Annotated in this window: 131 protein-coding genes, 3 pseudogenes and 1 riboswitch (2 of these 135 only partly in view); of the genes and pseudogenes, 121 read left to right on the top strand and 13 right to left on the bottom strand. The window is 47.1% G+C overall.

Translation table 11 applies throughout. The features are described from left to right. The 12 genes from tycB to EL268_RS15325 form a co-directional block, all read left to right on the top strand. Nucleotides 1-7,889: the 3' portion of a tyrocidine non-ribosomal peptide synthetase TycB gene (tycB, locus tag EL268_RS15380; RefSeq protein ID WP_106655227.1), read on the top strand. It extends 2,896 nt beyond the left edge of the window; 7,889 of the gene's 10,785 nt are visible here — the last part of the coding sequence; its start codon lies beyond the left edge, outside the window; it ends in the stop codon at nt 7,887-7,889. Nucleotides 7,890-7,956: 67 nt separating this feature from the next. After that, on the top strand, nt 7,957-27,441 hold the full coding sequence (gene tycC / locus EL268_RS15375; protein WP_269149412.1) for a tyrocidine non-ribosomal peptide synthetase TycC: 19,485 nt from the start codon (nt 7,957-7,959) through the stop codon (nt 27,439-27,441). A gap of 83 nt (nt 27,442-27,524) precedes the next feature. Further along, nucleotides 27,525-29,306 (top strand): ABC transporter ATP-binding protein, encoded by a 1,782-nt coding sequence (locus EL268_RS15370; protein ID WP_106655229.1) that lies wholly within the window; start codon nt 27,525-27,527, stop codon nt 29,304-29,306. A gap of 2 nt (nt 29,307-29,308) precedes the next feature. Continuing rightward, nucleotides 29,309-31,108 (top strand): ABC transporter ATP-binding protein, encoded by a 1,800-nt coding sequence (locus tag EL268_RS15365; protein ID WP_106655230.1) that lies wholly within the window; start codon nt 29,309-29,311, stop codon nt 31,106-31,108. Continuing rightward, the gene (locus EL268_RS15360) at nt 31,105-31,812 is read left to right on the top strand and encodes a 4'-phosphopantetheinyl transferase family protein (protein ID WP_106655231.1); all 708 of its coding nucleotides are present in this window, start codon (nt 31,105-31,107) and stop codon (nt 31,810-31,812) included. Before EL268_RS15365 ends, EL268_RS15360 begins: the two co-directional genes overlap by 4 nt. A 30-nt stretch (nt 31,813-31,842) precedes the next feature. Continuing rightward, complete coding sequence (locus EL268_RS15355) at nt 31,843-32,571, top strand: thioesterase II family protein (protein ID WP_106655232.1); 729 nt, start codon at nt 31,843-31,845, stop codon at nt 32,569-32,571. A gap of 51 nt (nt 32,572-32,622) precedes the next feature. Continuing rightward, on the top strand, nt 32,623-34,212 hold the full coding sequence (locus EL268_RS15350; RefSeq protein ID WP_106655233.1) for a lipase family protein: 1,590 nt from the start codon (nt 32,623-32,625) through the stop codon (nt 34,210-34,212). A gap of 332 nt (nt 34,213-34,544) precedes the next feature. Beyond that, complete coding sequence (locus tag EL268_RS15345; protein WP_106655477.1) at nt 34,545-35,234, top strand: response regulator transcription factor; 690 nt, start codon at nt 34,545-34,547, stop codon at nt 35,232-35,234. Between the two features lie 98 nt (nt 35,235-35,332). Next, a complete protein-coding gene (locus EL268_RS15340; RefSeq protein WP_106655234.1) occupies nt 35,333-36,256 on the top strand; it encodes an ABC transporter ATP-binding protein in 924 nt (307 codons plus the stop codon). Next, the gene (locus EL268_RS15335; RefSeq protein WP_106655235.1) at nt 36,249-37,010 is read left to right on the top strand and encodes an ABC transporter permease; all 762 of its coding nucleotides are present in this window, start codon (nt 36,249-36,251) and stop codon (nt 37,008-37,010) included. Before EL268_RS15340 ends, EL268_RS15335 begins: the two co-directional genes overlap by 8 nt. 27 nt (nt 37,011-37,037) lie before the next feature. Then, the gene (locus EL268_RS15330) at nt 37,038-37,949 is read left to right on the top strand and encodes a sensor histidine kinase (RefSeq protein ID WP_106655236.1); all 912 of its coding nucleotides are present in this window, start codon (nt 37,038-37,040) and stop codon (nt 37,947-37,949) included. 3 nt (nt 37,950-37,952) lie between these two features. Next, entirely contained in the window at nt 37,953-39,524 is a 1,572-nt protein-coding gene (locus EL268_RS15325; RefSeq protein WP_106655237.1) for a serine hydrolase domain-containing protein, read from the top strand. Nucleotides 39,525-39,644: 120 nt separating this feature from the next. Here EL268_RS15325 and EL268_RS15320 read toward each other — a convergent pair whose 3' ends face one another. Continuing rightward, entirely contained in the window at nt 39,645-40,685 is a 1,041-nt protein-coding gene (locus tag EL268_RS15320) for an alpha/beta fold hydrolase (RefSeq protein ID WP_106655238.1), read from the bottom strand. 139 nt (nt 40,686-40,824) lie between these two features. Here EL268_RS15320 and EL268_RS15315 point away from each other — a divergent pair, with 139 nt between their 5' ends. The 7 genes from EL268_RS15315 to EL268_RS15285 all read left to right on the top strand — a co-directional run bounded on the left by EL268_RS15315 (nt 40,825) and on the right by EL268_RS15285 (nt 47,339). Then, complete coding sequence (locus EL268_RS15315; protein ID WP_106655239.1) at nt 40,825-41,730, top strand: LysR family transcriptional regulator; 906 nt, start codon at nt 40,825-40,827, stop codon at nt 41,728-41,730. Between the two features lie 273 nt (nt 41,731-42,003). Further along, nucleotides 42,004-42,807: a substrate-binding domain-containing protein gene (locus EL268_RS15310; RefSeq protein ID WP_106655240.1), complete on the top strand. Its 804-nt coding sequence runs from the start codon at nt 42,004-42,006 to the stop codon at nt 42,805-42,807. 38 nt (nt 42,808-42,845) lie between these two features. After that, entirely contained in the window at nt 42,846-43,334 is a 489-nt protein-coding gene (locus EL268_RS15305) for a COG4315 family predicted lipoprotein (RefSeq protein ID WP_106655241.1), read from the top strand. A gap of 96 nt (nt 43,335-43,430) precedes the next feature. Beyond that, nucleotides 43,431-43,976 carry an RNA polymerase sigma factor gene (locus EL268_RS15300; RefSeq protein ID WP_106655242.1) on the top strand — a complete coding sequence of 182 codons (546 nt, stop codon included), beginning with the start codon at nt 43,431-43,433 and terminating at the stop codon, nt 43,974-43,976. A 59-nt stretch (nt 43,977-44,035) separates the two neighbouring features. Continuing rightward, a complete protein-coding gene (locus EL268_RS15295) occupies nt 44,036-44,695 on the top strand; it encodes an anti-sigma factor (RefSeq protein ID WP_232030472.1) in 660 nt (219 codons plus the stop codon). A gap of 361 nt (nt 44,696-45,056) precedes the next feature. Beyond that, on the top strand, nt 45,057-46,478 hold the full coding sequence (locus EL268_RS15290) for a serine hydrolase domain-containing protein (protein WP_106655244.1): 1,422 nt from the start codon (nt 45,057-45,059) through the stop codon (nt 46,476-46,478). Nucleotides 46,479-46,502: 24 nt separating this feature from the next. Beyond that, on the top strand, nt 46,503-47,339 hold the full coding sequence (locus EL268_RS15285; RefSeq protein WP_106655245.1) for a M55 family metallopeptidase: 837 nt from the start codon (nt 46,503-46,505) through the stop codon (nt 47,337-47,339). Nucleotides 47,340-47,394: 55 nt separating this feature from the next. Here the strand turns inward: EL268_RS15285 and EL268_RS15280 are convergent, their stop codons facing one another. Next, nucleotides 47,395-48,057 (bottom strand): S-layer homology domain-containing protein, encoded by a 663-nt coding sequence (locus EL268_RS15280; RefSeq protein WP_106655246.1) that lies wholly within the window; start codon nt 48,055-48,057, stop codon nt 47,395-47,397. A 255-nt stretch (nt 48,058-48,312) separates the two neighbouring features. On the opposite strand from EL268_RS15280, the gene EL268_RS15275 reads away from it, so the two are divergent. Then, nucleotides 48,313-48,483 carry a hypothetical protein gene (locus EL268_RS15275; RefSeq protein ID WP_232030470.1) on the top strand — a complete coding sequence of 57 codons (171 nt, stop codon included), beginning with the start codon at nt 48,313-48,315 and terminating at the stop codon, nt 48,481-48,483. A 153-nt stretch (nt 48,484-48,636) separates the two neighbouring features. On the opposite strand, the gene EL268_RS15270 is transcribed toward EL268_RS15275, so the two are convergent. Next, nucleotides 48,637-49,347 (bottom strand): C40 family peptidase, encoded by a 711-nt coding sequence (locus EL268_RS15270; RefSeq protein WP_106655247.1) that lies wholly within the window; start codon nt 49,345-49,347, stop codon nt 48,637-48,639. 147 nt (nt 49,348-49,494) lie between these two features. Here EL268_RS15270 and EL268_RS15265 point away from each other — a divergent pair, with 147 nt between their 5' ends. The 5 genes from EL268_RS15265 to EL268_RS15245 all read left to right on the top strand — a co-directional run bounded on the left by EL268_RS15265 (nt 49,495) and on the right by EL268_RS15245 (nt 53,237). Beyond that, nucleotides 49,495-50,181 (top strand): response regulator transcription factor, encoded by a 687-nt coding sequence (locus tag EL268_RS15265; protein ID WP_106655248.1) that lies wholly within the window; start codon nt 49,495-49,497, stop codon nt 50,179-50,181. Nucleotides 50,182-50,193: 12 nt separating this feature from the next. Beyond that, complete coding sequence (locus tag EL268_RS15260) at nt 50,194-51,570, top strand: sensor histidine kinase (protein ID WP_106655249.1); 1,377 nt, start codon at nt 50,194-50,196, stop codon at nt 51,568-51,570. Between the two features lie 150 nt (nt 51,571-51,720). Further along, entirely contained in the window at nt 51,721-52,176 is a 456-nt protein-coding gene (locus tag EL268_RS15255) for a hypothetical protein (RefSeq protein ID WP_106655250.1), read from the top strand. Nucleotides 52,177-52,271: 95 nt separating this feature from the next. Beyond that, nucleotides 52,272-52,511 carry a glutaredoxin family protein gene (locus EL268_RS15250; RefSeq protein ID WP_106655251.1) on the top strand — a complete coding sequence of 80 codons (240 nt, stop codon included), beginning with the start codon at nt 52,272-52,274 and terminating at the stop codon, nt 52,509-52,511. Nucleotides 52,512-52,622: 111 nt separating this feature from the next. Continuing rightward, nucleotides 52,623-53,237, top strand: a complete 615-nt coding sequence (locus tag EL268_RS15245; RefSeq protein WP_106655252.1) for a MarR family winged helix-turn-helix transcriptional regulator — start codon at nt 52,623-52,625, stop codon at nt 53,235-53,237. Nucleotides 53,238-53,325: 88 nt separating this feature from the next. On the opposite strand, the gene EL268_RS15240 is transcribed toward EL268_RS15245, so the two are convergent. After that, nucleotides 53,326-54,222, bottom strand: a complete 897-nt coding sequence (locus tag EL268_RS15240; RefSeq protein ID WP_106655253.1) for a LysR family transcriptional regulator — start codon at nt 54,220-54,222, stop codon at nt 53,326-53,328. Between the two features lie 126 nt (nt 54,223-54,348). Here EL268_RS15240 and EL268_RS15235 point away from each other — a divergent pair, with 126 nt between their 5' ends. From EL268_RS15235 to EL268_RS15225, 3 genes are all read left to right on the top strand, one after another. Beyond that, nucleotides 54,349-55,032: an MOSC domain-containing protein gene (locus EL268_RS15235; RefSeq protein ID WP_106655254.1), complete on the top strand. Its 684-nt coding sequence runs from the start codon at nt 54,349-54,351 to the stop codon at nt 55,030-55,032. A gap of 51 nt (nt 55,033-55,083) precedes the next feature. Next, complete coding sequence (locus tag EL268_RS15230) at nt 55,084-55,656, top strand: cupin domain-containing protein (protein ID WP_106655255.1); 573 nt, start codon at nt 55,084-55,086, stop codon at nt 55,654-55,656. 241 nt (nt 55,657-55,897) lie between these two features. Beyond that, the gene (locus EL268_RS15225) at nt 55,898-57,718 is read left to right on the top strand and encodes a PAS domain-containing sensor histidine kinase (RefSeq protein WP_106655256.1); all 1,821 of its coding nucleotides are present in this window, start codon (nt 55,898-55,900) and stop codon (nt 57,716-57,718) included. Nucleotides 57,719-57,787: 69 nt separating this feature from the next. Here EL268_RS15225 and EL268_RS15220 read toward each other — a convergent pair whose 3' ends face one another. Further along, the gene (locus tag EL268_RS15220) at nt 57,788-59,005 is read right to left on the bottom strand and encodes an MFS transporter (protein WP_106655257.1); all 1,218 of its coding nucleotides are present in this window, start codon (nt 59,003-59,005) and stop codon (nt 57,788-57,790) included. Between the two features lie 333 nt (nt 59,006-59,338). Here EL268_RS15220 and EL268_RS15215 point away from each other — a divergent pair, with 333 nt between their 5' ends. From EL268_RS15215 to EL268_RS15100, 24 genes are all read left to right on the top strand, one after another. After that, entirely contained in the window at nt 59,339-60,184 is an 846-nt protein-coding gene (locus tag EL268_RS15215) for a histidine racemase CntK family protein (protein ID WP_106655258.1), read from the top strand. Nucleotides 60,185-60,219: 35 nt separating this feature from the next. Beyond that, a complete protein-coding gene (locus tag EL268_RS15210; protein WP_106655259.1) occupies nt 60,220-61,026 on the top strand; it encodes a class I SAM-dependent methyltransferase in 807 nt (268 codons plus the stop codon). Between the two features lie 18 nt (nt 61,027-61,044). Next, on the top strand, nt 61,045-62,361 hold the full coding sequence (locus EL268_RS15205) for an opine metallophore biosynthesis dehydrogenase (protein ID WP_106655260.1): 1,317 nt from the start codon (nt 61,045-61,047) through the stop codon (nt 62,359-62,361). 24 nt (nt 62,362-62,385) lie between these two features. Then, entirely contained in the window at nt 62,386-63,993 is a 1,608-nt protein-coding gene (gene cntA, locus EL268_RS15200) for a staphylopine-dependent metal ABC transporter substrate-binding lipoprotein (RefSeq protein ID WP_106655261.1), read from the top strand. Nucleotides 63,994-64,013: 20 nt separating this feature from the next. Further along, nucleotides 64,014-64,946: a nickel/cobalt ABC transporter permease gene (gene opp1B, locus EL268_RS15195; protein WP_106655262.1), complete on the top strand. Its 933-nt coding sequence runs from the start codon at nt 64,014-64,016 to the stop codon at nt 64,944-64,946. Continuing rightward, nucleotides 64,947-65,840 (top strand): staphylopine uptake ABC transporter permease subunit CntC, encoded by an 894-nt coding sequence (gene cntC / locus EL268_RS15190; RefSeq protein ID WP_106655263.1) that lies wholly within the window; start codon nt 64,947-64,949, stop codon nt 65,838-65,840. A gap of 4 nt (nt 65,841-65,844) precedes the next feature. Continuing rightward, complete coding sequence (gene cntD / locus EL268_RS15185) at nt 65,845-66,669, top strand: staphylopine uptake ABC transporter ATP-binding protein CntD (protein WP_106655264.1); 825 nt, start codon at nt 65,845-65,847, stop codon at nt 66,667-66,669. Next, complete coding sequence (locus EL268_RS15180; protein WP_106655478.1) at nt 66,656-67,399, top strand: ABC transporter ATP-binding protein; 744 nt, start codon at nt 66,656-66,658, stop codon at nt 67,397-67,399. Before cntD ends, EL268_RS15180 begins: the two co-directional genes overlap by 14 nt. 43 nt (nt 67,400-67,442) lie before the next feature. Further along, a complete protein-coding gene (gene cntE, locus EL268_RS15175) occupies nt 67,443-68,630 on the top strand; it encodes a staphylopine family metallophore export MFS transporter CntE (protein ID WP_106655265.1) in 1,188 nt (395 codons plus the stop codon). Nucleotides 68,631-68,865: 235 nt separating this feature from the next. Beyond that, the gene (locus EL268_RS15170) at nt 68,866-69,942 is read left to right on the top strand and encodes a PAS domain-containing sensor histidine kinase (RefSeq protein WP_232030467.1); all 1,077 of its coding nucleotides are present in this window, start codon (nt 68,866-68,868) and stop codon (nt 69,940-69,942) included. Then, entirely contained in the window at nt 69,939-70,583 is a 645-nt protein-coding gene (locus EL268_RS15165; RefSeq protein ID WP_106655267.1) for a response regulator, read from the top strand. Before EL268_RS15170 ends, EL268_RS15165 begins: the two co-directional genes overlap by 4 nt. 132 nt (nt 70,584-70,715) lie before the next feature. Further along, nucleotides 70,716-71,915, top strand: coding sequence for an FAD/NAD(P)-binding oxidoreductase (locus tag EL268_RS15160; protein ID WP_106655479.1), 1,200 nt, complete (start codon nt 70,716-70,718; stop codon nt 71,913-71,915). 42 nt (nt 71,916-71,957) lie between these two features. Beyond that, a complete protein-coding gene (locus tag EL268_RS15155) occupies nt 71,958-72,533 on the top strand; it encodes a DUF1641 domain-containing protein (RefSeq protein ID WP_106655268.1) in 576 nt (191 codons plus the stop codon). Between the two features lie 26 nt (nt 72,534-72,559). Further along, a complete protein-coding gene (locus EL268_RS15150; RefSeq protein ID WP_106655269.1) occupies nt 72,560-73,978 on the top strand; it encodes an MBL fold metallo-hydrolase in 1,419 nt (472 codons plus the stop codon). 31 nt (nt 73,979-74,009) lie between these two features. Beyond that, on the top strand, nt 74,010-74,801 hold the full coding sequence (locus EL268_RS15145) for a sulfite exporter TauE/SafE family protein (protein ID WP_106655270.1): 792 nt from the start codon (nt 74,010-74,012) through the stop codon (nt 74,799-74,801). Between the two features lie 124 nt (nt 74,802-74,925). Beyond that, nucleotides 74,926-75,030: riboswitch (SAM riboswitch) on the top strand. A 109-nt stretch (nt 75,031-75,139) separates the two neighbouring features. Beyond that, on the top strand, nt 75,140-76,072 hold the full coding sequence (locus EL268_RS15140; protein WP_106655271.1) for an ABC transporter permease: 933 nt from the start codon (nt 75,140-75,142) through the stop codon (nt 76,070-76,072). A 4-nt stretch (nt 76,073-76,076) separates the two neighbouring features. Beyond that, the gene (locus EL268_RS15135; RefSeq protein WP_106655272.1) at nt 76,077-77,024 is read left to right on the top strand and encodes an ABC transporter permease; all 948 of its coding nucleotides are present in this window, start codon (nt 76,077-76,079) and stop codon (nt 77,022-77,024) included. Nucleotides 77,025-77,037: 13 nt separating this feature from the next. Beyond that, nucleotides 77,038-78,060, top strand: coding sequence for an ABC transporter ATP-binding protein (locus EL268_RS15130; protein WP_106655273.1), 1,023 nt, complete (start codon nt 77,038-77,040; stop codon nt 78,058-78,060). Beyond that, complete coding sequence (locus tag EL268_RS15125; protein WP_106655274.1) at nt 78,053-79,009, top strand: ABC transporter ATP-binding protein; 957 nt, start codon at nt 78,053-78,055, stop codon at nt 79,007-79,009. The genes EL268_RS15130 and EL268_RS15125 overlap by 8 nt, the downstream gene beginning before the upstream one ends. 27 nt (nt 79,010-79,036) lie before the next feature. Then, complete coding sequence (locus tag EL268_RS15120) at nt 79,037-80,668, top strand: peptide ABC transporter substrate-binding protein (protein WP_106655275.1); 1,632 nt, start codon at nt 79,037-79,039, stop codon at nt 80,666-80,668. 278 nt (nt 80,669-80,946) lie between these two features. After that, nucleotides 80,947-82,209: an aminopeptidase P family protein gene (locus EL268_RS15115; protein ID WP_106655276.1), complete on the top strand. Its 1,263-nt coding sequence runs from the start codon at nt 80,947-80,949 to the stop codon at nt 82,207-82,209. A gap of 146 nt (nt 82,210-82,355) precedes the next feature. Next, a complete protein-coding gene (locus EL268_RS33730; RefSeq protein WP_307724105.1) occupies nt 82,356-82,658 on the top strand; it encodes an aspartyl-phosphate phosphatase Spo0E family protein in 303 nt (100 codons plus the stop codon). 198 nt (nt 82,659-82,856) lie between these two features. Further along, nucleotides 82,857-84,347 (top strand): aminotransferase-like domain-containing protein, encoded by a 1,491-nt coding sequence (locus tag EL268_RS15105; protein WP_106655278.1) that lies wholly within the window; start codon nt 82,857-82,859, stop codon nt 84,345-84,347. Between the two features lie 46 nt (nt 84,348-84,393). Further along, entirely contained in the window at nt 84,394-85,326 is a 933-nt protein-coding gene (locus EL268_RS15100; RefSeq protein WP_106655279.1) for a D-alanine--D-alanine ligase, read from the top strand. A 60-nt stretch (nt 85,327-85,386) separates the two neighbouring features. Here EL268_RS15100 and EL268_RS15095 read toward each other — a convergent pair whose 3' ends face one another. Next, nucleotides 85,387-85,944, bottom strand: a complete 558-nt coding sequence (locus tag EL268_RS15095) for a helix-turn-helix domain-containing protein (protein WP_106655280.1) — start codon at nt 85,942-85,944, stop codon at nt 85,387-85,389. 329 nt (nt 85,945-86,273) lie between these two features. Here EL268_RS15095 and EL268_RS15090 point away from each other — a divergent pair, with 329 nt between their 5' ends. From EL268_RS15090 to EL268_RS15070, 5 genes and pseudogenes are all read left to right on the top strand, one after another. After that, nucleotides 86,274-86,513, top strand: a complete 240-nt coding sequence (locus EL268_RS15090; protein ID WP_232030465.1) for a pyridoxal-phosphate dependent enzyme — start codon at nt 86,274-86,276, stop codon at nt 86,511-86,513. A gap of 198 nt (nt 86,514-86,711) precedes the next feature. Further along, complete coding sequence (locus EL268_RS15085; RefSeq protein WP_106655281.1) at nt 86,712-87,734, top strand: MerR family transcriptional regulator; 1,023 nt, start codon at nt 86,712-86,714, stop codon at nt 87,732-87,734. A 97-nt stretch (nt 87,735-87,831) separates the two neighbouring features. Then, a pseudogene (locus tag EL268_RS33855) lies at nt 87,832-89,443 on the top strand (ABC transporter substrate-binding protein). A 27-nt stretch (nt 89,444-89,470) separates the two neighbouring features. Next, a complete protein-coding gene (locus EL268_RS15075; RefSeq protein WP_106655282.1) occupies nt 89,471-90,919 on the top strand; it encodes a serine hydrolase domain-containing protein in 1,449 nt (482 codons plus the stop codon). Continuing rightward, the gene (locus EL268_RS15070; protein ID WP_106655283.1) at nt 90,916-92,001 is read left to right on the top strand and encodes a serine hydrolase domain-containing protein; all 1,086 of its coding nucleotides are present in this window, start codon (nt 90,916-90,918) and stop codon (nt 91,999-92,001) included. The genes EL268_RS15075 and EL268_RS15070 overlap by 4 nt, the downstream gene beginning before the upstream one ends. 46 nt (nt 92,002-92,047) lie before the next feature. Here the strand turns inward: EL268_RS15070 and EL268_RS15065 are convergent, their stop codons facing one another. Beyond that, nucleotides 92,048-94,105 carry a LuxR C-terminal-related transcriptional regulator gene (locus tag EL268_RS15065; protein WP_106655284.1) on the bottom strand — a complete coding sequence of 686 codons (2,058 nt, stop codon included), beginning with the start codon at nt 94,103-94,105 and terminating at the stop codon, nt 92,048-92,050. Between the two features lie 187 nt (nt 94,106-94,292). Here EL268_RS15065 and EL268_RS15060 point away from each other — a divergent pair, with 187 nt between their 5' ends. The 13 genes from EL268_RS15060 to EL268_RS15000 all read left to right on the top strand — a co-directional run bounded on the left by EL268_RS15060 (nt 94,293) and on the right by EL268_RS15000 (nt 110,088). Further along, nucleotides 94,293-94,718, top strand: coding sequence for a VOC family protein (locus tag EL268_RS15060; RefSeq protein WP_106655285.1), 426 nt, complete (start codon nt 94,293-94,295; stop codon nt 94,716-94,718). A 69-nt stretch (nt 94,719-94,787) separates the two neighbouring features. After that, nucleotides 94,788-97,451 carry an IPT/TIG domain-containing protein gene (locus tag EL268_RS32820; RefSeq protein ID WP_106655286.1) on the top strand — a complete coding sequence of 888 codons (2,664 nt, stop codon included), beginning with the start codon at nt 94,788-94,790 and terminating at the stop codon, nt 97,449-97,451. 288 nt (nt 97,452-97,739) lie between these two features. Next, nucleotides 97,740-100,691 carry a formate dehydrogenase subunit alpha gene (gene fdhF / locus EL268_RS15050; protein WP_106655287.1) on the top strand — a complete coding sequence of 984 codons (2,952 nt, stop codon included), beginning with the start codon at nt 97,740-97,742 and terminating at the stop codon, nt 100,689-100,691. Next, the gene (locus EL268_RS15045; RefSeq protein ID WP_106655288.1) at nt 100,691-101,170 is read left to right on the top strand and encodes a helical membrane plugin domain-containing protein; all 480 of its coding nucleotides are present in this window, start codon (nt 100,691-100,693) and stop codon (nt 101,168-101,170) included. The genes fdhF and EL268_RS15045 overlap by 1 nt, the downstream gene beginning before the upstream one ends. After that, on the top strand, nt 101,167-101,580 hold the full coding sequence (locus EL268_RS15040) for a phosphate-starvation-inducible PsiE family protein (protein WP_106655289.1): 414 nt from the start codon (nt 101,167-101,169) through the stop codon (nt 101,578-101,580). The genes EL268_RS15045 and EL268_RS15040 overlap by 4 nt, the downstream gene beginning before the upstream one ends. Continuing rightward, nucleotides 101,577-101,927 carry a Na-translocating system protein MpsC family protein gene (locus EL268_RS15035; protein ID WP_106655290.1) on the top strand — a complete coding sequence of 117 codons (351 nt, stop codon included), beginning with the start codon at nt 101,577-101,579 and terminating at the stop codon, nt 101,925-101,927. Before EL268_RS15040 ends, EL268_RS15035 begins: the two co-directional genes overlap by 4 nt. Before the next feature lie 32 nt (nt 101,928-101,959). Beyond that, nucleotides 101,960-102,781: a formate dehydrogenase accessory sulfurtransferase FdhD gene (gene fdhD, locus EL268_RS15030; RefSeq protein WP_174769406.1), complete on the top strand. Its 822-nt coding sequence runs from the start codon at nt 101,960-101,962 to the stop codon at nt 102,779-102,781. Next, nucleotides 102,768-103,775 (top strand): GTP 3',8-cyclase MoaA, encoded by a 1,008-nt coding sequence (gene moaA / locus EL268_RS15025; protein WP_106655292.1) that lies wholly within the window; start codon nt 102,768-102,770, stop codon nt 103,773-103,775. The genes fdhD and moaA overlap by 14 nt, the downstream gene beginning before the upstream one ends. A 10-nt stretch (nt 103,776-103,785) precedes the next feature. Continuing rightward, complete coding sequence (locus tag EL268_RS15020) at nt 103,786-105,048, top strand: molybdopterin molybdotransferase MoeA (RefSeq protein WP_164724574.1); 1,263 nt, start codon at nt 103,786-103,788, stop codon at nt 105,046-105,048. Nucleotides 105,049-105,132: 84 nt separating this feature from the next. Further along, complete coding sequence (locus EL268_RS15015) at nt 105,133-107,388, top strand: ATP-binding cassette domain-containing protein (protein WP_106655294.1); 2,256 nt, start codon at nt 105,133-105,135, stop codon at nt 107,386-107,388. A 164-nt stretch (nt 107,389-107,552) separates the two neighbouring features. After that, nucleotides 107,553-108,107 (top strand): dihydrofolate reductase family protein, encoded by a 555-nt coding sequence (locus EL268_RS15010; protein WP_106655295.1) that lies wholly within the window; start codon nt 107,553-107,555, stop codon nt 108,105-108,107. Between the two features lie 452 nt (nt 108,108-108,559). Beyond that, on the top strand, nt 108,560-109,792 hold the full coding sequence (gene pepT / locus EL268_RS15005; protein WP_106655296.1) for a peptidase T: 1,233 nt from the start codon (nt 108,560-108,562) through the stop codon (nt 109,790-109,792). Nucleotides 109,793-109,902: 110 nt separating this feature from the next. Next, complete coding sequence (locus tag EL268_RS15000; protein WP_232030621.1) at nt 109,903-110,088, top strand: FAD-dependent oxidoreductase; 186 nt, start codon at nt 109,903-109,905, stop codon at nt 110,086-110,088. On the opposite strand, the pseudogene EL268_RS14995 reads toward EL268_RS15000, so the two are convergent. Further along, a pseudogene (locus EL268_RS14995) lies at nt 110,083-110,328 on the bottom strand (MerR family transcriptional regulator); the annotation flags it as partial. The gene EL268_RS15000 and the pseudogene EL268_RS14995 sit on opposite strands and share 6 nt — an antisense overlap. Before the next feature lie 79 nt (nt 110,329-110,407). Here EL268_RS14995 and EL268_RS14990 point away from each other — a divergent pair. The 22 genes and pseudogenes from EL268_RS14990 to EL268_RS14885 all read left to right on the top strand — a co-directional run bounded on the left by EL268_RS14990 (nt 110,408) and on the right by EL268_RS14885 (nt 134,639). Next, complete coding sequence (locus EL268_RS14990) at nt 110,408-111,004, top strand: class I SAM-dependent methyltransferase (protein WP_106655297.1); 597 nt, start codon at nt 110,408-110,410, stop codon at nt 111,002-111,004. Nucleotides 111,005-111,011: 7 nt separating this feature from the next. After that, entirely contained in the window at nt 111,012-111,428 is a 417-nt protein-coding gene (locus tag EL268_RS14985) for a GNAT family N-acetyltransferase (protein WP_331251425.1), read from the top strand. A 592-nt stretch (nt 111,429-112,020) separates the two neighbouring features. Further along, nucleotides 112,021-114,204: a catalase/peroxidase HPI gene (katG, locus tag EL268_RS14980; protein ID WP_106655299.1), complete on the top strand. Its 2,184-nt coding sequence runs from the start codon at nt 112,021-112,023 to the stop codon at nt 114,202-114,204. Between the two features lie 261 nt (nt 114,205-114,465). After that, complete coding sequence (locus tag EL268_RS14975) at nt 114,466-115,251, top strand: hypothetical protein (protein ID WP_106655300.1); 786 nt, start codon at nt 114,466-114,468, stop codon at nt 115,249-115,251. A gap of 97 nt (nt 115,252-115,348) precedes the next feature. Then, nucleotides 115,349-116,002: a response regulator transcription factor gene (locus EL268_RS14970; RefSeq protein WP_106655301.1), complete on the top strand. Its 654-nt coding sequence runs from the start codon at nt 115,349-115,351 to the stop codon at nt 116,000-116,002. Then, the gene (locus EL268_RS14965) at nt 116,003-117,439 is read left to right on the top strand and encodes a sensor histidine kinase (RefSeq protein ID WP_106655302.1); all 1,437 of its coding nucleotides are present in this window, start codon (nt 116,003-116,005) and stop codon (nt 117,437-117,439) included. 203 nt (nt 117,440-117,642) lie between these two features. Then, entirely contained in the window at nt 117,643-118,362 is a 720-nt protein-coding gene (locus tag EL268_RS14960; RefSeq protein ID WP_106655303.1) for a lipoprotein BA_5634 family protein, read from the top strand. A gap of 26 nt (nt 118,363-118,388) precedes the next feature. Beyond that, the gene (locus EL268_RS14955; protein ID WP_106655304.1) at nt 118,389-119,075 is read left to right on the top strand and encodes an ABC transporter ATP-binding protein; all 687 of its coding nucleotides are present in this window, start codon (nt 118,389-118,391) and stop codon (nt 119,073-119,075) included. Nucleotides 119,076-119,099: 24 nt separating this feature from the next. Continuing rightward, entirely contained in the window at nt 119,100-121,082 is a 1,983-nt protein-coding gene (locus tag EL268_RS14950) for an ABC transporter permease (RefSeq protein WP_106655480.1), read from the top strand. An 83-nt stretch (nt 121,083-121,165) separates the two neighbouring features. Then, a complete protein-coding gene (locus tag EL268_RS14945) occupies nt 121,166-121,864 on the top strand; it encodes a response regulator transcription factor (RefSeq protein WP_106655481.1) in 699 nt (232 codons plus the stop codon). Nucleotides 121,865-121,868: 4 nt separating this feature from the next. Next, nucleotides 121,869-123,104, top strand: a complete 1,236-nt coding sequence (locus EL268_RS14940; RefSeq protein ID WP_106655482.1) for a sensor histidine kinase — start codon at nt 121,869-121,871, stop codon at nt 123,102-123,104. 69 nt (nt 123,105-123,173) lie between these two features. Beyond that, a pseudogene (locus tag EL268_RS33380) lies at nt 123,174-123,317 on the top strand (iron chaperone); the annotation flags it as partial. Nucleotides 123,318-123,637: 320 nt separating this feature from the next. Further along, nucleotides 123,638-124,078, top strand: coding sequence for a ribosomal maturation YjgA family protein (locus EL268_RS14930; protein ID WP_106655306.1), 441 nt, complete (start codon nt 123,638-123,640; stop codon nt 124,076-124,078). A 57-nt stretch (nt 124,079-124,135) separates the two neighbouring features. Continuing rightward, complete coding sequence (locus tag EL268_RS14925) at nt 124,136-124,747, top strand: DUF4304 domain-containing protein (RefSeq protein ID WP_106655307.1); 612 nt, start codon at nt 124,136-124,138, stop codon at nt 124,745-124,747. 200 nt (nt 124,748-124,947) lie between these two features. Beyond that, nucleotides 124,948-125,418 (top strand): hypothetical protein, encoded by a 471-nt coding sequence (locus EL268_RS14920; protein WP_106655308.1) that lies wholly within the window; start codon nt 124,948-124,950, stop codon nt 125,416-125,418. Between the two features lie 505 nt (nt 125,419-125,923). Beyond that, entirely contained in the window at nt 125,924-126,181 is a 258-nt protein-coding gene (locus EL268_RS14915) for an autorepressor SdpR family transcription factor (protein ID WP_007729097.1), read from the top strand. A 16-nt stretch (nt 126,182-126,197) separates the two neighbouring features. Further along, the gene (locus EL268_RS14910; protein ID WP_106655309.1) at nt 126,198-126,821 is read left to right on the top strand and encodes an SdpI family protein; all 624 of its coding nucleotides are present in this window, start codon (nt 126,198-126,200) and stop codon (nt 126,819-126,821) included. Between the two features lies 1 nt (nt 126,822). Further along, entirely contained in the window at nt 126,823-127,578 is a 756-nt protein-coding gene (locus EL268_RS14905; RefSeq protein ID WP_106655310.1) for a CPBP family intramembrane glutamic endopeptidase, read from the top strand. A gap of 237 nt (nt 127,579-127,815) precedes the next feature. Next, nucleotides 127,816-130,935, top strand: a complete 3,120-nt coding sequence (locus EL268_RS14900) for an efflux RND transporter permease subunit (RefSeq protein ID WP_106655311.1) — start codon at nt 127,816-127,818, stop codon at nt 130,933-130,935. 24 nt (nt 130,936-130,959) lie between these two features. Beyond that, nucleotides 130,960-132,294, top strand: coding sequence for an efflux RND transporter periplasmic adaptor subunit (locus tag EL268_RS14895; RefSeq protein WP_106655312.1), 1,335 nt, complete (start codon nt 130,960-130,962; stop codon nt 132,292-132,294). Between the two features lie 21 nt (nt 132,295-132,315). Further along, a complete protein-coding gene (gene lgrE, locus EL268_RS14890; protein ID WP_106655313.1) occupies nt 132,316-133,098 on the top strand; it encodes a linear gramicidin aldoreductase LgrE in 783 nt (260 codons plus the stop codon). Continuing rightward, nucleotides 133,095-134,639 (top strand): aldo/keto reductase, encoded by a 1,545-nt coding sequence (locus tag EL268_RS14885; protein ID WP_106655314.1) that lies wholly within the window; start codon nt 133,095-133,097, stop codon nt 134,637-134,639. The genes lgrE and EL268_RS14885 overlap by 4 nt, the downstream gene beginning before the upstream one ends. Nucleotides 134,640-134,722: 83 nt before the next feature. Here EL268_RS14885 and EL268_RS14880 read toward each other — a convergent pair whose 3' ends face one another. After that, nucleotides 134,723-135,487 (bottom strand): ABC transporter permease, encoded by a 765-nt coding sequence (locus tag EL268_RS14880; RefSeq protein ID WP_106655315.1) that lies wholly within the window; start codon nt 135,485-135,487, stop codon nt 134,723-134,725. 1 nt (nt 135,488) lies between these two features. Then, on the bottom strand, nt 135,489-136,424 hold the full coding sequence (locus tag EL268_RS14875) for an ABC transporter ATP-binding protein (protein ID WP_106655316.1): 936 nt from the start codon (nt 136,422-136,424) through the stop codon (nt 135,489-135,491). Nucleotides 136,425-136,971: 547 nt separating this feature from the next. Between EL268_RS14875 and EL268_RS14870 the strand changes: the two genes are divergently transcribed. The 17 genes from EL268_RS14870 (at nt 136,972) to EL268_RS14790 (ending at nt 218,068) form a co-directional block, all read left to right on the top strand. Beyond that, on the top strand, nt 136,972-143,802 hold the full coding sequence (locus tag EL268_RS14870; protein WP_115984385.1) for a non-ribosomal peptide synthetase: 6,831 nt from the start codon (nt 136,972-136,974) through the stop codon (nt 143,800-143,802). Between the two features lie 28 nt (nt 143,803-143,830). Next, nucleotides 143,831-167,035 (top strand): linear gramicidin non-ribosomal peptide synthetase LgrB, encoded by a 23,205-nt coding sequence (lgrB, locus tag EL268_RS14865; protein ID WP_269149403.1) that lies wholly within the window; start codon nt 143,831-143,833, stop codon nt 167,033-167,035. A gap of 4 nt (nt 167,036-167,039) precedes the next feature. Beyond that, a complete protein-coding gene (lgrC, locus tag EL268_RS33715) occupies nt 167,040-190,253 on the top strand; it encodes a linear gramicidin non-ribosomal peptide synthetase LgrC (RefSeq protein WP_106655317.1) in 23,214 nt (7,737 codons plus the stop codon). A 74-nt stretch (nt 190,254-190,327) separates the two neighbouring features. Further along, a complete protein-coding gene (lgrD, locus tag EL268_RS33710; protein WP_106655318.1) occupies nt 190,328-205,582 on the top strand; it encodes a linear gramicidin non-ribosomal peptide synthetase LgrD in 15,255 nt (5,084 codons plus the stop codon). A 104-nt stretch (nt 205,583-205,686) separates the two neighbouring features. After that, nucleotides 205,687-205,881, top strand: a complete 195-nt coding sequence (locus tag EL268_RS14850) for a PLD nuclease N-terminal domain-containing protein (protein WP_106655319.1) — start codon at nt 205,687-205,689, stop codon at nt 205,879-205,881. 32 nt (nt 205,882-205,913) lie between these two features. Then, entirely contained in the window at nt 205,914-206,831 is a 918-nt protein-coding gene (locus EL268_RS14845) for an ABC transporter ATP-binding protein (RefSeq protein WP_106655320.1), read from the top strand. Next, nucleotides 206,831-207,616 (top strand): ABC transporter permease, encoded by a 786-nt coding sequence (locus EL268_RS14840; RefSeq protein WP_106655321.1) that lies wholly within the window; start codon nt 206,831-206,833, stop codon nt 207,614-207,616. The genes EL268_RS14845 and EL268_RS14840 overlap by 1 nt, the downstream gene beginning before the upstream one ends. A gap of 15 nt (nt 207,617-207,631) precedes the next feature. Continuing rightward, entirely contained in the window at nt 207,632-208,408 is a 777-nt protein-coding gene (locus tag EL268_RS14835) for a CPBP family glutamic-type intramembrane protease (protein WP_106655322.1), read from the top strand. Beyond that, nucleotides 208,405-208,722, top strand: coding sequence for a heavy metal-binding domain-containing protein (locus EL268_RS14830; protein WP_007729137.1), 318 nt, complete (start codon nt 208,405-208,407; stop codon nt 208,720-208,722). The genes EL268_RS14835 and EL268_RS14830 overlap by 4 nt, the downstream gene beginning before the upstream one ends. Nucleotides 208,723-208,725: 3 nt before the next feature. Then, entirely contained in the window at nt 208,726-208,950 is a 225-nt protein-coding gene (locus EL268_RS14825) for a hypothetical protein (protein ID WP_106655323.1), read from the top strand. A 300-nt stretch (nt 208,951-209,250) separates the two neighbouring features. After that, nucleotides 209,251-209,925, top strand: a complete 675-nt coding sequence (locus EL268_RS14820) for a response regulator transcription factor (RefSeq protein WP_106655324.1) — start codon at nt 209,251-209,253, stop codon at nt 209,923-209,925. Beyond that, entirely contained in the window at nt 209,922-211,742 is a 1,821-nt protein-coding gene (locus tag EL268_RS14815) for a sensor histidine kinase (RefSeq protein WP_106655325.1), read from the top strand. The genes EL268_RS14820 and EL268_RS14815 overlap by 4 nt, the downstream gene beginning before the upstream one ends. Before the next feature lie 113 nt (nt 211,743-211,855). Beyond that, nucleotides 211,856-212,542 (top strand): GDSL-type esterase/lipase family protein, encoded by a 687-nt coding sequence (locus tag EL268_RS14810; protein ID WP_106655326.1) that lies wholly within the window; start codon nt 211,856-211,858, stop codon nt 212,540-212,542. A 21-nt stretch (nt 212,543-212,563) separates the two neighbouring features. Beyond that, complete coding sequence (locus EL268_RS14805; RefSeq protein WP_106655327.1) at nt 212,564-213,970, top strand: MBOAT family O-acyltransferase; 1,407 nt, start codon at nt 212,564-212,566, stop codon at nt 213,968-213,970. Between the two features lie 15 nt (nt 213,971-213,985). Beyond that, nucleotides 213,986-215,125, top strand: coding sequence for a DHHW family protein (locus EL268_RS14800; RefSeq protein WP_106655328.1), 1,140 nt, complete (start codon nt 213,986-213,988; stop codon nt 215,123-215,125). 5 nt (nt 215,126-215,130) lie between these two features. Next, complete coding sequence (locus tag EL268_RS14795; RefSeq protein WP_106655329.1) at nt 215,131-215,604, top strand: DUF4358 domain-containing protein; 474 nt, start codon at nt 215,131-215,133, stop codon at nt 215,602-215,604. 508 nt (nt 215,605-216,112) lie between these two features. Further along, nucleotides 216,113-218,068: a GTP-binding protein gene (locus EL268_RS14790; protein WP_106655330.1), complete on the top strand. Its 1,956-nt coding sequence runs from the start codon at nt 216,113-216,115 to the stop codon at nt 218,066-218,068. Nucleotides 218,069-218,146: 78 nt separating this feature from the next. On the opposite strand, the gene EL268_RS14785 is transcribed toward EL268_RS14790, so the two are convergent. Together EL268_RS14785 and EL268_RS14780 are read right to left on the bottom strand one after the other, a co-directional pair. Continuing rightward, nucleotides 218,147-218,779 (bottom strand): Crp/Fnr family transcriptional regulator, encoded by a 633-nt coding sequence (locus tag EL268_RS14785; RefSeq protein ID WP_106655331.1) that lies wholly within the window; start codon nt 218,777-218,779, stop codon nt 218,147-218,149. A gap of 26 nt (nt 218,780-218,805) precedes the next feature. Continuing rightward, nucleotides 218,806-219,453: a Crp/Fnr family transcriptional regulator gene (locus EL268_RS14780; RefSeq protein WP_106655483.1), complete on the bottom strand. Its 648-nt coding sequence runs from the start codon at nt 219,451-219,453 to the stop codon at nt 218,806-218,808. 335 nt (nt 219,454-219,788) lie between these two features. Here EL268_RS14780 and EL268_RS14775 point away from each other — a divergent pair, with 335 nt between their 5' ends. From EL268_RS14775 to EL268_RS14735, 9 genes are read left to right on the top strand one after another with little or no spacing between them, the layout of a single operon-like run. Next, nucleotides 219,789-221,276, top strand: a complete 1,488-nt coding sequence (locus EL268_RS14775; RefSeq protein WP_106655332.1) for a 4-hydroxyphenylacetate 3-hydroxylase family protein — start codon at nt 219,789-219,791, stop codon at nt 221,274-221,276. 18 nt (nt 221,277-221,294) lie between these two features. After that, nucleotides 221,295-221,831: a 3-hydroxyanthranilate 3,4-dioxygenase gene (locus tag EL268_RS14770; protein WP_106655333.1), complete on the top strand. Its 537-nt coding sequence runs from the start codon at nt 221,295-221,297 to the stop codon at nt 221,829-221,831. Continuing rightward, on the top strand, nt 221,822-222,826 hold the full coding sequence (locus EL268_RS14765; protein ID WP_106655334.1) for an amidohydrolase family protein: 1,005 nt from the start codon (nt 221,822-221,824) through the stop codon (nt 222,824-222,826). The genes EL268_RS14770 and EL268_RS14765 overlap by 10 nt, the downstream gene beginning before the upstream one ends. Continuing rightward, entirely contained in the window at nt 222,823-223,284 is a 462-nt protein-coding gene (locus EL268_RS14760) for a RidA family protein (RefSeq protein ID WP_106655335.1), read from the top strand. Before EL268_RS14765 ends, EL268_RS14760 begins: the two co-directional genes overlap by 4 nt. A gap of 10 nt (nt 223,285-223,294) precedes the next feature. Beyond that, nucleotides 223,295-224,761, top strand: a complete 1,467-nt coding sequence (locus EL268_RS14755) for an aldehyde dehydrogenase (protein ID WP_106655336.1) — start codon at nt 223,295-223,297, stop codon at nt 224,759-224,761. Between the two features lie 32 nt (nt 224,762-224,793). Then, on the top strand, nt 224,794-225,579 hold the full coding sequence (locus EL268_RS14750; protein ID WP_106655337.1) for a 2-keto-4-pentenoate hydratase: 786 nt from the start codon (nt 224,794-224,796) through the stop codon (nt 225,577-225,579). Between the two features lie 22 nt (nt 225,580-225,601). Beyond that, nucleotides 225,602-226,489: an acetaldehyde dehydrogenase (acetylating) gene (locus EL268_RS14745; protein WP_106655338.1), complete on the top strand. Its 888-nt coding sequence runs from the start codon at nt 225,602-225,604 to the stop codon at nt 226,487-226,489. 25 nt (nt 226,490-226,514) lie between these two features. Next, nucleotides 226,515-227,537: a 4-hydroxy-2-oxovalerate aldolase gene (gene dmpG / locus EL268_RS14740; RefSeq protein ID WP_106655339.1), complete on the top strand. Its 1,023-nt coding sequence runs from the start codon at nt 226,515-226,517 to the stop codon at nt 227,535-227,537. A gap of 12 nt (nt 227,538-227,549) precedes the next feature. Next, nucleotides 227,550-228,338, top strand: coding sequence for a 2-keto-4-pentenoate hydratase (locus EL268_RS14735; protein WP_106655340.1), 789 nt, complete (start codon nt 227,550-227,552; stop codon nt 228,336-228,338). Between the two features lie 86 nt (nt 228,339-228,424). On the opposite strand, the gene EL268_RS14730 is transcribed toward EL268_RS14735, so the two are convergent. Beyond that, nucleotides 228,425-228,679 carry a DUF1292 domain-containing protein gene (locus EL268_RS14730; RefSeq protein ID WP_106655341.1) on the bottom strand — a complete coding sequence of 85 codons (255 nt, stop codon included), beginning with the start codon at nt 228,677-228,679 and terminating at the stop codon, nt 228,425-228,427. Between the two features lie 80 nt (nt 228,680-228,759). Here EL268_RS14730 and EL268_RS14725 point away from each other — a divergent pair, with 80 nt between their 5' ends. The 3 genes from EL268_RS14725 to EL268_RS14715 form a co-directional block, all read left to right on the top strand. Continuing rightward, nucleotides 228,760-229,221, top strand: a complete 462-nt coding sequence (locus EL268_RS14725; protein ID WP_126435439.1) for a hypothetical protein — start codon at nt 228,760-228,762, stop codon at nt 229,219-229,221. Between the two features lie 402 nt (nt 229,222-229,623). Continuing rightward, nucleotides 229,624-229,830 (top strand): hypothetical protein, encoded by a 207-nt coding sequence (locus EL268_RS14720; protein ID WP_106655343.1) that lies wholly within the window; start codon nt 229,624-229,626, stop codon nt 229,828-229,830. Nucleotides 229,831-230,060: 230 nt separating this feature from the next. Continuing rightward, on the top strand, nt 230,061-230,686 hold the 5' portion of the coding sequence (locus EL268_RS14715; RefSeq protein WP_106655344.1) for a D-alanyl-D-alanine carboxypeptidase family protein. Its footprint extends 52 nt past the window's final position; the window shows 626 of its 678 coding nt (coding positions 1-626); its start codon is at nt 230,061-230,063; the stop codon falls past the right edge of the window.

Raw genomic sequence — 230,686 nt, 5'->3', positions numbered from 1 at the left:
CGGGAGCGGATTACCTCGCCCCGACAACCGAACTGGAACAGAAAATGACAGCCATTTGGGAAAGTGTACTCGGCGTGTCACCGATTGGCATTCAGGACAATTTTTTCACGCTGGGGGGTCATTCGCTAAAAGCGATTCATCTCATTTCCCGGATACAAAAAGACTGCCAAGCAGATGTTCCGCTTCGCGTCTTGTTTGACAGACCAACCATTCAAGAAATCGCCAAGTATGTGGAAGGTGAAGAGGCAGGAACGTATCTCGCTATTCCGCGGGTCGTCATGCAAGAGCATTATCCAGTATCCTCTGCGCAAAAACGCATGCTGATTTTAAACCAGCTCGATCCGGCTAGTACGGTTTACAATCTGCCCGTAGTGACGGTACTCGATGGGGAATTGAATGTGCAGCAGCTGGAGCAAGCCATTTCCAGTCTGGTGAATCGTCATGAATCGCTGCGAACGTCCTTTCATACCATCAACGGCGAGCCGGTTCAACGCATCCATCCGGAATGCAAACTGCCAATCACCTACACGGCAGCAACAGAAGATCGTTTGAATCAAGTCATCACGGATTTCATGCGTCCGTTTGATTTGGAAAAAGCGCCGCTAAGTCGGGTTGGACTGGTCAAACTGGGAGAGCGGCGCCATGTCATGATCATCGATATGCACCATATCATCTCGGATGGCGTGTCATCGCAAATCATCCTGAATGATCTTGCGCAGCTCTATCAAGACAAATCTTTGCCAGAGCAACGCATTCAATATAAAGACTTCACGGTTTGGGAAAAAGGTTTGGCACAGACAGATGAATACAGAAAGCAAGAAGCGTATTGGACCGAGCGATTCGCTGGTGAAATTCCTGTCTTGAACCTGCCTTTGGACTACTCTCGACCGTCTGTTCAAAGCTTTGAGGGCGAACGTTATCTATTCCGCACAGAAAAACAGCTGCTAGATGGTTTGCAACGAGTGGCGGCCGATACTGGTACGACGCTCTACATGGTGCTCATGGCAGCCTACCATGTTTTGCTCGCGAAATACTCCGGGCAAGAAGACATGGTGGTCGGAACCGTGACAGCTGGAAGAACACACCCTGACACGGAAAGCATCACGGGTATGTTCGTAAACACGCTGGCAATGAGAAACCAGCCCGTGGCAACCAAAAGCTTCAAGCAATTTTTACGAGAAGTAAAGGACAATACACTCGCTGCTTTTGAGCATGGGGAGTACCCGTTTGAGGAGCTCGTTGAAAAGCTGGCGGTCAGTCGAAATCGAAGCCGCAATCCATTGTTTGACACCTTGTTCATTTTGCAAAACATGGATGCCGATCCGATCAAGATCGAGGGCATGACAGTGACGCCTTACGTGCCAGAGGGCAAAATGGCGAAGTTCGATTTGACTCTCGAAGCAACCCAAGACCATGCCGGTCTAATGTTCTGCTTCGAATTTTGCACCAAGCTGTTCAAGCAGGAGACCATCGAACGCATGTCGCGTCACTACATCCAAATCTTGCAAGAAGTCATCCGGAACACGGACTTGGCTCTCTACGAGATGGAGATGCTCACCGAGCAGGAAAAGCAGGAATTGCTGGTCCATTTCAACGACACAGTGAAGCCTGTTCAGTTGGAAAGCACACTTCCCCAGCTATTTGAAGAACAAGTGCTGAAAACCCCTGATCAAATCGCACTGGTTTGCGGGGACAAGAAGTTGACATATCAGGAGCTCAATAAGAAGGCTAATCAGCTTGCTCGTACATTACGGAAAAAAGGAGTAAAGGCTGACCAACGAGTTGGGATTATGGCCAATCGTTCCTTGGAGATGGTGATTGGAATCCTTGCCATTCTCAAGGCTGGTGGGGCATATGTTCCTATCGACCCAGATTATCCGAATGATCGCATTGCTTATATGCTGGAAGATTGCGAAGCTCGTCTCGTACTTACTCATGAGCATCTTGGAACAAAGATTGCTGCTGGAGTGGAATGCCTGTATTTGGAGGATAAGAGTAACTATTCTCGTATCACCACAAACCTTGACCCGATTCATACGGCTACCAATCTGGCTTATATCATTTACACATCGGGTACGACAGGTAAGCCAAAAGGGGTCATGGGGGAGCATAAAGGTATTGTCAACAGTGCCACGTGGAACAAAGAAGAGCTTGCTTTATCTGTCCATGACAGAGGTTTGTTGGTTCTCTCCTTTGCCTTTGATGCTTTTGCCCTTACTTTCTTTGCATTGATTCTATCTGGTTCAACTGTTGTCTTGACGAAGGATGAAGAAGCCAAAGATCCAATCGCGCTCAAAAACCTGATCTCAATCTGGAGTTGCAGCTACACGGTGTGCGTGCCAAGTTTGTTCCAAGCGATTTTGGAATGCAGCACCACCGAAGAGATCAGTCCACTGAAAATGACCATGCTCGGGGGAGAAAAGCTATCGCCGAAGCTGGTTGAGATGTGCAAAGAAATGAATCCGCAGATGATTACAATCAATGCGTATGGTCCGACAGAAAGCAGCGTTATCGCCACCTATTTGTGCGATGCGCTCCCAGATGCTCCGATCACCATTGGACGACCAATCGCAAATACAAGCATATACATTGTGGACCATTCGCACCAGCTGCTACCAATTGGTGTAGTGGGAGAGATATGCATTGGCGGACTCGGGTTGGCACGCGGATATTGGAACAAACCAGAGCTTACCGAGGAGAAGTTTGTTTCCAATCCATTTAAGCCAGGTGAACGCATGTACAAGACAGGCGACCTTGGCAGATGGCTCCCTGACGGTACGATTGAATTCATAGGACGCCTGGATGAACAGGTAAAAGTGAGAGGATACCGGATAGAGATCGGGGAGATCGAATCGGTTCTTCTCAGCTATGAAACGACAAATGAAGCGATTGTCGTCGCTTATCCGGATGGAAGCGGGGACGCGTTTCTGACTGCCTATTTCACCAGTAAAGAAAACATCTCGGAAGTGGCTCTTCGAACACATCTATCGCAAGAACTGCCAGCGTATATGGTCCCAACCTATCTGGTTCAACTGAATGCTTTCCCGCTCACGCCAAATGGCAAGATCGATCGCAAAGCGCTGCCGAAGCCTGAAGGAAAGCCTGCAACAGGTGTGGAGTATGTCGCGCCTGCCAATGAAGTAGAGGCAATACTGGCAAAGATATGGGAAAACGTCCTTGGCATCTCCGGCATCGGCGTGATGGATAACTTTTTTGAGCTGGGTGGACATTCTTTGAAAGCTATGACGGTAGTGGCGCACGTGCATCGAGAGTTTCGAGTTGATCTTTCACTGAAGCATTTCTTTGGTTCTCCAACTGTTCGTGCCTTGTCCCGATTGATTGAAAACAGCGAAGCTGCATCAGATGCATCCATTCAACCAGCAGAGCCGCGAGATTACTACCCGGTATCATCAGCCCAGCAGCGAATGTATCTGCTCTATCAACTTGAAGGGGCCGGCATTAGCTACAATACGCCTGGCATGATCATGCTGGAAGGCAAGCTGGTTCGCGAGCAATTGGCGTATGCGCTGCAAGCATTGGTGGATCGACACGACATCTGGAGAACGTCATTTGAGATGGTCGGGGGTGAGCTGGTCCAAAAAATTCATAGCCATGTGAAAGTGGAAATGGAGTATCAAACAGCGGAGGCGCATCAGATCGATGAAATTTTCTACTCGTTTGTCCGTCCATTTGATCTTTCTGTTCCGCCATTGATCCGCATGGGCTTGGTGAAAATTTCGGATGAGCGTCATCTTCTCCTTTATGACATGCATCATATCGCCGCAGATGCTGCATCGGTCACGATCATGTTCAATGAGCTAGCTGAATTGTACCAGGGAAGAAATTTGCCAGAGGTGCGCATTCAGTACAAGGATTTTTCTGTCTGGCAGCAGGGCTTGTTTCAGTCAGATGCCTTCAAGCAACAGGAAGAGTATTGGCTTCGTACGTTTGCAGGAGACATTTCAGCCGTGGATTTACAGACGGATTACCCGCGACCAGCCGTAAAAAGCTTTGAAGGTAGCCACATCGCGCTTTCAACTGGCCACCAACTGCGGGATGCCCTGCTAGAGCTGGCGACAGAAACCAAAACGACGCTGTTCATGGTTTTGCTGGCAGCCTACAATGTGCTGCTCTCGAAGTATTCCGGGCAGGATGACATCATTGTGGGAACGCCGATTTCCGGCAGGTCAAGATCTGAGCTTGCGCCCGTTGTGGGAATGTTCGTCAACACACTGGCGATCAGAAACAAACCGACATCCGAAAAGACCTTCAAGGAGTTTCTGATGGAAGTCAAGCAGAATGCCTTGGATGCCTATGATCATCAGGATTACCCGTTTGAAAGTCTTGTTGAAAAGCTTGGCATTCAGCGTGACCCGGGACGTAATCCACTGTTTGACACCATGTTCATCCTACAAACTGATGAACTGAACCCAAAAACGCTGGATCAACTGGTCTATCGCCCTTATGAATCCGGCAGTGCTCCTTCGATAGCGAAATTCGACCTGTCGTTTCATATGACCGAGCGTGAAACAGACCTGTTTTTGCGATTGGAATACAGCACCAAGCTGTTCAAAAAAGATACGGTAGACAGGATGTCCCGCCACTTCTTGCAAATCCTGAAAAGCATTGCGGCCCATCCTGATCGGATGCTGCAAGAGATTGAAATGCTGACGGAAGAAGAGAAGCAGCTGTTACTGGTGGAGTTCAATCGTACGGACAGAGAATACGCCAAAGACAAAACCCTTCAACAGCTTTTTGAAGAACTGGCGGCAAAAATGCCCGATCAAACAGCGCTTGTATTCCAAGGGCAGCGAATGTCGTACCAAGAGTTGAATGAAAGAGCGAATCAGCTCGCATCCGTTTTGCGTGAGAAAGGTGTTGAGCCATCGCAAATCGTCGCCATGGTACTGGAACGGTCATTAGAGATGGTCATTGCCATTCTTGCCATTTTGAAAGCGGGCGGCGCCTTTTTGCCCATCGATCCTGAGTATCCGGAAGAAAGAATCCGCTACATGATGGAGGACAGTCAGGCGAAACTCATGCTTACTCGTTTTCACTTGATCCCCAAGGTCACCAGTCATGCAGAGATCATCGATTTGGGCGACTCTAGGAACTATTCTCCACAGACAGACAATCTGCTTTGCATCAACAAGCCTTCCGATTTAGCTTATATCATTTACACGTCCGGTACGACCGGCAAGCCGAAGGGAGTCATGATCGAGCATCGTGCGATCATCAACTGCTTGCAGTGGAGAAGAGATGAATATGGATTCCGACCGGAAGACAAGGCATTGCAAGTGTTCTCCTTTGCTTTTGATGGGTTTGTAGCGAGCTTGTTCGCACCGCTTCTCGGAGGTGCTGCGTGCGTGTTGCCGAGAGAGGAAGAAGCCAAAGACCCGATCGCGTTGAAAAAGCTGATCGCATCCACTGGGGTCACACATTACTATGGTGTGCCGAGTCTGTTCCAAGCAATTCTGGATTGCTCGACTGTGGCAGACTTCCCTGAGCTTCGCTGCGTATCACTGGGAGGCGAGAAGTTACCTGCACAGCTTGTTCAAAAAACGAAAGAAAAGCATCCAATAATCGGGATCAACAATGAATACGGTCCGACTGAAAATAGCGTGGTCTCCACCATTTCCCGTTCTATTGAACCCGGTCAAGACATCACGATTGGCCGGCCGATTGCCAACGTAAAGGTCTACATCGTAGATGCACAACATCGCTTGCAGCCGGTTGGTGTGGTGGGTGAGCTATGCATTGGAGGACCTGGGCTTGCAAGAGGCTACCTGAACAAACCGGAGCTCACAGATGAAAAGTTTGTTGTGAATCCGTTTGAACCAGAAGAGCGCATGTATAAAACAGGTGACTTGGTGAAATGGCGGACGGATGGCACGATCGAATACGTCGGTCGGGCTGACGAACAGGTCAAAGTGCGCGGGTATCGAATCGAGATCGGGGAAATCGAGAGCGCCATACTCGCCTATGAGAACATCGATCAGGCGGTGGTGGTTGCTCGAGATGATGGCTCTGCTGCCGGCCAGTATCTTTGCGCCTATCTCGTAGCAGCATCAGAAGTGTCCATTGCCGAGTTGAGAAGGCATCTTGCCAAGGAACTGCCTGCCTATATGGTTCCATCCTTCTTTATCCAATTGGATAAGATGCCGCTGACCCCCAATGACAAGATTGACCGAAAAGCACTACCGAAGCCAAGCCAGGATGTCAATTCGGGAAGAGAATATGAAGCACCCAGAAACGAGCTGGAACAATTGCTGGCTACCATCTGGACAGACGTATTGGGTATCAAACAAGTCGGAATAAAAGACAACTTCTTTGAATTGGGTGGAGATTCCATCAAAGCGATTCAAGTTTCCACTCGCCTGTACGCATCAGGCTGGACGCTTGCGATGAAAGAACTGTTCCAACATCCGTCGATCGAGGAAGTCGCTCTCCATGTAACACCGAACAACAGAGAGAGTGATCAGGGAGTCGTAGAGGGCGAGATTGGCTTGACACCCATCCAGAAGTGGTTCTTCGAGCGAAATTTCACGGATCGTCACCATTGGAATCAGGCTGTCATGCTCTATCGTGAAGAAGGCTTTGATGCAGTCCTTGTTCAGCAAGCCTTCCATAAAATCGTCGAGCATCATGATGCGTTACGAATGATATACAAACAGGAAAATGGGATCATGACGCAAATCAATCAAGGGCTTACGGATGACCGATTCCGTTTCTATTCTTTTGATGTGAGGGAACATGCAAATAGCGCAGCTCACATCATGGAATTGTCTGATCTCATCCAAAGCAGTATCGATTTGGAACAGGGACCACTGGTTCATTTGGCTCTCTTCTCAACCAAAGAAGGCGACCATTTACTGATTGCCATACACCATCTGGTCGTGGATGGCGTATCTTGGCGAATCTTGTTTGAAGATTTTTCATCGGCCTATTCACAGGCTCTCCAAAATCAGGAGATCGTTTTACCGAAGAAAACAGATTCCTATAAAGACTGGGCAGCTCAACTGCAAAGCTACGCACAGAGTGACGAGCTGTTACGGGAAGCAGCGTATTGGCACAACCTGGAGAGCACCACTATGCCAGTCGCATTGCCAACTGATTTTGTCACAGCCGATCGGAAACAAAAGCACACGCACACTGTAAAGGTCGAATTGACAGCACAAGAGACAGAAAACCTTTTGCGTCACGTGCATCATGCCTATCACACAGAAATAAATGATTTGCTGCTGACAGCTTTGGGGTTAACCGTAAAAGAATGGGCAAATACCAGCTGCCCTGTCATCAACCTGGAAGGTCACGGACGTGAGGACATTCAGAATGAAATGAATGTCACAAGAACGGTTGGCTGGTTCACATCCCAGTTCCCTGTCGTACTTGATATGGAAAAATCAGAAGACTTGGCTTACCAAATCAAGCAGATCAAAGAAAGCCTGCGCCGCATTCCGAAAAAAGGAATTGGCTACGAGATTTTACGTACGATGACGTCCAGCAAGACGCAACTATCCTTGTCATTTGCCTTGCAGCCGGAAATCAGCTTTAACTATCTCGGGCAATTTGACTCAGATGTGAAATCGGGCGGTTATACCTTCTCACCGCTCGGGACAGGACAGCTGTTCAGTCCAGAATCAGAGAGAGTATTCCTCTTGGACATTTCCGGCTTGATCGAGAATGGAAAGCTCCAGGTCAGCTTTGGATACAGCCGTCTCCAGTACAAAGAAGAAACCATGACAAACTTAGCGTACAGTTACCGGAATCACTTACTGCGTATCATCGAGCATTGCATGGCAAAAGAAGAAGGGGAGTTGACTCCGAGCGATCTGGGAGATGACGACCTTTCCATGGAAGAACTGGAGAACATACTGGAAATGATTTAATGCTTTTCCTCCAATAAAAGCTGTGCAAGAGGAGTTTTTATTGGAGGAACCCTCTTTGAATCTATCAATAACAGAGTTGAGGTGCGTAATGAAAAAGCAGGAAAATATCGCAAAAATTTATCCGTTAACTCCATTGCAAGAGGGTATGCTGTTTCATGCTGTCAAAGATTCAGAGAGCAGTGCCTACTGCCTCCAGATGTCCGCAACGATCCAAGGCAATTTTCATCTGCCTACGTTTGAAGAGAGCATAAACAAGCTTGTAGAAAACTACGAGGTATTGCGAACGGTGTTTGTGTATCAAAACCTGCAGCGACCCAGACAGGTTGTTTTTAAAGAGAAAAAAGCAGTTGTGCATTTCGAAAACATTGCTCATTTGCCTGTAAATGATCTGAACGATTACATAAAAGCGTATACGCGTCAGCATCATACGTTTGACCTGACAAAAGATAGCTTGATGAAAGCAGCGATTTTCCAAACAGAGGAGAACAAGTTTCAATTCGTTTGGGCGTTCCATCATATCATCGTAGACGGTTGGACATTGGGGGTATTGCTCAATAAACTGCTCTCGTATTACGCGGCCCTTTACAAAGGTGAGCCTATTCCACGGGAAGCAACCAAACCATATAGCGAATACATCAAATGGCTGGATAAGCAAAACAAAGAGGAGGCGCTCGCTTACTGGCAAAATTACCTGGAAGGCTTTGACCATCAGGCTGATTTCCCCAAGAAGAAGCATGTGGCGGAGGATGGTACTTATCTGCATATCGATTCTCATTTCACCATATCCCCTGAGAAGACGCAGCAATTGATGCAAATTGCCAATCAGAATCAGGCCACTATGAGCAGTGTGGTTCAATCCCTCTGGGGCATTTTGGCGAGCAAGTACAAAAATTCGGACGATATTGTATTCGGTTCTGTTGTATCCGGTCGTCCTCCCCAGATCCAAGGCATTGAGAGTATGGTTGGCTTGTTCATTAATACGATTCCAACCCGAATCCAAACGAACAGACAGCAATCGTTCAGCGAGCTGCTTAAGACTGTTCAGAAGCAGGCCTTGTCGTCTGCCGCCTATGATTTCGCCCCTCTTTATGAGATTCAGAGTAAAACACAACTGAAGCAGGAATTGATTGATCATTTGGTGACGTTTGAAAACTACCCGGATAATTCCTTAAAGCACATGGAGGATTCACTAGGTTTTCAGTTCACCGTTGAAAACGGAGAAGAGCAGACCTCCTATGATTTTAACGTAGTAGTAGCTGTCGCACCTTGGAACGAAATGTATGTGAAGTTGAGCTATAATGCAGCGGTTTATGAGCAGGCATTCGTAGACAGAGTGGAAGGCCATTTGAAAACCGTCATCGAGCAAGTCATTCGCAACCCTGATGTGCTGCTTCAAGATATCGGGATCATCACGGATGAGGAAAAACAGCAATTGCTGGTAGCTTATAACGACACAGCAGCTGAATATCCGCGGGACAAAATGATTTTTGAGCTGATCGCGGAGCAAGCAAGACAGACGCCTTCGAAAGTTGCGGTTGTTTGCGGGGAAGATCGCCTTACTTACCAGGAGCTTCAGGAGCGTTCCAACCAGTTGGCCAGAGCTCTGCGTGGGAAAGGAATTACCCAAGGCAGTATCGTCTCCATTATGGCGGAGCATTCACTCGAGCTGATCGTGGCTATGATGGCAGTTCTAAAATCAGGCGGCGCCTATTTGCCGATTGATCCCGAGTATCCGATAGAGAGAATTCAGTATTTACTGGATGACAGTCAGACGACGATTCTCTTGACACAGTCCCATCTTCAGGAAAAAGTCGAGTTTGAAGGCGACATCCTCTACCTAGACAATCCTTCCTTGTTTGAAGGCGACAGTACGGATCTAGACACTGCATGCACACCGGACGATTTGGCGTACATGATCTATACTTCCGGGTCCACGGGGAATCCAAAAGGCGCGATGATTACCCACCGAGGTCTAGTCAATTACATTTGGTGGGCCAACAAGGAGTATGTCCAAGGGGAAGCTGTAGACTTTCCGCTATACTCTTCCATTTCGTTTGATTTGACTGTCACCTCGATCTTCACGCCGCTTCTGTCAGGCAATACGATCTATGTCTATAGAGGAAAAGATAAGGTACAGGTCATTTTAGACATCATCCAAGATAATCAAGTGGGCATCATCAAGCTGACGCCAACACATTTGAAGCTGATTGAAGAAATAGATGGAACAAACAGCAGCATCCGACGGTTTATTGTCGGTGGTGAGAACTTGCCAACCCAATTGGCGAAAAGAATCTATGAGAACTTTGGACAGAATGTCAAGATTTTCAATGAGTATGGACCTACCGAAACGGTTGTGGGCTGCATGATTTATTTGTATGACCCTAAAAAAACCATCCAAGAATCGGTTCCAATCGGAGTCCCTGCAGACAACGTCCAGCTTTATTTGCTCGATTCCTCCATGCAGCCGATACCCGTTGGCTCCATTGGTGAAATGTTTATATCTGGAGATGGCGTAGCCAAAGGATATTTCAATAGACCAGAGCTGACCCAGGAAAAGTTCATCGATAATCCGTTCCGCCCGGGGACCAAAATGTATCGAACAGGCGATCTGGCGAAATGGCTGCCCGACGGCAATATGGAATACTTGGGAAGAATCGACCATCAAGTCAAAATTCGCGGGCATCGGATTGAGATGGGCGAAATTGAGACGCGTTTGACGCAGCATGAATGGATCAAGGAAGCCGTCGTCATCGCTGAAAAGGATGACAGTGGTCAAAATGTGCTCTATGCCTACATTGTTTCCGAGCAGGAGTTGACCGTATCGGAACTACGAGAGCATCTGGGAAGTACACTTCCTTCCTACATGATCCCGTCCTTCTTTGTCCGTTTGGAGAAAATTCCGCTGACAGCCAATGGAAAAGTAGAGCGGAAGAAATTGCCGAAGCCTGACGGTGCAGTTGTAACGGGAACAGCGTACGCCGCTCCTCAGAATGAAACGGAAACAAAATTGGCTGAGATTTGGCAGCAAGTCCTGGGGGTTAGCCGTGTAGGCGTTCACGATCATTTCTTTGATTTGGGCGGACATTCACTGAAGGCTATGACAGTCATCTTTCAAGTTTCTAAAGTGTTGGAAGTGGATTTGCCAGTAAAGGCACTGTTCGAGAATCCGACCGTATCCCAGCTCGCTGCTTTTATCTCGAGATCAGGGAAAAGCAAGTACACAGCCATTCAACCGGTTGAGGTAAAAGAATTTTATCCCGTATCTTCTGCTCAAAAAAGAATGTATATTCTTCAGCAATTTGAAGGAAGCGGAATCAGCTATAACATTTCGGGTGCAATGCTGCTGGAAGGAAAGCTGGATTACAATCGTTTTGCGAGCACGGTCCAACGACTGGCGGAACGCCACGAAGCCTTGCGCACCTCCTTCCACAGGATCGATGGTGAGCCTGTACAGAAAGTGCATGATGAGGTAGAAGTACCCATCCTGATGCTGGAGTCTACGGAAGACAAAGCGGAGCAGATCATGCGTGATTTTGTCCGTCCTTTTGACCTCGGAATCGCTCCGTTGATTCGAACAGGCTTGGTCCAGTTGGGCAAAGACCGTCATTTGTTCCTGCTCGACATGCACCATATCATCTCGGACGGTGTTTCGTCCCAAATTTTGCTGAGTGAATTTGCCAAGTTGTATCAAGGGGAAGCCTTGCAGCCTCTACCTCTCCAGTACAAGGATTTCGCTGCGTGGCAAAATGAGCTGTTCCAGACGGACGTGTACAAGAAGCAGGAGCTACATTGGTTGAATACGTTTGCGGATGAAATTCCTTTGCTCAATCTGCCGACTGATTATCCGCGTCCAACCATTCAAAGCTTTGAAGGGGATCTTGTTCTTTTTGACACAGGAAAAGAATTGACCGAACGTTTGCGCAAGGTAGCAGCTGATACGGGAACAACCCTGTATATGGTCTTGCTCGCGGCCTACCATGTATTCCTGTCCAAGTATTCCGGCCAAGAGGATATCATCGTGGGTACGCCTGTCGCTGGTCGTTCCCATGCCGACGTGGAAAACATCATGGGGATCTTTGTGAATACGTTGGCGATGAGAAATCAGCCTGCGAGCGACAAAACCTTTACCCAATTCTTGCAAGAAGTGAAACAAAATGCGCTGGCGGCCTATGACAATCAGGATTATCCATTTGAAGAGCTGGTTGAAAAGCTGGCGATTCAACGTGACATTAGCCGAAATCCTTTGTTTGACACCATGTTTTCTTTGGAAAATGCCAATCAGCAGTCGCTGGAAATCGAGCAGCTTACAGCAGCTCCGTATGAGTTGTATAACAAAATTTCAAAGTTCGATCTTGCTTTGAATGCGAGTGAATCGCAATCCGACATTCAATTCCAATTCGTATTTGGAACGAAGCTATTCAGGAAAGAAACCATCCAAAGAATGGCCCATCATTATCTGGAAATCCTGCGTACCATTCCGGCACAGCCGAATGCCAAGTTAGCAGAAATCGACATGATGACAGAAGCAGAAAAACGTACTCTCATCCTGAATGTCAACAATACTTTTGTCGAACGTTCCGCTGATCAGGTTTTGCATCAATTGTTTGAAGAGCAAGTAGCGCTTACGCCAGATCAAGTAGCTGTAGCCTATGACGGATACACCTTGACCTATCGCCAGTTGAACGCCCGTGCGAATCAAGCAGCTCGTTTGCTGCGGAGCAAAGGAACGCAACCAGATACGTTGATCGGAATTATGGTAGACCGTTCCATCGGGATGGTCGTGAGCATGTTGGCCGTGTTAAAAGCAGGTGGTGCGTATACGCCAATTGATCCTACCTACCCGCCAGAAAGAATCCAATACATGCTCAGCGACAGCAAAGCTCCGATTCTACTGACACAGCGTCATTTGAAAGAGACAGTAGAGTATGCAGGAGAAATCATTGACGTAGATGATGAAGCGATTTATGCAGGTGACGACACCAATCTTGACAATGTCTCTCGCAGGGATGACTTGGCCTATGTCATCTATACATCTGGTTCGACCGGAAATCCCAAAGGGGTTATGATCGCGCATCAAGCGATCTGCAATCACATGCTCTGGATGAAGAATGCCTTCCCACTGACTACAGAGGATGCTGTCTTGCAAAAAACGCCGTTTTCTTTCGATGCTTCCGTATGGGAATTTTATTTGCCGCTGATCACGGGGGGACGCCTGGTACTGGCAAAGCCAGACGGACATCGCGACATCGAGTACATGACTCGCATGATCAGAGAAGAGAAGATCACGACTTTACAGATGGTTCCTTCCTTGCTGGACCTGATCATGACAGAACCGGGATGGAGCTCTTGCACGAGCTTGCAACGCGTTTTCTGCGGTGGAGAAGCATTGGCACCTGCACTTGTTTCGCGCTTTTACCAGACGCAAACGGCGCAGTTGATTAACCTCTATGGCCCTACAGAATCCACGATTGATGCGACATACTGGATTTGCCCTCGTTTGCCGGAGTATGGCGTGATTCCCATTGGCAAACCGATTGATAACGTCCGTTTGTACGTCGTAAATGCGAGCAACCAGCTCCAGCCTGTAGGAGTTGCAGGAGAACTGTGCATTGCTGGCGATGGTTTGGCCCGCGGCTACTGGAATCGTGAAGAACTGACAACTGCCAGCTTCATTGACAATCCGTTTGAACCGGGTAGCAGGATGTACCGTACTGGAGACATGGTAAGGTATCTAGCCTGCGGCAACGTGGAATATCTCGGACGCATCGACCATCAGGTCAAAATCAGAGGCCACCGGATCGAACTGGGTGAGATCGAAGCAAAACTTTTGCAGCATGAATGGATAAAAACGGCCATTGTCCTTGCCCGTCCAGATGAAAAAGGGCAAAACAACTTGTACGCCTATATCGTTTCCGAACAGGAAATCAACACGGCCGACCTGAGAGCTTACATGGCTTCCCATTTGCCATCTTATATGGTTCCTTCTTATTTTGTTTATTTGGAGCAGCTGCCGCTCACGGCAAATGGCAAGGTAGATCGCAAAGCATTGCCTCAGCCTGAGGGAGCATCCTCATCTGAAACCGTGTATGTAGCGCCGCGCAATGAAGTGGAAGCCATGCTCGCAGACATTTGGCAAAGTGTACTTGGGGTGAACCCAATCGGGGTACACGATCATTTCTTCGAGTTGGGCGGACACTCTTTGAAGGCGATGAACGTTATCTCTTTGATCCATCGGACCCTTCATGTAGATGTGCCGTTGAAAACACTGTTTGAATTGCCTACGATTGCTGACTTGTCAGCATATATCGCTACTGCTGGCAAAGGCAAGTATACGACGATTGAACCTGTCCAAAAGCAGGAGTATTACTCGGTCTCTTCTGCACAAAAGAGAATGTTTCTTCTCCGACAAATGGAAGGTGCAGGCATCAGCTACAACATGCCGGGCATTCTGTACATCGATGGCAAGCTGGATACAGAGCGTTTGCAGCAAGCGCTCAAGAGTCTGGTGAAACGCCATGAATCTCTGCGTACCTCGTTCCACTCCATGAAAGGAGAGACTGTTCAGCGTGTACATGAAAATGTCGAGCTGGAAATCTCGTTTATGGAGTCAACAGAGGGAGAGCTAAAACAAATCGTCGAGCAATTTATTCAACCGTTCGATTTGGAAAAAGCTCCACTGATGCGCGCTGGACTGGTCAAAGTGGCTCCGGAACGCCATCTTTTCATGCTGGATTTCCACCATATTGTCGTGGATGGTGTATCGATTGGCATTCTTGTTCAAGAGCTTGCTCAGCTTTACCACGGGGAAGAGCTGCCTGAACTGAGCATTCAGTACAAGGACTTTGCCCATTGGCAGAATCAGTGGTTCGAGACGGAAGAGTTCGCTGCTCAGGAAGCCTCTTGGATCGATACCTTTACGGGAGAAATTCCTGTACTGAATCTAGCAACGGATCATCCGAGACCTTCTGTGAAAAGCTTCGAGGGTGAGCGATTTGTTTTCAGCTCCGGGGCCCTTTTGAAAAAAGAATTGAATCGACTTGCTCATGGTACAGGAGCTACGCTCTACATGGTTCTGCTGGCTGCCTACAATGTACTTCTCTCCAAATACTCTGGACAAGAGGACATTATTGTTGGTGCGCCTACTGCTGGCAGGTCCCATGCAGAAACGGATTCGATCATCGGTATGTTTGTCAATACACTGGCATTGCGAAATGAGCCTGTGGGGGATAAGACCTTCCTCAACTTTTTGGCAGAAGTGAAAAACAATACGCTGAAAGCCTTTGAAAATCAGGATTATCCACTGGATGAGCTGATCGATAAGCTGAACATTCAACGGGATCTGAGCCGCAATCCTTTGTTTGACACCGTATTTATCTTGCAAAATATGGATCAGAAGCCGTTCGAAATGGAGCAACTGACGTTTACACCCTATATGGCAGACGTGAATCAGGCCAAGTTTGATCTGGCATTAGAGGCGTACGAAGAAGATGAGGAGATTATCTTTAGCCTTGATTACTGCACCAAATTGTTTACAAGAGAGACGATTGAAAAAATAGCGGCACATTTCATCCATATCCTTCATGCCGTTATTGAGCAACAAGCCATTACCTTGTCCGAAATTACGATGCTTTCCGATGAAGAAAAGCATCGCTTGATAGTAGAATTCAACCAAACGCATACGGAATATCCGCAGAACAAGACATTACATGAGCTGTTTGAGGAGCAAGTGGAAAAAACACCACAGGCTGCTGCGGTTGAAATCGGCGACAAGCAGATGTCCTATCACGAACTGAATGAGCGAGCAAACCAGCTTGCCGCTACCTTGCGTGAACGAGGAGTAAAGGCTAACCAATTCGTAGGAATCATGGCAAACCGTTCTGTGGAAATGGTTGTGGGAATCATGGCCATTTTGAAAGCAGGTGGAGCCTACGTGCCTATCGATCCCGAATATCCGGAAGATCGTGTGGCCTACATGCTGGTTGATTGCGAAGCCCGTCTGGTGCTTACCCAAAAACATCTTGGCGCTAAGCTGGCTTCTAGTGTGAGCGTGGAATGCCTGTATCTGGAGGAGGAGAAGAACTATTCTTCCAACCGTTCGAATCTCGAGCCGATTCAAACCGCTTCCGATTTGGCTTATGTCATCTATACATCGGGGACAACAGGCAAGCCAAAAGGAGTAATGATCGAGCATCGTGGCATTGTCAACAGCGTGTTGTGGAAGAAAGAGGAGTATCAGTTTAGCGTCCATGATAGAAGTCTGGTACCCCTATCCTTTGCGTTTGATGGCTTTGTTCTTTCCTTCTTTACGCCGATCCTTTCAGGTTCAACCGTCGTTTTGGCGGAGGATGAAGAAGCCAAAGACCCTGTATCTCTCAGAAAACTTATAGCAGCTGCGAGATGCACTCAAATGACATGCGTGCCAAGTTTGTTCCAAGCGATATTGGAATGCGGTTCTGCTGCGGATATCAGCTCCCTGCAAACCGTCACACTAGGGGGCGAAAAAGTATCTGCGCAGCTCGTTGAGAAGAGCAATCAGCACAATCCGCAACTGGTTATCGTCAATGAATACGGTCCGACAGAAAGCAGTGTCGTCGCCACCTGGCAGCGAATTTCGCAACTGGATTCTGTGATAACGATCGGACGTCCCATTGCCAATACCAGCATCTATATCGTGGACAAATTCCATCAGCTACAGCCAATCGGCGTCGTCGGGGAAATTTGCATCGGTGGTCACGGTTTGGCACGTGGATATTGGAACAAGCCGGAACTCACAGCAGAGAAGTTTGTTTCTCATCCGTATTTGGAAGGCGAGCGCATGTACAAAACGGGTGATCTAGGAAAGTGGCTCCCTGGCGGAACGATTGAATTTGTCGGTCGCTTGGATGAACAGGTAAAAGTAAGGGGATATCGGATTGAAATCGGCGAGATTGAGTCGGTTATGCTCTCCGTTGAAAAGGTGACTTCGGCTGTCGTGATTGTCCATGAAGACCAACAGGGCCAATCGTCGCTTGCTGCTTATTACACGGCGGAAGAAAAGCTTGAAGTCTCGAATCTGTGGGCGTATCTGTCGCAATCCTTGCCGTCTTACATGATTCCTGCTTACTTGGTCCAGCTCGATCATCTCCCGCTTACGCCTAATGGAAAGATCGACAGGAAAGCCTTGCCGAAACCAGAAGGCAGACCTGTAACGGGAGCAGAATATGTGGCGCCAGCAAGTCCTGTGGAAAGCAGGCTGGCAGAGATTTGGGAACGTGTGCTTGGGGTAAACGACATTGGTGTTCTCGACAACTTCTTCCAGCTAGGCGGGCATTCCTTGAAAGCCATGTCGCTTGCCGCACAGATTCATCGGGAGTATCAAGTCGAGCTTCCACTCAGAGTACTCTTTGCGACACCTACCATCCAGGCAGTGGCACAGTATATTGAAACAAGTGGAAAAGACACACATGTACCGATTCAGCCTGTACCGCGGCAAGCGTATTATCCCGTTTCCTCTGCACAAAAGAGGATGTTTGTCCTGCGACAGTTTGAAGGCACTGGCACAGTCTATAACATGACAAGCGTGATGTATATTGAAGGCGATCTGGATCATGCACGATTTGAAACCGCGATGCAAGGGCTTGTCAAGCGACACGAATCGTTGCGGACATCCTTCCACACAGTGAATGGCGAGCCTGTTCAACGTGTACATGAGACAGTCGAACTGGATGTGCGCTATGAGGATTTGACGGAAGACCAAGTCGAGCAAACCATCGAATCATTTGTGCAAGCATTTGATCTGGAGAAGGCTCCGTTGTTGAGGGTCGGACTCTTCAGATTGGGAGAGAAGCGACATCTCTTCCTGATGGATATGCATCACATCATTTCGGATGGCGTCTCTGTCGGAATCATCATGGATGAATTCTCGCAGCTGTATCGAAACGAATCTTTGCCAGAGCTGGCTGTTCAATACAAAGATTTTGCTGTCTGGCAGACGGATCTGTTCCAAACAGACATCTATACAAAGCACGAGAACTACTGGTTGAAGTCCTTCGCGGGTGACATTCCGGTACTGAATCTGCCCGCCGATTATTCTCGCCCGCTGGTTCAAAGCTTTGAGGGAGATTGCATTACGTTCCAGACAGACAAAACGTTGATGGACGATTTATACAAGCTCGCCCATGAGAACCACACCACGCTGTTTATGGTCTTGCTGGCGGCTTACAATGTGCTCCTTTCCAAATACAGTGGCCAAGAAGACATCGTAGTGGGAACGCCGATTGCTGGCAGATCTCATGCGGATGTAGAAAAAGTCTTGGGGATGTTTGTCAATACACTGGCTTTGCGAAACTACCCGGACGGAACGAAATCGTTCCAGGCATTTTTGGAAGATGTCAAACAGAATACGCTGCAAGCATACGCCCACCAGGATTATCCGTTTGAAGCGCTGGTCGAAAAACTGGAAATCCAGAGGGATCTCAGCAGAAACCCGCTGTTTGACACCATGTTTATTTTGCAAAACCTGGACAAAAAAGCTTATGAGCTGGATGGGCTGAAATTTGAAGCTTACTCCGGAGATGGGCAGCAGGGCAGCGCCAAATTCGATCTCACACTGGAAGCGCATGAGGATGAGACAGGAATTCATTTTGGTCTCGTGTACTCCTCGAAATTGTTCCAAAGAGACACGATGGAAAGAATGGCAGGTCATTTCCTCCAGGTGCTGCGAGGAGTCATTGCAGACCAAACAGTGGCGTTGCGTGAAATCAACTTGCTCGGTGAGGAAGAAAAACACCTTGTAACTGTTGCATTCAACAACACGTTTGCCACGTATCCACGCGAAAGCACGATTCAGGAGCTGTTCGAGGAGCAAGTGGAAAGAACGCCCGAGCATACTGCAGTTGTGATGAACGCGCAGATGCTAACGTATCGGGAGCTGAACCAAAAGGCGAATCAGGTCGCAAGTGCACTTCGCCGATTGGAAATAGGAAGAGACAGCGTTGTAGGTTTGTTGGCAGATCGTTCACTCGAGATGATCACAGGCATTATGGGGATCATCAAAGCGGGAGGCGCCTATCTGGGGATTGATCCTGAGCATCCAGCTGATCGCATCTCTTACATGCTTGAAGATGGCGGCGTGAAGGTTGTTCTTGTCCAAAGACATTTGCTGCATCTTGTTGACGAAGGTCTCATTCCAATCGTTTTGGAAGACGAGAGCCTAGAGAAAGAAGATGCCAGCAATTTGACCAACCTCAATGACGCCAAGGACTTGGCCTATGTAATGTACACGTCGGGTTCAACAGGCAAACCAAAAGGAGTCATGGTCGAGCATCGCAATGTCACCCGATTGGTGAAAAATACGAATTACGTTCAGGTACACGAAGAAGATCGCATGATTCAAACCGGTGCTATTGGCTTCGATGCCATGACATTTGAAGTTTTCGGAGCTCTGTTGCATGGTGCCAGTTTGTTCCTGGTGAGCAAGGATGTTCTGTTGGATGCGGAGAAGCTGGGCAGCTTCCTGCGGGAAAATCGGATTACAACGATGTGGTTAACTTCACCACTGTTTAACCAGCTTTCGCAAGACAACCCGGCGATGTTTGAAGGCTTGCGGGCGTTAATTGTCGGTGGCGAAGCACTGTCTCCGAGACACATCAACAAAGTTAACAGCGATCATCCCGCTTTGGAAATTTGGAACGGATACGGCCCGACAGAGAACACGACTTTTTCTACGTGCTATCTGATTGAGAAGGAATTCGAGGACAATATTCCGATTGGAAAGCCGATCACGAACTCCACCGCTTATATCGTGGATGGCAACAATCAGCCGCAGCCTATCGGGGTGCCGGGTGAACTGTGCGTAGGTGGAGATGGAGTAGCCAGAGGCTATTTGAACAAGCCGGAATTGACCGCCGAGAAGTTTGTTCCGAATCCATTTGTTTCTGGTGAAAACATGTACCGCACAGGGGATTTGGCGCGATGGAAGGCGGATGGAACGATTGAGTATTTGGGGCGTATCGACCAACAGGTAAAGATCAGAGGCTATCGGATCGAGCTTGGGGAAATCGAGACCGTTCTGACCAATCAGGAAAAGGTAAAAGAAGCTGTCGTTACGGTGATGGATGATACGAACGGCCAAAAAGCTCTCTGCGCTTATTTTGTTCCAGAAACGGAACTCGACGTGGCAGAGCTGAGAGAGGCTATTTCCAAAGAATTGCCTAGCTACATGGTTCCAGCCTTCTATGTCCAAATGGATAAACTGCCTTTGACTGCAAACGGGAAGGTCAATCGTAGAGCTTTGCCTGAACCATCTGGAGATCGGGTACAAAGCTCCACATATGTCGCCCCGCAAAACACGACTGAGCAGAAGCTGGCTGAAATTTGGCAAGGGGTATTGGGTATTCATGCGATAGGCATTCACGACAACTTCTTCGAACTGGGTGGCCATTCCCTGAAGGCCATGAATGTAATCACGCAGGTGCATAAAGCATTTCAGGTAGAGCTTCCGCTAAAAGCGCTGTTTGAATCTCCTACGGTCCATGAGCTGGCTGCCTATATCACTGCGAGTGAGATTGAAAAGTTCGAGACCATTCAACCAGTAGAGCAAGCTGACTTTTATCCAGTCTCGTTCGCACAAAAAAGAATGTACATCCTGCATGAGTTTGAGGGAAGCGGGATCAGCTACAACGTGCCAAATGTGCTGATAATAGAAGGCCATTTGGATTACGAACGCTTTGAACATGCGATCCGAACACTGGTAAAACGACATGAATCCTTGCGAACATCCTTTCATTCGATAAACGGGGAACCCGTGCAAAGAGTCCATGAAGATGTCGCGCTGTTCATTGGTATTTCTGAGGCGACAGAAGACCAGGTAGAGCATCGCATTCAGGAGTTGGTCCAGCCGTTTGATCTCGAGGTGGCTCCGCTGTTCCGGGTTGAATTGATCAAGCTGGGAGCAGAACGATACTTGTTCTTCATGGATATGCACCACATTATCTCCGATGGTGTATCGCTTGCAGTCATCGCCAAGGAGTTTGCGAGCTTGTACGAAGAAAAGCAGCTCCCTGACATGCGCATCCAGTACAAAGATTTTGCTGCTTGGCAAACAAAGCTGTCCAAGTCTGAGCGTTTCCAAAAACAGGAGGATTATTGGGCGAATGTCTTTGCAGGAGAGATCCCGTTACTCAACCTGCCAAATGATTTCCCAAGACCTACTGTTCAAAGCTTCGAAGGCGACACCGTAGCGATCGGTACAGGAAATCACTTGCTTGCGGAGTTGCGGCAACTCGCTGCAAATACAGGCTCAACGCTGTTCATGGTGCTTTTGGCAGCCTACAATGTGCTGCTGTCCAAATACGCAGGACAGGAAGAAATCGTAGTCGGCACACCGATTGCAGGTCGATCCCACGCAGATGTGGAACGAATCGTCGGCATGTTCGTCAACACGCTTGCTTTGAAAAATGTGGCAGGAGGCAATCTGACCTTCCGCGAGTTTTTGGGTGACGTGAAACAAAATGCGCTGCAAGCATTTGAACATCAGGATTATCCGTTTGAACATCTCGTAGATAAGCTGCAAGTGCGGCGCGATTTAAGCCGAAATCCGCTGTTCGATACGATGTTCAGTCTGGGGCTAGCGGACTCATCTGCATTAGAAATTGCAGGTCTCAACATGTCCGCTTATCCGGTAGATGGCAAGATTGCGAAATTCGATCTCGCTCTGGATGCGATGGAACAACAAGATGAGCTTCTCGTGCAATTCAACTATTGCACGAAGTTGTTTGCAAAAGAATCGATCGATCGCATGGCAACTCATTACGTCAATCTTTTAAAGACGATCATAGCCAATCCAGATAGCAAGCTGGCAGAGATCAGTGTTTTGTCAAAAGATGAGAGGGAGCAAATGCTGCATGATTTCAATGCAACAAAAGCCGCTTATCCAACGAATAAAACGTTCCAGGAGCTATTCGAAGAGCAGGTCGAAAAAACGCCGAATCAGGTAGCCGTAATCTTCGAGGATGAACAGCTAACGTATCGGGAATTAAATGAAAAAGCGAATCAGCTCGCACGTGTTTTGCGCCAAATGGGAGTCAATCCAGAGAGCACTGTCGGCATCATGGTAGACCGCTCCTTGCACATGGTGGTAGGGACACTCGGTATTTTGAAAGCTGGTGGCGCCTACGTCCCGATTGATCCAGACTATCCGTTGGAGCGTCAAGCATTCATTTTGGAAGATAGCGATGCGAAGCTGCTGCTTACCTTGCAAAAGATGAATACACAGCTTGTATTCCCTCACGAAACTCTCTATCTGGATGCAGAGGGGCTGTATCAGGGAGAAGCGAGCAATCTGGAGCCTGTGGCACTGCCGGAACACGCCGCTTACATCATTTATACTTCCGGTACGACTGGCAAGCCAAAAGGGGTCGTGATCGAGCACCGGAGCTATGCGAATGTCGCGTTTGCCTGGCAGGATGAGTATCACCTGGATACCTTTCCGGTTCGCTTGCTGCAAATGGCGAGCTTCGCCTTCGACGTATCGACTGGCGACTTTGCCAGAGCATTGCTGACAGGAGGGCAGCTGATCATTTGCCCGAATGAGGTCAAAATGGACCCGGCTTCCTTGTACGAAATCATCAAGCGGTATGAAATCACGATTTTCGAAGCGACACCAGCTTTGATCATGCCGTTGATGCATTACATTTACGAAAACAAGCTCGACATCAGTCAGATGAAGCTCCTGATTCTCGGAGCAGACAGTTGCCCAGCAGAAGACTTCAAGACCTTGCTGAGCCGATTCAGCCATACGCTGCGCATTATCAACAGCTATGGGGTAACAGAGGCGTGCATCGATTCCAGCTATTATGAAGAAACGGATGTCGCATCCATCCGCTCGGGAACGGTACCGATCGGAAAACCGCTGCCGAACATGCAGATGTATGTGATGGATCAACAATTGAACCTTCAACCTGTTGGAGTCGTGGGTGAGTTGTGCATCGGTGGAGCAGGGGTCGCTCGCGGATATTTGAACAGACCCGAGTTGACACTGGAAAAGTTCGTACCGAATCCATTCGCGCCAGGTGAGCTGTTGTATCGTACGGGTGATTTGGCGAAGTGGCGTGCGGATGGCAATGTGGAATTCCTGGGGCGTAACGATCATCAAGTGAAAATCAGGGGTGTCCGCATCGAGCTGGGCGAAATCGAGACACAGCTACGCAAGCTGGACGGAATTTTGGAAGCAGTTGTCATCGCAAGAGAGGATCACAGACAAGAAAAGTATTTATGCGCGTACATGGTGGCAGACGACGAGATCGACACAGCACAATTACGTCAGGAATTGCTAAAAGAATTGCCTCAAGCGATGATTCCATCGTATTTCGTAACTCTTGAAGCGCTGCCGCTTACAGCAAATGGGAAGATCGACAGACGTTCCTTGCCTGCGCCAGATGTATCCATGCTTAGAACAACGGAGTACGTAGCACCGCGTACGGAATTGGAAACACAATTGGCCCACGTATGGGAGCAAGTGCTGAATATGGAGCAAGTAGGGATTCTGGATGATTTCTTTGCAATTGGCGGTCACTCCCTGCGTGCAATGAGTGTGATTTCGAGCATGCATAACGAATATCAAGTCGATATTCCGCTTCGTATTTTGTTTGAAAAACCGACGATTCAGCAATTGGCTGCACACATCGAAGAGACAGCAAGAGGGCACGTCATTTCGATTCAACCAGCACCTGCGCAAGAGTATTATCCTGTTTCATCGGCTCAGAAGCGCATGTATATTCTCCATCAATTCGAGGGAGTCGGCATCAGCTACAATATGCCTTCGACCATGCTGATCGAAGGGAAGCTGGAACCGGAACGATTAGAGACAGCGTTCAAGCAGCTGATTGAGCGACATGAGAGTCTTCGTACGTCTTTTGCCGTTGTAAATGGAGAGCCTGTTCAGAAGATTCACGAGGAAGTTTCTTTTGAACTTTCGTATACAACGATCACTGAAGACCAGGCTCAAGAGGTTCTTTCAACCCTCGTTCAACCATTCGATCTGGGGGTAGCGCCGTTGCTTCGCGTCCGTCTTCTGCATATCGGAGAAGATCGTCATGTGCTCTTTACCGACATGCATCATAGCATTTCCGACGGTGTATCCTCCGGCATTCTCCTGTCTGAATTAGTGAAGTTGTACCAAGGGGATGTTTTGCCAGAGCTGCGAATCCAGTACAAGGACTTCTCCGTATGGCAACAGGAGCTTTTCCGATCCGAAGCCTTCAACAAGCAAGAACAGTACTGGGCTCAAGTGTTTGCAGACGAAATTCCAGTACTAAACCTGCAAACGGATTTCACCCGACCAAGCATCCAAAATTTCGCAGGGGATCAGTATACCATCGGAACTGGTAAACAGCTCATGGATGGCTTGAACCAGCTGGCCCGAGAAACGGGAACGACACTGTACATGGTGCTCCTCGCGACGTACAATGTTCTGCTTTCCAAGTATTCCGGGCAAGAGGACATCATTGTCGGCACACCGATTACAGGCAGATCCCATGCTGATCTGGAACCAATTGTCGGTATGTTTGTGAACACATTGGCGATGAGAAACAAGCCGCATGCTGCGAAAACATTTACCGAGTTGTTGCTGGAAGTCAAGCAGAATGCACTGGACGCTTACGCCCATCAGGATTATCCATTTGAGGAGCTGGTGGAAAAGCTCGACATTCCGCGAGACTTAAGCAGAAACCCGCTCTTCGACACCATGTTTACTGTGCAGAACAACACAGGCGTGTCCATCGACCTGCAAGGCTTGACACTTGCTCCTTTCATGACGGATCAGACTGGCAACCATTCCAAATTCGATTTGACGTTGATTGCCACAGAAGAGCATGAAGAGATTAGCATTGGTGTGGAGTACAGCACAAGCTTGTTTACGAGAGAAACGATTGAACGGTTAAGCAACCACTTCCTGACCATTGCACAAATGGTTGTGCAAAATCCGCATATCCGCTTGAGTGAGATCGACATGCTCTCGAAGGAGGAGAAGCAGCAGGTTTTCGAGAATTTCAATGGTATATCTGTAAAATATTTACAAGACAAAACGTTGCATCAATTATTCGAAGAGCAAGTTGCGAAGACTCCGGATCAGGAAGCCATTCTCTTTAACGGGCAGTCACTGACGTACAGCGAGCTCAATGAGCGAGCCAACAGACTGGCAAGAGTTCTGCGCACCAAAGGAGTCGGAACTGATCGGCTCGTAGCGGTCATGGCGGAGCGTTCACCGGAGATGATCATTGGCATCCTTGGTATTTTAAAGGCAGGCGGTGCTTATGTTCCAATCGATCCGGCGTATCCGCAAGAACGCATTCAGTACTTGCTTGCGGACAGCGACGCTGCGCTGCTTCTCTGCCAAGCTCATCTGTCAGAGCTATTGTCTTGCGTGTCGAGCGGGATTGATTGGCTTGATCTGAACGCAGAGCATGATGCCCAGATGGATGGTTCCAATCTCACACCACTCAATCAACCGACCGATCTCGCCTATGTGATCTATACATCGGGTACGACCGGAAAGCCGAAGGGCGTCATGATTCCACATCAGGGAATCGTCAATTGCTTGCAGTGGAGAAGAGATGAATATGGATTCGGACCGGGAGACAAGGCGTTGCAGGTATTCTCCTTTGCCTTCGATGGTTTTGTAGCCAGCTTGTTCGCTCCGCTTCTCGGAGGTGCTTCTTGCGTCTTGCCGAGAGAGGAAGAAGCCAAAGATCCGGTAGCGCTGAAGAAGCTGATTGCCCAGGCGGGAGTCACACATTATTACGGTGTGCCAAGTTTATTCCAAGCGATTCTGGATTGCTCAACTGCTGCAGATTTCTCTCCTCTGCGTTGCGTAACATTGGGAGGCGAGAAACTACCTGCGCAGCTTGTACAAAAAACGAAAGAAAAGCATCCAGCAATCGAGATCAACAATGAATACGGTCCGACCGAAAACAGTGTCGTCACCACCATTTCTCGTACGATCGAAGTAGGGCAAGACATCACGATTGGACGACCGCTAGCCAATGTACAGGTTTACATCGTCGATACACAACATCACTTGCAACCGATCGGCGTAGTGGGAGAGCTATGCATCGGAGGAGCCGGACTTGCAAGAGGTTATTTGAACAAACCCGAGCTCACAGAAGAAAAGTTCGTTCCGAATCCGTTTGTGCCAGGAGAGCGCATGTATAAAACGGGTGACTTGGTGAAATGGCGGACAGATGGCACGATCGATTACATCGGTCGGGCTGACGAACAAGTGAAGGTGAGAGGGTACCGCATCGAGATCGGGGAAATCGAGAGCACCATACTCGCTTACGATGGCATCGATCAAGCAGTGGTAGTTGTGCAAGAGGATGACGTAACGTCCGGACAGTATCTGTGCGCCTATCTGGTCACAGCAGCAGACATATCCGTTTCCGAGCTGAGAAGGCATCTGGCGAAGGAACTGCCTGCTTACATGGTTCCAAGCTATTTTGTTCAGTTGGATCAGCTTCCACTCTCGGCCAATGGAAAAGTGGATCGCAAAGCGTTGCCGAAGCCACGGCCATCGGATGCGACCACACGTGAGTTCGTGGCACCAAGAACTGCGACCGAGCATCAATTGGCATCCATCTGGCAAGAAGTTTTGGGGGTAGACCCGATCGGCATCACGGACCATTTCTTTGAACTGGGCGGACATTCATTGAAAGCAACGCTGCTGGTTGCAAAGGTGTATGAGTACATGCAGATTGAACTGCCGTTGAACCTCATCTTCCAGCATCCAACCATTGAGAAGGTAGCGGATTTCATCACGCACAAGAACTTCGAGGGCAACTCCGGGGGAGCCATTCTCTTAAATGAAGAGACGGCGAGAAAGGTATTCTGCTTTACACCGATTGGAGCCCAAAGTGTCTATTACCAGAAGCTTGCTGATGAAATCAAGGGCGTCTCCCTGTATAGCTTTGATTTCATCCAAGAAGACAATCGACTTGAGCAGTACATGGAAGCCATCGTCGCGATTGATCCAAAAGGACCCTATATGCTCATGGGATATTCTTCGGGAGGCAATCTGGCTTTTGAAGTCGCAAAAGAACTGGAGAACCAAGGCTATGTCGTGACTGACCTCATCTTGTTCGATTCGTATTGGAAAGACAAGGTGATGGAGCGGACTCTGGCGGAAACAGAGAGTGATATTGCCCAGTTATTTGCCGAAATTGGAGAAAACATCGAGATGTTCAACATGACACAAGAAGACTTCAATTTGTACGCTGCCAATGAATTCGTCAAGCAAAGCTTCATTCGAAAAACAGTCAGCTACGTGATGTACCACAATCAACTGATCAATACGGGTGCAACGAACGGAGCGATCCATCTCATTCAATCAGAGCTGGAATCGGGCGAGGAAGATCTGGTTGCAGTCAAATGGAATGAATCCGCTTGGACACAGGCTACGAAACGACTGATGACGTACGAAGGGTACGGAATCCACTCCAGAATGTTGGGAGGAAATTACGTGTCGATGAATGCCTCCATCCTCCGAGACATCCTGCAAGAGCTGTTCATTCTGAAATAAGATAGTGGCTTTGTGATGATTCCCCTTGGGAACACGTTTTCCAAGGGGAGTTCATCCACTACATCCTTGGAGAGGAGCAGCAAATGATTTTTACCAAGCAAGCTCAGCACAGAAAGAAAGAGCCCGTGTTTGGCTGGGTACTCTCGTATGTAAAGCCTTATCGAGGTTGGGTCATGATCTGTATCATTGCCTCGATTCTTGTGGCTGTGGCAGACATTTGGATGGGAATCCTGATCAAAACCATGGTCGAGCATACGAACGACTTCGACAAGCTGGTCAATATCGCCCTCATCATTTTTTGTCTGACCATCGTCGGTTTTCTCTCGAAATATTTCATCACGTATTCGGCAGCTAGATTCAGTTCAAGAGCCATGAGAGATTTAAAAAACAGCATGGCTTCCCATCTCGAAAAAGTCCCCATGTCTACCATGGATAAATATCATTCCGGCGATCTCGTTTCTCGCTTAACAACGGATGCCCAAATCTTGCAAAGCTTTTTGCAAAAGCATTTTTTTCAGCTTTTTTATCTGCCAGTTGTTTTTGTCGGAGCTCTTGGACTGTTGTTGACGATCAATTGGAAGTTAATCATCTTCAGCGTCGCAATCCTTCCCGTCGCCATCGCTATTACAGGGTGGATGAGCAGACCGCTTCAAAAATATTCGGAGCAAATGCAGGACCATCTGGGTCAAACGAACGCCATCGCTCAGGATACGCTTTCCGGGATTCACATGGTCAAGGCTTTCCAATTGGAAGGCGTCCTGTATCATAAATACCATGCGGGTATGAAGCAGGTCTTGAAAAATGCGTTTCAGGCAGAGAAGAAACGCGCGTGGATGACAGCGCCAGGGATATTATTGTTTTCTTCCCCAATCCTGTTTTTTGTCGCTTATGGTGGGTACTTGATTCAGGCGGGAGAATTGGATCTGGGCAGCTTGGTCATTTTCAGCTATTTGCTTCACTTTATTATCGAACCACTTTCACTCGCCCCCGTGTTGTTTGCCCAAGTACAAGAGACATCAGGTGCAGCAAAGCGGCTGCAAGAAATTTTTTCACAGCCAGTCGAACAAAATGATCAGCCTGCCATTCCTGTTGATCCAGAGGCGATTCCTGTACAGTTTGAGAATGTTTCGTTTGCCTACGATCAGGCAAGGATTCTTGACAACGTAAGCTTTACGTTACATCCGAACAAGACCGTTGCGTTGGTAGGTGCCAGCGGGAGTGGAAAGAGCACCATCATGAAATTGCTGTGCGGGTTTTATCGAATCGAACCGGGCAACGGAAGACTGAATGTTTTCGGGCATTCCATGACGGACTGGAATATGACGGACATGCGGAGCTATCTTTCCATGGTTTCTCAGGATACGACGCTATTCCCCGTGTCCATTGCGGAAAATATCTCGTATGGACGCATTCAAGCGACACAAGACGAGATCATCGCAGCGGCACAAGCGGCCAATGCGCATGACTTCATCATGGAGCTGCCGCAAGGATATCAAACAAAAGTGGGGGAACGCGGCTCCCGATTATCTGGAGGACAGAAACAGCGCATCGCGATTGCCCGAGCGATTTTGAAGGACGCCCCGATTCTGCTACTGGATGAACCAACGTCTGCCTTAGATACAGAATCGGAAGCTTTGGTCCAGGATGCACTGGAAAATGTGATGAAAAATCGAACCGTCCTCGTCATTGCTCATCGACTGTCTACGATAAAAGACGCGGATGAAGTGCTTGTTTTGGAGCAAGGACAAATTGTTGAGCGAGGTACACACTACGATTTGCTTGACCAAGGCGGCGTTTACACCAGATTGTATCAAAAACGGTTTGCCACAGAGTTGCACAGCTCGCTGGCAGCAGGAGGGGTATAGGCATGTTCATCCAGAATTTGATGCGGGAACTACTTCAACTGCTGTCGTTTATGAAATCGAAAAAGCGAGCGTATATTTTGGGACTCGTTGGTGACGGAATCGGTCAAGCAGCTGTATTGGTATCTTTACCTTTCGTATTCAAGGATCTGACGGATTTTGCGAACACAAAAGACCCTGCTTTATTAACCAGAGCGATTGTCACCATGGCTGTGATGTTCCTATTGCTGAGTATCCTGTCTCCATTTTTCAGCTACATTTATCGTCGATGCGTTCGCGAGCTCATCGCCAACATTCGGCTGCATGTCTATCAACGATTGAGCAAGCTGCCTTTCGATTACTATGAGCAGCACCATTCGGGAGATACGATGTCGAGACTGGGCAATGATGTTGTCCTTATGGAAAACGCGTACGCAGAGCAATTGAAAATGTTAAGCATCATCCTGCTGTCGCTGATCGGTTCGATCATAGGAATGTTTGCTATGGATTGGAAAATTGCCGTTGTCCTGTTGCTCGTAAGCACATTGACTCTTTATGTGAATACGCTGTTTGCCAAGTCAGTCCGGCGAATCGGAGATCGAATGCAGCAGCAGATGGGGATTGGGACAGAAAGATTAAACGATTTCTTGTCTGGGTTACCTATCATCAAAATGTTTCATTTACATAACGTTGTGACCGCACGTTACACGGAAGCAAACGAAGAAGTAGCCTCATCTGCCATCGAGCAAGGGCATAAACACGGATTATTGGAAGGGACCAATTTTTTTATCCAATTCTTAAGCTTCGGGGGAATGCTTGTTTTTGGAATCATGATGGTTTCCAAACAAATCATCGGGTTGGGCGTGCTGGTCGCCCTGGTTCAACAACAGATGCTTGTGACACTGGCATTTCTCCAGCTTGGCCAAGTCATCACAGCGTTGCAGAGCTCGCTAGCAGGTGCTTCTAGGGTCGTCGATTTTTTGAATGAACCTCTCGAACCAGAAGAGTATCTAAAGAGCGCCGACAAAGATCAGCAATGCGAAAGCATGCTGAAGTTGGAGCAGGTCGTTTTCGGATACAACGAAGCTACAAACGTGCTGGATGGTGTTTCGTTGCAAGTCGAGCAAGGCCAAATGGCTGGGCTGGTAGGAACGAGTGGAAGTGGAAAAAGCACCGTCATGAAACTTCTGTTAGGGTATTACCCACCTGCGAGCGGCTCTCTTTATTTACTTGGCAAGCCCATGGGAGCTTATTCACTTGCAGAAATAAGAGGCATGATCTCATACGTGCCTCAGGATGCCTTTTTGTTTGAAGGAACCATCGAGGACAATATCCGATACGGATGCCTGGATGCATCGGAAGCGGATGTCATCAAGGCAAGCAAAGCAGCGTATGCTCATGATTTTATTATGGAACTGTCAGATGGCTACCAGACCCAAACAGGAGAACGCGGTGCCACGCTATCTGGCGGACAGCGTCAGCGAATTGCCATTGCCAGAGCTATCCTGAAAAATGCACCGATCCTTCTACTGGATGAAGCAACGTCCGCTTTGGATGCAGAATCGGAATATTGGGTGCAGCAAGCATTAACCGCACTCATGAAAGATAAAACGGTCCTCGTCATCGCTCATCGTCTGTCGACTGTAGAGGATGCCGATGTGATTTACGTGATGGATCAAGGAAAAGTCATCGAGCATGGGCGCCATGTTGATTTAATGCAGTACAACGGTACGTACGCCAAATTGTATGAAGTGCAGCAGCGAAAGGATCGAGCAGAACAGGTCAGTCGTCTTGAATTGACAGAAAGGAGAGTGAGTACTACATGATTGCCATTTACGCGTTGAAATGTCCTGCTGTCATGGAGAAAGAGTTGTTCAACCGATTTTTGCAAGCACTACCCGAAGAAAAACGAGAACGGGTCAACCGTTTCAGAAATCCGGCTGATTCCTATCGGACGTTGCTCGCGGACGTGCTCGTACGCTCTCTCATTTGTGAAGCCTACGAGATTTCCAATGACGAAATCGAGTATGACTACAATGCATACGGCAAACCTTTTTTGAAATCATTTCCGAACTACTGCTTTAACGTCTCGCATTCTGGAGAGTGGGTGGTCTGCGCCACGCATGACTCGCAAGTAGGGATTGATGTGGAGCAAATATGTCCGATTGATTTGGATATTGCCGCTCATTATTTTGCACCAGCCGAAATAGAAGATCTCTTGGCGAAACAACGGGATGAACAGCTTTCGTATTTCTACGACCTTTGGACCTTGAAGGAGAGTTATATAAAAGCGAGAGGCATGGGGCTGTCCATCCCGTTGCAATCATTCGCCATTCGAAAACATTTAGATCAATCGATTACCGTATCGCAAAATGATTCGCGCGACGCTTGGTCATTTCATCAGTATGAGATCGATCCAGGCTACAAATTGTCAGTATGCGCGACTACTAATCAGTTTGCTGATCAAGTAGTTATGAAGAATTTACTAGATTTGCATCAAGCCATTTTTCAAAGAAAGATGTCGAGGTAATGACGTAAAGAGGAAAGGACGGGGAAAGAGATGAAATTGTTCTGCTTTCCTTACGCAGGTGGGCTTCCCAGCATCTATTACGGTTGGAGGCGGGTATTGTCGCCAGCGTTCTTGGAAATTGATCCCTTCGAGGTGCGACCTTCATTTCAGAGCGATAGCATGGCTCTTTCCACCTCGTTCTATGAGGTCTTGGAGGATGTATACCAACGGATCACACCAGAGCTGGGGGAAGAGCCCTTTGCCTTTTTTGGCCACAGCATGGGTGGATTAATCGCGTTTGAACTGACACGCAAGCTGCTGCAGAATGGAAAGCCACTGCCCCAGCACTTGTTCCTGTCTGCATCCCGCGTGCCGCATGCGTATCACAAACTGGTGAAAACATACAACCTGCCGCATAACGAGTTCATCGAATCGCTACGTACACTTGGGGGCACTCCCGATGAAGTTTTGGACAATCACGAGCTCTTGGAGTTATTTTTGCCTACGATTCGCGCTGATTTCCAAGCCGTGCAAACTTACGAAATGAATAACGAGCTTCCTCGACAAATCCCTGTCAACATGACGGTTTTGTTTGGGAAAGAAGATTCTATAGAAATCCAAGATATTATGGCGTGGCGAGACTATTGCGGGCGAGAATGCAAATTTTACCCCATGCCTGGTGGGCATTTCTTTATTCATCAGCAAATGAATACGATCCTAGTGATCATTCAAGACACATTGAAGGTAGAACAGGCAGTTGCAATCCGTGCACATTTCTAACGATTGTGTACGGCAACAATAAATCATAAGGTGAAGGTTGGTGTTCTTTTCATGAATCAAAAGAAAGCATTATCTCGTTTGCTGGCGGCCGTTACATTATCAACGGCGCTGGTCTACCCGCAAGCAGCAAGCGCAGCGGCTCCAGCTCCTGTTTTGCATGACGACAATCCAAGTGGTCATTTTGGTGACTGGTACACAGGTGCGGTTCCTCCCAATGCATCCGACGACAAACCCGTGATTCTGTTTGTCCAAGGTCTGCACTCCAGCTACAAAACCTGGTATACAACAGATGGATTTTATGATGCAGCCTATAACGCCGGGTATCGTACCGCTTTTGTGCAACTGAAGGACGCGGATGGTACTGGTGGTAACATGTGGACAAACGGGGCCAAGCTCGCTGAAGTCATTAAAAAGGTTGCAGATTATTACGGTGTTTCCAAAATCAATATCATTGCACATTCAAAAGGTGGCATCGATACACAGACAGCACTCGTCCACTATGGCGCGCATCCGTATGTCAACGTTGTTCACCAGCTTTCCACGCCAAACAAAGGTTCAGAATTGGCTGACATGGCGTACAGCAATTGGGCAGGATGGCTTGCTGACATTCTCGGCAAAAAAGACGATGCGGTGTATTCCCTGCAAACGTCATACATGGCCAACTTCCGATCCCAGACTGACAACCGTACGGAAAGTCGTTCAACCAAGACATACATGGCTGCCGGAACAGGCGATGATGGCATGTTTAGTCCTACCTGGTTTGCTCATGCGGTTCTTCCCGGAGAAGATGATGGCGCTGTTTCCGTTGATTCTGCCTTCGGTTTGACTTATGGGATCAAGAGCTTTACAAAAGACATTTCCCACGGTCAAATAGCAAAAGCCTCGCATACATGGGATCTGGTCGAACCGAAATTGCAAAAGGCCTCTATCCGCGAACGTGCAAATAAAGTAAGCAAAGACGACAAATCAAAATCAAGCACTGTGGAAGAGAGCTCCGTCATTCTCCGTGGCGGCGAAGTGGAAGACAACGTCACGGAAACATTTTTCCTGGAGAGCGGAATCGATCAGTTCAATCTGGATACGATGACCTCATCGGAAGACACCGTTGTGACCCTGATCAGTCCTTCTGGCAAAGAGTATGAAGCGGACCGCAGTGAAAAAAGCGACTCGGAGGATGAACCCGAAATATTCAAAGATGCTGTTCATCACTTCATTGAAGTAGAGGAGCCAGAAGCAGGCGAATGGACACTTCAAGTGGAGGGCTCTGACGACGCCTTTTTCATGGTTGGTTCCGTGGATGGCGGAGAGGAAGCGAAAGTAAAGGCGAGCAAAAAGGTATTCAAGAAAGGCGACAAAGCGAAGATTTCCGTCGACCTGGGCAAAAACGAAATTGATCAATCATTACTGGAAAAAGCAAACCTGACACGTTCGCTGAACGGCGAAAAAGCAAGCGTCCTTGATGAAGTGAAGTTTGCCGTAAAAGAAGATGAGCTTACTGGCAATTTTACCGTGCCGACGAAGCCAGGCGTTTATAATCTCTCCTTTGACGTAACCGGCATCAATGAGGACGGCGAACCATTTACACGCTCTATTAATTACAATTTTGCGGTAACAAATAGCGATGGAGAATTAGAAAAATAAGAGCAAACCATTTCACGGCCCTGAAAAGGGTCGTTTTTTTTCTGCATACAACTGAATCCCAAAAGACACTGTATTCATTCTTATGAACTTTCATGTCTACTTGCCTGATCTTCTATCTAGAGTGTATAACAGATTCCGTGCCATTTTCGTAACAAGGGTCTTAGCATACACAGCTAGGGGTTTTTTGACAATAAGTAAAAGTTTGCAATACGCTAGTATTTTCAAGGTACTATTAGGATTAAGACTCAATTAGCATGAGAAGATACTAGTCAGTGGGAGTCTACGAATCAAATCACGATTCAACCCTATTCACAAAGAAAAAAGGTGAGACCATGGATAAAAAGATACATGTATTAGTTGTGGAAGATGACAGCGATATTAATAAACTATTGTGTACGATTGTCACGAAAAGCGGGTACATTGCCCAAGCAGCCTATTCGGGAACAGAAGCGAATCTCTACTTGGACAGACAGGAATGGGATCTCGTACTACTTGATCTGATGCTCCCGGGACTCACCGGTGAACAATTACTGGAGAAGATCAACGAGGTGTTTCGGACGCCAGTTATTATTATCTCTGCCAAAGACGAGCAAAAGACGAAAATAGCAACCCTTCGTACTGGAGCAGATGATTTTATTACAAAGCCGTTTGATATTGAGGAGGTGTCTGCACGCATCGATTCCCATATGAGAAGATACTTGCGATTCTCAAGTCCGCCTCCAAGTAATCGATTAACGTACAAGGATCTCGTGCTGGATAAAGAAACCAAATTCGTGACGATTAACGGTTCCGATGTAACTTTGACAGCAAGAGAATTTGCTATTTTAGAGCTGTTCATGTCGTATCCCAAAAAAGTGTTTTCGAAGGCGAATGTTTTTGAAAGTATCTGGAACGAGGAGTTTATGGGGGATGACAATACGGTGGGCGTACATATCAGCAATTTAAGAAGCAAACTGGCAAAAGCCAATCCCAAACAGGAATATATAGAAACGTTATGGGGGATGGGCTATCGGCTTCGATAACGGTACCAACTTAATGTTTTCTTAAGATTCTCTTTGAGTTCTCTTATGGCGAGCTTTTGATAATGAAGGTATCGCCTAAGGGAGGAGGTGTTCGACAGATGACTGAGCTTGTTCTCAGAACGAACGATTTAACGAAAGCTTATAAAAACAACGTCGCTCTTGACAAAGTAACGCTGATGATTAAACGTGGGTCAATCTACGGGTTTATTGGACAAAATGGCGCAGGGAAATCTACATTGATTCGGATTGTGAATGGGCTGACATTTCCTACATCGGGTTCTATTGAGTTATTTGGAGCGAATGGAGAACGGGAACTTGTCCTTGCTAGAAAACGAATTGGTTCGTTAATCGAAAGTCCTGCGTTGTTTCCTCACATGACCGCATGGGAGAATCTCGAGGTACATCGCATACAAAAAGGAATACCGGGACGCAAATGCATAGAGAATACACTAGAGCTAGTTGGATTACAGGAAGCTGGCAAGAAAAAATCCATGCATTTTTCCTTAGGAATGAAGCAACGTCTTGGAATCGCTATTGCTTTACTCGGCGATCCTGAATTTTTAATTTTGGATGAGCCTACGACAGGACTTGACCCGACGGGAGTCATAAAATTGAGAGAGCTCCTGAAAAGATTGCATTCGGAGAACGGAACTACGATCTTGATCTCAACGCATATCCTCAGTGAGTTGCATTTGCTAGCCACTCATTATGGAATCATCCATAAGGGAAAGCTGCTGGAACAATTGACAGCAAATGAACTGCATGAAAAGTGTAAGCAGTACTTGCACATCAAAGTAAATGATGCAAGTAAGGCCGCTACGATTATTGATCAAGAACTGCATACCAGCAATTTTGAAGTGATGCCAGATGGTGTGATCAGGCTGTATCAATTCGTTCATGATCCCGGTATGGTTTCTTCGATTCTTTTCAGAGCTGGGCTCACAATTGAACAGTTCATGCCGATGGGTGAAGATCTGGAGAGCTATTTCGCAAATCGGATCAAAGGAGAGAGCCATGTATAATCTCATCAAGTCCGAATGGTATAAATTGCGGAAGGACCGCTCGTTCAGGACACTAGCGATGATCATGGTAGAGCTATCGATCTTTTGGCCGCTTTACTGGCATTTCGATAATAGGCTGGATGGTGATCCTCTATTTACTGGATTAGAATCCTTCCAGCGAGCTCTTTCCGGCAACACATTGATTATCAAGGTGTCCTTGTGTATCCTGGCAGGCTTCTTTATATCTAGCGAGTATTCAACCGGGGTCATGAAGAACATGGCAACGAGCGGGAATAGCAGAATGAAAATTTTCACGGCAAAACTGTGTGTGTACTCTTGGGGTGTAATCCTTCTTTCTCTACTGTTTCCGGTTTTTAATATGGTGATCAGCACCATATTGTCTGGGTTTGGGGCGATCGATAACCAATCAGCAGCGTTGCTCGTCTTGAGATCAATGCTTTTTACCATACTGTTTTCGGCGTCATTTGCCTCGGTCGCTGCATTGTTTGCCATTACCTTCACGACCAGCGGTAAAACGATTTCTACCTCAATTATCTTCTTTTTGAGTATCGATGTCATTTTTACAAGCATAGGTGAATATCTGCCTATCTTTGAAACTGCTTATGAATATAGCGTGTTTACATTAGTAGGCGATATTGGTAGTACCTCGCCAAGCAACACCGAATTATGGCGATTGACGGTAGTCCCGATCCTGACATTCTTTGGCTGTGGACTTGCCGGCTGCTGGGTTTACAAGAGAAAAGAAATCAAGTAGCAAGGATGGAGGAAGGGAAGGACCGAGATGCTTATTGTGGTGTGTGCTGCATGTGCCATAGCAGTCGTTACAATGATCCGCTTGTATGGCATGAAACGAGAGATAAAGCGAGTAACCCATCAGTTGCAGTCTTATACGAAGGGATCAACCGAGAAAAAGATCGATATTGCCTTGTTTGATCAGGATTTAGAGACATTGACCGAGGAAATCAACAAGTTGCTTACACTTATTGTGGAGGCAAATGCATTGCGCAGAAGGACTGAAAACGAGCTCAAGCAAGGAATTGCGAATATCTCACACGATTTGCGTACCCCACTCACATCCATCCTGGGGTATATCCAGCTTATGGAGTCGGAAGGTGCAGGCGAGGCGGAGAAGCTGGAATACTTGATGACCGCCAAGAACCGAACGAAGCGTTTGCAAGAGTTGTTACATGATTTTTTCGATCTATCGGTTATCGACCATGCTGACTTTGAGCTGGACCTGGAAAAGGTGGACATGAACACGCTCGTTTCGGAAGTCTTACTGGGCTTTTACGACCGGTTCAACGAACGCGCTTTAGAACCGTTGATACAATTGCCGAACGAGAAAATCTTGCTTTATACAGATGAATCGGCTATCAAGCGTGTTGTGGAAAATCTCTTGGCAAATGCAGCTACTCACGCTGTTGGCCCAGTCAGGATTCGCCTTGAGAAGCAGGATTCGACCGTTATTTTTTCTGTAAGCAATCATGCCCGCCATTTGAATCAGCAAGATGTGGAAAAGTTATTTGACCGTTTTTATACGTCTGATGCGACAAGGTCGGGCAGAGGCACGGGTCTGGGTTTGTCCATAGCAAAGACTCTTATGCTAAAAATGAATGGGAAGCTGACAGCAGAACTTCAAGAAGAATTACTCATCATGAAATGTGAATGGAATCTGGATGAAGGAAGGGAATAACGTTTGATTACCTATTTACAGTGTAAAGTACAAAAATATCAGTGGGCGGTGTATGTCAAATTCACTTTGACTCTTATCTTTTGTTTGACTATCCTTCTTACTTCTATTGATAGTGCCTTTGCTCAAGAAGACTTTCCTAAGGATCAAATCGATCGTTTCATTCAAATGAAAATGGAAGAAAATCATATTCCGGGATTAGCGGTAGCGATTACCCGCGATGACAGAGTTATTTTCTCAAAAGGTTATGGAAAAACAGCTGATCAGAGTCCGATCACAGCTGATACTCCACTCGCTATTGCTTCGTTGAGCAAATCATTTACAGCTTTGGCTGTCATGCAGCTAGCTGAGTCCGGAAAAGTGGATCTAGACAAACCGATTGCTCACTATATTCCCTCGTTTCAGCTGAATGATCCCCGTGGATCGACAATCACGGTTCGTCACCTGTTGAGTCATACAAGCGGCTTGACTGACACCGTTTACTCAGATATGACGATTCATCCCCAGCCCAACTCGTTAGAAGAAGTCGTGCAACGATTGCATGAAGTTACCCTCCATAGCGACCCCGGTAGAGAATTTCATTACAATAATACGAATTACCAACTGTTAGCCCGGTTGGTAGAAGTAGTCAGCAAGGAAAAGTTCCCTGATTATTTGCAACGGCATATTTTCACTCCACTTGAAATGAATCGTACCTTTGATGTCTCAAATACAAGTCAATTTGTTGAAAAGTCCAGTGAAATTTCAAGAGGACACTATTTTCTATTTGGAAAACCAATAGCTACTGCAGAACCGGAATGGTTCGTTGAAGGAGCGGCAGGGATGGTTTCAACAGTCAACGACATGGCTAAATGGTTGATCATACAGGGAAACGGTGGAAAATACAACAATGTGCAGCTGCTTAGTAGTGAGGGGATTAGAACCATGCATTCACCTACAGGTCCTAAGGGATCATATGGTCTGGGCTGGGAAATCTCTAAAACCGCTGATGAAAAAACACAAATCGAACATGGAGGAATCTTGTGGACCTACAAAGCGCAAGAACTTGTAATACTTGATCAGAGGCTTGGCATTGTCATCTTGTTCAACAGTGGCTTGAATACTTTCGTCGATTATTATTCATTTGTGAGTGGATTGTCGGGAATATTGACTAATTCCCCGCCAGAAAATTCTTTTCTCACTCATACCATGCTTGAATCGGGTATGTGTATCATCATCTTGATCACGGTGCTTTTGGGAATTCGCCGCTTTTGGCGGTTAAAGAAAGGGGAAGCGCACTACAAGAAGCGTCCTAGTTGGTTGAGATTCCTATCCTTCATCCTAATGATGTTACCGTTATTCCAGCTCCTTTTCCTGCCGAAAATGATCACATTTCTTGGTGGCGAACGAGTGCTAAGTTTGGAAGGTATCTTTATGATGATGCCGAGTATTATTATTTGGCTGGGAATAGCTTCTTTTCAAAATCTTGTCATAGTGATAGTTCGTGTTATTCGAATTTGTCAAATACGGATACAATCAAGAGGTTCTCAGAAACAAACGATTAACCGAACCACTACAGAAGGGCACCCCATGGCTTAATGTCGAGAGTAGGCTGTGAATCGACGCAGTTTATTGGGTAGTGACCAAATTCATAGAAGGTTGAACGAAGCTATTATCGTTACGTTCAACCTTCGAATTTGGCCTTCTTCCATGCCATTTTTAATTATTTGTGCGGAGGCTATTGGATGCAAGGCGTTGACCCAACAAGCGTTTTAGATTGTCATCAATAAATTTATTATCGGCACTGTTGATTCCACGACCGGCAAAATGGCCCCAGATCGATTCGATAGGTTTAAAAATAGCATTAGGTATTAGCTTAGCCTCGTATTCGTTATCGTCTGCCGAGCAGAAGAGATCCGTGCTCCCTGGCATGACGCAGGCAAGCGCTTTAATGCTTTTGAGCGCCTCATCGAAATCTCCGTTATAGGAGGGGTTTGCACTAATATCTGCATGTTGGCCTGTCCATAACATGGCCAGGACATTGTGCGGATCCATCTTCATAAAGCTATTTTCCCAGACGCCAGCCACAAAATCTGCCAATGAGTCAAATCCCAGCTCACGATAAACTTCCTCTCTGTAAAACGCCTGCGATACACCCCATCCTGCATAGACACGGCCAACCGCGCGCATGTCTGCAGAAGTCAACTGGTTTAGTTTATTTGAATCGAAGCGGGCCGCAGCCATGAGCGGAGCTCTCATGCCGTCTAGGACCACATACGTTTGGGGCCATGTCTTTGCAACTCCGGCGAAAGGTGCAATTCGTTCCACCATGTCGGGATAACTTGCCCCCCATTGGAATGCTTGAATGCCTCCCATTGACCACCCTACTACGAGAGCAATCTTTTGAATGCCGAATTTCTCGGTCACCAGCCGATGCTGTAATGTAACGTTGTCATAAATGGTTACCTGCGGAAAATTAGCCCGGTCGAATGGGGGAGGCGTGTTACTGGGAGACGAAGATAATCCGTTGCCCAGCAGATTTGGAACGATAATGAAATATTTCTGCGGATCTAGTGCCATGCCGTTTCCAATCAACCATTCATTCTGAACATGCTGGTCGCCAAATGCAGTTGGATAGACGATGACATTATCTTTCTTTTCATTCAATCTTCCATAAGTCTTATAAGCAAGATAAGCGCTCGGTAACGTCACTCCTGATTGCAAGGTAACGTCACCCAAATCAAAAATCTCATAATCCATCGTATTGTCTCTCCCTTCAAAATGAAACCATACAAGTATGTATTTCTTGTTGTTAGTATAGATCTGTGATAGTCTCAGCAAAAGTGAATGAAATTCAAAGCAATATTCAATAATCTTGAAGGTAAAGGGGGATCGTATGATGGAATTGCGCCAACTGATTACATTCCGCACGGTGGCATCAACTTTAAATTTCAGTCGGGCAGCGGAAGTGCTGAACTACGTCCCTTCCAACGTCACGATGCAAATAAAAGCATTGGAGGATGAGCTTGGTGTTCGTCTCTTTGACCGCTTGGGCAAGCAGCTCGTTCTAACAACTGCGGGTAAACGCTTTTTAACTCATATCCAAAGCGTTCTAGACAAATTGGACGAAGCTCGCAGTGTCGTTCATGACAATGAGAATGTAAGCGGCACCCTAACAATAAGTGCTAACGAGGTTCTTTGCGCCTATCGGCTACCAGTTGTCTTTCACCTATTTCGTTCGCGCTATCCGGGAGTTCGTCTCATCTTCCGCTCCGTTCCAAATCAACAACTCAAGCAAACGCTCTTTGAGGGAACCGCGGATGTCGTCTTTATGTTGGACGAACCCATTCGCTCGAGCGCACTTGCAGTGGAGCCATTGGTGGAAGAAACTTTCCGCTTTTTCGCCGCTCCAGACCACCCACTCTCGAAACTAACTGTACTGCAGCTGGAAGATTTTCACGGACAGGTGTTCCTGACGAATGAAAAGGGTTGTCCCTATCGAACCATGTTTGACCGGCAATTTGAGAAAAAGGGCATTGATAGTATTACGTATTTAGAGTTTCAAAATGCCGAAGCCATTAAACAATGTGCAATTACGGGAATCGGTATTGCCTTTCTTCCTGAAATGACAACGAAAGCGGAAGTTGAACGGGGCGAACTTGTTGCTCTTCCATGGCAAATTCCGGACTTGCACGTGTATACACAGATGCTATGGCATAAAGACAAGTGGCTTTCACCAATCCTATTATCATTCATAGAAGCAGCAAGGAAGGTTATCGCTATAGAGGAGAATAAAACCGTTTAGCCTATTCCCGATATGAAAACACCTACGGGCAGGGGGAAAGTCCCGGTAATTCAAGCAGTCAACCGATCAGCGTGTCAGAATATGAAAAAGATCGCCATACACCTGGCCAGGCTGGCGTAGGTTGTGCGGAGATCTTTATTTATTTTTCACCAGACTAGTTTTCCTTTATGAAACTTTCCAACTATTTCGCAATTGCAATCAAACCGTTTACCGCCTCCCTTCGTTTCCTTTGATAGTACCGGTAAAAAACATGTGTGAAATGGAGGAAGAATCATGAAGAAGACCGTGTTCCTAGCAGCTCTACTGCTCTATGTCTTTACTGCTGTCGGAATGTCAGCCTATGCACAAATGGACGGTAAGCCGGCGTCCCAGGCGACACCAAAATCAAGCCAAAGTGATCAAGTCATCCGGGTGTACGGACCAGGTGGACCACTTGGACCGATCAAGGAGGCTGCTGAACATTTTTCAGCTAAAACAGGAATGAAGGTGGAAGTAACAGCCGGACCAGAGGGCAAGTGGATCGGCCAAGCAAAGCAAGATGCCGATATTATTTTCGGTGGCTCCGAGTATATGCTGCAGGACTTCATCTTTAACCACCCCGAAATGATCGACACAAAATCACGTACGGAGCTTTACCCGCGTGCTGCAGGAATATTGGTGAGGAAAGGAAATCCTAAGAAAATTGAAAGCCTGGAGGATTTAACGAAAAAGGGAGTAAAAATTATTGATGTGAATGGGGCTGGCCAGCTTGGCCTGTGGGAAGACCTGGCAGGCAGAAAAGGGCTGATCGAAGGCATTTCTCAAAATATTAACCTTTCTGTAAAGTCGAGTGCCGAAGCCATTGAACGATGGAAATCGAATTCCAGCCTGGACGCCTGGATTACCTATGAATCGTGGCATTACCGCCTCCAGAATGTGACAGACCTGGTCAAACTGCCCGAAGAAGAAAAGCTCTATCGTGGAACGCCGATCGCCCTGACGAAAATCACTGATCAGAAAAAAGAGGCACAGCAATTTATTGATTATTTAAGAACGGAAGAATCTCACCAAATCTTTCAAAAATGGGGCTGGAAGTAAGGACGAGTCTTACATCTAAAAAACTGGGAGGAACATACATGAAGAAAGCAGTTTTTACCCTTGCGATACTTACGATTATGTTTGCTTTGGCTGCCTGCGGAAAAAGCACGGAGGTAAAAACAGAGACGGTTCAACCCGATCAAGCCCAAACGGAACAAACGAAATCGGAACTAGCCCCGGCTGAGAGCCTCCAGCTTTTGGAGAATGAGAAAGCTGGAAAGTACCTTGCGGATCCACAGGGAAGGGCCCTGTATTACTTTAAAAAGGACGAAGCAGGAAAAAGCAATTGCAGCGGAGACTGCCTGGCAAACTGGCCGGCATTTACCCAGGAGGATTTCGCCGTCCCGGAAGGTTTTGACAAAAAGGATTTCGATACGATCACAAGAGAAGACAACGGGAAGAAGCAGGTTACGTACAAAGGCTTTCCTCTCTATTATTATGCAAAAGACCAGCAAGAAGGGGATGTAAACGGACAAGGAGTAAAAGATGTATGGTTTATCGTAAACAGCGAAACAGCATTTGAATAAGCCTGCCCAGGGAACGATCAGTCGCGGTCGTTCCCATCTTTACTTTTAAAATCGTGTTATGGCAGTATATTTTTATCCAAAAGCAGGGAGTGCCACATGAAAGAAAATTACGATGCGGAATTAATGCGATTGGTAAACGAAAAAAATGGTCACGCATTAGAGGAGCTCTATGATCGATATATAAAGCTTGTTTACGGCTTCGTTATGAAGTTTTGCAATGGGAATGAGGATAAGACGAAAGAGATTATTCAGCTGGTCTTTTTGAGGCTATGGACAACAAACAGCCATTACGATCCTACTCAAGGCAGCTTTGTAAATTGGCTCCTCACGATTACCCGCAATATTTGCATTGACTATCTCCGAAAAGAGAAGAGGCATACGCAATACCATCGAGAGGAACATGTAGAGATCGCTGACCCTGTTAATGCAGTCGAGCAACGAGTAAATACGAATGAGATTGCGATGGCAAAAAACAAATTGCCAACGGCCCAAAGAAAATTAATCGATTTGCTTTATTGGAAAGGGTATTCTCTTTCGGAGATCGCCAAGCTGGAACAAGAGCCGCTCGGCACGATTAAAAGCAGGCTTCACCAGGCTCTTAAAGGATTGAGGAAGCATCTGGAAACGGAGGATATAAAATGAGAAGGGTTTGTGATCATTTAATTCCATATATAGCAAATGAGCTCAAGGAGAGCGAACACATGGCCTTTGCTGAACATGTAAAGAATTGTACGGCGTGTACGAAAGAATATCAGGAATTATCCCAGGCCTGGCATGCTTTGCCGTTCGATTATGCCGAAATCGAGGTGCCTGAATCGCTAAAAGGCGAGGTGCTGGGGTTTGTTTTTGAGCACAAAAGGAAAAGCGGTACGGAAACATTCATGGCTACGATGAGCAAGCTCGCCATGATGCTCAAAAGCCAGTTCACTCCAGTTTCAGCCAGTATCGTGACCGTCCTGTTGCTCGCGTTTATTGGCCTTGGAGTAGCGAATGTACAGGTAAAAAATCGCCATGCTGAAAATACTCCCATTGAAATTGTAACGGCGATTCCCTTAAAAGCGGCCAATCAAAGCCACCCGGGAACAAACGGCATCGCCTATATTGTCCAGCAGGGATCAGAGAAAAATTTGGTGGTGCAGGTTCACGAATTGCCCGGCGTCGAAGGTTCACAGGTTTACCAGGTTTGGCTGCTGAAAAACAGCACGAGGGAAAATGGTGGCATATTCAAGCCGGACGAAAACGGATCCGGAATACTGACCTACCAGCTCGCCGAAGGGCAGACTTTTGATCAAATCGGCATCACTGTCGAACCGGATGCCAACAGCAGACAACCAAGGGGGAAAAAAATAGCCGGGTCATAGATGGTAGGCTAACCCTTTGAATTTGCCACATGGAGAGGGCTTCGGCTGGAATCCGCATATGTCCACACGGCTCGGCCAGTTCCGCCTAATGGGTTCGATAGTGGAACAACACAAATAGAGGCTGCTGGTGTTAACACTCGCAGCCTTTGCTCAACGAACGGGCAGGATAATTCAATATTTGATTGCGTTTCGTTATGAAAATTATTTATTTTCAGAATTGTATATTGTCGTTTTTTCATCTGCCCCTTATAATTCTACTAGTGCATGAACTTCATATCCTTATTTTTTTGAAGTTTCTACTTCGAAAATAAAACTGAAATTGCTTTCCTGTTTGCAAGTAATAAACCTAAGGAGGCATGACATGAAGAAGAATGAGTGGGAAGCGTCGTTTGAAGCATACGCCCAAAAGCTGATGGATGATTTTCAGGTTCCCGGTGCGATCATTGCTGTAGCCAAAGACGGAGAACTCACTTATGAAAAAGCGTTTGGTTATCGGGACCGCGAAAAGCAAGCTCCCATCGATCTGGATACGGTATTTGGAATCGGATCGATTACGAAGTCGTTTTCATGTATGGCGATCATGCAGCTTCAGGAAGAAGGGAAGCTTTCCGTGCATGATCCGGTTATCACGTATTTGCCTGAATTTCGTACACCGAACGAAGCCCAAACGAAGAGTATTACCATTCATCATTTCATGACACACACCCTCGGATTTCCACCACTTCCATCTCTCATTCCCGCCATGCTACCCAGCTTACAAGCCGATCCGACAGCAGAAGAATTACTCCACCATTTTGAAGCGCAATGTAAACACCCAATCGATACCTTCGAAGACCTCATGTCATATATAGAAAAGCTGCCCTTTGAATTGTTGGGACCTGCGGGGACAGAATTCAGCTATTCGAACGAAGCTTTTGGCTTGCTTGGGGCGATTGTTGAGCGTGTCAGCGGCAAAACATACGAAGCCTACGTCCAAGAACATATTTTACAGCCGCTTGGCATGGAACGAACGGTTTTTCATGTGGAGGAATTAGGCGAGAACGACAATACGACCATGCTGTACACACGTCGCATGAATGATGGCGTATGTGAAGCAGTACGTGCCCCCGGTTGGTGGGACGCTCCCTCCATGCGTGCAGCAGGCTTCCTCAAATCGTCCGCACGCGACATGCTTCGGTATGCGGATGTCTATCGGACAGGCGGACTTTCAAATGGAGCGAGAATCATCTCGGGAGATAGCGCATCACAAATGACTACCCCTCATACCCGTATTGATTTGAGCCGCAGCTATGGTTACGGACTCGGTGTGTTTCCCTTTTCCGAAGAGTACACCTTACTTACCCATACTGGTGGCTTAAAAGGGATGACCGCGCAAATGTTCATCATTCCAGAGGCGGGAGTAACCGGCATTCTTTTGACCAACATGGATGATGCCCCCATTGCGAATCTGACATTAGGCTTGTTAAACAGCATGTTCGGTCGCCCGCTCGAGACGCAGTTCGCCACGTTTTCCGAATGTGAAGTGCCGCTTGCTTACTTGCAGCAATGTCCTGGTACATATAAATCCGGAGAAGGAGAGGCAGTAGAGATCAGATTCGATGAAGCACAGAGACAGCTCGTACTCGTTCTAGGCAGTGATGAGTTCCCACTGCGTTCCGTTGGCGAAGATACGTTTTTGTTCACGCGCCACAACGTCGATTCACTTATCCGCTTTGTTCGCCATCCAGACGGTGAGATCAAGCGCTTGGCGTTGGGATCGCGCCAAATGCCGAAAGCAATCTAATCAAAGATAGGGAGGCAATTTCTCATGAAGGTGTTTATTTCGCTGGATATGGAAGGGATTTCTGGACTAAGCGAATGGGAGGATGTTATCCCCGGTCGCAGACATTACGAAGCGGGGAGAAGACTGCTGACACAAGATGTAAATGCGGCGATTGAGGGTGCACTGGAAGCAGGAGCTACCCAAATTATCGTCAATGAGTCTCATGGACCGATGAACAATATCATACTGGAAGAATTGCATCCACAGGCAGATGTCATCCGTGGATTTTTTAAACCTCTCTGCATGATGCAGGGGATCGACAGTAGCTGCGATGCCGCATTTTTCATCGGTTATCATGGAAGGGCGGGAACAGGAGATGCGGTACTCAATCATACATTGTCTGGACTCGCTATCCATCGGCTAATCTTGAATGACAAAGAGGTGGGCGAAGCTGGTTTAAATGCAGCAATCGCTGGAGCCTTTGGTGTTCCAGTCGTACTCGTTACCGGAGATTCGCAAACGGCCAAAGAGGTGGAAGAAGATATCCCTGGAGTCTTTACGGTCGCTGTGAAAACAGGAATAACAGGACTCTCGTCGCAAGCGATGCATCCCGTTCGTGCGAGAGAGCGGATCCGTCAGCAAGCAAAAGAAGCATTGCTCCATCGCAGTTCAGTTAAACCTCTTGCGCAAAGAGTAGAGAATACGATAGAAGTCGAGTTCACGAGATCACAATTTGCCACAGCAGTCAGCTGGATGCCAGGAATTGAACTCATCGAAGGACGCACGGTTCGCTTCCATTCGCAGGATCTTGTCAGCATGATGCCCGTCTTGCAAGCGATGCTGTTGATAACGGGGCAAGTGAACCGGATGATTATGGATTAAGGAAACAAAAAATGCAGCCCCTCATGATGAGGATCGCTGCATTTTTTTATTCTGTTTAGTTCAGAGGCTTATGGCTTTTCAAATACGCAAGGGCATTGTAAATCATTTCGGCTGCCTCTTCACGCGTGATGGCCTTTTGGGGATGAAGCTTGTTTTCCTTATCCAATTCGATAATATCTCTTGCCAAAGCTCGTTGAATGGAGCCTTGGTAATCCACGGTGAGTTCATGATCATCTTGGATTTCTACTGGTACCAGTTTGATCATGGGCAGATTACCCTTGGTCTCCATAACTCTCATTAGCTGGTGAATGAACTGCTCTTTTGTCCATTCAGCATTTGGATCGAGATCAGCTGGTAACTCCAATCCGTTCGCTGCCGCTATAATCAGACTCTCTGCATACCAAGCATCGTTGTCCGCTTTGGAAAAAAAGTCAGTGGCTTGTGGAGCCTTTACAAAACGGATCGCTGCCAGACTCAAATCAAAGGCATTTACAATCAGTTGAATACCTTGGGCGGCCGTTATCGTTTCGTCGGGTGCAAATTTGCTATCATCTACGCCTTTTATCACGCCTTGTTGCTGTAAAGAGAGAATTTTATCTTTCGCTCCCGAGTGGGCAAGATCCGTAAAAGGAGTCGTTGCAGCAAAGCTTGGTTGGGCGAATGATACAGTTAACAAAGCAAGGAAAGAAAGAGAGATCATATTTTGCCTGACATTCATGGTAGCCACCTCGTCAATTTTTGAAGTTTCACTCCATTTGACGTGGAACAATTGACAACGTTTCAGCTTTCTTTCGCGCTCCTATCGACTTACAAAGGACTTCTGCGGGAATTTTCAGTTTGTTTACAACAAAATGATTGAAGGAAAATTTTATCCTTTGATCACGATTTCATTTATTATTGCCTAGTATCATCCTATTGAAAAAGACCGCACAGCACCATTATGCAAGAGCGTCAATTATCCTTGGAGGAGTACGTGAATGACTTGCGGGCGGCAAAAGAAGTGTCAGGGACAATAAATGGTGGCGACTACAAAATTTATTATTATCCAGTGACGACGAGCATCATGCTTCAAGTGCCGACCAATGGGAAATATGTGCTTTCAGGCGACAATCAGGAAGGCGTCATTTTGACAGAGTTTTTGTAGTTTGCTCATTCTTTTACATAGTGGGGCGCAGAAGAACCTATTTCTTCCATTTCCTTTGTCACGGTGAGCGAATCAGGCAACCAGTTATAAGGAGAGCATGAAAAAGGCTGCTGAAGCTCTCAGCAGCCTTTTTTACCTATTCCAAGAAGATGATTACATCACACGTCTTCCAAGCTCGAAGCGTTTTTCCCAGGAAGTTCCTTTGAATTTGGTTGTCGTAACGCCCGGCTTACCATACGTATGCAGCAGCTTATTGTCTCCAGCGTAGATGGCAACATGGGTAATGCGAGAGGACGAGCTGCCGTAGCTGCGGAAGAAAACTAGATCTCCTTTTTGCAGCTGATCCTTCGAAACTTTTTGACCGACTTTGGACTGTTGTCGCGAGTCTCTCGGCAGTTTTACTCCAACCTCTTTGAACACTCGCTGTGTAAAGGAAGAGCAATCAAATGTACGCGTTGTTTTTTTGCTCGAACCGTATTTATAGGGCACGCCTTTATACTTCAATCCTTTTGAAATGACCTGATCGGCAATGTCGGAAGAGGAAGCGGCTGCTTTATCCTCTGTCTGTTTATTCTGACTATTATTGTTGCTTTCCTCATCGGCTGTCAGGTCGATGTTAGTACCATCTTGCACCATTTGATCAGTTTGCTCATTTTCAGCCTGTTCATTGTTTTGATCGTCAACTGATTCTTCGTTGTTCTGCTGCAGCTTATGGTCAATCTTATGTTTATCCTGATTATGTGTAGTTGTGGAGGTGAGACTTGTCTCTGAAGCCGCGTAGGCTTGTCCGTTCATGAGAAGAGAAGTTCCCATTAGAATAGCTACGACCGTAGTAGTGGTACCTTTCCAGTTTCGCTTTGTCATGATGTTCCTCCTTCTGAATGCTTCATCTTGTTGTGTGTTCCTCATCCACGCTCTTATCGTACAGAACAAAACTAAGATTCCCGGTAGAATTTCATGAGAGTTTCCTGAGAAAACTGTTGGTAAGATATTCAAACGGAGATGATTCGCATGCCTACACCAGATGGAAAAGGCTATTTGCTGCTTGTGGAAGATGAGCATAACTTGGCAAGATACTTACAGTTGGAATTGGAGAATGAAGGATTTTCTACGGATATTGAATACGACGGGCTTTCCGGATTAGAAAAGGCACTGACGATGGAGTACGACCTCATCCTCCTGGATGTCATGCTGCCCGAATTATCGGGGATAGAATTATGCCGACGAATTCGGGAAACCAATGATGTCCCCATTATCATGATCACGGCTCGTGGAGAGGTTCCGGATATCGTGACGGGATTAGACAGTGGAGCCAATGACTATCTGGCGAAGCCGTTTGCCATTGAGGAGTTGTTTGCAAGGATTCGGGCTTTATTGCGTCAGCGGGAGTCAAAAGCGAACCAGGAGATACAGGTTGGCCGATTGCGGATCCAACCCAACGCCCGGCGTGTGTTCCTCGATGAAGAGGAAATCATGCTGACACCACGCGAATTTGATTTGCTTCATTATCTGGTTCAGAACAAGGAGCAAGCAGTTTCGCGAGAGCAAATTCTCACAGCCGTTTGGGGTTTTGACTTTATGGGGAATACCAACATCGTGGATGTGTATATCCGGTATTTGCGGAACAAAATTGAAAGTGATCCTTCTGTCAAACTGATTCATACTGTGCGAGGAATTGGATATACACTACGAGATTAAAAGGAGAACGCAGTGCTTACACATCGCAGATACTCACTTAAATGGAGACTCACGCTTTTATTTAGCTCTGGCATGCTGGTTTTGCTTCTCTTTTTGTCCATTTTTATTTTTTTCAGCACCTCTAATCTCGTCCATCAACATGAGCAAAAATTGCTCAATCAGAAAGCAACGGCCATCGCAGCCGATTTGAAAACGGAGATCACCGAAGAAGCATCGCTGACGATTACTTATTTGACTCGTTTGTTAACCAATTACGCTGACGTCAATCAACTCATAAACATCAGCGACCAAAACGGCAAGCAAATCGCCTCGATACAGGGAGCCAATTGGAGAGTAGAGCCTGAAGACTATTATGAAAGGACCTTGGTCGCAAAAGAACCTGTACAGCTGCCATTCACATCTGAGCTTCTCTTTGTGCAAATTTCTACGACGACAGAAGCGCTTGAATGGTATTTTTCCATCTTGCTCACGATTCTGTTTCTCTCTTCCTTTTTCACCTTGCTTCTTTCTGCGGTTGGCGGCTATTGGTTGAGTAAATGGGGACTCAAGCCTCTCGATCATCTGATCCAACAAATCCATTCCATTTTCCCTCAACGACTCTCCCAACGAATTCATCATCACCACGTAGAGACTGAAATTTACGAGCTGATCCACGCCTTTAATCTGCTGTTAGATCGCATGGAAGAAGCAATGGTCTACCAGCAGCGATTCGTCACGGATGCATCACACGAGTTGCGTACACCTCTCTCGATTATTGAAAGGTATGTGAGTCTTCTGCAAAGATGGGGGCAGCACAAGCCCGAAGTAAGGGATGAAGCGCTCGCTGCTGTTCATCAGGAGTGTAAACGACTTTTCAAACTCATTGATGATCTGTTGTCTTTAGCCAAATTGCAGCATATCTCTCAACTAGGTTCATCGAAAGTCGTGCAGCCATTAACCCCTCTGCTTCTTGAAGTAAAGCAAGCGTGGGTGCCCATTTTCCCTCCACAAATTAAGCTGCTTTTTGAATGGGAAGAATCTCTTGTCCTTTTGATGGATCGGGAGCGGATTCGACAGTTATTGGATATCCTTTTGGACAATGCACGGAAATATACAGATGAAGGAGAAGTGAAGGTACGAGCCTATGGGGATGAAGAGGCCGTGCACATTGTGGTAGAGGATACAGGGATTGGTATTCAAGCAAAGGAGATTCCCCACCTTTTTAAGCGATTTTATCGCGTGGACAAATCCCGTACGCGAAAAAGAGGAGGAAGCGGGATCGGTCTGTCCATCGCCCAAGCGATTGTCGCAGATCACGAGGGAAGCATCTCCATTGCTCCATCTGCGGAGAGAGGCATGATTGTTCATGTCTTGTTGAAAAAAGCGGGGATGGACTCACGATACGAATGAATAGGGATGAGGCTCTGTGCGCGTTTTTCAAGAAATGGGTCAGATCGGGCGTGTATTCCAGAGCCTTTGTTTCTCATAGTGTTCCCGTTTATGAACCTGTAAAATGAAAGGAAGTCATACAAAGAGATTTTCTTGACGGAGGTGTTAAAAGTGCGTAAGTCCCATAAATACATACGTAGCAAAATCGATATACGCCAAGCTCAGATGGAGGGTTTTCAGCATCCCCAGTATGTCATTACTATCAACGACATCACTTTGAATGACTATTTGAATCAAAATACTCAGAGTCGTTCTTTTGATTTATTAGTTCCACCTATCGGACTGTTTGAAAATCGCGATCAGCAAAAAGTCCTTGAACTGCTGTCTTATACCAATGTAGCTCTTCCTGTTTTGGTTTGTTCAGATGACATGGATTTCTCATGTACTGTTGTCACCACGAACGTAGAGGAGATGAAGGACTGCATCATTTGGAGAGCGTTCGGATATGGTGTGGACATGTCAAAACCGATCCATGTTCCGCCATTAGCTTTCGAAAAAGACCAGTATAGAGAATTTGTTAAAGTGTTCAAAGACTTCATTCATTTCAACCATCGAGATTCCCTATGATAACGATAGGGAATATGTAATTGTTCCTACAGATAGTCGCTCCTATAATCAAATACGTAGCAATGCTACATAAAATCGACAGGAGCTGATTCCAAATGTTAAAAGCCATTTTTTATCATGCAGGTTGCCCAGTATGTGTAGATGCGGAGCAAGTCGTCCTAGATTACCTGGATCAAACAAAGGTCGATATCGAAGTTGTCCACCTTGGTGCAGAGCGAATTCGCATTGAGGAAGCAGAGAAGGCTGGTATTCAATCAGTACCTGCTCTCGTGATTGGCGGGAACGTCTACCACATAAACTATGGGGCGAGCTTGGAAGATGTGAAAAACGGCTAAGTATGAAAAAGGAGGTGCTTTTGTGGCGCCTCCTTTTCCTATGCTTTTACACGACCATGTTTGGCATTTACAATGGATAGAAGAATGGAACATGGAAGGTAAGATAAGCTCATGATGTTTGATCCCCAACAACGTAAGGAAAATCGCTCAGCCCGTATTATGATGGCTCTATTTCGGATGTCCCAGGCGATAAAAAAGGTGACACAGGCAGAGAGTGATGAACAGGGATTGTCCCCCGTACAAATTCAGGCGTTACTGTTCACTTTGTATACGAGAAGCGACGTAGCTTCCATTGGTAACTTTGCCAAAGCAATAGGAACGACGCATGTGACAGCCGTAAAAATTATCAATGGACTCGTAACGAAAGGGCACATAGCGAAAGTACCTAAAAAAGAAGATCGACGAGTGACCCTGCTTCAACTGACTGCAAAGGGAAAAGAAGCTGCATCAAGCCTTGAAAAATGGGGGTATACACTCGAGGAAGCCCTTCATTCTATTCCAGATGAGATACTGGAAGATTTCGAGATCGGGCTCGGCTCCGTGATAACCGCGATGCAAAGTCGTGGCTATCTCGTTGTAGCGGAGCCTTGTCTAGGCTGCATTCATTTTCGGCCGAATACAGGGGATTCCAGTACACCCCATTATTGCGCGTTCATTGAAAAGTATCTCACGCATGAAGCATCCTTGAAAGAATGCCCCGAGCATATTTCCTCTGGGAATGACTAAATAATGATAGACAATACCTATCGAAATGATAACAACGATGCTATTGAACAATGATTTGCCTCGTCATAAACTGTTCTTGACTCCCGCATCATCGAACATCATCACGTTTTACCGTGGCAATCAACTGCTCCATAAAGACTCGGCTTGCTGCGCACAAATACTTGTTTTTCCGGTAAACGATACCGATTTGCGCCGTGATATTGGGCTGTTGGATCGGAATCGTACAAATTCGTTTATCATCGATATAGTCGAGGTAGCCTTTCGAAAGGACCGTGACACCGACACCTTGCCCGACCATATTCGTAATGGATTCCATTGTAGTCATCTCCAAAACAGGCTGTGGCGAGAAGCCCAGCTCCTGACACCTTTCATCAATCAACTGACGCAAAAAGTACGTGTTGGGCAATAAAATGGAGGGGGTTTCTTTTAAAATCGCAAGCGAAACAAACGGTTCCTTCGCGAGTGGATGATCCACAGGTACCCCTAGGGCCAGATTTTCTGTATAGAGCGGAATGGTTTCCAGATCGTCATGCTCCATCGGCAAAAAAACAATGCCGAGATCGAGTTCGTTTTTCAAAAGTCCTTCATAAATATCACCGGTTCTTAACCCGAAAATAGACAATTCAACCTTCGGATAACGCTGGTGAAACTCGATAACAGTAGGCGGAAGCAAGTAATTGACAACCGTCAGCAGTACGCCAATCTTTAAAGAGCCCCTGCTTAAGCCTTGCAGCTCGCTTATCGCTGCACGTGCCTGTGACAACTCATGAAACACATTATAGCTATGGTGAAGCAATGTTTTGCCTGCTTCTGTCATAACCGTTCGTTTGCCGACGCGATCAAACAGTGGCATGCCGATTTCATGCTCAAGCAGACGGATTTGCTGACTGAGTGAAGGCTGCGCAATGCCCAACTTCTCGGCTGCGCGAGTAAAATTCAACTCCCGGCACAGTGCCATAAAGTACTCTAATTGCTTGAGCTCCAACGACCATCCCTCCGGCGATTCATGATCTAATAATAGGATTTTCCTATCATTATAGAACAAACCATTATGGATTTGTATGAATGTAGTGCACAATGCACTTTCCAAAAAAGAATGAGGTGATCTCTTGTGAATATCGAAATCCTTTCGATAAATGTGGGTAAGCCCAAACAGGTACAGTATCAAAATAAAGAGGTTTCTACCGGCATTTACAAAACGCCGACCACACAAGCTCTTTATTTATCCTTTTTGAACTTGGAGGGAGATGGGCAGGCAGATCTTGTCCACCATGGAGGGAAGGAAAAGGCTGTATGCGTCTATCCCTATGAGCACTATCCATTTTGGGAAGCTGAATTACAGAAAGAATTGGCATTCGGTGCATTCGGAGAAAATCTGACGATCCGGGGATTAGTAGAAACGGATGTTTGTATCGGTGATACCTTTCAGCTTGGGGAAGCGGTCGTACAAGTCAGTCAACCGAGACAGCCGTGTTACAAATTGTCTGTTCGATACGGTTTGCCTGAAATGCTGCTAAAGGTACAGGAGACAGGCTATACCGGCTTTTATTTTCGCGTGTTGAAAGAAGGGCTGGTATCTCCTTCCGATGTTTTGACAAGGATCTCGCGCCACCCAAAGGCAATTACGATTTCGTATGCAAACCGAATCATGCATAAAGAAAAAGACAATATCGATGGCATGAAAAAGCTGTTGGAGGTAGAGGAACTGTCCTTAAATTGGCGAGCGACCTTTTCTAAACGATTATCCGGCGTGGAAATCGATACTCGTGAAAGGATGACCGGGAACCAATCATAACTACACACATAGGCTAAAGGGTAAATCCTTAACACTGGAGAGGAGATTGTGATGTACAACAACTCTTACCATTACTATCAATGGTATTATCCCGTGCTTGCCGGCTGGAATAACAGCCATTTTCACTATGGGTGGAGTCCTCATTATTACAACAACTGGAGCCATACGAATGGGAATAGACAGTGGAATCGTTATCAGAATACCATCGAATGGAGAGATTATGGGCCAAAGCCATTTGTCGTGAATATTGAGCAAGCCACAAAGCAAAACAACACATTCCGTATGGCATTATGGACAGGGAAGCACTTGCAGGTGACGCTGATGAGTATAAATGTTGGAGACAACATCGGTTTGGAAAATCATCCGAATACGGATCAATTCATCCGAGTGGAAGAAGGTCAAGGGCTTGTTCGGATGGGGGATCGACAAGATCATTTAGATTTTGAACAAAGAGTCAACGATAACGATGCCATCATGATCCCTGCGGGCACATGGCACAATCTTATCAATACGGGGAATACGCCGCTTAAAGTATATTCCATCTACGCGCCACCTCATCATCCATTTGGAACCGTTCATGAGACGAAAGCTAGTGCCATGGCTTCTGAGCAAAGCCCTCAATAAGAATCATCAAAGAAACCACCTCTAGTAATGGTCAGGTGGTTTTTCTGTTTGGACTCCAGCTTGTCGTACATAAGCCAACCTGTATTCACCTTGAGGCAGCGACTCAAAAAGATAGGGGAAGGCATGCCACTCCTTTTTAAGGGGCTTTTTTTAGTGGGATAGATATTTTCTCAAGGATATTTATAACAAGTATAGAATATTAACGTTATTCACAATCTTCGTTTAAGGCAGGTATAAACCTATGGATAAAGAAGCTCAGCGAATCGACCTTAGACAAGAACAGTTCAACATGAAAGAGCTGCTTCAGTCACTGGTTGAAACGACTACGGACGCGATTTCAATTAGGGACATGCAGGGTAATATACTTTTTGTGAATAGTGCTTTTGAAAAAATCTATGGTTGGACATATCAAGACCTCCTGAATGACCCGTACTGTCTCGTACCTGAAGATCTCATAAACGAGACAAAGGAAATTTTCCACGAGATTAAATTTGAAGGAAAAAATATTACGGGCTATGAGACCGTGCGTCAACGAAAAAATGGCGAGATCGTTCAGGTTGGTCTAACAGCTTCCCCTATAAGAGATACAGAAGGTACGATCGTAGGCACTTCAGTCATCGCCAGAGATATTACGGACCGAAAGATGGCGGAAGAAGCACTCGTGAATAGCGAGGCAAAGTACCGCATCCTTGTAGAAAATACGAGCGATGTCATTTGCCAACATGATGTACACATGAATAATCTTTTTGTATCTCCTTCGATCGAGCAGCACTTGGGATACACACCGGATGAATTTCTTCAAACGAATAGTTTTGATCTCATTCATCCCGAAGATGTAAAAATCGTGAAAGATCTGCATAATTTAATCTCTACGCATCCGCAAAATGTTCAAGTGGAGATCAGATTACGCCATAAAAATGGATCATGGGTGTATTGGGAGTCGCGTTGTGTTCCGATCATGTCTGAGAACAAAGAGGTTGAGAGCTTTCTATTCGTTTCACGCAATATCACCGAGCGAAAACAGTCTGAAGCAGCTTTGCGCAAGAGCGAGGAACAGTATAGATTCATTGCCGAACACACAGCAGACTTCATATCCGTGATCGATAAGAACGGTCACGTATCATATAGTTCACCTTCACATCTGAAGAAACTAGGTACGAGCCAAATTATCATAGAAAACATACATCCAGAAGATGCACCACTCGTCTGTGAGCGATTTTCCACTATGCTTCAATTCCATATACCTATTTCATGTGAGTATCGATACAAACTGGAAAACGAGAAATGGATCTACCTCGAATCAAAAGGAATGCCTTTTTTCAGCTCGGATGGCGAAAGTCAGTACTTCATCAACGTTACACGTGATATTACGGAAAGGAAGCAAAACGAAGAACTTCTCCGCAGAACAGAGAAGCTGTCCGTAATCGGTGAATTAGCTGCAAGTATCGCGCACGAAATAAGAAATCCGCTTACGTCATTAAAAGGTTTTATCCAGTACTTGCGGCCAACACTATCGGAGGGCGCCACTTATACAGACATTATGTTGTCCGAGCTAGATCGAATCAACTTTATCGTGAGTGAGCTGCTTGTATTGGCCAAACCGCAAACGCTGAATGTGAAGCGGATTCTTTTACACCCTCTCATTGAAAGTGTGGTAAAGTTTCTCAAATCAGAAGCGAATCTAAACAACATTACGATCAATACAATATTCAGCCAGATGCCGATTGCGATCAATGGGGAAGAAAATCAAGTAAAACAAGTTTTTATCAATATATTGAAGAATTCCTTGGACGCTATCACGACGAATGGCGAAATCAGTATAGAAACCACATGTCTACATAATAACCAAGTGCTGATTCGCTTTACCGACAATGGTTGTGGCATTTCCCAAGAGCTGCTGCCTAGGCTCGGCGAACCTTTTTATACGACGAAAGAGAAAGGAACAGGCTTAGGTTTACTTGTCAGCAATAAAATAATGAAAGATCATCAAGGAACCATCACCATCTCAAGTGAGATCAACAAGGGTACCCTCGTGGAAATCATGTTTCCCATTTCGAAATAGGAAGATGTGGGAGAGAATCCTGGCAAAACCGTACGGAACGGCTTAAAAAGAGCAAAAGAAAAAGGGTGCTCAAATTGAGTACCCTTTTTCACTTTGTTGCTGCTTGCGTTCAGCGATATAGGAAGCGATTCCCAAAATCAGACCCAGTGCTACGAGTACAGCACCGACCCATGGGAGAGCGGTAATATCCAGATGAGTAATAACCCATCCGCCAATGAAAGCACCAGCAGCATTTCCTAGATTTCCGGCAGAATGGCTGGAGGTAGAAGCCAGCGCTGGTGCATTCTGTGCGAGGTTCATCACACGTACTTGCAGCCCTGGAAATACAGCGAAAGAAGCAGCTCCCCATAGAAAAATGGTCAATACGGCAGCTATGGGACTATATACGGTAAACGTAAACAGCGTAAGAATGATGCAAATCGTAAAGTAAAGTCCGAGTACGGAAGGCATCAGCTTCCAATCCGCAAGCTTTCCGCCCACGATATTGCCGATGGTCACTCCACAGCCGAATAGGACGAGAATCCACGTTACATGATACTCAGCAAAACCGGTAATTTGCGTCAGCAATGGCGCAATATACGTAAACACGGTGAATAGACCTGCGTTCCCTAGTGCTCCAATCAGGAGGTATAGAAGGAGCTTTGGCTTGAGAAGAGCGGTTATTTGCCCAGTGATACTCCCCGTGTTTTCTTGTCGTATGTTTGGGACGAAAACGATTATTCCGATCAGTGCTATGATTCCTATGATCGCAATAGAGCCAAATGAGGCTCGCCATCCCATGTGTTGACCGATGAAAGTCCCCAGAGGCACACCAATAATATTGGCAATCGTCAGACCTGCCATCATAATGGAAACGGCTGCGGCACGTTTGTCAGGACTTACAAGACTGGAGGCTACAACAGCTCCAACTCCAAAGAATGTCCCGTGTGTCAAAGCGGTAATCAGGCGTGCCCCCATCAATATTGCGTAGCTGGGAGCAAAAACAGAGATTCCATTTCCAATAATAAATAGAATCATAAGAAGACAGAGTAGCTTCTTTTGGGGAATTCGATGGGTGAGGACTGTCAGGATCGGTGCTCCAACGGCTACCCCTAGCGCATACATGGTAATGAGCTGACCCGCAGATGAGATACTAACATCCAAGTCCTGTGCAACATTCGGCAGCAGACCCATAATGACAAATTCCGTCATCCCAATGGCAAAAGAGCCCACGGTAAGAGAGAGCAAAGAGATAGAAGACTTTTCCTTGTTGATCTGTTTCTTGGTAGTAGTTTGAGATAACTCCATGAAGTCAATACAACCTTTCTGCAGTATAAAATCCCTGTTGAATTGCCGTTTTATAGTAGCGGGTAAAGATTACCTGTTCTACTTTGTTAAGTCAAGGTATTCTTTTTGCATGAGGAATCTTTCACCTTGTAACTCTGCGTAGTGATGAACAATGAGAAGAGGAATAAAGAACTACAAGTGTGCAGTTGACAGACAACCAAATTGTGGGTATGATCTAGTCATTAATAACCGTAATCATTACGGTTTAATTTTTTGAACTTTAAATCGTAATGATTACGTTTAGCTTAAAATCATTAGCTGTTCATTAAAAATATGGTAAGAGGGTAGGTTGTGATGAAACGGGAAATCGATTTTATAAAGTTTAATCCCACACAAAATATGACCATTCTTGTGAGAAACAATCATCCACTTGAAGAATATACGCACATCGCCTCAAAAATCATGTCATACGACAGTGTCTATGCTGAACAAGTGGGGTTTATCGAAAGTCCGAATAAGTATGGAGCAGCAGCACATCTGCAAATGGCTGGGGGTGAGTTTTGCGGCAATGCATGCATGGCATTAGCGACGTTCATTGCGCATGAAAATGGCCTACAGCAAAATGATTGGACCGAAATTGTTTTGGAAGCTTCCGGTACAGATCATCTCGTTGCTTGTCGAGTGAAAAGAATCGAAGATGAATATTTCTGCCAAGTTTCGATGCCTTTTCCTAAAAAGATCGAGCAGCAATCAATCAACTACGATGGCCACGAAATAAGCGTAGTGATTGTGAGGTATCCTGATTTCTTTCACATCGTGATTGAAGTGGACCAGTTCAATAAGGAGGTAAGAAAACGTGCACAGTCTTTAGCCAAGCTGCTTGGAGTAACTGTAGGGGCGAATTTGATCGGGGTGCTATTGTATCGGCCAGCTTCAAATGAATTGGCTCCGCTTATCTTTGTTCCGCCATTAGATAGCATGATCTGGGAAAGAGGCTGTGGGTCAGGTACTGCTTCACTTGGAGCCTATCTGGCTTGGAAAAAGCAAGGCGATATCGCTGCTCCAATCAGGCAACCGGGTGGCACGATTCATGTAACGGCCAATTGGCAAAAAGAAGAAGTAACAAGCCTGAAAATTGAGGGAGCCGTCGGAATCGTGGCACGAGGCAAAGCATTTATCGAGATACAAGATACCGTTTGAGGTTTCACATTTGAATTTAACAAGGGGAGAACTGAATGGATAGACCAGAACAGTTGCAACAACATTTGACTGCATTTCTAGAAAGGTTCACCCATTTAGCAGATCGTTATGACGGCGCCATCTATCATAGCTCGGAGTTAGAGAAGATCATAGATGAGTATTCTACATTCATAACGGATGAAAGAAACAAAGAAGCCTGGGAGCAGCTAGAACAGTCAATCGTAAGCCAGTTGAATCAGCTTGTGGAGGATGTAAGGAAAGCGTCGGCGACTTGCGTTGCCATTATGGAGAAATATCGTGCGCTGAAGCTGCTGGATGGGATTGCCGATAAGACTGACTACTTTCAAAACATAGAATCATGTATTGAAGAAGAATTTGGGAGTTTCCAAGTTGCTGTTGATTCAAAGGTGTTGATGGTTGGCTCAGGCTCATTTCCCATGACGCCATTGTTGATTGCGAAGCGAACTGGAGCGGAAGTGGTTGGTATCGACATTGATGAGGAGGCCATCAAACTAGGACGGAGTGTTGTAGAAAGGCTGGGTAGTGAATTGCCTATCCGCTTGGAGAAAGAGTTTGTGGAACGACTTGATGTGACGAAGGATGCAACCCATATCATTTTTAGTTCGACGGTTGCCAATAAATATGACCTGCTGGAACAATTGCATCCATTGACAAATGAACAAGTGATTGTGGCGATTCGATACGGTAATCAACTGAAGTCCCTTTTTAACTACCCCATGAGAGAGGTAGATGAGCGGAAATGGAGGCTGATTGAAACCATCTTGCGTCCCGACCATGTGTTTGATATCGCTTTGTATAAAAAAGCATCAGCTGCATGCTGATCGTAAAAGGAGGTTTCTATGGGTTCTTTGAAACGAATCTTGCTATTGGGAACAGGTCCTGCTTCCATTCAAATGGCTGTCATGCTTAAAAAACAATGGAATTGCTACATTGGGATCGTTGGGCGTGAGTCTGTTCGTTCCGAATCATTCTTTACTGCACTTAAGCAAAATAGCCAGCAAATTCGCGTGGATATTCAAAATGATAAGCATCAAAAGCTGGAAGGCGAATGCCAAATCGATCATGTATTCCATGGATATGGGACCGTTACAGGGGAATGGGATACGATCATTTTGTCTGTCACAACAGATGCTTACATAGAGGTCTTGCAACAAATCAATGATCAGATTTTAAAACAAGTAAAGTGCATGGTATTAATATCTCCGACCTTTGGTTCCAATAGTTTACTGCGCCATTATCTGAACGGTATTTCTTCAGATGCGGAGATTATCAGTTTTTCTACATACCTTGGTGATACACGCTGGTTCCATGATAAGCCCTCCAATCGTGTGATGACGACAGGGGTTAAGAAAAAAGTTTATATTGGCTCGACGCACTCTCCCTCCCAGTATGTAAAAAGACTTTGTGAGTTATATGAGCAATTAGGTATCGATTTGGAAGTCATGGATTCTCCGATCGAGGCGGAAACGAGAAATATATCACTATACGTACATCCGCCATTGTTTATGAATGCTTTCTCCCTTCGCGTGATATTTGGGGAGGAAACCATCAAAAAGTACGTATACAAAATGTTTCCAGAGGGCCCCATCACGCAATATCTTATCCGCGATATGCTGGCTCAATGGAAAGAGATCACCAATGTGGTGGAAAAGCTCAATATAAGAGGGCTCAATTTGCTAAAGTTCATGACGGATGACAACTATCCGGTGAGGCTGGAGAATCTATCGCGTGATGACATCGAAAACTTCGTTCATTTTGAAGCGATTCATCAAGAGTATTTATTGTTCATTCGGTATACCTCCCTGTTGATCGATCCTTTTTCGGAGCCAGATTCAGATGGAAGATACTTCGATTTTTCTGCTGTTCCCATCCGCAAAATGTTTATCAATAGAGAAGGGTATTGGGATATCCCGCGTATGCCAAAGGAAGATTACTATCGGATAAAAATCATTCAAGGCATTGCAAGATTTATAGATGTCAGCTGCCCTACCATCGATACATTCATTGAAACGTACGAGCGTAAAATTGCGGAAGTTGCACGAACACGTAAGGGCGAACGGTTATCAGATGCATTCGTGGTGCAAAGCTTTGAGGAAGATTTAAGGATGATATGCAGTGAGATCGACAAGGGTATCGGATCAAAGAAACTGTGCTAGCACGTATTTTCAGGAGGAATGGGTATGACAAGAAAAATGGGATTTTTAGTAAGGTCTTTCATGGCCTCAATCGTATTGCTGGTTGGATGCAGTAACGGTGATACGGCAAAAACGGAGTCAACCGATCCAGGGAAAGAGATCGTGTATGCCACTTCGAAAGATATGAACGATATGAATCCCCATTTTTACTCAGGCTCCATGCCGGCACAAGGGATGGTGTACGAATCGTTAGTAGAAAATACGGAAGATGGAATCAAGCCATCGTTGGCTGAATCTTGGGAAGTTTCCAACGATGGAAAAGTGTACACGTTTCACTTGAGAAAAAACGTGACGTTCCATGATGGAGAGCCGTTTCATGCGGAAGCAGTGAAAAAGAATATAGAAGCGGTGCAAAGCAATGCAAGCAAGCATTCGTGGATCAAGCTATCTACAAAGATCGTGGAGTGCAATGTACTCGATGAGTATACGGTTGAACTGGTCTTGTCCGAACCGTATTACCCGACGCTGGTCGAATTGTCGATGACAAGACCTTATGTATTCATCTCGCCCAAAAATTTTGTGAACGGGGGAACCAAAGATGGCGTCAGTGGTTATAACGGAACAGGCCCTTATAAGCTCACTGAGCATAAAGTCGATCAGTATGCCGTATTTGAAGCGAATGAAAATTACTGGGGCGGCGCGCCCAAAGTGAAGAAAATCACAGCCAAAGTACTTCCCGCAGGAGAAACTACTTTCTTGGCCCTGCAAAAGGGAGAGGTGAACTTTGTATTTACGGATGATCGAGGCGCGAATAGTCTCGATGTAGAAGCCATGAATCAGTTCGTTGAATCAGGTGAACACCAAATCATTCGCAGTCAACCAATGAACACAGGCATAATTGTCGCCAATAGCAGCAAAACTGAGAGCCCTGTACATGAAAGGGCTGTGCGCGAAGCGTTTTGGCATGCGATTGACAGAGAGACGATCAGCAAACAAATATTTGAAGGCACTGAAGAACCAGCCTATACGCTATTCTCTTCGAATGTGAATTACGCAAACGTGAAATTAGAGAAGCGGGGATACGATTTGGAAAAAGCGAGGAAGATTTTGGAGGAAGCAGGCTGGGGTATCGGGAATGCGGGCGAAATCAGAACGAAAGACGGAAAGTCATTAGCTATGAAGCTTTTTTATGATGTAAATTCGTCCACTCAAAAAACGCAGGCTGAATTGATTCAAAATACGGTAAAAAGAATTGGGATTCACCTGGAGATTATTGGCGAGGAGTCTTCTTCGATTGCGAACAGAAGGTCTACAGGTGACTATGACCTGCTTTTCAATCAAACCTGGGGACTCGCGTATGATCCGCAGAGCACAATCGCTGCTTTTACTTCCAAGTCTTCCTATTACCATACGACAAGAGGCATCGCGAAAGCTGATGAGCTCTATAAAAAAATAGAAGAAGTCATGGTGTCGACTGATGAGGAAAATAGAAAATCGCTATACGCCGATATTTTGAGCATTGTCCATGAGGAAGCCGTATTTATTCCGATTACGAATGGAAGAGTCACGATTTTGGCGCCCAAAAACCTGCAGGGTATCTCGTTTAAGCAAACGCAATTCGAGCTACCATTTGAGCGGATGTACTTTGAATAAATACACAAAAGGAGCATGCGATGGGCAGTTATATCATCAAAAGGTTACTACTATCGATTCCTTTGGTCCTGATTATATCGTTTGTAACGTTTGCCTTCATTCATCTATCTCCCTTGGATCCCGCCGAAGTGGTGCTGCATTCGCAAGGCATACCCCAAATAACGGATGAGTTGCTTGCGCAAACAAGAGCGAAACTTGGGATGGACCAACCCTTTCTGACTCGTTACCTTAACTGGGTTGTTTCATGCTTGCAGCTAGATTTTGGAGATTCCTATGTAACGGGAAAACCCGTGTGGTCAATGCTAGGACCAGCCTTTCTCCATACAGTAAAGCTGACGTTGGTTTCGACATTTGCCATTGTTCTACTGTCCATCGTATTGGGGGTGGCATGCGCATGGAATGCAGGCAAATGGGTGGACAAATCAGTGAGAGGCGTTTCGTTTTTCCTGACATCGATGCCGTCCTATTGGCTCGCAGCTCTCTTGATCTGGTATTTTTCCGTCAAGCTGGATTTGCTACCGACAAGCGGAATGGAATCGTTCAAAAGCTATCTATTGCCTGTTGCTGTGATTACAATCAGCTATGCTGGTATCTATTTTCGAATCATCAGAAGTTCCATGTTAAGCAACATGAATGAAGACTATGTTCTCTACGCCAGGGCATGTGGCTTACCAGAGAAAAAGATCACGATGCACATTCTCAGAAATTCATTGCAGGTGGCCATTTCGGTATTTTGCATGGCGATTCCCATTATTTTGGGAAGTACAGTCGTCGTGGAAAACATCTTTGCTTGGCCGGGACTTGGAACGTTAAGTGTCAAATCCATTTTAAGCAGGGATTTCCCAATCATCCAAGCCTATGTCCTTGTGTTGGCAGTCGTCTTTATTCTGTTCAACACCGTTTCCGACATCATCAATGCGGCATTGAACCCCAAAATAAGGGATGGTCTCTAGATGAAGCGATTAGAAAATGTGTGGAAAGACAAGGTCGCTGTCCTATCCTTATCGATTATTACAGTCACAACTGTGGCTGGGATATTTGCGCCTTTCGTTGCACCGCATGATCCCGAAGAAGTACATATGGAGCTTCGATTCGCATCCGCATCATGGGAATATCTTTTGGGCAACGACCACTTAGGGCGATGCGTTTTATCCAGACTCATTTACGCGATTCGTCCCAGCATGCTCTGGGTCTTTGCTGCGCTGCTCCTATCTGTATCGATTGGGTCGATTGTAGGTGTTCTTGCGGGTTACTTTCGTGGAAGAACAGATGCTTTCTTGATGCGCGTTTGCGATGTGATCCTTTCTTTTCCTGGATATGTCATGACTCTGGCGATCATCGGCATTTTGGGAGTAGGTTTTGAAAATTTGATCATCGCCTTTGTATTGATGAAATGGGCGTGGTTTGCTCGAATCATCAGAACGTCAGTCATGCAATATGCGGAATCGGACTATGTAAAATTCTCAAAGGCTATGGGAGCAAGCAACATGGCAATCATGCTCAGGCACATTGTTCCGGTTGCATTGCCCGACATTGCCGTCATTTCAAGCAGCTCCTTCGGTTCGATGATTTTGCAAATATCGGGGTTTTCCTTCCTCGGTTTAGGCATTCAAGCACCGGGAGCAGAGTGGGGCATGATGTTGAATGAAGCGAGAGACGTCATGTTTTCACGCCCGGAATTCATGCTGGCTCCCGGTTTGACAATCGTGATCGTAGTATCGGCGATTAACTATTTGTCTGATACGCTTCAAGTGGCTTTAGATCCGAAATTAATGACTTCTACCTACAAGCAGCAAGGATTAGTAAGAGCCTCTGCAGCTAAGCTCGAAGGAAAGGGGGTAGCATAACCGGATGACGAACATTTTGGAGGTGAAAAACCTGAAAATCTGGGACAGTCGCAATGATCGAGTGATTGTTCCAAATAGTTCATTCTATGTGAAGCAGGGAAGTTGCCTGGCTATCGTTGGAGAAAGCGGAAGCGGGAAGTCGGTGACTTGCAAGGCCATCATGAGATTGAATAAAGCCGGTATTCGCCAATCGGGAGACATTCTGTTGCGAGGCGAAAACCTCATGGAGCTCTCCGAACAGGAGATGAGGAAAAAGAGGGGGAAACAGCTTTGCTTGATTTTGCAGAATGGCATGCGTGCCTTTGATCCCTCTTGCGTGGTGGGCGTTCATCTAAAGGAGACGCTTGCGGAGCATTTTGGATGGAGCCGTGACGAAATCACAACCAAAATGAAAAATGCCATGGAAAGCGTCATGCTGAAAGAACCGATAGAGGTGATGAATAAGTACCCCCACCAGCTGTCGGGTGGAACGCTGCAGCGAGTCATGATTGCACTTTCCATCGTATTGGAGCCTGACATTCTGATTGCTGATGAACCCACGACAGCACTCGATACAATCTCGCAGTTCGAAGTCGTTGAACAGTTCCTGCAATTGCGTGAACGAATGGGCTGCTCCATGATCTTCATTTCTCATGATTTAGGGATCGTCAAATTAATGGCGGATGAAGTTCTCGTCATGAAAGAAGGAGAAATTGTTGAAACCGGGACGACTCAAGCCATCTTCTCAGAACCGCAGCATGAATATACCCGTTATTTACTCTCCACGAAGCTGGCGATGAATCAACATTTTAAGAGAGTCATGGGAGGAGTTCATGTTGCTGAGCGTTGAGTACGTGGAGAAATCCTATCGAAAAGGCGGATTATTCTCAAGGGAAAGAGAGCGTGTGTTGAAAAACATTAGCTTCGAATGCAAGCCTGGGGAATGTCTCGGTATCATCGGAGAAAGCGGAAGTGGTAAATCAACATTGGGACGATTGCTGTTGGGGATTGAAAAGCCAGATCGAGGTACCATCTTGTTTGAGGGCAAAAAAGTAGAGGACCGAAAAGTGAGAACAGGGAACATCAGCGCTGTATTTCAAGATTACACTTCCTCAATCAATCCATTTTATACGGTTGAGGACGCCATTCGGGAGCCTTTACAAATGAAAGGAAAGACACGGGAAAATGCTCTTAGCGAGATTGACCATTTATTATGGCAAGTGGGCTTGGATCCTTCCTATCGAAAAAAATATCCGCATGAGTTATCAGGGGGGGAGGCTCAGAGGGTATGCATAGCGAGAGCCATTTCAACGGAACCAAAATGTATCCTATTCGATGAAGCAATCAGTTCCTTGGATGGCTCTGTGCAAATGCAAGTGCTTGAATTACTGAAGAACTTGAGAAAACGTTACGACATGGGCTATATCTTCATCACCCATGATATACAGGCTGCCGCCTATATTTGCGACAGAGTCATGATCATACGAAATGGTGAGATCGAAGAGGTTGTGAAGGTTGAACAATTAAAAGATGTTCAGTCCATCTATACGAAGAAATTGCTGCAAATGATTATTGCTTAATGGATTGGGCAATGAGAGTGAACAGAGGAAGGAGGAAGGAGCTATGAGAGGGGCTCTGTCTTGGCCATTTTTGCGATTGTACATATTGACTCTTTTGTATTTTAGCGCGAACTCCATTCTGAATGTCATTATTCCCTTGAAGGGTGCAGAGTTGGGCGCGACCAATACGACAATCGGAATCGTTATGGGAGCGTATCTGTTTACAACCATGTTTATCCGGCCATGGGCAGGACATATCATCCAAAAACATGGACCAATCAAAGTGCTCCGCACGATTCTTATTTTCAATGGAGCGGCTCTCATTTTATATACGTTCACTGAATTAGAGGGCTTTATCGTTGCCCGTATTCTGCAAGGGGTGTGTACCGCTTTTTTCTCCATGGCCTTACAGTTAGGGATTATTGATGCGTTGCCGGACAAGGATCGTTCACAAGGGATTTCCATGTATTCCTTATGTGCGTATTTGCCTGGTATTCTTGGTCCACTACTCGCTTTAGGCATCTGGCAAGCGGGGGATAGCCATTCTTTTACAGTTGCCATGGTCACCATTGCGATCCTTACAGGAGTGGTGGGCTATAGTGCCAAAATGGACAAAAAAGTGGCCGAGCCAGTTCAGGGACAGACAGAAAAGGGAGCAACCATGTTTGGTCCCGTAAGCCAATTAGTCAAAAACCCACATTTATGTAAATGCAGCGTCCTAATGCTGGCGGCATCCATTATATTTGGAGCTGTAACTACCTTTATCCCGCTGTACGCTGTACAAATCAACTACGGGAATGCGGGAATTTTCCTCATGCTTCAAGCGGGTACCGTCGTATTATCGCGGTTTGTGTTGAGAAAGAAAATTCCTTCGGATGGCAAGTGGCGTTCATCTTATATGATGGGAATTATGCTCACGCTTGCAGCAGCGGCGTTAAGTGTAAGTTTTTCTATCCTGGGTGGGGCAGCCTTTTTCTACGTAGGCGCTATATTAATGGGAATTGCTCAAGCCCTCCTTTATCCTACGTTAACGACGTATTTAACCTTTGTTCTGCCAAAGACGGATCGCAACGTGTTAATCGGATTATTCATAGCGATGGCCGATTTGGGTGTTTCTCTGGGAGGAGTCATCATGGGGCCAGTCGCGGATTATTTCTCCTATTCCTATATGTATATGATTTGCGCAATCTTAGGCGTTACGATGATCATTTTCGCCTATGAACGAACCAAAACTTCTGCTGGGTTACAATAAAGTTGTTCTCAGAAATAGTCTACGCAATGTTTGAAGATACGGCAAGCCGAGTACATGCTAGGGGATGATACCTAGCGGTTACTCGGCTTTTTTATACGCAGATGCGAATCATAACCCAGTATCTATTTGATCATCATTTAGCGTCACATAAATAGGGGAAGGTACCTATTTGAAAGGTGCTCCACGTCTCTTACGATTGGATCATGGAAGAAATACGAGCAAGTATGGAGGACCTATGATGGATCAATGTCCCACTTTTTTTGAATGCTCTGGCGATGAAGGGAAGGCGATGGATAACGGTTATCTAAAGCAAATCTTCGACCACTTACAGGATGGGATTATTCTCATGGATCAGGAACGAAAAATTATGGTGATGAACCCATCCGCCGAGAAAATGACCGGTTGGAAACGAGGAGAAAAGGTGCCGTTCTGCTCCTATTGCCAAAACAGAGAGTTGGAACCGGGAGAAGAACGATGTTATTTGCTCGCCAAACGGGAGGTTCCCTATTTTCTTTCTGCGATGCCTACCTATGAAGGGCGGTACGTAGACATGGAGATGAGCACGGCTGTCATCTATGAAAATGGCGAACAAAACATGCAGGATGTCCTTTTGGTCTTGAAAGATATGACGGTCAAGAAAAAAGAAGAGGAGGTCAGAATCTCCAAGCAGGTTCTGCAAAAAACACTAGAAGCGCAGGAAAACGAACACAAGCGCTTGGCCAAGGAGCTGCACGACGGCGTAGGACAATCCTTGTATTCCGTATCGGTAGGCATACAAGCGATTCAAGCGCGTCTGAACCAGGAAGGACAATTCCGGGAATTCATGCAAGAGATCGTGAATGAGCTGGAAAAAGCAATACAAGACGTCAAGCTGTATTCGCTACAGCTGCGTCCGCATAGTCTCGATCAACTGGGGCTGATTCCTACAGTTCGGCATCTTGTTTCTAGCTTGAACAAAGCACATCAGGATGTTTCCATTACCTTTTCCTACAGCAATGTCAGCGATCATTTTCAGCCAATCTTGGAAATCAATCTGTACCGTGTCATCCAAGAAGCCTTACATAATGCACTGAAATACGCGAAGGCAACACTCATTGAAGTCATCTTGTACAAGGAAGACGACCTCTTGACTTTGCTGATTCAGGATAACGGAATCGGATTTGTGCGCGATCAGGTTCAGGTTGGTCTGGGACTCAAACATATGGAAGAACGAGTGGATCAGATGGAGGGGACTCTTCAGATTCAATCCGTGCTCCACGAAGGTACATCGATCAAGGTAACGGTACTGGGACAAGGAGGGAGAGCAAAGTGATACGAGTGCTTTTGGTTGATGATCACACGATGATTCGGAAGGGATTGCGTGTGCTTCTCGAAAGTTACTCTCAAATTAAAATTGTCGGAGAGAGTCATACAGGCAACGATGCCATCCTTAAGGTCAATCAGCTGGAACCCGATGTGGTGCTGATGGATTTGTCGTTGCCGAATGGGCTGGATGGGTTTACAGCGAGCAATGAGATTCGCAAGTCCAATCCTTTCGTAAAAATTGTCATCTTGACCATGCATGACGAGGAGATTTTTGTCCAGAAGGCTATCACCGTCGGAGCCCATGGGTACATTTTAAAAAACAGCCATGGCGAGCTGCTGTTTCAAGCCATTGTGGAGGTCTACAGAGGTAAGCGCTTCTACAAGACTTCCGTATCGCAAGAGATTATCAATCTATGGCTGAAATCGGATGCCAAAACGATGCCTTCTGTTTTAACGCTACGTGAAAAGGAGCTTGTCAGACTCATTGTGCTTGGCTATACCAATAAGGAAATGGCAGATAAGCTGTTGATCAGCGTCAAAACGGTGGAGAACCACAAAACGAATATCATGCAGAAACTAGGACTGGATTCCAAACATCAATTGATCCAATACGCCATTAAAAATAGATATCTCGATCTGGCGTTTTAACAGCCTGGCTCAAAAAGTAGGGGACTTCCCCTATATGGAAAAAATGACAGAGAAATAAACTGAATATAGAGACTGCACCTCATGAACCATCATCGTACGATTGGAAACCATATCGTCGTCGAAGGAGGAACTATGGCAAAACAGGTTCATTATTCGGTTGTCATTGTGGGAGCAGGCTCAGCAGGTATCTCTGTTGCTGCCCGTATCGTCCGGGCTTCCAAAAGGCTCATGGGACAAATCGCCATCATCGATCCCGCATCCAAGCATTATTATCAGCCTTTGTGGACATTAGTCGGAGGGGGTGCCGCGAAAAAAGAGGAATCCGAGCGAGACCTCTCCTCTCTGATCCCCGCGGGCGTCGACTGGATTTGCGATGCGGTTACCATGTTTCAACCGGAACAACACACACTCAGTACAAAGCAGGGAACCATCGTTTCCTATGACTATCTCGTTGTTGCTGCCGGTCTGCAACTAGATTGGGAGGGGGTAAAGGGCCTGAAGGATGCCGTCGGGAAGAACGGCGTTTGCAGCAACTACGCATACCAAACGGTAGAAAGTACATGGGAAGCTATCCGGAGCTTTAAAGGCGGCACAGCTATTTTTACGCACCCGAATTCACCCGTAAAGTGCGGCGGAGCCCCTCAGAAAATCATGTATCTGGCTGATGATTACTTTCGCAAGGTACATGTTCGCAACCAGTCAGAGATTATTTTTGCATCGGCGAAGGGAAGTATTTTTGACGTTCCCGCGTATGCCAATACTCTCAATCACGTGATTCGTCGCAAGAACATCGAAACCAGATACAAGCATAACCTGATGGAAGTGCGGGCGGATACCAAAGAAGCCGTCTTCGAGAATCTGGACACCAAAGAGCAGGACGTATGGAAGTATGACATGCTTCATGTGACCCCTCCCATGAAAGCGCCCGATTTCATTGCAAACAGTGTATTGGCAGACACAGGAGGCTGGGTCGATGTCGATCCATTTACGCTTGCGCACAAAAGATACCCTACTATTTTCGGTATCGGCGATTGCACGAATCTTCCTACGTCCAAAACTGGAGCGGCTATACGCAAACAGGCGCCAGTCGTCGAGAAAAACCTGCTAGCGCTGATCAATGGTACTCCATTGGCTGCCAAGTATAACGGTTATACATCCTGCCCACTCGTAACGGGGTACAACAAACTGGTACTGGCCGAATTTGACTACAGCCTGATGCCGTGTGAAACCTTTCCTTTTGATCAATCTGAAGAGAGATTCAGTATGTACGTAATGAAAAGAGAGCTGCTTCCCATTCTTTATTGGAATGGCATGCTAAAAGGATTGATGTAAGACATTCTTTGAAAGAGAGGGAGAGAGGGGGAAAGCAACATTTTGAACGACAGGAAGGAACAGCGAAGCCCTGACATGTTTGTAGAGGATTTATCTGATCCAGAAGTTCAGGAAGCCATCAGCATATTGATCCGAAAACTCCCGAAAATAAAAGATACCGTCCTCGCAGCCGAAGAGGGGCTTGAATTAGCCACATCGATCTTGCGCGATCAAGAATCACTACGGTATTTGTTTGAGCGAGTAGATAGTCAACTGTCTCGTTTCTTTGTGGAAAAAGAATCACTAGACGCCCTGTTCACTTTGCTTGATAAAATGCCCAAGCTTGTTCAATATCTCAGCATTCTCGAACAAACTGCTGATTTTTTGGAAAGCCTCGGAAAGGATAAGCAATCGCAGCAATATCTGCTCAACGGGATGAAAGCGTACATCGCTCCAGTGTCCGCGCAAGTGGAGCACGGAGTAGCTGTCTTCCAGGAAGCAAAGAAAAGAGCCGAACGTAAAAGCGAACCCGTTTCCGTGTTCACGCTTTACAAGCTCATGAAAGATCCCACCGTCCAAAAGTCACTTCGCTTTACCCAATCGCTGCTCGAAGTACTCGCGGAAAAATCAAACAAATAATAGACGTGTAAAAGGAGGAATGCACCATGTTGTTGCGTTACTTTTATGATGAAATGCTGGCCCATGCATCCTATCTGGTCGGCTGCCAAAAAACCGGGGAGGCGATCGTGATCGATCCCGCCCGCAATCTGGCTCCTTATTTTCAAGTCGCCAAAGCAGAGGGGGTTACGATTGTAGCCGCCACCGAAACCCACATTCACGCTGATTTTGTATCTGGTGCCAGGGAACTGGGTGCAGCTTATCAGGCCAAGCTGTTTTTATCCAATGAGGGCGATGAAGATTGGAAATATCAATACTTGGAAGGATTGAACCATCAGCTTGTCCACGATGGGGATTCCTTTTTGATCGGGAACTTGCTATTTGAAGTCATGCATACCCCTGGCCATACCCCTGAGAGCATCTCCTTCCTTTTGACAGACCTCGGAGGGAATGCAGATCGCCCCATCGGGATCTTCACGGGAGATTTCGTCTTTGTCGGCGATATCGGCAGGCCGGACTTGCTCGAAAAAGCGGCGGGTATGAAGGGTACGTCCGAGGCAGGTGCAAGAGCTATGTTCCAGTCCCTCCAAAAATTCAAGCAACTGCCGGATTATTTGCAGGTATGGCCAGCTCATGGCGCAGGAAGTGCTTGCGGGAAAGCACTGGGAGCCGTACCGTCTTCTACCGTCGGTTATGAAAAGCTCTTTAACTGGGCGATGTTACACTCCAGTGAAGAGGAATTCGTCAAGGCACTCCTGGATGGACAACCAGAGCCACCGAAGTATTTTGCAGTGATGAAACGCGTGAATAAAGAAGGCCCTGCGTTGCTCAAGGAACTCCCTGTTATCCAAGAGTTCAACTCGATTGAAGCGGTAAAGGAATTGCTGGAAAACGGTCAAATTGTGGATACGCGTCCTTTCCAGGAATTTGCCAAGGGGCATCTGGAAGGAACACTTCATATTCCTTTTAACAAATCATTTGCCAACTGGGCGGGCTGGATCGTCGATTACAATCGCCCGGTTCACATCCTGGCCACTCCAGATGAGCTGGACGGGACTTTGCAAGCCTTGCATGCCGTAGGGATTGATCGTGTTACGGGCTTTATCGATATCGGTAAGCTATTGGAAAGGGAAGAGTCTTCGCTCGAGACAATCGAAGAGGTAACACCGTTAGAGATTGCAGAAAGGGTGGAAAAGGGAGTGGTTCATGTAGTAGATGTACGTAATCTAGCTGAGTGGAAGGAAGGGCACATTCCGGACGCACAGCACGTCATGCTCGGTACACTCGCAATGCGGCTGGATGAGATTCCTCACGATAAGCCGCTTCTCGTACAGTGCCGTTCCGGTGCCCGATCCGCCATTGGCGCAAGCATTCTTCAGGCAAATGGATTTAAGGATGTCATGAATTTAAGCGGCGGAATCTTGAAATGGCAAATAGACGGCTTGGCACTTGTAGAACGAGGATAAAACGAAGCGAGGTGTTGCAAAGGGTGAGCCTATGACTATCGACCTTGTGATCACACTGTTTGTTATCGGTTTCGCGGGATCGTTTATCTCTGGTCTCGTCGGAATCGGGGGCTCCATCATCAAGTATCCGATGCTTTTGTACATTCCGCCCGCCCTTGGATTCGTTGCTTACACGGCTCACGAAGTATCCGGAATAAGTGCCGTCCAAGTATTTTTTGCCACTCTGGCTGCTGTTTGGTCTCTACGCAAAGATAAGCTTATTCATTACCAGCTGGTTCTGTACATGGGAAGTGCCATTATTGTCGGGAGTTTGCTTGGAGGGTATGGAGGGAAATTTCTTTCGGCTGAAGCCATCCATATCGTTTACGCCATTCTGGCCACCATAGCTGTAATCTTGATGTTCCTGCCAAAAAAGCGAGTGGACGAACGAGAACAGACCGAGGTTATCTTTCATAAACCAACAGCCGTATTATCCGCTTTGGTTGTCGGGGGCGCCTCCGGAATTGTCGGGGCAGCTGGCGCTTTTATTTTGGTTCCCATCATGTTGATCATCCTCAAGATTCCGACAAGAGTAACGATTGCTTCCTCTCTTGCTATTACGTTTCTTTCCTCCATCGGTTCGACGGTAGGGAAATGGATGGCGGGGGACATATTGCTGTGGCCATCCGTGGTCATGGTAATCGCCAGCATCCTGGCAGCGCCCATCGGTACGAAGGTCAGCAAACGGTTGAACACCCGGATTCTCCAAACCATTCTTGCCTTGTTGATCCTAGGAACCACGATTAAGATTTGGGCCGACATCTTCATTTTCATAGGGGTGTGAAGATTTACTTTTTCCATAAAGAAAAAATAAAGAAAAATCAATTGTCATGGAACAGCGTTGACATATCCGAGTAAAGTGATAAGATAAAAAAGAATTTTACGATGAAATTAAATTTCATAGAACATTCTTATCAAGAGTGGTGGAGGGACTGGCCCGATGAAACCCGGCAACCTTGGTCTAATTGACCTTACGGTGCCAATTCCTGCGGATGTATTCTGCGAGATAAGAAGGTGGGAACCGCGAAATCGCCCCTCTTCTTTTCGGAGAGGGGTTTTCTCTATTTTTAATTCGTAGTATTCATATCTATTTACTTATTTTTATGTTAAGGAGGAAACAACGTGCTTCATTATGCGGTCAAGCGTGGCTTTCTCATGATCGTTACCCTGTGGATCATTGTCACAGTAACGTTTGTGACCATGCACCTGATTCCGGGTGACCCGTTCGCATCTGACGCCAAAATGCTTCCCGAAGAAGTGGTGAAGAACATGCGGGCGGAGTACAACCTGGATCAGCCAATCACGGTACAGTATCTGCTCTATCTGAAAGGATTGCTGCAATTTGACTTGGGGCCCTCAATCCAGTCCAAGACGAGGGATGTGAACACGCTCATTGCAGAAGGATTTCCCGCCTCGGCTGTCCTGGGACTCCAGTCGTTTATTGTCGCGCTGGCAGGTGGAATCACACTGGGAATTGTAGCGGCACTCTATCACAATCGAACCTTGGATTTCTTGTCCATGTTTGCAGCCATCATCGGGATTTCCGTCCCCAGTTTTATTCTGGCGCCACTGTTGATCAAGTACTTGGCTGTCAAATGGGAGTTTTTTCCCGTTGCTGCGTGGGGGAGCTGGGAACACTCGATTCTTCCAACGCTTGCGCTCGCTATCGGTCCGCTCGCCATTATCGCCCGTTTCGTCCGAGCCAGCATGCTTGAGGTTTGGCAGCAGGAATACATAAGCACGGCGGAGGCGAAAGGGCTCGGCACCTTTTCGATTGTCGTAAGACACGGGATGCGCAATGCCATCCTGCCGGTTCTTACCTTTATCGGTCCGCTGTTTGCCAACCTGATGACCGGAACCTTTGTGGTGGAAAAGATTTTCGCCATTCCCGGGCTCGGCAAATACTTCGTGGAAAGCATTTTTAACCGCGATTATCCCGTTATTTTGGGAATGACAGTGTTTTACAGCTTTGTACTCATTTTTACTTTGTACATCATCGACCTGCTGTATCGGGTGATTGACCCGCGCATCAGATTGACGAGTGGAGGGAAGTAGCGTTATGGCCAATCAGGCAACACAACTGGATTCCCTGTTTCGACCAGTCGACCGAAACCGGCTTTCCGAAGAAATTCTGGAACGTCCCAGTCTTAGTTATTGGCAGGAGGTATTGCAGCGGGTATTCCGCAACAAGCTGGCAATGCTCGGGTTCTTCCTGCTCATGGCAGTGGTGACCCTCTCGATCATCGGTCCGATGCTCGTTCCTCACAGCCCGCATGAGCAGTCATTGACAAAGGGGAATCTGCCGCTGTCGGGCGAGCACTGGTTTGGAACGGATGACTTGGGTCGGGACATGTGGGCACGTACCTGGGTAGGCGGTCAAATCTCTTTGTTTATTGGTGTGGCGGCTGCTGCCATCGACCTAGTGATCGGTGTATGCATCGGTGGGATATCCGGTTACATGGCAGGGAGGAACGAGCTGGGCGACCGTGTGGACAACATTTTGATGCGGTTGGCTGAAATTCTGTACAGCATTCCGTATCTGCTGGTGGTCATCCTGCTGATGGTGGTTCTGGAGCCTGGTCTCGCAACGATCATTATTGCCCTTTCACTAACCGGCTGGGTCGGCATGGCCCGCCTGGTCAGAGGACAAATCATGCAGATCAAGCGTCAGGAGTTTGTGCTGGCTGCAGAAAAGCTGGGTACCTCCCATGCCAAAATCATCATCAAACATCTGCTGCCGAATACGATCGGCGTCATCATCGTCAACCTGACCTTTACGATACCGCACGCGATTTTCGCCGAATCGTTTCTCAGCTTTCTTGGGCTGGGTGTGCAAGCGCCAACTGCCAGCTGGGGAACGATGGCCAACGACGCGCTGGCGGTTATGCTGAGCGGACAGTGGTGGCGGTTGTTTTTTCCGGGATTTATGATTTCGCTTACCATGTTCGCGTGCAACGCGCTCGGGGATGGTTTGCAGGACGCACTGGACCCGCGGATCAGGAAATGAGGGGGAGTACATCGTGAAGCCATTGTTAGAAGTAGATCTGTTGCGCGTCTCCTTTCGTACGTACGGCGGAGAGGTGCAGGCAGTAAGAGGGGTTTCCTTTTCTGTAAAGGAGGGAGAGACGCTGGCCATTGTCGGGGAAAGCGGCTGCGGAAAAAGTGTGACTGCGCGGGCATTGATGGGGATGATTCCTCCACGATCCGGACAGGTAAAAGGCGGCAGCATTCGGTTTCGCGGGCGGGAACTGACGGGGCTGACCAAGCTGGAATGGCAGCAGGTTCGTGGCTCGCAGATTGGGATGATCTTTCAGGACCCGATGACCTCGCTGAACCCCACGATGAAAATCGGCCAGCAGATTGCAGAAGGGCTGATCAAACATCGAAAGCAGACGAAGACAGAAGCAATGGAAGAGACGCTGAAACTGCTGGAGAGGGTAGGCATTCCGGAGGCAGCGAGGCGATTTGAACAATATCCGCATGAACTAAGCGGAGGCATGCGGCAGCGTGTCGGAATCGCCATGGCGCTTGCCTGCCAACCGCAGTTGGTTATCGCCGACGAGCCGACGACGGCGCTCGACGTGACCATTCAGGCCCAGATCCTTCGTCTGATGAAGGAATTGCAGGAGCAGTTGAACACCTCGATCATTCTGATCACCCACGATCTGGGCGTAGTCGCAGAGGTAGCCGATCAAGTAGCGGTCATGTACGCAGGCGTAGTGGTGGAGAGCGGCCCGGTGGGAGAAATCTTCGACAATCCGCGCCATCCATACACACAAGGGCTGTTGCAGTCTGTGCCACGCCTCGATGCAGGCAAAAAAGAGCGGCTGATCCCCATCGAAGGGACACCGCCGGATCTGTTTCGTCCGCCTGCCGGTTGTCCGTTCGCTGCCCGTTGCCGGTTTGCCATGGAAGTTTGTCTGGAGCATATGCCGCAATCGAAATCGTTTTTCAATCAGCATGAGGCGAGCTGCTGGTTGAACGACCCGCGTGCCCAAAGAGCGGATGCGTGGATGGTAGCAGGGAGGGAGATACATGTTTGACAACATTGTGCGGGTAGAGAATCTCGCCAAATCATTTGAGATTGGCGGAGGACAGCGGGTTAGAGCTGTTGACCGCGTCTCTTTTGAAATCAGGCGAGGGGAGACGCTCGGAATCGTCGGGGAAAGCGGCTGCGGCAAGTCTACGCTGGGCAGGACGATCGTGGGCCTGTACCCGGCTACTGCAGGGCGAATCTTGTTTCAAGGTAAAGACATCACCAGAATGGACAGACGCGAGCGTAGGGAAGCAAACCGCCACATGCAGCTGATCTTCCAGGATCCGCAAGCCTCGCTCAATCCACGATTACGAGTGGGTGACATCATCGCCGAAGGAATCGATTCCTATGGATTGGCAAAAGGAAAAGAGCGGGAAGAGCGCATCTATCGGCTACTGGAGCTGGTAGGATTGCACCCAAGCCACGCAAAACGCTTTCCGCATGAATTCAGTGGCGGACAGCGACAACGTATCGGAATTGCCCGCGCGCTTGCGGTGGAGCCCAGCTTTATCGTGGCAGACGAGTCCATCTCCGCACTGGATGTGTCTATTCAGGCGCAAATCGTCAATCTTTTAGCCGATCTTCAGGCAGAGCGGTCTATCACCTACCTGTTTATCGCCCATGACCTGTCGATGGTGAAGCACATCAGCGACCGGATTGGCGTGATGTACCTGGGACAGATGATGGAGCTGGCACCGAGCGAGGAGTTGTTTGCCACGCCGCTACATCCGTACACACAGGCCTTGATCTCGGCCATGCCCGTCTCCCATCCAGCCAAGCGCGAAGAGCGGGAGCAGATTGTACTGACTGGAGAACCGCCCAGCCCCATTCATCCGCCAAGCGGTTGCCCGTTTCGCACCAGATGTCCAGTTACCCAAGGCATTTGCGCCGAAACAGCGCCGGACTGGAAGGAGGTGAGGCACGGACACTGGATCGCTTGCCATCTTGTACAGTAGATAGAGGAGAACAAGGAGGAAATCATCATGAAAAAGGGATTGCTCGCTTTTGCCGCATTGCTGGCGCTCGCTATACCTGCGCTTTCTGCGTGCGGCAGCGATAAACCGGCAGCGTCTTCCGATCAACAGACGGGAGCAGCTGTCAAACAAGTTATTACCGCTAATCTGCGGGGCGAACCGTACACATTAGACCCGGCGTTTGCTTCCGATACCACCTCATATTGGGTGATTGACCATCTGTACGAAGGATTGTACCGATACAGCCAAAATGGGGACATCAGCGAAGGCGCAGCCGAAAAGGTGGAAGTCTCCCCTGACGGCAAAACCTACACGTTTACTCTGCGTCCCGATATGAAATGGTCGAACGGTGATGCGTTGACGGCGCATGACTACGAATACTCCTGGAAGCGCGTGCTGAATCCGCAGACTGCCGCCTATGAACCATCTGCGCTCTACTACATACAAGGCGCGGAGGCATACAACACGGGCAAAGGCAGCGTAGATGAGGTTCAGATCAAGGCAAAGGATGACCGCACACTCATCGTCGGACTGAAAGACCCCATCACCTATTTTCCGAAAATCATGATGAGTCGCGCCTATCTGCCGGTGAACAAGAAAGTCGTGGATGCGGATAAAAACTGGGCGGCCGAAGCGAAAGGCATCGTGACCAATGGCCCGTACACCGTGGAGAGCTGGGACCACAACAGTCAGCTGACAATCGCCAAAAGCCAGAGCTACTGGGAGAAAGAACAGGTAACGATGGACACCGTCCACTTCAAGATGGTAAACGAAGCGACCACCTACTACCAAATGTTCAAAACGGGAGCCCTCGACCTGATTGACTCCCTGCCGATCGATGTGATTGAGCAGGAAAAAGAAAAAGAAGAGTATAAATCATTCCCGGACTACAGCATTTATACGTACACGTTCAACGTAGAGGAAAAGCCGTTTACTAATGCGAAAATTCGTCAGGCCTTTTCGTACGCGATCGACAGGGACATCCTGACGAAAAACGTGACCAAGGGGGGCCAGCTTCCGGCGTACGGTTATACGCCATTCGGTGTGAAAACTCCTTCGGGCAAAGACTTCCGAGAAGAAGTGGCGCCTTACTATCAGTTTGATCCAGCTAAGGCGAAACAACTTCTGGCGGAAGGCTTGAAGGAAGAAGGCTGGACAGAGCTTCCGCCGATTACATTGAAATACAGCACCGCAGAAAACCACAAGAAGATCGCCGAAGCGCTGCAAGAAATGTTCAAGCAAAATCTGGGCGTGCAAGTGAAGCTGGAAAATCAGGAGTGGAAAACGTACATCGATACGTTCAAGCAGAAAAACTTCCAGATTGCCCGCATGGGTTGGGGCGGCGATTACCTCGATCCGCTTGCGATGCTGGAGCTGTACACAGGTAAAAGCTCGCGTAACTTCACCAACTGGGCCAATCCAAAGTTTGACGAACTGATCGAAAAAGCAAAGGTCGAGCAAAACGAGGAAGCACGCATGAAGCTTCTGCACGACGCCGAAACCATTTTGATGCAGGACATGCCCGTCATCCCGGTTTATTTCAATAACGAAAACTACCTCAACAGCAAAAAAATCGAAGGCATCCGCTTTAGTGTAACCGGGACACCGGACCTGCGCTGGGCGAAAAGAGTGGCAGAGTAACTTTTAATATAATACGGTCGTAATCTACTAAAACAAGAGCAGTTTAGCTAAAGCAACTGCTCTTTGTTTTATGGACTCAATAAAAGGTTTATTGCGAAAAATCGTTTCCCAAATGATCAAAGTATCCTAAAATATAGAAAAAGGAGGATTCATGACGATTTATCAAAGTAAAATCGGTGGATAATTGTCAGATTATACTGAACTTACAGGAGGCAAGAGCGCCTTTCACATGCTGGATCAAGCCAAGAAGAAACTCACGAACGAAGAGGTGGAATCAAATGACAATAACTTTGGATTCAAAAGTGTTCATCAATCGCCGTCAAAGACTCGCGGAAAAAATGCCTGATCACAGCGCACTTGTCCTATTTTCAGGGGCTGTAAAGACACGCAGCAATGACGATAAATTTCTGTTTTCACCGAACCGCAACTTCTATTATTTAACCGGCATTGCGCGCAGCAACCTCATTCTTATGATCACGAAACGCGCTGGCATCGTGACCGAAACGTTATTTCTTCAGCGCCCAAATGAACTGGAAGCGAAATGGACAGGGGCCGTCTTATCGGATCAAGAGGCGAAAGAGCAATCTGGTATCGAACACTGCGACTATCTCGATGAGTGGCTGGAGTCATTTGGAACCTTTATGAGGCGCTGCGAAGGCAAGTGCTCGCTTTATCTTGACTTGTATCGCTATCTGTGGAGCGATGAGCTGACGCCCGCAGAGAATTTTGCTGAAGACGCGCAAAAAAAATACCGGACCCTGCAGATTCACGATGCGGGCCCATGGCTGAAAGAACTGCGTATGGTAAAGAGTCCGGCAGAAATTGAAGAAATCAGACGTGCGATTGCGATCACGGATGAAGCAATCCGGCGTATGTGGTCGCATGCACGTCCTGGAATGATGGAATATGAGCTAGAAGCGCACTATGATTTCACGTTGAAGTCCCATGGTGTTCGCGAGCTTCCTTATTTACCCATTATTGCTAGCGGAATCAATGCTACTATTTTGCACTATGAAGCGAATAATCAGCGTACGGAAGATGGTGACCTGCTCCTTCTCGACCTCGGTGCAGCATCGAATTACTATGCGGCTGACATTTCGCGAACGTTTCCCGTGAATGGTCGCTTTACAGAACGTCAGAAAGCGATCTATCAACTCGTGCTCGAAGCAGAAATCAAGACGATCGAAGCAGTGAAGCCTGGTGTCACACTTCCACAACTCAATGATGTCACGAAACAAGTCTTGACAGATGGCCTCCTACGTCTCGGTCTCATCCAAGACAGCAATGAGCTGTCCAAATACTACTATCATTCCGTGTCTCATCACCTTGGACTGGATACGCACGATTTTTCGGATTACAGTGTTACCATGCAACCAGGTATGGTGATCACGATTGAACCTGGTCTGTACATAGAGGAAGAAGCGATTGGCATTCGGATTGAAGATAATGTGTTAGTAACAGAAGACGGCTGCGAGGTGCTCTCATCGCAGATCCCGAAGGAAATCGAAGAAGTGGAATTGTTGATCGGGAATAAGAAATAGCGAACGCTTACGAGTGAATGGATTCATCCATTGTAGAAAAAACATCCTTTCGATAGGATGTTTTTTTCTATTCAATTTTTTCTTAGTTGGTGAATTCTTGCATATTCATATATACTTGTTAATGTAATAATTTGTAAAAATAGGAGGTGCTTAACATAAAAGCTCTCGTAAGTTCATTAGAAAGGGAAGTCCCTGTGCACCTAGGAACATCCCCGAAAAGAGAAAGAGTAGGTGCCCCTAAAAACAAGTGCACGATCTGGGGCTCGGGAAAAGAAGCAAGTCGACACCACTTAGATTTAGAAAAAAGCATCGAGCAACTACGACAGCAAATGATTGAATTGGCAGGAAAACATGGTCTTACAAGTGATGTAGTTTTGGGGGTAAGCCAGCAATTGGACAAATATATTGTGATGGCGCAAAACAACCATAAAACGGATAGCCTCTGGTAAAGGATTCACTAGCGGCCTACTAAAAAATGATTGCAAAAGAGGAACCCTGAGGAAAAATGGGTTCTTTTTTACTTTCATTTTTACCCTGGGTGTATGCTGACTGCTACAGAGGAACCACCGAAGGATGAAAAATCCAGTGCGGTGGTTCTTTTTTTCTCTCGTCTCCCATGCCATCATTATAGACGGGGGCGATGAAGGATGTTCCAGGATTTCAAGCTTGTTAGTGACCGTCCAGTCGCGATACAAGTGAAAGAATACGTCAAACGCTTAATAATCAAAGGCGCGCTTCAGGCGGATCAAAAGCTGCCCTCCACACGAGAGATGAGCAGTTTGCTAAAAGTGAGTCGCAATACAGTCATTGCAGCCTACGAAGGCTTAGAGGATGACGGATTTGCGTATGCGATTCCCGGTAAAGGCAGCTATGTAACCGCTATGGTAGGCCATTTCGTTGCAGATAATGGAGGAGCTGACAACGCCGTCTCCTGGCAGATCGACTGGAAGGCACGAATGAACGAATATGCGGTATCCGCAGCAGAGCTGGACATGATGAAGCAGGGCATTCGCGCCAAAAAAGGAACCATCTCGTTCACAAGCATCGCACCGGATGAGCAATTGTTTGATCTGGGGGATGTAAGGCGAGCCTTTATGGATCGGATGGCAATCGAAGGACAGGTTCTGCTCAACTATGGCTATGCCAAGGGCTACAAGCCACTGATCGATTACTTGATGCGTTATATGGAGAATAAGGGCGTTGATTTGACCGGCAAGGATATGGTGATTACAAGCGGGTTTACAGAAGGTTTTGACATCGTGCTATCGGCACTGCGTCCTTCTGCGCGTCGTGGAGCAGCCATTTGTGAAAATCCGACTCATCATACAGCGATCAAGAATTTGAAGTTGCAAGGATTCGAGATTACCGGCATTCCGATGGAGAGAGATGGTATTGATGTGGAGCAGCTTGAGGCGGTATTGCAGAAGCAGACAAACAGCTTCGACCTGGCCTATTTGACTCCTTCCTATCACAATCCGACAGGAATTGTCATGTCGCCAGCGAAGCGCACTGCCGTTATGAAAGTAATGATGCGCTATCAGATTCCGGTGATTGAGGATGGATTCAATGAGGAACTGCGCTACTCGGGGGCGCATGTTGCGCCATTAATCGCGGCAGCAGGGCAAGGGAACGGAGTCATCTATATTGGTAGCTTCTCCAAGGTACTGTTCCCTGGATTGCGAGTGGGCTGGGTGCTCGGAGACAAGGCACTGATCGACCATCTGGAAAGCATGAAGCGTGCACGTACCATTCATACTTCAACCATTGATCAATCGATCCTCTATCAATATTTGCTGAATGGAAATTTCGATAAATATGTCAAAAAAGCACGTATGGAATATAAGCGCAAATATGAGCTGACGAAGGCATGCTGTGAAGCGCATCTCCCTGAGGCGCAGCTGTCTGGCGATGGGGGCTTGCATTTGTTTCTTACCTTCCCCTCTGGCGTAAATACACGCCAGCTGCTAGAAGCTTGCACAGAGGAGGGTGTCATTTTTACACCGGGGGACAAATTTTTTATTCAAGAAGGAACAGGGACGAATACCTTGCGACTAGGTTTTTCACGAGTAACGGATGAAAATATCGAGCGGGGTATTCAGATAATCGGCAAACAGGCGCGTCGCTTTCTTGAGACATAACGATTACGAACCGTACAACCATTTTGATGAAAAATGAGGTGTCATCATGAAGATAGGCGTAATTATGGGTGGTATTTCTTCTGAACGTGAGGTTTCTCTGCAGACTGGTCAAGAGATGATTAATCATTTGGATCGCAGCCGCTATGAGGCAGTTCCCATTATCGTTACGCAGCGAGCGGATTTAATCACACAGATTCAGCAGGAAGGTATTGATTTCGCGCTGTTGGCGCTGCATGGCCAATATGGCGAGGATGGCACGGTGCAGGGAGCGTTGGAGACCCTCGGTATTCCCTATACAGGAAGCGGTGTCCTGGCAAGCAGCCTATGCATGAATAAGCAACTGTCCAAGATGCTGCTGAAGGAGGCGGGTATTCAAACGCCTGCAGGACTTTATTGGAAGGACGTTTATAATCCTCAGGCGGTGGAGCAATTGGGTTACCCGGTGATTGTGAAGCCGAATATGGGGGGATCCAGCATTGGTGTCCAGCTCGTGCATAGTGAGGGTGAGCTGCTGTCGGCTGTTCAGGAAGCCAGCCATTTGGATCAGGGGATCTTGATTGAGTCCTATTTGAAAGGGACGGAGATTACCTGCGCGATTCTGGATGGCGAGGTACTACCGATTATCGGCATTCGCTCCGCGCATTCAGAGTGGTTCGACTACAGAGCGAAATATGAGGACGGCGGCGCGGAGGAGAAGGTGATCGAGCTTCCTCCCGTTACCCTGCAGTGTGTTCGCGAGGCGGCGCTCGCTAGCTACCGGCTGCTGCAGTGCAAGGTCTATGCGAGGGTCGATATGATTTTGTGCCAGGATATACCTTACGTACTAGAAGTGAACACCTTACCGGGGATGACCGCCAACAGCCTGTTTCCAAAGAGTGCAGCTGCAGCAGGTATGACCTTTACACAGCTGCTGGACCGTATGATTGCGAGCTCGCTCCATGAGCGGAAACAGGAATGGGGGAATACTGCTAACGGATAGCAAATATGCTAGTGATCTATCGGAAGAGAAACCCTACATGTAGTGGGTTTCTCTTTGTTTTCATTGACTTGAGTAGTGAATGACTACGGAACACTTTACGATACGATCACCATTGTTTCGATAAATGTGAGGCCTGTCTGCTTTAAAAATAAGAGTATCCTCCGGTTCCACTACATAAACCTGTTCATTGACAACAACCTCTAGCGTGCCTTCATTTACGAGAATGAATTCCTCAACCCCTGTTGAATGTGGTTCTGCTATATGTTCGCATCCTGGTTCAAGAGTTACGGAGAAGATTTCAAACTGTTGTTCTGGATTATACGGTACAAGTGGATATACACGGTACTGTCCATTATTTTCAATAATTGAATTTACTTCCTTCTTTTTCACGATCGTAACATTCGGCTTGTATTGACTAACGAGTGAAGAAAAGGACAAGCGCAACCCACTCGCTATTTTCCAAAGTGTTGTGATGGTTGGAGCAGACTTGCCTCTTTCAATTTGTCCTAACATCGTTTTGCTAACTCCTGTTATTTCAGCAGTTTTATCCAAGCTCAAGTTTCTTTCTTTCCGAATACGCTTTATGTTCTCTCCAATATTTGTGTGGAACTCTTCCATAAAATGCCCTCCATTGAATTTGGACGTTATATTGCACGTATGTACGTTATAATCTACAATCAGACTATATATAGTTCGATGCAGACACTATCTAGTCCAAAATATACGAAAAGAGGCGCTATGTCTATGGAGAACATGATTTTATCAGGCGTTCTTAAAGCGATTGGTAATACTCCCATGCTTCATCTTTCAAGGCTTACGGAAAATCTCGATGGAAATATTTTCGCCAAACTGGTTCTGGTGGTACCTTTGAACCTTATACCGCTCCCTTCTACTCTAGTAAAGCTGCTACTAATCTCAATCACAAGATCCAAGGTGGCGGATATTCCATGGATTTACCTCTTCTGGATAAGAACTTCGTTACAGACTTCATCCATGTTACCGATGAAGAAGCGATACAAGATGCTAGAGAACTAGCAAGAAAAGAAGGAATATTCGCAGAATTTTCTTCAGGAGCAAATGTTGCGGCTGCCCTACAGCTTTTGAAATGGAAAGAAAAAGGGGCAAATATTGCGTTGACGATTAATGATTCAGGCCTGAAATATTTAAGCACAGATCTCTATGAATAATTTCAACCGTCCGTTTACGTTTACGAAGTCAGGTGTCAACACCCACCTGGCTTTTTTATGTTCACATTACGCTTCTTTTTTTACGGTAAAAGCATGAAAATCAGTTGAGCGAAGGGATGCCCATGTCTCCTTTCATCAGATTGCCCCTTGAATCTCAAGTTACTTGAGGTTTTATAATTGACTAGGAGGTGTTGTAACGTGCACGGAAAGGCGAGGAACAGAATAGACACCACACAAAATCAACAGATTGATCCAACAACAAAGGACGTGAAGTTCTCCATAGGACAAGTGGCGAAAATGACAGGATCTTCTGTACCCACTGTTCGTTATTATGACGAGATCGGTCTGCTTTCACCTGCTGAGATAACTCCTGGAGGGCATCGTATGTATACGGCAGAGGAAATATGGCGGTTAAAGCTGATCTTAACCCTTCGCTATCTAAACTTTGGGATTGATGAGATTCAGAGAATGTTAGCTGGGGATATACCTATTGATATGGCGATAGAATGGCAAATCGAAGCTTTGGACATCCAAATGCGTACGCTTGCCAGCATGAAATCCATTTTGGAACAAACAAAGCAGAGTAAGGGTGGCCATGATTCTCTGAGTTATATGCACGAGCTAATTGAATCAATATCTACAAATGCATTGGAACGGGAAAGGTTTATTTTAGAAAAAATGTTTTCGTCCGTTTTTCCTGAACAATTTCCGGTTGAATGGCGAGAAATTTTTTTACTAGGGATTAACGTATCTTCATTGCTGGAAGGCAAGCTTTCGGCAGCACAAACGGCTGCACTCGATGAGTTGGAGGAAATGTTTAATGATCCACAGATTGTCCGGGAGATGAAGCATGATGTTATGTCCTTCCTGGAAGTAGTTCACCTGCCCAAAATTAGTGTTGAGATGTGGACTGCCAGAATGCTTAAAAACCATAAACAGCTGTTGAAAGCAGCGGAGCAACATGCAACTCCAGACAGTCCTGTCGTACAGGCGAATATTCAAGAGTATGTGCTGCTTTTTGCCGATGTTGACGAACTCCCTGTCTCGCAGTCATTTTTCCGTCGATTTGCTGAAAGGATGCTTTCAAACCAATCAGAAAATCTCGAACGCTTTAGAAGAATTTGTTCAATCCTGTACCCTGGTCTGCAACCGTATATGAAAACAAATGAATTATTCTACCAAGGATTACAGTGGAAGCTTCAACAACTGGATAAAGAGTAAATGTACTCTTTGTTACAGCTTGCGAAGGAGGTGAAATTCTTTGTCATCATCGGAAGTTCTTTCAAAAAGAAAAGGGTAGGAGGTGGCATGCTGACACATGAAGAAAAACAAGCGAAAAACGTACAGTGTCTTTTTGGGGGGCTTTGTCACTCTATTTGTGTTCTTGGTGGTTGGTTGCAGCATGCAAACACCAGTGCCAGTCGAGCAACAGGAGAGTGCCAAACCAAAATCGGGCGGAACCATTACAGTAGCCTACCCGTATGAACCGGATACGTTAGATGCTCACATGTCTGCTGGATCTGCAGGGGTCTATACCTGGTTGCTCGGTGGATCGCTGCTATATAAGGATTCTGCGACAAATGAATACAAGCCTTCCCTGGCAAGTGACTATAAAATTTCTGAGGATGGCAAAACGTGGACCTTCACCATTCGTTCCGGGATTACCTTTCACGATGGGACACCTCTGACTGCAAAAAGCTTTAAGGAAACCTTCGATCGTGTTCTCAATCCACAGACAAAAGCAAAAACAGCCGCTGAAGTAATGGCTCCAATAAAAAGTGTGAAAGCGCCAGACGATCAGACCCTCGTTCTGGAACTACATGACCCCAATTCTGCCTTCCTCGATTCGCTAGGGAATTATATAACACAGCCGTTATCGTTGAAAGCGATTGAACAGGGTGGAGAGGAGTACGGCCGGAGTCCAGTGGGTGTAGGGCCGTGGAAGTTTGAGAGCTGGAAAACGGGCGAAGGTGTCACCTATGTTAGAAATGAAGCTTTTCAGTGGGGAGAGCCATATTATGAAAATCAAGGTCCTCCAAGAGCCGACAAACTTGTCATAAAAGCGATTGCTGACAGCCAACTCAGGTTATCAGCGCTAGAGAGTGGTGCTATCGATGGAAATACCTGTGAAAGACGCCAAATATTATCGAAATAATCCGAAATATCAAGTGATAGATCGTTTACGTCCTGGACTGGGCTTATTGATGGAGATGAATCTGAAGAGACCACCGTTTCAAGATATGCAGGTGCGTAAAGCATTTAACATGCTCGTCAATAAAGAAGCCATTATCCAAGCTGTTACGCAGGGAGAAGGCGAAGTAGCCCATGCGCCGTTATCTCCATCAACGCTAGGGTATGATAAATCCTTTGAGAAGTACGGTTACGAGTATAATGTGAACGAAGCAAAGAAATTGCTGGACGATGCTGGTTGGAAAGTAAACGGAAGTGGTGTGAGAGAAAAGGACGGAAAAACACTGAGTCTGAATTTGCTCAGTACCGCAGATTTTGACATAGAAGCCCAATTGCTCCAAGCCATGCTGGGAGAGGCTGGTATCAACATGATGATTCAGAATCTAGAAATAGCAGGGTACATGCAGGAAGTCGTTAAAGGAAATTTTGATATAACGCTTATATCGGGCTCCTATGATGACCCTGATATTCTTTACTTCTATTTTCATTCCAGCGGTGCCTACAACCTGTCTGGTGTAAAAGATGACAAGCTGGATGCTCTCCTATTGAAAGGGCGTACAACCATACAGACTGATGCCAGAAAGCAAGTGTACATGGAGGTACAAAAGCATCTGATTGAGCAAGCGTATGTTGTCCCTCTCTATTACGATAAGGCCTTTACTGTCATGAATTCTCGTGTAAAAGGAGTAAAGTGGACATCTGTCATGCCGACATATAATGACAGCTGGATCGAGAACTAACGATATGTCAACAAAGGAGAGAAGCATATGCCAAATAACGGATGGATGGATTCTTTTGAACAATATGCTCAAAAATGGATAACAAAAGGTCAGGTACCTGGTGTTTGTATGGGAATAGCAAAAGATGGTCAAATCTTTTACAGTAACGGATTTGGCTTCCGTGATGTGGAACAGCAACTAGGGGTTACGATCGATACGGTCTTTGGGATTGGATCCATAACAAAATCCTTTACCTGTGTGGCGGTCATGCAATTACAAGAAGCTGGTAAGTTATCCGTACATGACCCTGTTGTCAAATACTTGCCGGAATTTCGTCTGAAAAATCTTGATGTGGGGCAAATCACGATTCATCATTTTATGACGAATACGAGCGGAATTCCTCCCTTGCCAACATTTTATGCAAGTGTGATGCGAAGCTTGGAAGAGAATGAGGTAGAAGACCATCCATTTCTGCAAAACCATACAGATGATGCGGTACCAATCGATACGTACGAAGACCTGATGAATGTAATCTCTGCATTAGATTTAGAGCTTTTAGGGCCACCAGGTACAGAGTTCAGTTATTCCAATGATTGTTTTGCCTTGCTGGGAGCGATCATTGAACGCGTCAGCGGGAAGTCGTATGAGGCTTATGTCAAGGAGCATATCATAGATCCAATCGGGATGGAGCACACGAGCTTTTTTCTGGAAGAGCTGAATGGCTATGAGAATATTACAAAGCTGTATATCATGCGAGACAGAGGCGATCACAAGGAAGTGATTCCATCTCCGAATTGGTGGGATACTCCCGCTTCTCGGGCGGCAGGATTTCTAAAATCAACGGTGCGGGATATGTTGCGATATACGGACATATTCTGCAAAGGTGGGCTTACACCAGGGGGAAATCGTATCCTGACATCTGAAAGTGTGCAACAAATGATAACCCCGTACTTTCCGACTGACTTGGTACCTGGTCAATTTTACGGGTACGGATTGGTTATCACTTCTGACTTCTACGGAAAAACGTTAGTTGAACATAGTGGTGGCATTAAAGGGGTTACGTCGCAAATGTGCTTCTTTCCCGAAACAGGACTGGCCGGAGTGGCACTGTCCAATCTGGAAATGTCACCGGTTTTGGCTGTTATGCTGGGTGCGCTAAATAGTCTGGAAAACCGCCCTCCGGAATCCTCTCATCTGGTTAGCAAGATTGATTTCCTAACTGAGGAAGCAATGAATCAATTCGTGGGGGACTATCAATCAAGTGAGTTTGGGACAGTGCCGATCCGATTGGAAAATGGTCAACTGATGCTCTCCTTTTTGGGAGAAACCTACGTAATGAGACCATTTGCTGAAGATCTGTTTGTAGTCCGAGCATTTGGAACAGATCTCTCTGCAAGGTTTATCAGAAGTGGTAATAATGAAATTGTTCGAATGGCTTTTGCGGCGAGACAATTTACTATTCATGATAAAAAAACGAGTGGGGGAAACGAAAAATGACCCAGCGAGCCAACGTAAGTGATACGAGACACCGCCAGCTTGATGAGCTTTTTACCACGATTGCCGAACAAAACAATTGGAGTGGCAACATCTTGATTTTGGAAGAAGGGAAACCCTTTTATCAAAATTCCATAGGAATGGCCAATCTGGAAACGGCCGAGAGATTGTCACCACATTCGGTATTTGAACTCGCATCGGTTTCCAAGGCGTTTACAGCAATGGGCATCATGATCTTGCAAGAGCAGGGGAAGCTCAACTATACAGATAAAGTTGACAGCTTCTTTCCAGATTTTCCTTATGCCGATATTACTGTAGAGAATCTACTTGTACACACATCCGGTTTGCCAGATTACATGGAATTGTTTTCTCAATATTGGGATAAATCAAAAATCGCTACGAATCAAGACATACTCGAACAGCTAATCAAGCATCGACCCAACGTCTTATTTCTACCCAATGAAAAGTATGAGTACAGTAATACTGGCTATGCCTTATTGGCTTCTATCGTAGAACACGTTGCTGATACACCATTTGCTGATTTTTTGCAGCAAAACATTTTTCAACCACTAGATATGCAGCATACGAAAGTGTACAACCGAAGATATTCTCCTGAGTTGACCAAACATTACGCTTACGGATATGTAAAGTCTGCTCAATCTGATGCATTCGTGTTACCGGATGAATCAAGTGAGCACGATTTTGTCATTTATCTGGATGGCATTCAGGGAGACGGTGCGGTCAGTTCAACACTGGATGACTTGCGTAAGTGGGACAGAGCTCTTTACACAGAAAAGCTGGTAAAAAAAGCAACGCTAGAGAGAGCGTTTTCCCCAATACAGCTTACGGACGACAGTCTATCTCATTATGGATATGGCTGGCGGTTGCGTGAAGATCAAGTGACAGGAAAAGTCGTGCATCACGGAGGTAGCTGGCCGGGGTATCGAAGCTGGCTAAGACGATACATTGAAACCGATAAAACGATTATTTATGTCACAAACGTGGATCAGGAACGGGAGTGGACGGAAAAAGTAGTAGAGGCAGTGGAGAATATTTTATTCGAACAACCGTATGTCATGCCGTAGCCATATAAAAAGAGGAGCCGCCATCGACGGTTCCTCTTTTTTCGATCTACACAAGCATTTTTTTCACCAACTGTGTCCGGTTGCTGACATCCATCTTTTCAAAAATCGATTTCAAATGCTTTTTTACCGTGACTTCGCTCAAATACAAGCGAGCAGCGATTTCTGCGTTCGTCAATCCTTCCAGAACAAGGGCGGCTACTTCCTGTTCCCGTGCTGTCAGCATGCTCATGTCCAGTGTTGTGACTATTCCCGGTGATGCTGGAGGAGAAGTAGCTGGAATCGCTTCTTCTTCCAGACGCAAATCCGCATCCAATCCGGATCGCTTAAGCAGCTTTTGCAAATAAGCGGGCAAATGCTCGCCTTGCGTATCACGGAAAAATACGAGGGTGGGTGTTACTCCGTCATAGTTGGTGTGGGTAGCAAATTCGGCTATATCAAATCCCAAACTTTCGTGGGCGGCTTTGAAAAAAGGAAACGGTGCAGGTGAACACAATAAAAATTCTCCGGTGAACATCAAACCGTGCAGCATATGGCCAATGGCTGTATGTTGGGAAACATCCTCGTAATCGTCTTGATGAATGGTGTGAATGAACCAGCCTGCTCGTGTGTGTTCCGGCACGTTAAATCGTTCTAGCTCTTGTTTGGAGAGAGCGGTGAAATACGAACGGGAGCCGGAATGTTCCATCAGGTAAGGAAGGGTTTTTTCGTTGATGGGAACAACTGCGGCAAGTGCTGAGATCGCTCCGTTTTCATTGCGCAGAACGCGAAGCACGTCGTATCCCAGCGAGAATAGACGGTCATGATCAAGCCAATTCAATGGGTACAAGGTTTGCTCCGCTGTCAGGTGAAAATCAAAATGGCGGTTCGTATGCGGATCAAACAGCTTGATCGTTTTAGGGGAGGGATAGTGCCGCTGATTGCGGATATACTCTAGCAGTTCTTCCCGATGACCAGTGTGAATCGATTCGAATGGTTTGGGTAATGGATCGAACCAATTTAAAAAGGCGCGAATGAGTGCATCACCTAAAAAGAAGGTAAGCTCTAAAGCCTCTGGTGTACGGACCGAATGAGCTGACTTGGTGAACTTCTCATAATAGTAGTGAACGGCCCGCTTTTGCAAATCTGCAAAATGAACCGGGGTCCGTGCCCGCATATCCTGGGCAATGGATTCTCTCATCAAGGAATGAATCGTCCAGCCGCTGTCCACTTTCCGTACAAACGAAAATCGGATCAATTGAAAAAACTCAGAGGCTGTGATTTCCCTTTTCAATAAAAACGACAGATTATCCTGATTGAAGTGCCGCAATACGGCGGCTGCTTCCACGAGAGGACGCAAATGCTCGCCGGGAACCTCGCGCAGCCATTGGCTTACGACAAACGGCAACGTATCCATTTCCTCTTGAAAAGCACCGTTTCCTTCTTGATCTTTCGGCTGCAAGGTAAAGGACAGCAAGGAAAGGGTAAGGGGATGCCCTTTGGAGCGTCGCCACATTTCTTGGATGATAGGCGGTTCAAAAATGTGACAGTAATGCGCATACCGTTCAACAGCATCGTAAGGAAGATGGGACAAAGGGACCCTACTGATGAAGTGACGCCAACCGGGGGAAAGAAGCCAAGCTTCAGACAGTGGATGCCGCCCTGCGACTACGATCAGGATATTCGCGCTTAATCGTTTGAAAAAATATTCGCGCAGCCAATGGTCCAGGCCGTCCAAGTTCTCGTAAATGTCGAGAAAGAGGACGAGTCTTTGATCAGCCGCTTTTTCATTCAGCTTCGAAACGCATTCCTCCAACAATTGAGAGGGATGCTGCTCTTCTCCCTTATGATAAACGTGCAACGCCTGCAAAATATGCAGGCAAAAATCAGAGGGCGTGTGCCAAAATTGCTCGCTGTCCAAAGAGAGCGTAGCTGCTTGACGCAGATGAGCTTGCCGCTTAAGTTCGTCGAGCAAATAGCTTTTTCCCACGCCTGCGGTCCCGAAGAGATTCATGATTTTTTTGGAGCGCCGCTCATCCGCAAGCAACTTCAAAAAATGAAGGACTTCCTCGGTTCGTCCTACCAACAGACGACTTTCCAGCTCTTCAAGGCTATCCTGATAATTCATAGCATCACCCGCTCCATCAAAAGGTTTTCCTTTTTCTTCCTACGATTTTACTACGCTTCTTATATACTGGGTACTCATATTTATCGCACGGGTATCCTTTTGGATGCATCCTTTCGAGTAATATCGAGCCCTGTATTCTCGGTGTTAGGATGAAACAGGCGAGTCAATACGAAAGGATGGAGGGAACATGTCAAAACTAAGCCGCTTGGGTCACATTTCCTTATATGCGCATGATGTTCGCAGATTGGCCTCTTTTTATGAAACCGCACTTGATCTGACAGTGGTGAACCCTAGCGACGAAACGGCATGCTTGGCGATTGATCCGCAATCGGGCAGGCACGATTTGCTCATCCTGAACAATCCGCATCATGTGCATCTGGCTTTTTGGGTGGATACGTTGGATCACTTCAAGGAATTGTGGAGGAAACTGACGGAGCACGGTATTTTGGCACATGGTCCGTATGTGGAGAGCGAATTTGCACGTTTTTCTTTTCTTGATCCGGAAGGCAATCATGTGGAGATCATATGGGGGCATCAAGGGGAAACACCTCATCCACAAAGAAGAAAAATCAGCTTTCGGGAGTTAGAGGAATTCGGCGCTAGCCAAGAATGATTGTCCGTGCAATGAAGGCTGGCTCGCACAAACTATTTCAATCATCGTGATAAGGGAGAGGAAAAAAGAATGTCAACTTCTACAAACACTTTCAATGCAGGGGGAAATACGCTCGGGATCACGACCATGGCTGTGAATCCGGCATCCTTCCAAGCAGCACCCCAAATGGTTCAGGATCGAATGACGTATCACAAAGCGGTGCTGGAGTCATTCGGGATTACGTCCCTGTCCAGTTTGGGGGCGCTCAAGATCCGCGGAACGATTGTACCTCAGTCGGGATTGACGAAACCAACCCCCACGCTCGTCAGTGGGAATACCATGATTCAGTCTGCATACCGGATCGACTCAGCCAAATCTACACCAATGTTGCAAATGTTGAGCGGAAAAGCGGAACTGTTGCAAGCAATCCCGTTTCCTAAAAAAATGACGGCTACATTAGCTGTACCGTCTCCTGCTTCGGCCTTGAATATATCTGTGGACACTGCCTATTGGGCCGCGTCGGAAATTTATATCGAGGATGGAACCAATGTCATTTTGAAATATCCGCAGCGCTACTTGATCATCATCGCCGAAAAGTTGACGGTCGGACAGAATGTTACGTTTACATGGGAGCGTCCTTACCGCTATGTTCCAGCCAAACGCCAAAAACCGGCAACACCGCCAGATGCACCAATGTCTTCGACGCTCTCCGGCATTCCGGGGACACCTGGAACAGCTGGATTGCCCGGAGACCGTGGATTCGACGGGGCTGCGGCTCCTGAACTCGAATTATGGGTCCTCGATATGGCGGGACGTCCTCATTTTGACTTGAAAGGGCAAGATGGCACACAAGGTGGACCTGGGCAAGACGGAGGAGATGGTGGCCGGGGAGGAAAAGGCAAGCCAGCCGAATTGGATTGGGCAGGTTTCTGCAAGGCCGGAGCAGGAGCAGGTGGAAACGGAGGACGTGGCGGAGCAGCTGGCTACGGAGGCCCTGGAGGCAATGGGGGAGCTGGCGGTCGGCTGACCTTGTACGCACCACAAACGATCATCCAAAATTATTCGCAAGGCTTTGCGATCACAATTGAAGGAGGCAGCCCGGGGGCAGGTGGAATCCCTGGCAATCCTGGAGCAGGCGGACCAGGTGGAGCTGTGGGCGACAGCAAGAATGCAAAATTCGGTACGGCATGCGGTCCCGGGCCAAGAACGGCAGGTCAACCGGGGGCGCAGGGTTCATACGCTGATGCTGGTCGTGCCGGATATGCGGGAGGCAGATTGTCTGATCCTGTGAGCTTTCGAGCCATCGACGCAGATGAATTCAGACGCAAGCTCTTGGAGCCGTCGATCAGCCATGTATCCCCGCTCTATGCATTCGCAGGTGATACAGTGACACTGGAAGGAAGTCGTTATACCAAAACCGATGTCGTGCTGATCGATGGCGCGGAAACGAAAACCCAGATAGTAAGCGATACCATGCTCCATTTTGTGTTGCCTTTCGTGACAGGAGGCTCCCATATGCTCCAGGTCCGACAATCAGATATGACTCTCTCTACAAAGGCATCCATCTACGTGAATCCAAAAGTCATTTCCGCCCAACAGGAAAATCAAGTGAAAACGCGGGTGAGACCCGGACAAAAAGTCATCGTGAACGGAAGCGGCTTTTCCGAAGGGACACTCGTCTTGGTAAACAACCAAGAAATGCCCGATGTACGGATACTAAGCTCGACACAAATGGAATTTACCTTGATTCGACCAGCGGAAGTGGAAAGCAATCCAGCGGGTGAGCAGGTGACCCTGAAAGTACGGCTTTCCGATGGCACACCTTCTAATGAAATTCCGCTGACCCTAGAAACCTTCCATATGCTCGTGATGGGCGATTCCGTGAGCTGGGGGCAAGGCTTGCAAGAGCATGAGAAGTTTTATTCCATCGTGGGTGCAGCCGTTCAGGCCAGAGAAGGAAATATCAAGCAATATACACAAGTACTCGCTCATTCCGGCGCCATTATTGGAGAGGGTAAAGATGACGTAGTGGCCCCCGTAGACGGCGAAGTACCTAAATCATTCCCAACGATCCTGCAGCAATGTGCGTTCTTCAAAGGCGAGCCTGACTTGGTGGATCTGATTCTTTTGGATGGAGGCATGAACGATGTCGATGTTCGGACAGTTCTGAATCCTTTCCATCCAGCTGACTTGGGGAAATTACATTATGACTATTTCTATGAGAGCATGAAAAAATTGCTGGTCGAGGTGACGAATAAATTCACACAAGCCAAAGTCATCGTTACCGGTTATTATCCACCTGTATCTGAAAAGAGCGATATGACAGCGGTAGAAGCACTGTTGATCGGCGTGGGGGCCATTGTCGGAGGAGTCGGCGGCGGTGCAGCCGGAGGAATTCTCGGGCTGGCTGAGTTGGAAAAGGTATACAAGCGCTGCGCCCAACTCGAAGCGGAATCAAAGCTTTACCTGCGAAAAGCCATCGATGAGAGAAATGCGGAGCTCGGTCAACAGCGTATCTTTTTCGCCGATCCGAATTTTGGTCCGGAGCATGCGGCGCTGACGGATGATCCCTATGTATTCGGCATCAATTTGGACCTGACTCCACAAGACCTGATCGCAGCCGAGCGCCTCGTCTCCTGCACAGAAGCAGGGTGCACGGGTTTGGATTTCGAGATATGCAAGCGTGCCTCCATCGGTCATCCCAATCAAAAGGGAGCCCAGGCGTACGCGAACGCCATTTTGCCTCTTCTGTAAGCAAGCAAAGAATCATAGGACGATTGACACAGATACGCTTCCATAAAAAAAGTTGGATTTCCATGTAGATCCGGTGATATAATGTAGCCGTAATTGATCATTGATGGTTAGTAATGACGAATTGCTCAATCATCCTGATCTCACGCATAGATATGTTGGGACGGATAACGAGTATCATTGGATGCTTAGGAATTAGCCCACCATCAAACAATTTGCGCATGTTCATGTGTTCATGCTCAGGTTGTTTGGTGGTGGGCTTTTATTATTTTCTTGGAGGTTTTAGAGAAGATGAAAAAAATTAGCTTTGAACTAAATGGAGTGAAGCATGAAGCGGAGGAAGGAACCCGTATCCTGGATTATTTGCTGCAACAGGGAATAGAGCATCCTCACATCTGCTATTCACCCATTTTAGGACCTATTCAAACGTGTGATACGTGCATGTGTGAGATTGACGGGAAAATGATGCGAGCGTGCTCGACCCCTATCGAGGAAGGTATGCACATCCTTACATCCTCTGAACGGGCAAAAGGCGCACAGGCAGAAGCAATGGACCGGATCTTGGAAAACCACATGCTGTATTGTACCGTCTGCGACAACAACAACGGAAATTGTCGGGTTCACAATACGGCAGAACTGCTGGAAATTGACCACCAAACACGCCCGTTCCGAGAAAAAAAGGAAGAGGTGGATATGTCCCATCCCTTTTATCGTTATGATCCCGATCAATGCATTCTCTGTGGACGTTGCACGGAGGTTTGTCAGGATTTGCAGGTAAATGAAACGCTCACCATCGATTGGGAACGAGAGATTCCAAGAGTGATCTGGGACGACAATAAATCGATTAATGAATCATCTTGTGTGTCTTGCGGTCAGTGTGTGACAGTCTGTCCGTGCAATGCGCTGATGGAGAAATCCATGCTCGGTGAAGCTGGCTTTCTGTCAGGGATTAAAAAAGACCTGTTGAATCCGATGATCGATCTCATTAAAGAAGTCGAGCCCGGTTACAGCAGCATTTTTGCTATCTCTGAAGTGGAGGCGGCCATGCGGGAAACACGGACCAAGAAAACAAAAACCGTATGTACGTTCTGCGGGGTAGGCTGTTCATTTGAGGTATGGACCAAAGGACGCCACATTCTGAAAGTGGAACCAACGGAAGACTCTCCAGTCAACAGTGTCTCTACTTGTGTGAAAGGGAAGTTCGGTTGGGATTTTGTTAACAGTGATCAACGCTTGACCACACCTTTGATTCGAAAAGGAGACGCATTTGTTCCGGCTACGTGGGATGAGGCACTATCACTGATTGCCGAGCGAATGGGTAACATCAAGCAAAACTACGGAGGCAACGCGCTTGGATTTGTAAGCTCATCCAAAACAACCAACGAAGATGCCTATCTCATGCAAAAACTGGCGCGGCAGGTATTTGAATCTAACAATATCGACAACTGCTCCAGGTACTGCCAGTCACCTGCCACTGACGGATTACTGGCAACGGTAGGACACGGTGGGGACTCCGGTACAATTCAAGATATTGCAAGTGCCGGACTGGTCATCATCGTCGGGGCGAATCCAACAGAGGGCCATCCCGTTTTGGCAACCCGCGTGAAACGGGCAAAGAAATTATACGGTCAAAAACTGATTGTCTCTGATCTGCGCAAGCATGAAATGGCCGAACGTTCCGATCTTTTCTTGCATCCAAAACAAGGGACCGATTTTGTCTGGCTGACGGCAGTCGCAAAGTACATCATCGATCAAGGCTGGCATGACGAACCCTTTCTCCAAAATCGGGTAAACGATTTTGACGATTATCGGAAAATGCTCGAAAAATACACGCTGGATTATGCTGTGGAAGTAACCGGGCTGACAAAAGAACAGTTGATTCAAACAGCCAGAATGATTCGCGAAGCAGATGGTACTTGCATTTTGTGGGGAATGGGTGTGACTCAGAATATCGCCGGTTCGCATACGTCAGCCGCTATCTCTAATCTCTTGCTGGTAACAGGAAACTACGGCCGACCGGGAGCAGGAGCCTATCCATTGCGTGGGCACAACAACGTACAGGGAGCTTGCGACATGGGGACACTCCCTACGTGGCTTCCAGGGTATCAGCCTATTACGGACGATCAGGCGAGAGCCAAATTTGAAAAGGCGTATGGCGTAACGATCTCGAACAAACCAGGCCTAACGAATATCGAAATGCTGGAAGCGGTGGAGAAAGGTGAGCTGAAAGCGATGTACCTGATGGGTGAAGACATGGCTTGGGTCGATTCCAACGCCAACCACGTGCATGATACCCTCAGCAAGCTTGAATTCTTTGTCGTACAGGACGTATTCCTGACCAAAACGGCTCAATTTGCCGATGTCGTTTTACCTGCGTCTCCATCCCTGGAAAAAGAGGGTACCTTTGTGAATACGGAAAGACGTATCCAGCGGTTGTATCAAGTAATGGAACCACTGGGAGATTCAAAACCGGACTGGTCGATCATCCAACTGATTGCACAACGTATGGGTGCAAACTGGAATTACCAACACCCTCGTGAAATCATGGACGAAATTGCGAGTCTGGCACCGATTTATGCTGGAGTTTCGTACGATCGTATAGAAGGATGGAACAGCTTGCTTTGGCCAGTGCAACAGGATGGTACCGACGAGCCGCTTCTATACAAAGAACAATTCAACTTCCCTGACGGAAAAGCAAGACTTTCGCTCGTTGAATATGTTCCGCCTATCGAGTATTCATCGGAATTTGATCTTACCTTAAACAACGGACGACTACTGGAACATTTCCATGAAGGAAACATGACGAATAAATCAAAAGGCATCCAATATAAACTACCGGAAGTATTTGTAGAAGTTTCGCCTGAGCTTGCCAGCGAGCGGGGGCTAAAAGACGGTTCATTGGTTCGTCTCGTCTCTCCATACGGTGCCATTAAGCTTCGTGTTCTCGTGACAGATCGAGTAAGCGGTAAAGAGCTGTATGTACCCATGCACTCCATTAGCCATGAAAATGCCATTAACCTTTTGACCGGCAGCGTTGGGGACGTTCGAACGCAAACCCCTGCCTACAAGCAAACAAAGGTACGTATGGAGTTTCTCAAAGAAAAAGGAATGATCCCACTGCCCATGTACAATCCCCGCTACGCGAAGCGAAACCCTCAGATGGGTGTCCAAGTAGAGCGCAAATGGGCCAGAGACGATTATGAACCGATTGCAGATGTAAACATTGTGGGAGGTAAAAAATAATGGCAAGACCGATTTCAAAAGTGCTAGAACCTGTTCTTACCGAAAAAGAAAAACAAGATCAAACGGTAGAAAGTGTCATACATGCGCTCGCCAAAAATCCGGAAGGGATCCAGGCTACGATCAAGCTGCTCCAGGAACTCCATGAAAGTGGAATTCTTGGAGCGCTTAACGCGGCCGTTGAAGCGAAAGAAGATATTGCCAAAATTGTCGTAGGACAAATGGTGCGTCCTCCTGTCACCAATATGATCAACAATGCGATGGCTGCCGCAGGTGGGCTTGCAGAGCTAGATCCTGAAATGACAAAAAAGCTGATGGGCGGTGTTACAAAGGGGCTACAAAGGGCAGATGACGCTCTTCGCTCTGGAAAAAAGGTAGGTGTCATCGATTTGATGAAAGCTCTGCGTGATCCAGACATCAACCGGGCGATGGGTTTTGGCATAAACCTGCTGAAAGGATTAGGAGAGGGCCTAAAGGAATGATGAAGGAGACATCGATCGTGCACTTCTATCAACGGATGTTAAATATTTCACTCATCATTCTGGGGCTGGTCTTGAGCTTTTATCTTGTACGTGAACTGTATTTCATTGTGACCGCTGCAATTCTTGGCAATACTAACGTTCATGATATTTTGGAGGAAGTCTTAGCCTTTTTTCTGTACTTTGTTTTTGTTTCTATGATCGTCAAATATTTCAAGGAAGCGTATCACTTTCCGCTGCGTTACCTCATCTATATCGGCATTACCGGCACGATACGTTTTGTTATCGTCAATCGTGATGACGCTTTGAATAATCTGATTCTATCGCTAGTTATTCTTATTCTGGTCATTTGTTACCTATTGTTGGCTCCTCGCAAGAACAAGTGGGGGGAATGGAAGGAGAACATCGAATGACGAAAAACCTGGAACATCAATTCAGCATGCTAGTTCGTGAGATACGAAAAGAATACGTCGGTAACGGTCCAAAAGAAATCGTTACACGTTTTTGTGGTCCATGGGTGATCTGTGAGATGAAAGGAAACCTGACAAATGTAGAAAAATTTATGATTTTGTCTGAAGAAGGCAAACGAATGGTACACGATGCGCGCACGAAGCTCGTGAAGAACATTTACAACGACCCTGCGGTAGTAGCAAAACTCGAGGATATCATCCACGCAAAGGTTTTGCGGATTTTTTCAGATATCAGTATTGAAGAGGATATTGCCATGACCGTCTATGTTTTAGATAGACCGATTTCTTGATCAGTGTAGGAGAGAAGGGGGAAACGTTCGTGATTCAACCTGTGTGCGTTTTATCACATGTCCTGCATTATAAAAATGGTACTTTAAAAGAAGTGGAAGATTCCATCGTGACAGAGTCACCCATTACGATCATGTTGAATCAGGAAGAGTTTGCGACTTTAGTTTGCAGTCCGGAATACATCGAAGAACTCGTCATTGGTTTTCTGGCGTCTGAAGGAGTGATAAACGCATATTCTGACATAGCAGATCTCTTCATAGACGAAACAACGGGACACGCCTATGTGGAAGCAAAAAAAGTGAACAAATACAACCAGATGTTTCACTCGAAAAGATACGTTACTTCCTGTTGTGGGAAAAGTCGGCAAAGTTTTTACTTTTATAATGATGCGCGAACAGTGAAAAAGGTTGAAGCCAAAGGAGTCTTGCTCTCAAGTACTGATTGTTTTCGATTCATGCAAGAGATGCAACGCTCTGCAAAACTCTTTCAAAAAACGGGTGGCGTTCATAATGCTGCCTTGTGCGATAAAAACGGAATTGTTCTCTCCAGAATGGATATAGGACGACATAATGCACTCGATAAACTATACGGATATTGTTTGATGCATTCCGTATCTATTGAAGATAAAATCATGGTCTTTAGTGGCCGCATTTCTTCCGAGGTATTGTTGAAAGTAGCCAAGATAGGATGTAGCGTTGTTTTATCAAAATCAGCTCCTACTGAATTGGCTCTTCGTCTGGCACAGGAGCTTGGTATTACCACGGTTGGTTTTATTCGAAATCAGACGTTTAACGTGTACACCTGGCCCGAACGAATTGCAGAGGTAGAAAGGGGGAAGTCCAGTGATTCCAAGTGAATTGGTGGACGCTTTTGGTCGTGTCCATGACTATCTACGCATTTCGGTAACGGATCGTTGCAACTTGCGATGTGTTTACTGCATGCCTGCTGATGGAATGGAATTTGAACCTGATGAAAATATCCTGTCCTTGCAAGAAATAACCGAGGTTGTGAGGGTTTTGGCCGAAATAGGGGTCAAAAAAGTAAGGCTGACAGGTGGAGAACCATTGGTTCGCAAAGGCATTGAAAATTTGGTATTCGCGATAGCGGAAATTCCAGGAATCGAAGATATCGCTATAACTACTAATGGTATTTTCTTGGCGAAAAAGGCCGAAAAATTAAAAGCAGCTGGCTTGAACCGTGTGAATATCAGTCTGGATACATTGAAAGCGGATCGTTTTTCGTTGATTACCCGCGGTGGTGATGTCCATCGAGTTCTGGATAGTATAGCTGCATGCCAACAAGTAGGGATCGATCCAATTAAGTTGAACGTCGTTCTTATGAAGGGGATCAACGATGACGAAATAGAAGATTTTCTTCAGTTAACGATCGATCGTCATTTACAAGTGCGATTTATTGAGTACATGCCCATCGGCCACAACGACATGAAGTGGAAGCAATCCTATCTGCCGTTGTCCGCCGTATTGGATCGTTGTCATCAATTGGGCTGGAAAGTGACGGAGAGTCATGATGTGCGAGGCAACGGACCCGCACAAACTTTTCGGATAGAAGGGGCCAAGGGGAGTTTTGGGCTTATTCATCCCGTGAGCGATCATTTCTGTGAAACGTGTAACCGGCTTCGTTTGACCGCGGATGGAAACATAAAGCCATGCTTATACTGGTCGGATGAGTTTAACGTTCGTAAGTGCATTGGAAATGATGAAGCGGTACGCGATCTCTTTTTCCGAGCATTGCGTATCAAGCCACTGAATCACGAAATGGCCAAAGCTTTAGTCGATGAGAGTCAGACGCATGTACCAACCGTTAGGCGTATGTCTCAAATTGGAGGGTAGTGTAGTGGACATGGACAGAGTGGAAAGCGTGAATCGATTTCATCGGAATGCGGTTCAAGTCGTGGAAGCGCAGCGCAGAATGGAGCAACATCTGAATCATCTTGGTGTAGAAGAAGTCTCATTGGAAAATGCCTACAGTCGTACGGTGGCGGAGGATATCATTGCGCCAGACAACATGCCTCATTTCCGGCGTTCCGGGATGGATGGTTTTGCGATCATGTCCAGTTCAACTCGCGGGGCATCACCTGAATCTCCTGTTCTTTTGGAAGTGATCGACAATATTCCTTGTGGGACCCTTCCTACAAAAGAATTATCGCAAAGAACGGCCTCCCGAATCATGACGGGAGCGATGGTACCTGAAAATGCAGACGCAGTCATCATGCTGGAAATGACAGACGACTTTGAGGAGCAGGGCAAAACATACATTTCGATAAAAAAAGAGGTCCACCCTGGGCAGAATCTGACTCCGATTGGCCACGAAATGACAAAAGGCGAGTGTGTCCTGCAAAAAGGGACAGAAATCCGTGCTGGTGAGACTGCGTTGTTGGCTACATTCGGTTTCTCTCGCGTCAAAGTTTATAAGCGCCCAATCATCGCGATCTTTGCAACAGGCTCAGAGCTTTTACCTGTAGATGCTCCGCTTTGCTCAGGTAAAATTCGAAACAGTAACTCTTACATGCTGGCGGCACTTATTCGGGAGTCAGGAGGGATTCCGTTACTGATGGGATCCATCCCAGACGAAGCGGATCAGGCACAAAATCTTATTCTGGAAGCATTTTCCGTTGCGGATTTCGTGATCACATCAGGTGGAGTATCGGTAGGCGACTACGACATTCTCGTAGATATTTTAGAAAAATGGGAAGGGAAGGTCCTGTTTAACAAAGTAGCGATGCGACCGGGAAGCCCTACGTCTGCAGGGGTTTGGAATGATCAATTCTTGTTTGCCTTGTCAGGCAATCCGGGAGCGTGCTTTGTTGGTTTTGAGCTCTTCGTTCGTCCCGTGATCTTGGGTATGCAGGGTATTCAAAATCGTTACTTGCAGGACTTTACTGCTTTTCTAGGCGAAGATTTTACAAAGGTAAATGCGTATCCTCGGTATGTTCGCGGAAAGTCGTATGTAATCGATGGCAAGGTATTCGTAAAGCCTGTCGGGATTGACCAATCAAGTGTTACGGTATCCATTAAAGATTCCGATTGCTTGATCAAGATTCCACCTGGAGGAAAGGGAGTGCTTCAAGGTGAACTTGTCTCGGCATTGATGCTTAGAGGATAATTCTAACCGCATTCGGTACGAAAGCTTCCTTCTGAATGGTACAATATATAAGTAGAAATGAATACAGTTGGGAGGATGTTTGGCATGAGCGAATCTAATCAGGAGTATATCGTAATCTCCGGTGCGAGGGAAAACAATCTCAAGAACGTATCCTTGCGAATTCCCAAGCGGAAGATTACGATCTTCACCGGTGTATCTGGATCCGGCAAGTCATCGATCGTCTTCGATACGATCGCCGCAGAATCCACGCGATTGCTGAATGAGAACTTCAGCATGTTCGTGCGCAATTTTCTGCCCCGCTATCCACAGCCAGATACAGACGCGATCGAGAACCTGAGCATGGCGGTTATCGTGGACCAGAAGCGGCTGGGCGGCGGTTCCCATTCCACAATGGGGACGATTACTGATATCTCTCCCATACTCCGTCTTCTCTTCTCCCGAGTGGGTAAGCCCTATGTTGGACAAGCGCACATGTTTTCTTTTAACGATCCACAAGGTATGTGTCCCGAATGTAACGGAATCGGTCGCAAATTAGGTGTCGACATCAGCAAGGCAGTGGACATGTCCAGGTCGTTGAATGAAGGGGCAATCATGCTGCCGGACTATAAGGTAGACAGTTGGGATTGGACGATCGTCGTGCAGTCGGGGTCCTTCGACCCTGACAAGAAGCTGAGCGATTATTCGAATGAAGAACTGGAGCAACTGCTCTACGGCAAGGCGAGAAAAGTGAAGATGGATTTCGCTGGGAAGGCAACGAATATTACAGTGGAAGGCGTCATTGAGAAGTTCACCAACAAATACATCAAGCAGGATGTAAAGACGAAGTCTGAGCGTACCCAAAAAGCTGTTGCGCCATTCATCTCAGAGGGTACCTGCTCCAGCTGCCATGGGGCAAGACTCAGTCAAGCCGCGCTCAACTGCAAGATCAATGGGCTCAACATTGCGGAGATGTCCTCCATGGAGGTCGGTCAGCTTATCCGAGTTATTCGGGAGATTGACGATTCGGTCGCCGCGCCGATGATCAAGTCGCTTACGGAGCGGTTGCAACATCTGGTGGATATCGGACTTGACTATTTGACGCTGGACCGTGAGACGGATACATTGTCCGGCGGCGAGTCGCAGCGCGTAAAGATGGTGAAGCATCTGAGCGGCAGTCTGGTGGATGTCACTTACATTTTCGATGAGCCCAGCGTTGGCTTGCACCCCCGTGATGTGCACAGGTTAAATGAATTGCTTCAAAAGCTTCGCGACAAGGGCAATACGGTGATTGTCGTCGAGCATGATCCCGATGTGATCAAGGTGGCAGATCATATCGTCGACGTCGGGCCGCACGCCGGCAGCCACGGCGGTACCATCGTGTATGAAGGAAGTTTCCAAGGCCTGCTGGAATCAGGGACACTGACTGGCACCCATATGAATCGGCCGCTCCAACTGAAGCAAGATTCCCGGCAGCCGTCCGGCAAGCTGTCCATCGAGGATGCCACACTGCACAACCTGCGGAACGTGAGCGTTGATATTCCAACCGGAGTGCTGACAGTAGTTACGGGTGTCGCCGGTTCAGGCAAGAGTACGCTGATTAACGAAGTATTCCTTAGCAAGCATCCGGATGCAATTGTCATCGATCAATCGGCGGTAGGCGTGTCGACACGTTCGAATCCCGCGACCTACACAGGGATTATGGATGATGTGCGCAAGGCGTTTGCTTCCGCGAACAAGGTCAACCAAGGCTTGTTCAGCTTCAATTCCAAGGGGGCTTGCGAGAACTGCCAAGGGCTGGGTGTGGTGTATACAGACCTTGCATTCCTTGAAAGCGTGAAGCTGCCGTGCGAAGTCTGCGGTGGTAAACGGTTCAAGGAAGAGGTGCTCGCGTACAAGCTGAACGGCAAGTCAATTGCAGAAGTGCTGGAGATGACTGTAGAGCAGGCATTGGAATTTTTTGAGTTAAAAGAGGTTGTGCGCAAGCTCCAGGCGATGAGTGATGTGGGGCTGAATTATATTACACTCGGCCAGCCACTCAGCACGCTCTCGGGCGGGGAATGTCAGCGCATCAAGCTGGCAAGCGAGCTGCACAAGAAAGGCAGTATCTATGTGATGGACGAGCCGACAACTGGCCTGCACATGTCAGATATCAGTCACCTTTTGGAGATTATGAACCGCCTCGTGGATGCCGGCAATACGGTAATCGTCATCGAACACAACCTCGATGTGATCAGCCAAGCAGATTGGATTATCGATATGGGACCGGACGGAGGAAGCAATGGCGGTCAGGTGGTCTTCGAGGGCACACCTAGACAAATCATCCATGCGGAGCAGTCGATTACGGGAAGATACTTGAAGTAATTCATCATTATAAAACAGCTTACTTAATGGTACCTATCGCCAATTAAGTGAGCTGTTTTTGCATATACCGGCTTAATCGAGACCTTTTTGTTACGAATATGACATGAGGTGACATATTTACAGGTCTATACTGGGTGGTAGATCAACGAAAGGAGTAATCAATCATGAAACGAAAAATCATATTAGATTTAGCGGTCACTTTAGACGGTTTTATTGAAGGGAAAAATGGGGAAGTTGATTGGTGCATAATGGACTCTGAGATGGGGTTTGTTCAGTTCTTACATCAAATTGATACAATTTTATATGGAAGAAAAAGTTATGATTTATGGGGACAATTTACACCAGAAATTGACCATTCTGATATGGAAAAAGAAATTTGGGAATTGGTTCATCGTAAACAAAAATATGTGTTTTCCAAGACACAAAAAGGCACAGATCATAAAGCAATATTCGTAAATGATCATATTCTTGAAGTCGTAAGTCAATTAAAGAATGAGCCTGGTAAAGACATTTGGTTATATGGTGGAGCCAGTCTTATCACAACTTTTATCAATTTAGGGCTTGTGGATGAATTTCGATTATCTGTTCACCCTGTTATTTTGGGAGAAGGAAAACCGTTGTTTATGGATATAAAACAGAGGTTGAATGTAAAACTGGTGAATACAAGAACGTTTTCCTCTGGTGTTGTGCAACTCATCTATCATTTGAATGGGAAATAATATACTGGATATTTCAATCAAAACAGCGGTGAGTCTAAGACTGTATTTTCAGGTCTTGGGTCGCCGCTGTTTATTTTTCAGAGTCAGTCCAAAACCAATTTTTATGAGGCTGGAGATTACATCATCCATATCATCGCTTTACAGTTATATAACCGCTTGGTAATACAATAACCGATAAAAGTAAACTCGATTGCTTGGAGGTATTGTATGGACGGAATGATTCTAGAGATGGATGGTCGCCGATACGGCCGGAACCTCTCCAAGAAGTCGATCAATGGCTGGAGTCATATCTTCAGTTTGTATCTGGGAGCATGAAGCCAACTGGCTGGATATTGAAAAAGCTAGGCCTGTACAGATTGTAGAATTGCCGGAGATCGTGGTAGAATTTGTCACGAGATTGCCTCTTTCTTATAATAGGTTTGACTACTTGTAATTGGAGTTGAGATAAGACCATGAAAACGGAAATTATCCATAGATTCATCTCTTACGCACAAGTTGATACACAATCCGATGAGAACAGCGAAACTTGCCCCTCTACACAAGGGCAGCTAGTACTTGCCCAAATGCTCGTAGATGAACTGGAAGCCATTGGTATGCAGGAAGTTACGATGGATTCGAACGGATATGTAATGGCAACCCTACCGTCCAATACAGACAAAGAAATTCCAACAATCGGTTTTCTTGCTCATATGGATACGGCCACCGATTTTACCGGCGCTGGCGTGAAGCCACAAGTCATCGAAAAATATAACGGACAAGACATTGTTTTAAATGAAGAATTGGATATTGTCCTTTCGCCGCGTGATTTTCCAGAGCTGGCTGGCTACAAAGGCCACACGTTAATCACGACAGACGGTACCACATTACTTGGCGCTGATGATAAAGCTGGTATTGCCGAAATCATGACCGCTATGGCTTATCTGATTCGCCATCCAGAACTGAAGCACGGGAAAGTAAGGGTGGCTTTCACCCCGGATGAAGAAATCGGCAGAGGCCCAGACAAGTTTGACGTGTCCGCCTTCGATGCAGTATATGCCTATACGATGGATGGCGGTCCTCTTGGCGGGATCGAGTACGAGAGTTTTAATGCTGCATCCGCCATCATTACCTGCAAAGGAAAGAACGTTCACCCAGGCTCAGCCAAAGGTAAAATGGTCAACGCTGCTAAAATAGCCATGGAACTGCATGGAAAGCTGCCGGCTGATGAAACTCCTGAGGAGACGGAAGGCTACGAAGGCTTCTATCATCTGTCTTCCATTCAAGGAGACGTCGAGCAAACTCAGCTTCGTTATCTGATCCGGGATCACGATCGTAATCGGTTTCAGGAGAGAAAGTCCGAACTGGATCGTATCGTAGAAGAATTACAGAAAAAATACGGAGAGAAGCGAATTGAGCTCGAAATCAAAGATGAATACTTCAACATGCGGGAAAAGATTGAGCCTGTAATGGAAGTAGTGGATATCGCTACACAAGCATTAGAAAACCTCGGAATCGTGCCGATTATTCAACCGATTCGCGGTGGTACGGATGGCTCCCAGTTATCCTACATGGGGTTGCCAACACCGAATATTTTCACAGGCGGGGAAAACTACCACGGGCGGTTCGAGTATGTTTCCGTTGACAACATGATGCACGCAGTAAACACCATCATCGAAATCGTTAAGCTGTATAAGCAAAGAGCTTGATAGCATCCAAAAAGATTTGAGTTGATGTGAAGCTTTACCATGAAGCGATAAATCCTTCATATGTAGTATTTTTACGTGGATAACCAATAGGTAGAATGGAGGCAGCAATCATGATGAAGAATAAAAAAATTGTAGTGGTTGGTGCATCCATGACCTTTTATTTATCAAAGCAGAATCAGAATGTCACTTTACTAGAGACGAATTCAACTGCTGCATGTGAAGCCACTAATAAATCTTTCGCTTGGATTCATCCAACGGGCCAAATAGGTGCTGTCCCGCCAATAACGATTGAGTAGCTGCCCGTATTGATCAGCAGAATAGGAAGTCATGCATTCTTTAATCGACTGGACAGGCACTTCCAATTTGCGCAGCAACAGCATATGTGCTAACTGGTAAACTTGATCTATGCTGTACATCCTGTACTAATTGTTATCTAGATAAGTAGGTAGAAGAACCCCTTTCTCTTCAAAATAACGAATCTGATGAACAGACACATTCATAAGTGTAGCTAATTCGCTAATGGTGATGTCAGCGATATTGACACATCTATGTCTTCGGAGATATTGTAGATATAATAAATCTACAATAGATTTTAATGACAGGAGGCCGGTAAGTATGGCGAATATTTGGAATGAGCGCTTTCATTCGGAAGAATATTATTATGGGGAAGAACCTAACGTTTTTATTCAACAACAGGCTTTTCGGTTAGAACAAGGACAAAAAGTGATCGCGTTTGCAGAGGGCGAAGGCCGGAATGCAGTTTTTTTAGCAAAAAGAAATCTTGAAGTGACAGCCATTGACTATGCGGAGAGCGGATTGCAAAAAACGAAAAAACTGGCTCAGAAGCATTCCGTTGATGTAATTACCCGAAAAATTGACCTTTTGGAAGAGGATGTGCCGAGTGAAGAATATGATGTCGCGATTATGGTATATGGACATTTTCATAAAAATGCTCAGACCATGGTTCTGAATAAAATGATTAAGGCAATAAAGCCTAAAGGGATTATGATGCTTGAGGTATTCTCGAAGGAACAATTAAAGTATGGTACGGGTGGCCCCCACGAACTTGAAATGCTTTATGATCCAAAAGAAATTCTTGCTTGGTGCAAAGGGCATGAGGTAATCCATTTCTTCTATGGCGAACAAGAGCGTGTGGCAGGAAAGGCGCACACCGGTTTAGCCCATGTTATTCAACTTGTACTAAGAAAATGATGGGGATCTGCGCCATTTAAAGCCTTCACAATCAGAGGCAGCTTACCTTTTCGCTCCGAGACAAATCTCCGAGTTTGCCTCCTCTGCCTCGGAACAAGATTTGGATGACGCTTATGTGGAATTGGATCACTGGGCAGTGTTCGGCTCTTTTGAGCAAAATCGTTTGGTTTGCGCTGCCAGTGTGTATCCATGGGAGAAGGATGCGCATATTGCGGATCTTGGCGTACTGACGCTGACGTCCTTTAGAGGAAAAGGTCACGCCCGCAAAGTGGTGCGTTCCATCTGCAAATATGCCTATGGTCAGGGATACGAACCTCAGTACAGATGCCAACTCGATAACCATATCTCTACGGCTTTGGCGAAAGCAGCGGGTTTCACATTGTTTGGAAAATGGGAAGTGATTTCTCCCGACTGCATGGAATGAGAGTCCGATGATATGTCTCATATTGATTGAACCATTCTTTTGCTCAGATAGCAGAGACTTTAAACTATTAAAGGAGGGGGCTTTCGCGGTATATGCTGAGGAAGGAGAATACCCTCTCAACTATTCCATCGTCAGCGGCAACAACAAAATGACTCTGCCGAAGAGCGGAACAAATCGTATTTGCCCGAGCGCCAAGCTCGGAATTTCAAATAACAATCAGGATAAGCCAGTTACGCACAAAAAGCCCACCCATTCCGGGGACTGACCCCGTTATGGAGAGAAAAGTGGGCTTTTTGTGATGGATCGAAGTTCCGAACAATGGAGCTTGACCGCAAGCTGGAACCACCAGGAAAAGAGGCTAACGAGCTGGTGACCAAATCATAATCTACCCGGTCCATGCATACGTTAGAATCAGCATAAAATCCAAAATGAAAGAGTTCATATATTTTGTCGTGTTTTACGATTCCCTCGATCCGATACCATTAATCCTTAAGAAGAGCAAAAAGATGTTGATTTCTCTTGTTAACTGCTATATAAATTAATTAGAAGTATTATTATGTAATACTTAATTTAAATGACGGGAGAGGGACAAATGGACTCTATGGCAACTGCTAACACTGGAAAGTGCCCGTTTTCGCACGGTAGCACTACGAATCACAACCCTAGTGCTACATCGAACAAACACTGGTGGCCCAACCAGTTGAACTTGAACATTCTGCATCAGCATGACAGAAAATCTAATCCGATGGGCGAAGACTTCAATTATGCAGAAGAGTTCAAAAAGCTGGACTACCAGGCTCTCAAGCAGGATCTTTATGATCTAATGACAAACAGCCAAGATTGGTGGCCTGCCGACTACGGACATTATGGGCCATTATTTATCCGCATGGCTTGGCACTCCGCTGGTACATATCGTACAGGAGACGGCCGTGGTGGTGCTGGAACCGGCACACAGCGTTTTGCTCCACTTAACAGCTGGCCAGACAATGCCAACCTTGATAAAGCTCGTCGACTGCTATGGCCGATCAAGCAAAAATATGGCAACAAGATCTCTTGGGCAGACTTGTACATTCTAGCAGGTAATGCTGCTATTGAATCCATGGGCGGTAAGACAATCGGTTTTGGAGGCGGGCGCGCAGACGTTTGGCATCCAGAAGAAGATATTTACTGGGGTGCTGAAAAGGAATGGCTAGGGGATAAGCGTTACTCTGGTGATCGTGAGCTCGAGAATCCGCTTGCTGCTGTTCAGATGGGTCTGATTTATGTGAACCCGGAAGGTCCGAACGGCAATCCAGATCCGCTTGCGAGTGCTCGCGACATTCGCGAAACCTTCAAGCGCATGGGAATGAACGATGAAGAAACCGTTGCACTCGTGGCAGGTGGCCATACGTTTGGTAAGGCTCATGGCGCAGGAGATGCTGCTCTTGTTGGCCCAGAGCCGGAAGCTGCTCCTTTGGAAGCAATGGGCTTAGGATGGCAGAGCACACACGGTTCCGGTAAAGGTCGCGATGCCATCAGCAGCGGTATTGAAGGTGCCTGGACTGCGAATCCGACACAATGGGATAATGGTTTCTTTGAACTATTGTTCGGCTATGAGTGGGAGCTGACCAAGAGCCCTGCAGGTGCACACCAGTGGGTTGCTGTAAATCCTGCTGAGGAGCATCTTGCACCAGATGCAGAAGATGCATCCGTTCGCGTTCCAACGATGATGACCACTGCGGATATGGCATTGCGTATGGATCCAGCATACGAAAAGATTTCTCGTCGTTACTATGAGAATCCAGAGGAGTTTGCAGATGCATTTGCAAGTGCATGGTTCAAACTCACACACCGCGACATGGGGCCACGCTCAAGATATCTAGGCCCTGAAGTTCCAGCAGAAGATTTTATCTGGCAAGATCCTGTACCCGTTGCTGAGTATGAATTAACAGATGCAGATATAGCAGAACTGAAAACACGTATCTTAGATTCGGGCCTTACCGTCAGCGAGCTGGTAACAACAGCTTGGGCTTCCGCTTGTACCTTCCGTGGCTCGGATATGCGTGGTGGCGCCAATGGTGCTCGCATCCGTCTTGCTCCACAGAAGGAGTGGGAAGTGAATGAGCCGAAAAAACTTGAAAAGGTGCTTACGATCCTGGGAGTCATTCAAGAGGACTTTGGTAAAAAAGTCAGCATGGCCGATTTGATTGTACTCGGCGGCAGTGCCGCAGTAGAAAAAGCCGCACAAGATGCTGGCTTTGATGTAACGGTTCCTTTTGCTCCTGGACGTGGCGATGCAACACAAGAGCAGACAGATGAAGAAAGCTTTGCCGTGCTAGAGCCAATCGCTGATGGTTTCCGGAACTATCAGAAGAAGCAGTATCGTGTAAGTCCTGCGGAGCTTCTGATAGACAAGGCACAGCTACTAAACCTTACTGCTCCAGAAATGACTGCACTCGTTGGCGGTATGCGTGTTATCGGTACAAATCACGGTGGCACACAACACGGTGTATTCACGGATCGAGTAGGCACACTGACGAACGACTTCTTCGTTAACTTGCTAGACATGGGCATACAGTGGAAGCCTGTAGACGGAGGCGTATTTGAAGGACGTGATCGCAAAACCGGTGAAGTCGTGCGTACAGCGACTGCTGTTGACCTCGTGTTCGGTTCAAACTCTGTTCTGCGTGCCATTGCAGAAGTTTATGCGCAAGACGATAACAAAGAAAAGTTTGTGCGTGACTTCATTGCTGCATGGGTGAAGGTAATGAATGCAGATCGTTTCGATCTTAAATAAGCATAATCTTGAAATGTAAAGCAAAGAACAGTATTTGTTGTTGGATACTGTTCTTTGCTTTTCTTTTCTATAGTAATATTAGAAATTGAATCGGTACAGGTCGTTATCAATCTTCTCTGTAACAACGAACGAATTGGTTTTTATAGAATTTACAACTTGGAGACAACTGAAAGATACTTTTAACATATGAACGCTATATTCTATTAACTGTAACAAGGGTTTCGTGCCCAAACAAAACAAAAAATTTCAGGAGGCATTACCATGAACAAAAAAAATATTCTCGTTTTTTCAATGGCACTATCAATTGTAGGCGGTGCTACAGCAGCTGTATTTGCAAGCGAAAACGCGGTTCATTCTACTAAAAACAAGGTCGTAACAGTGGCAAGCAAAGCAGGAAATGGCACAAATCAAACCACTACAAATCATGCAGTTAAAGTAGCAAATGGAAAGATTAGTGATGAAGAAGCGGTAAAAATGGCAACCAAAGCTCTAAAAGATTATATGGGGCTTGACGCGAAATCTTTTGGTGAGGCGCGTGTTAATCGAACGAATAATCAAGAAGACTTTAAGTTCTTTATGGATATAGTTTCAAAAGAAGATGCAGCTGTATTAAAAGAAAACGCGAAAAAAGATACGGCAGATGTTATCGTTGTACAGTTTGCTCGTACTGAGGACTTAAACCAGCCAATGCCCGCTTCTAATCGCATTGTCATAAATGAAAAAACAGGGGAAATTGTTTCTTTAACTGCTTACACTAATGAAGCTCAAAGCTCAGAGACAACAATCGATGATGCGAAAGTTAAATCTGCGGTTATCAACTTTTTTGATCAACAACAGAAAAATGTTAAGGAAAATACGATGAAGGTTAGTAAGAGTGCTAGTTCCGGAACCGTACGTGTTCTTTGCAACCTGGAAGATGGAAGAGATGTAGATATGACAGTTAGTCTGAAGAATTATACAGTATCTAGTTATGAGATTAATTATGACAGACTAATCCCTCTACCTTCCGAAGAAAAAGATTACAGTGAGAATTTCAGAAAACTGTAAGTAAATGAAGATATTGTGAGGCGGATAAGATGGAGTAAGTGCCTGAAATGGTACTTACTCCATCTAACCGTTACAAAAGGAACGAGGTAAAAACGGAATGATAAAAATTTTAGTGGTTGAAGATGATATCGCAGTAGCAAATTTAATAAAATTGAATTTAAATACAGCAAATTATGAGAGTTCAATCGTTTTTGATGGAGAGGATGCCCTAAATGTTATTGAAAGAGATCGTTTTGATCTCATACTTTTGGATGTGATGCTTCCGAAAGTTGATGGATTTACTTTATTCGAAAAAATTAAACCTTTAGGGATACCTGTCATTTTTTTAACGGCGAAAAGTTCTGTCACAGATAAGGTGTATGGATTAAAAGCGGGAGTAGATGACTATATTACGAAACCCTTTGAAGGAATTGAATTGCTGGCCAGGATTGAAAATGTATTAAGGCATTACAATAAAAAAAGCAACATCATAAATTTTAAAGACACAGAAGTATACTTGCAAGAAATGAAGGTGAAAAAGAACGGTGAAATGATTGAGCTAACCTTGAAGGAGTTCGAACTATTGGTGTTTTTAGTGCAAAATAAAAACATCGTATTAACGAGGGAAAAAATCATAGAAAAAATTTGGGGATATGACTACGTTGGCGAGACGCGGACGATTGACAACCATATCCAAAAGCTAAGAAAAAAGCTGGGATGGAAAGATGAAATTAAAACAGTATTTAAATTGGGATATAGGCTGGAGGAATAAATGAAATTTTGGCAGAGGATATTTTTATGTACATTAATCATATTTGAAATCTTTTTTGTACCAGCATCCATTTACCTTATTCATAGCAGCTTTGAACTCAATCTCAATATGGAGATCCGTTCCGGGATAAGTGAACAGGATCGATTTGCAAACTCTTTAGAATCGAATCTATATCTGCTTAAAGTTCAAGAATCTTCAACCCTGGGTGCTGAAGGAGTTGGCAAACCAAACATAGATTCCATGATTCGTACGTACTTGGACAACCTCGGAGAACAGGATGTGTATTTGGATGTAATAGATGAAAATAATAAGGTTATTTTTAGTCATTTTAAAAACAACAAGATAACTCTTACTAATCGAGAAGAATTAAACATCCCATCAGATAAAGTAAATTACATCATACGGGATCTAGGGGAAAAGACGTACTTATTTATAGCTAAGAATATTTATTTGGAAAACAATCACTATAAGCTTTCTTACGTGAAAGATATTTCGAGTGTTTATGAAAATAGAGAAGACTTATTAAGCCTTTTAATAAAGTTAAATGCTCTTGTTTCAGCAATTTTGGTCATTGTTACCATCATCATGAGCATGTTTATCGTAAAACCGATTAATAAACTAATCCAGTCAACAAGAATAATTGCAGGCGGGAATTTCAGCGAAAGAGTCATGGTCAAATCGAAAGATGAAATCGGGTTGTTAGCGGAAAATTTTAATTTGATGGCCGTTGATGTAGAAGATAAAGTAAACCAGCTTAAACGATCTTCCGAAGACAAGCAAAGGTTTATCGATAACCTGGTACATGAACTTCGGACTCCTTTAACGTCGATCATAGGCTATGCGGATTATTTACGAACGAATAAATATGATGAAGAGACTTATATCAACTCATTAAGCTTTATCTATGAAGAAGGAAAGCGGCTAGAGAAACTGACATTTAAGCTGATGGAGCTCATTGTTTTGCGAAAAGAAGATTTTGAGTTAAAAAAGGGAAAACTTGACGAGCTTTTTGTGGAAATCAAACATTCCTTTATTCCAAAGCTGAACATAAAGAATATGGATCTGGAAATATCGACGGAGCATCTGAGTGTTTTAATGGATAAGGATTTGATGAAAATTTTACTTGCAAACCTGATAGACAATGCGATTAAAGCATCGAAGAACAACGGAAAAATATTTCTACGTTCATACAGAGATACGGAGTCAAAAATTATACTTGAAGTGAAAGATACAGGGATCGGTATTCCTGATGACGACATAACAAAAGTCTTTGAGCCATTCTTTATGTCCGACAAATCAAGATCGAGAGCGAATGGAGGAGGCCTCGGGCTCGGGCTTTCATTATGTAAGGAGATAGCTAAAATTCATGACGCTGAAATAAGAATAGAAAGTAAGCTCGGCAAAGGTACAATTATACAATTGGTTTTTAATTGTTAACACTGAAAAGGTAGAGAGGGCTGTCCCAAAAGTCATGAACAATGACTGCGAGACAGCCTTTTTCTTTCAAACAAGCATGTCATTATCTCCATTCTTACTAAAATGTAAGAAAGAAGGTCAAAATCGTTAGACAAGAGTCATTCAATTGCATGAAAGTCTCGTCTATAATCCAGACATAAATAGTTTATAAAGGAGAAGTTAAGGTGAAAAAAGTAATAGGTCTCTTGTTGGTTATTGTCATTTTTGCAGGGATTGGATTCGGAGTAAAACGATTTGTAGAAGGTCCATCGCAAGCGGTCGATGGCGTTCTCGTAATAGGCACAGAAAAAGATGCGAGTAAGGTCAAAGAGTTGTATAAGGATAACACCAAACAAACGATGGACTACAAAATGAAATTGGTTACAACGAAAAAAATAACGAAACGGACAGAGCAAGATCAGAAAGAAACGGGTCAAGAATTTGAAACCAGAGATATCAAATATTCGGTTGTAACTCGATCCACAGCTGAGCAATTCGTCAAGAAGGGGATTCTCAGAGCCAGACAAGATCCAGACAGCACGTCTATTATTTCAGACCCTGTTACTGGCATAAAAGAATTATCGAATGGTCAAAATCTGTTTTACTCTTTAAGTGATTATGAAATGAAGAATGACCAAATTGATTTGAACGGCCAGATGGTACCTGTAGCGTATGTGAACCATCAGATGTGGATCGGGTATATACCACAAGCGGATCTTGTTATTGTTGACGACCAGACTTACAACCAATTAACCGAAGCAGAGTCAACACTCTCCTTGATTCAGTTTGAAAATGACAGCTTCGATTATAAGAAGAAAGATAAGGTGAACCAAATCTTACAAGAAATCGGGAGCGTATACGCAAATAGTGAAGACAAAGTAAACTTCGTAGACGTACAAGATTGAGTTTGGGTGATGAGAGGGTGAGCTGTATGGAAGTTGTACGAATGGAAAACGTAGTAAAAAGTTACGGGGAAGGAAATAGCAAGGTAGATGCGTTAAAAGGGATTCGCCTTTCGATTCAGCAAGGAGAGTTTGTTTCCATCGTTGGTGTTTCCGGCTCTGGTAAAAGTACATTGCTGCATATTTTAGGCGGGTTGGATCGTCCGACTTCAGGACAAGTATTCATTGGGGATCATAATATTTACGATTATACAGATGATGAGCTTTCGATATTCAGAAGAAGAAAAGTCGGGTTTATTTTTCAATTTTTTAATTTGATCCCGGTATTGAATGTCCAGGAAAATATCGCGTTGCCCATGTTATTGGATGATGAACCGATCGATATGAAGTATCTGGATGAACTGACTGAAATCCTGGGTCTCCATGAACGGAAAGATCACTTGCCTTCCGAATTATCGGGCGGTCAGCAGCAACGGGTCTCCATCGGCAGAGCCTTAATGAATCGGCCGCAGTTGATTTTGGCGGATGAGCCCACTGGGAATCTGGATACACGAAATACGAAGGAAGTCATGGATTTATTACGATTGACAGCCAGGAAATACAATCAAACTATTGTTTTGATTACGCACGATCTTGCGATTGCTTCGGCTTCTGACCGGATCATCACGATAGAAGACGGTACGATCATTTCAGATCAACGGCTTGCTGCGAATTAGCCAAAAGACTGGAGGAGAATGATTTTGATCAGCAGTTATAAACAATTAAGCAGCAAGTATTTAAAGGGGAATATGAAACGGACGATTTTGACTTTGATCGGAATCATACTCTCTGTAGCGTTAATTTCCACAGTCGGCCTTTTTATGAAAGGATCACAGCTATCTCAAATCGAGAACATCAAGAAGTTAAACGGATTTTCTTTTCATTTCGGGATTTCAAATTACAATGAAGCACTAGTAAACAAAATCAAATATAATCCCCTAATAGCTTCGTATGGTTTCATGTCTCAGGGCGGCATCGTTTCTGTTGGAGAGGTTTCTGTTCAAAAGAACTTCGCTGATCATAGCGCCATGGAGTTTTTAACCTACAGTCTCGTTGATGGCAGACTACCAGCCAATGACCGTGAAGCAGCTGTCGATTCATGGACGCTTCCTTATATGAAAGAGGGTCTTCAGATCGGCGACTCATTTGAATTGGATGGTCAAACCTATCAACTGGTTGGTTTACTAGATAATCGCGCGTTCACTCAGAATAAGAAAGTGGGCCGTTTACTAACCTATAAACATGATTTTACTATTGGAGAGGGTAGGATCTTAGCCGAAATAAACGAGAAAGCGAACTTTCAAGAGGTTTTAGAGGAGATAAAATCACTTACGGAAGACGAGAATCTGGTTATCAATGAGGAATTGATCAGAGTTTTAAAACCGGGATCGAATCAATCGATTTTGGCCGTGCTCGTCATCGTCGTCAGTATTGTTGTGATCGCGACAGTTGTTGTGATATACAACGCTTTTCAAATCAGCGTCGTAGAGCGAATGAAGCAGTTCGGCTTGCTCCGAAGCATCGGCGCTACGCGAAAGCAAATTAGACAAATTGTGATGAGAGAAGCTGCTGCGCTGGCTGTCATCGCCATACCGGTTGGGCTTGTTTGTAGCATATTGGCGGTTGCTGCTCTCCAATCCATTTTCACAATCCTTTTAGAAGATGGTGCAGGTGTTGCGTTCTTTCAAATCGATTGGCGGATTTTATTCATCAGCTCGATCATCACGCTGACGGCCGTACTAGCGTCCAGTTATTATCCGGCTTTTTTTGCGGGCAGAATATCCCCACTGCTGGCAATCAGCAGCAGGTTATCCATTAAAAAAGAGGCGATCAAAAAACACAAGAATAACGTGTTGAAAAAGCCGTTATCTTTTCCCTTGAGCCTGGCCTTTAAAAATGTCAAAAGAAATAAAAATCGTTATACCATTACGATCCTATCTATCATTATATCCAGTGTATTGTTTATTACTTTCTCGTCTATGATGGATATCGCATTTGCATCCAAATATGTGAAAGATTTATCCACGAAATCAGATCTATCCATCTCTCTGCAACAAGATCATGGTGATTTTTCAGCAGAAAGGCAGCAAATTTTGGAGCTTTTGAAGTCGGTTGAAAATGTATCCGGAGTGAAGGAACAGGACCTTAGTTTTGAAATCGAATTGAAGGATAAGACTCAATCTGTTACAACTGTTGCTCACATCGATGAGTCTGTTGGAAAAAAACACGTCATTACCATTGTGAATCACATCGATGAGAATAAAGTGAAGAAAGATTCGGAGCTCGTCATAAAAGTACTGGTATACAGTTTTATCACAGTCATTTCTTTGATTGGCAGTCTCAATATTCTTAATACGATTACGATCAGCATCATCATCAGACGAAAAGAACTGGCTGCGTTAAAAGCCATAGGGATGTCACAAGAGAATTTGAAAAAAATGATCATCTATGAAGCGCTGATTTACGGTTTTTCTGGAAGTTTGCAAGGGATCTTTTTCGGTTGTATACTTTCTTATATTATTTATTTGGCGGCTTCCGGTGTCTTGAAGGTCGAATGGACGATCCCCTACGAAGCTTGTCTTATTACGTTTGTTTCAGCTTTGTTTATCAGCTTTTTATCTGTTCTGATACCACTGAGAAAAATCCAAAAAGATAATCTTATCGATGTTATCAGGGAACAATGATAGAATGGGCCTGGCTATTTTATAGTCGGGCTATTCGGATTGGTCAATGGCTGAAATGGAATGAGGATAGGGAGAGGACAACCTTGAATAAAATATTGCTTGTGGAAGATGATGAGGCGCTTGGTCTAGCCATCGAATTCTCATTGCGAAATGAAGGCTATGAGGTGGTCAGAGCCTCTAGTGTAAAAGAAGCGAAACACCAGTTTGATCATCAACCTTTTGATTTGGCGATCCTAGATATTGGCCTTCCAGATGGAAACGGCTATGATTTATGTCTGCATTTCAAAAAACAAAACGATTCACCGGTTATTATTTTCTTAACGGCCTTGGATGAAGAAGCAAATGTAGTAATGGGTCTGGATATTGGCGGGGACGATTATATAACGAAACCTTTCCGAGTCAAGGAATTCATATCCAGAGTGAAAGTACAACTGCGCAAACGGCGGCGATTGGAAACTTCTTCTGTCACATTATCATCTGAAAATGTAAAAATAGATACGAATCTAGTCAAGGCTTATAAAAATCAGGAAAGCATTCCATTAACCAATCTTGAATACAAACTTCTGCTAACTTTCATGATGAACGCTCATAAAGCACTAAAAAGAGATGATCTCCTGATGAAAGTATCGGAAGGAGAAGATGCTTTTTTTGATGAAAACACGTTATCTGTATACATTAAACGTCTAAGAGATAAAGTGGAAGATGACCCCAAAAATCCGCAGTTTATCGTTACCCAAAGAGGATTGGGATATCGGTGGAATAAGGATGTGAATAGAGAGTAAGATGATGAAGAATACCGAATTGAAAGGGTATATGACGATACTGGCCATTCTGTTATCTCTATTTACCATTTACCAGTATCTTGTACATCAACTGTTTTACGATGCTATGAAAAGCGATTCCATTGCAACCTGGGGTGAAATTACAGCTAGATTGGCTGAACAAAATCCCGAGAATGAAGCCGAAATTATGAAAGTCTTAACAAGTCACGCATCTAATTCAAGTGAGTATCAGGAAAAAGGAAGAGAGATCTTTAGACAGTATGGATTATATGAAGATTTGGAATCAGAGCTTTTTCCCCTATTAAATAAACATATTTCCAGCCATAATCAATTGATTTATTGGGGATGGATTTGTTTCGGATTGATGCTGCTTGGGTCAAGCTATATGCAATACAAGGTTGTCTTCCATAAAATTAGACAACTTACTTCCGCAGCTAAAAAAATTATCGATGGGGACTACTCGGTAGTCATCAATGAAAATAAAGAAGGGGACCTTGCCAAACTTGCGGTTTCCTTTCGTTCCATGAAAGATATTATTCGAAAAAGCATGCAGGATCTTCTGGAAGAGAAAGAGTTTCTAGCTCAAATGCTGCAAGATATCTCCCATCAATTAAAAACACCGCTTTCAACGATATCTATCTACAATGAAATGTTGTTGAATGCAGAACTGCCTCGCCAGCAGCAAGTTCAACTCCTGAAAAATAATGAAGTACAAATCTCTAGAATGAATGTCTTAATTCAAAATTTGTTAAAAGTAGCGAAAATCGACGCCAGAGCTATTTCATTTGATAAAGAGCCAGCCAATTTGGTGGAGACCATCGAGGAAGTTCTGGGTCGCTTGGCAAGCATGATCAGTGATAAGCATATAGAGATTGACTGGGATGCGCGGAAGGAAATTGTCGTTGCCCACGATAAACTATGGATGCAGGAAGCTTTGTTGAACCTGCTGAAGAATGCGATAGAGCATTCCAAACCAAGCAGTACAATCATGATTCAAGTAAATGATACGCCGATTTATACGGAGTTGGTGATTCAAGACTTTGGAGAAGGAATTGCACCTGAGGAAATATCGCATATTTTTGATCGATTTTACAAAGCAACAGGTTCTAAAAAGCATGATTCGACAGGGATTGGATTGGCGCTAGTCAAAGCCATTATCGAAGCACATCATGCCTTGATTAAAGTAGAGAGTGAGAAAGACAGCTTTACAAGATTTACGATTACTTTCATGAAGTTTTAAGTACAGGAGAAAAAGAGTGGAGGAGAAATTAGATTCTTCCTTACAATTCATTGATGGTGTGAAAGTGTTATTATGGGCTTTCGCGTAGCCAAACCTCGTATGGCTGTTTCCGCAGAAAGGGCAAGGATTACTCGCTTTTCTGATGAAATTGTGCAGGCTGGCTATGATCACACCAAAGAGTTGGTACGTATCTGGTGGGATAGTCCGGTTGATTTACTTACAGATTACTTGATAGGCATAGATACCATGAAGTGATCTGTTTTTTTACGTTTCTCAAATCCTAGCTTTTCAAGCATATATCCAAAAAGGTCGCAACACAAAGTGAACAACTTGCGAAGCCGTAAAGTAGACGAAAGAACCTGGTGGCGAGAACGTAGCTCAATCTTGTTGTTCACTGAAAATTATGTTTTAGACTCAAAAACAAAGTGTTAGACTGTGAAAAAATAGATGAAGACGAACTACCCGGAAAAGCTCGCTTTTCAGGATTTATCCTGATCAAAAATTGATAATTCAAAGAGGAAGATTGATGGTGTATGCACAAAGCCGAATGGAAGTGCTACCGGACGAACAAGTACTCCGAGTATCGATGGAGAGACAGGGTCGCCTATATCGTAACCGTTTTTGCTGTCATGGCTTTAGGCTTAGGGTCCAGAGTGTTCGCCGATGTGTTGCCTGTCTTTGTAGCTGAGCATTTTGGCGATGCATTATGGGCGAGTATGATCTACTTCGGCTTTCGCACTTGTTATGCTCATAAAAAGATTTCTTTCGCGCTGTGGTGCAGCCTCGCGTTTTGCTTTGCGATCGAGGGCAGCCAATTGTATCAGGCCGGTTGGCTCACTTACCTTCGGGAGACAACGATTGGGGCGTTGGTATTAGGAAAAGGCTTTTTGACGGCGGACCTTGTACGGTACACTGCGGGAACTGTCGTCTCTTCCCTGATCGACCGAGCATGGCCTTGGCGTAAGCGTCCGTGATTTTTGGCGGATGTACGACATAACAAAAAAATCTATCGTAAACTTCGAGGGGGAATCATGTTGCAGCAGCTCTTTAACGATATGATTAAACAGGATGTAAAGCCGTTCCTTTCCAAACGTGGCTTCGCAAAGAAGAGTTTGAATTTCCATAAGAGAACAGAAAGCCTCATTTACATGTTCAACTTCCAAAAATCTGCTGGCAATGCAGCGGATAATGTAATGTTTTATGTGAACTGCGGTATTTATGCAGCAGAGTTCGCACAGATACAATCGAGAGAGCTTCTAACAGCACCTCAAGAAGCGGAGTGTCACTTCAGAGCAAGAATTGGCGAAATTGTTGAGTCTGCTCCAGATCGATTTTCAATCACTCCTGATACGAATATGGATGATATAAGAGAAACGCTGCTAAGTGGATTAGAAGAGGTTATTCATTTCTATGATACTATGACCAGTGCCAGATCCATTGTTGATTATTACTCTTCAGGTCCATATTTGCATCTGGCCGAAGAGAGCTTTCATTTGCTCTTACAATCCAAGGATGTAGTAGCGGCAAAACATTATTGGAAGAGTTTGCAGGAAAAGTACGGAACAGAAAAGCGATGGTCCATATTCGAGAATAAATACTCGGTCATCTTCAATAAATACGGAGTGGAATTTGATGAGCGATAAGTCAGCATATCGACGGATTTTTTTGTGTGTGCATGATAGGCCGCGCAGCGGTCAGTCTAAGACTTTATTTTCAGGTCTTAGGTGGCCGCTGTTTCATTTCGTGGAGTCAGTAGATAACCAATTTTTGGTAAAATAGGCGAACGAGATAGGCGGAAAGTCCATAACGTAAAGTGTGTTAAAGCCATTGGAGGAGGGAATTTATGTACGGGTGGTTTCAACAAGAGAGTTATTATCCAATTTCAGCGGGAGAAGGCAGACACTACAACGATTACGAATTACGGAGACATATTTCCAGATTAGAACGATATCTGGTGGAAGTACAAGAAGCATTATCAGTATGTACGAAAAAGAATGGCGCTTTAAAAAAGGATTTAGAAGTTGTTAGACAGCAAAGCCCAGTGCAAACTCAAAATGATCAAACCTACCAACAGCCAGCAGTAGATAAAGTAAATGTCAAATGTATAGTAGCGACAGAGACATCGGTAACCTTTGAAATATCGGGAAGAAGATTAACATTTGATAGGGATTATTATGGGAATTATGTAGGTGAATATACCCCAGGAAAAGTATACGTAGCCATGGCGGATTATGGAGCGGGGCAAATCTATCTATCCATGAAGGATGATAATGAAATTTGGCATACATTTAGATATTCACGTATCCAATCGTAATTGACTAGTTGTGCTTATGAAAGTCAGTGGCAACAAAAGAAAGAGATTGTTCGCTTAGATTGATTCTTGTCGAGTGATACCTGATGCGAGAAAATGCTTATGTCACTCGGCATTATACATACTTCGGAAAGTGCTATGTAAGCAATATATGGCCCAAACCAAAGAAGTGGCAGACCGATGTCATTTTGATGGTTGAGAATAATAGCCTATAAAAAGAGACTTGAATATTCAGTGAAAGTGTAATGAAATGTAATTGTACGTATGAGTTGGGATAAATTGTATACGAATTATTGGAGGAATTTTGTATTTATGGTAGAATGAATATAGAACGATCACAAAGCAACTTAGCTCACCTCTAGAAATTCTAAACTATACGAATATCCTAAAACTCCCTCCAACCAGTGGTGTCTTACGTACGAGCTGGCACAAGGCATTTCTCAACGCTAATATTTAGATAAATTCCTAAATATCTAAAAATAATGGATGAAAGTAGGATCGATTGATTATGTCAATGAATTACGCATTTAAGGCACTCTCTGATCCCACAAGAAGAAAGATTCTTGACCTGTTGAGGGAGAAAGATATGACGGCTGGAGAAATAGCCGATCATTTTCAAATGACAAAGCCCAGCATCTCCCACCACCTCAGTTTATTGAAACAGGCACAAATGGTTTACGACGAACGAAAAGGGCAAAACATCTACTACTCACTTAATACGACTGTTTTTCAAGACTTATTAAAATGGTTTATCCAATTCCATTAGAAACGGAGGTAATCACATGAATAAATCCAATTTGTCTATTTTATTTTTTTTCATCAGTGTTGTCTTGGGCGTTATTTGTTATCCCTCAATGCCAGATCAGATGGTCATTCATTGGGGGCCAAATGGCGAACCGAATGGTTTTGCGCCTAAGCTTGTGGGTGTATCCTTTATTCCGGTTGTGATGCTGTTTATATTCGTGGCTGTTCGCAGACAAAAACAATATTACCAAAAGTTTCAAAGCAGTCACGATACAATCTTGCATACATTAATGATCGTGCTTCTCGTCATCCATAGCGTGATAATCGCATATGGATATGGCTATATGTTAAATATTGGGATATTCGTCACGCTTATCTTAGGAATTCTCTTTGTCACGATAGGGAATTTTATGCCTCGTTTTCGACATAACTATCTGATTGGGATACGCACGCCATGGTCACTCGCTAGTGAAGAGGTCTGGAAAAATACCCACCTATTGAGTTCCCGTGTGTTCTTCATCGGAGGAATCCTCATCATGCTCACCTCATTTTTACCAACGACCATTCATTATGTCCTGATGTTGCTCATTGTATTGGTGACGATTCTGATTTCTATAGGAAGCAGCCATTACTACTACAAAAGAACAGGAAGGGGAAAGTAAAATGAAAAACTTGAAAATAGCAATTCTGTTATCATTGGTGAGTGCTATCGGCTTTATCGCAGCTATTCCCTATTTGCTGGCAATTGGTGGGGATGCATTAGCAATGATACCTCTCCCGCTGCCAGTTGCCATGGCAATTTTCGTCTTGCAGGGAAGCATCATGGCATTTCTGTTTTCGTGGATTGGATTGACCTTCGCAACCAAGGTGGGGCTGGATGCCCCTGTCCTTCGGAAGTGGCTATATAAAACGGGTGGAGAGTCCTTCAACAAAAAGGGAATCATTCAAGCAGTCCTCTTTGGATTTGCAGCAACAGGTCTTCTCCTCATACTGGAACTCGCCGTTTTCCAACCATTGATGCCAATCTTGGCGGAAAAAGCCCAAGACGTAGAAGTGTCGGTTTGGGCAGGTATCCTGACAGCCATTCAAGGCGGAGTATACGAGGAAGTCATGGTTCGTTTGTTCATGATGACCATGATCGTGTGGATTTTGAGCAAACTATTCGGACGTAAAGCCTCCCCTAAGCCATGGATGTACTGGGCAGGCATCATTGGGGCAGCCCTTATATTTGGGCTTGGTCATCTTCCTGCGGCAAATGTCTATTTTGGTGAGATTACCCCGCTGTTGTTCATTCGCACGATCGCCCTTAACGGGGTGGCAGGTATATTATTCGGTTACCTCTACTGGAAGCGCGGGCTAGAGTATGCAATGATTGCTCACGCGATAGGGGATATCATCCTTCATGGTTTCATTAAATAAGAACGCTTCCCACACGAATTCGTTGTGTGTAGAAACATACAAGTGTTCGACATTTCGAGAGATTTTTCGAGTAAGTAGATCAAAAACTCCGTCGCAAGGTGGTTTTTGGTCTTCTTTCTGTTTTGTAAAAAAGCGAAATGAAAAACAAAATTTAATTTTTATGGAAATTTATTGAATACCGAAAAAATGAGGGGTAATATAGAGAATGGAATTTATTAGGAATGAGGGGGGCATGCCTTGCGTTTTCTAACGAATTTTTCTCTCAGAAACTCAACAGCTATTATTATTATGAGCCTGCTTGTCGTAGTCAGTGGAATCATTGCTGCCATGTCACTCAAGGTAGAGAACATGCCGGATATCACTTTCCCTGTGCTTCTAGTCAACACTACTTATCCGGATGCATCACCAGAAGATGTTCTCGATGATGTAACGAAGCCATTGGAACGTGAAATTGGGCATGTAACAGGCGTTAAGGCAGTGGAGTCATACTCAAGCAACAATAGTTCCACGCTACAGGTCTACTTGGAGACTGGTTCAGATGTACAAGCTGTCAGAGACGAACTGGAAAGAAAAATCTCCAGTATCGCGCTTCCTAGCAAAGTAAGCAGACCGCAAGTGATGATTCAGGGCTTCAGCAATCAACCCGTTTATTATCTGTTTGTGACAGGACAAGATAAGGAGAGTGGACTCGATCATTTTGACAACGATGTGAAAGAAACAGTGCTCAAAGAGTTAGAAGGTATTGAAAATGTTGATAAAGTATCGACAATAGGCGGACAATTCAAAGAAATGAAAATCCTACCAAATATAGATGCGCTAAACTACTACGGAATCTCTCCGTTACAGTTGAAACAGCTTTTACTTGACAATCACGTAGCTCTGCCAATCGGTGCGATCACCGAGGATGGGGAAGAGCGCATCATTCGCGTGCTAAGCCGTTACCTCAATGTGGAAGATATTCGTAACACCAAGATATTCCTCCCAAGTGACCCCAAAAATGGGCTTACCTACGTCAGGCTTGGCGAGATCGCAGAAGTCAATTTTGATCAGGTCGTTAATTCGATCAGTCGCTTTAACGGCAAGAATGGAATTAACATCAATATTTACAAAACACGTGACGCCAATGCGGTAGAAACCGGTGATGCCATCAACGAAAAACTATCCCTTTTAAAAGAAGAGTACCCGGACTTAACCTTTACCACGATTTATGACACTTCTGTTGATATCAAGAATTCGATTAACGGCATGCTCAAGGAAGGCTTGCTTGGAGCTATTATGGCTTCTGTAGTCATCTTGTTGTTTTTGCGTCATGTAAATGCAACCCTCATCGTCCTAGTCTCTATCCCAACATCCATCCTAGTAAGTATGATCTTCATGTCCTGGATGGGCATAACTCTCAATATGATCACACTGTTCGGGATGGCAGTGGCTGTAGGACGAGTTGTGGATGACAGTATCGTCGTCATCGAGAATATTTTCCGCCACTTGCAATTGAACAAAGAGCGCAAGGAAAACTTGATTCAAATTGCCACCCACGAAATGCTGCATGCAATTACCTCATCGACTTTTACGACAACAGCCGTATTTTTACCCATTGTGTTTGTTGGAGGGATGATCGGAGAAGTTTTCCGCCCATTTGCATTAACCGTCGTCTGCTCGTTGTTTGCCTCACTATTGGTAGCCGTGACGATTGTTCCACTGTTAGCCAAGCTGATAATCCTAAAAGACCACAATATCAAGGAATATGAACATGGGAAAGGGTCTGACACGTACAGGAAGTTACTTCACTGGTCACTCAACCGCAAGCCCGCTATCGGATTTCTGTCGCTCATTCTATTGGTAGCAAGTCTAGCGCTTCTCCCGTATATGAAATACGGATTGTTTCCTGATCCGGAAGCGAAGTACATATTCGCGCAAGTAACGATGCCAAAAGGTACACAACTAGATGTTCTCGATCAAACGGTTGCCCAGGTCGAAAGCAAATTGCTGGAGCAGCCTGAAGTAGAGTACATAGAAATCAATCTTGGCTCTGAAAATGAAGCGGAAATACGCCAATCGAACCAATCCCTCTTAATAATCAAAACAGCGCCAGATGTGAATCTCGACCAAACCATCAAGAAATTTGAGGGAATCGTCAAACCAATGATTCCGCTTGGATCTGAAATGGCCTTGACTAAACCTGGCAGCAGCGATACCAACAAGTTCAAGGTGATCCTGTACGGTCCAGATCTGGATCGTTTGAAAGAGGCAAGCGAAATTGTCAAATCAAACTTGAAAGTAAGTCCTCTGCTGACCAACGTGAAGGACAATTTGAACGATTTCAAAAATGAAGTTGTCATCAAAGTCGATAGAGACAAAGCCTCGGAACTGGGAGTTTCCCCTGTACAGGTGGCTCAAGAGGTCAACCTCCTGGTCTCGGATACCCAAATCGGCAAGATCAAAGTCGACGACAAAGACTATAATCTTTTCTTTGGACTCGGGGAAAACCATGCGAAATCGCTAGAGGAACTGAACAATATTTACATTCAAACGCCAAGCAAGCAACAAGTGCGTTTGGTGGATTTTGCCGAGATTGACCAAGAAAAAGTTCAATCACAAATCATGCGCAAGGACGAAAAACAATTCGTACAAATTACAGCAGATATCACGAGCGACAACAAAGGAGGAGCGAGCAATTTCCTGTTTGCGATGTTGCAAGCGGAAAAATTGCCTGCTGGAGTTACATTGTCATCTGAAGGTGTCTCAAGCGACATGGAAAAAAGCTTTAAAGATATGCTCTTAGCCATTGGTGCAGCAATTTTTATCGTCTACATTGTCATGCTCATCACTTTTGGCAATGCTACGGCTCCGCTCGCAATTCTACTGTCCCTACCACTTGCTGTGATCGGCGGATTATTTGGCCTGTTTATTTCAGATACCGTTCTTGATATAACGGCACTGATTGGCTTTTTGATGCTGGTCGGAATTGTTGTTACCAATGCCATCGTGTATGTGGACAATATCCAGCATCGAAGACTGGAAGGGACTTCTATGCGTGAGGCAGTTGTCGAAGCTGGCGTTACCCGATTACGCCCTATTATTATGACAGCAGTTGCGACAGTCAGCGCGCTCTTGCCGCTTTACCTCGGCTTTTCTGAAGGAGCCTTGATGACCAAAAGCTTGGCGATTGTGGTCATTGGTGGACTGGTTACTTCGACGATCCTGACCTTAATCGTGGTTCCTATTGGGTATGAATTACTGTATCGGATCAAAAAAGAGTTTTTTGCCCCTGATACCAAAGAAGCGGAGATCGAGCCAAGTGAGGATATGTTTATTTCCGTGCTGAGAAGTTTACGCGATATGAAAAAGTCTGGGTAAGGCAGAGGGAGGAATTTACTAAAAATGAAGAAGACGAAGCTAATCAGCTCAGGTGTGGCATGTCTTATAGGCTTGACGATCATCTCGGGATGCAATTCTCAATCCGCAGAAAAGACCAATTCTAATGAAGGAAGAACACCAATCGAAAGCCAGTCCAGCACGGAGATTGAAACCATTAAAGTGGAGAATTCCGTTGATGTTCAAGTAGAGGAAGTAACAGAAGGAGAACTCAAAGAATCCGACAGGTTGCTGGCGGAGGTATTCGCTAACACAGATGTGAGTATTTACGGTAAAACTACCGGGACCGTCTCGGAAATTCTAGTGAAAAAAGGAGACACAGTAAAAAAAGGGCAAGTCATCGGAAAGCTGGATCAAACCGAAGCGCAATTGAAACTGCGTCATGCTGAGGCGGCATTAGCAGTCGCCAACGCAAATCTAGAGCATTCCAACAAAATGGGGACGTCCAGCGAATTGGCAAACAGTCAACTGAAGCAGGCGGAGCAAACCTATGCGAGTGCCCAGCGTACGATTGCACAAGGATTGACGCTGGCGCAAGCAAATTACGACCGCGCTAAAAAGCTGTTTGAAGAGAAAGCTTTGTCCAAAAGTGAGCTTGAGAACGCAGAAAACGCATATCTGCAAGCAAAAAACCAGTATCAAAGCCAGCTAGATCAGGCGCAAACCGCTTTAATTAATGCTCGGACGCAAGTGAATACAGCCGATAAAAATGGACGAGTCACGCAAGCAAATGTGCAACAAGGAAAGGTGGAAGTGGATATTTCCAGAAATGCGTTGGAAAACACACTGATCAAATCAACAATAGACGGTATTGTCACCGATATTCAAGTCCAAGAAGGCGATACGATCAACCCGCAAAAGCCTATTGCAACGGTAATTAACCTTGATCCGATGATTGTGAAGGTGAATGTGTCAGAAAAAGCGTTGGCAAGCTTCCAAAAAGGAACACAACTAGATTTGCAGGTTCCCTCTCAAAATATCAAGGTCAAAGGCAGTATTTCCTACGTTGGACTAAAGGCTTCTGACCAATCTAAGCTTTTCCCCGTGGAAATAGAAGTGCCAAATCCAAAAGGTACGCTACTTCCCGGAATGAAGGCGGAAGTGTCTTCAAAGAAAGGACAAGCAGGTATTCTCATACCGACAGATGCCATCCTTGAGCGAAATGGGAAGTCGGTAGCCTACGTCGTGGATGGAGAAAGAGTAGCTGAGAAGGAAATCTCGATCGCTTCGAAAGGAACGGAGAAGACGCTTATTGGCTCTGGAGTGAAACCAGGAGACCAGGTAGTTATCAAAGGACAATCACAATTAAAAGATGGTGCAAAAATTCGCATTGTTCCCTAAGTAATATCGAGGAGGATACCTATGCAAAAGATGTACGTTTCCCAGAACCGATGGCTACTCTCTGCAAAAATGACGGCGGAGGCAGAAGTGCTATTATTTTGCTTTCACTATGCTGGTGGTCATGCTGGTATTTATCGGGATTGGCAAAAAAAGCTGCCCGTTCAGATTGGCGTTTGTCCAGTGCAGCTGCCGGGCAGAAGTAATCGCTTTTTAGAGCCTTGCTACACGGATTTGTCTATAATGATTCGTGATCTGGCAGAAGCGCTACTTCCCTATCTGAATCGACCGTTTGCCTTTTTTGGACATAGCATGGGAACACTTGTCAGCTTTGAGGTGGCTAGATATTTACGCAAACATTACAACCTCAAGCCGCTGCACATGTTTGCATCCGGATACCATGCCCCGCATCTGCCAGATCCGGGTGAAGCCATTCATCATCTCCCAGATCAAGAGTTTCTGGAGGGCGTACGAACGATGAATGGCACGCCAAAGGAAATTTTTGAGGACAAGGAGATTCTGAATATGCTTCTCCCTACGCTTCGGGCCGATTTCACGATATGCGAGACGTATCGTTATCAAGACGAGGAACCGCTGGACTTCGGACTGACGGCCATTGGCGGTTGGCAGGACCCGGATTTTTCCGTAACACATCTCGAAGGCTGGAGAGATCACACGAACGCTTCTTTTCAATCACACATACTGGAAGGGGACCATTTTTTCATCCATTCTCAACAGGATCAAGTCCTTACTATTGTCGGGTCAACTCTTCAAAATTATCTTGCCGGGTATAGGGGGATAGGATGATGACAGGAAAAGCAACACGAGAGGGGACACAGCGCCTAGCACAGGCTAATCCCCATCTTTTCTATAAGCAATTTGGCAGCTTCAATGTGTGGATCAGTCAGGTTGGATTCGGAACGTACCGGATTGATGAACAGGATGAGCAGTACCAGCAGGCACTCCGTAAGGCACTGCTCGAAGGAATTAACCTGATTGACACGAGTAGTATGTATACTAATGGTAGCGCTGAGAAAGTCATCGGTCATGTGCTGAAGCAGCTGATAAGTGAAGAAAAAATAAAGCGGGAAGAGCTTGTAATCGTATCCAAGGCCGGTATCGTCCAAGGCGAGGATTCCGAAGAGACGATGAAGAGGACAGCGGAAGGCAAACCGTATCAAGACTTCACAACGGTACATGAGGGAATGTCGATATGTATCCACCCAGAATACCTTCAAGACCAGTTGACACGGAGCCTGCAGCGCTTGCAGGTGGAAACGATTGATTGCTACATGCTGCACAATCCAGAGTGGTATTTACTATGGGCAAAAATGAAAAAGATCAAACAACAGGAAGCATATGATGAATTATTGGAACGAATTGAGAAGGCTTTTCGACATTTGGAGAAAGAAGTAGAATCAGGGCGGATTCAATGCTATGGTGTCAGTGCCAATTCATTTGTCAGCAATGTCAAGGAATTTGATTTTGTTGGGCTGGATACCCTCTGGGAGATTGCTGAAAAGATAACGTCGAATCACCATTTTCGCGTTATCCAGTTTCCAATGAACATGTACGAATCCGGTGCCATGCTCGAAAAAAGCCATGCGCAAGGCAAGAGTGCCTTGTTATTTGCCAAGGAAAAAGGACTTGGTGTCATGACCAACCGGACGCTAGATGTGACAGCGAAGGAAAAAATCTTCCGCCTGACGAACATCCAACTAGATCAGAGCACGGTCATTGACGAAAAAGAAGCCATTCGCCAAATCAAGGATTGTCTGAATCGTGTAGAGGATGTAGAGGATCAGATCGTCTATCGCGTCTTACCCTTACTTAATATGGAGAAAGAAGATGTGAAAGAGCTGAAGAAAAAAATATCATCTGGAGCTACACTCCGCAAATACTGGAAAAAGCTATACTCTGCCACAAATGTGCAAAATGTGAGAAGCTTTTTGTTTGAGCCGATCATCGAAGATATTCGCAAGACAATTAAAAAACATGAGGGCTTGGACGACCAGACGCAGCAATGGCTGGATGCCTACAAGGCTGCTCTGATGGAGACAGCTGAAGCTTTGAAGAGCTACTACGCCCCCAAAGACTACCAGCGTTCACTGGATATCTCGAAAGAGCTGACGAGGGTGAAACCGCATTTAATGACAACAGATAACCTCAGCCAAGCTGCGATTAGAACGATGCGCGCCACTCCAGAGATACACAACGTCCTCGTGGGGATGAGACGTGAGCATTATGTAGAGGATGTACTCATGGAATTGAAGAGACCTTTGGATACGATCATGCAAGAAGAAGACTGGCACACAATGACCCAAACCCTTAAAGCGGTTATTGGTTAAAAACACCACCCAAATAGTAAAACCACCTCATGGAATCGTGTGACGACAACGATTTCATAAGGTGGTTATTTTTCATACTTCGGTTATTTCCATTTGCTGATGATATGCTCGCGATCAAACACTTTGATACTTATCTGGAACAAGATCAGGGCAACCACCGCACAAATTGTGACCATTCCCAGATAGATTACCGGATTGCTCATCATGGAGAGGAAGATGACCTGACTGACAGCAAGTCCGATGATCGGCAGAACCAGTATGGCACCAAATTGTTGGGCTGCTGCGACATTGTCAACTTTGGAGGAAACAATGACGCTCATGGATACGCTGATGATCGAGATAAATGGGACCAGCAGGAGCATCGCGAGAATAAATACGATGGAGAAATACTCGCCAGCATTTTCAAAGGTTGCAAAGATAAACCCTAGAAAGATTAGCTGGACAATCCAGGTCAGTGCAATGGAAGGCAAGGAATACGCTAGGACCTTACCAAGCAAAAACTCCTTGGTGGAAATCGGGGTGACCAGTACGCTTTCCAATGTCCCTGTCATTTTTTCCATGATGATGCTCGTCGTGGCAAATGTTAAGGGGATCATGGCCGGTACGATCAGGAACAAGAGAAAATAGAAGCGAGCAATGGCAATATGACCATCTGCACCTGCCATGTTAAGGAGGGGATTGGTCAATTTCATCAGGTTAAGGATGAACTCCATCTTACCGTTTTGGGCAAATACAGTGGTGATCAGAGCGACAATCAATATAACGAATGGTGCAGCAAGATTCGTAATCAATACGGAGCGTGCAGCGAAAAGCTCTTTCCATTCCCGGAGAATAACAAATCCCGGCATTCTAGATCGCCTCCTTTTCTTGATTCAACAAGCTGAGATAGGAGTCCTCCAGTGACACGGAGATGGGTGCTATGTAATTGACGGTAATATCCGCTTCGACCAGCTTTTTGATCAGCTGTGGGTTCGAGGTCTTCGGATTCGCTACCCTCAGGTGGAACTGATCTTCGGTGCGCTTATACGTCTCAACTTCCGCGGCGGCTTTTATAATTTGTTCCGACTTTTGAGAATCCTCTCCTACGTCAAGAAGCACATTGTAGGTGGTCCACTCTTCGCGGAACTTCTGTGGGGTCGTTAAACGAATCACCTCACCCTTAATGATGGCGAATTCATGACATAACTCATCAATTTCTGCCAGGATGTGTGAACAAAAGATGATCGTTTTTCCAGACGCAGCCCACTCGCGAATCAGATCTTTCAGCTTCCGAGTGCTGACAGGATCGAGATTGGCTGTGACTTCGTCTAAGAAAAGCACTTCGGGGTCGTGTAAAATCGCGCAAACAATCGAAAGTTTTTGTTTCATCCCTTTTGACAATCTGCCAGCAGGATCGTTTCTTCTGTCCCACAAATCGAATTGGCGAAGCAAATACTCGATGCGTGAAGCACGCTTGGCTTTGGGAATCTGGTAGCAGGAGGCGAAGAATTCCAGGTTGTCCAACAGAGAAAGCTTGTCATACACCCCAGGAGATTCTGTTACACAACCAATTTTTTTGCGAATCTCTTCTTTGTTCTTGCTGATTGGATGACCGAGGATGGTGACTTCTCCTGACGTAGGCTCAATGAGGCAGGACAGGATTCGTAGAGAGGTTGTTTTTCCAGCTCCATTAGGTCCAAGTAGACCAAAAATTGTACCTTTGGGAATCGAGAGGGAAATGCCATCGAGAACTTTTTTGTCTCCGAACGATTTTTTGAGATCCTTAATTACGATTGCAGGCTCCATAAAAAAATCCCCTTTTCTAGACTTTTCTGTGATCCGATTTTGTGTGCAGCTCCCGTTTATTAACTTTCAGAATATTGAAATCTCACGAATACCAACGAGTGTATTACAAAAATGGGCAGAAACAATTGCAGATTGAGAAGGAAATTGCTTGTCTGGTGAGGTGAAATACTGAGATGAGGGTATAACCTTCCCTTCCCTAATACACAGAGGCAATTTTATATCAGAGCGTTATCTCATGTTGAACGAAGTGCGGCATTGAAAATGGGAACCATCCGTATTTCCACTTTTTACCAATACTATACTTCCCCTCCTTTCATCCCCCTCAAAACCAGCAGAGTATTGCCTTTTGGCATCCTTTACTCTAATCGTTGGGCACAAAAAAATTTAAAAATTTACATACAACCACTTGCAGAAAACCATATTTTTGAGTTATATGTAAAATCATGTAACAAAAAGTAAAAAAGTGGTACAAATTCCATCTAAGCTGATTTTCAATCGAAGTCAACTTTTTGTCAACGAAATTATGAGAAATGCTGGTGATGTTTTTTTGAGAATATTATTCCTAACAACATTCATGAGCAAAGAAAACAAGATTGTGCAGTACTTGGAATCAAGAAACCACGAAGTCATCGTGTGCAATGAAAAATGGCAGCAAGAAACCGAATATTTCGAACAAATCGACTATGTAGTCAGTTACGCGTACGGCTATATTCTGGGTAAGGAAATCGTTTCCCGTTTCAAAGGACGCATTATCAATCTACATACATCCCTCTTGCCTTGGAACAAGGGGAGAGACCCTGTTTTCTGGAGTATTTGGGATGAGACACCAAAAGGGGTTACGCTACATCTCATAGACGAGAACATAGATACAGGTGATATCCTTGTTCAGGAAGAGATTGCTTTTGATGACGAAGATACACTGATCGATTGTTACAACAAAGCGAATCAGGTGATTGAAGACCTGTTCATCCGAGAGTGGGACAATATTGTAAGTGGGCGGATCACACCATTTCCGCAACCAGCTGGCGGAACGATTCACTACAAAAAAGACCGAGATTTCTACAAAAACCTGAATATGACCACCGTAAAAGAGCTGCTGGCATTAAAGCGTTTTTGTGGAGAACGAACACAAGGAGAGATCCAGAGCGATAAAACCTACCATCAGTTGTTTGAACGACAAGTCGAAGTGTCACCGGACAGACTAGCAGCTGTATGTCAAGATCAGTCCCTGACATACAAACAGCTAAATGAACGAGCCAATCAGTTAGCCCATAACCTTTGTGCCAAAGGAGTTAAGCCTGACGATCAAGTGGCGCTCATGATGGACAGATCACTGGACATGCTGGTGAGTATTCTCGCCGTTCTAAAGGCTGGAGGAGCATATCTCCCTATCGATCTGGATTATCCGGATGAACGAATTGCTTATATGCTAAACGACAGTAACGCACCCGTTCTATTGACACAGACTCCCCTTATAGAAAAGGCGAAAAGCATCTGCGAAGAAGTAGAAGTGATCGACGTGTGTGACCCTGGTAGCTTCAGCGACAGAAAAGAGAATCTTCCGCACGTCAATCGATCAACAGATCTCGTTTATGTCATGTATACATCGGGATCGACAGGTTTGGCCAAAGGCGTGATGATCGAGCATGGCAACTTGGTCAATTTTTGCGAATGGCACAGCCAGTACTTTGAAGTGGGCCCTGAAGACAAAGCCCTTGTCTATTCCAGTTTTTCATTTGATGGGTCTGTATTGGAAATATTTCCCTTTCTATTTACGGGTGCTTCCTTACACATCGTGCCAACTGCACTGAAGTATGATCTGAATGCGTTGAATGATTATTGCAACCAAGAAGGCATTACGATCAGCTTTTTTCCGACAGGAGCAGCTGAACAGTTCATGCAGATGGATAATCGTTCTTTTCGAGCGATGCTCACAGGCGGGGATGTACTAAAAAAGGTTGATCGGCGCGGTGCTTACAAGCTTTACAACCTGTATGGACCGACAGAATGCACGATTGCTGCTACTATTTTTGAGGTGGACAAGCAGTACCAGAGCATTCCGATTGGCAAGCCTCTCACTCATAGCTACCTCTTAATTTTGGATGAAAAGCTGGCATTACAGCCGATTGGGGTAGCAGGCGAGGTATTTATCCTCGGTGAAGGGTTGGGACGAGGATATGTCAACCGACCAGATTTGACCGCTGAAAAATTCATCATTCATCCACAGACGGGCGAGCGTATGTACCGCACGGGAGACAGAGCACGCTGGTTGCCTGACGGGAACATCGAGTTTTTGGGCCGCCTCGACAATTTGGTAAAAATTCGCGGATATCGGATCGAGCCAGGAGAAATTGAACCTTTCCTCATGAATCATCCAATGGTCGAAATGGCAACGGTTATCGCCAAAGAACGGGAAGATGGCCGCAAATTCTTAGTTGGCTATTATGTTGCTCCTGATGCAATCCCTTTTCACGAGCTGAGGGAATGGCTCGGAAATGATCTTCCTGATTACATGATCCCGACGCACTTTGTTCACATGGAGACCCTACCGCTCACCACGAATGGAAAGGTAGACAAGCGGGCATTGCCAGATGTACAGGGAGATGAGGAGCTGCTCAACGAATATTTTGTCGCGCCCACTGATGAGCTTGAACAACAATTGGCTCAGGTGTGGAGCAGCGTGCTAGGAATTTTGCAGGTGGGAATCGACGACCATTTTCTTGAGTGCGGCGGGGACTCGATCAAGGCCATGCAGCTCATTTCCCAGTTCAAAACTATCGGATTCGATTTGAGATATGACCAGCTTTTTAAGCATCCAACGATTCGCCAAATGAAACGTCTGTTCACAGAGCAAGAGCAGACGAACGTACAACCATTGCAGGAGCTGATCGTACAACAGGAATACGAAACATCCGCGGTGGAGAAACGAATGTACATCATCCAGCAGCAGGATGTCGAGTCGATCGCATACAATGTGACATTCACCGTTGACTTTCCCCAATCCGTAGATGTAGAGCATATCCAGATGGCCTTGCAACAGCTGGTGATGCGCCACGAAGGATTACGAAGCACATATCACATGCATTATGACGAAATCGTAAAACGAATTGTCACATGGTCCGAGCTATCATTTGTCCGTCAAACAGGTGAAGAAGAGGTGGTACACAGCCTACTTGCAGAGAACATCAAGCCATTCGATTTGGGAAAAGCACCATTGCTCCGGGCTGGAATCATTGAAACTCCTGACAAACAGGTTCTCTGGCTCGACTCCCATCACATTGTCATGGATGGCTTATCCAAGTCGATTTTGTTGCAGGAATTACAGACTTTACTCGAACGACAGCAGCTTCTCCCTTTAAAGAATACCTATAAGTCTTTTGCGCGATGGCAAAATGAGTGGCATTCAAGCGACGAATACAAACAGCAAGCTGCTTACTGGAAAACCCTTCTAGAGGGCGAGCTTCCCGTTGTCCAACTTCCTACACGAAAACGTCCGTCGCAATTGACATTTGATGGGACTACGATCACGTATCGTGCAAACAAAGAACTCACTAGAAAGCTCAAGACCACGGCAACAAAACATGATGTAACTCTCTATATGCTGATGCTCACCATCGTATCTGTCTGGCTTTCCAAAATGAATAACGACAGCAAGCAAGTCATACTAGGTACCGTAACAGATGGAAGACAGCATCCAGATACGCGAGAGATACTTGGGATGTTCGTGAATACCTTGCCACTTCTACTCTCGATTGACCATGAAGAAAGCTTTTTACATAACCTGAAACAGGTAAAGCAAGAGCTTTTGTCTGCTTTGCAAAACCAGTACGTTCCCTTTGATAAAATTCTCGAGGGCTCTGGTGCAAAACGCGACGGGAATCGTCATCCCCTGTTTGATGTGATGTTCATGATGCAAAGCTCACCGGAGACAGAGTTGGAAAACCACATGCGTCATATCAACAACAGGATTAGCAAGTTCGACCTGACACTAGAAACAGTTGAGCGGGAGAACGAGCTGCACATTGTTTTTGAATACAACACACTGTTGTTTGATGAAAGCATGATCCACCGGATGATTGCGCAGTTTGAACATCTCCTTTTGCAAGCTGTTCACGGTTTGGAGGAGCAAGTTAAAGCGTTTGAACTCATGACCCAAGCGCAACGCCTCGATTTGTTTCTAGGGGTAAACGATACATCCAAAACATACCCCAGCAAATTGATCATGCAGTTGTTAGAAGAATGGGCTACTGCTACACCTGACAAGATCGCATTGGTACACCGCGAACAGTGCATGACATATCGAGAGCTGAACGAGCGAGCAAATCAACTGGCACATACCCTCCGTACAAAAGGGGTGAAATCAGACGATCTGGTGATGCTTATATCGGAACGATCCTTTGAGATGCTAGTGGCAATTTTCGCCGTGTTGAAAGCAGGTGGAGCCTATCTGCCGATCGATCCGAACAGTCCAACTGACCGAATTTCCTACATTTTCACAGATAGCGGCGCCAAGATGGTGGTAGCACAGTCCCGTTTCGTTGAAAAAGCAAGCTTTACAGCGGATGTTATTGATTTGAACAGCGAGAGTAGCTTTTCTCCAGAGACAAGCAATCTACCGCTGGTTAACAAGCCGGATGACCTCGTGTATGTCATGTATACATCGGGCTCAACTGGCAAGCCAAAAGGCGTGATGATTGAACACGGGGGGCTACTCAATGTACTCCATGCCATGCAGGATGAATATCCGCTTCTATGTGAAGATGCATTCCTGCTGAAGACGACTTACATTTTTGATATCTCTGTAGCAGAAATTTTCGGGTGGATTCCTGGGAATGGCAGATTGGTGATTCTCGAGCCAGAGGGAGAAAAGAACCCCAAAGAAATATGGCAAGCGGTAGTCCAAGAAGGGATAACCCACATCAATTTCGTGCCATCCATGTTGATTCCGTTCGTCGAATATCTGGAGGGGCGAAACGAAGCCAACCGATTGCGGTACATCCTTGCTTGCGGGGAAGCGATGCCGGATGATCTCGTGTCAAAAGTATATGAAGTACTGCCGGAGGTGAAATTGGAAAACATCTACGGGCCAACAGAAGCGACCATATATACTTCGCGCTATTCGCTCGCAAAAGACTCACTGGAGAATCCTGTACCCATCGGAAAGCCACTGCCCAACTATCGAATGTATATCGTCAATCAGTACGGACAATTGCAGCCAATAGGCGTTCCGGGCGAACTATGTATTGCTGGAATCAGCTTGGCGAGAGGATATTTGAATAACGAAGAGCTGACAGCGGAAAAATTTGTTGCCCATCCATTAGAGGCTGGTAAGCGTATCTATCGCACAGGCGACCTGGCACGCTATCGTGAGGATGGCAATATCGAGTATCTCGGACGGATGGACCATCAGGTAAAAATTCGTGGATACCGCATCGAGTTGGATGAAATTCGCAGCAAACTGATCCAGGAAGAGTCCATTTATGATGCGGTGGTTATGGCCCGAACCGACCAGAATAATCAGGCATACTTGTGCGCCTATTTGCTTTCCGTGAAGGAATGGACAGTCAGTCAATTGCGCGACCTGCTTCGCCGTGAATTGCCAGAATATATGATACCTGCCCACTTCGTTCTCATGAAGGAGTTTCCGCTTACTTCCAACGGTAAGCTGGATCGAAAGGCCCTGCCCGAACCGGATGGAAGTGTGAGAAGCGAAGCAGAATACGTAGCACCTCGCTCTGAAATGGAAGAGATTCTTTCCAGAATTTGGGGAGAAGTACTTGGCATCGAGAGGGTAGGGATTCAAGACAGCTTTTTCGAGCTTGGTGGAGATTCGATCAAGGGTTTGCAGATCGCGTCTCGTCTGCAACGGATGAATCTCATGATGGAATTCAATCATCTGTTTAAATATCCGACGATCGAACGAATGGCACCGCTTGTCATTTCCGAGAGTATCACGATCGATCAGGGACTGGTAACAGGGCCTGTCTTACTTACACCAATCCAGCACTACTTCTTTGAACGGATTACATCAAGCAGACGTCACTGGAATCAAGCAATGATGATTTTTAGCCAAGACGGCTTCCATATCGAACTACTGATGGAGTCTCTAAATGCGCTTGTGCTTCATCATGATGCCCTGCGCATGAGTTTTTCCGAATCGGATGAGGGCTTTGTCCAGTTTAACCGAGGCGACGATGGTAATCTGTTCGTCTTCCATGTGTTTGATTTTACAGAAGAGCTGGACGCTCGAAACAAAGTGGAAGAAGAAGCAAACCGCCTGCAAGCCAGTATGAATTTACAGGAGGGACCGCTGGTTCAAGTAGCGCTCTTCAAGACAAGAGTAGGTGACCATCTGCTTTTTGCGATTCACCATCTGGTTGTTGACGGTGTTTCCTGGCGCATCATTCTGGAAGACTTCCGAATCGCCTATCAACAAGTAGCCTCAGGTAATCCAATTGCTTTACCGGAAAAAACACATTCTTATCAAAGATGGGCGAAAGAGCTCAAAAACGCAGCCAATAGCAAGAAGCTTGTAAACGAACTCGCTTATTGGAAAAAAGTCGAATCCATTCCAATCCGTCCATTGCCAAAGGATCAGGAGACCATTTACCAGACCGAAATGGAGACGATAACCGCGTCGGTTCGTTTCTCCAAATTGGAGACTGAAAAATTACTGCGCCATACAAATCATGCCTACCAAACAGAAACGCAAGAGATTCTGCTGACTGCCTTGGGAATGGCGCTACGAGAATGGACAGGGGCGAACGATGTTCGAGTCTTTTTGGAAGGACATGGACGTGAAGAGATTGTCAAAGGCTTGAATGTCTCCCGTACGGTAGGTTGGTTCACTTCCCTTTTCCCAGTCGTCCTGCCTGCTGCCAAATCGGGCCAATTGGCGGAGCAAATCAAGCTGGTCAAAGAAATGATGCGTGCTATTCCGAATAAAGGAATCGGGTATTCCATCTTAAAGCATCTCACCGAGACCGAGCACAAAGGAGACATCCCTTTCACACTCCAGCCCGAGGTTGTGTTCAATTATTTGGGACAGTACGATGCCGATTTGGACAATGATCTGTTCACGCCATCGAATCTACCAGTGGGTAGAGTGCTGGGCCCTCATGCCGAACGCATGCACCCGCTAGATATCTATGCCAAGATTATCGGTGGAGAGCTGGTTATCTATATGAATTACAATCGCCATGAGTATCACAAAACGACGATAGACAAGCTCATGGGACTCTATCAAATTCATTTGAACGCTATTATTGTGCATTGTATACAAAAGAAAGATTCTGAGTTAACACCGAGTGATTTTGTGGACAAGAAGCTCTCTATGGAAGAACTCGATGACATTATGGACTTGATAGGCGATTTGTAAGTAAATGTAACTCAGGAGGAGAGCAGACGTGTCTAGTAAAAAGATCGCCAATATATATCCGTTATCTCCAATGCAAGAGGGAATGTTATTTCATTCCCTCCTGGACGAAGGAACAGAGTCCTATTTTGAACAATTGCGCTTTACCATTAGAGGACTCATCGATCCAGCTATTCTCGAACAAAGCTTAAACGCGCTGATCGAGCGACACGATATTCTCCGGACTGTCTTTATCCTTGAGAAGGTTCAAAAGCCGCGACAAATTGTACTCAAGGAAAGAAAGACAAACATTCAGTTGCTAGATATCACACACCTCTCTGAAGACGAGCAAGCCGTCTTTTTGGAGGACTTTGCTAAAAGAGAGCGTCAGAAAAACTTTGATTTGGCAAAAGATGTGCTCGTTCGACTTACTCTTGTCCAAACCTCTTCTGATGCATATACACTGATCTGGAGTCACCATCACATCTTGCTCGACGGCTGGTGCATTCCGATTGTGTTACATGACTTTTTCCAAATCTATCAACAATTAAAAGACGGACGACCAGTAAATCTCGGCCAAGTTTATCCGTATAGCCAGTACATAAGCTGGTTAGGCGAACAGGACGCAGAAGAGGCAAAAGTCAACTGGTCACGGTATTTAAGCGGCTATGAGCCAAGCACATTTATTCAAAAGCAAGGTACCGGAATCAAATACAATCAAGCAGAGCTGGTCTTCACGATTGGTCAGTCATTGACGAACCAATTGAATAAAATCGCAAGACAATTGCAAGTAACTGTAAACAATCTCTTTCGTACAATTTGGGGTCTCATGTTGCAGCGTCAAAGCAATATCGATGATGTTGTATTTGGATCGGTTGTCTCTGGCCGTCCAATCGATATCCCGAACGTCGAGCAGATGGTTGGACTTTTCATCAATACCGTACCTGTCCGTGTTCAGATGAGAGAGAATCAAACGTTTTCTGATCTGGTGAAACAAGTACAAGAAGAGTCGAGCTCGCTGGAAAAATATCATTATCTTTCCCTTGCCGACATTCAGAAAAATCAACAACTGATCGATCATATTATTTTGTTCCAAAACTATCCGATGGGCGCAGAGCTTTTGACCCGTCTGAACCAATATAACCAAGAATTCACTCTCACCAATCTGCATGCTTTTGAACAAACCAACTACGACCTAAACATAATGGTCACCTCAGACGATACCCTCACTGTTACGTATCTATACAATGCATCCGTATTTACGGAAGAGCAACTCCAACACCTCAACCAACAACTCACGACTATCATGACGCAAGTGACAAATACACCGGATATCCTTCTGAAAAATCTAGAAGTGGTACATTCCGAAGAGAAGCACCTTCAGCTCCATACTTTTAATGATACATATCGCAATTATCCTGTTGATTATCTGATTCACCAAATTTTTGAAGAGCGTGCAGAGAAACAACCACACCACATTGCGCTGGTCATGGGAGAGCAAAAGCTTACGTATCGTGAGCTAAACGAAAAGGCAAATCAACTTGCTACATTTTTACGTGCAAAAGGGGTCGGACCAGAAAGTATTGTCAGCTTGCTCACAGAACGCTCAGCGGAAATGATCATTGCCATTCTCGCGATTTTTAAAGCAGGCGGAGCATATTTACCAATCGACCCGGCGCATCCGAAGGAACGCATCGAATACATTTTGCAGGATAGCGGCAGTGTGCTGCTTCTTACAAAAAAACGCTTTTTAGAGGCAATTGATTTTGCTGATCGGATCTTTGATCTAGAGGCGGATGAGCTTTATCAGGGAGCATCGGGTAATCTTGCGAATGTAGCCCAAACGAGTAATCTTGCATACGTCATCTATACATCGGGTTCGACAGGCAAACCGAAAGGCGTCATGATCGAGCATGCGAGCCTATTAAATCAAATCTTCGCACTGCAAGAGAAATATCCGCTACAAGAAAAAGATGCGTATTTGTTAAAAACGACCTATACCTTCGACGTATCTGTCGCAGAAATCTTCGGCTGGATTCTCGGCAACGGCAGACTGGTGATTCTCGAACCTGGCGCGGAGAAAGATCCTGCCAAAATTTGGGAAACCGTTGTAAATTATGACGTAACTCATGTCAATTTTGTTCCATCCATGCTCATTCCGTTTGTCGAGTATCTCGAGGGGCGTAAAGAGGAAAACCGACTGCGATACATCATGGCTGCCGGGGAAGCAATGCCGAATGATCTTGCGCCAAAAGTATACAACGTATTGCCAGAAGTGAAAGTGGAGAACATCTATGGTCCGACAGAAGCTACCATTTATGCTTCCTGCTACTCACTCAAGGTAGACATGATAGAAAATCCTGTGCCCATCGGAAAGCCGTTGGCGAACTATCAAATGCATATCGTCAATCAATACGGGCAATTACAGCCAATCGGAGTTCCTGGTGAATTATGCATTGCCGGAGCTGGTTTGGCGAGGGGTTATCTAAATAATGAAGAATTGACGAACGAAAAGTTTGTTCCCCATCCGTTTGAAGCAGGCAAACGCATGTACCGTACAGGCGACCTGGCTCGTTATCGCAAGGATGGAAACATCGAATACCTCGGACGCATCGACCATCAAGTGAAAATTCGTGGCTTTCGGATTGAGTTGAACGAAATTCGTAGCCGGTTGATCGAAGAAGAATCAATTCGCGATGCAGTGGTAGTGGCACACACGGATCATAACCAACAAGCGTATCTATGCGCCTATATCATCGCCGATCAGGTGTGGACGGTTGCCTCCTTACGTACACTGCTTCGGCAAACGCTGCCAGATTACATGATTCCGTCTCATTTCATTCAAATGGAAGAGTTCCCGCTTACCTCGAGCGGCAAAATTGATCGCAAAGCTTTGCCACTCCCAGATGGCAATGTGCAAACAGGCAACCCGTACAGTGCGCCGCGCAATCCGATTGAGGAATTGCTCGCCCGGATTTGGGAGGAGGTTCTGGGTGTATCACAAGTCGGGATTCACAATAACTTTTTCGAATTGGGAGGGCATTCGCTTTTAGCGACACAATTGCTGTCCCGTACATCGAAAGTATTTCAGACCCAGCTTCAGATGCGTGAGATTTTTACCTATCAGACGGTAGCAGAATTAGCTGAACGTATTCAATTCACTCGCCAAGGTGCGGAGCCGATAAAGCAAAGCCCGATCCAGCCGTTTTCCTTGGACAGTTCTCAAGAGTTACCGCTGTCTTACGCTCAACAACGTCTATGGTTCCTTGATCGACTGATCCCGAATAGCGCCATGTACAACATTCCGGTCGGATTCCATCTGCGTGGAGCAGTCGATACGAATGCAATGGAACGTGCTTTGAATGAAATCATCAAACGGCATGAATCCCTTCGAACAACGGTTATGGACATAGAAGGACGAGCGGTCCAAGTGATTCATACAAATGTACATTTGTCACTTCCTGTCACTGATCTTCGCGGCATGCCAGCAGCGGAAAAAGACGCTAGATGGATGAGTATGGTGGAAGAAGATGGCGCGACTCCATTCCAACTGGATCAATGGCCGTTGATGCGGGCCGCGTTGATCCGACTGAAGGAAGAAGAGTCCATTCTCTGGATGAATATGCATCACATCATCTCAGACGGTTGGTCCATGGATGTATTGGTGAACGAGCTAAGCGCAGTGTATGAAGCATTCGTCAAAGAAGCAGAGGTACCGCTTGCCGATTTACCCATTCAATATCGCGATTACGCAATCTGGCAACGGGAGAACTGGCAAAACAATGTATGGGAGCAGCAGCTCAGCTATTGGAAAAAGAAGCTGGGCCAGAGTGAACCACTTTTGCCACTTCCAACCGATCGTCCACGGACAGTCGTGCAAAGCTATCGCGGTGACAATTATTCTTTCTACGTTCCGAGTGAAGTAGGGCAAAAGCTACGCGAGCTTGGACGGCAAGAAGGCGCGACACTGTTCATGACGCTCTTAGCGGCATTCAAGCACTTCATGTACCGCTATACGCATAGCACAGATATTCTGATAGGCACACCTGTTGCGGGACGTAATCATCAGGAAATAGAAAACCTGATCGGATTCTTTGTCAACATGCTGGTTCTTCGTACTGACCTGTCTGGCGACCCTACATTCGTTGAGCTGTTACGACGTGTTCGTGAGACGGCATTTGATGCTTTTGCCAATCAGGATATTCCTTTTGAAAAATTGGTCGATGAATTACAAATTGAACGTAGTCTCAGCTACTCGCCGCTATTCCAGATTCTTTTCTCCGTACAGGGAATGTCAACGGGAGTACGTAAAGGTGAGACGATATCCATTACACCTAATGAAGTCAATCTTAACAAGACGACCAAATTTGATTTGACTCTCACCATGATTGAAGACGAGGATTACGGATTCAAAGGTGTGTTTGAATACAGTACAGATCTATTTGATCGTACGACGATTGAGCGCATGGCAGAGCATTTCCGCAATCTTTTACAAGCTATTGCGACCAATCCAACTCAGAAAATAACGGAAGTTGAGCTGTTGGGCGATGTGGAACGAGATCAGCTACTCGTAGGTTGGAATGATACTGAGGTTGATTATTCCCGCGATCTTTGCGTACACGAACGTGTTGCCCAGATCGCACAAAAGTTGCCTGATCAAATTGCAGTTTCGGGTGAGCAAGGTGCAATCACCTATGCAGACCTGGATGCGAAGGCCAATCAGCTCGCTCATATGTTGCTAAAACAAGGGATTGGCTCGGAAGACTTGGTAGGAATCTGCGTGGAGCGTTCCATCGAGATGTTGATCGGTCAACTCGCGATTCTCAAAGCAGGTGCAGCTTATGTGCCGATGGACCCTGCATACCCGCAAGAACGACTCGCTTATATGATCAAGAACGCACAGATGTCTTTGGTCTTAACCCAAGAGCGGTTGGTAGGTGCATTACCAGAAGGAGCTGCAACGTTCCTTTGCTTGGATCGAGATTGGCATGTCATGGCTGAGATGAGTTCGGTTGCGCCAGCGGTTACGTCCAAAGCAGAACAACTCGCCTATGTCATCTATACGTCAGGTTCTACAGGAACGCCAAAGGGAGTGGAGATCGAGCACGGATCACTCTTGAATCTAGTCAATTGGCATCAGCGAGCGTACAACGTAATCGCGGCGGATCGTGCATCGCAAATAGCTGGTACAGCTTTTGATGCTTCGGTGTGGGAGATTTGGCCATATTTGACCGCGGGTGCTACGATTTGCCTGCCACAGGAAGAGATTCGTCTCGTACCGGAAAAACTGCGTAATTGGTTAGTCGAATCAGGCATCACGATAAGCTTTTTACCAACGCCATTGGCAGAGAGCCTGCTTACTTTGAATTGGCCAGCCGAAACAGTATTGCGCTACATGTTGACGGGTGGTGATACCTTGCACCAATACCCGTCTGCGAATGTACCGTTTACGCTGGTAAACCAATATGGCCCAACGGAAAATACTGTCGTTGCTACTGCTGGCATCGTGCCCGTGCAGGGAGAACGAGAAGCGGCTCCTTCCATTGGACGTCCCATTGACAACGTATCAGCCTATGTACTCGACGCAAGCAGAAAGCCTGTACCTGTAGGAGTTGTCGGGGAGCTTTACATCGCGGGGAAAAGCTTGGCACGCGGCTATCTGAATCGTCCTGACCTGACGGAAGCCAGCTTTGTACCCAATCCGTTCTCTACGAATGAAGGGGCACGGATGTATCGCACTGGCGACTTGGTTCGATATTTGGTGGATGGTAATTTGGAGTTTATTGGACGCGCTGATGATCAAGTAAGCATTCGCGGATTCAGGGTTGAGCTGGGGGAAATAGAGTCGGCTTTGTATGCACATGCAGCGGTCTCGGAAGCAGTGGTGATCGTCAGGGAAGATCTGACGCCTGGAGTGAAACGACTGGTGGCTTATGCCGTGCTTCATGTGGGAGAAGAGGTACAGACGAATGAATTACGTCAGTCTTTGAAAGATAGACTTCCAGACTACATGGTGCCATCTCTCATCATACTGATGGATGCCCTACCTCTTACTCCAAACGGAAAAGTAGATCGCCGTGCTCTGCCGGTACCCGATGCCTTGCGAGCCCAATGGGAAGACTGCTTTGTTGCCCCAGAAACGGAAATAGAACGCAAGCTGGCCGAAATCTGGCAAGGAGTTCTAGGTGTAGAGTCAATCGGGATTCACGATAACTTTTTCGAACTGGGCGGCGACTCGATTCTGACTATTCAAATTGTGTCGCGTGCCAATCAGGCGGGTATCCGATTTACACCAAAGCACTTGTTTGACTCTCAAACATTGGCAGAATTGGCCGCAAGTGTAGCTGTTCTAGAGGATGCACCACAACTGCATATGGAGCAGGGTGTTGTTACAGGCGACTTGCCTCTGACGCCCATTCAGACGTGGTTCTTTGAGCAGGAAATTTGCAATATCAACTACTGGAACCAATCAGTCATGCTTGCTGTGCGTGAAGAAATGGATGCAAGTATGCTGGCAAAAGCTTTTGCGACGATTCTTGCTCACCATGATGCCTTGCGCCTGCGTTTTCGGAACGTCAATGGAAAATGGGAGCAATATCATGATGTCGTTTCGGATGAGGACGTGTTTCAGGTAGTAGATTTGACGGCTGTGCTTGAGACGGAAATAGAGGAGCAAATGCAAGCCATCGCAGACGAGCTACAAGAAAGTCTGCATATCGAAAAAGGACCATTGCTTCGTGCTGCATACTTCCAATGCGAGGCCAAACAGCGTCTGTTCATTGCGATTCATCATCTCGCTGTCGATGGCGTTTCCTGGCGAATTATTCTGGAAGACTTACAAACGGCCTATCAACAATTGACAGGGTTGCAACAGCTGAATTTGCCTCAGAAGACGACTTCTTTCAAGCGTTGGTCGGAACAGTTGACACAGTATGCTCAGCAAAGCGTAGTCGACGAATACTGGGCGAATCTGGATACAAGTCAAGTATTCAATCTGCCTGTTGACCATCCGAATGGAAAGAACACAGAAAGTCTGGCCGTACAACTAAAGGTAAAGCTGGGCGCGGAAGAGACTCGTGCCTTGTTGCAGGAGGTGCCAGCCGCTTACCGCACTCAAATTAACGATGTGTTACTCAGTGCTTTGATCCGCGCATATAACAACTGGACGGGGCAAAAGGCACTCTATATTTCCGTTGAGGGACACGGGCGCGAAGAGATCATCGATGGCGTGGACATTTCTCGTACAGTAGGCTGGTTCACAAGCATGTACCCGGTCTTGCTGGAAATGGAGCCAAAGACAACTTGGAGATCCCTGATCAAATCAATCAAAGAACAATTGCGCACGATTCCTGACAAAGGGATTGGCTACGGCATTCATCGTTATTTAAGCAAAGATGAACAAACGATAAATACCTTGAAAACTTATCCGCAACCTGAGATTAGCTTCAATTATTTAGGACAATTTGATCAGGATCAAACGGCTGATGCTTCCTTGTTCCAGATCATTCCGAACTGGTCAGCATCCAATCTGAGCAAGGATGAAGCCCGACTCCATAAACTTGATTTCCAGAGCATGGTGGCGGGAGATCAGTTAGAAATGACCTGGACGTACAGCGGCGATATGTATGAACAACAAACGATTGAAGAGCTTGCTCGTGACTATGTGCAATCATTGCAAGCGATCATTGCCCATTGCCGCTCTGAAGAGGCAGGTGGCTATACACCTTCCGATTTCCCGTTGGCGGAGTTGGATCAAAAAAGCCTCGACAAGTTCATCGGAAACAATCGTCTGATCGAGAACATTTACACGCTCACCCCGTTACAAGAGGGGATGCTGTTCCACTCTCTTTATGAGCATGCAGGCGGGGACTACGTCGTTCAACTGGTCGTGAATTTGGATCATTTGAATGTGGCGATGTTTTCAGAAGCATGGCAAAAAGTTGTCGAGCGACATGCCATCCTCCGAACCTCCTTCTTATGGAGCGGATTAGAGAAACCGCATCAGGTCGTTCATACAAAAGTCAAAGCACATGTCGAACAACTGGACTGGAGTCACTTAACGAAAGAAAAGCAAGAAGCGAACTTACAAACCTATCTCGAACAAGATCGGAAGCTAGGCTTTGATCTCGCTTACCCGCCATTGATGCGTTGGGCGTTGATTCGTCTCGATTCGAAAACCAGTCAGCTCGTATGGAGCTTTCACCATATGTTGTTGGATGGTTGGAGTACACCGATCGTGTTAAACGATTGGCTGGCATTTTATCAGGCATCCGTTAATGGTATCGAAGCAAAACTGCCTGTCGCCCCTCCGTTTTCCTCTTATATTGCCTGGTTAAAGCAGCAGAGTCTTGAGGCATCCGAGCAGTATTGGCGAAATCACCTGCGGGGCTTCCGCATACCAACTCCCCTTAGCATGGGGAAACCGGGTGGAAGGGTTGAACAACAAAAAGAATACGCAGATCAAATGATTCTTTTATCGAAGGAAACAACTGCGAGTCTGCAATCTTTTGCCCGCAGGCATCAACTGACGATGAATACGCTGGTTCAAGGAGCGTGGGCGTTGATTTTAAGTCGCTACGCAGGTGAGTCGGAAGTGGTATTTGGGACAACCAACCTGGGACGTCCTACAGATTTGCGTGGAGTGGACTCCATGGTGGGTCTGTTTATCAATACGCTGCCTGTTCGTGTACTTTTCTCGGAACAAATGACGGTGATCGACTGGCTGCAGAACATCCAACAGGAACAGAGTGAGATACGTCAGTACGAGTTCACGCCGCTCGTTGACATTCAAAGCTGGAGCGAAGTGCCGCTTGGACAGGCGTTGTTTGACAGTATACTCGTTTTCGAAAACTACATGTCCGGTACAAAAACACAGTCTGATACAGACATGTCGCTAAATGCAATCAAAGCAGTTGAGCAGACGAACTATCCATTGACATTGGTGGCTGCGCCTGGCGAAGAGCTATTGCTCAAGCTGATTTATGAAACAAATCGATTCGAGCAGATCACCATGGATAAGGTATTGGCTCAATTGATCAAAGTATTAGAATCAATGATGGCTCAGCCTACGGATCATCTTTCTGCCATTTCATTCATCACAGACGAGGAACGCCACAAGCTGTTAGTCGAATGGAATGCAACGGAAACGGAATATACTCGTGACGCGGTGATGCACCAGCTGTTTGAAGCACAAGTAGTCGCTACACCGGATGCGGAGGCTTTAATCGTCGGAGAAGAAAGACTGACGTACGCGGAGCTGAACCGACGAGCAAACCAGTTGGCTCACTATCTGCGGGCGCAAGGGATCGGTCCAGAGGTCTTGGTCGCTGTTCTCATGGAACGTACGACTGAGATGATCGTAGCGATGATGGGAATTCTCAAAGCTGGCGGCGCGTATGTACCGATTGATCCCGCCTATCCACAGGAGAGAATCGGCTATACGTTGGAGGATTCGCAAGCGGCGATCCTGCTGACCCAAGGAAGCCTGCTACCGATGCTGCCTGAACATACCGCACAAGTGATCTGCCTGGATCGTGACTGGGAGCAGATCGCGGAGCAAAGCGAAGAGAACCTGCTTAATCTGGTGGAGCCAACCAACCTTTCCTATGTCATCTACACCTCGGGCTCGACAGGTCTGCCTAAAGGGGTAGCAATCCAGCACAGTAGTGTCATTGCCTTCATCGCTTGGGCGAAAACCGTCTTTTCGGCTGAAGAAATGAGTGGGGTGCTCGCCTCCACTTCCATCTGCTTCGATCTGTCTGTCTATGAAATATTCGTGACCTTAGCCTACGGCGGGAAAGTCATCTTGGCTGACAACGCCTTGCATTTGCCGAGCCTGCCAGCAGCCAACGAGGTGACCTTAATCAATACCGTTCCATCGGCGGCCAAAGAACTGGTGCGGATGAACGCGATCTCGTCGACGGTACGAGTGGTCAACCTGGCTGGAGAGCCACTGCCAAACACATTGGCGCAAAGTCTATATGCATTGGAGCATGTGGAAAAAGTCTTTAATCTTTACGGTCCGTCTGAAGATACGACCTACTCCACGTATGTACAGGTGATCAAAGACGCGACAGCTGAACCGACGATTGGCCGTCCTTTGTCCAATACACAAGCCTATATTCTCGATGCCAACCTGCAGCCTGTCCCGTTGGGCTTACCTGGAGAACTGTATCTTGGCGGGGAAGGATTGGCTCGTGGGTACCTGAATCGTCCAGAGCTGACCGCAGAACGATTCTTGTCCAATCCATTCCACGCTGACCCGTATGCACGGATGTACAGCACCGGTGACTTGGTCCGTTATCTCCCAGATGGACAAATCGAGTATCTGGGCCGGATTGATCATCAGGTGAAGATTCGCGGCTATCGGATCGAGTTAGGGGAGTTGGAGGCTGTTCTACGCACCCATCCGGCTGTCAAGGAAGCCGTGGTGATGGCAAGAGAAGACCAGTTGGGTGACAAACGTCTGGCGGCGTATGTGACGACAAAAGAGGAGAGTAGGGAAGAGGGCACTGACTTAGCCGTCTGGGCAAAAGCAAAATTGCCGGAGTTTATGGTTCCATCCGTCTTTGTCTGGCTGGACGCTATGCCGCTCACACCGAACGGCAAGATCGACCGGAAGCAGCTGCCAGAGCCGGAGTGGGGGCAGATGGCTTCTACACAAGAGTATGTAGCGCCACGCAACCAAACAGAGGAGCTGGTCGCCGCGATCTGGTCGCACGTGCTCGGCATCGAAAAAGTCGGGATTCATGACAACTTCTTCGAGCTTGGCGGACATTCTCTCTTAGCGACACGGGTTATTTCCCGCCTTCGTGACATGGTTGCAGGCGAAGTACCTATCCGGACTCTGTTCGAAAACCCAACCATTGCAAAACTGTCCGAAGCACTCGGAAGCCTTTTGCAAGAAACAGCAGGAGCTTCGATCGAACCTGTTTCACGGGAAGGTCATCTACCACTGTCCTTTGCGCAGCAGCGCCTGTGGTTCCTGGATCGTCTGATGCCAGACAGCGCCTTGTACAACATCCCGTCAGCAATGCGTTTGCACGGGTATCTGGATATCGAGGCTTGGAACAAAAGCTTGCAGGTACTGATCCAACGCCACGAAAGCTTGCGGACAACCTTTAGCCACGTGGAAGGGCAAGCCGTACAAATCATTCACCCTTACCAAGAGCAGTCGCTACGTGTCATCGACTTGCGAGAGCTACCAGCGGACGAGTGCGAAGCAGAAACACAGCGTTTGGCAGGAATAGAGGCAGCTACGCCATTCAACCTGAGCGAAGGTCCGTTGTTCCGTACCACCTTGATTCGCATAAGCGATCAAGAAGCCGTCTTCTTATTTAACATGCACCATATTATTTTCGATGGCTGGTCTATCGGTATTTTCATCAAAGAAATGAGAGCACTGTACGAAGCATTTGTTCACGGCAAAGAACCTGTGTTAGCTGATCTGACATTGCAGTACGCCGATTACGCTGTATGGCAACGGAAGTGGATGGAAGAAGATGTGCTTACGCAACAGCTAGCGTACTGGAAAGAAAAGCTAATCGATGCCGAACCACTTTTGGCATTGCCGACAGATCGTCCGCGTCCAGCCGTTCAAAGCCACATGGGAGCGATGTATACCATTACGCTTCCAGCTGAACTGTTAGCAAAGTTGAATATGCTCAGCCGTGAAGAAGGATCGACGCTGTTCATGACCTTACTGGCTGCCTTCCAGACTTTGCTCTACCGCTACAGTGGACAGGAAGACATCCTCGTCGGAAGCCCGGTTGCAGGACGGAATTGGGAGGAGACTGAGTCGCTCATCGGTTTCTTCATTAATACATTGGTGCTGCGTACGGAAATGTCAGGGGAACCGACATTCCGTGACTTGCTGGCAAGAGTGAAGGAGACGGCGCTAGAAGCCTATGCCCATCAGGATCTTCCGTTTGAAAAATTGGTCGATGAACTGGCGCTAGAGCGTAGTCTCAGCTACTCGCCGTTGTTCCAAGTCATGTTTGTCCTCCAAAACTTCCAGCTAGACTTAGACGAAAAGGCTGGCATTCGCGTATCGGAATTCGATATGGACAAACACCTCGTCACGGCCAAATACGACCTGACGTTGACCATGGCTGAAAGACCAAACGGATTGATCGCAACGTTTGAGTACAATACAGCGCTGTTTGATGAAACGACGATCGTACGCATGTCACAGCACTTCTATCACTTACTCGAGGCCATCGTTCAGATGCCGGAGCAGACCATTACCCAATTGCCGTTTTTGCCTCAGGCAGAACGGGAGCAGCTGCTGGTGGAATGGAACGATACCACGACGGCTTACCCGCGGGATCAACGCGTGGATCAATTGTTCCAGCAGACCGCGATGCGTTACCCGAATCGCATTGCAGTCGTATCGGGAGACCAGAGTCTCACATACTCCCAGCTAGAGACACGAGCCAACCAAGTAGCCAACTACCTGCAAAAACAAGGCGTTCGCGCAGGTTCACTCGTCGGTATCTGCGTGAAGCGTTCTCTCGAAATGCTGATCGGGGTGCTTGGGATTCTCAAAGCTGGTGGCGCTTATGTACCGCTCGATTCGGATTATCCGAAAGAACGTATGGCATACATGATGGACGACGCTCGCGTCACTGTTTTGCTCGCGCAGGAGCAGCTTCTACCGTCACTCCCATCTGGAGAGCATAGCGTGATTTGTCTGGATCGCGACTGGGCGATGATTGCCGAAGAAAGTGAACTGGCACCTGACATTGATACAACGTCGGAAAGTCTCGCTTACGTGATCTACACCTCTGGTTCTACCGGGTTGCCAAAAGGAACGCTTGTCATCCATCGAGGCATTGTCCGTCTCGTTAAAGAAACCGACTACGTGACGATCACAGAGCAGGACGTTTTCCTGCAAGCATCGACAGTGTCATTCGATGCGGCGACCTTTGAGATTTGGGGCAGCTTGCTGAATGGGGCACAGCTGGTGCTGATGCCGCCTGACCTGCCTTCCCTGGAAGAACTGGGACAAGCCATTCAGACGCACAAGGTTACGACGCTTTGGCTGACGGCGGGACTGTTCACACTGATGGTGGATCATCACAAAGAGTACCTGACAGGAGTTCGGCAACTACTCGTTGGTGGAGATGTCGTCTCGGTTCCTCACGTAAGAAAAGCCTTGGAAATCGAAGGGGTCACGATTATCAACGGATACGGTCCAACGGAGAACACGACATTCACCTGCTGCTATCCAGTCACGGAGTTGCCAGAGACGATCAGTTCTTTCCCAATTGGCCGTCCCATCAAGAATACGACTGTGTACGTACTGGATAGCAACATGCAGCCCGTCCCGATTGGCGTAACAGGTGAACTGTACATCGGCGGAGATGGTTTGGCAAAAGGATATTTGAATCGTCCTGATTTGACGGAAGAGCGCTTTGTACCAAACCCGTACTCAACTGATCCGCAGGCACGACTGTATCGGACTGGTGACTTGGTTCGTTACCTGCCAGATGGTCTGATCGAATTCATCGGCCGAATCGACAATCAGGTAAAAATCCGCGGATTCCGCATCGAGCTGAGTGAAGTAGAGTCCGTTTTAGCCAAACACCCTGCTCTTGCCGCATCCGTCGTCATTGTCCGCGAAGATGAGCCGGGCAAGAAACAGCTCGTCGCTTATGCGGTCAAGGAAGCGGAGCAAGAATTAGACACAACCGAACTGCGCCAACACTTCAAAGCACATGTTCCAGATTATATGGTGCCATCTGCTTTCGTCATGCTGGATGAATTGCCGCTTACGCCAAACGGGAAAGTAGACCGCCGGGCCCTGCCAAAACCTGACTATGCGAACACAAGTGATGGGGACTACGTTGCACCACATACCTTTATCGAACGCAAACTGTCTGAGATTTGGCAAGACGTTCTCAGAATCGAAGAAATCAGTATCCATTCCAACTTCTTCGAACTCGGAGGGGACTCGATCCTGAGTATCCAAATCGTCTCTCGGGCTAACCAAGCAGGGATTCGTCTTACACCTAAACAGATCTTTGAAAACCAAACAATCGCTGAACTGGCAGCTCTCGTTTCAACAACTGGAAACGGGGAAAATGCTATTCAACTGGCGGAACAAGGCCTCGTGACCGGAAATGTGTTGCTTACGCCAATTCAGAAGTGGTTCTTTGCCGCAAATCAACCGTCTATCCATCACTGGAATCAATCCTTCTTGTTGACAGTCGAGGAACCGGTTGATACGAACGCATTGGAGCGTGCCATTACCGAGTTGCTTGCACACCATGATGCTTTACGCATGCGTTATACCAACAACGACGGTTTATGGTCACAACACATCGAGGGCTTAGGCGAACCTGTACCTTTCCATTTGGTTGATTTGGCTGATCTCTCATCAGAGGAGCAATTCGCGCGACTGGAAGAAATTGCAGGCGAGATGCAAGCGAGTCTGAATATCACAGAAGGGCCTGTGTTCCGAGCTGTGTACTTCCACCTTGGAAAAGAACGCGCGGGACGACTCCTGCTCGTTGTTCATCACTTGGTAGTCGACGGGGTATCTTGGCGCATTTTGCTGGAAGACTTGCAGTTGGCCTATGAGCAAGCTGTAAATGGTCAGGCGTTGCAATTCCCGTCCAAAACGACCTCGTTTAAAGCATGGGCGGGACAGTTACACGCTTATGCCAACTCTGATGCGCTCGAAAAGGAAAAAGCCTTTTGGGCAAATCAAGCGTATGAAGTGGATCCACTTCCTGTCGACCGTACGTATGAGCCAGCTCAAAACACCGAGGCATCCACGAAACAGATTACACTTACGCTGACCGCCGAAGAGACGCGCAACTTGCTTCACGAAACGCTCCCTTCCTACCGTCTGCAAATCAATGACGTATTGCTTGCTTCCTTGGCAAAAGCGCTGAATCGATGGACAGGAAAAGAGACGATGGTCGTAACTCTGGAAGGACATGGACGCGAGGAGATTATCGAGGGAGCAGATTTATCCCGTACGGTTGGCTGGTTCACAAGTATGTACCCGATACAGATTTCTACCGAGCAAGAAAAACCTTGGGGACATACGCTGAAGGCAGTCAAGGAACAGCTCCGCCAGATTCCAAATAAGGGTGTCGGCTATGGAATTTTGCGCTATCTATGCGATGATCTTGAACTACAACACCAACTGAACGCCCAACCGAAACCGCAAATCAGCTTCAACTACCTCGGGCAATTTGATCAGACGGTGGCGGTTTCCTCTACGTTTGGCATAGCATCTGAATGCAGTGGAGCCAATCTTGCCCCTGATTCCATTCGAGGGAACTTGTTAGATATCATTAGTGCGGTTACAGGAGATCAGCTACACGTCACTTGGTTGTACAACGAAAACATCCATGACGAACAGACGATTGCAACGGTTGCTGATGATTACATGGCAGCACTGCGGGAGATTATGTCTTACACGCAAGCGGCAGATGAAATCGGCTACACACCGTCAGACTTCCCGCTGGCTAACCTAAATCAGCAGTCAATCGACAAATACATCGCTTCGGATCGGCAGATCGAAAGTGTATATGCGCTGACACCACTGCAAGAGGGGATGCTGTTCCACTCCCTGTATGAACAAGAGGGCGGCGATTATGTTGTACAGTTCCTCATGACAGTGCGAGATATTAGCTTGGAAGTATTCGAGCAAGCATGGCAGAAAATAGTCGACCGCCATTCGATTCTTCGTACCTCCTTTATCTGGGAAGGATTGGAACAACCGCATCAAATCGTCCGAAAACAAGTTAAAGTAAGCGTCGAAAAAATCGACCTACGCCATGTGGATGTCGATAAGCAGGAAGCTGAAATCCAGTCGTACATGGAAAAAGACCGGGTGAGAAACTTCCCGTTTAATCAGGCGCCATTGATGCGTTGGACATTGTTTTGCACGAACGACAATACGTATCGCTTCTTATGGAGCTTCCATCATATCTTGCTAGATGGCTGGAGTATGCCACTTGTCTTGCAAGATTGGCAGGCAAGTTACCAAGCGATCGATAAAGGCGAAGAAGAAAAATTAGAAGCAGTCCAACCATTCAGCCGCTATATCGCATGGCTCAATAAGCAAGATAAACAAGTTGCGGAGCGCTATTGGCGCGAGCAGTTAAAAGGCTTCTACGAGCCAACACCACTTGCTATGGGAAAAGCAGGCAGTCATGCCATACAGCCTAAAGCCTACAGAGATCGAACCGTTTCCTTATCCAAGGAAGTAACGGCCCACCTGCAAGCTTTTGCCCGCAAGCAGCAGTTGACGATAAATACGTTGGTGCAAGGGGCATGGGCACTCATCCTGAGTGGTTACAGCGGATCAGACGATGTTGTCTTTGGAACGACAGTTTCTGGTCGTCCAGCAGACCTGCCAGGAGTGGAAAACATGGTAGGACTGTTTATTAATACGCTACCTGTCCGCGTCGTGTTTGACCCAAGCCAAACGATACAGGAATGGTTACAACACTTGCAAAAGACACAATTAGACATCCGCCAGTACGAATACACACCACTTGTAGACGTCCAAGGCTGGAGCGAGGTCCCACATGGACAATCGTTGTTCGACAGTATTCTCGTTTTTGAGAACTACCTGAACAGTACAAGTGAGGATTCAGATTCCGGAGTGTCGCTGAGTGAAGTCCAAGCAGTGGAGCAAACCAATTACCCATTGACATTGGTGGCGGCTCCTGGCGATGAACTTGCTCTCAAATTGATCTATGAGCAAGGACGTTTTGATCCGGAAGTGATTGGTAAGGTATTAGAACAGATGTCACAGGTTCTACATGCCCTAACTGCCCAAGCGGAACAACCGTTGACTACACTTTCATTTATTACGGACGAGGAACGCCACAAGCTGTTAGTCGAATGGAACGCGACGGAAACGGAATATGCTCGTGACACAGTGGTGCACCAGCTGTTTGAAGCACAAGTAGTCGCTACACCGGATGCGGAGGCTTTAATCGTCGGAGAAGAAAGACTGACGTACGCCGAGCTGAACCGCCGAGCAAACCAGTTGGCTCACTATCTGCGGGCGCAAGGGATCGGTCCAGAGGTCTTGGTCGCTGTTCTCATGGAACGTACGACTGAGATGATCGTAGCGATGATGGGAATTCTCAAAGCTGGCGGCGCGTATGTACCGATTGATCCCGCCTATCCACAGGAGAGAATCGGCTATACGTTGGAGGATTCGCAAGCGGCGATCCTGTTGACCCAAGGAAGCCTGCTACCGATGCTGCCTGAACATACCGCACAAGTGATCTGCCTGGATCGTGACTGGGAGCCTATCGCGGAGCAAAGCGAAGAGAACCTGCTTAGTCTGGTAGAGCCAACGAACCTCTCCTATGTCATTTACACCTCAGGCTCGACAGGTCTGCCCAAAGGGGTAGCGATTCAGCACAGTAGTGTCATTGCCTTTATCGCTTGGGCGAAAACCGTCTTTTCGGCTGAAGAAATGAGTGGGGTGCTCGCCTCTACTTCTATCTGCTTCGACCTGTCTGTCTATGAAATATTCGTGACCTTAAGCTACGGCGGGAAAGTCATCCTGGCTGACAACGCCTTGCATGTACCGAGCCTGCCAGCAGCCAACGAGGTGACCTTAATCAATACCGTTCCATCGGCGGCCAAAGAACTGGTGCGGATGAACGCGATCCCGTCCACGGTACGAGTGGTCAACCTGGCTGGAGAGCCACTGCCAAACACATTGGCGCAAAGTCTATATGCACTGGAGCATGTGGAAAAAGTCTTTAATCTCTATGGTCCGTCTGAAGATACGACCTACTCCACATATGTGCAGGTCACCAAAGGCGCGACGTCAGAACCGACGATTGGCCGTCCTTTGTCCAATACACAAGCGTATATTCTCGATGCCAACCTGCAGCCTGTACCGTTGGGCTTACCTGGAGAACTGTATCTTGGCGGGGAAGGATTGGCGCGCGGGTACCTGAATCGCCCAGAGCTGACAGCAGAACGATTCTTGTCCAACCCATTCCACGCTGACCCGCATGCACGGATGTACAGCACCGGTGACTTGGTCCGTTATCTCCCAGATGGACAAATCGAGTATCTGGGTCGGATTGATCATCAGGTGAAGATTCGCGGCTATCGGATCGAGTTAGGGGAGTTGGAGGCTGTCCTTCGCACCCATCCGGCTGTCAAGGAAGCCGTGGTGATGGCAAGAGAAGACCAGCTGGGTGACAAACGTCTGGCGGCGTATGTTACGACAAAAGAGGAAAATAGGGAAGAGGCTACTGACTTTGCTGTCTGGGCAAAAGCAAAATTGCCGGAGTTTATGGTTCCATCCGTCTTTGTCTGGCTGGAAGCTATGCCGCTCACACCGAACGGCAAGATCGACCGGAAGCAACTGCCAGAGCCGGAGTGGGGGCAGATGGCTTCTACACAAGAATATGTAGCGCCACGCAACCAAACAGAGGAGCTGGTCGCCGCGATCTGGTCGCACGTGCTCGGCATCGAAAAAGTCGGGATTCATGACAACTTCTTCGAGCTTGGCGGACATTCTCTCTTAGCGACACGGGTTATTTCCCGTCTTCGTGACATGTTTGCAGGAGAAGTACCTATCCGGACTCTGTTCGAAAACCCAACCGTTGCAGAACTGTCCGAAGTACTCGGTAGCTTTTTGCAAGAAACAGGTGCCTCGATCGAACCTGTTTCACGGGAAGGTCATCTACCACTGTCCTTTGCACAGCAGCGCCTGTGGTTCCTGGATCGTCTGATGCCAGACAGCGCCTTGTACAACATCCCGTTAGCGATTCGATTGCACGGGGACCTGAATATGGAGGCTTGGAACAAGAGCTTGCAGGTACTGATCCAGCGCCATGAAAGCTTGCGGACAACCTTTGACCACGTAGATGGGCAAGCCGTGCAAATCATACATCCTTACCAAGAGCAGCAGTTACGTGTCATCGACTTGCGGGAGCTACCAGCGGACGAGTGTGAAGCAGAAACACAGCGTTTGGCAGGAAGAGAGGCAGCTACGCCATTCAACCTGAGCGAAGGTTCGTTGTTCCGTACCACCTTGATTCGCATAAGCGAGCAAGAAACGGTCTTCCTTTTGAACATGCATCACATCATCTCTGACGGTTGGTCGATGGGAGTATTCATTCGCGAATGGTTCACCATCTACGAAGCGATTAGCCAAAACGACATACCAGCCTTAGTTGATTTACCTGTGCAGTATGCCGACTACGCGGCTTGGCAACGCGAGTGGCTCCAGGGTTCGGTATTAGACGAACAGCTTTCGTACTGGAGTGAAAAATTAAGTGGTGCGGAACCGCTTCTCACCTTGCCGACAGACCGTTCACGTCCTGCTGTACAAACGTACGAGGGAGCGATTTATTCAACGACGCTCGCAGGTGAACTTCTCGACAAATTACAAGCACTTAGCCGTAAAGAAGAATCGACGCTGTTCATGACCTTGCTGGCAGCCTTCCAAACTTTGCTCTACCGCTACAGTGGACAGGAAGACATCCTCGTCGGAAGCCCTGTCGCAGGACGCAATAGACCAGAGACGGAACAAATGATTGGATTCTTCATTAATACATTGGTGCTGCGTACGGATATGTCAGGGGAGCCGACATTCCGTGACTTGCTGGCAAGAGTAAAGGAGACGTCGCTAGAAGCCTATGCCCATCAGGATCTTCCTTTCGAAAAATTGGTCGATGAACTGGCGCTAGAGCGTAGTCTCAGCTACTCGCCGCTGTTCCAAGTCATGTTTGTCCTCCAAAACTTCCAGCTAGACTTAGACGAAAAGGCTGGCATTCGCGTATCGGAATTCGATATGGACAAACACCTCGTCACGGCCAAATACGACCTGACGTTGACGATGGCAGAAAAACAAAACGGATTGATCGCAACGTTTGAGTACAATACAGCGCTGTTTGATGAAACGACGATCGTACGCATGTCACAGCACTTCCATCACTTACTCGAAGCCATCGCTCAGATGCCGGAGCAGACCATTACCCAATTGCCGTTTTTGCCTCAGGCAGAACGCGAGCAGCTGCTGGTGGAATGGAACGATACCACGACGGCTTACCCGCGGGATCAACGCGTGGATCAATTGTTCCAGCAGACCGCGATGCGTTATCCGAATCGCATTGCAGTCGTATCGGGAGACCTGAGTCTCACATACTCCCAGCTAGAGACACGATCCAACCAAGTAGCCAACTACCTGCAAAAACAAGGCGTTCGCGCAGGTTCACTTGTCGGTATCTGCGTGAAACGTTCTCTCGAAATGCTGATCGGGGTGCTCGGGATTCTCAAAGCTGGTGGGGCTTATGTACCGCTCGATTCGGATTATCCAAAAGAACGTCTGGCATACATGATGGACGATGCTCACGTCACTGTTTTGCTCACACAGGAGCAGCTTCTACCGTCACTCCCATCTGGAGAGCATACCGTGATTTGTCTGGATCGCGACTGGGCGATGATTGCCGAAGAAAGTGAACTGGCACCTGACTTGGACACAACAGCGGAAAGTCTCGCTTACGTGATCTACACCTCTGGTTCTACCGGGTTGCCAAAAGGAACGCTTGTCATCCATCGAGGCATTGTCCGTCTCGTTAAAGAAACCGACTACGTGACGATCACAGAGCAGGACATATTCCTGCAAGCATCGACAGTGTCATTCGATGCGGCGACCTTTGAGATTTGGGGCAGCTTGCTGAATGGGGCAAAGCTGGTGCTGATGCCGCCTGATCTGCCTTCCCTGGAAGAACTGGGACAAGCCATTCAGACGCATAAGGTTACGACGCTTTGGCTGACGGCGGGCCTGTTCACTCTGATGGTGGATCATCACAAAGAGTACTTGACGGGGGTTCGGCAACTTCTCGTTGGTGGGGATGTCGTCTCGGTTCCTCACGTAAGAAAAGCCTTGGAAATCGAAGGGATCACGATTATCAATGGATACGGTCCAACGGAGAATACGACATTCACCTGCTGCTATCCGGTCACAGAGTTGCCTGAGTCGATCAGTTCTTTCCCGATTGGCCGTCCTATCAAGAATACGACTGTGTACGTACTGGATAGTCAAATGCAGCCCGTCCCGATTGGGGTAACAGGTGAGCTGTACATCGGCGGAGATGGTCTGGCGCAAGGATATTTGAATCGTCCTGACTTGACGGAAGAACGCTTTGTACCAAACCCGTTCTCAACCAATCCGCAGGCACGACTGTATCGGACTGGTGACTTGGTTCGTTACCTGCCAGATGGTCTGATCGAATTCATCGGCCGAATCGACAATCAGGTAAAAATCCGCGGATTCCGCATCGAGCTGAGTGAAGTAGAGTCCGTTTTAGCCAAACACCCTGCTCTTGCCGCATCCGTCGTCATTGTCCGCGAAGATGAACCGGGCAAGAAACAGCTCGTCGCTTACGCGGTCAAGCAAGCGGAGCAAGAGGTTGACATAGCTGAACTGCGCCAACACTTCAAAGCACATGTTCCGGATTATATGGTTCCTTCCGCTTTCGTCATGCTGGATGAATTGCCGCTTACGCCAAACGGAAAAGTAGACAGAAAAGCACTTCCTGTCCCTGTCTATGAACGCAGCCAAGATGTTGATTCGTTTACAGAGGCTACCAACCTCATCGAACAAAGACTGACGGAAATCTGGTGCGCCGTTCTGCGAATGGATCGCATTGGCATTCACGATAACTTTTTTGAGCTTGGGGGAGACTCCATCCTCAGCATTCAGATCGTCGCGCGTGCAAACAAAGCTGGCATCCATCTCACTCCGAAGAATCTTTTTGACCATCAAACGATCGCAGAGTTGGCAAAGGTTGCAGGCCAAAGCACGAAAATGGAAGCAGAGCAAGGAATGGTAACAGGTGAAGCTCCACTATTGCCGATCCAAAAATGGTTCTTCGAGCAAGAGCAACCAACACCACATCACTGGAACCAATCAATGCTCCTGCAAGTGAACGAACAATTGGACGAAGAGCATCTGGGAGAAGCCATTACCGACCTGATCGTTCACCACGACGCACTCCGCCTGCGTTATGCCTACACAGATGGACAGTGGAAGCAGACACACGTAGAAGTCGATTCGGAAGTACCGCTCATCGTGGAGGATCTTAGCATCATCTCGCCAGCTCAGCACATGAGAAAAATCGAGAAACTTTCACACCAAGCACAAGCGAGCCTGAATTTGGAAAACGGACCACTCATGAAGATCGTGTACTTCGATCTCGGGTATGATCGACCGGGCCGTTTGCTGATTGTCATCCACCATTTGGTGGTAGACGGCGTATCGTGGCGAGTGCTGATCGAAGACTTGCAAACGGCATATAGGCAGGCTGCGGAGGGAGCAGAGATTCAATTGCCAGCAAAGACAACCTCCTACAAAGCATGGGCAGAAAAAATGAATGAGTACGCATCTTCTGAACATATTGTCGCTGAAAGGGAGTACTGGATAGCTGCAGCAGACGAGATGGTGTCCTTTACACCGCCAATCCATGACGGTGAGTTGAACACAGAAGGAAACTGCCGGACGATTACGATTTCTATGGAGGAAGAAGAGACAGAAACCCTGCTGCAGAAAGTACCGTCCCGTTACCGCGCGCAAATTAATGATGTCCTATTGACCGCGTTAGCATTGGCACATGCCAAATGGACGGGAGAACAATCCCTGCTAGTCAACCTTGAAGGTCACGGTCGTGAAGAATTGTTCTCGGAGGTCGATCTATCCCGTACAGTCGGCTGGTTTACGTCCATGTATCCACTCCTGATTCGACTGGATCAGAACATGTCTCAGGAAAATGCGCTGGTAATAGTCAAAGAGAAGCTACAACAAATTCCGAACAAAGGCCTTGGATATGGCATCCTGCGCTACCTGACGAAAGATAACGAGGTGTCCGAAAAGCTAGCGGCTATTCCGCAACCACCGATTAGCTTCAACTATCTGGGACAATTCAATCAGGCGGGAGAAGGAGATTCCCTGTTTGGATTTGCGGCAGGAGAAAGAGGCTCCAACATCAGTCCGGACAACAGACGGGCGCATCTGATTGATGTGGTAGGAGTAGTCACAGAAGGCAAGCTGAACCTTAGCTTCCTCTACAGCGAGACATTGCATAGCGAAGCGAGCGTAGAGACTTTCGCCCATCATTTCACGGAAATCCTGCGTTCACTGATACAAGCGGAAAAGCAAAGCTATAAAGCCGAAGACTTCGAGGATGCAGACCTGAGTCAAACTGCGTTAAACAAGGTTCTCTCCAAGCTGAAGAAAAGAAAGGGGAATTAATCCAATGGGGGATTTTACCGATCTATACACCTTATCCCCGCTGCAAGAAGGGATGTTGTTCCATTCGCTGTACTCTGAGGGTTCAGCCTATATGGTGCAGAACATTGCCATTCTTACAGGCGAGCTTGACATCGTCAACTTTGAAAAAGCCTGGAATAAAGTGGTTCAAAGACATTCCATTTTGCGTACTGGATTCCTTTGGGAAGAGGTAGAGAAGCCGCTTCAGGTGGTCTTCGAAAGTGTTCCTTTTTCCATACACCAGGAAGACTGGTCACATCACACCGATGAAAAGCAGGAAACCATGCTGACATCGTTTTTGCAAAAAGAAAAAGAGGCGGGCTTCGACTTGAGCGAAGCCCCACTCATGCGAGTGACGGTCATCAAAAAGGCCAAAGATGTGCACCAGTTCATCTGGACCTTTCACCATTTGCTCTTGGATGGATGGAGCAGCCCCATTCTTTTTCAGGAAGTCCTCGATTTCTATGAGGCGTACTGCCAAGGCAAAGACTTGAGACTTCCACAGCCAAAGCCATTCAAAGATTATATCTCCTGGCTTCGCCGTCAGGACAAGACGGAGTCTGAAAAGTTCTGGCGCGAATTCCTAGCGTCCGTCGAAAGTCCCACACCTCTTCCCTTCGAATCTTATCCATTGAGAGATTCAGAGCAGGAAAAAGGGATTCATGAATCGACGCGAACCTTGACTGATGAAGTCACGAAAGCTCTCTTGAAATTAGCTCGAACGTATAAGGTTACGATCAACACCATCGTGCAAGGGGCATGGGCTATTCTCCTCAGCCGTTTGAGCGGAGAAGAAAGCGTGGTTTACGGCGTAACCGGTTCCGGGCGCCCGAGCGATCTGCCAGGTGTAGAGCAGATGGTTGGAATGTTTATCAACACGTTGCCGATGAAAACGAAAGTCGATCCTGAGCAAACGTTGGATCAGTGGTTCAAGGAGTTACAGGATCAGCAATCTAGAGTCCGACAGTATGAATACTCTCCATTGGTGGATATCCAGGGCTGGACGGATGTACCGCGTGGACTACCACTGTTTGAAAGTATTTTCGTATTTGAGAACTATCCGCTGGGAGAAGGGGAAGAGAAGGAATTCGGTTTTTCCATCTCTCATGTACAGCACTTCCAAGAAGTAGATAATCCGCTCACGATTGTCGGGATTCCGGGCGAGCAGTTTCGCATCAAAATGATGTACAGGACAGACCGCTTTGAGCAGGCAGCGATCGAACGGACACTTGACCAAATGGCATCCATTCTAGTAGCAATTGTCGAGAATCCGAAACAACGCCTGTCCTCAATCTCTTTTCTCAGTCAAGAAGAAAGACAGCATCTACTGGTCGGGCTAAACGATACAACGAGCGACTACCCGCGGGATAAAACCGTTCCACAACTGTTTGCTGAAACAGCGGCCCAATACCCAGATCGTATCGCCGTCGTTGCGGGGGAGGAACAGTTGACATACGCCGAGCTGGAGGCAAAAGCCAATCAGCTTGCCAACTACTTGCAAAAGCAAGGAGTAGAAACAGGTACTTTTGTTGGACTATCCGTAGAGCGCTCGTCAGATATGCTCGTTGGTATGCTGGGGATTCTCAAAGCAGGTGGAGCGTATGTGCCACTCGATCCGGCGTATCCCCAAGAACGTCTGGCTTTCATGCTGGCAGATGCTAAGATTTCGATTTTATTGACACAGGAGCATTTATCTGACAGGTGGCAAGGACAAGAGCTTACCGTTCTCAATCTCGAACTTGCTGAGGAAAAGTGGACAGAAGAAAGCACAGTCGCTCCTCAAGTAGATATAAGCGCGGACAGTCTCGCCTACGTCATTTACACATCAGGTTCAACAGGTACACCAAAAGGAGTGCTGGTCGTCCATCGCGGGATTGTTCGCCTGATCAAAAACACGAACTACGTGACCATTACGGAAGAGGACGTGTTCCTGCAAGCCTCTACCGTATCGTTTGATGCTGCTACCTTTGAAATTTGGGGGGCGTTGCTAAACGGAGCGAAGCTGGTGTTGGTGCCTCCGCATCAGCCTTCACTCGATGAACTGGGAGAGACGATTCAGAATCACAAGGTAACGACACTATGGCTGACGGCTGGTCTGTTCACGGTCATGGTTGACCACAAGGTGGAGTACTTGCGTGGCGTGCGCCAACTCCTTGTCGGTGGGGATGTTGTTTCCGCATCCCATGTACGCAAGGTCCTTTCACTTGGCGATATCACGGTGATTAACGGATATGGTCCGACGGAAAACACGACGTTTACTTGCTGCAATCCCGTCACGGAGCTTCCGGAAGGCGTCAACTCCTTCCCGATCGGCAGACCGATCAGCAATACCACCGTGTACGTATTGGACAAACATCAACAGCCTGTCCCTCTGGGTGCAGCAGGCGAATTATATATAGGCGGAGATGGTCTCGCTCTCGGTTATTTGAACAATCCGGAGTTAACCGCAGAGCGTTTTGTGGAGAATCCGTTTGACCCACAAGGAGGTTCTCGCCTGTACCGCACTGGTGACTTGGTTCGTTATTTGCCTGATGGCACGATTGCGTTTATCGGGCGTATCGACAACCAAGTAAAAATCCGCGGGTTCCGCATCGAATTAGGTGAGGTGGAAGCAGCACTCAGCTTGCATCCGGCTGTGAACGAAGTTGTGGTCATGGTCCGTGAGAGTAAGCCGGGCGAGAAGCATGTAACTGCGTATCTTACCGTTTCAGGCGGCATCGCGCTCGAAACTTCTGAATTGCGTGCATGGACAAAAACGAAGTTGCCAGAATTCATGGGGCCATCATTTTATATTTTCCTTGATGCGATGCCTTTGACGGCAAATGGTAAAATCGACCGCAAACAACTGCCGGAACCGGAATGGACAAATCCAGCTTCCGACAAAGGCTATATGGAGCCGCGCAATCAGGTAGAAGAGCTGATTGCCAACATATGGTCGCAGGTGCTTGGAGTCGAAAAAGTGGGGATTCACGATAACTTTTTCGAGCTTGGTGGGCATTCACTATTGGCGACACGAGCCATTTCACGCCTACGAGAGGCTTTTGGAATAGAGCAGACGGTGCGCTCCATTTTTGAAAATCCGACCATTGCAGCATGGAGTGAACAGGGAGCAGCACTTCATTTGGGAGAGAAAGAAGCGATTGGTGGATCGATTCAGCCTGTGTCAAGACAAAGCAATCTGCCGTTGTCTTTTGCCCAACAGCGATTGTGGTTCTTTGATCGATTCATGCCAGAAAGTCCGATGTACAACATCCCATCTGCCCTTCGCTTGCAAGGCGAACTCGACGTAGTGGCATGGGAGAAGAGTTTACAGGCGATCATATTGCGTCACGAAAGCTTGCGTACCACGTTCCACGAAATAGACGGACAATCCGTACAAGTCATTCATCCGCATATGGACTGGAAAATGGACATTCTGGACTTACGCGACCTATCCGCTGAAAAGAAAGAACAAAAGATAGAGCAATTGGCCGAAGCCGATGCTGCCCGAGCATTTGCCCTTGGACAAGGACCGCTGATACGCGCGACAATGATCCAAACAGATGATCACGCATATGTCTTCTTGATCAACATGCACCACATCATCTCTGATGGCTGGTCGATGGGCATCTTCTATCGCGAATTGCTTGCCAATTACGAAGCCTTCAGCAAACAAGAAACACCCGAGCTAGCAGAGCTACCGATTCAATATGCGGATTTCGCCACATGGCAGCGTGAGTGGCTGGATGGCGAAATCTTGGAGCAGCAGGTTACTTATTGGAAAGAAAAACTGAGTGGTGCAGAGCCGCTTCTAGCACTGCCGACGGACCGTTCGCGCCCTGCTGTGCAATCCTATAAAGGAGCCATTTACACCGAGACCTTTTCTGCGGACTTGCTCGCCAAATTGAAAGGACTTAGCCAGGAGTCCAATTCTACCTTGTTTATGACGTTGCTGGCTGCATTCCAAACCCTTCTATACCGCTATAGTGGTCAAGAAGACATCGTTGTGGGAAGTCCGGTAGCTGGACGCAATCGTCAAGAAACCGAGAATTTGATTGGATTCTTCGTCAACACTTTGGCACTTCGAACCAACGTAACAGGAGATGTGACATTTACAGAATTACTGGCACGCGTTCGCGAAACAGCGCTGGAGGCATATGCACATCAAGATTTGCCTTTTGAAAAATTGGTCGATGAGCTACAGCTGGAGCGTAGCCTCAGCCACTCGCAGTTGTTCCAGGTCATGTTTGTCCTGCAAAACTTCCCGCTGGAGGAAGCAGTAACGTCCGGCATTCAGCTCACACCATTGGATTCTGAGCGACATTTGACGACCTCCAAGTTTGATCTCACATTGACAATGAGAGAGCAGGCAGACGGACTTGTGGCTTCCTTTGAGTACAGCACAGATTTGTTCGACAGATCGACGATAGAGCGAATGACTGGTCATTTGCAAAATCTGCTTGAGGCTATCATCGCCCAACCAGAGGAGTCGATTGAAAAACTTGATCTTCTAAGGGAGAGCGAACGAAATCAACAGGTGGTAGAGCTTAACAACACAGCGAGCGACTACCCGCGGGATAAAACCGTTCCACAACTGTTTGCTGAAACAGCGGCCCAATACCCAGATCGTATCGCCGTCGTTGCGGGGGAAGAACAGTTGACCTACGCCGAGCTGGAGGCAAAAGCCAATCAGCTTGCCAACTACTTGCAAAAGCAAGGAGTAGAAATAGGTACTTTTGTCGGGCTTTGCGTAGAACGCTCGTTAGATATGCTCGTTGGTATGCTGGGAATTCTCAAAGCAGGTGGAGCGTATGTGCCACTCGATCCGGCGTATCCCCAAGAACGTCTGGCTTTCATGCTGGCAGATGCTAAGATTTCGATTTTATTAACACAGGAGCATTTGGCTGACAAGTGGCATGAACGAGAGCTTACCATTCTCAATCTCGACCTTGTTGGGGAAAAATGGACAGATGAAAGCACCGTTGCCCCTCAAGTAGATATGAGCGCGGACAGTCTCGCCTACGTCATTTACACATCTGGTTCAACAGGTACACCAAAAGGAGTGCTGGTCGTTCATCGCGGGATTGTTCGCCTGATCAAAAACACGAACTACGTGACTATTACGGAAGAGGACGTGTTCCTGCAAGCCTCTACTGTATCGTTTGATGCTGCTACCTTTGAAATTTGGGGGGCGTTGTTAAACGGTGCGAAGCTGGTGTTGATGCCGCCACATCAGCCTTCACTCGATGAACTGGGAGAGACGATTCAGAATCACAAGGTGACGACACTTTGGCTGACGGCTGGTCTGTTCACGGTCATGGTTGACCACAAGGTGGAGTACTTGCGTGGCGTGCGCCAACTCCTTGTCGGTGGGGATGTTGTTTCCGCATCCCATGTACGCAAGGTCCTTTCACTTGGCGATATCACGGTGATTAACGGATATGGCCCGACGGAAAACACGACGTTTACTTGCTGCAATCCCGTCACGGAGCTTCCGGAAGGCGTCAGCTCCTTCCCAATCGGCCGACCGATCAGCAATACCACGGTGTACGTATTGGACAAACATCAACAACCTGTCCCTCTGGGGGCAGCAGGCGAATTATATATCGGCGGAGATGGTCTCGCTCTCGGTTATTTGAACAATCCGGAGTTAACAGCAGAGCGTTTTGTGGAGAATCCGTTTGACCCACAAGGAGGTTCTCGCCTGTACCGTACCGGTGACTTGGTTCGTTATTTGCCTGATGGCACGATTGAGTTTATCGGACGTATCGACAACCAAGTAAAAATCCGCGGCTTCCGAATTGAACTGGGCGAAATCGAGACGGTGTTGCAGAGCCACCCGGCTGTAAAAGAAACAGTACTCATGGTGAGAGAGGAAACTCCTGGAGACAAGCGCCTAGCCGCCTACCTCGTTTTTGCAGAAGAAACAGAGGTTACTAACAGCGAGATGCGATCCTATCTCAAGGATAAGCTGCCAGAGTACATGATCCCATCCGCCTTCGTGAAGTTGGACAGCTTCCCGCTGACACCGAACGGAAAAGTGGATCGACGGGCGCTACCAATCCCTGACTATTCCCGAAATGAGGCGGATAGCGGTTATGTAGCACCTGCAACGGATCTGGAAATGAAATTGGCGGGTATCTGGAAAAGTGTGCTGGGCGTTGCGAACATCGGCATCTACGACAACTTTTTCGAATTGGGCGGCGACTCCATTCTCAGTATCCAGATCGTCGCAAGAGCCAATCATGCCGGAATTCATTTCACACCCAAGCAACTTTTTGAAAATCAAACCATTGCAGAATTGCTGCGCGTTGTTACTGATTTGAGCCAAGCAACAGATACAAAATGGAAAAATGAACAGGGCGCTGTTACTGGAAATGTACCGCTCACTCCCATCCAAAATTGGTTCCTTGAATCCAATCAACCGTCGCTGCACCACTGGAATCAGTCGGTCCTTCTGACTGTTCAGCAGCCAGTAGACCTTGTTGTACTGGAGCAAACAATCGAGAGCCTATTGGCCCATCATGATGCGTTGCGCATGCGCTTTTCACACCAGGACGGCATGTGGACACAAATGATGGAAGGTCTTGAAGAGAACGTTCCATTCCGTAGCGTGGATCTTTCTAATCTCCCTAAACAGGAACAGGAGTCCAGACTGGAGGAAATCTCCCAAGAAGTACAAGCGAGCCTAAATATCACAGAGGGTCCCGTCGTACAAGCCGTGTACTTCAACATGGGCGAAGAGCAAGCTGGCCGACTGTTGCTCGTCATTCACCACTTAGTTGTTGACGGTGTATCGTGGCGTATTTTGCTGGAGGATCTGCAACATACCTATGATCAAATAGCGAACGGTCAAGACGTACAAATGCCAGCAAAGACGACTTCGTTCAAGATGTGGGCTGAGCAATTAGTCGCGTATGCCAATTCAGACGCCATCCTGCAAGAAAAAGAGTACTGGCTCAAACAAGATCATGAGGCGAGTCCAATCCCGATTGATCACCTTTATGAATCAAGTCAGAACACGGAAGCGACAACCAAACAAGTAACATTCTCGTTAAACGCAGGAGAAACCCGTGCCCTGTTGCAGGAAACACTTTCTCCTTACCGACTGAAAATAAACGATGTATTACTCGCTGCCTTAACAAAAGCGATGCACCGTTGGACAGGGAAACAGACGTTATCTTTCCATCTCGAGGGGCATGGACGCGAGGAAATTTTGGAAGGAGCAGATTTATCCCGCACCGTTGGCTGGTTCACGAGTATGTATCCTGTACAGCTTACGCTTGACCAGACGAAACCGTGGAGCGAACTGCTGAAAGCGGTCAAAGAACAGCTTCGAGCCATTCCGCAAAATGGAGTTGGCTATGGTATCCTGCACTACTTAAGTCAGGATGACGAGCTGAAAGAGCAGTTGAAGTCTCGAATGAAGCCAGAGATCAGCTTCAACTACCTCGGCCAGTTTGATCAGGTAGTCTCGTCTAACGCTAAGTTCGGTATGGCTGCTGAATCGAGAGGCTCGAATCTTGCATCTGATTCCATTCGGGCGCATTTAATCGATGTAAACAGCGTCATTTCCGGAGAACAACTGCATGTCACTTGGTTTTACAACGAAAACATCCACGAGAAAAGTACGGTGGAAGCAGTTGCTCGTGATTATATGGACGCCTTGCGTGAGATTATGGCACATTGCCGCTCCGAAGAAGCAGGGGGCTATACTCCTTCTGACTTCCCGTTGTCTCGTCTGGATCAGCGTACAATCGACACTTATGTGGGTAGAGATCACTCTATCGAGAACGTCTATCCACTGACGCCGTTACAGGAAGGAATGCTTTTCCATTCCCTGTACGAACAAGAGGGCGGAGACTATGTGGTTCAATTCTCCATGACGATCCATCATTTGCAGGTCGATGCTTTCCAGCAAGCATGGCAAAAAGTCATCGATCGTCATTCTATTCTGCGTACCTCCTTTATCTGGGATGGAGTAGTCAATCCGCATCAAATTGTCCGCAAGCACGTACGGGTGACAGTTGATGAGAGAGATCTGCGACATTTGCCGACGGATAGGCAGAAAGCAGCGTTAGACGCATTTTTGGAAGAGGATCGCAAGCGGAACTTCTCCATTACAGAACCACCTCTCATGCGTTTGACTTTGTTCAGGATTAGCAACGAAGCGTATCGCTTTATCTGGAGCTTCCACCACGTATTACTGGACGGCTGGAGCTTGCCGCTTGTCCTGAAAGACTGGTTTGCCGCTTATCTAGCGCTGGCAGATGGAAGAGACATTCAGCTTGGGGCTGTACAGCCATTTTCCCAGTATGTTGCGTGGATCCAGCGTCAAGACTTGCAAGCTGCGGAACGCTTCTGGCGCAACCATTTGAAAGGGATATACGGACCGACACAAATCAATCTCGGACAAGCTCTCCAATCCATCGGAGAACCAAAAACCTACGACGAGCGCTTTATCCGATTCTCAACCGAGTTTACAGAACATCTGCAATCATTTGCCCGTCAGCATCAGGTAACGCTGAATACATTAATACAAAGTGCGTGGGGAATGATCCTCGGAGCTTACAGTGGTGAAGCAGATGTCGTATTCGGGGCCACTGGTTCAGGACGTCCAGCCGATTTGCATGGCGTAGAAAATATGGTTGGTCTGTTCATCAATACGCTTCCGGTTCGAATCACACTCGATCCAAGCAAAACCGTTCGGGTATGGCTGTGGGAATTGCAAGAAATGCAACTGGAGATTCGCCAATATGAGTACACGCCGCTGGTTGACATCCAAAGTTGGAGTGAATTCGGGCGCAACACATCTCTGTTCGAAAGTATTTTTATCTTTGAGAACTACCCGATCGACGAGTCTGTAAAAGAAATGGACAGCAGTATTCAGATTTCTGATGTAGACTCTGCGGAGCAAACAAACTATCCACTTACCGTAGTATGTGGCCCTGGCAAAGAATTTGTCCTCAAAATCGTTTTTGATCAAAACCGATTCGATCATGAACGTATCGAACGTGTCCTAGAGCAAATGACACTTCTGCTTCAATCGATGACAGCAAATCCTGATCAATCTCTGGCTGATGTGCGCATGATCAGCGGAAGCGAACAAGAGCAGGTTTTGGTCGAGTGGAACGAAACGAAGACGGATTATCCAACCGGGCTTTGCATTCATCAAGCATTTGAACACCAAGTAAAAAAGGCGCCAGATGCGATCGGACTCATGTACAAAGAGATGGAAATGACGTATGCCGAACTGAACCAGCGAGCGAACCAATTGGCGCATCATCTCCTTGCCCAAGGCGTGAAACCAGATACGCTCGTCGGGATTTGCATCGAGCGCTCTCCTGAGATGATCGTTGGGATTCTCGGTGTGATGAAAGCAGGTGCCGCCTATGTTCCAATCGACCCGGCACATCCGCTAGAGCGTATTGCCTACATGATCGAGGATTCGCAGGCAAACATCGTGTTGACCCAGCAATCTCTGGCAAACCATTTGGGTACAACAAAGGCTCAGGTCATTTGCCTTGACAGTAATGCTCTGGACAATGAACCTGTTTACGATGTGGCAAGTGGGATTACAGAACAAAATCTTGCCTATGTCATTTACACATCTGGTTCCACTGGCTTGCCCAAAGGCGTAATGGTCGAACACCATAGTGCGATGAATATGGCTTATTACCTGATCGATTTGTTCCAAGTCCAACCGTCTAGCCGCGTCTTGCAGTTATGTTCGTTCAGCTTTGACGTATCTGTTGCTGAGATCGTCATGGCTTTGATTTCGGGTGCGACCTTAGTCATTGAGGATCGGGAAATGCTCTTGCCAGGCCCTGAACTCATCTCTGTCTTGCAAGAAAAACAAATCACAACTGTGATGACGGTGCCCGCTGTACTGGCAGCATTACCTGACGCCGACCTGCCTGATCTGAAAACATTAGTGATCGGTGGCGAAGCACCAAGCAATGAGCTCATCACTCGCTATGCAAAGCATCGTCAATTTTTCAATTGCTACGGACCAACGGAGGCAACCGTTTGCACTACGCTGATGCTTTTGGATGCGAATCTGACGAGCACGCCAATTGGCCGCCCAATCGCCAATGCAACCATCTACGTATTAGATGCCAATCTGAAGCCTGTCCCTATAGGCGTACCAGGTGAGCTGTACATTGGTGGAAAAGGCTTGGCACGCGGTTACTGGAATCGTCCAGAGCTTACAGCGGAACGCTTTATCACTCATCCGTTTGGAGCGGAAGGTGAACGTCTGTATCGCACGGGGGATCAGGTGCGCTATTTGCAAGACGGTAACCTCGAATTCCTCGGACGTATCGATAATCAGGTGAAAATTCGCGGCTTCCGCATCGAATTAGGCGAAATCGAAAACGCATTGAGAAAGCACTCTGCGATTCGGGAAGCTGTCATTACCGTACGAGACAATCGTTTGGCTGCTTATCTGGTTGCAATGGGTGAAGAGAAGCCAGCTACAGAGGAGCTCGCTCTCTATCTGAAAGAGACATTGCCAGATTACATGATTCCAGCAGGCATAGTCTGGATGGAGGCTATTCCGCTTACGGTCAACGGAAAAGTAGACCACCGAGCACTGCCTACACCGGATTGGGGACTTTTGACCACACAACAAGAGTATGTCGCACCTCGCACACCAGCAGAAGAAATAGTGGCGAACATTTGGACACAGGTGCTTGCCGTTGAGCAAGTCGGGATTCACGACGATTTCTTTGAACGAGGGGGACATTCCCTCCTGGCTACCCAAGCGATTTCCCGTATGCGTCAAGCTTTTGGCGTAGACATGCCGCTTCGTACGCTGTTTGATTATCCGACAACGGCTGCGATCAGTGAAAAAATTACGACATTGTTACAAGGGGAAGCGGGTCTTACTGACATCCCGCCCGTGCCAGTGTCGCGTGACGAACACTTGCCGCTCTCGTTTGCGCAACAACGTTTGTGGTATTTGGACAAGCTGTTGCCAGACAGTTCCGTATACAACATCCCATCTGCTGTTCGTCTGATCGGTGAGCTAGACGTCGATGCGTGGGAGCGCAGTCTCAAGCTGATCATCCAACGTCATGAGAGCTTGCGTACAACTTTCTCCGATATCAATGGAGAAGCTGTTCAAGTTATTTACCCGAATATTGAGTGGAACCTGGAACGAATCGACTTACGAGACTGGAACGAAGAGGAGCGAGAAGTAGAAGCATTGCGTCTCGCCATAGAAGATGCAGAACAATCGTTTCATCTGAATCAAGGGCCGTTATTGCGGGCAAAACTGATTTGCATGGATGAACAAGCGTATGTATTTTTGCTCAATTTACACCACATCATTGCGGATGGATGGTCCATGAGTGTATTCATGGGTGAGTTAGTCTCCATCTACGAAGCGTTATCTGCTGGAGAAACACCACAGCTTGCCGAAATGCCGCTGCAATATGCAGACTATGCGGCATGGCAACGCAATTGGTTGCAAGGAGAAGTATTGGAGCAACAATTGGCGTACTGGAAAAAACAAATAGGCGATGCAGAACCACTTCTGAGATTGCCGACAGATCGTCCACGCCCTGCCGTTCAGAGCCATAAAGGGGCGATGCATACGATTAGGCTCTCAGAAAAACTGCTTGCCGATCTAAAAGCGCTTAGCCGTGAAGAAGGATCAACCTTATTCATGACTTTGCTAGCTGCCTTTCAGACACTGCTCTATCGCTACAGTGGTCAAAATGACATCCTCGTCGGAAGTCCGGTCGCAGGACGAAATCGACAGGAAATGGAGTCACTTATTGGTTTCTTCATTAACACCTTGGTCATGCGTACGGACATGTCTGGGGAGCCAACCTTCCGAGACTTGCTTGCAAAAGTACGAGAGACCGCACTGGAAGCTTATGCGCATCAAGACCTGCCGTTTGAAAAACTGGTAGATGAACTGGAGCTGGAACGAAGCCTGAGCTACTCACCGTTGTTCCAAGTGATGTTCGTACTGCAAAACATCCCGATGGAAGTACAAGAATTGTCCCAGATTCGCATCGAGCCTTTCCACAGAGGTCAGGAAGGCGTAAGCGCCAAGTTTGACATCACCTTGACCACCGTAGAAGCACCTGATGGACTTATCGCCACATTCGAGTACAACACCGATCTTTTTGATCCAGCAACGATCGAGCGCATGGGGAACCATTTCTCCAACCTGCTGGAGGCGATTTCGATCAATCCGATGCAACCGGTCACAGCCATACCTCTCTTGAGCGATATGGAACAGGAGCAGCTTCTCCTTCAATGGAATGATACAAATGTACCTTATGAACGTGAAACATGCGTACATGAAAGGGTTGCACGGATTGCACAAGAGTTGCCAAATCAATTAGCAGTTGTTTCCGAAGAAGGGCAGATCACCTATGCAGAACTGGATGCCAAAGCGAATCAGGTAGCGAACTACCTGCAAAAACAGGGAGTATCCTCCGAAACACTTGTCGGCATCTGCGTAGAACGTTCCATCGATATGCTTATCGGTCAGCTAGGAATACTCAAAGCTGGCGGTGCTTATGTCCCAATGGACACGGCGTATCCACAAGAGCGCCTTGCTTTCATGATGAAAGATGCCAATATGCCAGTTGTATTAACCCAAGAACGACTGTTAGGGCGATTGCCGGAAGGAACTGCATCATTCATCTGCTTGGACCGTGATTGGACTATCATTTCGGAAGAGAGCAGCGAGGCACCGAACATGGCAATGACAACAGAGAATCTGGCGTATGTCATCTATACGTCTGGCTCTACTGGAACGCCAAAAGGGGTAGAAATCGAACATGCCGCCTTGTTAAATCTCATTTTCTGGCACCAACGGTCGTATAGCGTAGATTCAAATGATCGAGCTTCACAAATCGCAGGGACAGCCTTTGATGCATCTGTTTGGGAAATCTGGCCGTACCTGACAAAGGGAGCAACGCTTTATCTCCCATCTGAAGAAATTCGTCTTGTACCGGAGGAACTCAGAGATTGGCTTGTTGCATCGGGTATCACGATTAGCTTTTTGCCAACGCCATTGGCGGAAAGGTTGCTTACCTTGGAATGGCCTAGCGACACGAAGCTGCGCTATATGCTCACAGGTGGCGACAAGCTACACGATTACCCACCCGCAACAATGCCGTTTACTCTTGTGAACCAATACGGACCAACCGAAAACGCGGTTGTCGCCACAGCAGGTGCCGTTCCGCCAGAAGCTACTCATGTTTTCGCACCATCAATCGGACGTCCAATAGATAATGTGCAGGTATACGTCCTTGATGAAAAGCGAAAACCTGTGCCGATTGGTGTAGCCGGTGAGCTCTATATCGCAGGAGACAGCTTGGCACGGGGCTATCTGAAGCGCCCTGATCTAACCAAAGAGAGGTTCGTAGCCAATCCATACTCACAAAAACCGGGAGCGCGCATGTACCGAACTGGTGACCTGGTTCGTTACCTGCCAGATGGAAACATAGATTTCATTGGTCGCGCTGACGATCAGGTGAGCATTCGAGGATTCCGGGTCGAACTGGGTGAAATTGAAACGGCTCTGTACACTCATCCAGCGGTAAAAGAAACCATCGTCCTCGTACGTGAGGATATTCCGGGCGTAAAACGACTCGCTGCCTACGTCGTACTTGGAGAAAAACAAGAAATTCAAGCAAGTGACTTCCGCAGCTATCTAAAGGAAAAGCTGCCTGAGTACATGGTGCCAGCTGCATTTGTCATCATGGGTAACCTGCCGCTGACTCCAAACGGTAAGGTAGATCGACAAGCATTGCCTGTACCTGATTTCTTACACAATGAAGCAGAAGGCAGTTTTGCAGCTCCGACAACTGCTATTGAGGCTACGCTTGCAGATATATGGAAAAATGTTCTAGGTATTGACAACGTTGGCATTTATGACAACTTTTTCGAGTTGGGTGGAGACTCAATCTTGAGTATCCAAATTGTTTCTCGAGCCAATCAGGCTGGAATTCGTTTGACACCGAAACAGCTCTTGAGAAATCAAACCATCGCGGAACTGGCAAGAGTCGTAACAGAGACTGGCGGCATACAAGCAGTAAAAATCCAAGCAGAACAAGGCATCTTGACGGGAGAGGTGCCGCTCACGCCAATTCAATCGTGGTTCTTCACGACTGAACAGCCGTCGATCCATCATTGGAACCAATCCTTGCTTTTGACGGTTCAACAACCCGTTGACCTGAATGTTCTAGAGCGTGTCATCGAGAGTCTGCTCACTCATCATGACGCATTACGTATGCGATATAACCATACCGAGCAAGGCTGGACCCAACATATGGAAGGACGTCCTGATACCATTCCATTCCGTAGTGTGGATCTGTCCACTTTCTTAGCAGAAGAACAAGCTGGTCGTCTGGAGCAAATCGCAAACGAGGTCCAATCACGTCTACATGTAAGTGAGGGACCCGTTTTCCAAGCCGTTTACTTCCATCTTGGAGCGGACCTACCTGGTCGTCTGCTGATTGTTGCCCACCATTTGGTGATAGACGGTGTTTCCTGGCGCATTTTGCTAGAGGATCTGCAAACAGCTTACGGGCAACTTGTAAACGATCAACCGGTACAATTCCCAGCGAAAACGACTTCATTCAAGTCATGGGCAGAGCAATTGCAATCCTATGCGAATTCCGAAGCGTTCGAGCCGGAAAAAGCGTTCTGGCTGGGCCAAAGTGATGAAGTGAATCCACTTCCCATTGACCGTGCTTTCGAACCAAGTCAAAACACAGATGCAACCTCCAAGCAAGTAAGTCTTGCGCTTACTATTGAAGAAACTCGCGCGTTGTTGCAGGAGACGCTTTCGCCTTACCGCCTGCAAATCAATGATGTATTGCTTACCGCTTTAACCAAAGCAATGAATCGTTGGACAGGTGAAAAAATAGTAGCCGTTCATCTGGAAGGGCACGGACGTGAGGAAATGATCGAAGGAGCGGACTTATCCCGAACGGTTGGCTGGTTTACGAGCATGTACCCGGTACAGCTTTCAATTGACCCGTCGAAACCGTGGGGTGACGCTTTGAAAGCGGTCAAGGAACAGCTTCGTCGCATTCCAAAGAAAGGTGTCGGCTACGGCATTTTCCGATACCTCAGTCAGGATGAGGAGTTGAAAAAACTCCTAGGTGAAAAGCCGCAGCCAGAAATCAGCTTCAACTACCTTGGGCAGTTTGATCAGATCGTTCAAGCCGAATCGAGATTTGGCATGGCACAAGAATCAAGAGGCTCCAATCTGGGGAAAGACACAATACGCCAGCACCTGATTGATGTAAACAGTGTCATCACCGGAGAACAACTCCATGTCTCATGGATATATAGCGAAAATATTCACGAGGAAAGCACGATTCAAGAGCTTGCGTGCAACTATCTGGAAGCTTTGCGCGAGATCATTGCGCACTGCCAGTCCGAAGAAGCAGGCGGCTATACGCCATCTGACTTCCCACTAGCGCGAATGGATCAACGTGCTATCGACAAGCATCTGGGACAGGATCGCCTGATCGAAAACGTCTATCCACTCAGTCCATTGCAAGGTGGCATGCTGTTCCACTCCCTGTACGAGCAAGAGGGGGGAGACTATATTGTTCACTTTGCCATGACGATGGAGGGCTTGCACGTCGATGCGTTTGAACAGGCGTGGCAAAAGGTAGTGGATCGACATCCGATTCTACGTACCTACTTTGTTTGGGAAGGTTTAGAGGCTCATCAGATTGTACGCAAACAAGTAAAAGCATCTGTAGAAAAAATCGACCTTCGCCATTTGACGACGGAGCAGCAAAAAGCGGAACTGGCTCACTATCTAGAAGCTGACCGTAGACGCAATTTCGAGATTGCTTCCCCACCACTTATGCGTTGGACGTTGTTCCACTTACGTGAGGGAATTTATCGCTTCACGTGGAGCTTCCATCATGTATTGCTAGATGGTTGGAGCGTCCCGATTGTACTAAAAGACTGGTTTAGTGCTTATGTGGCCATAGCGGAAGATCGAGAGGTTTCGTACAGCTTCGTCCAACCATTCTCTGCGTACATCGATTGGGTACAGCGCCAAGACTTGCGTGCTGCCGAACATTTTTGGCGCGAACAGCTTAAAAACTTCCAAGAGTCTACACCATTAGCGATGAGTAACCACTCAGGCGGCCAGGAAAAAATGCCGAAAGTGTACGAAGAGAAAGAAATTCGCTTATCGGCGGAAATGACTTCACGTTTGCAAGCCTTTGTCCGTACCCATCAGTTGACATTGAATACGCTTGTCCAAGGAGCATGGGCTCTCATCCTGAGCCGATACGCCGCAACGGATGATGTCGTCTTCGGTGCAACCGTTTCCGGTCGACCGGCTGATCTCCCTACCGTAGAGGGCATGGTTGGTCTCTTCATTAACACTCTGCCGATTCGTGTTTTGATAGATGCGAACAAATCGGTGCGGGAATGGCTACGCGAGATTCAAGAACATCAAGTGGAGCTGCGCCAGTTTGAGTACACGCCGTTGGTTGACATCCAAGGCTGGAGTGAAATGGCGCGTAATGCTGCCCTGTTCGAGAGCATCTTCATTTTTGAGAACTACCCGATTGGTGAATCGGTAAAAGATGAACATTATGAACTGCAATTATCTGACGTGGAGACAATGGAACAAACGAATTATCCAATCACCGTTGTCTGCGGTCCGGGTAAAGAGTTCATCCTTAAGATCAAATACGAGCAAAACCGATTTGCGTCTGAAAATATCGAACGTGTACTGCACCAGATGTCTTACTTGCTCGAATCCATGATGGCAAAACCTGAACAGTGCCTTGCAGAGGTGTCGATGATCAGTGAAAGCGAGCGCCAACAGGTATTAGTCGAATGGAATGACACGAGCGTGGATTATCCGACCCAGCTTTGCGTCCATCAGGCATTCGAGAAACAAGTGGAAAAGACACCTGATGCGATTGCACTCGTCTACAAGAAGACGGAGTTGACTTATGCCGAGCTAAACAAACGTGCAAACCAGCTGGCACACAGACTGATTGCAATGGGTGTGCAACCGGATAAGCTAGTTGGCATTTGCGTCGATCGCTCTTTCGAGATGATCATTGCTTTCCTCGGTGTGATGAAAGCAGGGGCTGCTTATGTGCCTATTGATCCGGCGCATCCGCAAGATCGCATTGCCTACATGATCGAAGATTCGCAAGCGAACATTTTGTTGACGCAAGAATCGCTGAAAGACATGCTGCCAGTCCCTTCTAACCAGATCATTTGCCTTGATAGCGATGAACTGGCAGAGGAGCCAACCACAAACGTGGATAGCAGCGTCAACGAGCATCATCTCGCCTACGTCATCTATACTTCTGGATCAACTGGATTGCCCAAAGGGGTGATGGTCGAGCACCACTCCGTGATCAATTTGACACATGCCCTGATCCATTCGTTCCAAATCGATGAGACGAGCCGGGTTTTGCAATTCACATCCTTTAGCTTTGATGTTTCTGTCTCCGAGATCGCTATGACCCTGCTCGCTGGCGCCACGCTAGTCATTGAGGATCGCGAATTACTTTTACCTGGTCCGGAGTTGATCCAAGTCCTGCAGGAACAACGCATCACGATCGTGACAATGGCTGCCTCCGTAGTATCTGCCTTGCCACAAGCGGATTTGCCAGACCTGAAGACTCTGATTGTCGGCGGAGAAGCGTTAAGCCGTGAGCTTGTCGCCCGTCACGCGAAGGATCTCGAGTTCTTTAACTGCTACGGACCAACAGAAACAACCGTCACCGCTACTCTCATACGTTGTGAGAATAACGAAAAAAATCCGTCAATCGGCCGACCCATTGCTAATGTGGAAGTGTATGTACTGGATGCAAACCGGCAACCTGTGGCAATCGGCGTACCAGGCGAGCTGTACATCGGCGGAAAAGGAATAGCCAGAGGGTACTGGAATCGTCCTGAGCTTACGAAAGAACGCTTTATCACTCATCCGTTCGGCAAGGAAGGAGAACGCCTCTACCGGACTGGGGACCTGGTTCGCTATACGGAAGACGGACAGCTCGAATTCCTCGGACGAATCGACGACCAAGTCAAAATTCGCGGTTATCGAATCGAGCTGGGCGAAATCGAGAATAGACTCAGACAGCATCCAGCCGTTCAGAATGTCGTCGTTATCGCGCGTGAGGATCGGGAAGGCGACAAGCGTTTGGCAGCTTATCTCGTTGCAGCGAACGAACAACAACCGGGTGAAGCTGAGCTTATACACTACCTGAAAGAGACCCTGCCAGAATACATGGTTCCAGCAGGTTACGTATGGATGGCAGAGATTCCGCTCACGGTCAACGGGAAAGTAAATCGCCGCGCCCTTCCAGCACCGGATTGGGGACAAGGGGAGACAGAGAAAGAATATGTGGCACCGCGTACACCAACAGAGGAAATCGTTGCCCATATTTGGTCGCAGGTTCTTTCCGTTGAGGGAATTGGAATCCACGATGACTTCTTTGATCTGGGTGGACATTCACTCTTGGCTACCCAAACCGTTTCCCGCCTGAAAGAAACATTTGGTGTGGAAGTACCACTCCGTGCCTTGTTCGAAAATCCGAACGTGGCACAAATGAGCGAAAAGGTAACCGGACTACTGGAAGCCAAATCGAATGTTGCCAGCATTCCACTTGCACCCGTTTCTCGCAACCAGCATCTACCGCTCTCATTTGCACAGCAACGCTTGTGGTTCTTGGATCGCTTAATGCCGAACAGCGCCTTGTACAACATCCCGTCTGCCATGCGGATGCAAGGACACCTCAACATCCATGCATGGGAACGCAGTCTGCAGATGATCATCGAGCGACACGAGAGCTTGCGAACAACTTTCACTGACATCAACGGGGAAGCGATACAAGTCATTCACCCAGAAATCGCGTGGAGCCTGGGCAAGATTGATTTGCGTGATCTACCAGAAGAAGAGCGTGACACCGAGGTACATCGCCTGGAGAGAGAAGAGGCTACCAAGCCATTTGACCTAAGTACAGGACCTTTACTGCGGGCCACGATCATCCAGATCGGCGAAGAGAATTTCGTCTTCCTGCTTAACATGCACCATATCGTATCTGACGGCTGGTCGATGAACATTTTCATCCGAGAGCTGGTTGCGATTTATGAAGCGCTTCGCAAGGAAGAAACGCCGCAACTCACCGACATGCCACTACAATATGCAGACTTTGCAGCTTGGCAGCGTGAATGGCTACAAGGTGAGGCGCTGGAGCAACAACTCGCATACTGGAAGGCAAAACTGAGTGGCAGTGAGCCGCTATTGGCCTTACCGACAGATCGTCCGCGTCCACCTGTACAGACATATAATGGAGCCTTATACACGACGAGTTTCCCAACGGAGCTTGTGGAAAAATTACACACGCTCAGCCGACAAGAAGGCGCCACGCTCTTTATGACCTTGCTCGCTGCATTCCAAATCCTGCTTCATCGCTACAGCGGTCAAGACGACATTATCGTCGGAAGTCCGGTTGCTGGACGCAATAGACAAGAAACGGAGTCATTAATAGGATTCTTCATCAACACGCTGGCGATGAGAACCGATATGTCTGGCGCTCCAACCTTCCGTGAACTTCTTGCAAGAGTGCGCGAGTCTGCACTGGAGGCATATACCTATCAAGACCTGCCCTTTGAAAAGTTAATAGATGAGCTGGAGTTGGAACGTAGCCTAAGCTATTCGCCGCTCTACCAAGTCATGTTCGCTCTGCAAAACTTCCAAATGCAGACTCATGAGCTAGAGGGCATACGGATTGCTCCGTTTGAAAGCAAGAACCAAGAAGTGATGTCCAAATACGACATCAGCTTGACGATGGGAGAAACGCCAAACGGCCTGATCGCTACGTTTGATTACAATACAGATTTGTTCGACCAAACAACGATGGAGCGAATGGTGAATCATTTCCATCATTTACTGGAGGGAATAGTCGCCCAACCTGATCGTTCGATCATGGCGTTACCACTGCTTCGTCCGGATGAACGTGAACAGCTTATACTCGCGTGGAACAACACAGCTGCAAATTACACGTATGAGAAGACAGTGCACGAGCTAGTAACCGAAATGACAAGGAAAATGCCGAATCAACTGGCAGTTGTCTCCGAGGAAGGCTCGCTCACCTACGCAGAGCTGGATTCGAAAGCGAATCAACTGGCGAACTACTTGCAACAACAGGGGGTTACGACAGAGACTCTCGTTGGTATTTGCGTCGAACGCTCCCTCGAGATGCTGATCGGCCAATTAGGGATTCTCAAAGCAGGCGGCGTGTTTGTTCCGATGGACCCATCTTATCCAAAGGAACGCCTTGCCTTCATGATGGATGACACGAACATGCCGATCGTATTGACCCAAGAACGCTTGCTTGAAGCATTGCCAACAGGTGATGCAGCGTTTATTTGTCTCGACATCGATTGGGATTTGATTGCCAATGAGTGCACGGAATCACCCGAAATCACGACGACAACGAACAATCTCGCCTATGTCATTTACACCTCCGGTTCTACCGGAACACCAAAAGGAGTGGAAATCGAGCAACGCGCTCTATTGAATCTCATCTATTGGCACAAGCACGCTTACAACATCACGCCAGAGGATAAAGCATCACAAATCGCCGGAACAGCATTCGACGCCGCTGTCTGGGAAATCTGGCCGTATCTGACGGCTGGAGCCACGCTGTATCTGCCACAAGAAGAGATTCGTCTCGTACCGGAAAAACTGCGTGATTGGCTCGTCGGCTCAGGAATCACGATCAGCTTCCTGCCAACGCCATTAGCAGAGAGCTTGATGTCTGTTGAATGGCCGACCGATTCAGATTTGCGCTACATGCTGACAGGCGGTGACAAACTGCATCACTATCCATCGGCTCATCTGCCATTTACATTGGTAAATCAGTATGGGCCAACGGAAAATGCCGTCGTAGCTACAGCAGGCATCGTTCCTGTACAAGCTGGTCAGATAGCTGCACCAACAATCGGACGCCCAATCGACAATGTGCAAGTATACGTTCTTGATGCAAAGCTGCAACCCGTGCCGATCGGCGTTGCAGGTGAACTGTACATCGCAGGGAACAGCTTGGGTCGCGGGTATCTAAAACGTCCTGATCTGACACAAGAACGCTTCGTCGAAAATCCGTTCGCTCACATTCGAGGAGCAAAAATGTACCGCACAGGAGACCTTGTACGCTACCTGCCGGACGGCAACATCGAGTTTATCGGTCGTGCCGACGATCAGGTGAGTATCCGTGGTTTCCGCGTCGAGCTGGGCGAGATTGAAACCGCCCTGTACACTCACCCTTCTGTCAAAGAAACGATCGTCCTTGCCCGGGAAGACATGCCAGGGGTGAAACGACTGGCCGCGTATGTCGTGCTTGAAGAAGGGGGAGAGGATCAAGCTGGCAACTTCGACAGCTACCTCAAAGAAAAACTGCCGGAGTACATGGTACCAGCCGCATTCGTGATCATGGATACTCTGCCACTCACTCCAAATGGCAAAGTAGACCGTCGTGCATTACCTGTACCGGAGTACACCGTGAGTAATGGAGAATTCGTTGCACCAGAGACGTTTGTCGAGAGAGTTTTGGCAGAAATATGGAAAAAGGTTCTAGGTGTAGAGCAAGTCGGCATTCACGATAACTTCTTCGAACTCGGTGGTGATTCGATTCTAAGCATTCAGATCGTGGCCCGTGCAGCCCAATCTGGAATTCGCTTGTCACCGAAGCTCTTGTTCGAAAATCAGACGATTGCCGAGTTGACACTTGCGATCGGGGAGTCGGTTAACATTTTCGCCGAGCAAGGCATCGTCACAGGTGAAGTGCCACTCCTGCCGATTCAGCGCTGGTTCTTCGAGCAAAAATTGGCAGATCGCAACCACTGGAACCAATCTGTCCTTTTAACGGTTAAACCGATCGATCCAGAGATTTTGAGACAAGCTTTCTATCACTTGCTCGGACATCATGATGCCCTCCGCCTCCGCTTCTACCATCAGGATGGAAAATGGAAGCAAATCAACGAGGATTGGACAGATATCATTCCATTTACCGTAGAGGAATTGGGTCATTTGCCGTATGAAGAGCAAGTAAAGCGCATCGGGGAAATCTCTGAGGAAGCTCAGGCAAGCTTGCATCTCTCGGAAGGTCCGTTGCTCCGTGCCGTCTATTTCGATTTGGGCAGTGAACAGGAAGGCCGCTTGCTAATCGTCATTCACCACTTGGCAGTCGATGGTGTGTCTTGGCGCATCATTACGGAAGACTTGAATAAGGCCAGCTCCCAACTGCTACAAGGCAAGCAGGTGCAACTGCCGCCAAAGACTAGCTCCTACAAGTATTGGGCTGAAAAATTGACGGAGTACGCTCAATCGGACAGCCTGCGAGTGGAAGCGGATTATTGGCTAAGCAGCTTCGATACTGAAGTAAACGCTCTGCCAAAAGATGATGAGAACGGAAAGAACCGAGAGCTTACTGCCAAGATGGTTTCTGTTGCACTTACGCAGGAAGAAACCAAAGTGCTCATACAGGAATTGCCTTCGATTTACCAAACTCAGATCAATGACGTCTTGCTCACTGCATTGGCAGAAGCGATCTTCGTCTGGACTGGCAATCAAACCTCCCTCGTCCATTTGGAAGGACACGGACGTGAAGAGCTCTTCGACGATGTCGATCTGTCCCGTACCTTGGGGTGGTTCACGAGCATGTATACCATCCTCTTGGATACGAGGGGAACTACCTCTCTCAAAGAAGCGCTACAAACGACCAAAGAACAGCTGCGTAGCATTCCGAACAAGGGGATCGGCTATGGAATTCTCCGTTACCTGAACGAGGAAATGACTGAAAAGTTCAAGTCTTTGCCAAAAGCAGAGATTAGCTTCAACTACCTCGGTCAGCTTGATCAGGCAGTCGATGAGTCAGAATCCTTGTTTGGCTTTGCAAACGAGGCAAGAGGCGACAACTTCAACCGCAATTCAGAACGTCAGCACCTGCTGGATTTCGGTAGCTCTGTCGTTGGGGGACAATTGATTGTCACGATCGCCTTCAGTGAAGAGATTTATCGCAAAGAAACGGTCAAAGATTTGGCGGATTACTATGTAAATGCGCTACGACAATTGATCGAGCTAGGTCAGACGGAGACGGCCGCAACACCAACGACAAGTGATCTGTCCGAATTCGGTTGGGATGATGAAGAGATTGCCGACTTACTTGATCTCATCCAAGACAAGTAATGAATACGAACTGCATAGAGGCGTCAAGCACGGCGCCTCTATGGCAAATTTTTTATGGGAGTGGGCAGGAGAAGATGAATAACATTGAAACGTATTATCCCGTTACTCCTTTGCAGCAGGGTCTCATTTTCCACAGCTTGTTGGAACCAGAGTCCGGAGCCTATATCGTACAGATGGGGTTGAAGCTGCAAGGTCCCTTGAACATTCCGTTATTCGAACAGGCATGGCAATGCCTCGTAGACAGACACGCTATTTTTCGCACCAGATTTATTGGCGGGAAAGTAAAAGAATACGTCCAGGTTGTTTTGAAAGAGCTGAAGGTTTCCCTGGTGGAACATGACATTATTCATCTTTCCTCCTCCGAACAAGAAGCGTTTCTACAAACCTTTACCAAAGATGATCGCAAACGTGGTTTCAATATCGAAGAAGCGCCATTGATGAGATTAAATCTGTTCCGTTTGAGTAGTAATACCTTTCATTTTTCGTGGACATTGCACCACGTGCTGATAGACGGATGGAGTATGCCGCTAGTTTTCGGGGAAGTGTTTGCGGCGTACAACATGCTATGCAAAGGGCAGCCTGTACAACTTCCTCCGGTTAAATCTTACCGTGACTACATCGTCTGGCTGAAAAAGCAGGACTTGAAGCAAGCGGAGGCGTTTTGGCGCACGTATCTACAAGGCTTTACGGAAACCACGCCACTTTCCTTCGGTCGCGCTTACAAAAATCCGTACCTTGATCAGAAAAATTATCGGGAGCTAGATCTGACCGTTTCCGAAGCAATCTCCAAATCATTACAGACATTGGCTCGTCAACATCGCCTGACGGTCAACACGATTGTGCAAGGCGCATGGGCACTGCTGTTGAATCGCTACAGCGGACAGGACGACATTATTTTCGGCGCCACTGTATCCGGACGTCCTGCCGATTTGCCAGGAGTCGAGACGATGATTGGTCTGTTTATTAATACACTCCCTGTCCGCGTGCAGGTAAAAGGGGAGGAGAGCGTAATCAATTGGCTCAAATCTCTGCAACAACAGCAAGCCGACTTCCGCCAGTATGAATACACCCCACTAGTGGAAATCCAAGGCTGGAGCGACTTGCCGCGTGGACAATCCCTGTTTGAGAGCATTCTCGTCTTTGAAAATACTCCTGTCGGTAATGCTAGCGGCGGTAGTGGAGAGAGTGAGCTTTCGATCGTGGATGTACATTCCGAGGAGCAAACCAATTATCCATTTACGCTGGTTGCTGCGTCAGGCAAAACAATCGACATCAAAGTCAAATTTGATGAAAGTCAATTTGAGCTTCCATCAATGGAGCGAGTTCTTGATCAGCTTCATTCACTACTGATCTCTATCGCCAAAAACGCCAAGCAACGGATTGCCGACCTTTCTATAATTAGCGAAAACGAACGTGAACAGGTTCTCGTTCAGTGGAACCAGACGGTGGAGGAATATCCGAGCGGCCTGTGCGTTCATCAAGCGTTTGAACAACAAGTGGAGAAATCACCAGACGCGATTGCCCTTACCTATAAGAACGTAGAGCTAACCTACAAGGAACTAAACGAGCGAGCAAACCAACTGGCCCATCAGCTCGTAAGTAAAGGCGTAAAACCGGATACACTCGTCGGCATATGCGTGCATCGTTCCCCTGAAATGATCATTGGTATTCTCGGCGTTTTAAAATCGGGAGCTGCCTACGTACCGATTGACCCGGCTTACCCCCAAGAGCGCATCGCCTATATGATCGAGGATTCGCAAACAAATGTGTTGCTGACCCAGCAGTCTCTCATGGACAGCTTGCCAACAACACAGGCAAACGTCATTTGTTTAGACAGCAATCCTGTAACGAATGAACCTATCGCCAACGTTGCTTGCAAGGTCACTGAACATAACCTTGCCTACGTAATCTATACGTCTGGTTCTACCGGACAGCCAAAAGGGGTAATGGTAGAGCACCACAGTGTGATAAACATGGCTCATGCCTTGATCCATGCTTTTGAGATTCAGCCAACCAGTCGTGTTCTGCAATTTACCTCGTTTAGCTTCGACGTATCGGTGTCCGAGATTGTGATGGCCTTACTCTCTGGTGCGACGCTAGTCATCGAGGATCGAGAGTCCCTTTTGCCAGGCCCTGAGCTGATCCAAGTTTTGCAAGAACAACGCATTACCACCGTATCCATGGTTTCTTCCGTACTGGCAGCACTGCCTGAAGCTGACCTGCCTGACTTAAGCACCTTGATTGTAGGCGGAGAAGCTCCGAGCCGTGAACTTGTGGCACGCTATGCGGTGAATCGCCAGTTCTTCAACTGCTACGGTCCAACGGAAGCAACGGTCTGCTCCACTATGATGCGTTGCGAAGTTGGAATGAGCAATCCGCCTATCGGTCGGCCAATTGCCAACGCGACGATGTACGTGCTGGATGCAAATAGGCAGCCCGTACCTATCGGCGTACCAGGTGAACTGTATATCGGAGGAAAAGGCTTGGCTCGCGGCTACTGGAATCGTAAAGAACAAACAGAAGAGCGCTTTATCACTCATCCGTTCGGCAAAGAAGGAGAGCTACTCTATCGGACGGGCGACCTTGTTCGCTATCTAGAAGACGGCAACCTCGAATTCCTTGGACGTATGGATGATCAAGTCAAAATTCGCGGTTACCGCATTGAATTGGGTGAAATTGAGAATTCGCTCAGACAGCATCCTGCCGTACATGAAGCTGTGGTCATCGTCCGTGAAGAAAAAGCGGGAGGCAAACGCTTGGCCGCCTATCTGGTAGCAACGGGAGACAAGCCAACCGCCGAGGAGCTCGCTCTGTTCCTGAAAGAATCGTTGCCTGAATACATGATCCCAGCAGGCTTTGTATGGCTAGAGACTATTCCGCTCACGGTTAATGGAAAAGTAGACCGAAGAGCACTACCAGTACCAGATTGGGGACAATTTTCCACGCAGCGCAATTATGTTGCCCCCCGTACGCCTACAGAGGAGCTGGTAGCCAACATCTGGTCGCAGGTTCTCTCGGTAGAACGAGTTGGTAGCTACGACGATTTCTTTGAGCTGGGAGGCCATTCTCTTTTGGCTACGCAAACCATCTCCCGCTTAAAAGAAGCGTTTCGCGTAGATTTACCGCTCCGTGCCTTATTCGAATATTCGACAGTCAACAGACTTAGCGAACTGATTGTATCCATGAACGAGGACAAATCTGGACTCTCCAGCATTCCGCTCGTACCCGTTTCACGTGATCGACATTTACCGCTTTCCTTTGCACAACAGCGCTTATGGTTCTTTGACCGCTTGATGCCAAACAGTGCGCTCTACAACATTCCAACTGCCGTTCGGTTGCAAGGAGAACTAAACATTGAAGCGCTGGAGCAAAGTTTGCAGATGATTATCTGCCGTCACGAGAGCTTGCGTACAACGTTCTCCGACATCAACGGGGAAGCCGTTCAGGTGATTCATCCAGAGGTTGATTGGAAACTGAGCCGAATGGATATACGAGAGCTGCCAGATGATAGACGAGACGAAGAAGGACAACGCTTGACCAAAGAACATGCGAACAAGCCATTTGACCTCGTTACAGGCCCGCTCATGCGTGCGATGATTATTCAAACAGGAGAGCAGGATTTCATCTTCCTCCTGAACGTACACCATATCATCGCCGATGGTTGGTCAGCGGGTGTTTTACTCAGTGAATTGTTTACCTGCTATCAGGCACTCAGCAAATCAGAAGTACCGCAACTTACCAACCTGCCTATCCAATACGCAGATTATGCGGCATGGCAACGCGAATGGCTTACAGGAGACGTATTGGAAAAACAACTGTCCTACTGGCGTGCAAAGCTGGGTGGAGCAGAACCGTTACTCGCCTTGCCAACAGATCGTCCCCGTCCAGCTGTTCAGTCCTATGAAGGAAACAGCATCACACTGATGTATGACAAAGAATTGATGACGAATCTGCTTTCCTTGAGCAAGCGTGAAGGTACGACATTGTTTATGACGTTGCTCGCCGCCTTCCAAGTATTTCTGTATCGATATACAGGAAAAGACGACATCCTCGTTGGTACTCCTGTAGCAGGACGCAGTCACCAAGAGACAGAAGGATTAATTGGATTTTTCATCAACACATTGGCAATGCGAACAGATTTGTCAGGCGACCCTAGCTTCAGAGAGGTACTTAGCCGTGTGCGGGAAACAGCCTTGGGAGCCTATTCCCATCAAGATCTACCCTTTGAAAAGCTCGTAGACGAGCTGCAATTAGAGCGCAGTCTCAGCTACTCGCCATTGTTCCAAGTGATGTTCGCTCTGCAAAATATTCCGGTTCAGGTAGAAGCACTTGACGGGATTCGCATTTTGCCACCAAAAGGGAGTCAACAGGTAGAGACAACCAAGTTTGACCTCACCTTGACGATGGCAGAGACGGCAGACGGTCTGTCCGCTACATTCGAGTACAACACATCTCTGTTTCATCAGAACACAGTAGAACGAATGATCGAACACTTTACCCAGCTGCTCAAAGCCGTTGCTGCCAACGCCAATCAAGCCATCACCGCTCTACAACTGATGGGAGAAACAGAGCAGCAGCAGGTCGTATCTGAATGGAACAACACCAGAATTGCCTACTCCAAGGATCATTGCGTGCATGAACTGGTGGAGCAGGTCGCTCATGAAATGCCCAACCAGCCGGCTGTTTTCACGCGTGACCAATTCATTACCTATGCGGAATTGAATGCCAAAGCGAATCAACTGGCGCATTATCTGCAAAAACAGGGAATCGGTCAGGAAAATCTGGTAGGGATCTGCGTTGAGCGCTCAATCGAGATGTTGATCGGTCAACTGGCTATCATGAAAGCTGGCGGTGCTTACGTACCAATGGACCCAGCGTATCCCAAGGATCGTCTCGCCTTCATGATGCAGGATGCAGGTATGTCGATTGTCCTTACACAAGCCAGACTCGCTGAAAAACTCCCTGCGGGTACGAGCCAATTGATTTGCCTAGACGCAGACTGGGAGTCGATCGCCCAAGAAAGTACGACGACTCCAACGAACTTGACTACGACGAACCAGCTTGCTTACGTGATCTACACATCTGGTTCGACAGGTACGCCAAAAGGGGTTGAGATCGAGCACGCCGCGCTTCTCAATCTAATTTCTTGGCATCAACGCGTATATGATGTCACGTCCGCAGATCGAGCATCGCAGATCTCCGGGACGGCATTTGACGCATCTGTATGGGAAATTTGGCCTTATTTAACAAAAGGAGCCACACTTTATTTGCCAGAAGAGGAAATCCGTCTTGTCCCGGAAAAACTCCGTGATTGGCTCATCCATTCTGAGATCACGATCAGCTTTTTGCCGACGCCTTTAACAGAGAGCTTGCTGGCTCTGGATTGGCCGAGCCATACCAAGCTTCGTTACATGCTGACAGGAGGAGACAAGCTCCATCACTATCCTAGTGCGAATCTGCCGTTTACCCTGGTGAACCAATACGGTCCAACTGAAAACGCAGTCGTTGCAACAGCTGGTATCGTTCCGATAGGGGCAGGACAAAGCTTTGCACCATCCATTGGACGTCCTATTGACAACGTGCAAGTCTATATTCTCGACGAACGTATGCAGCCTGTTCCCGTAGGAGTCACTGGTGAGCTATACATTGGTGGAAGTTCCTTGGCGCGCGGCTACCTGAACCGTCCCGAACTGACACAAGAGCGCTTTGTCACTCATCCTTTTAGTGAAATAGATGGAGCACGTCTCTACCGTACAGGGGATTTGGTGCGCTACCTGGCGGACAGCAACATTGAGTTCATCGGTCGTGCAGATGATCAGACGAGTATTCGCGGATTCCGCGTCGAACTGGGGGAAGTAGAAACAGCCATTCTCGCTCACCCTGCGGTAAAAGAAGCAGTGGTCACTGTCTGCACGGATCATCAAGGAACGAAGCGTCTTGCTTCCTACCTGGTTTTAGAAGAGGACACGGAGATTGCCACAAGTGACATCCGCAAAGCACTAAAGGAAATACTGCCTGATTATATGGTTCCTGCATTTTTCATCGTGTTAGATTATCTGCCGCTAACACCAAACGGAAAGGTAGATCGTAAAAATTTGCCTGCACCTGATTTCAATCGTCCTGAGTTGGAAGGAAAATTTGTCTCACCAACTAAGGAGAAGGAGCAACACCTTGCCGCGATATGGAAAGAAGTTCTCGGTATTGACCAAATTGGCATACACGATAATTTCTTCGAGCTGGGCGGTGATTCGATTCTCAGTATCCAGATTGTGTCACGCGCCAATCAATCAGGTCTAAGGCTCACTCCGAAGCAATTATTCGAGTACCAAACCATCGCTGAATTAGCAGAGGTCGTAGAGGAAAAAGAAGCGATCCTTGCTGAACAAGGTCCGATTATCGGCGAATTGCCACTCTTGCCGATTCAGAAGTGGTTCTTCCAGCTTCCGTTGGAGAACAGACATCACTGGAATCAATCCGTGCTGCTCTCCATCCAGGCAGGCATTGATCAGGAAGCACTGAAACAAGCGGTAGGTCACTTACTCTTGCAGCACGATGCTTTACGTATGCGCTATACACAGACAGAGCTTGGCTGGAAGCAAGAGATGGATGCGCCAAGTGATACAATTCCATTCCGGATTGAAAATCTGTCCCACCTTACGCCAGATGAACAATTCAATGCCATCGAAAAGATTGCAGATGAGACGCAGTCAAGTCTGAATTTGTTTGAAGGGCATGTGGTTCAGTCCATTTATTTCGATCTGGGTCAAGAGCAACCCAATCGTCTGTTAATCGTAGCCCATCACTTAGTCATAGACGGGGTATCGTGGCGCATCATTCTCGAGGACTTGCAAAACGCCTACCAACAAATTGCCGCAGGGCAAGACGTGAAACTACCAGCGAAAACGACATCCTACAAAGAATGGGCGGATGAACTGGAGCGCTACGCGAATTCAGATGCTTTGGAAAACGAAAAAAGATACTGGATGACCAAATCCTCCGTCGAATCAGCACAATTGCCTGTGGACGTGACAAATGATGGGGAGAATACAGAAGCAACGACAAAGTCCGTCAGCTTTGCATTGACCAGCGAAGAAACCAAAGCATTACTGCAAAACGTACCGCAGGCATACCGCACGCAGATCAATGACGTCCTGCTAACCGCTTTGGCGAAGTCACTTACTCGGTGGACGGGTAATCGATCTGTGTTCGTAAACGTAGAAGGGCATGGCCGTGAAGAATTGTCAGAGAGAATCGATCTGTCCCGTACCATCGGCTGGTTCACCAGCATGTATCCGGTGCACCTTCAATGGGACGAAACATTCTCCGTAGGGAAAGCACTTTTGACGACCAAAGAAGAATTGCGTGCGATCCCAAACAAAGGGCTTGGTTACGGCGTTCTTCGTTACCTCTATGCGGATCAGCATATTGTCGATGAAATTTCCCGCATTCAAGCACAAGTGCTGTTCAACTACATGGGCAAAATCGATCAGATTGTCGATGGCGATTCCTTATTTGGCTGGGCACCAGAGTCCAGCGGTTCCAACCTTAGCCCGGATGCGGGGCGACACCACCTGATCGACGTAAATAGTGTCGTGGCAGGGGAACAGCTGCATGTGACTTGGCGATACAGTGAGAAGATTCATCTAGAGAGCACGATTGCAGCAGTCGCGAATGACTTTATGGATGCGCTTCGTGAGATTATTGCCCATTGTGCGACAGAGGAAGCTGGCGGTTACTCACCATCCGATTTTCCTCTGGCTGTATTGGATCAGAAGAGCATCGACAAACACATCGGTTCTGACCGAAATATCGAGGATATCTATACACTTTCTCCGCTCCAACAGGGGATGCTGTTCCACTCCTTATATGCACAAGACAGCGGGGATTACGTCGTCCAATTTGCCATTCATTTCAAGAACCTGAATGTGCCGGTATTCGAGCAAGCATGGCAAAAAGTAATGGATCGCCATTCCATTCTAAGAACGTACTTCGTCTGGGAAGGTTTGGAGCAAGCACACCAAATTGTCCGCAAAGAGGTTCGCGTATCTCTCCGTCAGGAAGATTGGCGGCATCTGCATTCGGATGTACAGGATGAGATGTTTACCGCTTTTCTAGAGGAAGACCGTAGACGAAGCTTCGATATTACACATGCACCTTTGTCACGATGGGTTGTCTTCCGAACAGAAGAAGAAAGCTATCGCTTCGTTTGGAGCTTCCATCACGTTTTACTTGATGGTTGGAGCGTTCCTTTGGTACTGAATGAACTGTTTGCCTATTATGCCTCGATCAGCGCAGGGCAAGAAGTTAAGCTTGGGCATCCTCAGCCGTTTTCCCAGTACATTGCTTGGTTGAAGCGTCAGGATATGCAGGAAGCCAATCGATTCTGGGTAAACCAACTAAAAGGCTTCCACGAACCAACCGCCTTGGGAATGAGCAAAACAGTAGTCACCGCGGGACCGAAGAAATACGAAGAGAAGAGCATCCTCCTATCGGACGAAACAAGCGAGCACTTGCAAAAATTCGTACGCGAACACCAGTTAACACTGAATACCTTGGTACAAGCGGCGTGGGGCTGGATACTGGGAAGCTACAGCGGGGATGAGGAAGTCATTTTTGGTGCGACAGGTTCAGGTCGTCCGGCAGACCTCTCCCATGTTGAGACGATCGTAGGCTCCTTCATCAATACCTTACCTGTTCGGATATCATTGCAGACGAACGCGACCGTGCTAGATTGGCTGAGAGACTTGCAGCACAGACAGTTAGAGATACGCCAATATGAATACACACCGTTGTTCGACATCCAAGGATGGAGCGAACTGCCGCGTGGATCTGCACTGTTTGAATCGATACTCGTATTTGAGAATTATCCGGCTGTACAAGCAGCAGGGCAAGAAACAGACGAGTCCAATTCAGCCTCGTCCAGTGTTTCTTTGGAAATTCACGACGTAGCCGCTGTCGAACAAACGAATTATCCACTTACCTTGGTGGCAGCACCAGGCAAGCAAGTGGCAATCAAACTCAAGTATGAACAAAACCGTTTTGATGACGAGATGATCGACCGGGTCTTGAACCAAATTACCCAACTCATGGTCACTATGAGCAAGTCTCCGGAGATGCATATGAGTGACGTGACGTTGATAGATGATATCGAGCGCGAGCAGGTACTCATCGATTGGAATCGCACGGAGAAGGAGTATCCACGCGATCTTTGCATCCATCAGGCATTTGAACAACAAGTCGCGAAAACTCCTGAAAATATTGCACTTGAGTATAAACAACAAGCCTTGACTTATGCGGAGCTGAACCAAAGAGCCAACCAATTAGCGCATCTGCTTCTCGCTCAAGGCGTGCAGCCTGATACGACTGTTGCCATCTGCGTGGAGCGCTCCATGGAAATGATTATTGGCATTCTTGGTGTGCTAAAAGCGGGAGCAGCCTATGTACCGGTTGATCCAGCTCATCCCGAAGAAAGAATGGCTTTCATGCTGGAAGATTCACAAGCAGCTGTCGTGCTTACACAAGCGAGACTTGCAGAGCCATTCACAAAAACGAAAGCTACCGTCATCTGCCTGGATGAAGAACTGTTCTACGAGCAGATGTCCGCAGAAAACGCACAAGCCGATGTAGTATCAACCAATCTTGCCTATGTCATCTACACATCCGGTACCACTGGATTGCCGAAAGGGGTAGCTGTTGAGCATCGCAGTGTAATGAATATGGTGCAGGCTTACATGAATTACTTCGAAATAAACGAATCCAGCCGTATCCTGCAATTTACGTCATTTGGCTTCGACGTTTCCATTTCTGAGATTCTGCAGGCTCTGCTCTCTGGTGGAACGTTAGTCATCGAAGATCGTGAGTCTCTGTTACCGGGCCCAGACCTCGTTCGCACCCTTCGTGAACGTCGCATCACCAAGGTATCCATGGCATCTTCGGTACTCGCGTCACTACCTGTTGAAGAGTACCCGGATCTGGTCTGCCTTGAGGTGGGAGGAGATGCATGCAGCCGTGAACTGGTTGCCCACTATGCAAAAGGACGAAAATTTTATAACTGCTACGGACCGACGGAAGCAACAGTTGGTACGGTCATCGCTCTTTTAACGGATGCTGACAATGCCCCGACCATTGGTCGTCCATTCCCGAATACCAAGCTGTACGTGTTAGATCGAAATCTTCAGCCGGTTCCTATCGGTGTTCCGGGAGAGCTGTACATTGGTGGCGAGAGTCTGTCGCGTGGTTATTGGAATCGTCCAGAGCTTACAGCAGAGCGTTTTATCCCGAATCCATTCGGTCAACCGGGAGAACGACTCTATCGAACAGGCGACCTCGTTCGTTATCTGCCAGATGGCAACGTGGACTACATCGGTCGTGTCGACGATCAGGTAAAAATCCGTGGATTCCGTATCGAGTTAGGCGAAATTGCAGAGGCATTGAGACAACATGAAGCAATCAAAGAAGCAGTCGTTATTGCGCGAGAAGCTAGACCTGGTGACAAACGATTGGTAGCGTATCTGACCAATGCGATGGAGCAGGAGACGTCTATAGACGAAATCAAGCTCTGGCTCAAAGAGAAACTTCCCGAGTACATGATCCCGTCGCATTTCATGTGGCTACCGGAAATTCGACTGACGGTTAACGGAAAAATTGACAGAAAAGCATTACCTGCGCCAGATTGGGGACAGCTTTCAGCTGTATATGTCGCTCCACGTACCCCCGTGGAAGAAATGGTCGCCAACGTCTTTACCGAAATCCTCTCCACAGAGAAAGTGGGCGTACATGACAACTTTTTCGAATTAGGCGGACACTCCCTGCTCGCAACGCAGACAGTTTCTCGCCTGCGGGAAATCTTTGGGGTAGAGCTGCAAATTCGTACGTTGTTTGAATACCCAACAGTCGAAGGGCTTAGTGAACAGCTGGTTATGCTCACCAAGCAAACATCCATCAAGATGGCTCCACCGATTGTGAAAGTATCTCGCAAAGAACCGCTCCCATTGTCATTTACCCAGCAGCGTTTGTGGTTCCTGGAGCAGTTCACGCAAGGAAGCTCAGTCAACAATATTCCATCCTTCCTACGTATCCAAGGAGACCTCAACATATTCGCGTGGGAAGAAAGCTTGAAAGCCATCATACAGCGTCACGAGAGCTTGCGTACTCGCTTTGAGGTTCGTGACGGACGACCTGTTCAAGTGATTCACCCAGAGGACGATTGGGTAATGAACCAAACCGATCTGCGGGCTATGGACCCTGCTGAACGGGAAGCAGAAGTCAAACGCCTTGCCGAGCAGGCCACACTCGAGCCATTTGACCTGACCAAAGGTCCATTGCTCCGTGCAAATCTGGTTCAGCTCGACGAAAATGACTTTGTGTTCCTGTTCGTGATGCACCACATTGCTGCAGACGGTTGGTCGATGGGAATATTGATGAGCGAATTAATGACCAATTACAAAGCGTTTAGTCAAGGAGTGGCATCGCCACTTACGGAATTGCCGATCCAATATGCAGATTTTGCCGTCTGGCAGCGTGAATGGTTAAGTGGAGAGGTTCTTGATGGACAGCTCGAGTACTGGAGAGAAAAACTCAAGGGCAGCGAACCATTACTGCAACTGCCAACAGATCGACCGCGCCCACCTGTACAGACATATGAAGGAGAGAAGCTCTCCATTCAGTTTGGAACCGACCTCTTGGAAGGATTGCGTAATCTGAGTGGAAAAGAAACGACTACACTCTTCATGACATTGGTTGCGGCCTTCCAAACTCTGTTGTACCGCTATACGAATCAAGAAGATATTCTCGTCGGAACTCCGATTGCGGGACGCAATAAACAAGAGACGGAGCAGTTGATCGGTTACTTCATCAATACACTCGTTTTACGAACAGATATGTCAGGTCAACCAAGCTTCCGCGAATTGCTTGCACGCGTTCGTGAAACAGCGCTGGGAGCTTATGCACACCAAGACGTTCCGTTTGAAAAATTGTTAGATGAACTGCAGCTGGAGCGTAGCATGAGCTACTCGCCACTATTCCAGGTGATGTTTATTTTGCAAAACATCCCGATGCAGGTAGATCCTGTTGATGATATTCAGATCAGCAGCTTTGACGTCGGCGCGGAAACCGTCACCTCGAAGTTCGATTTGACGGTGACGATGTTGGAGACGTCTGAAGGTCTCATTGCTACCTTGGAGTACAACAAGGCGTTGTTTGATCACAGCACGATCGTTCGAATGGTTGATCATTTCCACAAGCTTCTGGAAGAAATCATTGCCAACCCAGATCAGTCAATCACTTTGCTACCGCTCATGCGTGAGGAAGAGGAACAACGGCTCATTACCGAATGGAATCGTACGGAAGCGCCATACCCGAAAGAAAAATGCGTTTATGAAATGATTGAGGACATGGTGGCGAAAGCCCCGGATAACATCGCTCTAATTGTAGGAGAGCAAACGACTACCTACAGTGAGTTGAACAGACAAGCGAACCAGCTGGCTCATTATTTACGCAAGCAAGGAGTAGGACCCGAAGTGCTCGTCGGAGTATGCGCCCAGCGGACAACCGAGATGATGATTGGACTTTTGGCCATTATGAAAGCGGGCGGGGCCTATGTGCCAATCGACCCAAGCTATCCGGCAGACCGCATTGCCTACATCATCGAGCACTCACAGGTTCCAGTCCTATTAACGCAAGAAAATCTGCTGCCAACTCTGCCTGAGCACCACGCCAAAGTGATCTGCCTAGATCGTGATTGGGAAGCAGTTGCCGACGAAAGCGAGGAAAACCCGACCAAGCTTGGGACTTCCGACAATTTGATCTATGTCATCTACACGTCAGGTTCTACAGGCAATCCAAAAGGTGTAGCACTCGAACATCGCAGTGTCAGCTACTTCCTATCGTGGGCACACGACACATTCACACCAGAGGAGATGAGCGGAGTACTGTTCTCCACGTCAATCTGCTTTGACTTGTCTGTCTACGAAATGTTCGCAACACTGACCATGGGTGGCAAAGTGATCATGGCGGAAAATGCGCTACAATTGCCAGCCTTGCCAGCAGCCAATCAGGTGACACTGATCAATACCGTCCCGTCAGCAGCGATGGAGCTTGTGCGTATGAAAGGGATTCCAGCGTCGGTGCGCGTCATGAACCTATGCGGTGAACCACTTTCTAACAAGCTTGCACAGGAATTGTATACCTTTGAAAACGTAGAAAAAGTCTTTAATCTCTACGGACCGACAGAGGATACCGTTTACTCGACTCACTCCATCGTGAAAAAAGGAGCCATCAGCGAACCACTGATTGGACGACCGCAGTTCAATACGCAAGTATTTGTATTAGATAGTCATCGAAAACCAGTTCCTGTAGGGGTGCCGGGAGAATTGTACCTCAGTGGATCAGGCTTAGCGCGTGGCTATCTCCACCGCCCCGATCTGACTATGGAACGCTTTGTGCAAAATCCGTTCCGTGGGCCAGGGGAGAGAATGTACCGGACTGGAGATCTCGTACGCTACTTGCCAGATGGGAATCTTCAGTTTATGGGACGTGTTGATTACCAGGTCAAAATCCGCGGCTATCGCATCGAATTGGGCGAAATCGAATCTGTCCTGAGACGCCACCCTGATGTCAAGGAAGTCGTGCTGATCGCTCGTGAAGACAGAGAAGGAGACAAACGTCTGGTAGCGTACATCGTGTTCGAAGAGAATCACGCAAGTACGTCTTATGACCTGAACCACTTCCTGACTGACAAGCTTCCAGCCTATATGATCCCGCAACACTTTATGATCATGGAGAGCTTGCCGAAGACGCCAAACGGTAAACTGGATCGCAAAGCGCTACCGAAACCGGAATACGATCGCTCGGAATCAGGCGTCGAATATCAGGCACCGCAAACGCCAGTCGAGATCATGTTGCATACGCACTGGGCCGCCGTACTGGAAATGGACAAAATCGGAGTGCACGACAACTTCTTTGAGATTGGCGGTCACTCATTGCTCGCTACCCAGCTTATCTTCAAGATTCGCGAAGAGCTACAGCTTGAGGTACCGCTGCGAATCCTGTTCGAGACCCCGACTATTGCGGGTATGGCCAAGACCATCGAGGAAATTCTCAAACACGGTCTTTCTGCTGTTTCCCATGACATCGATGCCAAGGATCTCAAGGATGAAGTCGTACTCGATCCAGCGATTCAGCCTGAACATCCGTACGTGGGCGATCCAAGCCAGTTCCAAGCGGCATTGTTGACAGGAGCCACTGGTTTCCTTGGTGCTTTCTTGTTGCGGGACCTTCTACAGATGACAGACGCTGACATTTACTGCCTCGTTCGAGCTTCTGACGAAGAGGAAGGAATGGCACGCCTACGCAAAACATTAGAGCTGTACGAGTTATGGAATGAGGAAGAGGCGCATCGGATCATTCCTGTCATCGGTGATTTGGCACAGCCACGACTCAATCTGTCCGACGATCAGTTTTCCGAGCTGGCTGAAAAAGTGGATGTGGTCTACCACAACGGTGCTCTCGTTAACTTTGTCTATCCGTACGCAGCTCTGAAGAAAGCAAACGTAAAAGGGACTGAGGAAATCCTCCGCCTTGCTGTAGCCAAAAAGACCAAGCCTGTGCATTTCGTCTCAACGATTTTCACGTTTGCCTCCGAAGAAACGGAAGAATCCATGGCCTTCCGCGAAGAGGATATGCCAGAGAACAGTCGCGTCCTTACTTCCGGTTATACACAGAGCAAGTGGGTAGCCGAGCATCTCGTCAATCTCGCACGCGAACGCGGCATTCCAGCGGCGATATACCGTTGCGGACGGATGACTGGGGACAGCGAAACAGGAGCATGCCAGAAGGACGACCTGATGTGGAGAATTGCTGCAGGGATTATAGATCTGGGCAAAGCTCCTGACATGAGCGGCGATCTGGACATGATGCCAGTTGATTTTGCAAGTAAAGGAATCGTTCATCTCTCCATGACCGAACAGAGCTTGAGCGAAAACTTCCACTTACTCAACCCGAACTCAACCGATTACGAAGACCTGATTTCGGCGATTGAAAACAGAGGATTTGTTTTGGATCGAGTCACCATGGATGAGTGGATTGAAGCGGTGCAAGAAGATGCGAAAGAAAAAGGCAACGAGGCCAATTCGGCCGCTCCACTCGGCAACCTATTCACAGACGGCCACACTAGCAGAGGAAGTGTCGTCTATGTAGGCAATAAAACGACTCGTTTGCTACGCCAAAACGACATTGAATGCGCGGAAATCGACGAAGAAGTTTTTGGTAAAGTCCTTGATTACTTTATCAGAAGCGGCCAACTAAAATTACCGGAACAAGCTTTACAATAAAAAAATAAAAGCCCATCCGTCACCTCATTTCATGGCGGCGGGTGGGAAAATTATCAAAATAATGATAAACTTTAAAATAACTATAAAAATTGGAGGTTTTATCCATGCCAATCGATATTCAGCTTCTTGCACCTATTATTGCTATTCAATTGATACTAGCTGTTATTGCTTTAATTGATTTGGCTAGACGCGAAGCGTACCGAGTTGCAGGTGGAAAAAAATGGCCGTGGGCTCTCGGCATTATCTTTATAAACACCTTGGGTCCGATCGTGTATTTCTTTGTAGGCAGAAAAGACTAGCTCTAGAGAACCGAGGAAAGGGTTGACATTCTTTGCGAGTTATTGAATGTGAAGGCCTCACGAAGGAATATAAAGACCATAAAGCGTTAAAGAACGTAACCTTTTCCGTCGACGGCATCGGTTGTGTCGGTTTTCTTGGGGGGAATGGTGCCGGGAAAACGACGACGATCCGCATCCTAACCGGGTTGGCTGCACCGACCGGAGGAAAAGTGAGAGTAGTAGGCTACGACGTCGTGACCGATCGCAATAAAGTCACAAGTGAAGTAGGGTATTGCCCACAAATCCCAGCCTTTTACAACTATATGACAGCGACAGAGTGGATGCATTGGGTGGGGAGACTTTATGGATTGGACAAGCACACAATCGCACAGCGGACAGATGAACTCTTGGAGTTATGCGGAATCAATGAGGCGAGGAACCGCCCCATAAGCGGTTACAGCGGAGGGATGAAACAGCGTCTGGGGATTGCCCAGGCGCTCATCCACAACCCCAAGCTGCTCGTCTTGGACGAGCCAGTTTCCGCGCTCGACCCCATGGGCAGATATGACGTCTTATTGCTAATAGAAAAGCTGAAGCAACATATGACTGTCTTCATGTCGACCCACATTTTGGATGACATCGAAAGAATCGCCGACCATATCGTCATCATCAAGGACGGTACGGTGGTGCTGTCTTCCAGTTTGGATCAGCTGCGAGCAAACCATGTGGAGCCAATGATTGAGTTCAAGCTTGATCAACAGGACATAGATTTAACCGTTGTATTGAATGGGCTAACCTGGATCAGGGAATGGAGCCTAGACGGCGGTGTTTACAAAATTCTTACCAATGACATGGAAAAAGCCAAGGCACTCCTGCCTCACGTTCTTCTGGAATCTGGCGGGACACTGGCGTATTATCGCTTGTCCGCATCGACCCTCGAAGATATTTTCTTAAAGGTTGTGAATAACTGATGACTTCCCACCCGATGATCAGAAAAGAATTCAATGAATTGGTCAGAACCTACAAGATTCTCATTGTCCCGATTGTGTTTATTGCTTTAATGATTACACAGCCGATCACGATGAAAATGCTCCCTGATATTTTGGCCAATTCCACTGGACTGCCGGAAGGGGCAGTCATCAAAATTCCAACCCCGTCTGCTCCGGAAGTACTCTCGACGGCGATTAGCAAATTTAGCTCACTCGGCACGTTTGTGCTAATCCTTATCGTTATGGGATCCATTGCAGGAGAGAAAGCCTCTGGGGTAGCATCCATGGTATTCGTCAAGCCCATCAGTCGAGCCAAATACTATCTCGCCAAAGCCATTACCTACTACACTTTGACAATTGCAAGCATGCTGATCGGGATGGGGATAACCGCCTACTATACAGAGATCCTTTTCGGAAAACTAGATTGGACCCATGTATGGATAGGTACGTTGATGTACATACCGAATCTATTCCTTGTCGTCACAACAACGCTGTGCGCCTCCAGCTTTTTTAGCAATGCTGTTGGAGCCGGTGGAGCCTCACTGGTATTCAATATCCTGATCTTCACGGTTCCACAATTTCTCGGTAAATTTTTGGATATGGTATCTCCTGGTGGATTGTCAAATGCGGCGATGATGATTATTCAAGAAAACTCAACTCTGTCGCAAGCCTTCATCACAGGTTTACCTGGCCTCGCAGGTGTCTTTACACTCAACATCGTGTTTTTCTTTATGGGCTGGTACTTTTTAGAACGATCAGAAATCTAAAATGGAGGCGTAGAAATGGAACATTTTTGGCTGATCTGGTTGGTTAGTGTACTGTGCGCTCTATGCGCTATACCGATTCAATCCAACACGATTCGCCAACAAGTACAGCTGCAAGCCGCCTTCTATCCTAATAAGAAAATCCCGCCAATTTCCGTCATGGTTGCGATTATGATCATTCAGAGTTGTGTATTTCTGGCTCTGGCAACCGCTATAGGCTTATGGCTCATGCCTTCCACTGGACTTCGACTCTGGATTCTCGATCACTGGGGGTCCGGAGCGGAGCTGCCTTTTTCCATCTGGTCGTTTTGGGCCGTATCTATTGGTTCAGGTATCGCGGTAGGCCTCTTGGTAAAATGGGTGGACCGTTCTTTCTTTCAACGACACATGACCACAATAATGGGTAAAGAACCGATTTCATCACGGTTCTTCGGCTTTCTCTCGTCTTTTTACGGAGGGGTTTGCGAAGAAGTGCTCATGCGTCTAGGGGTTATGACTGTTGTCGTATTTTTGGCACAGAAGATTGGATGGATGGGAATTTCCTACTGGCTGGGCATCTGTGTCGCCGCCATTGTTTTCGCTGTATCCCATCTCCCAACCAACTACATGACGTACGGAAAAAGCAACGTGGTCACTGTATGGACGTTGTTGCTAAACGGTATCTTGGGCATCTTGTTTGGGTTCCTATATTGGCGATACGGTTTAGAAGCCGCGATCATTAGTCATTTTAGCGCTGACATCGTTCTACATGTGATCTTCAAAAATAAAACGATAGAAAGTAGGAGAAGCAAATGATCGTCGTAACAACAGAAAACATTCCAGGATATCGTGTCGTTGAAGTGAAAGGAACGACATTCGGCTTAATCGTTCGAGCACGCGGAATTGGGGGAGACATCATGGCAGGTCTTCGTTCAGTAGTTGGCGGAGAAATCAAGGAATACACGGTGCTCCTGGAGGACGCGCGGAAACAGGCGCTTGACCGCATGATTAAAAACGCAACGGCCATGGGAGCTAACGCTGTGGTCATGTGTCGTTACGATTCGGGAAATATGGGAAATATGGGCGAAGTTGTCGCATACGGTACAGCAGTGGTCGTTGAAAAGGTGTAATGAATGATTTATGTCCTTTATTACATTGTGTTTCAGATCTTGCTTTTCATCACCTTGCTAGTCATTTCTAAATTCAAGGACAAACGGCTTCACGCAGACCACGGAGAAATCGTCCCGCCCGGATTTGAGGCGACGAATGAAGTGACGATCGATCCGGTAACGCAGGAAAAGCGTCGTGTATACTTCAATCCGAAGACCGGGGATCGCTATTACAAAGTTGAAAAATAAGCGATCAGGATGACTGTCCAACTCGTAGGGCATGCCGGTACTGTCATTTGGTAGAAAATTTGTAACTAGTAGATTTCTAGTAGAAACGAGCCAAATCTTGTTAGATGACAAGATTTGGCTTTTGTTGTGCACCCAGCCATGAAGTTGCATTTATCACGGATAATCCGGACATGTTGCCTGATTAGAAAATGGCGTCCTCTACGACCTTTGGCTATGCTGCCCATATTGTGATGACCCCAAAGTCATGATAACATTCTAAAAAATATCTTTTGGAGAGATAGAGGACGAGAGGTCATTAGCATGGCGAAAACGATACTGATTGTGGAAGACCAGCAGGTTTTGCGAGAGATTATGAAGGAATACTTGATGGACGAAGGATACGAAGTGCTGGAAGCGGGGGACGGGAGTCAAGCGCTGACGTTATTTCAAGAGCATGAAGTGCATTTGATCATTCTGGACATTATGCTTCCGGAATTGGACGGGTGGTCAGTATGCAGACGCATTCGCAAAGTTTCCAACGTCCCCATTCTGATGTTAACAGCTCGTTCGGATGAGGATGACACGTTGCTTGGATTCGAGCTCGGGGCGGACGATTATGTGGTGAAACCGTGCAGTCCTCCCATCCTGCTGGCACGCGCCAAACGGTTGCTGGAAAACCGGCAAATGCACGAACCGGGGGATATGTTGTCCGGCGGCGGGATTACGATTCACTTGCCGTCCCGAACCGTTTCAATTGAGGGGAACAACTATAGCCTGACGCACACGGAATTCGAAATTTTGGCTTACTTGATGAAAAACAAAGGCATCATCCTCACCAGAGAACAGCTCATTACAAAAATCTGGGGATACGACTTTGTCGGCGAGGATCGAACGCTCAGCAGCCATATTCGTAATTTGCGTTCCAAGCTGGGAGAGCATGCGAAGCATATCGTCACAGTTGTTCGTTCCGGTTATAAATTCGAGGACCGACCATGAGAACAAGCATTGTACTCAAGCTGTTTTTACTTACGACGGGATTATGCTTGTTTGTGATCGCAAGCATTTTTATCGGACAAACCGTATTTTTCGAGCAGTATTATGTGCATCAAAAGGTAGAAAAGGTGAAGGAAGCCCTTCAATCCTATCGGCAAAACGAGTTGACTCATGCCGGGGCTTCCCAGGATGAAGTCAGGAAGGAACAGGAGTTTTATCAAAAGACGAATGCCTGGTTTGCTCGATTGGATGATAGAGGCCATTTGAAATACTCGGACGATTTCGAGATGGAGGTCCGTCTGGAGTACTCGGAAGACACCCCTGCTCTTTCTGGCAAATCGATTGTCGTTCCGCTGTACACGGTCATGGATGTGGGGGATGTAACCGCTGATAACCCCTTCCTCGATACCTATGTTAAAGTGGGACAACAGATTGCCATGGAAGGGATCATGATCGATAATCAATGGTTTGCGCAGCGGATCGGGAGGAGTGTCTCCAATCTCAGAGAGGAAGATCAGCTGGAGAATCAGCAACTCGTCAAAAAAGAGTATGAGGTCGTCCCGAGATTCAAGAGTGGCACTGAATACCATGAGCGTTATCCCAGCGTTTTGATGAGCGGAACCATCACACAGGTCCGAACACCGCAAGGCGCGGATGTATCCCGCTATACGAACCGCTTATTTCTTGAACGGGTGAAAGCTTTTCAAGCGGATCTTCTATACGGAGATGTTGTGGAGCAAACAAGCACCATAACGGACTACAAAGAGAACGATATGGAGTACAAAATATTCGTAGAGCGCGTGACCGATCAAACAGGGAAGCCCGCCTATCTGTTCGCCATGACATCCCTACAGCCCGTAAACGAAGCGGCGGAGGTCATGAAAAGTTATTACGGCTACATCATTGCGGGTACCTTGCTGCTCGTTCTGCTCGCCTCCTTCTATTATTCCCGCAGAATAGCAGCTCCTTTGCTCCGCATGGACGACATGACACAAAAAATGGCCAAGCTGGACTTCTCTGAAAAAATTCCGATCAAGACAGAGGATGAGATCGGCAGCCTGTCACGGAATATTAATCGGCTTTCGGATATGCTGCATGCCCATATTGTCCAGCTGGAGCAGGATATTGAGAAAGAAAAGCGGCTGGAGCAAACGCGTAAAGAATTTATCGCTGGCGTGTCGCATGAGCTGAGAACTCCGCTCAGCGTCATGGAAAGCTGCCTTTACATTCTGAAGGATAAGGCGGACAGCCCGAAACGGGACTATTATTTTGCTGCGATGGAAGATGAAGTGAAGAAGATGAACCTGCTGGTTACGGATATGCTGGAATTGGCAAAATATGAATCCGGTACGTATAGAATGCAGATGGATTCGTTCCGGATTGATGTGCTACTGGAGCAAATCTGCGTAAAGTTGGCATCGGACCTCGCCGGCAAGCAGTTGCAGTTGCACTACCGTTTAGCCCCAGTCGAAGTCATCGCCAATCAGCATCGAATCGAGCAGGTGATCGTGAATTTCCTGACAAACGCCATACGCTACACGCCGGAACAAGAGGATATTGTCATCTCGACGGTTGAAGGGGAGGATACCGTCAAGATTTGCATCGAAAACAAAGGCGTCCAGATTCCGGCCGAGCAGTTGGAGAAGATATGGGATCGTTTCTACCGCGGTGAGCACTCCCGCAACCGTTCGACCGGAGGAACCGGATTGGGCCTTGCGATCTCCAAGCAGATACTAGAACTGCATGGGGCGTTCTATGGAGCAATGAATACGGAGGATGGCGTCTTATTCTATTTTGAATTGAAGAAAAAGAAAGTGTAGAACCTCGGTTCTGCACTTTTTTTATTGCATTTCTACTCAATCTGCAACTGATCTGCATCTAATCTTGATCTCCGACGATTACTCTTTATCTTGTTCAAGAAGAAAGGGGAAAGATGAAAGTGCAAAAGAAAATAATGGGTATTACACTGTTCGCCATGGTCGCCTTATCGGTTGCGGCATGTGGCATCATTGGACAACCAACTGCTTCCGATATTACCAGGCAGGCCAGGGACATCTCCACTCCGCAGCAAACCTCATATTCATCACTGTACCAAACAAGTGTTTTTCTCGGAGATTCGATTACGGAGGGATTGTCTTACCATGATGTGCTGAAAGAGGAGAACGTGCTGGCAGGTGCAGGGAAAACGGCCGAATTCGCGCTGGAAGATGTGGACGAATTAGTCAAGCGAAAGCCTGAGCATATTTTTATCCAGCTGGGTTCAGACGACATTTTATGGCCGACCGACCATCCCAAGGAATATTCGTTGTCGTACTACGCCCAATTGATCGATCGCATCAAAGAAAGGCTTCCAAAGGCGTACATCACGATCTTATCCGTTACCCCGGTTACGGCAAAGGCAGAAAAAGCGGAGCCCCGCTATCAAAATATCGGCGACTACAATAAGGGACTGAAGGAGCTGGCAAGCAAGGTACAAGTCGGATACATCGATGTGTCGTCAACTGTGGCCGATCATCCTGACATGTACGATGCGGACGGCATTCATTTCCAAGCCCAGTTTTATCCAATCCTGCTCGATTACATAAAAGATGAGCTGGATCGTAAGAAGAGCGCAAAATAACGGCGCGGGAGGAAACGAACGTTGGTATTCAGCAGTCTGATTTTCCTGTTTCAATTTTTGCCCGCCGTGCTGCTCGTTTATTATGTGTCGCCCAAGAAGCTGAGAAATGCTGTTCTGTTCGCAGCGAGCCTTATCTTTTATGCATGGGGCGAACCGGTATATATCATCCTCATGATTTTTACAACCGTATTTGATTATATCAACGGGCTCGTGATCGACAAGTACAGTCACCGCAAACCGATCGCCAGAGCAGTGCTGTTCGGCTCCATCTGCGGCAGTCTGGCGATTCTTTGTTTCTTCAAATATGCGGGGTTTGTCGTCTCGAATGTGAATGATCTATTCGGTTTGCAAATACAGGTGGCTGATTTGCCACTACCCGTCGGTATTTCCTTTTATACGTTCCAAACGATGTCCTATGTAGTGGATGTATACCTCGGTAGAGTGCCGGCACAACGAAATTTCGTCGCTTTCGGCACTTACGTCACGATGTTTCCTCAACTGGTCGCAGGTCCGATCGTCAAATACGGAGATATCGCCGAGCAACTGGTCTTACGTAAAGTGACGCTGGAGCGGTTCGGAGAAGGAGCGGAATGGTTCATCCGGGGATTGGCCAAAAAAGTGCTGCTAGCCAACAATATCGGACTGCTATGGACCAACGTGAAGTCGACGCCGATAGAGGACTTGACTGTCCTTTCCGCGTGGCTCGGCATTCTGGCGTTTACGTTACAAATCTATTTCGATTTCAGCGGATATTCGGATATGGCACGCGGGCTCGGCAAAATGTTCGGTTTCGAATTCCCGGAAAACTTCAAGCATCCGTATATTTCACGAAGCGTTACAGAATTTTGGCGAAGATGGCATATTTCCCTCGGTTCCTGGTTCCGGGAGTATGTCTATATTCCGCTCGGCGGCAACCGGATGGGCTTGGGCAAGCAGTTCCGTAACCTCTTGATCGTATGGTTCTTAACCGGTCTGTGGCATGGGGCGAGCTGGAACTTTATCGTCTGGGGCTTGTATTTCGGCTGTTTCGTTGCAGTTGAGAAGCTATTTTTGCTGAATTGGCTAAAGCGTTGGCCGAACTGGGCAGGACATCTCTACACGCTGCTGATTGTCGTTGTCGGGTGGGTTCTTTTTGAATTCGAACATTTGCCTTCCGCGTGGATGTTCGTCAGTACGATGTTTGGTTTCGGGACGCACGAATGGGTGGATCGCCAGGCGCTCTACGAACTGACGACGTATGGGGGATTGCTCGTTCTGTTGGCCTTGTGCGCGACACCGCTGCCCCGGAAAGGATGGGAGCAGATGAAAGCGCGATGGAATTCGGTAGGCATGATCGCTGTATTGGCACTTTTTATCATCAGTTTAGTTTTGTCGTCAGCTTATTTGGTCTTTGAGGATTACAATCCATTCTTATATTTTCGGTTTTGAGGGGAGGGAGCGGACTTGACCAGATATGACAAACGGACACGAGCCGTGACGGGCTTGTTGTTCTTGCTATTTATCGTCATGGTGGCCGTTTTGAACATACTGACCCCTGATCAGACATTCTCGGAATCGGAAAACAGGGTGCTCGAGAGGAGACCGCCTTTTTCACTGCGATCACTGCTGGCGGGGAAGTTCACTTCTGATTACGAGACCTATATCACCGATCAATTTGCTTTCCGGGACGTTTGGATCGGGCTAAAAACGGATGCGGATCGTGTTATGGGTAAAAAGGACAGCAACGGTGTTTATCTGGGCAAAGATGGGTACCTGATTCAACATTTCTCATCGCCGCTGGAAACAGAGGTGAATGACAGAGTTCAGGCCATCCAGTCGATTCACCAGACAACGCCCGACCTTCGCAAGTACATCATGCTGGTACCGACCGCCGCCGCGTTGCTTCGGGATAAACTGCCAGCCTACGCACCAATGGGCGACGAACATGCAGCGCTGAATCTAGTTCGGCAATCGCTCCCGTCTGGTATTCGCTTCGTTGATGTCTATCCCGCGCTGTATGCCGGACGCGAAGAAGCCATTTTTTATAAAACGGATCATCATTGGACGAGCAAAGGCGCTTATTATGCTTATCGGGTGTTGTGCAAGCAGATGGGGATTGTTCCAAAAGACGAAGCTGCGTTCAACATCCGGCAGGTGACGGACGCCTTCTACGGATCGCTCTATTCGAAAAGCGGCTTCCGTCATCTGCAGCCTGATCGTATCGATCTTTATCTGCCGAAAGAGGAAAGCAAAAAGAAGCTGGAGTACGTGGACGAAGGCCGTACCGCGGATTCCTTGTACCAGATGGACAATTTGGCCAAAAAGGATAAGTATGCGGTATTCCTGAACGGCAACCATGCACTGGTCCGAATCACAACGGACCATCCGGACGGGAAGAAGCTGCTGGTAGTGAAAGATTCGTACGCCAATAGCCTGATTCCCTTTTTGTCCGAACACTTCGCTGAGATTGATGTCGTTGACCTTCGCTATTATGAGGAATCCGTAACAAAACTCATACAAGATCGGCAGTTTCATGAGATGCTATTCCTTTACAACGTCAAAACGTTTTTTGAAGACACCTCTATTCTGAACATCATGGAGTGATTGGAATGAAGCGATTTTTGTCTGTACTGCTTATGGTTGCTATCGGAATGGGAATGTTGGCCGGATGCTCCAGTGACGTCGGAACTTCCGAAGAACTTTCGGCCGCAGAAGTAGGAGAAAAAATTCAACAAACGGTAAGTTTTCAGAATATGAAGCAAGGGGATCTGGAGAAGCTGCAAAAGTTGTATCAGATCGAGGCAGGAAAAGTGGAGGATTTCATCCTGTACACGGCTTCATCCAATGTGAAAGCGGAAGAACTGGCTGTTATCAAAGTCAAAGATGCGAGCGACACCGAAAATGTAATACAGAACATACAACAACGAATCGAGGCACAAACAATCAAATTGAAAGACTATCGCCCAGAGGAGTATTTTCTCATCGAAAAGCATGTTTTGAAGACGAAAGGGCAGTTTGTTTTATTCGCGGTGTCGAAAGAGGTTGATCAAATAGAATCTGTGTTTGACGAAGCTATGAAGTAAAACACGAATGGAAGCCCTTGATAATCCAGCGTACAAACAAAAAGAAAACGGTAACCCTATTCGCTACCGTTTTCATACGAACTCATTTACCTTACTCGGATAAACACCAAAACATTATCTCTTGATAACACACGTTGGAACCCGTTATTCAAAAGACAACGTGCAGCAGGACCCACACGTCTACCAATCATTAATAATTGGCTGCATGGTGCGGCACTTCCAATGATGCTAACGTCGCGAATAATTCGCCTCCGTACGCCATTCACTCTGATACGTCTGAATAGGATTACTACTACGTCAGTCATAGTGATCACCTCGCTTCTCTCTGCATGGTATAGAGCATGCAAATGGGGGAAGCTTGGCAACTGATACGAGCCTGTAGTAAATGAAAATGTGCGAATGGATACGGCAATTTACAAGAAAGCGTTAGACAACTATTCTTCTTCTCCATTCTTATGTTTTAATGAAAAAAGAAATGGCAGTCGAGTAGCTATGGAAGAGGGATAACATGAAGCGTCTTACGATCGGCTTGTTTGCCCATGTGGATGCGGGCAAGACTACTTTCGCCGAACAGTTGCTATACCATACGAACAGCATCCGGTCGCGGGGCCGGGTGGATCATCAAGATGCCTTTTTGGACAGCCACGATATCGAGAGGAAAAGAGGCATTACCGTATTCGCCGATCAGGCGGTTATGCACCATAAGGGCGATGTTTATTATTTGATCGACACCCCTGGACACGTCGATTTTTCTTCCGAGATGGAGCGGGCGCTCGGAGTAATGGATTACGCTATCGTGATTGTCAGTGCGGTAGAAGGTGTTCAGGGTCATACCGAAACAGTCTGGCAGTTGTTGCGCAAACATCGGATACCGACATTTTTCTTCATCAATAAAACAGATCGGATCGGCGCGGATGCTAGCAGGACGGAAGAGGAGATACGCAGTCAGTTGACTGGGGATGTCTGTTGCATCAGGGACAATTTCGCTAACGGTATTGTCAGCGAAGGACTACGGGAAATGATGACAGAGCGGAACGACTCACTGCTGGAAGCATTTTTAGAGGAAAGGGACGATCAAGAATTCTGGCTGGGTGCCTTGCAGGAGATGATACGAGATGGGCGTCTTTTCCCCTGCGCCTGCGGCTCGGCACTACAGGATGATGGCGTGGCAGAATTCCTGAATCAACTATCTTTGTTGACGACTGCGTCTTATGACGAGACGGCTCCGTTCGGGGGGCGCATTTATAAAATTCGACACGCAGCAAACGGGTTGAGGCTTACGTTCGTCAAAGCGCTAAGCGGCAAGCTGAAGGTACGGGAGCTGCTTAGCTATGAGAGCGGCGGACTTCGATACGAAGAGAAGATTACACAAATCTTACTGTTTAATGGTAGAAAATCACACGCGGTTGAACAAGTAGCTGCCGGCGATTTGTTCGCGGTCGTCGGCTTGTCCGAAGCCGAAGCTGGACAAGGGGTGGGGCTCTACTCAGACAAGTTTGCTTATGAGACTGAGCCGACACTACAGTCCAAAGTACAGTTTGACGGTTCGCTTCACGTGCAGCAAGTGCTCGCTGCGTTTCGCATTCTGAATGCGGAGGACCCGTCTCTGAATGTGGTTTGGGAAGAGAGTTTGCAAGAGATTCACATTCGCGTCATGGGTCTGATCCAATTAGAAGTGCTGGAGCAGGTTGTGAAGGAACGCTTCGGTTTCGTTGTCTCTTTCGGCCAACCGGAAATCTTGTATAAAGAAACGATACAGTTTGCTGTGACGGGGTATGGGCACTTCGAGCCGCTCAGGCATTACGCGGAAGTGCACCTCCTGCTTGAACCGGGAGAGCGAGGCAGCGGAATCCACTTTACTAGCGTATGTCATCCTGATGAACTGAGTTTTAACTACCAGAATCTGGTTCGGTCTCATCTCTACGAACGGGAGCATCATGGGCTATTGACAGGCATGCCGGTCACCGACATGAAAATTACGCTCCTAAGAGGCCGTGCGCATAACGAACATACTGCTGGGGGCGACTTTCGTGAGGCCACCTTCCGCGCGCTGCGGCAGGGACTGGAGAAAGCGGAGAATATGCTGTTAGAACCATACTATGACTTCAAAATAAAGGTGGGAATGAACGAGATGGGGAGGGTACTTTCGGATATTCAGCGCGCCTCAGGTTCGTTCGAGCCACCGCAGATGTCGGATACGCATGCGTTCATTACGGGAAGGGTGCCCGTGGCAACATTCATGAATTACAGCACCGAATTCGCTTCCTTCACGCATGGACGAGGCAGCATCCGCTGTGTATTTGGCGGATACGATCGCTGCCATAACGCGGAGGAAGTGATAGAAAGGAAACGCTATGAAAAGGATGCAGATCCGCTTTATACATCCTCCTCGATCTTTTGCGCCAAGGGGGCAGGCTACTCGGTGCCGTGGGACGAGGCAGAAGCCAAGATGCATCTGCTCTGAGCAGGACCGAACAGGGCTGTAGCAAGAGTTTCAAAGGTTATTTTCAATGCAGAGGGGCGAGCCTGATTAGGCTTCGCCCTATTTACATTGGAGGCGAGAATAAATCCCACGCAATCCCTCTACATCCACAACTCGAATGGCACTACGCTCAGATAGCTCTATCAAGCCTTGCTGTCGCCATTTCTGCAAAGTCTTGTTCACCGTAATGCGAGACGTATCAATATAGCGGGCAAAAGACAACTGATCGATAGGGATATGATTATTTCCGTACACAGCTATCAGTTTAAGCAGATAATTAGCCATCGCAAGCTCAATTGGACTATCAGTAAACGCGATGATTTCAGCCAGGAGACGGAGTTTATAGATTTGTGAATTGGTGAAGATCACTGCCGACTGTGGGTGGTCTTGGCATACGCGCGATAAGACCTCGTCGGAGAAAAAGTAAATGACAGAAGGAGCAGTAGTTATGGCTGACGTCAGGTATGTGCCGTTATAGGCGCCGTGCTCCCCGAACAACCCACCTGTGGGAATGTAATCGATAGACCGCTCATGCCCGTTCTCAGATAAGAGAGTGATCTTTACGCTCCCTTTGTCTAGATAATAAAATCCAGTTCCCACATCGCCTTGATGGTAGATCGTTGTATGTTTTCCCATTTCGATCTTCTTGCCATACATCAGGTACGGGGTCCACTGATAGCGGAGACAGGCCATTTTGACCACCTTTCACATGGATAGACTTACACTGTGCGAGCAGTGTGTGCCGTGAGTTGTGGGGGCTTCAGCATATCTGGGCGTTTGACGACAAAGGATCGGTTTTTGATTTCAATGATGCCATGTTCCTTCCATACCTTCAGGATCTTGTAGACAGTGATACGGGTGAGGCCAGCACATTCCGCAAGCTCTTGTTGCGTGAGGGGAACCTCGTGGTTTTTGAAGTCTTCGCAAATGTTGAGCAGGAGGCGAGCGATTTGCTCTTCTGAAGTCAATGCCTTCATGTTGATGGCGGTTAGAAGAATCCGCATTTTTTGATTGATTGTTTGGGTGAAAAGAGACAAGAGTTCAGGGCGTGCTTTCAGCATTTCGAGGAATTGCAAACAGGAGAAATGGTAGACGACTGCATTCTTTACAGCAATAGCCGTGGTGAAATGAGGTTGTTGATCCATCGTTTGAAGTCCCATGATTTGACCAGGGACTACGATGTTCACCAGGCGATCTTTCCCCTTGAAGGTAGAGGTCACAATCTTGACTAATCCCTTATGAAGGTAATAAAAACCTTCTCCCATCGTCTCTTGCTTATAGATTGCTGTTTTTCCTTTCACAAATTGACGGGTGCCGTATTCTAAAAGGGTTTCCCATTTCAAATCCGTTTCAAAAGGGGATACCATCATCACCGCTCCTTTCCTCATCAATGATCTGGCCTCTTCCAATCGTCTACTCTAGATTAAATCTTAATTTTCTGAACTTACTACTTTTGATTATATGAAAACAAAGAGCTCCTTACCAATATTTCAACGTGAAAATGACATGCATACGAAAGATAAACAGAAATAATGTTAATTCGTTTACATATCCTCAGTTTCCCCTGAAAGGTGGGAGCGGCATTTTATATTTTTCAGCCGTGATGTTAAGTGGGTTACATTTTTCAGAAAAGACAGACACTATAATGCGGTTTAAGAACAAAAACGGCGCAATCAACAAAAAACAGCAGGGAGGTATTGTGGTGGGAATCCGTACAGGTGACCAATACATTCGGGGCTTGATATCACGGCAACCGGAGATTTGGCTGCAAGGCAGAAAGGTGACAAACGTATGTGAGGAATCTGTTTTTCGACAGCCGATTCATGAAATAGCCAAACTGTATGACATGCAGCATGACGAGAAGTACCAGGAAAAGATTACCCATATTTGTCAGGAGACTGGCGAACGTGTAAACAACGCCTTTCTCGTTGCTAAAACCCCTGAGGAATTGCGGGCGAAACGAGCCTTGTACGAAGCTTACGCGGAAGCCACTTTTGGCTTGATGGGAAGAACGCCGGATTTTCTCAATGTCGTCTTGACGTCGCTATACAGCAATGCGTCTTTCTTGGAAAGGTACAATCCGCAGTGGGCGGAAAACGTGAAAAATTATTACAAGTATGTTCGCGACCAAGACCTATTTTTGACGCATGCGATTATCAATCCGCAAAATGACCGAAGCAAGTCCTCGCACGAACAAAACGATGTGTACACCCATTTGGGGGCAGTAGAGGAGACACCGGAAGGCCTGATTGTCAAAGGAGCGAAAATGCTCGCAACACTGGCGCCAATCACGGATGAAGTCTTCATTTATTCGTTCCCTGGGTTCAAGCCAGGAGATGAGCGTTACGCCTTGGCTTTTGCCATTCCGATTAACACGCCGGGCTTGCGCATCATTTGTAGAGAGCCCATGCAGGATGGAATTCGTTCGGTTTATGACCATCCTTTAGCATCGCGCTTCGAAGAAATGGATGCGGTTCTTGTCTTTAAAGACGTGCTTGTACCTTGGGAGCGCTTATTCCTGTACAACAATGTAGAAGCGGCCAACCTGCTTTATCCAAAGACAGGCATCGGACAGCAGCCGGCGCACCAGACAGGGGTGAGAGGACTGTTGAAGCTCCAATTTGCCACGGAGGTTGCCATGCGGCTGGCAGACTCCATCGGGGTAGACATCTATCCGAATGTCCAAAACATTCTCGGGGAGCTAGCGCAATCGCTGGAATCGGTCAGAGCCCTCCTGAGGACAGCTGAGCTGGAATACGAGACGTTGCCGTCGGGCGAGCTCATGCCGGGTTACGTACAGCTCGAAACCATTCGAGGACTGCTTCCGAAGCTGTACCCGCGGGCGATCGAAGTCATCCAAATTATTGGAGCAGGCGGATTGCTCATGTCCCCGACTGACAGTGATATGGAGCATCCCGAGTTGGTGGAGGATATGGAAAAGTTTTATGCCGGACGGGAGGGTATCTCCGGTACAGATCGGGTTCGCCTGTTTAAGCTCGCTTGGGACCTGTGCGGGGAAGCCTTCGGACAGCGTTTGCTGCAATACGAGCGGTACTATACCGGTGATCCGGTGCGAAAATTAGCGATTTTTTACAACAATTACAAGAAGTCTCATGCATGCACGATGGTGGATGACGCGCTCAGCGTTTTTGCTGCCAAATCGGCATCGCAGACGGAGCAGGTTCTTTAAACAAGGAGGGAATCGAGCATGCGTACATTGGCACCTATCCATTTGTGGAAGTTTATCGAGGATCACATCGATCAGCTCAAGCCACCGGTGAATAACAAGGTGATTTGGAAAGATGCAGAACTAATGGTCATGGTAGTGGGAGGGCCGAATAAGCGGCGGGATTTTCACATTGATCCATCCGAGGAAGTCTTTTACCAGCTCAAGGGTGATTGCTTCGTAGAGATCATGAATCAGGATGGGAAGCGTGAAATCATTACGGTCAGAGAAGGCGAAATGTTCCTTCTTCCTGCGAATGTCCCGCATTCCCCACACCGGATCGCCGATACGATCGGACTCGTGATTGAGCGCAACAGAGATGAGGGAGAACTGGAGGACTTTGCTTGGTTCTGCGAAAACTGCGACCACGAAATGCATCGCGTACGGATTCAACTGACCAACATAGAGGTGCAGGTAAAAGACGCGATCGAAGGATTCAACAGCAATCTGGAGCTGCGGACATGCCAAAAATGCGGGTACGTCATGTCTCCGGAAGCGAGTGAGTGGAAATGCGAGTAGACTTCCATACCCACATGATTCCAGAGGATATTCCGAACCTTGCTGAACGGTTTCATGGAGAGCGCTGGCCAGTTCTGCACCGCACTTGCACATGCGGGGCGACTATCATGGTCGGGGGTAAGGTATTTCGCGAAGTGACGGATCAGGTGTGGGATCCCCAAAAACGGATTTATGACATGCAACGGGAAGGCGTGGATATGCAGGTGTTGTCACCCATTCCGGTCACGTTTTCCTACTGGGCCCCGGCTGCCGAAGCAGAAGTGATGGCGCGGATTCAAAACGATTTTATCGCAGAGACGGTTAACCAACATCCCAATCATTTCATCGGATTGGGTACAGTTCCATTGCAAGACACCGAGGTAGCCATTCGGGAAATGGATCGCTGCATGCATGAGCTCGGCCTGAAAGGGATCGAAATCGGTACCAACGTAAATGGCAACAATCTGGACGACCCGGGACTGATTCCTTTTTTTGAAATGTGTCAGACATGGGATGTGCCACTCTTCGTACATCCATGGGAGACGCTGGGCAGAGAACGGATGCCGCGGCACAACCTGATGTACACCGTCGGGATGCCAAGCGAGACAGCGCTTGCCGCAGCAAGTCTTATCTTGGGAGGCGTGATCGAGAAGTTTCCGCGCCTGAAAATCTGCTTTGCCCACGGCGGCGGCTCTTTTCCTTATATTCTCCCCAGGCTGGACCAAGGCTGGAAGGTATGGCCGCATCTGCGTCTGACCGATCAACCGCCTAGTGTGTACGCGAAACAATTCTACTTTGATTCCTTGACGTACGACCCACTGAACATCCAATACATGATGAAGCGCTTTGGCGAAGAGAGAATCATGATGGGATCGGATTATCCCTTTCTGCTTCGTGAAACACCTCCCGGGGAAGTCATCGATCATACTTTGGAGCTGACTGACGGACAGAAGCGGGCGTTGCTGGGTGAAAACGCGCTTCGCTTCCTGAACATAAAGGAGAGGAACGGACTGTGAAGCATCAGACTGAAACGCCGGAACAACGTCTACAGGCAATGGGCCTAGACCTGCCAGAACCGAGACAGCCTGCCGGCAATTATGTCGGTTGTGTCCAAGCGGGCAATCTCCTCTTCCTGGCAGGCCAAGGGACAAACGAATATCGAGGGAAGCTGGGACAGGATGTCACGATAGAGGAAGGCTACCTGGCTGCCAGGCAATGCATGCTCAATCTGCTGGCTGTCGCCAAGCATGAGCTAGGGGAACTGGGGAGAGTCAAACGAGTGGTCAAAATACTCGGATTCGTTAACAGCGATCCAGCTTTTATAGATCAGCCTACAGTCATGAATGGAGCATCCGATTTGTTGGTGGAGCTATTCGGCGAGAAAGGCAGGCATGGGCGGTCCGCTGTAGGAATGGCCCAGCTCCCGCTAAATAACGCCGTAGAAGTAGAGATGATCTTGGAAATCGAGAATTAGGAGGATTCCCATGAATCAGACTGCCAAGGAAAACCAGGTACGAAAAGACGCCAAGCTATTCATAGACGGAGATTACGTGGACGCTGTTTCCGGTGAAACCTTCGATACGATCAACCCAGCGACAAATCTTAAGCTGGCTTCTGTGGCCAATGCAAGTGAACAGGATGTAAAAAGGGCGATCGACGTGGCGCAGCGTACATTTGAGTCAGGTGTTTGGAGCGAGATGTCCGTAGATGAGCGCGCCAAGATTCTCTGCAAAATGGCTGACCTGGTGATGGAGCGTGTGGACGAACTCGCTTTGGTAGAAACACTCGATGTCGGCAAACCGATCAAAGAAAGCCGGGGCTTCGATATTCCGAGAGCGGCAGCCAATTTGCGCTTCTTTGCCGAAATGGCCAAATACATGGTCCATGAGCATTATGAAATGCGCCATTTTATGTCCTACGCCAAATATGCTCCGGCAGGTGTGACAAGTCTGATCATTCCATGGAATTTGCCCTTCATGCAGATGACCTGGAAAGCATCGGCGGCTTTAGCAGCGGGAAATACCGTCGTTGTAAAGCCTGCCTCGTACACGCCTCTCTCGGCGGTGATGCTCGGAGAGATTGCCAATGAAGCAGGTCTGCCTCCTGGCGTGCTCAACATCATCACTGGTCCGGGAGGGACTGTCGGGACGGCGCTGACAACCCATCCCCATGTGCGTCGGATATCTTTTGTGGGAGAATCTAACACCGGCAAGACCGTCATGCAGAATGCCGCTTCGCATCTGATTCCGGTATCGCTTGAATTGGGAGGCAAATCAGCCAATATCGTGTTTGAAGATGCCGATCTTGATGAAGCGGTAAAAGGGTCGATCGAGGCGATTTTCCGCAACCAGGGCGAAATTTGTCTGGCAGGATCGCGTTTGTTGGTGCAAGAAAGCGTATATGATCAGTTTCTGGACAAATTTGTGGCGGCTGTTCAAAGGATCAAGGTGGGAAATCCTCTGGAGCCAGAAACGGATATGGGAGCGTTGGTGTCTCGCAGTCACTTGGAGACGGTGGAGCACTACATCCAGATCGGACTGGAAGAAGGAGCCAAGCTCGGTTACGGCGGAAAACGATTCAGCGGACTGGGTGACGGCAATTTCCTTGAGCCAACCGTTCTCTATGATGTAGACAACAAAATGACGGTGGCGCAGGAAGAGATTTTCGGTCCGGTCGTCGTGATCATTCCATTTCGTACAGAAGAAGACGCTATTCGAATCGCCAATGATTCGGTTTACGGCTTGGCAGGAGTGGTTTGGACCAACAACCTGCGGCGCGCGCATCGCGTAGCTGATCGAGTGAAGTCAGGTCTTTTATGGATCAATTGCTGGTATGTGCGTGACTTGCGAACTCCGTTTGGCGGTGCCAAGGACAGCGGGATTGGCCGCGAAGGCGGGCGTCACAGCTTCGAATTCTACTCCGAGGTCAAGACAGTCACAATGAAATTATAGCGAGAAGGACAGCAAATCAGGGAGGGAGCCGTGTGGACATAGAAAAGATCACACGATTCGCCGATCATTTAGCGGCGGCGAGTCGTGAAGGGGTGGGAGTAGCGCCACTCACTTTACTGGACCCGCAAATCAGCGAGATAGAGGCATACCACGTTCAATTGAAGACGATTGAGCGAAAAGTGAAAAAAGGCGCGAGAATTACAGGGAAGAAAATCGGCCTGACCTCTCGTGCCATGCAGATACTGCTTGGCGTGGAACAGCCAGACTATGGACATCTATTGGACGACATGGTCGTGGAAAACAACGGAGAACTGCCTTTCGAGTATGTCCTTTCGCCAAAGGTAGAAGCAGAAATTGCCTTCCTGCTGAAGCGCGATCTGGAAGGTCCACGTGTAACAACCTATGACGTCTTGATGGCAACGGAATATGTAGTGCCTGCTTTGGAAATCGTGGACAGCCGTATAGCCAACTGGCAAATCAAGCTAGAAGACACCGTTGCGGACAATGCATCCTCGGGCTTCTATGTGCTGGGTGGACATCCCGTGAAACCGCAAGATCTGGATCTTCCTCTGGTAGGAATGGCGTTTTATAAAAATCAGGAGCTGGTCAATACCGGTGTTGGTGCCGCCGCATTGGGCAATCCCGCATCCTGTGTGGCGTGGTTAGCGAACAAGCTGTACGAATTAGGGATTACACTCAAAGCAGGAGAAATCATCTTGTCTGGTGCGTTATCGGCAGCGGTTGAAGCTAAGCCTGGCGATGTATTTCTCACACGGATTGCTGGACTTGGTTCAGCAGGAGTCAGGTTTGGCAAGTAAAAAACATGAAAGGAGTGCATGTATGAAGAAAGTAAAAGTAGCAATACTGGGCTCGGGGAACATCGGGACAGACCTGATGACCAAGCTTGGAAGGTCGCCGGTTCTTGAACTGACATCCGTGATTGGAATCGATCCTGATTCGGATGGTCTGCATAGAGCAAAGGCAGCTGGATACTACGTATTTGACGGCGGATTACAATCATTTTTGGAAAGCGGTGTGGATCTTGCGGATATCGTCTTTGACGCTACTTCAGCCCAAGCACATATTCGACATGCCACGGCGCTCAGAGAGGCTGGAAAGTTCGCCATCGATCTGACGCCTGCTGCTGTGGGGCCCTATGTAGTACCATCTGTAAATCTCGGTGCTCATTTGAATGAAAAGAACATCAATCTCATCACATGCGGCGGCCAGGCTACTATTCCGATCGTTCATTCAATAGGGAGTGTAAGTCCGGTCAGATACGCAGAGATCGTGGCCACTATTTCCAGTAAAAGCGCGGGTCCTGGCACACGTTCCAACATCGACGAATTTACAGAGACGACCGCACATGGTATCGAAGCGATCGGCGGAGCGAAGAAAGGCAAGGCGATCATCATCCTGAATCCGGCGGAGCCGCCGATCCTGATGAGAGATACGGTCTATGCAATAGTGGAAGAAGGTGCGGACCAACAGGCGATCGTGAAGGCTATCCAACAAACCGTTGCCTATATTCAATCATACGTTCCTGGTTACCGCCTGCGCACAGAACCGATCTTTGATGAAAACAAAATCACCGTTTTTTTGGAAGTGGAAGGCGCGGGCGACTACCTCCCTACATATTCAGGCAATCTGGATATCATGACAGCGACAGCGGTGAAGGTAGCAGAGGCATATGCCAAGCATGCTGTCGGCATCGGCACGGGTATATAGCCGAGAATGAAAGGAGGAACCGCATATGACTCGTGATATTGTGATCACAGAGGTAGCGCTTCGAGATGGGAGCCATGCGATCAATCACCAATTTACTGTGGAACAAGTAGTCGAGGTAGCGCGCGCATTAGATAAAGCGAACGTACCGTATATCGAAGTCTCCCATGGAGATGGATTGGCCGGATCGTCCCTGCAGTATGGGCTGTCCAGGACCCCTGAACTGGAGCTGATCGAGGCGGCCGTTTCCGTTTGTAAACAAGCGAAAGTTGGCGTGCTCTTGTTGCCGGGAATCGGCACGATCAAAGATTTGAAGACGGCTGCAGGGCTAGGGGTAGGCATGGCACGAATCGCCACACATGCGACCGAAGCGGACGTATCAGCTCAGCATATTTATCAGGCTAAAGAGCTTGGTTTGACGACAGTTGGCTTTTTGATGATGTCGCATATGGCTGCTCCGGAAAAACTGGCGGAGCAAGCTGGACTCATGCAAAGCTATGGAGCCGATGTCGTGTATATCGTCGATTCTGCTGGCGCTCTGCTACCTGATCAAGCAGGGGAACGAGTCCGGACGTTGAAGCAATGTCTGCATATTCCTGTTGGCTTCCATGCACATAACAATTTGTCTTTAGCCATGGCCAATACACTCGTCGCCATTCAAGAGGGTGCCACCTGGATTGATGGCAGTGTTCGGTGCTTGGGTGCAGGTGCGGGCAATACACAAACCGAGGTTCTCCTTGCTGTACTGGATCGAATGGGCATTCAAACGGGCGTCGATTTGTACAAAATGATGGACCTGGCAGAGGAAATCGTGTCGCCGCTTCTTCAAGTACCACAGGAAATTACCAGAGACGCTCTCGTTCTCGGATACGCGGGTGTCTATTCCAGCTTCCGGCTTCATGCCGAGCGTGCAGCCAGGAAATTCGGCATCGACTCCCGGGATATTTTGATCGAGCTGGGAAGACGAAAGGTCGTGGGGGGACAAGAAGACATGATCGTGGATGTCGCAGCGGAAATCGCCCAACTAAACAGCTCTACCAAAATCAGATAGGGGGTGATCAGCGTGCAATCGGAACTATGGTACAAACGGTTGGCTCAAAAGCTGGTGGATGCGGAGTTAAATAGGGAGGAGGTCGTGAAACTGACGACTGAATACCCCGAGCTGACAGTGGAAGATGGATATCGTATTCAAGATGAGCTGGTCTCCCTCAAGCTTGAGCAGGGACATCGAATCTTTGCCTCTAAAATGGGTTTGACCAGTCAGGCAAAAATGAAGCAGATGAATGTGCACGAACCGATTCGGGGCTACATTTTTGACTATATGAATATCGAGGACGGCATTCTGCCGATTAATGAATTGATTCATCCCAAGGTGGAAGCGGAAATCGCCTTTGTTTTGCGTGAGGATTTGGAAGGACCCGGCATCACTGAGGCTCATGTCCTGGCAGCCACTGACTATGTGGTTCCCGCACTGGAGATTATCGACAGCAGGTATGCGCAGTTCCAGTTTACCTTGCCGGATGTCATTGCCGACAATACGTCGTCTTCCCGTGTGTTTATCGGATCGACGTGGAGAAAGCCTGATGAGCTTGAACTCGATTTGGTAGGCGTTACTCTTTCGATCAATGGCGAGCTCAAAGACTTGGGGGCTAGTGCGGCCGTTCTCGGTCATCCAGCCCGCTCGGTCGCGATGCTGGCGAACATGCTTGCTCGCGAAGGGCACAAGCTGCACAAGGGAGATTTGATTTTGTCCGGGGGCATTACCGGTTCCCACCAGCTACGGGAAGGGGATGTCGTAAGCGCCAAATGGGGTGGCCTCGGAAGCATTGAGTTTGTGGTGAAAACGGGATAGGCAGTAAGGCGAAAAGCCGAGAAGAATGCGTGGGGTTATCTCGTATTCTCTCGGCTTCTTTTTACGTCGGGTAGAAAACACCATCATCAATCTGGAATTACTTCATCTGCTTCCAATGCAATTTGATAGGCGTCCAATATAGATGCTGCTTCCTCGGGATCATCAATCCCCACCAGATATTGGTCTTCCCCCTCCACGTCTACCACTCGCATAAGAATTCGATCCTTATCTGATGTTAAAAGGGCATAGAATTCTTCGTTCATATCGAATAAAGCTTCAACAGCATATTCTTTTTCATTACCTTGCTCATCCTCAACTGTAATCCGATTATCAATTTCCACGATACAATCCCTCCTGCTCTCGTAAGTCTCGCTTATTATGTACGTGGACAGATCGCTTTATTGATGGAAAAGGAGATGACATGATGAACAGTCCACAACAATCGAGGAACGATGAAACGTTCGCACGGATGATGTCCTGGGTTGAAGCCCATTATGATTGTGAAGTTTATTTTTTAGAGCATTCCAGGCAAGCAAATGGCTTTGTGGAATATCGAAACGGAAAAAACATTATATACATATTGGCGGACAAGGAGGACATCAGCCTCGATACGTTCTCTGACATACTAGCGCATGAGGTAGGCCATGTTATCTACAATCGGCGTATGATGCGAAACGGGTTGTCCTACAAAGAGATTGTGAAGCGGACGCAGGACAAACTGGATAGTTTTTATCAGTTGTTAATCAGAAAGGTTATTACGGTGGAAGAATACGAACGGCTTTATAGCGCTATTGAAGAAGAATGGGATAGCAATCAAGAAAAGGAGCGAATTATCCCTGAGTTACGAAAACTGGTTCATACAGAAAAGCTGCTGTCCACCTAGATAAAATTTGAATGGCTGATCTTTTGTTCCAAAAAAATGAAAGAAGGAAAGTAGCATATAGATGTAAACATCTCGGTTCATTATAAAAGGCGAGGGGAATTTCTCCCCTACGCTATGTAAAGTTGGTGATAGGATGCTCGACAAAGAGCTATTAGTGGACAGGCTGAAAGCAGAGGGCTTCGCCAAAAGTGCAAAGAAAGTACAGAATGAACCTGAAAATAAAAACGCTGAAATGAGAAAGGAAATCCCAGGGGTCGGCAAAAACCCTGAAAACTGATGCGATGTTTTGAACAAATACCGTGTTTTTCCGCATAATCAGGTGCTCGATTTGAGCGCTTTTTTCACGAATCCGGAATAAATGATCTTCGATTTAACACGATTACTTTCAAAGGAGGGATGAAAATGACTCAATTCGATGTTGGCTTAGTGCACAGGCTAGCTGATCAAATGGAGGGACTTGCCTTGGATATCAAAAAACATGTGAACTCCCCCAATGAGCTGAACGAAGATGTAAAAAGGATGACGAGTATTCTTAACAGTTTTCAAACCCTAACGCAAGCATCTAATAGTGGAACCAATCCCATAGCCAAGGAGAACGATGTAAGATAGAGGGTTTTTCAGTGTGCTTATTTCAAGCGGTGCCCTTTACATTAATGCATAGTCTGGTAAAGGATCGAAGGTTGTATACGAGAGAAATTTGAATTTGACGTGAAGTTACCCCTTTGACTTTCCCATAAGGAAAGAAAAGGGGTATTATCAATATTTCGGGTCACTTAGTTGCCGGACTGTTAGATAACGCAGACTATAAAGGCATTCTGAAGGGGAGAGGTAAGATTATTTTGAGAAAAAACAAAGAAGGAAGAAACTATTTTATTAGCTTCATGATTTTGCTTTGCCTTTTGGTAGCTCCTGTCTCTACTTTTGCTGAAGCTGCGAAAATACCATCTATTCAATCACTTGATCTAGAACTCAGATCAGCAGTTCTTGTTGAACCAGTAACCGGTCAGGTCTTATTGTCTATAAACGCAGACCAAGCGTATGCTCCAGCAAGTATGACAAAAATGATGACCGGATACATCATCGCGGATAAAGTCAAAAAAGGAGAAATTTCTTGGAGCGATGTTGTAACTGTCAAGGGAAATGCTTCGAAAACGATAGGTTCTCGCGTTGACCTTGCGAACGGGGAGAGGCATACGGTAAAAGAGCTATTTGCGGCAATGCTCGTCCATTCTGCAAATGACGCTGCCGTTGCCCTAGCGGAGTATGCATCGGGATCCGAGCAGCAATTCGTAGCATTGATGAACGCGGAAGCCAAGCGGCTGGGAATGAAACAATCTCATTTCATCAATGTATCTGGACTTGACCGTACAGATATGCCAATCCCATTCCGCCCCCAGAAACTGGGGGAAAACGTGATGTCCGCAATGGACGTTGCAACGATGGTAAAATCGATTATTCAGGATCA

Origin of the sequence: Brevibacillus brevis (genome assembly GCF_900637055.1) — a bacterium.
GTDB classification, from domain to species: Bacteria; Bacillota; Bacilli; order Brevibacillales; family Brevibacillaceae; genus Brevibacillus; species Brevibacillus brevis.
Note: the sequence above shows the minus strand (reverse complement) of the source record. Positions and strands in the feature narration are given on the sequence as shown.

Excerpts from the sequence above, each read along its gene's own strand:
- EL268_RS15370 (WP_106655229.1), top strand. The coding sequence starts at position 27,525 with ATGATTTTTACCAAGCAAGCTCAGCACAGAAAGAAAGAGCCCGTGTTT.
- EL268_RS15365 (WP_106655230.1), top strand. The coding sequence starts at position 29,309 with ATGTTCATCCAGAATTTGATGCGGGAACTACTTCAACTGCTGTCGTTT.
- EL268_RS15360 (WP_106655231.1), top strand. The coding sequence starts at position 31,105 with ATGATTGCCATTTACGCGTTGAAATGTCCTGCTGTCATGGAGAAAGAG.
- EL268_RS15355 (WP_106655232.1), top strand. The coding sequence starts at position 31,843 with ATGAAATTGTTCTGCTTTCCTTACGCAGGTGGGCTTCCCAGCATCTAT.
- EL268_RS15350 (WP_106655233.1), top strand. The coding sequence starts at position 32,623 with ATGAATCAAAAGAAAGCATTATCTCGTTTGCTGGCGGCCGTTACATTA.
- EL268_RS15345 (WP_106655477.1), top strand. The coding sequence starts at position 34,545 with ATGGATAAAAAGATACATGTATTAGTTGTGGAAGATGACAGCGATATT.
- EL268_RS15340 (WP_106655234.1), top strand. The coding sequence starts at position 35,333 with ATGACTGAGCTTGTTCTCAGAACGAACGATTTAACGAAAGCTTATAAA.
- EL268_RS15335 (WP_106655235.1), top strand. The coding sequence starts at position 36,249 with ATGTATAATCTCATCAAGTCCGAATGGTATAAATTGCGGAAGGACCGC.
- EL268_RS15330 (WP_106655236.1), top strand. The coding sequence starts at position 37,038 with ATGCTTATTGTGGTGTGTGCTGCATGTGCCATAGCAGTCGTTACAATG.
- EL268_RS15320 (WP_106655238.1), bottom strand. The coding sequence starts at position 40,685 with ATGGATTATGAGATTTTTGATTTGGGTGACGTTACCTTGCAATCAGGA.
- EL268_RS15315 (WP_106655239.1), top strand. The coding sequence starts at position 40,825 with ATGGAATTGCGCCAACTGATTACATTCCGCACGGTGGCATCAACTTTA.
- EL268_RS15310 (WP_106655240.1), top strand. The coding sequence starts at position 42,004 with ATGAAGAAGACCGTGTTCCTAGCAGCTCTACTGCTCTATGTCTTTACT.
- EL268_RS15305 (WP_106655241.1), top strand. The coding sequence starts at position 42,846 with ATGAAGAAAGCAGTTTTTACCCTTGCGATACTTACGATTATGTTTGCT.
- EL268_RS15300 (WP_106655242.1), top strand. The coding sequence starts at position 43,431 with ATGAAAGAAAATTACGATGCGGAATTAATGCGATTGGTAAACGAAAAA.
- EL268_RS15295 (WP_232030472.1), top strand. The coding sequence starts at position 44,036 with ATGGCCTTTGCTGAACATGTAAAGAATTGTACGGCGTGTACGAAAGAA.
- EL268_RS15290 (WP_106655244.1), top strand. The coding sequence starts at position 45,057 with ATGAAGAAGAATGAGTGGGAAGCGTCGTTTGAAGCATACGCCCAAAAG.
- EL268_RS15285 (WP_106655245.1), top strand. The coding sequence starts at position 46,503 with ATGAAGGTGTTTATTTCGCTGGATATGGAAGGGATTTCTGGACTAAGC.
- EL268_RS15280 (WP_106655246.1), bottom strand. The coding sequence starts at position 48,057 with ATGAATGTCAGGCAAAATATGATCTCTCTTTCTTTCCTTGCTTTGTTA.
- EL268_RS15270 (WP_106655247.1), bottom strand. The coding sequence starts at position 49,347 with ATGACAAAGCGAAACTGGAAAGGTACCACTACTACGGTCGTAGCTATT.
- EL268_RS15265 (WP_106655248.1), top strand. The coding sequence starts at position 49,495 with ATGCCTACACCAGATGGAAAAGGCTATTTGCTGCTTGTGGAAGATGAG.
- EL268_RS15250 (WP_106655251.1), top strand. The coding sequence starts at position 52,272 with ATGTTAAAAGCCATTTTTTATCATGCAGGTTGCCCAGTATGTGTAGAT.
- EL268_RS15245 (WP_106655252.1), top strand. The coding sequence starts at position 52,623 with ATGATGTTTGATCCCCAACAACGTAAGGAAAATCGCTCAGCCCGTATT.
- EL268_RS15230 (WP_106655255.1), top strand. The coding sequence starts at position 55,084 with ATGTACAACAACTCTTACCATTACTATCAATGGTATTATCCCGTGCTT.
- EL268_RS15225 (WP_106655256.1), top strand. The coding sequence starts at position 55,898 with ATGGATAAAGAAGCTCAGCGAATCGACCTTAGACAAGAACAGTTCAAC.
- EL268_RS15220 (WP_106655257.1), bottom strand. The coding sequence starts at position 59,005 with ATGGAGTTATCTCAAACTACTACCAAGAAACAGATCAACAAGGAAAAG.
- EL268_RS15215 (WP_106655258.1), top strand. The coding sequence starts at position 59,339 with ATGAAACGGGAAATCGATTTTATAAAGTTTAATCCCACACAAAATATG.
- EL268_RS15210 (WP_106655259.1), top strand. The coding sequence starts at position 60,220 with ATGGATAGACCAGAACAGTTGCAACAACATTTGACTGCATTTCTAGAA.
- EL268_RS15205 (WP_106655260.1), top strand. The coding sequence starts at position 61,045 with ATGGGTTCTTTGAAACGAATCTTGCTATTGGGAACAGGTCCTGCTTCC.
- cntA (WP_106655261.1), top strand. The coding sequence starts at position 62,386 with ATGACAAGAAAAATGGGATTTTTAGTAAGGTCTTTCATGGCCTCAATC.
- opp1B (WP_106655262.1), top strand. The coding sequence starts at position 64,014 with ATGGGCAGTTATATCATCAAAAGGTTACTACTATCGATTCCTTTGGTC.
- cntC (WP_106655263.1), top strand. The coding sequence starts at position 64,947 with ATGAAGCGATTAGAAAATGTGTGGAAAGACAAGGTCGCTGTCCTATCC.
- cntD (WP_106655264.1), top strand. The coding sequence starts at position 65,845 with ATGACGAACATTTTGGAGGTGAAAAACCTGAAAATCTGGGACAGTCGC.
- cntE (WP_106655265.1), top strand. The coding sequence starts at position 67,443 with ATGAGAGGGGCTCTGTCTTGGCCATTTTTGCGATTGTACATATTGACT.
- EL268_RS15170 (WP_232030467.1), top strand. The coding sequence starts at position 68,866 with ATGATGGATCAATGTCCCACTTTTTTTGAATGCTCTGGCGATGAAGGG.
- EL268_RS15160 (WP_106655479.1), top strand. The coding sequence starts at position 70,716 with ATGGCAAAACAGGTTCATTATTCGGTTGTCATTGTGGGAGCAGGCTCA.
- EL268_RS15150 (WP_106655269.1), top strand. The coding sequence starts at position 72,560 with ATGTTGTTGCGTTACTTTTATGATGAAATGCTGGCCCATGCATCCTAT.
- EL268_RS15145 (WP_106655270.1), top strand. The coding sequence starts at position 74,010 with ATGACTATCGACCTTGTGATCACACTGTTTGTTATCGGTTTCGCGGGA.
- EL268_RS15135 (WP_106655272.1), top strand. The coding sequence starts at position 76,077 with ATGGCCAATCAGGCAACACAACTGGATTCCCTGTTTCGACCAGTCGAC.
- EL268_RS15125 (WP_106655274.1), top strand. The coding sequence starts at position 78,053 with ATGTTTGACAACATTGTGCGGGTAGAGAATCTCGCCAAATCATTTGAG.
- EL268_RS15120 (WP_106655275.1), top strand. The coding sequence starts at position 79,037 with ATGAAAAAGGGATTGCTCGCTTTTGCCGCATTGCTGGCGCTCGCTATA.
- EL268_RS15115 (WP_106655276.1), top strand. The coding sequence starts at position 80,947 with ATGACAATAACTTTGGATTCAAAAGTGTTCATCAATCGCCGTCAAAGA.
- EL268_RS15105 (WP_106655278.1), top strand. The coding sequence starts at position 82,857 with ATGTTCCAGGATTTCAAGCTTGTTAGTGACCGTCCAGTCGCGATACAA.
- EL268_RS15100 (WP_106655279.1), top strand. The coding sequence starts at position 84,394 with ATGAAGATAGGCGTAATTATGGGTGGTATTTCTTCTGAACGTGAGGTT.
- EL268_RS15095 (WP_106655280.1), bottom strand. The coding sequence starts at position 85,944 with ATGGAAGAGTTCCACACAAATATTGGAGAGAACATAAAGCGTATTCGG.
- EL268_RS15090 (WP_232030465.1), top strand. The coding sequence starts at position 86,274 with ATGGATTTACCTCTTCTGGATAAGAACTTCGTTACAGACTTCATCCAT.
- EL268_RS15075 (WP_106655282.1), top strand. The coding sequence starts at position 89,471 with ATGCCAAATAACGGATGGATGGATTCTTTTGAACAATATGCTCAAAAA.
- EL268_RS15070 (WP_106655283.1), top strand. The coding sequence starts at position 90,916 with ATGACCCAGCGAGCCAACGTAAGTGATACGAGACACCGCCAGCTTGAT.
- EL268_RS15065 (WP_106655284.1), bottom strand. The coding sequence starts at position 94,105 with ATGAATTATCAGGATAGCCTTGAAGAGCTGGAAAGTCGTCTGTTGGTA.
- EL268_RS15060 (WP_106655285.1), top strand. The coding sequence starts at position 94,293 with ATGTCAAAACTAAGCCGCTTGGGTCACATTTCCTTATATGCGCATGAT.
- EL268_RS32820 (WP_106655286.1), top strand. The coding sequence starts at position 94,788 with ATGTCAACTTCTACAAACACTTTCAATGCAGGGGGAAATACGCTCGGG.
- fdhF (WP_106655287.1), top strand. The coding sequence starts at position 97,740 with ATGAAAAAAATTAGCTTTGAACTAAATGGAGTGAAGCATGAAGCGGAG.
- EL268_RS15045 (WP_106655288.1), top strand. The coding sequence starts at position 100,691 with ATGGCAAGACCGATTTCAAAAGTGCTAGAACCTGTTCTTACCGAAAAA.
- EL268_RS15040 (WP_106655289.1), top strand. The coding sequence starts at position 101,167 with ATGATGAAGGAGACATCGATCGTGCACTTCTATCAACGGATGTTAAAT.
- EL268_RS15035 (WP_106655290.1), top strand. The coding sequence starts at position 101,577 with ATGACGAAAAACCTGGAACATCAATTCAGCATGCTAGTTCGTGAGATA.
- EL268_RS15020 (WP_164724574.1), top strand. The coding sequence starts at position 103,786 with ATGGACAGAGTGGAAAGCGTGAATCGATTTCATCGGAATGCGGTTCAA.
- EL268_RS15015 (WP_106655294.1), top strand. The coding sequence starts at position 105,133 with ATGAGCGAATCTAATCAGGAGTATATCGTAATCTCCGGTGCGAGGGAA.
- EL268_RS15010 (WP_106655295.1), top strand. The coding sequence starts at position 107,553 with ATGAAACGAAAAATCATATTAGATTTAGCGGTCACTTTAGACGGTTTT.
- pepT (WP_106655296.1), top strand. The coding sequence starts at position 108,560 with ATGAAAACGGAAATTATCCATAGATTCATCTCTTACGCACAAGTTGAT.
- EL268_RS15000 (WP_232030621.1), top strand. The coding sequence starts at position 109,903 with ATGATGAAGAATAAAAAAATTGTAGTGGTTGGTGCATCCATGACCTTT.
- EL268_RS14990 (WP_106655297.1), top strand. The coding sequence starts at position 110,408 with ATGGCGAATATTTGGAATGAGCGCTTTCATTCGGAAGAATATTATTAT.
- katG (WP_106655299.1), top strand. The coding sequence starts at position 112,021 with ATGGACTCTATGGCAACTGCTAACACTGGAAAGTGCCCGTTTTCGCAC.
- EL268_RS14975 (WP_106655300.1), top strand. The coding sequence starts at position 114,466 with ATGAACAAAAAAAATATTCTCGTTTTTTCAATGGCACTATCAATTGTA.
- EL268_RS14970 (WP_106655301.1), top strand. The coding sequence starts at position 115,349 with ATGATAAAAATTTTAGTGGTTGAAGATGATATCGCAGTAGCAAATTTA.
- EL268_RS14965 (WP_106655302.1), top strand. The coding sequence starts at position 116,003 with ATGAAATTTTGGCAGAGGATATTTTTATGTACATTAATCATATTTGAA.
- EL268_RS14955 (WP_106655304.1), top strand. The coding sequence starts at position 118,389 with ATGGAAGTTGTACGAATGGAAAACGTAGTAAAAAGTTACGGGGAAGGA.
- EL268_RS14940 (WP_106655482.1), top strand. The coding sequence starts at position 121,869 with ATGAAGAATACCGAATTGAAAGGGTATATGACGATACTGGCCATTCTG.
- EL268_RS14930 (WP_106655306.1), top strand. The coding sequence starts at position 123,638 with ATGCACAAAGCCGAATGGAAGTGCTACCGGACGAACAAGTACTCCGAG.
- EL268_RS14925 (WP_106655307.1), top strand. The coding sequence starts at position 124,136 with ATGTTGCAGCAGCTCTTTAACGATATGATTAAACAGGATGTAAAGCCG.
- EL268_RS14920 (WP_106655308.1), top strand. The coding sequence starts at position 124,948 with ATGTACGGGTGGTTTCAACAAGAGAGTTATTATCCAATTTCAGCGGGA.
- EL268_RS14915 (WP_007729097.1), top strand. The coding sequence starts at position 125,924 with ATGTCAATGAATTACGCATTTAAGGCACTCTCTGATCCCACAAGAAGA.
- EL268_RS14910 (WP_106655309.1), top strand. The coding sequence starts at position 126,198 with ATGAATAAATCCAATTTGTCTATTTTATTTTTTTTCATCAGTGTTGTC.
- EL268_RS14905 (WP_106655310.1), top strand. The coding sequence starts at position 126,823 with ATGAAAAACTTGAAAATAGCAATTCTGTTATCATTGGTGAGTGCTATC.
- EL268_RS14895 (WP_106655312.1), top strand. The coding sequence starts at position 130,960 with ATGAAGAAGACGAAGCTAATCAGCTCAGGTGTGGCATGTCTTATAGGC.
- lgrE (WP_106655313.1), top strand. The coding sequence starts at position 132,316 with ATGCAAAAGATGTACGTTTCCCAGAACCGATGGCTACTCTCTGCAAAA.
- EL268_RS14885 (WP_106655314.1), top strand. The coding sequence starts at position 133,095 with ATGATGACAGGAAAAGCAACACGAGAGGGGACACAGCGCCTAGCACAG.
- EL268_RS14880 (WP_106655315.1), bottom strand. The coding sequence starts at position 135,487 with ATGCCGGGATTTGTTATTCTCCGGGAATGGAAAGAGCTTTTCGCTGCA.
- EL268_RS14875 (WP_106655316.1), bottom strand. The coding sequence starts at position 136,424 with ATGGAGCCTGCAATCGTAATTAAGGATCTCAAAAAATCGTTCGGAGAC.
- lgrC (WP_106655317.1), top strand. The coding sequence starts at position 167,040 with ATGGGGGATTTTACCGATCTATACACCTTATCCCCGCTGCAAGAAGGG.
- lgrD (WP_106655318.1), top strand. The coding sequence starts at position 190,328 with ATGAATAACATTGAAACGTATTATCCCGTTACTCCTTTGCAGCAGGGT.
- EL268_RS14850 (WP_106655319.1), top strand. The coding sequence starts at position 205,687 with ATGCCAATCGATATTCAGCTTCTTGCACCTATTATTGCTATTCAATTG.
- EL268_RS14840 (WP_106655321.1), top strand. The coding sequence starts at position 206,831 with ATGACTTCCCACCCGATGATCAGAAAAGAATTCAATGAATTGGTCAGA.
- EL268_RS14835 (WP_106655322.1), top strand. The coding sequence starts at position 207,632 with ATGGAACATTTTTGGCTGATCTGGTTGGTTAGTGTACTGTGCGCTCTA.
- EL268_RS14830 (WP_007729137.1), top strand. The coding sequence starts at position 208,405 with ATGATCGTCGTAACAACAGAAAACATTCCAGGATATCGTGTCGTTGAA.
- EL268_RS14825 (WP_106655323.1), top strand. The coding sequence starts at position 208,726 with ATGATTTATGTCCTTTATTACATTGTGTTTCAGATCTTGCTTTTCATC.
- EL268_RS14820 (WP_106655324.1), top strand. The coding sequence starts at position 209,251 with ATGGCGAAAACGATACTGATTGTGGAAGACCAGCAGGTTTTGCGAGAG.
- EL268_RS14815 (WP_106655325.1), top strand. The coding sequence starts at position 209,922 with ATGAGAACAAGCATTGTACTCAAGCTGTTTTTACTTACGACGGGATTA.
- EL268_RS14810 (WP_106655326.1), top strand. The coding sequence starts at position 211,856 with ATGAAAGTGCAAAAGAAAATAATGGGTATTACACTGTTCGCCATGGTC.
- EL268_RS14795 (WP_106655329.1), top strand. The coding sequence starts at position 215,131 with ATGAAGCGATTTTTGTCTGTACTGCTTATGGTTGCTATCGGAATGGGA.
- EL268_RS14790 (WP_106655330.1), top strand. The coding sequence starts at position 216,113 with ATGAAGCGTCTTACGATCGGCTTGTTTGCCCATGTGGATGCGGGCAAG.
- EL268_RS14785 (WP_106655331.1), bottom strand. The coding sequence starts at position 218,779 with ATGGCCTGTCTCCGCTATCAGTGGACCCCGTACCTGATGTATGGCAAG.
- EL268_RS14780 (WP_106655483.1), bottom strand. The coding sequence starts at position 219,453 with ATGGTATCCCCTTTTGAAACGGATTTGAAATGGGAAACCCTTTTAGAA.
- EL268_RS14770 (WP_106655333.1), top strand. The coding sequence starts at position 221,295 with ATGCGTACATTGGCACCTATCCATTTGTGGAAGTTTATCGAGGATCAC.
- EL268_RS14765 (WP_106655334.1), top strand. The coding sequence starts at position 221,822 with ATGCGAGTAGACTTCCATACCCACATGATTCCAGAGGATATTCCGAAC.
- EL268_RS14755 (WP_106655336.1), top strand. The coding sequence starts at position 223,295 with ATGAATCAGACTGCCAAGGAAAACCAGGTACGAAAAGACGCCAAGCTA.
- EL268_RS14745 (WP_106655338.1), top strand. The coding sequence starts at position 225,602 with ATGAAGAAAGTAAAAGTAGCAATACTGGGCTCGGGGAACATCGGGACA.
- dmpG (WP_106655339.1), top strand. The coding sequence starts at position 226,515 with ATGACTCGTGATATTGTGATCACAGAGGTAGCGCTTCGAGATGGGAGC.
- EL268_RS14725 (WP_126435439.1), top strand. The coding sequence starts at position 228,760 with ATGATGAACAGTCCACAACAATCGAGGAACGATGAAACGTTCGCACGG.
- EL268_RS14720 (WP_106655343.1), top strand. The coding sequence starts at position 229,624 with ATGACTCAATTCGATGTTGGCTTAGTGCACAGGCTAGCTGATCAAATG.